Annotated in this window: 143 protein-coding genes, 5 tRNA genes and 1 pseudogene (1 of these 149 running past the window's edge); 90 read left to right on the forward strand and 59 right to left on the reverse strand. The window is 62.8% G+C overall.

All coding sequences use genetic code 11. The features are described 5' to 3' along the window. The 3 genes in view from A3AC_RS0119580 to A3AC_RS0119590 are tightly spaced (at most 1 nt apart) and all read right to left on the reverse strand, a layout consistent with a single transcriptional unit that may run on beyond the window. On the reverse strand, window positions 1–450 hold the 5' portion of the coding sequence (locus A3AC_RS0119580; protein ID WP_025600936.1) for a PqiC family protein. Its footprint begins 135 nt before the window's first position; the window shows 450 of its 585 coding nt (coding positions 1–450); the start codon lies at window positions 448–450; the stop codon falls past the left edge of the window. Further along, the gene (locus A3AC_RS0119585) at window positions 447–2,066 is read right to left on the reverse strand and encodes an MlaD family protein (protein WP_025600937.1); all 1,620 of its coding nucleotides are present in this window, start codon (window positions 2,064–2,066) and stop codon (window positions 447–449) included. The genes A3AC_RS0119580 and A3AC_RS0119585 overlap by 4 nt, the downstream gene beginning before the upstream one ends. Window position 2,067: 1 nt before the next feature. After that, on the reverse strand, window positions 2,068–3,336 hold the full coding sequence (locus A3AC_RS0119590) for a paraquat-inducible protein A (protein ID WP_025600938.1): 1,269 nt from the start codon (window positions 3,334–3,336) through the stop codon (window positions 2,068–2,070). A 365-nt stretch (window positions 3,337–3,701) separates the two neighbouring features. Here A3AC_RS0119590 and A3AC_RS0119595 point away from each other — a divergent pair, with 365 nt between their 5' ends. Continuing rightward, window positions 3,702–4,364, forward strand: a complete 663-nt coding sequence (locus A3AC_RS0119595) for a DUF3313 domain-containing protein (RefSeq protein WP_025600939.1) — start codon at window positions 3,702–3,704, stop codon at window positions 4,362–4,364. Between the two features lie 1,006 nt (window positions 4,365–5,370). After that, window positions 5,371–5,973, forward strand: a complete 603-nt coding sequence (locus A3AC_RS0119605) for a TetR/AcrR family transcriptional regulator (protein ID WP_025600941.1) — start codon at window positions 5,371–5,373, stop codon at window positions 5,971–5,973. A gap of 387 nt (window positions 5,974–6,360) precedes the next feature. On the opposite strand, the gene A3AC_RS0119610 is transcribed toward A3AC_RS0119605, so the two are convergent. The 8 genes from A3AC_RS0119610 to A3AC_RS0119645 all read right to left on the reverse strand — a co-directional run bounded on the left by A3AC_RS0119610 (window position 6,361) and on the right by A3AC_RS0119645 (window position 15,690). Continuing rightward, entirely contained in the window at window positions 6,361–6,648 is a 288-nt protein-coding gene (locus A3AC_RS0119610; protein ID WP_025600942.1) for a gamma-butyrobetaine hydroxylase-like domain-containing protein, read from the reverse strand. After that, window positions 6,645–7,649: a HEAT repeat domain-containing protein gene (locus A3AC_RS0119615; protein WP_025600943.1), complete on the reverse strand. Its 1,005-nt coding sequence runs from the start codon at window positions 7,647–7,649 to the stop codon at window positions 6,645–6,647. Before A3AC_RS0119615 ends, A3AC_RS0119610 begins: the two co-directional genes overlap by 4 nt. Window positions 7,650–7,688: 39 nt before the next feature. Further along, the gene (locus A3AC_RS29360; RefSeq protein ID WP_025600944.1) at window positions 7,689–7,982 is read right to left on the reverse strand and encodes a 4Fe-4S dicluster domain-containing protein; all 294 of its coding nucleotides are present in this window, start codon (window positions 7,980–7,982) and stop codon (window positions 7,689–7,691) included. A 12-nt stretch (window positions 7,983–7,994) separates the two neighbouring features. Continuing rightward, entirely contained in the window at window positions 7,995–9,734 is a 1,740-nt protein-coding gene (locus A3AC_RS0119625; protein WP_025600945.1) for a fumarate reductase/succinate dehydrogenase flavoprotein subunit, read from the reverse strand. Continuing rightward, entirely contained in the window at window positions 9,731–10,552 is an 822-nt protein-coding gene (locus A3AC_RS0119630) for a GntR family transcriptional regulator (RefSeq protein WP_025600946.1), read from the reverse strand. Before A3AC_RS0119630 ends, A3AC_RS0119625 begins: the two co-directional genes overlap by 4 nt. Before the next feature lie 162 nt (window positions 10,553–10,714). Further along, entirely contained in the window at window positions 10,715–11,902 is a 1,188-nt protein-coding gene (locus A3AC_RS0119635; protein WP_025600947.1) for a porin, read from the reverse strand. Window positions 11,903–11,961: 59 nt separating this feature from the next. Then, the gene (locus tag A3AC_RS0119640) at window positions 11,962–14,385 is read right to left on the reverse strand and encodes a glycoside hydrolase family 31 protein (protein WP_025600948.1); all 2,424 of its coding nucleotides are present in this window, start codon (window positions 14,383–14,385) and stop codon (window positions 11,962–11,964) included. A gap of 18 nt (window positions 14,386–14,403) precedes the next feature. Next, window positions 14,404–15,690 carry an MFS transporter gene (locus tag A3AC_RS0119645; protein WP_025600949.1) on the reverse strand — a complete coding sequence of 429 codons (1,287 nt, stop codon included), beginning with the start codon at window positions 15,688–15,690 and terminating at the stop codon, window positions 14,404–14,406. 609 nt (window positions 15,691–16,299) lie between these two features. On the opposite strand from A3AC_RS0119645, the gene A3AC_RS0119650 reads away from it, so the two are divergent. The 6 genes from A3AC_RS0119650 to A3AC_RS0119675 all read left to right on the forward strand — a co-directional run bounded on the left by A3AC_RS0119650 (window position 16,300) and on the right by A3AC_RS0119675 (window position 23,430). After that, window positions 16,300–16,647, forward strand: a complete 348-nt coding sequence (locus A3AC_RS0119650; RefSeq protein WP_025600950.1) for a hypothetical protein — start codon at window positions 16,300–16,302, stop codon at window positions 16,645–16,647. Between the two features lie 245 nt (window positions 16,648–16,892). After that, window positions 16,893–18,767, forward strand: coding sequence for an extracellular solute-binding protein (locus A3AC_RS0119655; protein ID WP_025600951.1), 1,875 nt, complete (start codon window positions 16,893–16,895; stop codon window positions 18,765–18,767). 64 nt (window positions 18,768–18,831) lie between these two features. Further along, on the forward strand, window positions 18,832–19,869 hold the full coding sequence (locus A3AC_RS0119660; protein WP_025600952.1) for a microcin C ABC transporter permease YejB: 1,038 nt from the start codon (window positions 18,832–18,834) through the stop codon (window positions 19,867–19,869). After that, a complete protein-coding gene (locus tag A3AC_RS0119665) occupies window positions 19,869–20,975 on the forward strand; it encodes an ABC transporter permease (RefSeq protein ID WP_025600953.1) in 1,107 nt (368 codons plus the stop codon). The genes A3AC_RS0119660 and A3AC_RS0119665 overlap by 1 nt, the downstream gene beginning before the upstream one ends. A 62-nt stretch (window positions 20,976–21,037) precedes the next feature. After that, window positions 21,038–22,624: an ABC transporter ATP-binding protein gene (locus A3AC_RS0119670; protein ID WP_035475500.1), complete on the forward strand. Its 1,587-nt coding sequence runs from the start codon at window positions 21,038–21,040 to the stop codon at window positions 22,622–22,624. Between the two features lie 137 nt (window positions 22,625–22,761). Next, window positions 22,762–23,430, forward strand: a complete 669-nt coding sequence (locus tag A3AC_RS0119675) for a C40 family peptidase (protein WP_025600955.1) — start codon at window positions 22,762–22,764, stop codon at window positions 23,428–23,430. A 179-nt stretch (window positions 23,431–23,609) separates the two neighbouring features. Here the strand turns inward: A3AC_RS0119675 and A3AC_RS0119680 are convergent, their stop codons facing one another. Next, window positions 23,610–24,569, reverse strand: a complete 960-nt coding sequence (locus A3AC_RS0119680; protein ID WP_025600956.1) for a patatin-like phospholipase family protein — start codon at window positions 24,567–24,569, stop codon at window positions 23,610–23,612. A gap of 382 nt (window positions 24,570–24,951) precedes the next feature. Here A3AC_RS0119680 and gltX point away from each other — a divergent pair, with 382 nt between their 5' ends. From gltX to A3AC_RS0119715, 7 genes are all read left to right on the forward strand, one after another. After that, window positions 24,952–26,361: a glutamate--tRNA ligase gene (gltX, locus tag A3AC_RS0119685; protein WP_025600957.1), complete on the forward strand. Its 1,410-nt coding sequence runs from the start codon at window positions 24,952–24,954 to the stop codon at window positions 26,359–26,361. A gap of 140 nt (window positions 26,362–26,501) precedes the next feature. After that, a tRNA-Ala gene (locus A3AC_RS0119690) sits at window positions 26,502–26,577 on the forward strand. Between the two features lie 178 nt (window positions 26,578–26,755). Next, window positions 26,756–26,831: transfer RNA gene (locus A3AC_RS0119695), tRNA-Glu, on the forward strand. Window positions 26,832–26,959: 128 nt separating this feature from the next. Continuing rightward, window positions 26,960–27,036 (forward strand) — tRNA-Asp (locus A3AC_RS0119700). A 61-nt stretch (window positions 27,037–27,097) separates the two neighbouring features. Continuing rightward, window positions 27,098–27,173 (forward strand) — tRNA-Glu (locus A3AC_RS0119705). A gap of 94 nt (window positions 27,174–27,267) precedes the next feature. Continuing rightward, window positions 27,268–27,344, forward strand: a tRNA-Asp gene (locus tag A3AC_RS0119710). Between the two features lie 141 nt (window positions 27,345–27,485). Beyond that, window positions 27,486–27,950 carry a GNAT family N-acetyltransferase gene (locus A3AC_RS0119715; RefSeq protein WP_013588836.1) on the forward strand — a complete coding sequence of 155 codons (465 nt, stop codon included), beginning with the start codon at window positions 27,486–27,488 and terminating at the stop codon, window positions 27,948–27,950. A 15-nt stretch (window positions 27,951–27,965) separates the two neighbouring features. Here A3AC_RS0119715 and A3AC_RS0119720 read toward each other — a convergent pair whose 3' ends face one another. After that, window positions 27,966–28,880, reverse strand: coding sequence for an AraC family transcriptional regulator (locus tag A3AC_RS0119720; protein ID WP_025600958.1), 915 nt, complete (start codon window positions 28,878–28,880; stop codon window positions 27,966–27,968). Between the two features lie 138 nt (window positions 28,881–29,018). On the opposite strand from A3AC_RS0119720, the gene A3AC_RS0119725 reads away from it, so the two are divergent. Beyond that, the gene (locus tag A3AC_RS0119725) at window positions 29,019–29,420 is read left to right on the forward strand and encodes a gamma-glutamylcyclotransferase family protein (protein ID WP_025600959.1); all 402 of its coding nucleotides are present in this window, start codon (window positions 29,019–29,021) and stop codon (window positions 29,418–29,420) included. 110 nt (window positions 29,421–29,530) lie between these two features. Here A3AC_RS0119725 and aceB read toward each other — a convergent pair whose 3' ends face one another. Together aceB and A3AC_RS0119735 are read right to left on the reverse strand one after the other, a co-directional pair. Beyond that, window positions 29,531–31,126 (reverse strand): malate synthase A, encoded by a 1,596-nt coding sequence (aceB, locus tag A3AC_RS0119730; protein ID WP_025600960.1) that lies wholly within the window; start codon window positions 31,124–31,126, stop codon window positions 29,531–29,533. A 91-nt stretch (window positions 31,127–31,217) separates the two neighbouring features. Then, window positions 31,218–32,096, reverse strand: a complete 879-nt coding sequence (locus tag A3AC_RS0119735; protein WP_025600961.1) for a (S)-2-haloacid dehalogenase — start codon at window positions 32,094–32,096, stop codon at window positions 31,218–31,220. Window positions 32,097–32,244: 148 nt separating this feature from the next. On the opposite strand from A3AC_RS0119735, the gene A3AC_RS0119740 reads away from it, so the two are divergent. Both A3AC_RS0119740 and A3AC_RS0119745 read left to right on the forward strand, forming a co-directional pair. After that, window positions 32,245–33,147 carry a LysR family transcriptional regulator gene (locus A3AC_RS0119740; protein WP_025600962.1) on the forward strand — a complete coding sequence of 301 codons (903 nt, stop codon included), beginning with the start codon at window positions 32,245–32,247 and terminating at the stop codon, window positions 33,145–33,147. A 233-nt stretch (window positions 33,148–33,380) separates the two neighbouring features. Continuing rightward, on the forward strand, window positions 33,381–33,815 hold the full coding sequence (locus tag A3AC_RS0119745; protein ID WP_025600963.1) for a universal stress protein: 435 nt from the start codon (window positions 33,381–33,383) through the stop codon (window positions 33,813–33,815). 323 nt (window positions 33,816–34,138) lie between these two features. On the opposite strand, the gene aceA is transcribed toward A3AC_RS0119745, so the two are convergent. From aceA to A3AC_RS0119760, 3 genes are all read right to left on the reverse strand, one after another. Continuing rightward, a complete protein-coding gene (gene aceA, locus A3AC_RS0119750) occupies window positions 34,139–35,446 on the reverse strand; it encodes an isocitrate lyase (RefSeq protein WP_006052990.1) in 1,308 nt (435 codons plus the stop codon). A 489-nt stretch (window positions 35,447–35,935) separates the two neighbouring features. Continuing rightward, complete coding sequence (locus A3AC_RS0119755; protein WP_025600964.1) at window positions 35,936–37,531, reverse strand: DEAD/DEAH box helicase; 1,596 nt, start codon at window positions 37,529–37,531, stop codon at window positions 35,936–35,938. A gap of 437 nt (window positions 37,532–37,968) precedes the next feature. Beyond that, window positions 37,969–38,238 carry an acyl-CoA-binding protein gene (locus tag A3AC_RS0119760; RefSeq protein ID WP_025600965.1) on the reverse strand — a complete coding sequence of 90 codons (270 nt, stop codon included), beginning with the start codon at window positions 38,236–38,238 and terminating at the stop codon, window positions 37,969–37,971. Between the two features lie 206 nt (window positions 38,239–38,444). On the opposite strand from A3AC_RS0119760, the gene tsaB reads away from it, so the two are divergent. The 4 genes from tsaB to A3AC_RS0119780 are packed head-to-tail and all read left to right on the forward strand — an operon-like array spanning window position 38,445 to window position 41,878. Beyond that, window positions 38,445–39,248, forward strand: a complete 804-nt coding sequence (tsaB, locus tag A3AC_RS0119765; protein WP_025600966.1) for a tRNA (adenosine(37)-N6)-threonylcarbamoyltransferase complex dimerization subunit type 1 TsaB — start codon at window positions 38,445–38,447, stop codon at window positions 39,246–39,248. Beyond that, window positions 39,245–39,739, forward strand: a complete 495-nt coding sequence (gene rimI / locus A3AC_RS0119770) for a ribosomal protein S18-alanine N-acetyltransferase (protein ID WP_025600967.1) — start codon at window positions 39,245–39,247, stop codon at window positions 39,737–39,739. Before tsaB ends, rimI begins: the two co-directional genes overlap by 4 nt. After that, window positions 39,726–40,823, forward strand: coding sequence for a uracil-DNA glycosylase (locus A3AC_RS0119775; protein ID WP_025600968.1), 1,098 nt, complete (start codon window positions 39,726–39,728; stop codon window positions 40,821–40,823). Before rimI ends, A3AC_RS0119775 begins: the two co-directional genes overlap by 14 nt. Then, window positions 40,820–41,878: a DUF1853 family protein gene (locus tag A3AC_RS0119780; protein ID WP_025600969.1), complete on the forward strand. Its 1,059-nt coding sequence runs from the start codon at window positions 40,820–40,822 to the stop codon at window positions 41,876–41,878. Before A3AC_RS0119775 ends, A3AC_RS0119780 begins: the two co-directional genes overlap by 4 nt. Window positions 41,879–41,885: 7 nt before the next feature. Here the strand turns inward: A3AC_RS0119780 and thiD are convergent, their stop codons facing one another. Then, on the reverse strand, window positions 41,886–42,695 hold the full coding sequence (thiD, locus tag A3AC_RS0119785) for a bifunctional hydroxymethylpyrimidine kinase/phosphomethylpyrimidine kinase (RefSeq protein ID WP_025600970.1): 810 nt from the start codon (window positions 42,693–42,695) through the stop codon (window positions 41,886–41,888). Window positions 42,696–42,792: 97 nt separating this feature from the next. Further along, on the reverse strand, window positions 42,793–44,100 hold the full coding sequence (lplT, locus tag A3AC_RS0119790; protein WP_025600971.1) for a lysophospholipid transporter LplT: 1,308 nt from the start codon (window positions 44,098–44,100) through the stop codon (window positions 42,793–42,795). A 218-nt stretch (window positions 44,101–44,318) separates the two neighbouring features. Here lplT and alr point away from each other — a divergent pair, with 218 nt between their 5' ends. The 3 genes from alr to A3AC_RS0119805 all read left to right on the forward strand — a co-directional run bounded on the left by alr (window position 44,319) and on the right by A3AC_RS0119805 (window position 47,289). After that, entirely contained in the window at window positions 44,319–45,389 is a 1,071-nt protein-coding gene (gene alr / locus A3AC_RS0119795) for an alanine racemase (protein ID WP_025600972.1), read from the forward strand. 90 nt (window positions 45,390–45,479) lie between these two features. Continuing rightward, window positions 45,480–46,856 carry a DNA repair protein RadA gene (gene radA, locus A3AC_RS0119800; RefSeq protein WP_025600973.1) on the forward strand — a complete coding sequence of 459 codons (1,377 nt, stop codon included), beginning with the start codon at window positions 45,480–45,482 and terminating at the stop codon, window positions 46,854–46,856. Between the two features lie 154 nt (window positions 46,857–47,010). After that, window positions 47,011–47,289, forward strand: a complete 279-nt coding sequence (locus A3AC_RS0119805; protein ID WP_025600974.1) for a DUF2866 domain-containing protein — start codon at window positions 47,011–47,013, stop codon at window positions 47,287–47,289. A 19-nt stretch (window positions 47,290–47,308) separates the two neighbouring features. Here the strand turns inward: A3AC_RS0119805 and A3AC_RS0119810 are convergent, their stop codons facing one another. Together A3AC_RS0119810 and A3AC_RS0119815 are read right to left on the reverse strand one after the other, a co-directional pair. Beyond that, window positions 47,309–48,454, reverse strand: coding sequence for a CaiB/BaiF CoA transferase family protein (locus A3AC_RS0119810; protein ID WP_232231972.1), 1,146 nt, complete (start codon window positions 48,452–48,454; stop codon window positions 47,309–47,311). A gap of 124 nt (window positions 48,455–48,578) precedes the next feature. Further along, window positions 48,579–50,528, reverse strand: coding sequence for an ATP-binding cassette domain-containing protein (locus tag A3AC_RS0119815; protein WP_025600976.1), 1,950 nt, complete (start codon window positions 50,526–50,528; stop codon window positions 48,579–48,581). A 136-nt stretch (window positions 50,529–50,664) separates the two neighbouring features. Here A3AC_RS0119815 and A3AC_RS0119820 point away from each other — a divergent pair, with 136 nt between their 5' ends. Then, window positions 50,665–51,144, forward strand: coding sequence for a glutathione peroxidase (locus tag A3AC_RS0119820; protein WP_025600977.1), 480 nt, complete (start codon window positions 50,665–50,667; stop codon window positions 51,142–51,144). 25 nt (window positions 51,145–51,169) lie between these two features. Here the strand turns inward: A3AC_RS0119820 and A3AC_RS0119825 are convergent, their stop codons facing one another. The 7 genes from A3AC_RS0119825 to A3AC_RS0119855 form a co-directional block, all read right to left on the reverse strand. After that, window positions 51,170–52,843: a cardiolipin synthase gene (locus A3AC_RS0119825; RefSeq protein ID WP_025600978.1), complete on the reverse strand. Its 1,674-nt coding sequence runs from the start codon at window positions 52,841–52,843 to the stop codon at window positions 51,170–51,172. 250 nt (window positions 52,844–53,093) lie between these two features. After that, on the reverse strand, window positions 53,094–53,978 hold the full coding sequence (gene prmB / locus A3AC_RS0119830; RefSeq protein WP_025600979.1) for a 50S ribosomal protein L3 N(5)-glutamine methyltransferase: 885 nt from the start codon (window positions 53,976–53,978) through the stop codon (window positions 53,094–53,096). Window positions 53,979–54,026: 48 nt separating this feature from the next. Beyond that, window positions 54,027–55,166, reverse strand: a complete 1,140-nt coding sequence (gene dapE, locus A3AC_RS0119835) for a succinyl-diaminopimelate desuccinylase (protein ID WP_025600980.1) — start codon at window positions 55,164–55,166, stop codon at window positions 54,027–54,029. A 301-nt stretch (window positions 55,167–55,467) separates the two neighbouring features. Continuing rightward, a complete protein-coding gene (locus tag A3AC_RS0119840) occupies window positions 55,468–55,833 on the reverse strand; it encodes an ArsC family reductase (protein WP_025600981.1) in 366 nt (121 codons plus the stop codon). Beyond that, window positions 55,833–56,660 (reverse strand): 2,3,4,5-tetrahydropyridine-2,6-dicarboxylate N-succinyltransferase, encoded by an 828-nt coding sequence (gene dapD, locus A3AC_RS0119845; RefSeq protein WP_025600982.1) that lies wholly within the window; start codon window positions 56,658–56,660, stop codon window positions 55,833–55,835. The genes A3AC_RS0119840 and dapD overlap by 1 nt, the downstream gene beginning before the upstream one ends. Window positions 56,661–56,742: 82 nt before the next feature. Beyond that, window positions 56,743–57,960 (reverse strand): succinyldiaminopimelate transaminase, encoded by a 1,218-nt coding sequence (dapC, locus tag A3AC_RS0119850; protein WP_025600983.1) that lies wholly within the window; start codon window positions 57,958–57,960, stop codon window positions 56,743–56,745. 98 nt (window positions 57,961–58,058) lie between these two features. Then, window positions 58,059–58,418 (reverse strand): hypothetical protein, encoded by a 360-nt coding sequence (locus tag A3AC_RS0119855; RefSeq protein ID WP_025600984.1) that lies wholly within the window; start codon window positions 58,416–58,418, stop codon window positions 58,059–58,061. A 24-nt stretch (window positions 58,419–58,442) separates the two neighbouring features. Here A3AC_RS0119855 and A3AC_RS0119860 point away from each other — a divergent pair, with 24 nt between their 5' ends. The 5 genes from A3AC_RS0119860 to def all read left to right on the forward strand — a co-directional run bounded on the left by A3AC_RS0119860 (window position 58,443) and on the right by def (window position 67,492). Beyond that, the gene (locus A3AC_RS0119860) at window positions 58,443–59,618 is read left to right on the forward strand and encodes a DMT family transporter (protein WP_025600985.1); all 1,176 of its coding nucleotides are present in this window, start codon (window positions 58,443–58,445) and stop codon (window positions 59,616–59,618) included. Between the two features lie 160 nt (window positions 59,619–59,778). Further along, window positions 59,779–63,297 (forward strand): chromosome segregation protein SMC, encoded by a 3,519-nt coding sequence (smc, locus tag A3AC_RS0119865; protein WP_025600986.1) that lies wholly within the window; start codon window positions 59,779–59,781, stop codon window positions 63,295–63,297. A gap of 116 nt (window positions 63,298–63,413) precedes the next feature. Further along, window positions 63,414–64,709 carry a cell division protein ZipA C-terminal FtsZ-binding domain-containing protein gene (locus A3AC_RS0119870; protein WP_025600987.1) on the forward strand — a complete coding sequence of 432 codons (1,296 nt, stop codon included), beginning with the start codon at window positions 63,414–63,416 and terminating at the stop codon, window positions 64,707–64,709. 186 nt (window positions 64,710–64,895) lie between these two features. Next, window positions 64,896–66,962 (forward strand): NAD-dependent DNA ligase LigA, encoded by a 2,067-nt coding sequence (gene ligA / locus A3AC_RS29365; RefSeq protein ID WP_035475460.1) that lies wholly within the window; start codon window positions 64,896–64,898, stop codon window positions 66,960–66,962. Further along, window positions 66,959–67,492: a peptide deformylase gene (def, locus tag A3AC_RS0119885; protein ID WP_025600988.1), complete on the forward strand. Its 534-nt coding sequence runs from the start codon at window positions 66,959–66,961 to the stop codon at window positions 67,490–67,492. Before ligA ends, def begins: the two co-directional genes overlap by 4 nt. A gap of 103 nt (window positions 67,493–67,595) precedes the next feature. On the opposite strand, the gene A3AC_RS30135 is transcribed toward def, so the two are convergent. Genes A3AC_RS30135 through map form a run of 3 tightly spaced genes read right to left on the reverse strand, consistent with a single transcriptional unit; the run spans window position 67,596 to window position 73,160 of the window. Continuing rightward, window positions 67,596–69,734: a pseudouridine synthase gene (locus A3AC_RS30135; protein WP_025600989.1), complete on the reverse strand. Its 2,139-nt coding sequence runs from the start codon at window positions 69,732–69,734 to the stop codon at window positions 67,596–67,598. A gap of 6 nt (window positions 69,735–69,740) precedes the next feature. Further along, complete coding sequence (locus A3AC_RS0119895) at window positions 69,741–72,320, reverse strand: [protein-PII] uridylyltransferase (RefSeq protein ID WP_025600990.1); 2,580 nt, start codon at window positions 72,318–72,320, stop codon at window positions 69,741–69,743. A 30-nt stretch (window positions 72,321–72,350) separates the two neighbouring features. Next, window positions 72,351–73,160 carry a type I methionyl aminopeptidase gene (map, locus tag A3AC_RS0119900; protein ID WP_025600991.1) on the reverse strand — a complete coding sequence of 270 codons (810 nt, stop codon included), beginning with the start codon at window positions 73,158–73,160 and terminating at the stop codon, window positions 72,351–72,353. Window positions 73,161–73,398: 238 nt separating this feature from the next. Here map and A3AC_RS30485 point away from each other — a divergent pair, with 238 nt between their 5' ends. The 17 genes from A3AC_RS30485 to A3AC_RS0119980 all read left to right on the forward strand — a co-directional run bounded on the left by A3AC_RS30485 (window position 73,399) and on the right by A3AC_RS0119980 (window position 90,227). Further along, window positions 73,399–73,560 carry a hypothetical protein gene (locus tag A3AC_RS30485; protein WP_156924646.1) on the forward strand — a complete coding sequence of 54 codons (162 nt, stop codon included), beginning with the start codon at window positions 73,399–73,401 and terminating at the stop codon, window positions 73,558–73,560. 150 nt (window positions 73,561–73,710) lie between these two features. Next, window positions 73,711–74,463, forward strand: coding sequence for a 30S ribosomal protein S2 (gene rpsB, locus A3AC_RS29375; protein ID WP_035475462.1), 753 nt, complete (start codon window positions 73,711–73,713; stop codon window positions 74,461–74,463). Window positions 74,464–74,689: 226 nt separating this feature from the next. Continuing rightward, the gene (gene tsf, locus A3AC_RS0119910) at window positions 74,690–75,571 is read left to right on the forward strand and encodes a translation elongation factor Ts (protein WP_025600993.1); all 882 of its coding nucleotides are present in this window, start codon (window positions 74,690–74,692) and stop codon (window positions 75,569–75,571) included. A 219-nt stretch (window positions 75,572–75,790) separates the two neighbouring features. Beyond that, the gene (gene pyrH, locus A3AC_RS0119915; protein ID WP_006048674.1) at window positions 75,791–76,504 is read left to right on the forward strand and encodes a UMP kinase; all 714 of its coding nucleotides are present in this window, start codon (window positions 75,791–75,793) and stop codon (window positions 76,502–76,504) included. A 98-nt stretch (window positions 76,505–76,602) separates the two neighbouring features. Then, complete coding sequence (frr, locus tag A3AC_RS0119920; protein WP_013338884.1) at window positions 76,603–77,163, forward strand: ribosome recycling factor; 561 nt, start codon at window positions 76,603–76,605, stop codon at window positions 77,161–77,163. 153 nt (window positions 77,164–77,316) lie between these two features. Then, window positions 77,317–78,099, forward strand: a complete 783-nt coding sequence (gene uppS / locus A3AC_RS0119925; RefSeq protein ID WP_025600994.1) for a polyprenyl diphosphate synthase — start codon at window positions 77,317–77,319, stop codon at window positions 78,097–78,099. Next, window positions 78,093–78,914, forward strand: a complete 822-nt coding sequence (locus tag A3AC_RS0119930; RefSeq protein WP_025600995.1) for a phosphatidate cytidylyltransferase — start codon at window positions 78,093–78,095, stop codon at window positions 78,912–78,914. Before uppS ends, A3AC_RS0119930 begins: the two co-directional genes overlap by 7 nt. A 10-nt stretch (window positions 78,915–78,924) precedes the next feature. Beyond that, entirely contained in the window at window positions 78,925–80,130 is a 1,206-nt protein-coding gene (locus A3AC_RS0119935) for a 1-deoxy-D-xylulose-5-phosphate reductoisomerase (RefSeq protein WP_025600996.1), read from the forward strand. Between the two features lie 7 nt (window positions 80,131–80,137). Further along, the gene (rseP, locus tag A3AC_RS0119940; RefSeq protein WP_025600997.1) at window positions 80,138–81,553 is read left to right on the forward strand and encodes an RIP metalloprotease RseP; all 1,416 of its coding nucleotides are present in this window, start codon (window positions 80,138–80,140) and stop codon (window positions 81,551–81,553) included. A gap of 67 nt (window positions 81,554–81,620) precedes the next feature. Beyond that, on the forward strand, window positions 81,621–83,933 hold the full coding sequence (gene bamA / locus A3AC_RS0119945) for an outer membrane protein assembly factor BamA (protein WP_025600998.1): 2,313 nt from the start codon (window positions 81,621–81,623) through the stop codon (window positions 83,931–83,933). A gap of 46 nt (window positions 83,934–83,979) precedes the next feature. Then, window positions 83,980–84,501, forward strand: coding sequence for an OmpH family outer membrane protein (locus A3AC_RS0119950; RefSeq protein ID WP_025600999.1), 522 nt, complete (start codon window positions 83,980–83,982; stop codon window positions 84,499–84,501). A 130-nt stretch (window positions 84,502–84,631) separates the two neighbouring features. Beyond that, on the forward strand, window positions 84,632–85,756 hold the full coding sequence (gene lpxD / locus A3AC_RS0119955; protein ID WP_025601000.1) for a UDP-3-O-(3-hydroxymyristoyl)glucosamine N-acyltransferase: 1,125 nt from the start codon (window positions 84,632–84,634) through the stop codon (window positions 85,754–85,756). Window positions 85,757–85,950: 194 nt separating this feature from the next. After that, the gene (gene fabZ / locus A3AC_RS0119960; RefSeq protein ID WP_006048683.1) at window positions 85,951–86,415 is read left to right on the forward strand and encodes a 3-hydroxyacyl-ACP dehydratase FabZ; all 465 of its coding nucleotides are present in this window, start codon (window positions 85,951–85,953) and stop codon (window positions 86,413–86,415) included. Between the two features lie 160 nt (window positions 86,416–86,575). Next, entirely contained in the window at window positions 86,576–87,364 is a 789-nt protein-coding gene (lpxA, locus tag A3AC_RS0119965) for an acyl-ACP--UDP-N-acetylglucosamine O-acyltransferase (RefSeq protein WP_025601001.1), read from the forward strand. A gap of 3 nt (window positions 87,365–87,367) precedes the next feature. Further along, window positions 87,368–88,537, forward strand: coding sequence for a lipid-A-disaccharide synthase (gene lpxB / locus A3AC_RS0119970; protein ID WP_025601002.1), 1,170 nt, complete (start codon window positions 87,368–87,370; stop codon window positions 88,535–88,537). After that, window positions 88,534–89,328, forward strand: a complete 795-nt coding sequence (rnhB, locus tag A3AC_RS0119975) for a ribonuclease HII (protein WP_025601003.1) — start codon at window positions 88,534–88,536, stop codon at window positions 89,326–89,328. Before lpxB ends, rnhB begins: the two co-directional genes overlap by 4 nt. A 113-nt stretch (window positions 89,329–89,441) precedes the next feature. After that, window positions 89,442–90,227 carry a TrmH family RNA methyltransferase gene (locus A3AC_RS0119980; RefSeq protein WP_025601004.1) on the forward strand — a complete coding sequence of 262 codons (786 nt, stop codon included), beginning with the start codon at window positions 89,442–89,444 and terminating at the stop codon, window positions 90,225–90,227. A 158-nt stretch (window positions 90,228–90,385) separates the two neighbouring features. Here the strand turns inward: A3AC_RS0119980 and ppsR are convergent, their stop codons facing one another. After that, complete coding sequence (gene ppsR, locus A3AC_RS0119985) at window positions 90,386–91,201, reverse strand: posphoenolpyruvate synthetase regulatory kinase/phosphorylase PpsR (RefSeq protein WP_013338896.1); 816 nt, start codon at window positions 91,199–91,201, stop codon at window positions 90,386–90,388. Between the two features lie 563 nt (window positions 91,202–91,764). Here ppsR and ppsA point away from each other — a divergent pair. From ppsA to A3AC_RS0120000, 3 genes are all read left to right on the forward strand, one after another. After that, entirely contained in the window at window positions 91,765–94,170 is a 2,406-nt protein-coding gene (gene ppsA, locus A3AC_RS0119990) for a phosphoenolpyruvate synthase (protein WP_025601005.1), read from the forward strand. 165 nt (window positions 94,171–94,335) lie between these two features. After that, entirely contained in the window at window positions 94,336–94,791 is a 456-nt protein-coding gene (locus tag A3AC_RS0119995; RefSeq protein ID WP_025601006.1) for an NfeD family protein, read from the forward strand. A 52-nt stretch (window positions 94,792–94,843) separates the two neighbouring features. Continuing rightward, window positions 94,844–95,776, forward strand: a complete 933-nt coding sequence (locus tag A3AC_RS0120000; RefSeq protein WP_025601007.1) for an SPFH domain-containing protein — start codon at window positions 94,844–94,846, stop codon at window positions 95,774–95,776. Window positions 95,777–96,005: 229 nt separating this feature from the next. On the opposite strand, the gene smpB is transcribed toward A3AC_RS0120000, so the two are convergent. Then, window positions 96,006–96,452, reverse strand: coding sequence for an SsrA-binding protein SmpB (gene smpB / locus A3AC_RS0120005; protein WP_025601008.1), 447 nt, complete (start codon window positions 96,450–96,452; stop codon window positions 96,006–96,008). A gap of 100 nt (window positions 96,453–96,552) precedes the next feature. Here smpB and A3AC_RS0120010 point away from each other — a divergent pair, with 100 nt between their 5' ends. Both A3AC_RS0120010 and A3AC_RS0120015 read left to right on the forward strand, forming a co-directional pair. Beyond that, window positions 96,553–96,990 (forward strand): type II toxin-antitoxin system RatA family toxin, encoded by a 438-nt coding sequence (locus A3AC_RS0120010; protein ID WP_013338901.1) that lies wholly within the window; start codon window positions 96,553–96,555, stop codon window positions 96,988–96,990. Continuing rightward, window positions 96,987–97,319 carry an RnfH family protein gene (locus tag A3AC_RS0120015; RefSeq protein ID WP_025601009.1) on the forward strand — a complete coding sequence of 111 codons (333 nt, stop codon included), beginning with the start codon at window positions 96,987–96,989 and terminating at the stop codon, window positions 97,317–97,319. The genes A3AC_RS0120010 and A3AC_RS0120015 overlap by 4 nt, the downstream gene beginning before the upstream one ends. Before the next feature lie 217 nt (window positions 97,320–97,536). Here the strand turns inward: A3AC_RS0120015 and A3AC_RS0120020 are convergent, their stop codons facing one another. Next, window positions 97,537–98,514 carry a DMT family transporter gene (locus A3AC_RS0120020; RefSeq protein ID WP_025601010.1) on the reverse strand — a complete coding sequence of 326 codons (978 nt, stop codon included), beginning with the start codon at window positions 98,512–98,514 and terminating at the stop codon, window positions 97,537–97,539. A gap of 248 nt (window positions 98,515–98,762) precedes the next feature. On the opposite strand from A3AC_RS0120020, the gene guaB reads away from it, so the two are divergent. The 3 genes from guaB (at window position 98,763) to guaA (ending at window position 102,944) form a co-directional block, all read left to right on the forward strand. Then, window positions 98,763–100,223 (forward strand): IMP dehydrogenase, encoded by a 1,461-nt coding sequence (gene guaB / locus A3AC_RS0120025; protein ID WP_025601011.1) that lies wholly within the window; start codon window positions 98,763–98,765, stop codon window positions 100,221–100,223. A 6-nt stretch (window positions 100,224–100,229) separates the two neighbouring features. Continuing rightward, complete coding sequence (locus A3AC_RS0120030) at window positions 100,230–101,111, forward strand: hypothetical protein (RefSeq protein ID WP_025601012.1); 882 nt, start codon at window positions 100,230–100,232, stop codon at window positions 101,109–101,111. Window positions 101,112–101,360: 249 nt separating this feature from the next. Further along, on the forward strand, window positions 101,361–102,944 hold the full coding sequence (guaA, locus tag A3AC_RS0120035; protein WP_025601013.1) for a glutamine-hydrolyzing GMP synthase: 1,584 nt from the start codon (window positions 101,361–101,363) through the stop codon (window positions 102,942–102,944). A gap of 86 nt (window positions 102,945–103,030) precedes the next feature. Here guaA and A3AC_RS30490 read toward each other — a convergent pair whose 3' ends face one another. The 11 genes from A3AC_RS30490 to A3AC_RS0120095 all read right to left on the reverse strand — a co-directional run bounded on the left by A3AC_RS30490 (window position 103,031) and on the right by A3AC_RS0120095 (window position 113,443). Next, a complete protein-coding gene (locus A3AC_RS30490) occupies window positions 103,031–103,459 on the reverse strand; it encodes a hypothetical protein (RefSeq protein WP_156924647.1) in 429 nt (142 codons plus the stop codon). A 376-nt stretch (window positions 103,460–103,835) separates the two neighbouring features. Then, entirely contained in the window at window positions 103,836–104,816 is a 981-nt protein-coding gene (locus A3AC_RS0120050) for an amidohydrolase family protein (RefSeq protein WP_084515523.1), read from the reverse strand. 84 nt (window positions 104,817–104,900) lie between these two features. Further along, window positions 104,901–105,782: an alpha/beta fold hydrolase gene (locus A3AC_RS0120055; RefSeq protein ID WP_025601016.1), complete on the reverse strand. Its 882-nt coding sequence runs from the start codon at window positions 105,780–105,782 to the stop codon at window positions 104,901–104,903. 55 nt (window positions 105,783–105,837) lie between these two features. Continuing rightward, entirely contained in the window at window positions 105,838–106,713 is an 876-nt protein-coding gene (locus tag A3AC_RS0120060; RefSeq protein ID WP_084515524.1) for an alpha/beta fold hydrolase, read from the reverse strand. 74 nt (window positions 106,714–106,787) lie between these two features. Further along, window positions 106,788–107,600, reverse strand: a complete 813-nt coding sequence (locus A3AC_RS0120065) for a molybdate ABC transporter substrate-binding protein (protein ID WP_025601018.1) — start codon at window positions 107,598–107,600, stop codon at window positions 106,788–106,790. A gap of 42 nt (window positions 107,601–107,642) precedes the next feature. Beyond that, complete coding sequence (locus A3AC_RS0120070) at window positions 107,643–108,578, reverse strand: SMP-30/gluconolactonase/LRE family protein (RefSeq protein ID WP_025601019.1); 936 nt, start codon at window positions 108,576–108,578, stop codon at window positions 107,643–107,645. Continuing rightward, the gene (locus tag A3AC_RS0120075) at window positions 108,575–109,876 is read right to left on the reverse strand and encodes an MFS transporter (RefSeq protein ID WP_025601020.1); all 1,302 of its coding nucleotides are present in this window, start codon (window positions 109,874–109,876) and stop codon (window positions 108,575–108,577) included. Before A3AC_RS0120075 ends, A3AC_RS0120070 begins: the two co-directional genes overlap by 4 nt. Window positions 109,877–109,884: 8 nt before the next feature. Then, window positions 109,885–110,712 (reverse strand): amidohydrolase family protein, encoded by an 828-nt coding sequence (locus A3AC_RS0120080; RefSeq protein WP_025601021.1) that lies wholly within the window; start codon window positions 110,710–110,712, stop codon window positions 109,885–109,887. Next, window positions 110,712–111,545 (reverse strand): SDR family NAD(P)-dependent oxidoreductase, encoded by an 834-nt coding sequence (locus A3AC_RS0120085; protein WP_035475472.1) that lies wholly within the window; start codon window positions 111,543–111,545, stop codon window positions 110,712–110,714. Before A3AC_RS0120085 ends, A3AC_RS0120080 begins: the two co-directional genes overlap by 1 nt. Window positions 111,546–111,560: 15 nt before the next feature. Continuing rightward, a complete protein-coding gene (locus A3AC_RS0120090) occupies window positions 111,561–112,115 on the reverse strand; it encodes a carboxymuconolactone decarboxylase family protein (RefSeq protein ID WP_025601023.1) in 555 nt (184 codons plus the stop codon). Between the two features lie 20 nt (window positions 112,116–112,135). Beyond that, window positions 112,136–113,443, reverse strand: coding sequence for a cation:dicarboxylate symporter family transporter (locus A3AC_RS0120095; protein WP_025601024.1), 1,308 nt, complete (start codon window positions 113,441–113,443; stop codon window positions 112,136–112,138). Between the two features lie 325 nt (window positions 113,444–113,768). Here A3AC_RS0120095 and A3AC_RS0120100 point away from each other — a divergent pair, with 325 nt between their 5' ends. Beyond that, complete coding sequence (locus A3AC_RS0120100) at window positions 113,769–114,719, forward strand: LysR family transcriptional regulator (protein WP_232231969.1); 951 nt, start codon at window positions 113,769–113,771, stop codon at window positions 114,717–114,719. 292 nt (window positions 114,720–115,011) lie between these two features. Here A3AC_RS0120100 and tnpC read toward each other — a convergent pair. The 3 genes and pseudogenes from tnpC to A3AC_RS0120115 all read right to left on the reverse strand — a co-directional run. After that, window positions 115,012–115,614, reverse strand: a pseudogene (gene tnpC / locus A3AC_RS0120105) (IS66 family transposase); the annotation flags it as partial. Window positions 115,615–115,850: 236 nt separating this feature from the next. Beyond that, window positions 115,851–116,261 (reverse strand): AMP-binding enzyme, encoded by a 411-nt coding sequence (locus A3AC_RS29390; RefSeq protein WP_025601027.1) that lies wholly within the window; start codon window positions 116,259–116,261, stop codon window positions 115,851–115,853. Window positions 116,262–116,505: 244 nt separating this feature from the next. Continuing rightward, window positions 116,506–117,741: a citrate/2-methylcitrate synthase gene (locus tag A3AC_RS0120115; RefSeq protein WP_025601028.1), complete on the reverse strand. Its 1,236-nt coding sequence runs from the start codon at window positions 117,739–117,741 to the stop codon at window positions 116,506–116,508. 266 nt (window positions 117,742–118,007) lie between these two features. Here A3AC_RS0120115 and A3AC_RS0120120 point away from each other — a divergent pair, with 266 nt between their 5' ends. From A3AC_RS0120120 to A3AC_RS31320, 9 genes are all read left to right on the forward strand, one after another. After that, window positions 118,008–119,135, forward strand: coding sequence for a cupin domain-containing protein (locus tag A3AC_RS0120120; RefSeq protein WP_025601029.1), 1,128 nt, complete (start codon window positions 118,008–118,010; stop codon window positions 119,133–119,135). A 27-nt stretch (window positions 119,136–119,162) separates the two neighbouring features. Further along, window positions 119,163–120,056, forward strand: coding sequence for a 4-hydroxy-tetrahydrodipicolinate synthase (gene dapA, locus A3AC_RS0120125; protein ID WP_025601030.1), 894 nt, complete (start codon window positions 119,163–119,165; stop codon window positions 120,054–120,056). Window positions 120,057–120,097: 41 nt separating this feature from the next. Beyond that, complete coding sequence (locus A3AC_RS0120130; protein WP_025601031.1) at window positions 120,098–120,652, forward strand: hypothetical protein; 555 nt, start codon at window positions 120,098–120,100, stop codon at window positions 120,650–120,652. Beyond that, entirely contained in the window at window positions 120,649–121,638 is a 990-nt protein-coding gene (locus A3AC_RS0120135; RefSeq protein ID WP_025601032.1) for an ornithine cyclodeaminase family protein, read from the forward strand. Before A3AC_RS0120130 ends, A3AC_RS0120135 begins: the two co-directional genes overlap by 4 nt. 133 nt (window positions 121,639–121,771) lie before the next feature. Beyond that, on the forward strand, window positions 121,772–122,833 hold the full coding sequence (locus A3AC_RS0120140) for a porin (RefSeq protein ID WP_025601033.1): 1,062 nt from the start codon (window positions 121,772–121,774) through the stop codon (window positions 122,831–122,833). A gap of 13 nt (window positions 122,834–122,846) precedes the next feature. Then, window positions 122,847–124,208 carry an MFS transporter gene (locus tag A3AC_RS0120145; RefSeq protein ID WP_035475483.1) on the forward strand — a complete coding sequence of 454 codons (1,362 nt, stop codon included), beginning with the start codon at window positions 122,847–122,849 and terminating at the stop codon, window positions 124,206–124,208. 27 nt (window positions 124,209–124,235) lie between these two features. Continuing rightward, window positions 124,236–125,225 (forward strand): 4,5-dihydroxyphthalate decarboxylase, encoded by a 990-nt coding sequence (locus tag A3AC_RS0120150; protein WP_025601035.1) that lies wholly within the window; start codon window positions 124,236–124,238, stop codon window positions 125,223–125,225. Window positions 125,226–125,272: 47 nt separating this feature from the next. Next, window positions 125,273–126,193 carry an alpha/beta fold hydrolase gene (locus A3AC_RS0120155; protein ID WP_025601036.1) on the forward strand — a complete coding sequence of 307 codons (921 nt, stop codon included), beginning with the start codon at window positions 125,273–125,275 and terminating at the stop codon, window positions 126,191–126,193. Between the two features lie 424 nt (window positions 126,194–126,617). Then, window positions 126,618–126,764 carry a HipA domain-containing protein gene (locus A3AC_RS31320; protein WP_442856516.1) on the forward strand — a complete coding sequence of 49 codons (147 nt, stop codon included), beginning with the start codon at window positions 126,618–126,620 and terminating at the stop codon, window positions 126,762–126,764. 590 nt (window positions 126,765–127,354) lie between these two features. Here the strand turns inward: A3AC_RS31320 and A3AC_RS0120160 are convergent. The 5 genes from A3AC_RS0120160 to A3AC_RS0120175 form a co-directional block, all read right to left on the reverse strand. Next, window positions 127,355–127,741: a DUF2784 domain-containing protein gene (locus tag A3AC_RS0120160; RefSeq protein WP_025601037.1), complete on the reverse strand. Its 387-nt coding sequence runs from the start codon at window positions 127,739–127,741 to the stop codon at window positions 127,355–127,357. A 75-nt stretch (window positions 127,742–127,816) separates the two neighbouring features. Further along, a complete protein-coding gene (locus A3AC_RS0120165) occupies window positions 127,817–128,008 on the reverse strand; it encodes a DUF2934 domain-containing protein (RefSeq protein WP_051361660.1) in 192 nt (63 codons plus the stop codon). 86 nt (window positions 128,009–128,094) lie between these two features. Further along, on the reverse strand, window positions 128,095–128,253 hold the full coding sequence (locus A3AC_RS30745; RefSeq protein ID WP_198018016.1) for a hypothetical protein: 159 nt from the start codon (window positions 128,251–128,253) through the stop codon (window positions 128,095–128,097). A gap of 39 nt (window positions 128,254–128,292) precedes the next feature. Next, window positions 128,293–128,499 carry a hypothetical protein gene (locus tag A3AC_RS29400; RefSeq protein ID WP_035475516.1) on the reverse strand — a complete coding sequence of 69 codons (207 nt, stop codon included), beginning with the start codon at window positions 128,497–128,499 and terminating at the stop codon, window positions 128,293–128,295. A gap of 275 nt (window positions 128,500–128,774) precedes the next feature. Continuing rightward, a complete protein-coding gene (locus tag A3AC_RS0120175; protein WP_025601040.1) occupies window positions 128,775–129,743 on the reverse strand; it encodes a LysR family transcriptional regulator in 969 nt (322 codons plus the stop codon). 116 nt (window positions 129,744–129,859) lie between these two features. On the opposite strand from A3AC_RS0120175, the gene A3AC_RS0120180 reads away from it, so the two are divergent. From A3AC_RS0120180 to A3AC_RS0120210, 6 genes are all read left to right on the forward strand, one after another. After that, window positions 129,860–131,026 carry a mandelate racemase/muconate lactonizing enzyme family protein gene (locus A3AC_RS0120180; RefSeq protein WP_025601041.1) on the forward strand — a complete coding sequence of 389 codons (1,167 nt, stop codon included), beginning with the start codon at window positions 129,860–129,862 and terminating at the stop codon, window positions 131,024–131,026. Between the two features lie 151 nt (window positions 131,027–131,177). Beyond that, window positions 131,178–132,536, forward strand: a complete 1,359-nt coding sequence (dctA, locus tag A3AC_RS0120185) for a C4-dicarboxylate transporter DctA (protein ID WP_025601042.1) — start codon at window positions 131,178–131,180, stop codon at window positions 132,534–132,536. A gap of 733 nt (window positions 132,537–133,269) precedes the next feature. Continuing rightward, window positions 133,270–136,053, forward strand: coding sequence for a bifunctional YncE family protein/alkaline phosphatase family protein (locus A3AC_RS0120195; protein ID WP_232231970.1), 2,784 nt, complete (start codon window positions 133,270–133,272; stop codon window positions 136,051–136,053). A 407-nt stretch (window positions 136,054–136,460) separates the two neighbouring features. Continuing rightward, on the forward strand, window positions 136,461–138,464 hold the full coding sequence (locus A3AC_RS0120200; RefSeq protein ID WP_232231971.1) for a TonB-dependent receptor: 2,004 nt from the start codon (window positions 136,461–136,463) through the stop codon (window positions 138,462–138,464). A gap of 266 nt (window positions 138,465–138,730) precedes the next feature. Then, a complete protein-coding gene (locus A3AC_RS0120205) occupies window positions 138,731–139,891 on the forward strand; it encodes a DUF3182 family protein (protein ID WP_035475487.1) in 1,161 nt (386 codons plus the stop codon). Beyond that, on the forward strand, window positions 139,888–140,664 hold the full coding sequence (locus tag A3AC_RS0120210) for an alpha/beta hydrolase family protein (protein ID WP_025601046.1): 777 nt from the start codon (window positions 139,888–139,890) through the stop codon (window positions 140,662–140,664). The genes A3AC_RS0120205 and A3AC_RS0120210 overlap by 4 nt, the downstream gene beginning before the upstream one ends. A 72-nt stretch (window positions 140,665–140,736) precedes the next feature. On the opposite strand, the gene A3AC_RS0120215 is transcribed toward A3AC_RS0120210, so the two are convergent. The 3 genes from A3AC_RS0120215 to A3AC_RS0120230 form a co-directional block, all read right to left on the reverse strand. Continuing rightward, window positions 140,737–141,375, reverse strand: coding sequence for a dihydrofolate reductase family protein (locus A3AC_RS0120215; RefSeq protein ID WP_025601047.1), 639 nt, complete (start codon window positions 141,373–141,375; stop codon window positions 140,737–140,739). A gap of 107 nt (window positions 141,376–141,482) precedes the next feature. Next, entirely contained in the window at window positions 141,483–141,863 is a 381-nt protein-coding gene (locus A3AC_RS29405) for a hypothetical protein (RefSeq protein ID WP_035475490.1), read from the reverse strand. 476 nt (window positions 141,864–142,339) lie between these two features. Then, complete coding sequence (locus tag A3AC_RS0120230; protein ID WP_025601049.1) at window positions 142,340–142,798, reverse strand: response regulator; 459 nt, start codon at window positions 142,796–142,798, stop codon at window positions 142,340–142,342. A gap of 660 nt (window positions 142,799–143,458) precedes the next feature. On the opposite strand from A3AC_RS0120230, the gene A3AC_RS0120235 reads away from it, so the two are divergent. The 12 genes from A3AC_RS0120235 to A3AC_RS0120290 all read left to right on the forward strand — a co-directional run bounded on the left by A3AC_RS0120235 (window position 143,459) and on the right by A3AC_RS0120290 (window position 155,785). Beyond that, window positions 143,459–144,220, forward strand: coding sequence for an enoyl-CoA hydratase/isomerase family protein (locus A3AC_RS0120235; RefSeq protein ID WP_025601050.1), 762 nt, complete (start codon window positions 143,459–143,461; stop codon window positions 144,218–144,220). Window positions 144,221–144,376: 156 nt separating this feature from the next. After that, window positions 144,377–145,438: an ABC transporter substrate-binding protein gene (locus A3AC_RS0120240; protein ID WP_025601051.1), complete on the forward strand. Its 1,062-nt coding sequence runs from the start codon at window positions 144,377–144,379 to the stop codon at window positions 145,436–145,438. 10 nt (window positions 145,439–145,448) lie between these two features. Next, complete coding sequence (locus A3AC_RS0120245) at window positions 145,449–146,543, forward strand: ABC transporter ATP-binding protein (protein WP_025601052.1); 1,095 nt, start codon at window positions 145,449–145,451, stop codon at window positions 146,541–146,543. A gap of 11 nt (window positions 146,544–146,554) precedes the next feature. Then, window positions 146,555–148,336, forward strand: a complete 1,782-nt coding sequence (locus A3AC_RS0120250; RefSeq protein WP_025601053.1) for an ABC transporter permease subunit — start codon at window positions 146,555–146,557, stop codon at window positions 148,334–148,336. A 26-nt stretch (window positions 148,337–148,362) separates the two neighbouring features. Further along, window positions 148,363–149,922, forward strand: coding sequence for an AMP-binding protein (locus tag A3AC_RS0120255; RefSeq protein WP_025601054.1), 1,560 nt, complete (start codon window positions 148,363–148,365; stop codon window positions 149,920–149,922). A 70-nt stretch (window positions 149,923–149,992) separates the two neighbouring features. Beyond that, the gene (locus tag A3AC_RS0120260) at window positions 149,993–150,835 is read left to right on the forward strand and encodes an IclR family transcriptional regulator (RefSeq protein ID WP_025601055.1); all 843 of its coding nucleotides are present in this window, start codon (window positions 149,993–149,995) and stop codon (window positions 150,833–150,835) included. 160 nt (window positions 150,836–150,995) lie between these two features. Next, complete coding sequence (locus A3AC_RS0120265) at window positions 150,996–151,262, forward strand: hypothetical protein (protein WP_025601056.1); 267 nt, start codon at window positions 150,996–150,998, stop codon at window positions 151,260–151,262. A gap of 233 nt (window positions 151,263–151,495) precedes the next feature. Then, window positions 151,496–152,062: a TetR/AcrR family transcriptional regulator gene (locus tag A3AC_RS0120270; RefSeq protein WP_025601057.1), complete on the forward strand. Its 567-nt coding sequence runs from the start codon at window positions 151,496–151,498 to the stop codon at window positions 152,060–152,062. 186 nt (window positions 152,063–152,248) lie between these two features. Continuing rightward, on the forward strand, window positions 152,249–152,674 hold the full coding sequence (locus A3AC_RS0120275; protein ID WP_025601058.1) for an organic hydroperoxide resistance protein: 426 nt from the start codon (window positions 152,249–152,251) through the stop codon (window positions 152,672–152,674). A gap of 376 nt (window positions 152,675–153,050) precedes the next feature. Next, a complete protein-coding gene (locus tag A3AC_RS0120280) occupies window positions 153,051–153,356 on the forward strand; it encodes a DUF485 domain-containing protein (RefSeq protein WP_025601059.1) in 306 nt (101 codons plus the stop codon). Continuing rightward, entirely contained in the window at window positions 153,353–155,014 is a 1,662-nt protein-coding gene (locus A3AC_RS0120285) for a cation acetate symporter (protein ID WP_025601060.1), read from the forward strand. The genes A3AC_RS0120280 and A3AC_RS0120285 overlap by 4 nt, the downstream gene beginning before the upstream one ends. Before the next feature lie 297 nt (window positions 155,015–155,311). Beyond that, window positions 155,312–155,785 carry a VOC family protein gene (locus A3AC_RS0120290; RefSeq protein WP_025601061.1) on the forward strand — a complete coding sequence of 158 codons (474 nt, stop codon included), beginning with the start codon at window positions 155,312–155,314 and terminating at the stop codon, window positions 155,783–155,785. 96 nt (window positions 155,786–155,881) lie between these two features. Here A3AC_RS0120290 and A3AC_RS0120295 read toward each other — a convergent pair whose 3' ends face one another. After that, complete coding sequence (locus A3AC_RS0120295; RefSeq protein WP_025601062.1) at window positions 155,882–156,889, reverse strand: sulfonate ABC transporter substrate-binding protein; 1,008 nt, start codon at window positions 156,887–156,889, stop codon at window positions 155,882–155,884. Window positions 156,890–157,058: 169 nt separating this feature from the next. After that, window positions 157,059–157,970, reverse strand: a complete 912-nt coding sequence (locus tag A3AC_RS0120300; RefSeq protein WP_156924648.1) for an AraC family transcriptional regulator — start codon at window positions 157,968–157,970, stop codon at window positions 157,059–157,061. Between the two features lie 166 nt (window positions 157,971–158,136). On the opposite strand from A3AC_RS0120300, the gene A3AC_RS0120305 reads away from it, so the two are divergent. From A3AC_RS0120305 to A3AC_RS29410, 6 genes are all read left to right on the forward strand, one after another. Beyond that, window positions 158,137–158,970, forward strand: coding sequence for an oxidoreductase (locus tag A3AC_RS0120305; protein ID WP_025601064.1), 834 nt, complete (start codon window positions 158,137–158,139; stop codon window positions 158,968–158,970). Between the two features lie 500 nt (window positions 158,971–159,470). Next, window positions 159,471–160,847 (forward strand): 2-hydroxycarboxylate transporter family protein, encoded by a 1,377-nt coding sequence (locus A3AC_RS0120310; RefSeq protein ID WP_051361662.1) that lies wholly within the window; start codon window positions 159,471–159,473, stop codon window positions 160,845–160,847. After that, window positions 160,837–162,777, forward strand: a complete 1,941-nt coding sequence (locus A3AC_RS0120315) for a sensor histidine kinase (protein ID WP_025601066.1) — start codon at window positions 160,837–160,839, stop codon at window positions 162,775–162,777. Before A3AC_RS0120310 ends, A3AC_RS0120315 begins: the two co-directional genes overlap by 11 nt. Next, window positions 162,767–164,152 carry a sigma-54-dependent transcriptional regulator gene (locus A3AC_RS0120320; protein WP_025601067.1) on the forward strand — a complete coding sequence of 462 codons (1,386 nt, stop codon included), beginning with the start codon at window positions 162,767–162,769 and terminating at the stop codon, window positions 164,150–164,152. The genes A3AC_RS0120315 and A3AC_RS0120320 overlap by 11 nt, the downstream gene beginning before the upstream one ends. A gap of 423 nt (window positions 164,153–164,575) precedes the next feature. Further along, window positions 164,576–165,910, forward strand: a complete 1,335-nt coding sequence (locus tag A3AC_RS0120330) for an MFS transporter (RefSeq protein ID WP_025601068.1) — start codon at window positions 164,576–164,578, stop codon at window positions 165,908–165,910. Window positions 165,911–166,290: 380 nt separating this feature from the next. After that, the coding region (locus tag A3AC_RS29410; protein ID WP_035475494.1) for an FAD-dependent oxidoreductase at window positions 166,291–167,016 on the forward strand (726 nt) is incomplete at its 3' end.

Genomic DNA, 167,016 nt, shown 5'->3' on the forward strand with positions numbered 1-167,016 from the left:
CGCATTTCCCTTCGGCGGGCGTACTGACCAGATCACTGCGAGCGTCACGGAACCGCTCGCCGACGAATCGAAGCTCTGTACGTCCACCGATACCATGTATGCGCCGTCGCTCACACGCTGTGGATAGACCGACACGATCGAACCGGGGATGAGCTGGGTGAGATCCGCCGCGAGCGCACGTGCGATCTGGCTCTTAAGGGGATCGGCCCAGCGTGCGAACTCATCGATAGTCACACGGTTCGCATCGATTGTGGAAACGATCTGTGGCCTGTCGACCAGGCCCGGAACCGTCACCGGACCGATCGCGATCATGAGCGGTTCGGTGCCCGGGCGCGGGGCCGCCATCTGAACAGGACTCAACGTGTAGAACCTGGACGTCGGCGACGTGGCGCACCCTGCAAACAGGGCCGACACGGTCATCGCCAGAGCCAGTGCTGAAGGCGGCCTCATGGTTTGTCCCCGGTCTTGCCGCGGATCAACGCTTCCGGATGACGTTCGAGATATTCAGCCAGCGTGCGGATCGAGACCGCCGCCTGCGACACCTCATGCATGGCGTCGGCAGTGCTCTGCTGCAATGGAGAGTCGCTTTGCAACGTGCGGTTCACCGACGTGAGTGCCTCCCGGGCTGCGGCCAACGTTGCCTTCGCATCAGGGGCAATGTCGGTATTGACGGTAGTAAGCAGCGTGTCCGCGTCGCTGAGTGTTTTGCGCAGGTCCTTGCTGATGCCATCAAACGGAATCGCATTGAGCTTCGCCACCAGGCTTGTAATAGATTCCTGCAAGCCCTGCAGATTGCCCGGCACCGTCGGTAGCCGGGGCGTCTTGCTGCTCCAGTCCACTGCCGCTTTCGGCGCGCTGGGGAAGAAGTCGATCGCGATATACAGTTGTCCGGTAAGAAGGCTCCCTGTTCTCAGTTGCGCCCGCATCCCTTTCGCGACCAGATAGTCCGCAAACTGCCTTCGCTCCTGTTCGGTATTGCCCCGATCGCCTTGCCAGTTGTCTCGCGAGATCAGGCGTTCAGGATATATGTTCACGTCGACAGGCATACTGAATTCCCGGGTAACCGGGTCGAAGTGTGCGTGGATCGCCGTTACCTCGCCAATGACGATGCCCCGGAAGTCCACAGGTGCGCCGACAGCCAGTCCGCGCACCGACTCCTTGAAGTCCAGCACGTATTTGTCGACGATCGCATCATGCGGCTTCATCGCCTCGGCGCGAGCAGCGAAAAGTTCATACCGGTGAAGCGCATTCGCTTCGGTTGTCGCGCTCGTCTGCGGCGGGTTCTCGAATGCGAGACCGCCGATCAGGATCGACACCATGGATTCCGTATCGATCTTCACACCGCTTGTGTCCAGCGTCACGTCCACGCCGCTTGCGTGCCAGAAACGGGTGTCGTTTGTCACGTACCTATCGTAGGGCGCATTGATAAAGACATGTATCGTCATACCTGCGCCGTCAGGATCAAGTGCATACGAGACGACCTGGCCGACCTGCAGCCGTCGGAAAAAGATCGGTGAGCCTATGTCGAGCGAGCCGATGTTGCTGCTCTTCAGCACGAACTCCCGCCCCGGTGCGCCCGAGGAGAGCACCGGTGGCGACTCGAGCCCGACGAAATCGCGCCGTGCCTGTCGCGATGTGCCGATGTCCATACCGATGTGAGAGCCGGACAGCAATGTGCCGATACCCGACACCGTTCCTCCGGAAATGCGCGGCCGAACGACCCAGAAGCGGGTATCGCCGACGAGCATGCTGGCGGCGCCGCGCGACATCTCAGCACTGGCAAGCACGGTCTTACGATCGTCGGACAATGCGAGACTTTTGATCACGCCAACGTCGACGTTCTTGAACTTGATCTTCGTCTTGCCAGCCTCGATGCCTTCTCCTGTGGCAAAGCTGATGGTGATGGTTGGGCCCTTCTGCATGATCGACTGCACGGCGAGCCCGCCTGCAATCAGGATTGCGACGAGCGGCACGAGCCACACGGCCTGCACGCGCCACCTCGACGGTTTCACAGTTACCGCTGCCGGAAAGCCGGCCGCCTCAGCGTTCTCTTTCTGCCCGGACAATTTATTCAACTTCCAACTCCACTGGGTCCCATATGAGCCGCGGATCGAACGACAATGCCGCGAACATGGTCAGTACGACTACTGATCCAAATGCAATAGCCCCCGGGCCTGCGTCGATCGTCGCAACCGATCCGAACTGGACCAGCGCAACCAGGATCGTAATGACGTAGATATCGAGCATCGACCAGCGGCCGACAAGGTCCAGAAAACGGTAGATACGCGTTCGTTTGCGAGGGATGACAGGCGAGCGTAACTGCGTGCTCCAGGCGAGATACGCAAGGGCCAGGATCTTGAGCATCGGCACGACGATGCTGGCAATGAAAACGATAACGGCAAGCGCCCACGACCCGGAGTTCCAGAGAAAGACCACGCCGCTCAGGATCGTGTCCGACTGGGTATCGAACACGGTATTCGTGACCATGACCGGCAGAAGAACGGCTGGAATGTAGAGGACCATCGCAGCCAGCAGGAACGCCCAGGTGCGTGGCAGACTGGATGGTTTGCGCAGATGTAATACCGCGCCGCAGCGCGGGCAGATGCCGCCATGCGCGTGTGCAAGCGGCTTTGACACCAGGCTGCAGTCATGACACACGAACAGACCGGCGCGGGCCGCAGTCGGGGCCGCCGCACTTTCCTCAGGCGCCCCCGGCGCAGCGTTGACGTCCGGCACGCTATCGAGAGGTGCCCAGATATCCGTCGCATTGAAGGAAGCATTCGCTGCGGTGACCAGCACCATCACCGCGCCGAATGCCCACAGAGCGACACCGGGCACAACGGTCGCGAGATGTTCCAGTTTGACGAGTGCGACCAGCATGGCGAGCATGAGCACTTCGATCATGCCCCAAGGTGCAACGTGCCTGAGCACACGCAAAATGAGCTCGGGGCGCTGCGGCAACCGGCCTGTATGTAGCGGCAAAAGCAGACAGATTATTGCCAGGATGTTCAGCGATGGCATCACGATAGTCGTCACGAAGACAAGGCCTGCCAAAGGCCACATGCCGTCGCCCCATAGCGCTGAGACCGCTCCGAACAGCGTCGTCTCGACCAATGTGCCCTGGACCTGAAGTCCGACGACAGAAAAGCAGTTGGCGACTACAAACAGAACAGCGGCAGCCAATATGAGTGCGAGTGCGCGGTCGTACGTTGCAGGCCAGCTCCGGTAGAGGACCGCACTGCAACGCCGGCAGCGCGCAACGCCGCCTCCCGATAGCGGGGCCTTCCGCTGGAGCAGGTCACAGTCATGACACGCGACAAGTTTGGCTTCGTTCATCTCTGATATCCGGGTTCTCGTGCGCAACACACCGCAACACACTATGGACGGCTGATACAAGGCGGCAGACTAACACTGCAATGCCAGGGTGTAAACCGGACAGACGGTTTGTTTGTGCGTTAAACGTACTGCGCGGATGCGGCTCTTTCTAGCGATATTCACCGCACAAGCGCCATACGGCGCGGCACGCGCGGTGCGGGCGTTGAGGCTCGCGGAGCAGGGCAGTGAAATTGCAGTGCGCCGTCCACGTACAAACCGGCTGGACGGTTTACAAAGAATAAAAACGGTGCTACTGTCCGGTCTCATCGGTTCCGCCCGGAACACCGGGCCTCTCCCACCTCCAATTGCTCATCAAGGAATGCCAAGTGTTCAACAAAAACGTCGTCCCGCTTCTTCTCACCGCTGCGGCGGTGCTAACCCTGGCTGCGTGCGCCGGTGTGCAGCCGGTCCCCTACACGGGCATTTCATCTTCCTCGCAGCTGCAACAGAACCGCGATGACGATTCACGCAAGGTGCCCTACAAGTACGCTTCGCCTGTGATCTGGTCGCGATACACGCAGGTTTTGCTCGACCCGGTCGTCGTGTATCAGGGGACTGACAACCAGTTCGGCGACATAAAGAGCGCCGACCGGGACGAGCTTGCCGGCTACATGGGGAAAACGTTCTCCAAAGAACTGGCAACACGCTTCCAGCTCGCGAGGCAGCCAGGGCCTGACACGCTGCGCGTCAAGCTGACATTGACCGGTGCTGAAAAGACAAAGCCACTGGTCGGGCAATTCATGCATTTCGATCTGGCGGGCAATCTCTACAACGGCGTGCAGGCAGTTCGCGGCGGCCAAGGGGCGTTCAGCGGCTCGGTTTCCTACGCGGTTGAGATCTATGACAGCAGTAACGGGCGCCTGCTGAAGGCCTATGTTTCCAAGCAGTATCCGAATGCGATGAATCTGCCGGCCGCGTTCGGGTCACTCGGTGCTGCAAAGACTGGCCTCGACAAGGGCGCTGCCGCACTGGTCGCCCAGTTTCACTAGAAAGACTCGCGGCGTTGCGTCGGCCGCAGCTCTCTGGCGCGGCGTGCGTACATCGTATAAGTCGCCGGAACTCGCCGCGCTGATCGCGGCTGCTCTGAACGTCTCCGAAGGTTGCGCATGCCCGCTCTGGTCGACCTGGTTGTCTCTTGTGTCCCTGCGCCTTTGATGGCGGCCGTGGTGTTTGCGATCGGCTATGTGCTGGTAGGGATCCCCGTCCATTTCCGACGCGGTGCAGTCGCGAGGGATGTGTTGGGCACGTTGGCCGGAGTCTTCTGTGCTCTTATCTACATCGCGTTCGTCGTCGGTGTCCATTCAGGTGTTCATACCGCTTCACGATAACGCGGCGGTTCGTTGATATCCAGCGAGCCGGTCCGCGTATCGGAAAGGGTATGAAGGCTTGCGGCCCATGATGATTGCGTCGATCGCTTGCCATGCTTTCCGAATGAAGCCGGTACTGGCGATCGGTGCATCGGCGCTAATGCCGACGAAGACGAGCAATGAAGATCAAATCGGTCCTCTCCCGGGGAGAGCCGGCCAGGACATCGATGACGTGTTCCGTCACAGTCGACCGGTCACTACATCGTGGAGAATGGCGAACAGGCGGCGGACCGCCTTCGCGATCCGGACCGCCAGCCGCGGCGTGGCACCCGCAATGGCAGGCGCACAAACTCCGGTTGCCGGCTTCCGGCGCCGTCCGATGTTACTCATCCGATGCATGACGTAATCTGGCAGTGGTCATGGGTGGGTTGGCGTCGCCCGTATCGGGTCAAGGTCGGAGAATATCATGGGAAAACACCTCGGTAAACCGTCTGGACGGTCGGATTCTGTGCGTGGAAGTATCGTAGAATGCCGTCTTCATGGCCGATGTCCCGTTCAACCCCGAGGTGTCCGTTCCACCTGAGTCGGGGACGAGACCGCACCACTCGCGCAACGCACAGGCGGGAGGCAGTTGGCGAAGCGCGTCATTCGCTCGGGCCATGCGTTACGGACATCATGTTAAATAGAAATGGACAATCACACTCGTTCGGAAATAACCCGGAAGAAAGCAATCGAAGCGGCACTGGCTATACTTGCTCGTGACGGCGTCGGCGGTTTGACATTCGATGCATTGGCGCGTGAAAGCGGGATCAGCAAGGGCGGCCTGTTGCATCAGTTTCACACCAAGAACGGAATTCTCGAGGCGCTAGCTGAACATCATCGCCTTCATTTCGAGCAGGTCGCAAAGAAATACCTCGCTAAAGAAGGCTCATCAAAGGCGGAACAGACACTGTCCGCCCAGATTGCGATTTACCGCGAGTCGGCCAATCAGCCTCATTCTGTTGCACGCGCTGTCCTTGCAACACTGATTGCAAGCCCGAATCCGGACCTTCTGGAACGTCTTCGGGCAATCGATCAAGAAACGTTGAAGAACATTGAAGCAGAGGCGTCGAATCGTGACTTTTCATTGATTCGTCTGTTGGCCGCGAGCGGCCTTGCGTATTCGACGTTACTTGGCATGTCTTCACTGAGCCGGAAAGACCGTGACCGGCTGTTTGACACGTTGCTCGATGACGACGCATGGAAAACTGTGACCGCAAAGCCCCGGGCGAAGAAGCGCTCCGGCGCGTGAGATGTTGATGCGAGCGCAATTCACAGTCGCCATGCCCGGCAAAAACGGCGCACAATAGACACCCCACGGGTGCCTGCCTTGCAGGTGTGAAGGTACGCGTCACTCGCCAGCGTACGGTCGGAGAAATCGCCCGACACAGTGGCGCGCGCATAGCAGCCGGAGTAACGCCCGGCCGCCCGTGGCCGTCTGTTTGCACTCACGCGACTCCAAGCCCCGCGAATCACTTGTAGGCGGGCAACCGACCTGCCCGGCCCTGCACAGAACCGAGGGGCCATCAATGCCCATAACGTTATTGACCGTGCCTTCGGTTCAGCGAGGCAACATGAGCGCCGGCGCCACACGGAATCGGTTGGCCTTCGAGAAGCGCCTTTCACTCATTGCCGATTTTCACTCGCCCTTCGCCAGCCGCTCCAGATAAACCCACGGAAAAATCCCGCGCTCGTGCCCGTCGTCGAACACGAGTTGCAGGCCATAGCCCCACGGCCGTACGTCGAGCAGCTTCACACCGGGTGATGAGAGCGGTAAAAGTTCGTCAAGCTTGCGCTTGCGACACTGCGCGCACATGCAGGCCGAGCGCAGCGCGGCAAACGGCAATTGCGCGGCAAAACCGTCTGGCCAGCGCATCGACAGGCTCGCGCTGGCTGAATCGATCGCAACGTGATCGGGGACGCTCATGGCCGACGCTCTGCAATTTGCCGCAACGCAATCCTTACTGCCTTGCGCACTTCAGGGTCGCCGTCAGCTTGCGCCGCATCGAGCGCGGCCAGTATCCGCACGTCGTCGATGCGGCCGACTTCCCCGAGCGCCAGCGCCGCCTCCTTGCGCACGTTGCTGATCGAATGCGAGAGCAGCGTTGCGATTTGCGGTGCGCTGGCAGCCTCGCCGATTTGTCCGAGCGCGCGCAGCGCACGCAATCGCACTTGCCAGTACGCGTCATCGAGCGCATTCTCCAGCGCATCGCGCGACTCGGCGACGCGCAGTTTGCCGAGCGTCGTGGCGGCTTCTTCGCGCACCTGCCACGCGTCGTCGTGCAAGGCGCCGAGCAACGCCGCCGTGGTCTCGCGATGCGTGGGCGGCGCAAAGCCGAGCGCCGCTGTCGCGGCACGCCGGATCGACGCATCGGGGTCGCACGTCGCGAGCGAAGCCAGCGAGTCGAGCGCAACCGGATTCTTCAGCCATCCCAACACGCCGACAGCTTCGCCCCGCACGTTGGCGTCCGCGTCGGCGAGCGCCTGCAATGCGGGCGTGAGCGCCTCGGGCACGCGCAGTTCGCGCAAGGCGCGTAACAACGCGGCGCGCACGAACGAGTCCGGGTGCTCGAGCCACTCGAGCAGAATGACTCCCGAAGACGCCTGCTTGAGTTGTGAAAGGCTCTGCGCAGCACTCGCGCGCACGGCATCGTGCTGATCGAGCAGCGCGCCGCACAGTGCGTCGACCACATCGCTGCGTTCCCATGAAGCAAGCAGTCGCGCGGCCTCGCTGCGCACTTCAGACGACGCATCGTTTCGCAGCGCCGTGACAATCGACTCGATAACGCACGCATCCTCGAGATCGGCCAGACCGATTAGCGCGATCCGGCGCACGACGGCGTCGTCGGAGGCGAGACGGGACAGAAGGGCGGCGGCTTCTGCTGGAGCGGCATCAAATGAAGTGCTCGGATCGATCGAATAGGACATGGGCAGACGTGGATGGAGAAGAGAAATTTCGTGCAGCGATTAACGCAGAAGATACGGAATGGACACTTTCACTGCGCCCGTCGGACAATCCTGTTCGCATGGCATGCAGTACCAGCACTCGTCGAACTGCATGTAGGCCTTGCCTTTCTTCATGTCGATCGCGAGCAGATCCAGCGGGCACACGTCGACGCATACCGTGCAGCCTTTTTCGGCAATGCACCTGCTTTCGTCGATCGTCACTGGCGCTGAGCTGCGCTGATAAATGTCGTGCGGCGTAAAAGGCGCGGAGGAAGTGGAAGAGACCGAGGACGTAAGGGACGTTGGCGAGGACATAAGCATGCTCCGTCAGGCTGTGGCGGCGTCGAGCGCGGGCTCGCCGATCCGCAGGTTGCGATAGGCATCTCGATCGTTCTCATCGAGCGCGACGATATACGGTTCGACCGCGCGCTTTTCGCTCGTCATTCGGCCATTGGCGTCCTTGCGCAAATGCGTATGACAGAACCATTGAGCGTCGTCGCGCTGCGGATAGTCCACGCGATGGTGATAGAGCCCCCAGCGGCTTTCGGTGCGAAACAGCGACGCACGTGCCGCCATTTCCGCGCAATCGCGTATCGCGCGGACTTCGGCGGCCCGCATCAACTCGTGCGGATTCGCGGCAGATATTGATTCGATATCCTCGGTTATTTCGGCAAAGCGTTGGAGGCCGATTTCCATCTTGCGTGTGACCTTAGGTGGTTGAAGGTAATCGTTCACCATGCGGCGCAGCTTGTATTCGACCTGCGCGGGCGCGAGGCCGTGCTCGCGCTCGAGCGGTGCATAAATGCGCGTTCGCTCGGCGTGAACCTGTTCCTGGTCGACGGCTGCATGGTCGCGGCCCGCCACGTACTCCGCCGCGTTATGCCCGGCGAACCATCCATAGGTGAAGGCGCCGAGCATGTAGTTGTGCGGCACCGCCGCCATGTCTCCGGCGGCGTAAAGGCCCGGCACCGTGGTCTCCGCGCGCGCGTTAACATACACCCCCGACGCGCTGTGCCCGCTGCAAAAGCCGATTTCCGAAATGTGCATCTCGATCATCTGGCTGCGGTAGTCGGTGCCACGTCCTTCATGAAAGCGCCCGCGGCTCGGGCGCTCGTTGGTATGCAGAATCTGTTCGATCGTCTGAATGGTCTCTTCCGCAAGGTGATCGAGCTTCAGAAACACAGGGCCGTTGCCGCTTTGCAGTTCCTGGTAGAACTCCCACATCATCTGACCGCTCCAGTAATCGCATTCTATGAAGCGCTCGCCCTTGCCATTCGCGGTGAAGCCGCCGAGCGGGCCGGTGACATACGCACAGGCCGGGCCGTTGTAGTCCTTGATGAGCGGATTGATCTGGAAGCATTCCAGATTCGCGAGTGCAGCGCCGGCGTGATACGCCATTGCGTAGCCGTCGCCGGCATTGGTCGGGTTCTCGTAGGTGCCCATCAGATAGCCCGACGCGGGCAGGCCGAGCCTTCCGGCTGCACCGCAACTGAGCACGACGGCCTTCGCGCGCACCACGTAAAAGTCGGCGGTGCGGCAATCGAAGCCGAGCACGCCGCATACGCGTCCCTGCGCATCGGTCAATAGGCGCGTCGCCACAATGCGGTTTGTGATCGCCACGCGTGCGCGTTTGAGCTGCCTGTACAGCACTTTCTTGATGTCGTGGCCTTCGGGCATCGGCAGCACATACGAACCCATGTGATGCACTTTCTTGACTGCGTAGTCTCCGTTGCCGTCTTTTTCGAACTTGACGCCCCAGCGGTCCAGTTCCTCGATGGTCGTGAAGCTATGGCGTGCGTATGCATACACGGCTTCCTGATCCACGATGCCGTCGTTCGCGATGGTGATTTCGCGTGTGTACTGCTCGGGCGTCGCGTGGCCGGGAATCACCGCGTTGTTCAGCCCGTCCATGCCCATGGAGATGGCGCCGCTGCGCTTCACGTTGGCCTTCTCGAGCAGCAATACCTTCAAAGACGGATCGCGCTCCTTCGCCTTGACGGCCGCCATCGGCCCTGCCGTGCCGCCGCCGACCACCACGACGTCGTAGTCGAGTACATGCGTATTCATGGAGCCTCCGTTGCTTTCCTGCGGGTTTTTTGGGGGTCTTGCCGCGGATCTTTCTCGCGGTCCACACGCAACCTGTATTGGAAGGCGTCGCCGCGAAAGTACAGGTATTCGAAATCGACCGGCTGCCCCGACGCGTCGTGCGTAAGACGCTCGATACGCAACACGGGGCTGCCTTCCTCGACACGTAAAGCGTCGACGATGTCGTCATCGGCGAGAACTGCGTCGATGGAAACGTCGGCGTGACCTAGCGGCAGCCCACAGTCGTTTTCGAGAATCAGGAAGATGTCGCGCGTCGCGAGGTCGGCGTTTGCAAGGCGCCGGCCGAGCGCTTCGGGCACCCACGTCAGTTCGAGCGATACGGGCTCGCGATTGAGCAGCCGTACCCGATGAATCTCCGTGACAGGCGTACCTTCGGCAAGGTTCAGGCGCGCGGCGACGTGGCGTCCGGCTTCCACGGTTCTGAAACTGCGCAGCTGGTTCACGATTTCATAGCCCATCGACGACATGGCTTCCGCGAAGCCCTGCAGCGAGGTGACATTCTGGAATGCCTTGGGCTTGGAAACGAATGTGCCCTTGCCATGCAGCCTGAACAGCAGGCCCTCCTTCTGCAGATCGCCCAGCGCCTGGCGTACGGTGATGCGGCTCACGCCGAACCTGCGGCATAGGTCGTGTTCGGACGGCATCTGCGTATGCGGCGCATACGTGCCGTCGAGAATGCGTTCGCGCAGCGCGTCCTTGATCTGTGCGTACAGCGGAAGAGGGGAGACCGATGCGCCGGAGATATCGGCGGCTACCGGTACGAGAGTCGTTTTCGACATCGCTCAAACTTGTTATGACAAGACGAAGTGCACTCTAGTAAGACGCCGTCTTTAATCAAACCAAGTTTTTCTGCTTTGTATTTCTCGTCGCGGAGTTAGATAGATGAAGCACAGAAGAGATGCGCCGCAACGGCTGTGCGGCGTATCTTGTCTGGTCCAAAATCAGAACGCGTGCCGCAAGCCCACCATGCCGACAAACTGCGAGGGGCCAGACGAAGGCGTCGCGTTCTGCGAATCGCCGACCACCGCGACCGCGTCGATGATGCTGGTCGCGTTACTGCCCGCAGCCGCAAGCGTCTTGCCTCGCGCGAGCTGATACGCTTCCAGCGCGTAAAGCGTAGTGCGAGTGGAAAGGCTATACGTCTGTTCGAGCGAAATCTCGTGATAGCGCGCAGGATCGCTGACACCGTTCGCCTTGCTCGCCCGCGTATAGCTATAGCCGGCGCCGACAATCACGGCGGGCGTGATGCGGTACGTCGAAATCACGCCATATGTATTGAAGACACCTTCGCTCGCAAACAGCGAGCCGTGACCCGGCGCATATTGCACATTGGAATAGTTGATGCCGATCATCAGGTCCTGCGCGGTGTAGCGCGCCGCAGCCGCGAACAGCTGTGCGCTGCGTGCGGTGGCGTAGCCGCTGTTCACCGGCGAGTTGATCGCGTAGCTGCCGAGTGCGGCGCTCGTCGCGATGTCTTTCAGCTTGACGTAGCCCGCTGCGACGGCGAACGGCTTGTAGTCGTAGCGGAACGCCGCGCTGAAATGACTGCCGTTCGCAACGCTGCCCGGTACGCCGCCAAGCCCATACTGCGCGCTGAATTGCAGACCCGCGAGCGTCGGCGATAGATAGGTAACCGAATTATTCAGCCGTAGTGTGGTGTCGAGTGCGTCGATGTCGCCAGGATGGGCGCCGGTGGCGCCGGTCAGCACGCCGGTGGGCCCGAGCGCGCCGACCATCTGGAAGTAGGGCGTGTATTGGCGGCCGAGCGTGACGGTGCCATAGCGGTCGTTGCTGAGCCCCACATATGCCTGCCGGTTGAAAATGAAGCCCGAACTGCTCTGCGCGCCGGTCAGCGAGTTGAAGCCGCTTTCGAGCCGGAAAATTGCTTTTGTGCCGCCGCCGAGATCTTCCGCGCCAAGCAGGCCGAATTTGCTGGCCTGCAGATTGCCCTGGCTCATATAGAAGTTCGCATGGCCGCGCTGATTGCTGACATAGGTGAACGCGTTGTCGACCACGCCGTATAGCGTGACGCTGCTTTGCGCCGACGCGCCCGTACTCAGCAATGCGCCCGCCAGAGGCAGGCAGGACATGACGACCGCGCGGGTCCGCGCGAGCTTCGATACGTTCATGATGGCAAGTCTCCGATCCAGTCTTTCGGTGTTTTCAGTACAACGGAATGACGCGCATTTCAGGGCGCGGTGGAAATCGTCAGGCATCGCCAGCCATCGGCAGATGCGTCGTTGAGCAGCGTGCCGCGCTCGCACGTGACGGGCCGCGTCTCGTGCATCGGCATCAACACGCGGACCGCGTCCTGCGCTTGCGGCATCGAGCCTTCGTGTTCTACCGCGATCCGCAGCGCGTTGGCATCGCCGGTGATCGTCACGTTCCAGCGGCCTTGCGCACCCAGGCGCCAGGCTTCGCTTTCGCCGTCGTCTTCGATCGAACCGCCACGCGTCGTGCCTGTGCCTGCATGCGGCACGACGATGAACGCCCGTTCGTCGGCCGGACGGCCGAAGTGTTGTTCGGCAATGTTCAACGCAATTACGCTGCCCTCGCGCAGCAACATGACGGGCTGCTCGAACGGCGCGGGCAGCGTCACCGTCTGGCCGCCCTCGAACGATTCGCCGCTCCAGTACGAAACCCAGCGCGTTCCCGCGGGCAAATAGACGTCCCGCGCCGTTTGACCCGCCTCGACCACCGGTGCTATCAGCATCGAGGAACCGAGCATCATGTCGTCGCCATCGACAAGGCAGCGCGGATCGTGCGGAAATTCGGCGAACATGGGTCGCAGAACCGGCTCATATGCGCTGTGCGATTGCCACAGCAACTCGTACAGATAAGGAATGAGCCGGTAGCGCAGCTTGATCAGAGCGGCGATCTGCTGCGTGACTTGCGGATACATCCACGGTTCGTTGACCGTGCCGTCGTCGTTCCACGAGTGGATGCTAAAGCGCGGCAGGAAGATGCCGAACGCGACCCAGCGCGCGAACAGTTCCGGACCGGGCGCAGGGCCCGAAAATCCGCCGATGTCGTGGCCGCTGTTCGACACGCCGGACATGGCAAGCCCGAGGCCCATCTTGAGATTGAAGCGCAGCGTTTCCCACGAGGTGTAGTTATCGCCCGACCACGTTTGCACGTAGCGATGCATGCCGACGCCGCCCGAACGCGAGACGAGGAACGGTCTGCGCTCAGGCGCGAATTCGCGCTGCGCGTCGCGCGAGGCCCGCATCATCAACTGCGTTTGCAGCACCTTGGCCTCGTGCGCCGGATACGCGTTGCCGAAGCCGCGCGCGATCGCGTCGCGCGTCCAGATCTCGAACTCGTTGTTGTCGTTCCAGGTCGCGGCTATGCCGTGTTTCAGCAGGCTCTCTTTCACGCGCGACTTCCACCAGTCGATCGTGCCGGGATTGGTGAAGTCCAGATATGCGCCGACTTCGTCCCAGAACTGCACCCACGCGGGCTCGCCGTCGCGCGATTCGATCAGCAGGCCTGCATTCGCAGCCTCTGCGAATGCAGGATGGTCCTGCAACAGACACGGCTTGATGTTCGCGCACAGACGCACGCCGTGTTCGAGGTAGCCGTTGACGAAACCGTCGATGTCCGGAAACTTCTCGCGGTTCCAGTTGAACACGTAGCGCTTCGCGCCAATCGACGTATAGCCCGACGACAGGTGGAACGAATCGCACAGCACGTCGTGCTCGCTGCATCGTTCGATGAATTCGCCCATGCGTTGCTGCGCATTGGGCGCGTCGGTGTAGCTCATTGTCGAGCCCGAATAGCCGAGTCCCCATTTGGGCATCCACGCGGGACGCCCGGTGAGCCACGTAAAGCGGCGCACCGCGTGCAAGGGCGTGTCCGCCGACGCAATGAAGTAGTAATCCAGATCGCCATGCTCGGCGACGAAATGCCGATAGTGCCCGTGATAGTTGTCGAGCTCACGGCCCATGTCGAAGCGGCAATCCGCGAGCGTGTCGTAGAAGAGCCCGAAGCCGGTAGATGTTTCGGGTTGCCAGGTAATATAAAACGGTATGTGCTTGTAGAGCGGATCGGTGGTGCGCGCGTTATAACCCATCGCGTCGATGTTGCGCATCTCGTACGACTGTTCCGAACGATCGAGCGAACCGGCACGCTCGCCGAGGCCGACATACATCTCGTCCTTGCGCCGTTCGATGTAGTGATAGACGCGCTCGTCCCACCAGCCGAAGTTATACGACTGCGTCTTGCGGTCGTTCATCACGCGGTGCCAGACGGCGTCGCGCAAAATGTCCCACGCGCAGAAGCCGCCCTCGAGGGTGATGCTCACGCGAACGCACGCCGTTTGCACGACGAGCTGAGCGCCGTCGTTCGCAACCTGAAACGAAGGCGGCGTGAAGCCGCTCATATCGCGGCGGTCGCGGCCTTCCAGCGGAACGTCCTCCGCGCCCGGCGCGATGGCCCAGGTGCGCGGGCCATGCAGTGCTCCGTCGGGCAACACCAGTACGCGGATGATGTCGTCCGCGAGAACGAAGAGTTCGATCCGGCAATTCTCGGGTGAGGCGAGAACGATGTGATTGCCTTCGTGAGACGCCAGCGCGAAGCGCGGCGGGTGCTTAAGATTCTTGATTGAACGCATGATGAGTGGTCGGTGAAATCATGCAGCCGCGTTCGAAGCCGTATCGGCTCCGCGCGGACGTGCGTCGCGCGAAACGCCGCGCATCAGGATGATCAGCAGCGTCGCGCCGATGATGTCGAAAGCGCCGAGCGCGCCGAAGAGCGGTGTGTAGCCGATCTTGTCCGCGAGCGCGCCGACCATCAGCGAAAAGCCGAGGCCGCCGATCCACGCGGACATGCCCGCAAAGCCCGCAACCGTACCCACTTCGCTCGGGTCGAAGACGTCGGCGGCGAGCGTATTGACGAGTGCCGAGATCATCTGATGCGCGAAGCCGCCCACGCAGAAGAGTGCGATAGCTTCGTACGGCGATGCGACGAGACCGATGCAGGCGGGCCCGAGCATCATCAACGCGCCGAGCGCCACGCCCGTGATGCGCGACCAGATCAGCGGCACGCGCAGATGCTTCATCAGGAAGGGCGACAGGTAGCCGCCGAACAGGCCGCCCAGATCGGCTGCGAGAAACGGCAGCCACGCGAACAGCGCGATCTGCTTCAGATCCATATGACGCTGCGTGGCCAGATAAAGCGGAATCCAGAAGCTGAAGGTCTGCCATGCTGGCTCGGCGAAAAAGCGGGCTTGCGCGATCGCCCAGAAACGGCGCGTGCTCAACACTTCGCGGATGCTGCTGCGCCGCGGTGCCGGCGGAGTCTGGCCGCTGATGATCGTTTCGCGCTCCGCTTCGCCGATTCGCGCATGCTCGGTCGGCGAACGGTACAGCGTGTACCACGCCGCGGCCCATACGAAGCCGAGCGCGCCGGTCACCGCGAACGCGCTTTGCCATCCGTAGCGAAGCGACAGGAATACGACGAGCGGGGGAGCGAGCAGCGAACCGAGCGAGGTACCTGCATTGAAGTAGCCCACGGCCACGGACTTCTCGCGATTCGGAAACCACTCGGCGACCACCTTCATGCCGGCCGGAATCGCGACCGCTTCAGTGAGACCCATCAGGCCGCGCAGCGCGGCGAGCGAGAACCAGCCGCTCGCGAAGCCATGCAGCACGCCTGTCAGCGACCACAGGCAGGCAAAGAGGGCAAAACCGAGGCGCAGACCGATCAGGTCGATGATGAGGCCGCAGACCGGCTGCATGATGGTGTATCCCACCTGGAAGGCGCCGACCACATACGAGTATTGCTGCGTGCTCATGTGCATGAGCTTCATCAGTTCTGGAGCCATCACGCCGAGGGCATTGCGCGACAGGTAATTGACGATGGTCCCAAGACAGACGAGGGCGATGATCCACCAGCGCAAACCGATGATTGTCTTCAAGGTATGTCTCCGTGCTCGCATGTCCGGCGGCTGCGGCTGGCGCGATCATGCGCGAATTCGAACATTTTTGGGTGTTTAGTGTCAGTCATCGTATCACTGTGAGACTTCTTTGTTACTAGGGAAAACCATATCAACCGGGCAATGGGCAAGACGTCATCGGCGTTTAGTCGGGGTGCTGCCCCGTGGTGCCCCTAGACGTCAGATGACTGCTTTAAGTGGCAGAACTTCAATCAAATGTTCTTTCGAACATACAATGTTCATTGGCGATCAAGTTCATGCTGCAGGCAAAGTACCCCGGGCGCAGCCGGGCCCCGAGCCGCCGCCAGGCGTCTCTCACTGCATCGGGCAACACTCTGTGGAGACCATAATGCTTCGGCTTCCGAAATAAATTGATGCAGACGGGCGATTGCTGGGCTTAAAGCGGACACCATTCCTCACCGCCATTCGCTGGCTGCGTCAGTTCCCGCTCGCGCGACGCCCGGAATGTAACGGGAAGTAACGTCTCGCCCCTGCTGCGATCTAATGCATCAGTTATTACAAAGTTGAAATACGCCGCTCGCGGCCTTGCGCTATATTTCCGCCAACAACACATTCTTCCAAGGGTGATCGATGAAGTCCGCTCGTTTTGTTCCGCTTCTGATCGGGGTCGTTGCGTTGGGCGCGTCGGGTGCAGCAATGGCCGGCGGGGTCAACATCGGGGTGAATATCGGCATTCCCGCGCCGGTCTATGTGGCGCCCGCTCCGGTTTATGCACCGCCGCCTCCGCCTCCGCCGCCTGTCGTGTATCAGCCCGCGCCTGTGTATTACGGCGCTCCGGCCATTGTGATCGGCTGGCACGGCGACCGCTACTGGGACGGCCGCCGCTACTGGGCGCGTGACGAGTGGTATCGTCATCATCCGCCGGGGCGTTATGACTATCGCCGCGATCACTACGATCACGGTCGCGGCTGGCACTGAGTCGCAGCAGCGACTCATTGGCAGCGACAGAAACCGCCCGAATGGGCGGTTTTTTTATGGCCTCGCGAGCCGGACCAGTGGCCAGACGGGCTTACGGTTGGGGTAGATTTATTGGGTAGAATTCCCTCACCACGAATTGTCCACTGACCACCAAGGCGCTTATGACAACTGGCTCGCGACGGGTTCCATCGCCTCGTGCACTTAAATGTGTCATTTCCAGGCTCTCGCGCGTCGGTTCGGCGGTCGTGTCAAGTTCATCGCGCAATGCAGGCGTCGTGGTGCTGCTGTGCGGTGTGCTCGCCGCAGCCGGTCTTTTCGCGGCGCCTCGCGCTCACGCGGTCTATGCGATCGCCCAGTACGGCGAGCCGAAATATCCAGCGGACTTCAAGCATTTCGACTACGTCAATCCGGATGCGCCGAAGGGCGGCACACTCGTGCTGGCCAATCCGAGCCGCCTCACCAGCTTCGATAAGTTCAATCCGTTCACCTTGCGCGGCAACACCGCGCCCGGCGTGGACCTGCTGTTCGAAAGCCTGACGACGGGCAGCAGCGACGAAGTGGCGTCCGCGTATGGACTGCTCGCCGACGACATCAAGGTCGCGCCGGACGGCCTGTCGACCACCTTCCATATCAACCCGCGCGCCCGTTTCTCGAACGGCGATCCCGTTACCGCGGACGACGTCAAGTATTCGCTCGACACGCTCAAGAGTCCGCAGGCCGCGCCGCAATTCATGTCGATCTTCGGGCAGATCGTACGCGCGGTCGTCGTCGATCCGCACACGGTACGGTTCGAGTTTCACCAACGCAATCGCGAGCTGCCGTTGCTCGCGGGCGGCATGCCGGTGTTTTCACGCAAGTGGGGGATGAAACCTGACGGCAGCCATATTCCGTTCGATCAACTCGCGTTTGAAAAGCCGATTGGCAGCGGCCCGTATCTGATCGAACGCTACGACAACGGACGCACGATCACCTACCGCCGCGATCCTGACTACTGGGGTGCGGCGTTGCCGGTCCGCGCGGGCATGTACAACTTTGATCGCATCGTCTACAAGCTGTATTCGGATAGCGTCGCGCGGCTCGAGGCCTTCAAGGCCGGCGAATACGATGCGCTCGTGGAATATGTGGCGCGCAACTGGGTGCGGCGCGACGTGGGCAAGAGGTTCGATAGCGGCGAGCTCATCAAGAAGGTGTTCCCCCAACATAACGGCACGGGCATGCAGGGCTTCATGCTCAACACGCGGCGGCCGCTGTTTCAGGACGTGCGCGTGCGCAAGGCGCTCGATCTCGCGCTCGACTTCCAGTGGCTCAACCGGCAGTTGTTCTTCAATCAGTACACGCGTATCGACAGTTTCTTTGCCAATACCGATCTGCAGGCGAAGGGCCTGCCGTCGGCGGGCGAACTGGCGCTGCTCGAACCATGGCGCGCGAGGCTCGATCCCGCGGTGTTCGGGCCGCCGCCGAAGCAGCCCGATACCGATCCGCCGGGCTCATTGCGCGCGAATCTGCTGCAGGCGCGCGCGTTGTTGCAGGAGGCAGGGTGGACCTATCGCGACGGCGCGCTGCGCAATGCAAAGGGCGAACCGTTCGAGTTCGAAATACTCGACGACTCGGGATCGGCCACGCAGATGGAGCCGATTGTCGCGACCTTTATCCGCAACCTGAAAAAGCTCGGGATAACCGCAACGTTTCGCGTCGCCGATTTTGCGGTGTACCAGAAGCGCCTCGACGCATTCGACTTCGACACCACGACGATCCGCATGCCGGACGTGCAGGTGCCCGGCTCCGAACAGATCGAGCGCTTCGGCAGCAGGGCGGCGGACACCAACGGCTCGGACAATGTGATCGGACTGAAGTCGCCGGCGGTGGATGCGATCCTGCGCGCGCTCGTGCAAGCGCAGACGCGCGAGCAGCTGCTCGACGCGACGCATGCGCTCGATCGCGTGCTGATGCATGGCTATTACGTCGTGCCGCATTGGTACAGCGCGACGCATCGCGTGGCATTCAAGCGCGGGCTTGCCTGGCCGGCGAAGCTGCCCCTGTACTATGGGGCCGAAGGCTGGATCACATCGACGTGGTGGTTCGCACAGCCGCAACCGGCAAGCCGGGCTGAGCCGCAGTGATCCGCCGCATTCAGGCCGCGCGCTATAGTCATTCAATCACCGCCCTCGCAACGGAACGCCCGCCATGTGGAGCTACATTCTCAAACGCCTGCTGCTGATGATCCCGACATTGCTCGGCGTGCTGACGCTGACCTTCGTCGTGATCCAGTTCGTGCCGGGCGGTCCTGTCGAACAGATGCAGCATGAACTGCGCAAGGGCGCCGAAGGCGCGGTGCCGTTCGGTCTGCGCTCGCACAACGGTGTGGACGCGCAGCAGATCGCACAGCTGAAGGCGCTGTACGGTTTCGACAAGCCGCCGCTCGAGCGCTACGTGCTGATGCTCAAGCGCTTCTCGACGTTCGACCTCGGGCAGAGCTATTTCCGCCATCAGAGCGTGTGGTCGCTGATCGTGTCGAAGTTGCCGGTGTCGATCAGCATCGGTCTATGGACGTTTTTTCTCACATATCTGATTTCGGTGCCGCTCGGCATTGCGAAAGCCGTGCGCAACGGCTCGCGCTTCGACGTCGCGACGAGTCTCGTCGTGCTGATCGGGTACGCGATTCCGGGTTTCGTGCTTGGCGTGCTGCTGCTCGTGTTGTTCGGCGGGGGCACCTTCCTGCAGCTTTTTCCGTTGCGCAACCTCACCTCGGATAACTGGGCGCAATTGAGCGTGGTCGGCAAGATTCTCGATTATCTGTGGCATATCGCGTTGCCGATCACGGCGTCGGTGGTCGGCAGTTTCGCGGTGGTGACGATGCTTACGAAAAACGCCTTCCTCGATGAGATTCGCAAACAATATGTGCTGACCGCGCGCGCCAAAGGTCTTTCGGAGAAACGCGTGCTGTGGAAGCACGTGTTTCGCAACGCGATGCTGCCGCTGATCGTGGGCTTTCCTGCTGCGTTTATCGGGGCTTTTTTCACGGGCAGTCTGCTGATCGAGACGCTTTTCTCGCTCGACGGTCTCGGCTTGCTGTCCTATGAATCGGTCGTGCGGCGCGATTATCCGGTCGTGCTCGGCACGCTGTATCTCTTCACGTTGATCGGTCTTGCGACCAAGCTCATTTCCGATCTTTGCTACGTGTGGGTCGACCCCCGCATCCAATTCGAACAACTGGAACGCTGATGAATCGAGCCCGCCTTTCAGCCGATGCAGCAGCCCGCGTGGAGCCCGCGCGCGCGTTCGTCTCGCCTTCGCCCGCGCGCCGCGTGTGGCAGCGGTTTCGCCAGCAGCGTCTTGGCTACTGGAGCCTGATCGTGTTCGTCGCGGCCTTCGTGGCGAGCCTCGCGGGTCCGCTGTGGTCGAACGACAAGCCGCTCATGGTGCGCTACGACGGGCATTTGTATTTCCCGCTTTTTCAGACCTACGCGGAAACCACCTTCGGCGGCGATTTTCCGACGCCAGCAGATTATCTCGATCCCTACATCAGGCAGCGTTTCGATGCGCCTGGCAACTTCGCCGTGTATCCGCCGAATCATTACTACTACGACACGCTCAACTATTTTTCGAAAGCGCCCAACCCCGCGCCGCCTTCGCGTGAAAACTGGCTCGGCACCGATGACCGCGGCCGCGATCTGTTCGCCCGGCTGTTGTACGGCTTTCGTGTTTCGGTGGAATTCGGCCTCGTGCTGACGTTCATCGGCACGATACTTGGCATCGCGGCGGGCGCGGTGCAAGGTTATTTCGGAGGACGTACCGATATCATCGGGCAGCGCCTGATAGAAATCTGGAGCGCAATGCCGGAGCTTTATCTGCTGATCATTTTCTCGTCCATCTTCGAGCCGGGTTTCATTCTGCTGATCGTGCTGCTCTCGCTGTTCGGCTGGATTGGGCTGTCCGACTATGTGCGCGCGGAATTTCTGCGTAACCGCCAGCAGGACTATGTGCGCGCGGCGAAGGCCATGGGTCTGTCGAACTGGCAAATCATGTGGCGGCATGTGCTGCCCAATAGCCTTACGCCGGTCATTACATTCCTTCCGTTTCGCATGAGCGGAGCGATTCTCGCGTTGACCAGCCTCGACTTTCTCGGCCTTGGCGTACCTTCGCCGACACCGAGTCTCGGCGAACTGCTCGCGCAGGGTAAGGCGAATCTGGACGCGTGGTGGATCTCGCTGTCCACCTTCGGTGTTCTGGTCGCGATGCTGTTGCTGCTGACTTTCATGGGCGACGCGCTACGTAACGCGCTCGACACCCGCATCTCCGATGCTATGCGCGCCGGAGGTAATCAGTGAGCACGCAATCGCAAGCGAACCGGCAGCAGCATGGCAGCAGGGAAGCCGGGACCGTCGGGCCGCTGCTCGAACTGGATCATCTTCGCGTGAGCTTCGGCGAAACGGTCGCCGTCAACGACGTCACGCTGGCTATCCAGCGCGGCGAGCGTGTCGCGTTGGTCGGCGAATCGGGTTCGGGCAAGAGCGTGACGGCGTTGTCGGTGTTGCGCCTGTTGAACGACGCGCAGGTGAGCGGCTCGATCCGTTTCGACGGCGAGGAACTGCTTGCCAAAACCGAGCGCGAAATGCGCGGCCTGCGCGGCTCGGACATCGCGATGATCTTTCAGGAGCCGATGACCGCGCTCAATCCGCTCTATACGGTGGGCGACCAGATTGCCGAGACGATCGTGGTGCACGACGGCGTGCCGGCAACTGAAGCGCGCAAGCGCGCGGTCGCGCTGCTCGGGCGCACAGGCATTCCCGAGCCCGGCAAGCGCGTGAACAGCTACCCGCATGAACTCTCCGGCGGACAGCGGCAACGCGCGATGATCGCGATGGCGCTTGCGTGCCGTCCTCGTCTGCTGCTCGCGGACGAACCGACCACCGCGCTCGACGTGACGATTCGCGCGCAGATCGTCGAATTGCTGCTCGAACTGCAGCGCGACGAAGCCGCAAAGCGCGGCATGGCCGTGCTGCTGATCACCCATGACCTGAACCTCGTGCGCAATTTCGCCGAGCGTATCGCGGTAATGGAGAACGGCATGCTCGTCGAAAGCGGGCCGGTGGAGCGGGTTTTCGAGTCGCCGCAGCATCCGTACACGCAGCGGCTGCTTGCGAGCCGGCCGCAGCGCACGGTCATCCCGGTGCTGCCCATTTCCCCCGTGCTGCTCGAAGCCCGCAAGGTGTCCGTCGATTACAGAACGAAGCTGCCGGGATTTGCCGGCTGGTTCCGTTCCGGACGGTTTCGCGCGGTCGCCGACGCAAACATTTCGGTGCGGCAAGGCGAGACGCTCGGGATTGTCGGCGAATCGGGCTCGGGCAAGTCGACGCTCGCCATGGCGCTGCTCGGGCTGCAGCGCACCGCGCACGGCCAGATCGAGTTTCAGGGCAGGGCGCTCGGCAGCTACCGCGGCGCACAGCAGACAGCGTTGCGCTCGAACATGCAAGTGGTATTTCAGGACCCGTTCAGCTCGCTTTCGCCGCGCCAGACGATCGAGCGGATTGTCGGCGAGGGATTGGCGCTGCACCGGCCGCAACTGTCGCCGCAAGCGCGCCGCGACAAGGTGCTTGCCGTGCTGCGCGAGGTCGGCATCGACCGCACCGCGCTGCTGCGCTATCCGCACGAGTTTTCCGGCGGGCAGCGTCAGCGCATAGCCATTGCCCGGGCGCTCGTGGTCGAGCCGCGCATTCTGGTCCTCGACGAGCCCACCAGTGCGCTGGACGTTTCCATCCAGCAGCAAGTGCTTAAGCTGCTGGCCGGGTTGCAACAGAAGTACAACCTCGGCTTCGTTTTCATCAGCCACGATCTGGCCGTGATAGGGGCGATGGCGCACCGCGTGGCGGTCATGCAAAACGGTTCTATCGTCGAAAGCGGAGACGTTGAGAAGATCTTTTCGGCGCCTTCCCACCCGTACACTCGAAAGCTCCTGAAAGCCGCGCTGGACCATTGATTTTTCACCCTTTCACCAATTGTGTGCGCGTCTCGATTGTATTTTTCTATTTGTTTTGACACATGAATACTTACTGGCTAGTATCGACCAAACTTTTTTCCGTAGACCCCTGATTCTTTAGCAAAAACTACCGACCAATGCAGCACAGAAATCTGACCCAGGCTTGCACGCGCGCCGTCGCCGGGATGTTCATTGGCGTCTTGATCGCAGCAGCTCCCGGCGCTTTCGCCGACGAAGTAAGCAGTTTCAATCAGAATGCCTCATATTCGCCGAGCAATACGGCGAATTCCCCGTCCTCCTCCTCCAGTTCCCAGGCACTCGGCGGCAACACCGAAAGCGGCGCCAAGTCGTTCCTGTCCGGCATGGCCGGCAAAGCGGGCGACGTGGTCGTCGGTGCGCTGAACATGATCGGCGTGCGCTACCGCTGGGGCGGCAATACGCCGGATTCGGGGCTCGATTGCAGCGGTTTCGTCCGCTACGTGTTCCAGGACACGTTGGGCATGGCATTGCCGCGCCGCGCGGAGGAAATGAGCCGCGTCGGCGAAAAGGTCCGCGTGAGCGACCTGAAGCCGGGCGATCTGGTGTTCTTCAACACGATGCGTCGCACTTTCTCGCACGTTGGCATCTATATCGGCGACAACAAGTTCGTGCATTCGCCCTCCACCGGCAGCACGATCCGCGTCGACGACATGGACGACGGCTACTGGGAAAAGCGTTTCACCGGCGCGCGCCGCATCGAGACCTCGTACCAGGGCGGCGAAGATCTGCGCAAGCGCGTGAACGCGACTATCGGCGGCAATAACTGATCTTTGCCGGCCGGCGGTTCTGGTGCCAGGCCAAAAAGAAAAGCCTGTTTCGTAAGAAGCAGGCTTTTTTGCGTTCCTCCTGGCTGGCGGGCGGTTCAGAGTGGGCGGCAGAGCCGCCCATCAGCGACCGTGAGTCGTCCTTAAGCGACCGTTAATTCACCTAAGCCACCTTTATTCGCCTAAGCCGCCGCGCGGCTCGCCGCCAGCTTGTGTTGCAGCTCCGGCATGATCCTGGCGACAGCTTCCTCGCCAGCGAGAATCGCGGCATTGCGCTGCGAGAAGTCGCTGCCGCTCATTGCCGCGAGGTTCGGCCGGATCACGACGTCGGCATATTTGTCGAGCTCGTACGCCTTGATCGTCTGGCCCATGATCGTGAAGGTCTGCATGAGCACGTCGAACGAACTGGCCGTGAGGCCGCTTTCCGGCCGCTGCGAGATGTCCACCGCGATCACGAAGTCCGCGCCCATCTTGCGCGCGAACGACGCCGGCACCGGACTCACCAGCCCGCCGTCCACATATTCATGGCCGCCGATTTTCACCGGCTCGAAGATCGAGGGCACGCTGCACGACGCGCGCACCGCGACGCCGGTGTTGCCGCGCTGAAAGAGAATCGGCTGACCGGTTTTCAGGTCGGTGGCGACCACGCCGAGCGGCTTGACCATCTTCTCGATCGGCCGATTGTTGAGCGTGGTGTTCAGATAATTCTGCAGGGCGATGCCTTGCAGGAAGCCGCGCGTGCGAAACGGCATGGCCCAGTCGCTGATCGACGCTTCGTCCATGGTGAGCGCGAGCTTGTTCAGGGCGAAGCCGTTCATGCCCGACGCGTAAAGCGCGCCGACCACGGAGCCCGCGCTCGTGCCGGCCACCAGGTCCACCTGAACGTTGCGCGCCTCCAGCGCCTTGATCACGCCGATGTGCGCGAAGCCGCGCGCCGCGCCGCCGCCCAACGCGAGGGCGACGCGCAGCGGCCGCTGCGGCTTGTCGAGCGGCGGCGTGCTGGTAGTGGGCGTGGCCGGGGCTTTATTCGACGACGACTGGCCGTCGATTTTGCTGCCGGCCGTGGTGCAGGCGGCGAGCACCGCGGATGCGGCTGCAAGCGAAAAATGGCGGCGGCCGTAACGAGGCGACGAAGGTTTCAACGAATTCTCCAGCAACGGCGTGGGCGGCGCGATGCGCGCCGCGTGGTGCCGCGATCAGGCAAGGCCGAGGCGACCGCAACGAGCGGTTCCATGCGCGCGGGCGGCGTGTGGGCCCCGGCGCGCGCACATCATAATGCAAAGCGGCGTGAGCGCGGCAGCCGGTAATGAAACGTTGCACCGGCGCGGCGTAGAGGCATGAAGGCACTGTGACCAGCCATCCGGACGAGGGGAGGCGCGCCGCTCACGAAAGGTATAATCCGGCTCTTGCTTTGATTCCTTCGTGTCCATGCGCGGCAGCGGTTCTGCCGTATGGGCACGGTTCGCTGCCGCGCTTCACAGGCGATGTCTGTTGGGCGCCGGCGCCCGTCTTCGAGTAACGCTAATGACCACCTCCGTTCGCACCCGCTTCGCACCGAGTCCCACCGGCTTCATTCACCTCGGCAACATCCGCTCCGCGCTTTATCCGTGGGCGTTCGCGCGCAAGATGAAAGGGACCTTCGTGCTGCGGATCGAGGACACCGACGTCGAGCGGTCCACGGCCGAATCCGTCGACGCGATTCTGGAAGGAATGGAATGGCTCGGCCTCGATTTCGACGAAGGCCCGTTCTACCAGATGCAGCGCATGGACCGTTACCGCGAAGTGCTTCAGCAGATGCGCGACGCGGGGCTCGTGTACCCGTGCTACATGTCGACCGAAGAACTCGACGCGTTGCGCGAGCGTCAGCGGGAAGCGGGCGAAAAACCGCGTTATGACGGCACGTGGCGTCCCGAGCCGGGCAAGGTGCTGCCCGAGCCGCCGGCGGGCGTGCAGCCGGTACTGCGCTTTCGTAATCCGCTGACCGGCATCGTGGCCTGGGACGACGCGGTGAAAGGGCGCATCGAAATCTCGAACGAGGAGCTGGACGACCTCGTGATCGCACGGCCCGACGGCACGCCGACGTACAACTTCTGCGTGGTGGTCGACGATCTGGACATGCGCATCACTCACGTCATTCGCGGCGACGATCACGTGAATAACACGCCGCGGCAGATCAACATTCTGCGCGCGCTTGGCGGCGAGCCGCCGGTGTACGCGCACCTGCCGACCGTGCTCAACGAGCAGGGCGAAAAGATGAGCAAGCGTCATGGCGCGATGAGCGTGATGGGCTATCGCGATGCCGGCTACCTGCCGGAAGCGGTGGTCAACTATCTCGCGCGCCTCGGCTGGTCGCATGGCGACGCGGAGATTTTTTCGCGTGAGCAGTTCGTCGAATGGTTCGATCTCGAGCATCTGGGCAAGTCCCCGGCGCAGTACGACCACGACAAGCTGAACTGGCTCAACGCGCATTACATCAAGGAAGCGGATAACGCGCGCCTCGCCGGTCTCACTCGGCCGTTCCTTGCGGAGTTGGGCATCGACGAGGCGAGCATCGCGCAGGGCGCGGACCTGACGGCGGTGGTCGGCTTGCTTAAGGATCGTGCGTCCACGGTCAAGGAGATTGCCGAGAATGCGGCGATGTTCTATCGCATGCCCGCTCCTGAGGCGGAAGCTCTCGCGCAACACGTCACGGACGCAGTGCGCCCGGCGCTCGGCGATCTCGTTACAGCGCTGAAGACCGTCGAGTGGAACAAGGAGGCGATCGCCGCCGCGCTCAAAGCCACCCTTTCTGCGCACAAGCTCAAGATGCCGCAGCTGGCCATGCCGGTTCGTCTGCTGGTGGCGGGCACGACGCATACGCCGTCCATCGACGCGGTGCTCATGCTGTTCGGTCGCGATGCCGTGGTGAGCCGTATCGAGAAGGCGCTCGCCTGATACGGGCGAGGGCGTCTGAGCGAATTTGCGCGTGCGTTGAGATGGTTTGCATGCGTCTTCAGAAAAAAGTCGCATGCAATTGCTCAAAGGGTATTTACAAAGCGCAAATTGGCCTCTAGAATCTCGTTTCTGTTCTGCAAGGGGGTATAGCTCAGCTGGGAGAGCGCTTGCATGGCATGCAAGAGGTCAGCGGTTCGATCCCGCTTACCTCCACCATCAGAGCAGTGTGAAGTCGTTCCAAATCTTGGAACTTGTAGCAAAAAAGACTTCACAAACAGCAGTGTCGTAGTTAAAATAGCGGTCTTCGCAGTTGACGAAGAGAATAACTGGCAAGTGGTTTTAATCCAGTTTATTTTAGTCAGCGGCGAGTTAAAGACAGATCTGAAAAGATTATGTCCCCTTCGTCTAGAGGCCTAGGACATCACCCTTTCACGGTGAGTACAGGGGTTCGAATCCCCTAGGGGACGCCAAACATCAGCGTCGCTTTAGTGTTCGGTAAAAGTTCAGGTCAACACCCACAGGTCGTTGACCGGCTCGCACCAAAGCAGCGCAGCTTGCAGAGAATTAACCGACGCTCGCAAGCCAGGGTGTAAAGACTGGAGTGGTAGTTCAGTCGGTTAGAATACCGGCCTGTCACGCCGGGGGTCGCGGGTTCGAGTCCCGTCCACTCCGCCAGACAAAGCCCGTTCATGCCAACCTGAACGGGCTTTTTCATTAAAGGTGTAAGCAGTACGTTGTCCCCTTCGTCTAGAGGCCTAGGACATCACCCTTTCACGGTGAGTACAGGGGTTCGAATCCCCTAGGGGACGCCAGAACATCGGCGTCGTTCGGTAAGAAGTTGATCGATGCAGCAGAAGCGAGCTTGCTTGATCCTTGCTTTTAGCCAGTTTGTCAGTGTGAAAATCTGGAGCGGTAGTTCAGTTGGTTAGAATACCGGCCTGTCACGCCGGGGGTCGCGGGTTCGAGTCCCGTCCGCTCCGCCAGATTTTGAAAAGCCCACTTCGCAAGAAGTGGGCTTTTTTTATTCCCCTGACGTTCCCGCAAGGCCATGCCCGGACAAACAGCCATTGCCAGCGCGCGCGGGCTGTTTTACCGTTTATCCGACTTCTCTTCGTCGCGCCGCCATGTTCGATCCAACCGAAGCTCCGTCACCGTTTCATCTCCGCAAAGCCAGCATGGACGATTTCGAGTTCGCCGAGGCGCTGACTCACGGCAACATGGGCGGCTACTATCAGCGGCATCACCTCGTTTGGCGCGGCGACCTCTTTCTCGGCAGCTGGCGCGAGTCGGAAAACTTCATCCTCGAAATGGACGGCAAGGCGATTGGCGTGCTGCGCATCACGCAGGAGGGCGATTCGCTGCATATTCGCGACGTGCAGATCGCCGAGGGATACAGGCGGCTTGGCGCCGGCACCTATCTGCTGGATATGTCGCACCAATGGGCGCGCGAGCGCGGGCTGCGCGAACTGCAACTGCGCGTGTTCGTCGACAATCCCGCGGCGCGGCTCTATCAGCGCAAGGGCTACAAGCTGGCCGGGCCGCGCCTTGCGCAGCTCGGCGCGATCCGTCATCTCGCGCGGCGGGTTTGAGGCCAAAAACCGCGCTTAGCGGCCCTGGGCGTTCGCCGGGTCCGCGCGGTTCAACACTGGCTCTTCGCCAGAAATGTCCTCGGCACTGGTGCCGTGCGCGCTCTCTCCATTTTCCATCCGATGTTCCGAGCCCCGTTCGATAAACGCGCGCGGGCTCTCGCCAAAAGCACGCCGGAACATCGCGGAAAAGGCGCTCTGGCTCTGATAGCCCAACTCGTGCGCGACGTGCGACAGCGGCTGCCCTTGGCTGAGCAACGGGATCGCACGAGCCAGAATCGCCTGTTGCCGCCACTGCGAGAAGCTCACGCCGAGTTCCTGCCGAAAGAGACGCGCGATGGTGCGCGTGCTCGCGCCCACGCTCGCCGCCCACTGTTCGAGCGATTCAGCCGGCGACGGGTCGGCGATCACGGCTTCGCACAGTGCGCGCAGGCGCTTTTCGTTGGGCATCGGCACAGAAAGAGGCAGCGGCTCGGAACGCGTCAGCTCGTCGAGCGCGAGCGCGCCGAGCAGCCGTTCGCGCGCGGGCGAGATGCCGGGCGTGTCCAGCGCGGCAATGACTTCGCGCAGCAGGTTCGAGACTTCGACCACACGCGGCGCGTCGAGTCCCGCGGGCACCGTGCTTTCCGTGATGTAGAGCGTGCGCAGAAATGCGTCTTCGACAGCCACGACCTCGTGCGTGACATGCGGCGGCACCCAGATGGCGCGCGAGGGCGGCACCATCCACGTCGTGCCGGTCGTGGCCACGCGCAGCACACCGCGCGACGCATACGCGACCTGCGCCCACGCATGCTCGTGACGCGCGAAGTGCGAGCCCATCGGCATGGGCCGCGAGCGCACGCGAATCGGGTGCGCTTCGTTCGGCTGAAATTCTGGCGGAGTGTCGGTCAAGCTGACGAAGCTCGAGCGATCAGAACCGGCGTACGGAGTCATGGCAAAGGTCGATCCATCAAGCGAAACGCCACGGCATGAAGCGCGATCAAGGGCGGGCTCTCATTGTAGAGCGTGCGCCTTGCGGCGTTGCATAATGTCCGGACTGACCGACCACATATCGAGGGAGCACGAACGACGATGCAAACCGTCTTTGTCTACGGCACGCTGCGAGCGGGCGAAGTGAACGACATCCGTGAAGCTGCGGCGCGCAACGAGATTGCCGAGCCGAACTTGCTGGGCACGGCCACGGTTCGCGGCCACCTGTTCGACTTCGGCTCGTATCCAGGGCTCGTTGTGGACGAGCAGGGCGTGGATGTGATCGGCGATGTCTACGAGATCGACGATGAGCTAGTCGCCGTGCTCGACGAGATCGAGGCGGTGTACCCCGGCGTCGAAGATCGCTTTCTGGCTCGCGAAGTGATGGTGAAAGTGGACGGCAACGTCGTGAACTGCCGCTTCTATCCGGTTGCGCCTCATGCCGCGCAAGGGCTGCCGGAAATCCGGTCCGGCGATTGGGTGAAGTATCGCGCGACGCGCTGACATGGGCTCGCGCGGGCCGCTAGTCGCATAAAAAAAGCCCGCCAGGCAGCGAGCCTTGCGGGCCGATTACCTTTCATGCCGGGTCACGCTCGCGAACCCGGCGTTCAGCTTCAGATTTCTTCGTAGAGCGGCAGCGTGAGGAAGTCCGTGAACTGTTCTGACGTCGACATCTGCTCGAAGATTTGCGCGGCGCGCTGATAGGGCTTCGTATCGCCGCCCACGGCCTGCTTCACCTTGTCGAGTTCCTGCACGGCGAGTTCGCGCACCAGCCCGGCGCTCACCTTGCGGCCGTCGTCGAGCGTGCCCTTGGGCGAGCGGATCCACTGCCAAACCTGCGAGCGGGAAATCTCAGCGGTCGCGGCATCTTCCATCAGATTGTGGATCGGCACGCAGCCATTGCCCGCGAGCCACGAGCCCAGGTAGTGAATGCCGACGTTGATGTTGTTGCGCAGACCGGCTTCCGTGATCGGCGCTTCCGGACGAAAGTCCATCAGATCGGTCGCGGTGACGAGCACGTCGTCGCGTTGCTTGCCGATCTGGTTCGGCTTGTCGCCGAGCACCTTGACGAACTCTTCCATTGCGATCGGCACGAGCCCAGGGTGCGCGACCCAGCCGCCGTCGTAACCGTCGCCCGCATCGCGCGCCTTGTCGGAGCGCACGCCGGCCATGGCCTTGTCGTTCGCGGCCGGGTCGTTCTTGATCGGAATCAGAGCGCTCATTCCGCCGATGGCCGGCGCGTTGCGGCGATGGCAAGTCTTCAGCAGCAACAGCGCGTAGGCGCGCATGAAGGGCGACGTCATCGTGATCTGCGAGCGGTCCGCGAGGCAGAAGTCGCGGTCGGACTTGAACTTCTTGATCGCGGAGAAGATGTAGTCCCAGCGGCCCGCATTCAGCCCCGAGCTATGCTCGCGCAGTTCGTACAGAATCTCGTCCATTTCAAAGGCGGCGAGAATGGTTTCGATCAGCACGGTCGCGCGAATCGTGCCGCGCGGCACGCCGACCGCTTCCTGCGCAGCGACGAAAATGTCGTTCCACAGACGCGCCTCGAGATGGCTTTCCATCTTCGGCAGATAGAAGTAGGGGCCCGAGCCGCGCGCGACGAGTTCCTTTGCGTTGTGCACCATGAAGAGCGCGAAATCGAAAATGCCGCCCGAGACGCGCTTGCCGTCCACCTTCACGTGCTTTTCGTCGAGATGCCAGCCGCGCGGGCGCACGATCAGCGTGGCGACCTTGTCGTTCAGCTTGTAGCTCTTGCCGTTCTGTTCCAGCGAGATCGTGCGGCGCACGGCGTCCTTCAGATTGATATGGCCGGTGATCTGGTTGTCCCAGCTCGGCGCATTCGAATCCTCGAAGTCGGTCATGTACGAATCCGCGCCCGAGTTCAGCGCGTTGATGATCATCTTGCGCTCCACCGGGCCGGTGATTTCCACGCGGCGGCATTGCAGGTCCTGCGGCAGCGGCGCGATGGTCCAGTCGCCTTCGCGCACGTTTTTTGTCTCGGCGAGGAAGTCGGGGCGCTCGCCCGCGTCCAGACGTTTCGTGCGTTCCGCCCGCGCGTGCAGCAACTGCTGGCGGCGCGGCTCGAACGTGCGGTGCAGCGCGGCGACGAGTTCGAGCGCCTCGCGCGTGAGAATCGCTTCATAACCCGGCTTGATCTCGCCGGTGATTTCCATGCCCTGCGGCAGCGATGACAGCGAATTCGCCATGTTTTCTCCTTGGTCGGTCAGATTGCGAAATGCAAAGTTAAGAGGCGGTTGTGGTTGTTGGTTTGGATGCATCTGTTGGAGACGGCGAGGCTCATGCATTTCCACCGCGGCGCGGGCGGTTCGCGCCGGCGGCGCGTGCCGCGCGTGCCGGGCGTCCCGCAGACGCAAGCGTGTTCAGAAAAGCGAGCAGATCGCTCATGCCCGCACCGGTGCCGTGCGGCGTCACGCCCAGTTCCTCGAGCGGCGCGTTCTGACGGTTGAGCCAGAAGGTCGTGAAGCCGAACCACGTCGCGCCGGCCACGTCCCAACCATTCGACGAAACAAAGACGATCTCGCCCGGCTCGGCGCCGAAGGCCTGCGTGCCGAGCGCATAGGCGGCGCGTGCCGGTTTGTATGCACGCACGGCGTCGACGGAAAGCACGTGGTCGAAGAGTCCGCTCATGCCCGCGCTTTTCACGGCGACATCGAGCATTTGCGGGTTGCCGTTCGAGAGAATCGCGAGGCCGGGACGCGGGCCGCCGGGCGCCGCTGCGCTTGCGGCTGCGTTTGCGCTTGCGTTTGCGTTTGCGGACGTCGCGATTCGAGCGCCCGGCTTCGAAAGCGCAACGCCATCGCGCAACAGACGCAGCGCAGGCACCGCATCGGGAAACGCGGACAGGCACGCGTACTCGTCCATCAGACGCTTTTCAGCGCTACGGCCGAGCGTGAGCTGAAGTTTCTTCGCCGAAAAGCGCAGGGCGTCGCGCGTGATGTCCCAGAACGGACGATAGTGCGCGGCCTCTTCCCCGGAATCGGCAAGCGTGCGCAACTGCGTGTATTCGATCTGCTTCTGGCGCCACAACTGGGAGAGCGCGTCGCCGCGCCCGGGGAAGATCTGCTCCGCGGCAGCGATCACCGAGTGCACGTCGAAAAGCGTGCCGTAGGCGTCGAAAATCACTGCTTTTGGGGAGAGTGTCGTTGTGGCCGACATTGCCGTGCGCTCCTGTCAGAGGTCGGGACAGATTGTATTAGCAGCGTTGTGCGCTAAAAAAGACGCTAAAGATCACTTGATCTTTTACTTTCATCCACCTAATCTGGCGCGCACCGGCCAACTTTTCCGCGAGAGCGGCGCTTCTTCCATGGACCGTTTCAAGCAGATTGAGACTTTCGTCACCGTTGCCGCAAAAGGCAGTCTGTCGGCCGCGGCGCTGGCCGAGGGTGTGGCGCCGGCGATCATCGGCCGCCGTATCGACGCGCTCGAGGAGCGCCTCGGCGTCAAACTGCTGGTGCGCACCACCCGCAAGATCACGCTGACCTTCGAAGGCTCGGCGTTTCTGGAAGACTGCCAGCGCATCATTCACGACATGCAGAACGCGGAGGCGAGCGTGTCGGCGGGCGGCGTGAAGGCGAGCGGCCATTTGCGGCTGTCCGCGCCGGCCGGTTTCGGGCGCCGGCACGTCGCACCGCTGGTGCCGGCTTTCACCGTCGCGCATCCGGACGTTTCCATTACGCTCGATCTGTCGGACCGGCTCGTCGATCTCGTCAACGAAGGCTTCGATTGCGCGGTGCGGCTTGGCGAATTGCCGGACTCGTCGCTGGTGTCGCTCAAGCTCGGCGAAAACCGCCGCGTGTGCGTGGCGTCGCCGTCGTATCTCAGCCGGCGCGGCGCGCCGCATAGCCTCGCCGACCTCGCGCAGCACAACTGTCTCGCGCTCGGCGCGAGCGCCAACCAGCAGCGCGGCTGGATGTTCCAGCAGGACGGCAAGGTGGTGTCGATCAAGGTATCGGGCACGATGGAGTGCTCGGACGGCGCGGTGCTGCACGAGTGGTGTCTCGAAGGCCATGGGCTCGCCTGGCGCTCGTGGTGGGAAGTCGGCGCGGACATCGCGGCCGGGCGGCTCGTCAGCGTGCTCGACGAGTTCGCGGCGCCGCCCATCGGCATTCATGCGGTGTTTCCGCAGCGCCGCCATTTGCCACTGCGAGTGCGGCTTTTCCTGGATTTCCTCAAGCATACCTATGGTCTTCCGGACTACTGGGGCTGACGCCGCGCAACGGGTTTTCCATATTCGGACAGACCCTCAATCACGGTAGGGGGCCGGTTTCCGCGACCTACAATCGTTTCAAGGGCTGCATGAACCGGGGCGCTGGCTGCGGTGGAGGGGCTGCCCGCGGGCCAGCGCCTGCATAAGAGTGCGGGCGCGCCGTGCGGGAAGAGGCACAGCCCCAAAGACGGCACAAAAAAGCAACCGACACGGCGCCCGGACACGGAGGGCACATGTTCAAGCACATTCTCGTTCCGACCGATGGCTCCGACCTCTCGCGCAAGGCGATCGCCGGCGCAATCGATCTCGCGCAGGCGGTCGGCGCGCGCATCACCGCGTACGCCTGTCTGCCGCAATATCCTTACGCGCCGTTCTCCGATATCGCGGTCGAGCCGCCGTCGGAGTTTCTCGACCGCAGCGAGCGCGAAGCGCAGGAACATCTGCGCGAAGTGGAACTCGCCGCGAGCCGTCTCGGCGTGGTCGTCGATCGGCGCACGAGCGTGCATCCCGCGCCGTATCTCGGCATCATCGAAGCGGCGGAGCAGGGCGGTTGCGACGTGATCTTCATGTCCTCGCACGGGCGGCGCGGTCTCGGCAGCCTCCTGATCGGCAGCGAAACGCAGCGGGTGCTCACGCATACGAAAATTCCGGTGCTGGTCTACCGCTGACATCCCTGACGTCGGCCGCATCGCTGCGAAAACGCCTAACGGCGGAAAACGCGCCGACGCTCAGGTCGGCGCGTCGTCCATTCGCCGCGCGATCCGGTTGAATCAGGTTGTGCTGGCTTTATGCAGCCCCCGTCTTATCTGGAACGCTCGCCACCGGCGCTGGCCGCTGAAACTTTAGCGGCCGATGCGCCGATGCCGAAGCTCCTCCCTGTCGACGGTGGCTTGCCGGCACAACCGCTGCGCCGGCAGCCAGCCGTCTGTCTGCCTTGCCTTTTCGCGATCAGGCCGCGAGAGGCCTTACGCGACCTCTTACGCGACTTCGGTTACGCAACTTTCTTGTCGAAGAACTGTTCGTCTTCCGTCGAGCCGTGCAGCGCGGTCGTCGACGCTTCGCGCTCGACCGTCTGGGTGACCGCGTCGAAATAGCCGGTGCCCACTTCGCGCTGATGCTTGACGGCGGTGAAACCCTTTTCCGCTGCCGCGAACTCGGCCTGCTGCATTTCGACGAACGCCGTCATCTGGTTGCGGGCGTAGCCGTGCGCGAGGTTGAACATCGAGTAGTTCAGCGCGTGGAAGCCGGCCAGCGTGATGAACTGGAACTTGTAGCCCATTGCACCGAGTTCGCGCTGGAACTTGGCGATGGTTGCGTCGTCCAGATTCTTCTTCCAGTTGAACGACGGCGAGCAGTTATACGACAGCAATTGATCCGGGTACTCCTTGTGGATCGCATCGGCGAACTTCTTCGCGAACTCGAGATCCGGCTTGCCCGTCTCGCACCAGATCATGTCGGCGTACGGCGCGTAGGCGAGGCCACGCGAGATTGCCTGCTCGAGGCCGGGCTTCGTGCGGTAGAAACCTTCAACGGTGCGCTCGCCGGTCAGGAACGGCTTGTCGTTTTCATCGACGTCCGAGGTGATCAGGTCGGCGGCTTCAGCGTCGGTGCGGGCGAGCAGCACGGTCGGCACGCCCGACACGTCGGCGGCGAGACGCGCGGCGGTCAGCTTGGCAATGTTTTCGCGCGTCGGCACGAGCACCTTGCCGCCCATGTGGCCGCACTTCTTCACCGAGGCGAGCTGGTCTTCGAAGTGCACGCCCGCGGCGCCCGCTTCGATCATCGCCTTCATCAGTTCGAATGCGTTCAGCACGCCGCCGAAACCGGCTTCGGCGTCAGCGACGATCGGCGCGAAGTAGTCGATGTAACCTTCGTCGCCGGGATTCTTGCCTTCCGACCACTGGATCTGGTCGGCGCGCGTCAGCGTGTTGTTGATGCGCTTGACGACGAGCGGCACGGAGTTGGCCGGGTAGAGCGACTGATCCGGATACATTTCGCCGGCCACGTTCGCATCGCCCGCGACCTGCCAGCCCGACAGGTAGATGGCCTTCAGACCGGCCTTGACCTGTTGCATCGCCTGATTGCCGGTCAGCGCGCCGAGCGAATTGACGAACGGCTCGGTGTTCACGCTATGCCAGAGCTTTTCGGCGCCGCGTTTCGCGAGCGTGTGCTCGACCTGCACCGAGCCGCGCAGACGGATCACGTCCTCGGCGGTGTAGCTGCGCTTCACGCCTTTCCAGCGCGGATCGGTTTCCCATTGCTGTTGAAGTTGGCGGGCCTGTTCTTCGCGCGTCGTCATGGTTTTCTCCTTGGTTGCCTAAGAAACGGATGGTGGACTCTGTCTTCGCCGCGACGATCCGCCTTGCAGTCAGCACGCGAGGCGTTCGTTTCGTGAAGTCTTATATAAGAGTCTAGGCAAATCGACAGACGTGCAATAGCCGCCAAACAGCGATTTTCTAATAAATATTTCTATTTGAAATCAGTGCTTTAGTTGGAATCTTTCACATAGAGAAACGGGTTTTCCCATCTTGCAACAGCGGCTGTTGTGCCTTGCAGCACGATTTTTTACGACGCAAAAAATTTTTCCATATCGTGAAATATGGGTGGCGATTTGCCACGGGCGAAAAAAAACCGGTGCGTGGGCACCGGTTTTTCGGATCGGCCAAGCCGACTGCGGAGCGCTGCCGGGGTCCTTCAACTGCTTGCATCAGCGGGATAAAGGCTGCCGCCGTAGGGCCGGCCAAGCCGTTACCGGCCCGCGCTGCAAGCTCTCCCGCGTTGCGTCAGCTTAGCTGCCGCGACGCGCGGTACGCGGGCCGTCGCTGCGGCGCGCGCCGTAGCCACCGTCACGCGAGCCGCCGTAGCCTTCGCGCGAACCGCCGCCCGACTTGCCCGCCCAACCGCCGCCATTGCCGCTGCCGCTGCGCGAAGCGCCATTGCCACCCGGCTTACCCGAGCCGCTACCGAAGCGGCGTCCGCCGCCATTGCCGCCGCCCGGACGGCCGCGGCCGCCAAAGCCAGGACGGCCGTTACCCGACGGAGCCGACTTGCGCGGCTCAAAACCTTCAACGACATTCACCGGCAGCGGCGTGCGCACGAAACGCTCGATGCGCTTCAACGCGCCCTGTTCGGCGTGATGCACGAGGCTCACCGCGATGCCCGAGCGCCCGGCGCGACCGGTACGGCCGATACGGTGCACGTAGTCTTCGGCAAACTTCGGCAGGTCGTAGTTGAACACGTGCGTGATGCCCGGAATGTCGATACCGCGAGCGGCGACGTCCGTTGCCACCAGCACGCGAACGCGACGCTCGCGCAGTGCCTTGATGGTGCGGTTACGCGCGCCTTGCGGCAGATCGCCATGCAGTGCCGCCGATTCGAAGCCCGCGTCCGCAAGACGGCCAGCCAGCTGGTCGGCGTCCATTTTCGTTGCCGTGAAGACGATAGCCTGGTCGAGGCCCGTGTCGCGCAGCAGATGATCGAGCAGACGGTCCTTGTGATCGCGGTCGTCGACGTAATGAACGGTTTGCGCGATGTTGGTGCGCTGCTCCATGCGCTGAACGATCTCGATACGCTCCGGATCCTTCAGCAGACGGCCCGTCAGCGAACCGATCTTGCCGTCGAGCGTGGCCGAGAAAAGCATAGTCTGACGCGTGGCCGGCGTGGCCGCGACGATCGTCTCGATGTCTTCGATGAAGCCCATGTCGAGCATGCGGTCGGCTTCGTCGAGCACGAGAATCTGCAGTTGCGACAGGTCGATGCGGCCGCGCTCCAGGTGATCGATCAGACGGCCCGGCGTGGCAACCAGGATTTCCGGGTTCTTCGCGAGCAGCATCAACTGCTGGCCGTAAGCGACGCCGCCCAGAATGCTGACGGTGCGCAGGCGCTTCAGGTGCTTGCCGTACGTGGCGGCGGCGGTCGTGACCTGCATCGCGAGTTCGCGGGTCGGCGTCAGCACCAGCATGGTCGGACGAGCGACCGGTTGCGGGCGGCGCCCACGGCCGCCGTCGGCGGGACGCGGCTCACGCGGCTGGCTCGCTTGCGCCTTTTGCAATTGCGAGAAACGTTCGATGGCGGGCAGCATGAACGCGGCGGTCTTGCCCGAACCGGTCGGGCTGGAGACCAGCAGGTCGCGGCCGGCGATGCCGGCAGGAACCGCGCGCTGCTGAACCGGCGTCGGGTTCTGGTAACCAGCGGCGGTCAGCGCGGAGACGACATCCGCGGACAGGCCGAGCGACGCGAACGTCGGGCCGGCGGGCGCAGCGGCTTCAGCGGCGACGGCCGGTGCGGCAGCAGCGGCTGCGGCTTGTGCGGGTGCGTCGGCGAAACCGAGGGCCTGGTCGGCGATGGCGTTCAACGGGCTGCTGGAAGTATTGCTCGAAGTCATGAGAATCCTTAAAACACAGGGAATTAAAACGTCGGCGCCAATCGGCATACCCAAGTCGTCGGATTCAGCGAGCAAAGAAGCAGCGAGCAAATCGAAAAACGGGGGCAACTCGCGACAATGAAGGCGAGTTTTTCGTTAGAAGCTGTATCGGATGCGACACGCCAACATGGCTTGCCGCCAGCCTGGGACATGATCGCCCGTAGGGGGCTAGGCAGGAGGGGACAGGTTCTAAACTGGATTGGAGCTAAACGCTACGAGGCGCTGCGCCGCAACGGCCGCTTATGAAAGCCGGGCAAAGCAGTGAAGCGCAGGCAGCATTGTATAGGTATCTGCTGCACTGCGCCACTGTTAGGAGATTTCCTAGCGCAAAAGTTGCCGCGCGGCGGCCGGAAGCCGGCAAGCGGCGCGCGCCGAGCGGCTTGGGCCCGCGCGAGCCATCAGGCAGAGGCGCCGCTCTTCAGCGATTCGACGAGTTCCACGTATTGCTGCTTCGCCGCGTCCTGCGCTGTGCCTTGCAATGCGGCCCACGCTTCGTACTTGTATTTGCCGACGATGTCGGCAAAACCGGGCTTGTCGCCGTGCACGTCGCCTTCGCTCGCCTGCTTGAAGAGGGCATAAAGGCGCAGCAGCGTGAGGTTGCCCGGGCGCTCGGGCAATTGCTTGACGTCTTCCTGAGCTTGCGTGAACTGGGTGTCGAGGTCCGTCATCTTGATGCTCTCCGGCGGGATGGTCAGGTGGCCGACGATCATAACAATTGCATGCCGCGGCGTGGCCGAGGGCTCATTCCAAACGTCGGCGGCCGCGAGCAGAAGACACACGGCGGCGAGCGCGAAAAAGGCGCAAAACCGCAGATGGCTGACGACTGCGCGGCCAAAGCTCATCCGCGCGCGCGGCGCCGATTACAATACGGTCCATGACTCAAACCGTGCTTCTTGCCCTCGATACTTCCACCGAATTCTGCTCGGTAGCGCTTCTGGCCACTGCTGTCGACGCCGCCGGCCATGCATGCGCCGAGCCGCGCGCGTGGGTCCGCCACGAAGAGACCGGGGCCGTGTCCAGCACGCGGCTTTTGCCCGCGATCCGCGAACTTTTCGACGAAGCGGGCCTGACGCTCGCCGTGTGCAACGCGATCGCGTTCGGTTCCGGCCCAGGCTCGTTCACAGGACTGCGCACCGCGACGGGCGTCGCGCAAGGGTTGGCCTTCGGTCTCGATCTGCCGGTCGTGCCGGTCAGCACCCTGCTCGTGTGCGCCGAAAGCGCGCGGCGCCGCGATCCGGCGGCGACGCGCGTGCTGGCCGCGCTCGATGCCCGCATGGACGAGATCTACTGGGCCGACTACGCGTGGGACGGCGCGCAAGGCGAATGGGGCGTCGTGCAGGGCGCGTCGCTCGATACGCCCGAGCGTCTGGTCTTGCCCGACGCGCCTTTCACGCTCGCCGGCAACGCCGCCGCGGCTTTCGGCGCCCGGCTGCCGGCGGCGGCCGCCGCCCGGAGCGTCGATCGCGATGCCTTGCCGCATGCATTGCCGCTCGCGTACGCGGCGCTGCGCGCCTTCCACGCGGGCCGCACGGTATCCGCTGATCAGGCCGCGCCGCAGTACGTGCGCAACAAGGTCGCGCAGACCACCGCGGAGCGCATGGCGGACAAAGCCGCGAAAGCCGCCGGGCAGGCCGCGGCGCTCGCCGACGACCCCGGCTTGCGCGAGGGACGGCCATGAGCGGCGTGCTGCTGGCGGACCGCTACATGTCGCCAATGACGGAAGGCGACCTGGACGAAGTGGCCGCCATCGAAAAGCTCGCCTATGAATTCCCCTGGAGCCGCGGCAATTTCGGCGACTCGCTGCGCAACGGCTATTTCGGCGTGTGTCTGCGGCACGTTACGGGGACGCTGATCGGATATTGCGTGCTGATGCCTGTCGTCGACGAAATGCATCTGCTCAATCTATGCGTGGCGCCCGCCGCGCAAGGCGCGGGCGCCGGACTCGCGCTGCTGCGCGAAGCCGTGCGCATTACACGCGCTGAAAAGCTCGACGGACTGTTGCTCGAGGTGCGGCCGTCGAATCATCGCGCGATCCGGCTCTACGAGCGTTTCGGCTTCACGTCGATCGGCCGGCGCAAAAACTATTATCCGGCGCGGCATCGCGGCCGGGAGGACGCCATCGTGATGCGTTTATCGTTTGTGAGGGAGGGCGCAGATGGCGCTGCATGAATCGGTGCTGGAAGAGTTCGGGCTCGCGCCGCGCTGGGTGCGTCGCGGGATGGCTTTGGGGCATGAAGGGGCGGTGGCAGACGAATCTTCTGTGGCGCAGCAGCCGGCTGCGGTGCAGGAAGCGGGCATGGCGCAGGAAGGAGCCGCAGCACGAATACAAGCCGTTTCGCAAGAACTCGCTGCAGCCGCGAGCGTCGCGCAAGGCGTCGCCCCGCAAGGCCGCGCTGCCCGGCCCGTGTCGCAAGCGCAGCCGCAACATTCACAACTAGCAGACGATAGCCACACAGCGCCCGCCGGCCAACCGTCACGTACGCCGGAGCCGCAACGCGCGCCGTCCAGCGCCGCGAGCCGTGACCTGCGGCCTGCCGAGCCGCCAGGCACCCTCGAGCCAGCCTCTTTCGACGCTCCGCCCGACGACGGCTTCGCATGGTTCGACGATCTGCCGCTCCATCCGCCGGGCGAGGCCGACGCTGCCGTGCCGGCGCTGCCAGCAATCAACACCCTCGACTGGGACGCGCTGAGCGAGCGCGTCGCGACCTGCGAGCGCTGCCGGCTGTGCGAGAAACGCACGAAGACCGTATTCGGCGTCGGCGACCGGAATGCCGACTGGATGCTGATCGGCGAAGCGCCGGGCGAGAACGAGGACCGCGTGGGCGAGCCCTTCGTCGGCCAGGCGGGCAAGCTGCTCGACAACATGCTGCGTTCGCTGACGCTCGCGCGCGGCACCAATGTGTATATCGCGAACGTCATCAAGTGCCGCCCGCCAGGCAATCGCAATCCCGAGCCCGACGAAGTCGCGCGCTGCGAACCTTACCTGCAACGCCAGGTGGCGCTCGTCAAGCCAAAGCTGATCGTCGCGCTTGGCCGCTTTGCCGCGCAAAGCCTGCTCAAGACCGACGCGAGCATTTCGTCGCTGCGCGGCCGCGTCCACGAATACCAGGGCGTACCGGTGGTCGTCACGTATCACCCGGCTTATCTGTTGCGCAGCCTTCCCGACAAGGCCAAGGCGTGGGCTGATCTGTGCCTCGCGCGCGCTACGTGGCGCGAGGGCGGCGGCGCAGCGTCGGATGCGGCGAAGCGGTGACCGCGGATCGACCGCCGGCGCGCCGGCCTGACGGGCTGCGCGCCGATCCCTCGATCCTTCGCAGCTTGCTCGACACGCTGCATGACCCGGCAGTGCGCGACCTCGCGTGGCTGCTGTTGAGCGCCGATCTGTTGCGGCCGCAACCGCCGGCGGGTGAACTGGCCAGGCCGTTTGATACGCCCGAAGAATTCACCGCAACGCTCGAATTTTTACGCTCGCTCGACGCGGCCCCCGAGCCTTTACAGCGCAATCTTGCCGCGACGCGCATCACGCGGCTCGGCCGCTACGCCGAAAGCCTGCTGGGCTGGTTCCTGCAACATGGGCCGGCGGCGCGGCTCGTCGCGGCCGGCGTGCCGCTGCGGCGCGCGGGCGTCACGCTCGGCGAATGCGATTTCCTGCTGAGCACGCACGAGGGCGAGCGGCTTCACTGGGAGCTCGCGGTGAAGTGCTATCTGCACGCTGGTCATGCCGGCGCAGAGCAGGCTTTGCAGCCATCGGCGGGGTTGTCGGCGCGGCTGTCAGCGCGGTTGTCAGCGCGGCTGTCAGACTACGTCGGCCCGAACCTGAAAGACCGCTTCGACTTGAAGCTCGCTCATCTGCTTAACCATCAACTGCCGTTGAGCGCACGCGAGGAGCTTGCGTCGGCGGGCTATCCGGGCTCGTGGACGCCGCAAATGTTCGTCAAAGGCTGGCTGTTTTATCGGCGTGACGAGGTGCCGCCCGATCCTGTCGAACTGAATCCTGGGCATGGCCGGGGCTGGTGGGTGACGCACGGCGACTGGCTGGAGTTTGCACACACACGCGGCGCGCATTGGCGCGTGCTGCCGCGTCTCGAATGGCTCGCGCCGCGTCGCTACGATGCCGGCGAACGCGAGGCGGTCGCTCCGCTTCTGCTCAATGCCCAAACGCTTGCTGCACAAACCTTGCAGCAACCTGCTCCGACGATGGTCGCGGCGTTCACCGAAGACAGCGCGGGCAATCTGCTCGAACAGTCGCGCGGTTTCATCGTGCCCGACGATTGGCCGCAGAGAGCGCGAGAGTACGCTGCGCAGTAGCGCTGTGTTACCACCATCGATAGAAATGATGCACCGGCCCGACGCCGCTGCCCACCTGTAGCCGATCGCTCGCCAGCAACGCGCCGGTCAGATACTGCTTGGCATCCGCGACCGCGCTCGCGAGATCGTCGCGTTGCGGAATCAGCGCGGCAATCGCCGACGACAGCGTGCAGCCCGTTCCATGCGTGTTCTTCACCGGCACGCGCGGGCCGCCAAGACGCAGTGTGCCGCTTTCCTGCACCAGCCAGTCGGGACTGTCGGCGGCGCTCAGATGGCCGCCCTTCATCAGCACCGCGCGGGCGCCGAGCGCGCGCAGCGCTTCGCCTTGCTCGATCATCGCGGCTTCGTCGGTAGCGGGCTGCACGCCGCCAAGCAGGGCGGCGGCTTCGGGAAGATTCGGCGTCAGCAGGTCGGCAAGCGGCAGCAGTTCGTCGCGCAGGGCCGCGACCGCATCCGGCAGCAGCAGCGCATGATTGCTCTTTGAGATCATCACCGTGTCGAGCACGATGCGCGTCGGCTTGTGACGGCGCAGCGCCTTCGCAACGGCGCTCACGATCGAAGCGTTCGCCAGCATGCCGATCTTCACGGCGTCGATGCGGATGTCGTCGAATACGGCGTCGAGTTGCGCGGTAACGAAGGCCGCGTCCGGTGCGTGAATCGCAGTGAGGCCGCGCGTGTTCTGCGCGGTCAGCGCGGTGATCACGCTCGCGCCGTACGCGCCGAGTGCGGAGAAGGCCTTCAGATCGGCCTGAATGCCGGCGCCGCCGCCGGAGTCGGAACCGGCGATCGTCAGCACGTTGGGAATCGATTGGGTCATGGCAAAGCGGACAGGCAGAGCAGGATAAAGGCGGGCAGTCGGCCGGCAGGCGTTGGCCGCAGCAGGCGGCCGTGCCGCGTGCGGCTCGGCGCCTGACTCAATGCTTGACTTCGCCGATCAGTGCGACGGAGTCGAACGCGCGCTGGTTCGCCTGGTGACGCCGCATCACGAGCCACATCATCAGGCAGACGAAGGTGCCGAACAGCACGATGACCGCCGCGACCGGCACGTCGAGCCACACGAGCACGGCATAGAGGCACAGCATGATCAGCACGGAGAGATTTTCGTTGAAATTCTGCACGGCGATGGAGTGACCGGCCGACAGCAGCACGTGGCCGCGATGCTGGAGCAGCGCATTCATCGGCACCACGAAGAAGCCCGACAGGCCGCCGACCACCATCAGGAAAATGTAGGCGAAGATCAGGTAACCAGGCACGTGCATGCGGCCGAAGTACAGCCCCCAGTGAGCGGGGAACAGGTGGCGCGTGTAGAACGCCATCAGCATGACGGCAACGCCCATCATGATGCCGACCGGCAGTACCGACAGCGACTTTTTCAGCGGCACGCGCGAAGCCGCGAAGATCGCCCCGCCGGCCACGCCGACGGCTACCACCGCCTGAAGGATCGCAGCTTCGGACAGCGACATGCCGAGCGACACTTCCGCCCACTTGAGCACGATGAATTGCAGCGTGGCGCCCGCGCCCCAGAAGAGCGTGGTCACTGCCAGCGAAATCTGCCCGAGCTTGTCGCGCCACAGCACGACGAAACAGTCGGCGAAATCGGTCACGAGTTTGATCGGGCCGTGCTCCTGTTTCGGATAACGTGCGCCGGTATCGGGAATGCGCAGATTGAAGAGCGCGGCGATCACGTAGATCACCATGATCACGAGCATCGCCGCTTCTGCGGGCGTGTTCACGGTGGGGATATGGTGCCGCAGAATCGGCGCGGCAATATGCGGGCTGATGAGCGCGCCGCCCAGCACCGTGCCGAGAATGATCGAGCCGACCGTGGTGCCTTCGATCCAGCCGTTAGCGGCGACGAGGCGGTCAGGCGGCAGCAGTTCCGTGAGAATGCCGTATTTGGCGGGCGAATACGCAGCCGCGCCGAAACCCACGATACCGTACGCAAACAGCGGATGCGCGCCGACCAGCATCGTGATGCAGCCGAGCACCTTGATGGTGTTGGTGATGAACATCACGCGTCCTTTCGGACGGGAATCGGCAAAGGCGCCCACGAAGGCGGCGAGAACGACGTACGACAGCACAAAGAACAGCTTGAGCAGCGGCGTCATCCAGTTCGGGGCGTGTAGATCTTTTAGCAGTGCGATAGCGGCGATCAGAAGCGCATTGTCGGCCAGCGACGAAAAAAACTGCGCGGCCATGATGGTGTAAAAACCTTTTTTCATCTGATGCGATGCTGTCCTCGCTGCGGTCTGTCCGCCCCGGCCGTTTGTTATGCGTCCGGGCTTATGCCGTTCGAAATGGGTTGTGCGCACGGCTTTATATCATGAAAATAGCTGCATTCAGACTAGCAGAATCCTTGATCGCACCGCCCAGCGGGCTGCCGCGCGTTGAAAACGCCCTGTAAGCCGCTGATTCGCAAGCGTCTTTACGAAAATATTCCATGCCGCGCCCCCTCTCAGCCACGATTCACACCTCCGCCCTCGCCAATAACCTTGCCGTCGCGCGCCGCTATGCGCCTAAATCGAAGATCTGGGCGGTCGTCAAGGCCAATGCCTACGGGCACGGCCTCGCGCGGGCCTTTCCAGGTTTGCGCGCAACCGACGGCTTTGGGTTGCTGGACCTCGAAGAAGCCGTGAAGTTGCGTGAATTGGGCTGGGCCGGCCCGATTCTTTTGCTCGAGGGCTTTTTTCGTCCTACGGATATCGACGTCATCGACCGCTATAGCCTCACTACGGCGCTGCATTCGGACGAGCAGTTGCGCATGCTCGAAATGGCGCGGCTGTCCAAGCCCGTCAACATCCAGTTGAAAATGAACAGCGGCATGAACCGGCTCGGCTACACGCCGGAGAAATTCCGCGCCGCGTGGGAACGGGCGCGCGCCTGCCAGGGCGTCGGCCAGATCACGCTGATGACCCACTTCTCCGACGCCGACGGCGAGCGCGGCGTCGCGCACCAGATGGAAGCGTTCGAGCGCGGCGCGCAAGGCATTGCCGGCGCGCGTAGCCTCGCCAACTCGGCGGCCACGCTGTGGCATCCCGAATCGCATTTCGACTGGGTGCGCCCGGGCATCATCATGTATGGCGCGTCGCCTTCGGGCGTCTCGGCCGCGATCGAGGGCACCGGCTTGCAGCCGGCCATGACGCTCGCCTCCGAACTGATCGCGGTGCAGTCCATCGCGGAAGGCCAGACGGTCGGTTACGGTTCGCTCTTCAAGGCGCGCGCGCCGATGCGCATCGGCGTCGTGGCGTGCGGTTACGCGGACGGTTATCCGCGCGTGGCGCCCGAAGGTACGCCGGTCATCGTGGACGGCGTTCGTACGCGGATCGTGGGGCGCGTTTCGATGGATATGCTGACCGTCGACCTCACGCCGATTCCCACGGCGAACGTCGGCTCGCGCGTCGAACTGTGGGGCACGTCGCTGCCCATCGACGACGTGGCGCGCGCCTGCGGCACCATCGGCTACGAGTTGATGTGCGCGGTCGCGCCGCGCGTGCCGGTGCGCGCCGAGTGACGCGGGACTGATGCCTGACTAAAGAACAACCAAGCAACAGCGAAGCACAGCAAGACAACAATAGAACAACCGCAATTCGGGCAGGAACGCGTGGCAAAAGCAAAAACGGTGTACGTATGCAGTGAATGCGGCGGCCAGTCGCCGAAATGGGCAGGGCAATGTCCGTCCTGCCAGGCCTGGAACACGCTGGTGGAGTCGGTTGCCGAAGCGCCGTCCACGCATCGTTTCCAGTCGCTCGCGAAGAGCGCGCCGGTGCGGCGCCTCGCCGATATCGAAGCGTCCGACGTGCCACGCTTTTCGACCGGCGTCGGCGAATTCGACCGCGTGTTAGGCGGCGGTCTCGTGCCGGGCGGCGTGGTGTTGATCGGCGGCGATCCGGGCATCGGCAAATCCACGCTGTTGCTGCAGTCGCTCGCGGAAATCGCCGCCGACAAACGCGCGCTTTATATCAGCGGCGAAGAGTCGGCCGCACAGATCGCGTTGCGCGCGCAACGATTGTCGCTGCTCGAACCGGGCTCGAAAGCGAGCGAACTGCAATTGCTCGCCGAAATTCAGCTCGAAAAAATCCAGGCGACGATTGCCGATCAGCAGCCCGATGTCGCCGTGATCGACTCTATCCAGACCGTCTATTCCGACGCGCTCACATCAGCGCCAGGCTCCGTCGCGCAGGTGCGCGAGTGCGCGGCGCAACTCACGCGTATCGCGAAGCAGTCGGGCACCACGATCATCATGGTCGGCCACGTGACGAAAGAGGGCGCGCTCGCCGGCCCGCGCGTGCTGGAGCATATCGTCGACACGGTGTTGTACTTCGAGGGCGACACACATTCGTCGTTCCGCCTCGTGCGCGCAATCAAGAACCGCTTCGGCGCGGTCAACGAACTCGGCGTGTTCGCGATGACCGAGCGCGGCTTGCGCGGCGTCGCCAATCCGTCGGCGCTGTTTCTGTCGCAGCACGAGCAGTCGGTGCCGGGCTCGTGCGTGCTGGTGACGCAGGAGGGCACGCGGCCGCTGCTCGTGGAAGTGCAGGCGCTTGTCGATTCCGCGAACGCGCCAAATCCGCGGCGTCTCGCCGTCGGCCTCGAACAGAACCGTCTCGCGATGCTGCTCGCGGTGCTGCACCGGCATGCCGGCATCGCCTGTTTCGATCAGGACGTGTTCCTCAACGCAGTGGGCGGCGTCAAGATCACCGAGCCGGCCGCGGACCTCGCGGTGCTGCTCGCCATTCATTCGTCGATGCGCAATAAGCCGCTGCCCAAAGGGCTCGTGGTGTTCGGCGAAGTGGGGCTCGCCGGCGAGATCCGGCCGTCGCCGCGCGGTCAGGAGCGTTTGAAGGAAGCCGCCAAGCTCGGCTTTTCGGTGGCCGTCATTCCGAAGGCAAACGCGCCCAAGCAGCCGATAGAAGGCTTACAGGTCGTTGCGGTCGAGCGTATCGAACAGGCAATCGACCGGGTCCGCACGCTCGAATAGACGGGCGTCGCGCCCATGCCGGGCATGCGCCCTGCACGGCGCGTGCCGTAATGCGCGGTAAATATCTCCAGGTTGCCTGTAACCAACAAGCCCTTCCTTTTTCCTTAAGCTGCAAAGCTATTGCATCCCTTGATGCCGGAAAAAGGATCGCACCTTGAAACAGTCACACGAAACTCTGGCCGAGCGGCCGATACAGGTGCGCGGTTGCCGGGTCTCCGCGCCCATTCATCAACCTTGGGGCGGCGCTTACCGGATTGTCGAGTGGATCGACCGGACCGGGCAGATTTCGCGCCGCGCGGTGGCGGGCGACGCGACCGCCGCCGACGTGCGCGCCACGATCAATCGCCACGTGGAAGGCCGCAAGCACGTGCTTCACGACGACGAAAAGACGCCGCGTCAAACCTTGCCGCGGCAGACGGCGGCGCGGCGATAGGCGCCGGCCGGCGTTGTGCTCATGCACGCGGGCGAAAACTGCGTGAGCCTTCGTCTTCCTCCGTTTGCGGGTTGGGCTCATGGTTTTCTTCATGAGCCTGGTCCTCATGATCCTCCAGGTCCGCCTCGTGCGTCCCGGGATTGAAGAGCGGATGCCGCGCCGCTTCGGCCGCCGTCAGCACCGGCGACACGCAGCAGTCCAGCGGCTCGAGCAGCGCAACCCATTCGTCGAGTGCGCGCGTGCCGATCACGCCGGCCAGCTCTTGCATGAGCGACGCGGCGTCCGGGCCGCCGATCGCCTGACCAAGACTCCAGTGACGCGTGGCCCACTCGGGGCGGTCGAGCGCCATGCACAAGTTCTCCCAGAACTTGAGCTCCAGCGCGCCGACCGCGAGCCAGCGGTCGTCCTGCGTGCGGTACAGGTTGTAGCAGGGCACGCCTCCGTTCAGCAGTCCCGAGCCCGCGCCTGTTTTTTCCGTTGCGGGGCGCGCTGCGTTTGCTGCGGCGTTGTCATTGGCCAGCGCGACTTGCGCCACCACGTTGTGCGCATGGGTGGCGTGCGTCATGGAAACGTCGACGAAACGGCCCTCGCCGCCGCGCGACACATGCCATAACGCGGCGAGAATCTGCGTGACTGCGCTGAGCGCGCCGCCGAGCAGATCGGCGATCTGGAAGTTCGGCACGATAGGCGTGCCGTCGCGGCTCGTGAGCTGATCGAGAACGCCCGCGTAGCCGATGTAGTTCAGGTCGTGGCCCGCATGACCGGCGAATGGACCGCTCGCGCCATAGCCGCTGATCGCGCAGTACACGAGCCGCGGATTGACGGCCCGCAGCGTCGCGTGGCCGACGCCGAGCCGGTCCATCACGCCTGGCCGGAAGCTTTCGATCAGCACATCCGCTTCTGCCGCAAGCGCGCGCAGCACATTGCGGCCCGCTTCGGATTTGAGGTCGAGGCGCGTTTCGCGCTTGCCGCGATTGACGAGCCGATAGAAGGCGCCCGGCCGCCCGGCCACGCGGTCGCTTGACGACTGCATCATCGTGCGGGTTGGGTCGCCGGCACCGGGCGCCTCGATCTTCAGCACTTCCGCGCCGAGTTCCGCGAGCCGCAACGCGGCAACCGGACCGGGCAGCAGGCGCGTGAGGTCGAGCACGCGCAGGCCCTTCAAAGGAGGCGGCGCGGCGTCGGCCCGCGAGGACTCGCCGAAAGAAGCAGCGGATGCAGCCGAAGACGTTGCAGATGACAAAGCCAACCTCTCGTCGATGCCGGCGCGGATCGCAGTGAGCGCGCCGCTAGCCGATTTGTTCGAGTTCCTCGTGCGTCTCGAGCCATTCGGCTTCGAGCGCCTCGAGGCGCGCGTTCACGTCTGCCTGACGGCGAATGGCGTCCGTCAGTTTGCTTTTCTGGGCTGGCTCGTAACTGGCCGGATCGGCGACGAACGCGTCGAGCGCCACCTTTTCCGCGTTGAGCGCATCCATTTCCTTCTCGATTTTGCTGATGCGGCTCTGCAAAGGCTTCTTCAGATGCGCGAGCTTCTGCCGCGATTCCGCTTCGAGCCGCCGCTGTTCCTTGCGATTCACGCCGCCGTCCGCACCGCCCGCGCTGGCATCGCTGCCGGTCGACGCATTGCCCGCCTTCAACGCCGCGCGCTGCTCCGCTGCATGCTGCAGCAGCCAGTCGCGGTAATCGTCGAGATCGCCGTCGAATTCCTGCAGACGGTGCTTCGCGACCAGCATGAACTGATCTGTCGTGGCGCGCAGCAAATGCCGGTCGTGCGAGACGAGAATGAGCGTGCCTTCGAACTGCGCGAGCGCCATGGTCAAGGCGTGCCGCGTTTCGAGGTCCAGGTGGTTGGTCGGCTCGTCGAGCAGCAGCAGGTTCGGCTTCTGCCAGATGATCAGCGCGAGCGCGAGCCGCGCCTTTTCGCCGCCGGAGAAGGGCGCGATCTTCGACGTCGCCATCTCGCCGGAAAAATTGAAGCTGCCAAGGAAGTCGCGCAACTCCTGCTCGCGTGTGTCCGGCGTGAGGCGCGCGAGGTGCTGCAAGGGCGTGTCGTCGGCGCGCAGCGTTTCCAGCTGATGCTGGGCGAAATAGCCGATGCGCAGCCCCTTGCCCTCGCGCACATGCCCGCCGAGCGGCGCGAGCGTGCCGGCCAGCGTCTTGATCAGCGTCGACTTGCCCTGGCCGTTCGCGCCGAGCAGGCCAATGCGCTGGCCGTTCTGAATGGACAGCATCACGCGCTCGACAATCGGAATCTCGGCGCCGTCTTCACTACGGTAGCCGCAGCGCACGTCTTCCATCACCATCATCGGATTCGGCGCCGAATCCGGCGTACGGAATTCGAAGGTGAACGGCGACGCGGCGTGCGCCGGCGCGATCAGTTCCATCTTTTCGAGCGCCTTCACGCGGCTTTGCGCCTGACGGGCCTTGGTGGCCTGCGCCTTGAAACGATTGATGTAGCTCTGCAAATGCGCGACCGTGCGCTGCTGCTTTTCGTACGCGCTCTGTTGCAGCGCGATCTGCTGCGCGCGCAGCACTTCGAATTGCGAGTAGTTGCCGCCGTAACGCTTGATCTGCTGTTGTTCCAGATGCAGCGTGACGTTGCAGACCGAATCGAGAAATTCGCGGTCGTGCGAGATCACGATCAGCGTGCCCGGATAGCGGTGCAGCCATTCTTCGAGCCAGACAATGGCGTCGAGGTCCAGGTGGTTGGTCGGTTCGTCGAGCAGGAGCAGATCTGAGCGGCACATCAGCGCCTGCGCGAGGTTCAGGCGCATGCGCCAGCCGCCCGAGAAGCTGCTGACCGGCTCGCGTGTCTGGTCGAGCGTGAAGCCGAGGCCGAGCAGCAATGCCTCGGCGCGAGCCGGCGCCGTGTAGCCGTCGGCGTCCGCGAAGGCTGCGTGGGCCTCCGCTTCGGCCGCGCCGTCGTGAGCGGCGGAGGCCGCGGCAATGCGCGCTTCGATGGCGCGCAACGCGGCGTCGCCGTCGAGCGTGTAGGCGAGCGCGGTCTTGTCCGCGGCGGGCGTTTCCTGGGCGACATGCGCGATCTGCCACGTCGGCGGGATCGAAAAGTCGCCGCCGTCCGCATGCAGTTCGCCGAGCAGCACGGCAAAGAGCGTCGACTTGCCCGCGCCGTTCGCGCCCACGAGGCCGGCCTTTTCGCCCGGATTGAGCGTGAAGGTGGTGTTGTCGAAGAGCGGCTTGGTGCCGCGCGCGAGGCTGAACTGATTAAAGCGGATCACAAAGAGGCCGGCTGGAGGAAAACGCCTATTTTAGACTGCCGGGGATCACACCGGGCCCTTAGCCGGCATCGGCCATTTGGCCGACTGTGCCCGCCGCGCTTTTGACATAGACTGACGGCTTTCGTGGGGAGAGCACATGACATCGATTTATTCTTTTTCGGCCCGCACGCTTGGCGGCGAGGAAGTGAGTCTCGCGCAGTACGAAGGCAAGGTGCTGCTGATCGTGAATACGGCGAGCGAATGCGGGTTCACGCCGCAGTATGCGGGCTTGCAGAAGCTCTACGACAGCTACGCGGCGCGCGGGCTCGCGGTGCTCGGCTTTCCGTGCAACCAGTTCGGCAAACAGGAGCCGGGCGACGCCGCGCAGATCGGCAGCTTTTGCGAGAAGAATTACGGCGTGACCTTTCCGATGTTCGACAAGGTCGACGTGAACGGCGCGAGCGCGCATCCGCTGTTCCGTTATCTGACGGGCGAGGCGCCGGGCCTGCTCGGCCTCGAAGCGATCAAGTGGAATTTCACGAAGTTTCTGATCGGCCGCGACGGCAATGTGGTCAAGCGCTACGCACCGCTGACCAAGCCCGAGGCGATTACCGAGGACATCGAAAAGCTGCTGTAAAAGCGGCGGCGCGCGTGGCGGCGCGTCAGAGAATGGGCGAGAAGAGCCGCGCCACGTGCATCAGCACGCGCCGCACGGCGCTCGCCTGGCGGTACTCGTTGCGGTCGATCTCGCGCGACTGCGTGAAGTCGGCAAGCAGCATGGCTTCGACTTCCTGAGCGAACGTTTGATCGACGGTCAGGACCATGATCTCGAAGTTGAGGCGGAACGAACGATTGTCGAGATTGGCGCTGCCCACCGCCGCGGCCACGCTGTCGATGAGCACGACCTTCTGATGCAGGAAGCCTGGCTGATAGCGAAAGATGCGAATGCCCGCGCGCAGCGAATCGTACGCGTAGAGTTTCGAGGCCTCGAATACCACGACGTGATCGCGCCGGGCGGGAATCAGAATACGTACGTCGACGCCGCGCAGCGCCGCGAGCCGCAATGCCGAAAATACGGCTTCGTCGGGCACCAGGTAGGGCGTGGTGATCCAGATGCGCTCGCGCGCGGCGTTGATCGCTTCGACGAAAAAGAGGGAGCAGGTTTCCTGCTTGTCGGCCGGGCCGCTCGGCACGACGAGGCAGTGCATGTCGTGGCTTCTTGGCGCGTTTGCGGAATCAGCGTAATGCGCGGAGTCCGGCGAGGCGGATGTGGCGGATGTGTCGCGCGCCGCCAATGTAGCCGGCGAGGCGGATGTGGCCGACGAGGCGGATGTGTCGCCCGACGCTAATGTGGCCAGCGAGGCGCGTGTGTCCGGTGTGGCGGATGTGTCGCGCGAGGTGAAGGTGGCGGGCGCAGGCGCAGGCGCCGCGTCTGACGCGTCTTGCGCATCGCGCGAATCTTGCGGCGGCACATCGAGTTGCGGCAACTGCTGGGTCGCCCAGTACCAGTCTTCGGTGAACACGAACTGGATGCTCGCGACCGCCGGCCCGCGCACCTCAATATGCGTGTCGCGCCACGGCGAGAGCGGCGGCTTGCCGCCCAGATACTCCACGCCGATATTGTGCCCGCCGACAAACGCGCGTTCGCCGTCGACGGAGACGATCTTGCGGTGATTGCGGAAGTTCAGTTGCAACCGGTTGACGAACAGGCGATTGGTGGCGAACGGATGCGTCTCCACGCCGCCCGCGCGCAACGACGCGACATAGCGATGCGGCAGATCGAAGCTGCCGATGCTGTCGTAGAGAAAATAGACGCGCACGCCTTGCCGCGCTTTCGCGATCAACGCCTCCTTGAACATTTCGCCCAGCGCATCGTCGCGAACGATGAAAAACTGCACGATGATGTAGTGGCGCGCCTGCTGGATGGCCTCGAAGATCGCCTCGAACGTGGCCGTGCCGTTCACCAGCGTGCGCACCGAATTGCCCGGCAGAAAGGGCATGCCGCCGAGCCGCGTGAGCGAGTGCACGAGCCTGCCGCCCAGCGCATGCGCGGGCAGTTGCGCCGACGAAGCCAGCTTGTCCCACTGCGGAGGATGCGCGTGAGTGCGCAGCAATTCGTTTTCGACGCGGCGGGCGTCTGCGTAGCCGGCGAACTTGCTGCGTCCAAGGAAAAGGTAGGGGACGAGCGTCAGGTAGGGCATCGCGACCAGCGACACGGCCCACGCAATCGCGCCTTGCGAAGTGCGGGTATTGAGAATCGCGTGGCAAGCCGCGACCACGCCCAGTACATGGGCGAGGGCCACCAGCGTACCGACGTGAAGCAGGTCGAATTGCATAGGCGAGCGAAAGGTTGGGCGAGTCGCTGCGCCGGGTCGCGGGGCGAACGCGGGCAGCTCGCGAGCTAACGGCGCTCATCTTACCGAACGCGGGGGCGTCGGGGGTGATGGTGAGGCTTGGGGGCGGGTTCAATGCGGGCACAGCGACCGAAGGCTTTCGGCATGCCCATCAAGGAGGCCCCTGCAAAGGCGGCGCGCGCCGCAACGTCGTTGCTGCGCGCGCTCGAAAGGCTAGAACATCCTCACATGTTCAGACGGGCAGATCTGCGGCCTGGATCAGGAACACGTTGTCGTCGCCGGCGCTTGTCGAGAGCCACACGAGATTCAGGCCGCCGAACGCCGCCTCGACATGCCGGCGCTCATTGCCGATCTCGATTACGAGCACGCCGTCTTCGGTCAGCCAGTTACGTGCGTCCGCAATGATTCGCCGCACGATGTCCATGCCGTCCGCGCCGCCCGCCAGCGCCATTTCCGGCTCGTGCCTGTACTCGGCGGGCAGTTCCTGCATCGACGCGGCGTTCACATACGGCGGATTGCTGATGATCACGTCGTAGCGGCGTTGCGCGAGCGGCGCATACAGATCACCTTCGAATAGCGCGATGCGGTCATCGAGCTTGTAGTCGGCCACGTTGCGAGCGGCAACTTCGAGAGCCGGCGCGGAGAGATCCACCGCGTCGATGTCCGCATTCGGAAACGCGTGCGCCGCGAGAATCGCGAGGCAGCCGGAGCCCGTGCACAGTTCCAGCACGCCGCTCACCTGCTCCGGATCTTCGACATACGGTTGCAGCCCGTCCTGCAGCAGCTCGCCGATAAACGAACGCGGCACGATCGTGCGTTCGTCCACGTAAAAGCGGAAGCCGTGCATCCACGCTTCCTGCGTGATGTAGGCAGCCGGCACGCGCTCGGTGGCGCGGCGCTCGATCACGTTCAGCACGGCGTCAATTTCCGCGGCCGAGAGGCGCGCGTCCATGAACGGCTCCAGCAGGTCGAGCGGCAGATGCAGCGTGTGCAGAACGAGATAAGCAGCTTCGTCGTAGGCGTTGGCCGAGCCGTGGCCGAACGAGAGCCCGGCCTGGTTAAAGCGCGACACCGCGAAGCGCAGCAGATCGCGGACAGTGGAAAAGGGCAGCGTCATCGCAATGGTCCTTGGGTATGCCTGGAATTTGCCTGGACTATGCCCGGCTCAGGCGATCAGTTGTTCGAGCACGCGGCGGTACACGTTTTTCAGCGGCTCGATGTGTGCGACTTCGATATGTTCGTCGATCTTGTGAATGCTGGCGTTCAACGGGCCGAACTCGACCACCTGTTGGCAGATGCGCGCGATGAAGCGGCCGTCCGAGGTGCCGCCGGTGGTCGACAGTTCGGTCGTGACGCCGGTTTCGTCCTTGATCGCTTTGGCGAGCGCGTTCGACAGTTCGCCATGCGGCGTGAGGAACGGCAGGCCGCTCACGGTCCATTGCAGATCGTATTCGAGGCCATGCCTGTCGAGAATCGCGTGGACGCGCTGCTGCAATCCGTCCACGGTGCTGGCCGTCGAGAAGCGGAAGTTGAACATCATCTCGGCATGGCCGGGAATCACGTTACTCGCGCCCGTGCCGCTATGGATATTCGACACCTGCCACGTGGTGGGCGGGAAGTACTCGTTGCCGTCGTCCCAGCGCTCGGCCACCAGTTCGGCCAGCGCGGGCGCGAGCAGATGCACCGGATTTTTTGCGAGATGCGGATACGCGATATGGCCTTGCACGCCCTTCACAACGAGCTTGCCCGACATCGAGCCGCGCCGGCCGTTCTTCACCGTATCGCCGAACTGCGCACTCGAAGTCGGCTCGCCGACGATGCAGTAGTCCATGCGCTCGCCGCGCGCCTGCAGAGCTTCGACGACCTTGACGGTGCCGTCGGTGGCGGGGCCTTCCTCGTCGCTCGTGATCAGGAATGCGATCGAGCCGCGATGCCGCGGGTGCGCCGCGACGAACTCCTCGCTCGCGACCACGAAGCCGGCAATCGAGCTTTTCATGTCGGCTGCACCGCGGCCGTACAGCTTGCCGTCGCGATGGGTCGGCTCGAACGGCGCCGAATGCCATTGATCGAGCGGGCCGGTGGGCACCACGTCCGTGTGGCCGGCGAAGGCGAGCAGCTTGCCCGCATGGCCGTCTGCGCCGCGTTTCACGGCCCACAGGTTCGTGACGCCGTTCGATTCGATGGTTTCGTGCTCGAAGCCGAGCGCGGACAGGCGTTCGATCAGGAGACGCTGGCAATGCTGATCGTCAGGCGTCACGGAGGCGCGCGCGATCAGTTCTTCGGTAAGGGCAAGGGTGCCGGACATGGATTCAGTACAAGCCACTTGAAAATGAAAAAATGCCGGCTGGCGGTGGAACACCGCAGCCGGCAACAGCTTTTGACACCACGCGGCCGGGCGACGCCCGGACACGACGGCGCGGCGTGTGAGCGAGGGGCGCTGTGTCACAGCGCAACTGCGGCGGGGTTATGCGAATACCGGTGCGCTTATGCGAACAGTGGCGCACTCACGCCACCATCGCCGCGCCTACTCAAACATCACCGCGCTCACGCCGACAATGCCGCGCTTCACGCGAGCATCGCCTCACTCACACAAACATCGCCGCGCTTCACGCAAACAACGCCGCATATTCATCCGGCGAAAAACCGAGCGACTTCACGCGTCCATTAACCACCAGCACAGGCCGCTTGATCACCGATGGCTTGTGAATCATCAACGCGATGGCGCCAGGCTGGGTGTCGGCGGCGGCCTTCATGTCGTCCGACAGGCCGCGCCACGTGGTGCCGCGACGGTTCAGCAGCGCGTCGAGCCTCACGTCCTTCAGCCAGTCCTGCACGAGCGGCTCGGTCACGCCGGCCTTCTTGAAGTCGTGAAACTCGAACTCCACGCCGTGCTCTTCGAGCCACACGCGCGCTTTCTTCACGGTGTCGCAGTTGGGAATGCCGTAGACGACAGTCTTCGTGCCGCGCGCCATCAGTCGCCTCGCAGCAGCTCGTTCAGACCAACCTTCGCGCGCGTCTTCGCGTCGACCTTCTTGACGATCACGGCGCAGTAGAGGCTGTGCGAACCGTCTTTCGACGGCAGATTGCCGGCCACCACGACAGAGCCCGCCGGAATGCGGCCATACGTGACTTCGCCCGTTTCGCGGTCGTAAATCCTGGTGCTCTGGCCGAGGTACACGCCCATCGAAATGACCGAGTTTTCCTCGACGATCACGCCTTCCACCACTTCCGAACGCGCGCCGATAAAGCAGTTGTCTTCGATGATCACGGGGTTCGCCTGCAGCGGCTCCAGCACGCCGCCAATGCCCACGCCGCCCGACAGGTGCACGTTCTTGCCGATCTGCGCGCACGAACCGACGGTAGCCCAGGTATCGACCATCGTGCCTTCGTCGACATAAGCGCCGATGTTGGTGTACGACGGCATCAGCACGACGTTCTTCGCGATGAACGAGCCGCGGCGCGCGATGGCGGGCGGCACCACGCGAAAACCGCCGGCCGCGAAGTCTTCGGCGGTGTAGTTAGCGAACTTCGACGGCACCTTGTCGTAGAACTGGCTGTAGCCGCCGGCCGGCATCGGCGCATTGTCTTCCAGGCGGAACGACAGCAGCACGGCTTTCTTCAGCCATTGATTGACGACCCAGTCGCCGTCCTTCTTCTCGGCAACGCGCAGCGCGCCCTTGTCCAGTTGTTCGATGGCGTGGGCGACGGCTTCGCGCACGTCTGCCGGAGCGGCCCTGGGCGACAGCTCGGCGCGGTTTTCCCAGGCGGTGTCGATGATCTGCTGAAGTTGTTGCGACATATGCGTGCTTTTCTGAAGAGTTGAAATCGGAAGAAGGGCAGCGGACGCGCGGGCCTCGGCCGGAAACCCGGCAGTGCGATACTCAGCCCGCGAGCCCGCGGCAAAAATCGACGATTCGTTGCGCGCCCTCTGTGCATTCGTCGACGTCGGCAACGAGCGCCATGCGCACGAAATTGCGGCCGGGGTTCACGCCGTGCGCGGTGCGCGCGAGGAACGAACCCGGCAGAACCGTCACATTATAGTCGGCGTAAAGACGCTGGGCGAATTCGGTATCCGTGAGACCGGTGCGCGAAACGTCCGCCCACAGATAGAACGCGGCGTCCGGCAGGCGCACGTCGAGCACCTCGGCGAGCATCGGCGTGACGGTCGAAAATTTCTGCACGTATTTCGCGCGGTTCTCGCGCACGTGCGCTTCGTCGTTCCAGGCCGCGATGCTCGCGCTCTGATACACCGTCGACAACGCCGCGCCGTGGTACGTGCGGTACAGCAGGAAGTCCTTGAGGATGGCGGCGTCGCCGGCCACGAAGCCCGAGCGCATGCCCGGCACATTCGAGCGCTTTGAGAGGCTCGACAGCATGACGAGCCTCTCGAAGCCGCGGCCAAGCTGGTGTGCAGCCTGGAGGCCGCCGAGCGGCGGGTTCGCTTCGTCGAAATAGATCTCCGAGTAGCACTCGTCGGAGGCAATCACGAAGCCGTGACGGTCGGACAGCGCGAAGAGTTCGCGCCAGTCTTCGAGCGTCAGCACGGCGCCCGTCGGATTGCCCGGGGAGCAGAGGTACAGCAACTGGGTGCGCGCCCAGACCTCGTCGGGCACCGCCGAATAATCGCAGGCGAAGTTGCGCGCCGGGTCGCTGTTCACGAAGTACGGCTCGGCGCCCGCGAGGATCGCCGCACCCTCGTAGATTTGGTAGAACGGGTTCGGACAGAGTACGATCGCAGGCTCGCCCTGCGCGTTGCGCTTCGGGTCGATGACCGTTTGCGCGAGCGCGAACAGCGCCTCGCGCGAGCCCGACACCGGCAGCACCTGAGTGGCCGGATCCACGGGCGGCAGACCGTAGCGCTGCGTGACCCAGTTCGCAATCGACTCGCGCAACGCCAATGAGCCGAGCGTGGCCGGATACGCGGACAAACCGCCGAGCGAGGCGATCACGGCGTCGCGTATCAACCCGGGCGTCGGATGTTTCGGCTCGCCAATGCCGAAGCTGATATGCGCGAGGCCGGGAGTCGGCGCGACGTCTTTGAAAAGCAAACGCAGCTTTTCGAACGGATAGGGCTGGAGGGAGTCGAGTAGCGGATTCACTGGGCGGATCGTGCCTGATCGAAGAGGGCGCGCAACGATGTGTGACGGCGCATGCGGCTTCGCCTGCGTTTGCGCAATGGCCGGCGCTGGTGCTCCGGTCAAGCCGCTGAAAGTGGCGGCGGGACGGCAGCGGCGGCGAGCAGGGGATTATAGCGTGGCGCGCCGCGGCTCGGGACGGCGTGTCTCAGACGGTGCAGACGGTGCAGGCGGTGCGCGGCAATCGAACGATGCGGGCCGTGGCCGGTTCGCGTGGCAATAAAAGCAGGAGCAGCGATGTACGCAGTAGTCGAGGAGATATCTGGAGAAGGCAGAGGAAAAAACGCCGCTGCGTTGGTAGCCAACAGCAATACGGACATGAGCGGCAGCGCGAACGTGGGCAGCACCGCGAACGTGACCCGCACAGCGAACGCAAACAGCACCGCGAACCTGACCGGCACCGCGAACACAAACAGCACCACCCCCCCCTCACGGAGCCCGTCGCCATGAACAGTTGGCTTCGCACAGGCTGGCCGACGCTGGCGATCATGCTGGGCGCCTCGGTGTGGGGAATGATCTGGTATCCGTTGCGGATGCTGGCCTCGCTTGGCGTCACGGGCACGGCCGCGAGCGCGCTGACGAGCGGCGCCGGTTGCCTCTTCGTGCTCATCGTGCGTCGCCGCGCGATCAGGACCGTGCGCTGGCATTGGCTGCTGCCGGCTCTCGCGCTCGCCGCGGGCATCACGAACCTCGGTTTCGTGTGGGGTTCGATCCACGGGCAGGTTATGCGCGTGCTGCTGCTGTTCTATCTGACGCCCGCGTGGACCGCGCTCTTCGCGCACTTCATTCTTCATGAGCGGCTGACGCGGTCGGGCGCGGCTCTTGCCGCGCTGTCGCTTGCCGGCGCGATGACGATGCTGTGGTCGCCGCAGTCAGGCATTCCGTTGCCGGCCAATCTCGCCGAATGGGCGGGCCTCGCAGGCGGTATGGGCTTCGCGATGAGCAACGTGCTGATCCTGAAGACGAGCCGCGTGCTGCCGCAGATGAAACCGGAGATGCGCACCGCGACCATCTTCGGCGGCGCGGCGCTGTTCGGCGCGTGCGCGTCGCTGTTCGAAGCGATGCCCGCGCCGCCCGCCGGCGCGCATCTGGCCACCGCCGCATGGCTCGTGCTGGGCCTCGGCTTCCTGCTCGCGTCGAACAACATGCTGGTGCAGTATGGGCTTGCGCGCGTGCCGGCCAACCGGGCGTCGATCATCATGCTGTTCGAGCTCGTGGTCACGGCGCTTTCCGCATGGCTTTTTGCCGGCGAGATACCCGGCCCGCGCGAATGGGCGGGCGGCGCCTGCATCGTGCTCGCCTCGGCGCTGTCGAGCTGGGTGCATCGCACGAAGGCGCTGCCGCCCGATCCCGCCAATCAGGACGCAGGCGATACGGACGCCGACAGTCGCGTCGACCATGACGACCTCCGCGGTCTTAGGGACCGCGCGGACCTTGGCGACCTGAGCGACCGCGCGGACCTTGGCGACCACGACGACCGCCGCAACCACCAGGAGCACCAGGACCACCAGGACCGCGAGGACCGCGAGGACCGTGACGACCGCGACGACCACCGCGGCCCTCTCGACCGCGACGACGGCAAGCACCAGCAGGGCAAGAACCGCCCACGCGCGATGGTATGATTGCCCCTCATTGGCCGGCGCATGCGCGACGCGCGTGCAGCCGGCGCCCCAATTCCCGAGGGCTGGCAAGGACCGCGGAGCGTATCGCCGCAGCAGCGAACGGCTCATGCGGCCTTCGCGAGCCACCTATTACTTCTCCTTCTCAAACAGCGAAATCGCCGTGCGTCTGACCTCGATCAAACTCGCTGGATTCAAGTCATTCGTCGATCCCACGCATTTCCAGGTTCCGGGCCAGCTAGTCGGCGTGGTCGGACCGAATGGATGCGGCAAGTCCAACATCATCGACGCCGTGCGCTGGGTGCTCGGCGAGTCGCGCGCCTCGGAGCTGCGCGGCGAGTCGATGCAGGACGTGATCTTCAACGGTTCCACAGCGCGCAAGCCCGGCAGCCGCGCGAGCGTCGAACTCGTGTTCGACAACGCGGACGGCCGCGCCGCCGGACAGTGGGGCCAATACGCCGAAATCGCCGTCAAACGCGTGCTCACGCGCGACGGCACCTCGAGCTACTACATCAACAACCTGCCGGCGCGTCGCCGCGACATTCAGGACATTTTCCTCGGCACCGGCCTCGGGCCGCGCGCCTACGCGATCATCGGGCAGGGCATGATCGCGCGCCTGATCGAAGCGAAACCGGAAGAACTGCGCGTGTTTCTCGAGGAAGCCGCGGGCGTCTCCAAATACAAGGAACGCCGCCGCGAGACCGAGAATCGTCTGCATGACACGCGGGAAAATCTGACGCGGGTGGAGGACATCATCCGCGAGCTGAGTACGAATCTGGAAAAGCTGGAAGGACAGGCGGTGGTCGCCACGCGCTACAAGGAACTGCAAAGCGACGGCGAGGAAAAGCAGCGTCTTCTGTGGCTGCTGCGCAAGAACGAAGCCGGCAGCGAACAGGAGCGGCAGAAGCGCGCCATCGAACAGGCGCAGATCGACCTCGAGGCCGAGACTGCGAAGCTGCGTGAAGTGGAGGCGCAGCTCGAAACGCTGCGCGTCGCGCATTATTCCGCGAGCGACGCGATGCAGGGCGCGCAAGGCGCGCTCTACGAGGCGAATGCCGAAGTGAGCCGGCTCGAGGCGGAGATCAAGTTCATCGTCGAATCGCGCAATCGCGTGCAGGCGCAAATCGCCGCGCTGACCGCGCAGCGTGAACAGTGGCAAGCGCAAGCCGAAAAGGCGCAAGGCGATCTCGAAGACGCCGAGGAGCAGCTCGCCGTCGCTGAGGGAAAAGCGGTGGTCGCCGAAGAAGAAGCCGCCGCGAAACATGACGCGATGCCCGCGCTCGAAGCGCGCTGGCGCGACGCGCAGGCAGAGCTGAACGCGGAGCGCGGCGGCATCGCGCAGACCGAGCAGGCGCTCAAACTCGAAGCCGCGCATCAGCGCAATGCGGATCAGCAATTGCAGCAGTTGCAGCAGCGTCAGGAGCGTCTGAAGGTTGAAGCCGGCGGCCTCGACGCGCCGGACGAAGCGCAGCTCGAAGAGTTGCGCATGCAACTCGCGGAGCACGAAGAGATTCTGCACGATGCACAAGTGCGTCTCGCGGATGCGCAGGAAACGCTGCCGCGTCTCGACGCGGAGCGCCGCGCCGCGCAGGAACGCGTGCAGGCCGAAAGCGCGCAGATTCATCAGATCGATGCACGCCTTGCCGCGCTCAAGCAGTTGCAGGAGAACGTGCAGACCGAGGGCAAGATCCAGCCGTGGCTCGAAAAGCACGAGCTCGGCGGCTTGCCGCGTCTGTGGAAGAAGCTGCATGTCGAAGCGGGTTGGGAAACCGCGCTGGAAGCCGTGCTGCGCGAGCGCCTCGCCGCGCTCGAAGTATCGAATCTCGATTGGGTCAAGGCTTTCGCAACCGACGCGCCGCCCGCCAAGCTCGCGTTCTACGCGCCGCCTGCCGCCGGTCAACCGGTCGCGGCGCCGCCCGCGCTGCGGCCGCTGCTGTCGCTCGTGCGTATCGACGACGCCGGCATCCGCGCGGTGCTCAACGACTGGCTCGGCCTTGCATTCGTCGCCGACGATCTGCAGCAGGCTCTCGGCATGCGCTCGCAATTGCCGGAAGGCGGCTCGTTCGTCGTCAAGGCGGGGCACGTGGTGACGCGCGTCGGCGTGCAACTCTATGCCGCCGATTCGGAACAGGCCGGCATGCTGGCCCGTCAGCAGGAAATCGAAAATCTCGCGCGTCAGGTGCGCGCCCAGGCGCTGCTCGCCGACGAAGCGAAGGCCGCCGCGATCCGCGCCGAAGCCGCGCACACGCAAGCCGCGCAGGCACTGACCGAGGTGCGTCAGCAGGCCGAGCGCGCCACGCAACGCGTGCATGCGCTGCAACTCGACGTGCTGAAGCTCACCCAGGCGCACGAGCGTTACACGCAGCGCAGCACGCAGATTCGCGAGGAACTCGAAGAAATCAACGCGCAGATCGAGGAACAGCGCGCGCTGCGTGCCGAATCCGAAGCCAACTTCGAGCGTTACGACGGCGAGCTAGCGGAATTGCAGGCCCGCTTCGAAGATCATCAAATGGCTTTCGAGGCGCTCGACGAAGAACTGACCGCGGCGCGCGGACAGGCGCGAGATCTGGATCGCGCCGCCACGGACGCGCGCTTCGCCGCGCGCAACATGGCCAATCGCATCGACGAATTGAAGCGCAGCATTCAGGTCGCGCATGAGCAGAGCGAGCGCGTTGCGGCGTCGCTCGAAGACGCACGCGCCGAGCTCGAAACCATCAACGAGCAGACGGCGCACACCGGCTTGCAGGACGCGCTCGACATTCGCGCGGTCAAGGAAGAGGCGTTGCACGCCGCCCGCCTCGAACTGGACGACCTGACCGCGAAGCTGCGCGCCGCCGACGAAACGCGCCTGTCCACCGAACGCGCGCTGCAACCGCTGCGCGACCGCATCAACGAACTGCAGTTGAAGGAACAGGCCGCGCGGCTGAACGGCGAGCAGTTCGTCGAGCAGCTTGCCGCGGCCGGCGTCGACGAAGCGCAGTTGCAGGCCAAGCTCACGCCGGACATGAAACCTTCGTATCTGCAAGGCGAAGTCACGCGCATCAACAACGCGATCATCGCGCTCGGTCCGGTCAACATGGCCGCGCTCGACGAACTGAAGGCGGCCACTGAGCGCAAGACGTTCCTCGACTCGCAATCGGCTGACCTGACGAGCGCGATCGAAACGCTCGAAGACGCGATCCGCAAGATCGACGCGGAAACGCGCACGCTGCTGCAAGGCACGTTCGACGAAGTGAACCGTCATTTCGGCGAACTGTTCCCGCGTCTCTTTGGCGGCGGCCAGGCGAAGCTAATCATGACCGGCGACGAAATTCTCGACGCCGGCGTGCAGGTCATGGCGCAGCCTCCGGGCAAGAAGAATTCGACAATTCACCTGCTGTCCGGCGGCGAAAAAGCGCTGACCGCGACCGCACTGGTGTTCGCGATGTTCCAGCTGAATCCCGCGCCGTTCTGTCTGCTCGACGAAGTGGATGCACCGCTCGACGACGCCAACACCGAACGTTTCGCGAACCTCGTGCGCGCGATGTCGGACAAAACCCAGTTCCTTTTCATCTCGCACAACAAGATCGCGATGGAAATGGCGCAGCAACTGATCGGCGTGACGATGCAGGAGCAGGGCGTGTCGCGCATCGTTGCCGTCGACATGGAAACGGCTGCGGGTTTCGCCCAGAATATCGTTTAAGTTTCGTTTGAATCATGGAAGCGCGGGCGCCCGCGTAGAGCGCTGCGGCCGCCGGCCGCGCGACACGTGGAGCGGGCGTGAAGCCGCGCACATAAAGAATTGCTGATGGAGCATGCATGGACGAGTTGACACTCGGTTTGATCGGCGCGGGTGCCGTGGTGGTCGGGGGCGTGGTCGTGTACAACGCGTGGCAAAGCGCCAAGGTGCGCCGCAAGATGCCGCGGCCGATGCCGGCGGACGCGGCAGAGAACTTCGCGCGCGACGACCACGAGGAGCAGAGCCCGTTCATCGAACCGGCCCGGCCGACTACACGCCGCGAGCCGGTGGTAGGCGCGGATGCGGCGGCCGATACCGCGTCGGCGCGCGTCGAACCGACTTTTGGCGCGCCGGTGGGCGCTGCGCCGCTCGATACGCCGGCGGATATTCAGGCTGAGACCACCACGCCGAACGGCTTCGTTTCCGCGGGCAATGAAGACGGCGACGAACGCGGTGCGGGCGCCGGAGTGGGCAAGGACGCGGCGGCACAAACGCCGCGTGAGCCGGACGAACAGCTCGAACCGATCCTGCCCGCTGCCACCACGATCTCGTCGGCGCCGCCGGCCATCGTCGATCGCCGTATCGACTGCATCGTGCCGATTCGTCTGAACGGACCAGTGGCGGGCGACAAGGTGATCCCGCTCGCGCAGCGCCTGCGCCGCGCCGGCAGCAAGCCTGTGCATATAGAAGGCAGGCTGGAAGGCGGCGCGTGGGAACTGCTGCAAAACGGCGCGCGTTACGAAGAGCTGCGCGCAGCTGCGCAGCTCGCCAACCGAAGCGGCGCGCTCAACGAACTGGAGTTCTCCGAGTTCGTGACCGGCGTGCAGCAGTTCGCCGACGCGCTGGACGCAGCACCGGAATTTCCGGACATGCTTGAAACCGTTGCGATGGCGCGAGAACTGGACGGTTTCGCCGCGCAATGCGACGCGCAGTTGTCGATCAACGTGCTTTCCGACGGCGCGCCGTGGTCGGCCAACTACGTGCAGGCCGTCGCGTCCCAGGACGGCTTGCTGCTCTCGCGCGACGGCACGCGCTTCGTCAAGCTCGACGCGCGCCAGAGCCCGGTGTTCATGCTGCAATTCGGCGACACGAACTTCCTGCGCGACGACCTGACCTACAAGGGCGGCCAGATGATCACGCTGGTGCTCGACGTGCCGGTGGCCGATGAAGACATCCTGCCGTTCCGCCTGATGTGCGACTACGCGAAATCGCTCGCGGAGCGCATTGGCGGCCGGGTGGTGGACGACGGCCGCCGGCCGCTGCCGGAAACCGCGCTCCTCGCGATCGAAAAGCAGTTGATGACGCTTTACGCCAAGCTCGAGCAAGCCGGCATTCCGGCAGGCTCCCCCGCCACGCGGCGCCTGTTCAGCCAATAAGTCACCGCTCGCGTTTCGTGCTTCCGACGGCCGCGCAATGCGCGGCCGTTGTCGTTTTCCGAAAGTCATCGCAGGCACTTTAGCGCAGTCGCACGCCGGCCGAAACCTGGCCATTCGGCCGATGTAAAGGGGCACGCTTCCTGCGATAATCCAATGTCCAATTTCACTGAAGAAGCGTCCCACAGCATGGCTCGAACTCCCGCCACGAATCCAGCAACCAGCGCTCCGGCCGAACGTGCCGCGTGGCTGCGCGCGGAACTCGAACGCGCCAATTACGCGTACTACGTGCTGGACCAGCCTGATCTGCCCGACGCGGAATACGACAAGCTGTTCAAGGAGCTCGAGAGCATCGAGGCAGAGCATCCGGATCTGATCGTGCCCGATTCGCCCACCCAGCGCGTGGGCGGTGAAGCGGCGAGCGGGTTCGAGCCCGTGATCCATGACCAGCCCATGCTGTCGCTCAACAACGGTTTCGCCGACGAAGACATCATCGCGTTCGACAAGCGCGTGGGCGACGCGCTCGGCAACAATGCGAAAGAGCCGCCGGTGCCGGTCGACTACGCAACGGAGCTGAAATTCGACGGCCTCGCCGTTTCGCTGCGCTATGTCGACGGCGTGTTCGTGCAGGCCGCGACTCGCGGCGACGGCACGACCGGCGAAAACGTGACCGGGAACATCCGCACCGTTCGCTCCATTCCGCTCAGGCTCAAGGGCAAGCGCGTGCCGCACATCCTCGACGTGCGCGGCGAAGTGCTGATGTTCAAGCGCGACTTCGAGCGGCTGAACGAGCGTCAGCGTGCGGCGGGTCACAAGGAGTTCGCGAATCCGCGCAACGCCGCTGCGGGCAGCTTGCGTCAGCTCGACTCGAAAATCACCGCGCAGCGGCCGCTGTCGTTCTTCGCGTATGGTATCGGCGTGCTCGACGGTATGGAGATGCCGGCGACGCACAGCGAACTGCTGGACTGGTACAAGGAACTCGGCTTGCCGGTCAATGCCGAGCGCGCGGTCGTGAAGGGCGCCGAGGGTTTGCTGGCGTTTTTCCACACGGTGGGCGAGAAGCGCGACAAGCTGCCGTATGACATAGACGGCGTGGTGTACAAGGTCAACCGGCGCGACGAACAGGAAGCGCTCGGCTTTGTGTCGCGAGCGCCGCGTTTTGCGCTCGCGCACAAATTCCCGGCGCAGGAAGCGCTGACGAAGCTCGTCGCGATCGACGTGCAAGTCGGACGCACCGGCGCGATCACGCCGGTCGCGCGGCTCGAACCGGTGTTCGTCGGCGGCGCGACGGTCACCAATGCGACGCTGCACAACGAAGACGAAGTGCGCCGCAAGGACATTCGCATCGGCGACACGGTCATCGTGCGGCGGGCCGGCGACGTGATCCCGGAGGTGGTGAGCGCGCTCATCGACCGGCGCCCCGCGGACGCTCGCGAATTCGTAATGCCCACGCATTGCCCGGTGTGCGGCTCGAACATCGAGCGGCTGCCCGACGAGGCGATTGCGCGCTGCACGGGCGGCCTCATCTGTCCGGCGCAGCGCAAGCAGGCGCTGTGGCACTTCGCGCAGCGGCGCGCGCTTGATATCGACGGCTTGGGCGAAAAAATCATCGATCAACTGGTTGAGCAGAACCTGGTGCGCACGCCCGCCGACCTGTTCAACCTCGGCTTTTCGACGCTCGCGGAACTCGACCGCTTCGCCGACAAATCGGCGCAGAACCTGCTCGACTCGCTCGAAAAGGCCAAGCACACTACGCTGGCGCGTTTCATCTACGCACTCGGTATCCGGCATGTGGGCGAATCCACGGCCAAAGATCTGGCCAAGCACTTCGGCTCGCTAAGCCCGATCATGGATGCGTCGGTGGAGGCGTTGCTCGAGGTCAACGACATCGGGCCGGTGGTCGCCGAGTCCATTCACCAGTTTTTCGCCGAAGAGCACAACCGCACGGTGATCGAACAACTGCGCGCGCCGGGCAAGGTCACCTGGCCCGAGGGCCCGCCCGCGCCCAGGGCGCCGCAAGGCGTGCTGGCCGGCAAGACGGTTGTGCTGACCGGCACGTTGCCGAACCTGTCTCGCGACGACGCCAGGGAAATGCTCGAGGCGGCCGGCGCGAAAGTGGCCGGATCCGTGTCGAAGAAGACAGACTACGTGGTGGCGGGGGCCGAAGCTGGCAGCAAGTTGGCGAAGGCCGAGGAACTCGGCATTCCCGTACTCGACGAAGATGGTATGCGTAAGCTCCTGGAGGGGCAGTCATGATCCGCGAAATTCTCAAGATGGGTGATCCGCGCCTGTTGCGTATTGCAGATCCGGTCGATCACTTCGACACGCCGCAATTGCATGAGCTCATTAAAGACATGTTCGAGACCATGCATGATGCGAACGGAGCCGGGCTGGCGGCGCCGCAAATCGGCGTCAATCTGCAGGTGGTGATTTTCGGCTTCGGCAGCAACGAGCGCTATCCGGACGCGCCGCCAGTGCCGGAAACGGTCCTGATCAATCCGACCATCACGCCGGTTTCGCTGGATATGGAAGAGGGCTGGGAAGGCTGCCTCTCGGTGCCGGGCCTGCGCGGCGCGGTCAGCCGTTTTTCGATGATCAAGTATCACGGCTTCGACCAGTACGGCAAGCCGATTGACCGCGTCGCCGAGGGTTTTCATGCGCGCGTCGTTCAGCACGAATGCGATCACCTCATCGGCAAACTGTATCCGATGCGAATCACCGATTTCGCCAAGTTCGGCTTCACCGAAGTGTTGTTTCCGGACATGGATCCGAATAGCGACGATTGACGCAGGCGATACCCAGGCCAAATAGAACAGCCCGATTGGCTTACGCTGATCGGGCTGTTTGCTTTTCGAAGATTGTCAGAGCGGCTGCGTCACAACGGCTCCGTCAGAACGACTCGTCCGGACCCAGATAGCGCCACTGTCCCGGCGGCAGCGCGCCCAGCATGACGCGGCCCATCCGCACACGTTTGAGGCCGATCACCTCCAGGCCGACCAGCTCGCACATGCGGCGAATCTGGCGCTTCTTGCCCTCGCGCAGCACGAAACGCAACTGCTCGCCGTTTTGCCAGCTGACTTGCGCCGGTTTCAGCGGAACGTCGTCGAGCGAGAGACCGTGGCGCAGCAGCGCGAGGCTTTCCGGCGGGAAGTGACTTTCGACGTCGACGGTGTGCTCGCCATAGGCGACGCGCACCAGATACTCCTTGTCGATCTCCGAATGGCCGCCGATCAGTTGTTTGGCGATGCGGCCGTCCTGCGTCAACACCAGCAAGCCCGTCGAATCGATGTCGAGACGCCCGGCCGGCGCCAGCTGGCGCAAATGCGCGACGGAAAAACGGATCTCCGAGCGGTCGCCTTCCCAGCGGTTTTCCGGCGTGACGAGCGTGATGGCCGGCTGATAGCCGTCTTCCGCCTGGCCCGACACGTAGCCAACTGTCTTATGGATCAGCACGGTGACCTGGCTCGCTTGCGCGGCTTCGGCGGCGGGGTCGATCTCGATTCGCTGATCGGGGCGGACCTTGGTGCCCAACGTGTCGATCCGTTCGCCGTCGACGAGCACCCAGCCTTTTTCGATCCATTCGTCGGCTTCACGACGCGAGCAGAGGCCGAGCTCGGACATGAGTTTCGAGAGGCGCAGCGTCCCCGGCGCGTCTTCGATGTCGCGGCGCGGCGTGCGGGGGGCTGCGTCGGCGTGCTGCGGACGGTGTTCGGCCGCTGCGGCGTTGCGCGGCTTGCCGGCTCGCGTGGGGCGGTCATCGGCCGGGCGGCGCGCGGCAGCGGGTGCTTTGTCGAAGCTGCGTGCGCCGCGATCACCGCGCTCCGTGCGCGCGGCTGGGCGGTCGCCGAATTCCCGGCGGGCCGGTGCGCGTTCGCTGCGTTCGTCGCGCGGAGCGCGTGCCGGACGTTCCGAGCGGTCGCCGTAGCCGCCCTTGACCGGCTTTGCAAAGCTTCGCTCGCCGCGTTCGCCTTGCAACCGGCGCGGCGTGCTGTCGACTCGCGAGTCGCGTTCGCCGCCGCGACGCACTTGTGACGCGGCACGGTCGTCGCTGAAGCGCGGGCGATCCGACGCATCGCGCTCGCGGCGCGCCGGACGCTCGCCGCGCGGTCCGCCTTCGGCTGGACGGCCTGCTCCGGTACGCGGTGCACCCAACGGACGGCGTTCGTCGTCGTTAGCGCGCGAGGTGCCCCGGTCGGCATTGCTTTCGAACCGGCGCGGCGCGCGCTCTGCGCCGCCATCGCGATTCTCAAAACGGCGCGGTGAGCGTTCGCCGCGCTCGCGATCTTCAAAACGGCGCGGTGCACGCTCGCCGCGCTCGCCGGCCGCGCCACGAGGGGTGCGCTCACCGCCGCCAGTGCGATCCTCAAAGCGTCGCGGTGCGCGTTCGCTGCCGGCACGATCTTCAAAACGGCGCGGTGCACGCTCGCCGCGCTCGCCGGCCGGGCCGCGAGGGGCGCGCTCACCGCCGCCAGTGCGATCTTCAAAGCGTCGCGGCGCACGTTCGCTGCCGGCACGATCTTCAAAACGACGCGGTGCACGCTCGCCGCGCTCGCCGGCCGTGCCACGAGGGGCACGCTCACCGCCGCCAGCCCGATCCTCAAAGCGTCGCGGTGCGCGTTCGCCGCCTGCCGGCCCACGCACAGCACGCTCGCCACCATCCCGACGCGGACCGCGCTCACTGCTGACCTCGGAGCGGCGTTGAGGCGCGCCACTGGCGCCACTCACGCCTTCGCGCCGCGCCGGCCGGTCCACAGCCGCCCGCCGCGCACCGCCAGCACCTGCACCGCCCTCACGCCCAAACCCGCCTTCCTCTCCGCGCCCGCCCGCTCCGCGCGCGCCCGCGCCGGCCGCGCGCTTTCCGCCCCGCGTCGCACCCGCGTCTTCGCCGCGAGTTGCGCCCGGGCCGGACGTCGACGGTTTCGGTTCCGCCGGCCGTGTCGGCTTGCGCGCCGACAGGCTGCCGCTACGGACAGGGGCGCGTTCGGACGAAGCCGGCCGCGGATGCTTGGCTGTTAATTTGATTCGCATGAAATCTCACACTGCGATCGCGCGCAGCAGTTCCGTCTCGACCTGAATTTGCAGGCGGTTGTCAGACAGCCCGTGCCCGTCCAGCAGGAACACGTCCTCGACGCGTTCGCCTAACGTGTTGATCCGCGCCGACGCGACGCCGACCCGGTGTGCGGCGAGCACGCGCGCGATCGAATAAAGAAGGCCCGGCCGGTCGTTCGCCGACACGGACAGGATGTAGTACTGGCCGCGCTCGTCGGCCCGAAGATCGACGCGCGGCGTAACCGGGAAGGTGCGCGAGAGCCGCGACAAGCGGCCCTTCGACGGCCCCGGCAACCAGGTGCCGTCGCCGGTGAGACGCGCGGTCAGTTCCTGTTCGACGAGGTTGGCAATGTCGCGGTAATGCACGTCCTCTTCGGTATGGGCGACGAGGAAGTTATCCAGCGCATACCCGTGACGCGTGGTGCTGACCCGCGCATCGAGCACCGACAAGCCGTTGCGGTCGAAGTACGCGCAAATGCCGGCAAACAGGTCCGGCTGATCCTTCACGTACACGAGCACCTGCAGCGCCTCGCCGATAGGCGAGGGGCGGGCCCGAACGATCGGCGCCGGCGTTTCCACGTAACGGTAGAGCACGCGCGTTTGCCATGCGATGTCCGCGGCGTCGTGGCGCAGAAAGTAGCCGACGTCGAGCTTGTCCCACAGCGCCTTCTGCGCGCCTTCGGGCACCGTCTCGAGGCGCAGCAGTGCAAGCGCCTCTTCCTGGCGCGACTCCAGTTCCGAGTGCGCGTCCGGCCGCGCGCCGCCGAGCACCGCAAGCGTCGCGCGATACAGGTCTTCCAGCAGCTTGCCCTTCCATGTGTTCCAGACTTTCGGGCTGGTCCCGCGGATGTCGGCCACCGTCAGCAGGTACAGCGCGGTCAGACGGCGCTCGGTGCCGACGAGTTCCGCGAAACGCTTGATGACCTCGGGGTCGCTCGTATCCTGCTTCTGCGCGACCTGGCTCATGGTCAGATGCTGCTGCACGAGCCAGACCACCAGTTCGCCGTCTTCGCCCTCAATGCCGTGGTTGCGGCAGAAGCGCCGCGCGTCGGCCATGCCGAGCGTGGAGTGGTCGCCGCCGCGGCCCTTGGCGATATCGTGAAACAGCGCTGCGACGTACAGCACCCACGGCCGGTCGAAACTCACGATCAACTGGCTGCAGAAAGGATACTCATGCGCGTGTTCGGCGACCGCGAAGCGTCGCAGATTGCGCAGCACCATCAGAATGTGCTGGTCGACCGTGTAGACGTGATACAGGTCGTGCTGCATCTGGCCGACGATGCGCCGGAAGTTCAGCAGATAGCGTCCGAGCACGCTCGTCTGGTTCATCAGGCGGAATGCGTGCGTGATGCCGGCGGGTTCCTTCAGGATCTCCATGAAAAGGCGCCGGTTTTCCGGATCGCGCCGCCAGTGCTGGTCCATCACCTCACGAGCGTTGTAGATCGCGCGCAGGGTGCGCGCCGACAGGCCTTTCACGCCCGGCGTCCGCTCGTACAGGAGGAAGGCTTCGAGAATGGCGTTCGGCTCGCGCTGGAACAGGTCGTCGCTGGCAATTTCGAGCATGCCCTGCTTTTCGACGAAGCGGTCCGACAGCACTCGCGTGATGCCGCTCGTGCTCGGGAAGAGCTGCGCCTCGATGTTCTGGATCAGGATCGTGGCGAGCTGCGTGACCGCCTTCGCCGCCCAGTAATAGCGGCGCATCAGTTGCTCGCTCGCGCGCTTCGTGGCGGTCGGTTTGTAGCCGAAGCTCTCAGCCACCGGCGTTTGCAGATCGAATACCAGAATGTCCTGGCGACGCCCCGCGGTCACATGCACGCGTGCGCGCAGCGACTTGAGAAAGCCCTCGTTGCGCCGCAGTTCCTGAGCTTCGCGCTGCGTGATAAGGCCGCGCGCCTCGAGTTCGCGCCAGCTGCTGCCGAAACCGGCCGCCTGCGTTACCCACAGAATCAGTTGCAGATCGCGCAGTCCACCGGGGCTTTCCTTGATGTTCGGCTCAAGCGCGTAAGGCGTGTCCTGGAACTTGGCGTGCCGCTGGCGCATTTCCAGCACTTTTGCCTGGAAGAACGCTTTCGGGTCGAGCGCCTCGCGGTAGCGCTTCGCGAAGTCGTTGAACAGGGCGGCGCTGCCGGTGATGCGGCGCGCTTCGAGCAGCGAGGTGCGCACGGTTACGTCGTTGGCGGCTTCCTCGAGACACTGGGAAACGCTGCGCACGCTGCTGCCGAGTTCGAGCCCGAGATCCCACGCGAGACTGATGAACCGCTCGATGCGCGCTTCCAGATGCTCGAGCGGCGCGTCTGGCAGCAGCACCAGAATGTCAATATCCGAGTGCGGCGCCAGCTCGCCGCGCCCATAACCGCCCACCGCGACCAGAGCGAGGTCGGGCGGCAGTTCGCAGGTGTTCCAGGCGGCGCGCAGCGAGTCGTCGGTGGTGCGGGACAGCGCCGCCATCAACGCCTCTACGTTGGTGGCGGTCTTGAAGCGTTCCAGCAACTGGGCTTTGGCCACTTTGTAGTCCGCCTTCAGCGACGTGGCATGCGATGGGGCGACGGCTGGAACACTACTCATGAGCGGCTGGCGGTAAAGAGGCGAAATTGGTCAGGCCGTGGCGGCGACGACCGGCGGACGCGCGGGCGTGCCGGCGGAGACGGTCAGCACGTCGTAGCCGGTCTCCGTCACGAGCACCGTGTGTTCCCATTGCGCCGAGAGGCTGCGGTCCTTCGTCTTCACGGTCCACTGGTCCGGCATGGTGCGGATGTCGCGGCGGCCGGCGTTGATCATCGGTTCGACGGTGAAAATCATGCCCGGCTGCAGTTCGAGGCCTGTGCCGGGGCGGCCGTAGTGCAGAATCTGCGGATCTTCGTGAAACACCGTGCCGATGCCGTGGCCGCAATATTCGCGCACCACGCTGTAGCCTTGCGCCTCTGCGTGTTTCTGGATTGCATGGCCGATGTCGCCGAGGTGCGCCCCGGGGCGTACCTGGTCGATGCCGAGCCACATGCATTCGAAAGTGGTCTGCACGAGGCGTTTGGCGAGAATCGAGCCCTCGCCGACGATGAACATGCGGCTCGTGTCACCGAAATAGCCGTCCTTGATGACGGTGATGTCGATGTTGAGCGCGTCGCCGTTCTTCAGCGTCTTGTCGCCGGGAATGCCGTGGCAAATCACGTCGTTCACGGAAATGCAGGTGGCCTTCGGGTAGGGTGGATAGCCGGGCGGCTGATAGTTCAGCGGCGCGGGCACGGTGCCCTGTTCCTTCAGCATGTATTCGTGGCACAGGCGGTCCAACTCGCCGGTCGTGACGCCGGCGGTGACAAACGGGGCGATGTAGTCGAGCACTTCGCTCGCAAGTCTGCAGGCGACGCGCATTTGCGCGATATCGTGTTCGTTTTTGAGCGTGATAGCCATGAGTCGGGCCTGAAATGCGATTTATTCCGGGATTATCGCACCATATTCCCTTAGGCCGCAGTCTTTTGGCGGCGTTTCGGCGCCTTGGACGAAGCCTTTTCCGATAGGCCGCGTCTTCTCGCCGAGATCGGACAGCCGGCAGTCGGCTTGCGACGCCGCCGGGCAACCCGAGGGTGCAACCCGCCGAAACTGGAGCAGCCGGCAGGTTGAGTCAGCCGATAGTCGCATGCTATAATGTTTGGCTAAGTCGATCCTGTTTGCTTTTGGCTGGGCCGCTGTGCTTGTGGTTTGTCATCATCCAGACCGGGTTTCGGCTGAGAATGTGGCAGCACTGAATGGCAGCACCGCTCAGCAGGTGAGGCAGATCAAGGTGAAGCTTCCCGTGGCGCTTGCCGCCTGAGCCACGGGGTGAGAGCAGTATCAAGGCGGCAAACTCGCAAGCCGGCGCACCCAGGGTGTTCGCGGCGCTCAGCCATGCAGGATAAAGCATGACATGGCAGCGCGGCGGATACGGCGGCCGGCTTAAGACCCAACCCTCGCGGAGATTTTCATGGCAGTTACCATGCGTCAAATGCTGGAAGCCGGTGTCCACTTCGGTCACCAAACGCGCTTCTGGAACCCGAAGATGGCACCCTTCATTTTCGGCCATCGCAACAAGATTCACATCATCAACCTCGAAAAGACGCTGCCGATGTACAACGACGCGCTGAAGTACGCGCGTCAGCTGGCAGCCAATCGCGGCACCATCCTGTTCGTCGGCACGAAGCGCCAGTCGCGCGACACGATCGCCCAGGAAGCGCAGCGCGCTGGCATGCCGTACGTCAACGCACGCTGGCTCGGCGGCATGCTGACCAACTTCAAGACGCTGAAGGTTTCGATCAAGCGCCTGAAGGACATGGAAGCGGCGCTGGAAGCAGGTGAAACCGAGCGCATGAGCAAGAAGGAAGCGCTGCTGTTCGAACGCGAAATGCTCAAGCTGCAAAAGTCGATCGGCGGCGTGAAGGATATGGGCGGTATTCCGGACGCGATTTTCGTGGTCGACGTCGGCTACCACAAGATTGCCGTCACCGAAGCGAACAAGCTCGGCGTGCCGGTCATCGCAGTGGTCGATACGAACCACTCGCCGGAAGGCATCGACTACGTGATCCCGGGTAACGACGACGCCAGCAAGGCCGTCGCTCTGTACGCGGCTGGCGTGGCCGACGCGATCCTCGAAGGCCGTGCGAACGCGGTCAACGAAGTGGTGCAGGCTGCCCGCGGCGACGACGGCGACGAGTTCGTCGAGGTCAACGGGGAAGCATAAAGCTGCCCCGTGTCCGGCAAAAAAGGGGGCTTTCCACAGGCCCCCTTTTTTTAAGCCGCGACGCTGTAGTGGGGCGCCGGCTGGAGAGTTGGAGCGGTACCCGACGCGTTAACCGAAAAAATGCGCGCAAAAATGCGCATAACGTTGAAACGAATTCTTGCCGCCCGCATCGAAATGCGGGCGGCGTGTGACAGACGGAACACAGACGGAACTCAAGGAGCAAATGATGGCGGCAATTACCGCAAGCATGGTTGCAGAACTGCGCGCAAAGACCGACGCGCCGATGATGGAATGCAAGAAGGCGCTGACGGAAGCCGACGGCGACATGGCGCGCGCGGAAGAGCTGCTGCGCGTGAAGCTGGGCAACAAGGCAAGCAAGGCGGCATCGCGCGTCACGGCTGAAGGCGTGGTCGCTTCGTTCATCGGCGGCAATGCGGGTTCGCTCGTCGAACTGAACTGCGAAACTGACTTCGTCTCGAAGAACGACGACTTCCTCGCTTTCTCGAAGAAGGTCGCCGAGCTGGTTGCCACGCAAAACCCGGCTGACGTCGCGGCGCTGTCGGCTCTGCCGCTCGAAGGCCAAACCGTCGACGCAGTGCGCCTCGCGCTCGTCGGCAAGATCGGCGAAAACCTGTCGATCCGCCGTTTCGTGCGCTTCGAAACGTCGAACAAGCTGGCTGCGTACCTGCACGGCACGCGTATCGGCGTGCTGGTCGAGTACACCGGTGCTGACGAGCAGGTCGGTAAGGACGTGGCCATGCACATCGCTGCAATGAAGCCGGTCTCGCTGTCGTCGGAAGACGTGCCGGCGGATCTGATCGCCAAGGAACGCAGCATCGCCGAGCAGAAGGCGGCCGAATCGGGCAAGCCGGCTGAAATCGTCGCGAAGATGGTGGAAGGCAGCGTGCAGAAGTACCTGAAAGAAGTGTCGCTGCTGAACCAGACGTTCGTTAAGAACGACAAGCAGACGATCGAACAGATGCTGAAGGCCGGCAATGCGAGCGTCCAGAAGTTCGCGCTGTTCGTGGTCGGCGAAGGCATTGAGAAGAAGCAGGACGACTTTGCCGCTGAAGTTGCCGCGCAAGTGGCTGCTGCAAAGCAACAATAAGCGTCACCTGTCCCAGCTAGTACCGTTGTACCCGCGGCACAGCATGACTGTGCTGCGGTCGGCTGCGCCGCAAGGCTGCGCGCGGGTCGATCCCCGCGGCGCAGCCGCCGTTGGCGGACCTCCTGGGTCCGTCAATTTGGCGGCGCTTGCCCGAATCAGCGTTTCACCCCTACATTAGTCCCTTGTTGTTGCCCTGTTCTGCGCGATCTGGATACCCCTATGCCCACTGCCTACAAACGCGTCCTGCTCAAACTCTCCGGTGAAGCCCTGATGGGCGACGATGCCTTCGGCATCAATCGCGCGACCATCGAACGAATGGTGGCGGACGTGGCCGAAGTGGTCCGTCTCGGAACGCAGCTGGCCGTGGTGATTGGCGGCGGCAATATTTTTCGCGGCGTGGCAGGCGGCGCGGCCGGCATGGACCGCGCCACGGCCGACTACATGGGCATGCTGGCCACCATGATGAACGCGCTGGCGCTGCAGGACGCCATGCGCCATGCCGGCATCGAAGCGCGCGTGCAATCCGCGCTGCGCATGGACCAGGTAGTCGAGCCATACATCCGTCCGCGCGCGATTCGCCAGCTCGAGGAAGGCAAAGTCGTGATTTTCGCGGCCGGTACCGGCAACCCGTTCTTCACGACCGACACGGCCGCTGCGTTGCGCGGCTCGGAAATCGGCGCGGAAGTCGTGCTGAAAGCCACCAAGGTGGACGGCGTCTACTCGGCAGACCCGAAGAAAGATCCTAGCGCGACGCGCTACACCACGATCAGCTTCGACGAGGCGATCGGCCGCAACCTGCAGGTGATGGACGCCACGGCCTTTGCGCTGTGCCGCGACCAGAAGCTGCCGATCCGCGTGTTTTCGATCGTCAAGCCGGGTGCGCTCAAGCGCATCGTGCTCGGCGAGGACGAGGGCACCCTCGTCCACGTGTAAACTCTCGTTCATATAACGTGGGCTTTGACGCGAGCCCGGGCCGCCGCATACCCGCGTGCTGGCCGGCTCGCCCGTTTTGAAGGTTCGGAGGTTTAAAAATGTCTGTGGCTGATATCAGGAAGGGCGCTGAGCAAAAAATGCAGCGTTCCATCGACGCGTTCAAGAACGATCTGTCGAAAATCCGTACGGGCCGTGCGCACACGGGCCTGCTCGATCACATCCAGTGCGATTACTACGGCTCGCCGGTGCCTATTTCCCAGGTCGCCAACCTGACGCTGATCGACGCACGCACGATTGGCGTGCAGCCGTGGGAAAAGAAGATGGTCCCGGTCGTCGAAAAGGCGATCCGCGAGTCGGACCTCGGGCTGAACCCGGCCACGCAAGGCGACGTGATCCGCGTGCCGATGCCCGCGCTGACCGAAGAGCGCCGCCGCGAATTGACGAAAGTGGTCAAGAGCGAAGCGGAAACGGCCAAGGTCGCTGTCCGCAACCTGCGCCGTGACGCTAACGAGCAACTGAAGAAGCTCGTCAAAGACAAGGAAATTTCAGAAGACGACGAGCGCCGCGCCGGCGACGATGTTCAGAAGCTGACGGACAGATTCGTCGCAGAAATCGACAAACTCGTCGCCACGAAAGAAGCAGAGATCATGACGGTATAAGCCTGCGAGGCTCCGAACAGAACGCCGGCTGGCTTCGGCGTTACTGTTTATCCGGGGCTCGCGTGAAGTCCAAGTCGTGAAGCGCCAGGTCTGGGAGCACTCACCACTTTCAGGATTTTTACTTCTTTATTTGCAGTTATTGTCCCGACGGCCATGACCTACACCAGCTCAACCGTGCGCGTGCCTGATGTCGCCGCGGTGCCGCGACATATCGCGATCATCATGGACGGCAACGGCCGTTGGGCCACCCAGCGCCGCTTGCCGCGCGTGGCCGGTCATACGCGTGGCGTCGACGCGGTACGCGCGGCCGTCGAGGCGTGCGCCCGCCAGGGCGTCGAATATCTGACGCTGTTCGCTTTCAGCTCGGAAAACTGGCGCCGCCCGAACGACGAAGTGTCGTTCCTGATGCGCCTGTTCGTCACCGCGCTGGAGCGCGAAATCGGCAAGCTGCACGCAAACGGCATCCGTTTGCGGGTGGTCGGCGACCTGGAACGTTTCGATACGCGCATTCGCGATCTGATCCGGCGCGCAGAGACGAAGACCGCGCGCAATACCCGCCTCACGCTTACCATCGCCGCCAATTACGGCGGCCGCTGGGACATCATGCAGGCTACCCGCAAGCTCGTGGAGCAGGCGGCAGAGGCGGGCAAGCCGGTCGAGGTGAGCGAGGAATCGTTCGCCGAGCATCTGTCCATGGCCTATGCGCCCGAGCCGGACCTCTTCATCCGCACGGGCGGCGAGCGACGCGTCAGCAACTTCCTGCTGTGGCAGCTGGCCTACACCGAGTTCTACTTCACCGACACCTTCTGGCCGGATTTCGACGCCGACGCGCTCGGCCGCGCCATTGCTTCCTACGGCGAGCGTGAGCGCCGTTTCGGCCGCACCAGTGCTCAACTCGAGCCGCAATCGCAAAACGTCGATTCGCTTCCATGCTAAAAACCCGTGTCATCACGGCGGTTGTCCTTTTGGCGGTGTTTCTGCCCGTCACGTTGTTCGCGCCGATCGGCGCGTTCGGCGCGCTGATCGCTTTTGTCGTCGTGTTCGCCGCGTGGGAGTGGGCGCGGCTGCTCAAGCTGGGCGGCGCCGGCCCGGTGGTCTACGCGCTGGTGGCGGCGGTCGCGTTGGTCGCGAGCACGCGGCTTGGCATCGGCGTAGACGGCGCCCAGCCGTTTTACAAGGCGGCGGCCATTTTCTGGGTGGTCGCCGGCCCGTTCGTGCTGCTGCGCAAGCCCACGCTCGCACAGGGCGCCTGGCGCAGCTTTCTGTTTCTTGCCGGGATTGTGATATTCGTCGCGTGCTGGCATGCTCTCGTCGCCGCGCGGATGCAGGGCGTGTCTTTCGTGCTCTCGCTGCTGCTATTGGTATGGCTCGCCGATATCGGCGCATACTTCTCGGGTAAGGCGTTCGGCAAGCACAAGCTAGCGCCCGCCATCAGCCCGGGCAAGACGTGGGAGGGCGCGATCGGCGGCTGGCTCGCGGTGATGATCGTCGGGCTGGCCGCGGTCCTTTTGCATGCGTTCGAGCCGACCTTGTATTCTGAGCTGTGGGCGCATTGGGGCGCCCCGCGCGCGCTGCTTGCGCTGACCGTGCTGGTGGCGTTCAGCGTAGTGGGCGACCTTTTTGAATCGATGCTGAAACGCCAGGCCGGCGTGAAAGATTCGAGCGGCCTGTTGCCTGGGCACGGTGGCGTGCTCGACCGCATCGACGCATTGTTGCCGGTGCTGCCGCTCGCCATGCTGCTGCTCGGCTAGAGAAAGAGATATGCAAAAACGTCTGACATTGCTCGGTTCCACGGGCTCGATTGGAGACAGCACGCTCGACGTCGTCGCGCGTCATCCGGAGCGCTTTTCGGTTTATGCGCTCAGCGCGCACCGCAACGGCGACAAGCTCGTCGAGCAATGCCTGCGGTTCCGGCCGGAGGTCGCCGTGGTCGGCGACGCCGACACGGCTGCGCGCGTCGCGGCGAAGCTGCGCGACGCCGGCTGCAAGACCGAAGTGACTTACGGCCCCGACGCACTCGTCCAGGTCTCGAAGAGCGACGGCTGCGACACGGTGGTCGCGGCGATCGTCGGCGCGGCCGGCCTTGCGCCGAGCCTGGCGGCTGCGCGCGCCGGCAAGCGCATTCTCCTCGCGAACAAGGAAGCGCTCGTCATGTCGGGCGCCATCTTCATGGACGCGGTCCATGACAACGGCGCGGTCCTGTTGCCGGTCGACAGCGAACACAACGCGATTTTCCAGTGTTTGCCGCGCGAAGCTGCGCTGCATGGCGGCGTCTCCAAGATTATTCTGACGGCGTCGGGCGGTCCGTTCCGCACGCGCGAGCCGGCCACGCTCGTCGACGTGACGCCGGAAGAGGCGTGCAAGCACCCGAACTGGGTCATGGGCCGCAAGATCTCGGTCGACTCCGCCACGATGATGAACAAAGGCCTCGAAGTGATCGAGGCACATTGGCTGTTCGGCCTGCCGGGCGAGCGCATCGACGTGCTGATTCACCCGCAAAGCGTGATCCATTCGCTGGTGTCGTACGCCGACGGCTCGGTGCTGGCGCAACTCGGCAATCCCGACATGCGCACGCCGATCGCCCATGCGCTCGCGTTCCCGGATCGCGTGGACTCGGGGGTCGCGCAGCTCGACCTCGCGCAAGTCGCGTCGCTGTCGTTTGAGAAGCCGGACTACGCGCGTTTTCCTTGCCTGGCATTGGCCATGAAGGCGCTCGCCGAGGGCGGCGTCGCCAGCGCGGCACTCAACGCCGCTAACGAAATTGCTGTTGAAGCGTTCCTGTCGCGCCAGATCGGCTTCATGGCGATCGCGCAGGTGGTCGACTCGGTGCTCAACGCGTTGCCCAACCGCAGCGCGCATGCGCTCGAAGACGTGATCGAAGCGGACGCCGCCGCGCGTCGCGCCGCAGCCGAATTCATCGCGCGTCTGCCCGACGCCGCCCGCCGCACGGAACGCGCCGTCCAGTGAGGCGCATATGAATCTGCTGATCGAAGTGCTCGCCTTCGCGGTCGCGATTGGCGTGCTCGTGGTCGTCCACGAATACGGGCATTACAGCGTGGCGCGGCTGTGTGGCGTCAAGGTGCTGCGCTTTTCGATTGGCTTCGGCAAGCCGCTATTCCAATGGGTCAGTGCGAAGAGCGGCACCGAATGGACGGTTGCCGCGCTGCCGCTCGGCGGCTATGTGAAGATGCTCGACGAGCGCGAAACCGGCGGCGCGCCGATTCCTGCTGAAGCATTGCCGCATGCGTTCAACCGGCAGTCGGTGTGGCGTCGCATTGCGATCGTCGCGGCCGGGCCCGTCGCCAATTTCCTGCTGGCGATCGTTCTGTTCGGTCTCGTGTTCGCCACCGGCGTGACCGAACCCGCGGCGATTCTCGCCACGCCCGCGCCCAACACGGCGGCTGCGCTCGCCGGTTTCGAGGGCGGCGAGACGGTGGTCGGCGTGCGCGCGGAGAAAGCGGCCGAATCGGAGCCGGTGCGTTCCTGGTCGGACTTGCGCTGGAAGCTGCTCGGTGCGGCGTTCGACCATAAGCGCGTCGTGCTGAGCGCAAAAGGCGCGGACGGCACGTCCGACTTCCAGCTCGACTTGCGCGGTCTAACCGAAAAAGACGTCGACGACGACTTCATGTCGCGGCTCGGCTTCGAACCCGGCGGCGGCAAGCTGACGGTCGCGGGTGTGCAGCCCGGCAGTGCGGCGCAGAAGGCGGGACTTCTTCCTGGCGACCGTTTGCGCGCGATCAACGGTATCGCGACTGACAACGCTACGGCCTTCATCGCCTATGTAAAATCGCACGCGGGCCAGCCTTTGACGCTGCAAGTGGAGCGGGCAGCCGCGGGGCAAACACAGGGCCAGGCGCAGAGCCAGGGGGCGGGCAAGCTCGAAGACATCCGCATCGTTCCGCAAGCACAGCGCGACCCGGCCACCGGAGAACAGGTCGGCCGTATCGGCGCCGAGCTCGCGACCCAGGTGCCGTCCATCAACGTGCGTTATGGACCTGTCGAAAGCCTTCGCCTTGGTGCGCACCGTACATGGGACCTCGCGGTCTATTCGGTGCGAATGTTCGGGCGCATGATCGTCGGCGAGGCGTCGCTAAAGAATCTCTCGGGCCCGGTCACGATCGCCGACTACGCAGGAAAGAGCGCACGTCTCGGTCCTTCTGCATTTCTGTCGTTCCTCGCCCTCGTCAGTATTAGCCTCGGTGTACTGAACCTGCTACCAATTCCGGTATTGGACGGGGGGCATCTGTTATATTATTTGGTTGAAGCTGTGACCGGTAAAGTTGTCTCCGATCGCTGGCAACTCGTTTTTCAGAGGGCGGGTCTCGCCTGCATCGTCGCTTTGTCGGCGATTGCACTGTTCAACGATCTCGCTCGTTTAATCCACTTTTAAAGTGTCCGGCGGCGCTCACAATAGCGGCCGTCCGACCTGATGCAGCTATACACACTGGGGAAGCACGTTGTTTAAACCTCATCGCTTGGTTCCGAAGACGGTAATAACCGCGGCACTTGCCGCGCATGGGCTGGTTGCTCACGCAACGACGCCGTTCGTGGTGCAGGACATCCGGATCGAGGGATTGCAACGCGTCGAACCTGGTACCGTGTTCGCGTATCTGCCCATCAAGCAGGGCGATACGTTCAACGACGACAAGGCTTCCGAAGCGATTCGCGCGCTGTACGCAACGGGCTTCTTCAACGACGTCAAGATCGCGACCGAAGGCAATGTGGTGATCGTGCAGGTGCTGGAACGTCCGGCCATCGGCACGATCGACTTCGCGGGCATTCACGAGTTCGACAAGGAAAATCTGACCAAGGCGTTGCGCGCGGTCGGCTTGTCGCAGGGCCGTTACTACGACAAGGCGCTCGTCGACAAGGCCGAACAGGAATTGAAGCGCCAGTACCTGACGCGCGGCTACTACGCGGCTGAAGTCACGACCACGATCACGCCGATCGACCGCAATCGCGTTTCGGTGCTGTTCTCGGTGGCCGAAGGGCCGAGCGCGAAGATCCGCCAGATCAATTTTATCGGCAACAAGGCCTTCAGCACGGGTACGCTGCGCGACGAAATGCAGCTGTCCACGCCGAACTGGTTCTCGTGGTACACGAAGAACGACCTGTACGCGAAAGACAAGCTCACCGGCGACCTCGAAAATGTCCGCTCCTACTATCTGAACCGCGGCTATCTCGAGTTCAACATCGAGTCGACCCAGGTGTCGATCACGCCGGACAAGAAGGACATGTATCTGACGGTCACCCTGCACGAAGGCGAGCCGTACACGATTTCGAGCATCAAGCTGGCCGGCAATCTGCTCGACCGCGAGCCTGAGCTCGCCAAGCTCATCAAGATCAAGCCGGGCGACCGTTTCTCGGCCGAAAAGCTGCAAGCTACCACCAAGGCAATCGTCGATAAACTCGGCGAATATGGTTACGCGTTCGCGACCGTCAACGCGCAGCCGCAGATCGACCAGACCAACCACAAGGTCGACCTGACACTGCAGGTGGACCCGAGCCGCCGCGTGTACGTGCGCCGTATCAACGTGGTGGGCAACACGCGTACGCGCGACGAAGTGGTGCGCCGCGAAATGCGCCAGCTCGAAAGCTCGTGGTTCGACTCGAACCGCCTCGCGTTGTCGAAAGACCGTATCAATCGTCTCGGCTACTTTACTGACGTGGACGTGACCACGATCCCTGTTGAAGGTACGCCTGACCAGGTGGACGTGGACGTGAAGGTCGCCGAGAAACCGACCGGCGCGATCACGCTGGGCGCGGGCTTTTCGTCGACGGACAAGGTGGTGCTCTCCGCGGGCGTGTCGCAGGACAACGTATTCGGTTCGGGCACGAGCCTCGCGGTGAACGTCAACACCGCAAAAACGTACCGTACGTTGACGGTCACGCAGGTCGACCCGTACTTCACGGTGGACGGCATCAAGCGTATTACCGACGTTTATTACCGCACTTACCAGCCGCTGTATTACTCGACCGATTCGAGCTTCAAGATCGTCACCATGGGTGGCGATCTGAAATTCGGCATTCCGTTCTCCGAGGTCGATACGGTCTATTTCGGCGCGGGCCTCGAGCAGAACAAGCTCGACGTCGACGCGAACACGCCGGCGTCGTACAAGCAATACGTGCAGGACTTCGGCCGCGTGTCGAACAACGTGCCGGTTACGGTGGGCTGGTCGCGCGACGCGCGCGACAGTGCGCTCGTGCCGAGCCGCGGTTACTTCGCGCAGGCCAACGCTGAATACGGCACGCCGATCGGCAGCACGCAGTATTACAAGGCCGACATCAACGCGCAGTACTATTACTCGTTTGCGCGCGGCTTCGTGCTGGGCTTCAACTTCCAGGGCGGCTACGGCAAGGGCATGGGCGGCAAGCCATACCCGATTTTCAAGAACTACTACGCGGGCGGTATCGGTTCGGTCCGCGGCTACGAGCCGAGCTCGCTCGGTCCGCGCGACAAGACGACCGGCGATCCGATCGGCGGCTCGAAGCTGCTGGTCGGCAATATCGAATTGACCTTCCCGCTGCCTGGCACCGGCTATGATCGGACGTTGCGCGTGTTCACGTTCCTCGACGCCGGTAACGTCTGGGCGGACGCGAGCAGCGCGGCTAACTCGAACGGCGCCAACGGCCTGCGTTACGGCTACGGTGTCGGTCTTGCATGGATTTCGCCGATCGGGCCGCTCAAGCTCAGCCTGGGCTTCCCGCTCACCAAGCATACGGGCGACCAGTATCAGAAGTTCCAGTTCCAGATCGGGACGGCGTTCTGACCGCGCTGCGGAAGGCTCGCCAAACAACAGTATCGAGAGGATCACTTTGCTAACCGGTATGTTTTCGAAACGTGTGGCTTGCGCGCTGGCGCTGGCAATGACGCTGGGCGTCGGCGTGGCGCACGCGCAGGAAGCCAGGATTGCCGCGGTGAATTCCGACCGGATTCTGCGGGAATCGGCCGCGGCGAAGGCGGCCCAGGTCAAGCTCGAGGCAGAGTTCGCCAAGCGCGACAAGGACCTCGCGGACATGGCGCAGAAGCTGAAGTCGATGTCCGATTCACTCGACAAGAACGGTGCGTCGATGTCTACGGCGGACCGTGCGCAAAAGCAGCGCGATCTGTCGCAGCTCGACACCGACTTTCAGCGCAAGCAACGCGAATTTCGCGAGGACCTGAACCAGCGCCGAAATGAAGAACTCGCGGCGGTGCTGGACCGTGCGAACAAGGTGATCAAGCAGATCGCCGAGGCGCAGCACTACGACCTGATCGTGCAGGAAGCGGTGTATGTCAGCCCGCGCATCGACATCACCGACCAGGTGCTCAAGGCTCTCGCGGCTTCGGGCAACTGAAAGCGGCGTCGCGGTACTGACAACGCGCATTGACAAAGGGCAGTCACGAGCTTACTCACAAGGTTGCCGACAACGCGCAATGACACGTCGCACCGACAAGTTGTACTGAACAGCAGGAGACAGGATAGGCATGGCTTTTACGCTCGAGGACATCGTCCAGCGGTTCGGCGGTGAAGTAGTGGGAGACGGTTCGCAGCGCGTCGGCAGTCTGGCGCCGCTCGACCAGGCAGGCCCGGACCAGCTGGCGTTCCTCGCCAACCCGAAGTACCTGTCGCAAGTCGAAACGACTCGCGCGGGCGCGGTCCTGATCAATGCGGACGACCTCGCGAAGCTCGCGTCCCGCAGCGGCCGTAACTTCATCGTCACGCCGAATCCGTACGCTTACTTCGCGCGCGTCGCGCAAACCTTCATCGACCTCGCGGCTCCGAAGGTCGCGCCCGGCATTCATCCGAGCGCGACGATCGACCCGTCCGCGCAGATAGCCGCCAGCGCGGTGATCGGACCGCACGTCACGGTGGAAGCGGGCGCCGTGATCGGCGACAATGTGCGGCTCGACGCAAATGTGGTGATTGGCCGCGGCACGCGCATCGGCGCGGGTTCGCATCTGTATCCGAACGTCGCCGTGTACCACGGCTGCAAGCTCGCCGAGCGTGTGATCGTGCACGCGGGCGCGGTGATCGGCTCGGACGGCTTTGGCTTTGCGCCGGATTTCGTCGGCGAAGGCGAAGCGCGTACCGGCAGCTGGGTGAAGATTCCGCAGGTCGGCGGCGTGTCGATTGCGGCTGACGTCGAGATCGGTGCGAACACCACGATCGACCGCGGCGCGATGGCTGACACGGTCATCGAGGAGTGCGTGAAAATCGACAACCTTGTGCAGATCGGCCATAACTGCCGGATCGGTGCGTATACGGTCATTGCCGGTTGCGCGGGCATTGCGGGCAGCACGACCATTGGCCGCCACTGCATGATCGGCGGCGCGGTCGGCATTGCCGGGCATGTGACGCTTGCCGATCATGTCATCGTCACCGCCAAGTCGGGCGTGTCGAAGTCGCTGCTGAAGCCCGGCATGTACACCAGCGCGTTCCCCGCGGTGAATCACGCCGACTGGAACAAAAGCGCGGCCTTGCTGCGCAATATCGACAAGCTTCGCGACCGTATCAAGGCACTGGAAAACGGCGCAGCGGCTCAGCCGGACGGCAAGGCGGCGCCTGCGGCATCCGGCGCGGCAGGCGCGGCACGGAGCGATCAAAGCTAGTTTTCCGGGCGGCCCGCCGCTACCGCGTAAAATGGCGGGCGAATATCAGGAAGCGAAGACGGTTGCCGCGACCCGGTGGCACGGCAACCAGTTCACGGCGAGCGCCGGCAGCACGCGCTCACAACCCGCTGACAACCCACCTGCACCAGCATCCGCAGTCATCATCGCGCAGTCAATGCGTGAGCAGAAACACCATGAGCACCGAAAAAATCAATCTCGACATTCATAAGATTCTCACGCTGCTGCCCCATCGTTACCCGATCCTGCTGGTTGACCGGGTGCTCGAACTCGAGCCGCACAAGAGCATCAAAGCGTTGAAGAACGTGTCGATCAACGAGCCGTATTTCCAGGGGCACTTTCCGACTCGTCCGGTCATGCCCGGCGTGCTGATCCTCGAGGCGCTCGCGCAAACGGCGGCGCTTCTGACTTTCTCGGAAGAGCCGAGCGATCCGTCGAACACGCTGTATCTGTTCGTCGGCATCGACAACGCGCGCTTCAAGCGTGTCGTTGAGCCGGGCGATCAGCTCATCCTGAACTGCACGTTCGAGCGGCACATGCGCGGCATCTGGAAGTTCAAGGCACGGGCCGAGGTGGATGGCGTGGTGGCGGCGGAAGCAGACCTGATGTGCGCGGTGCGTCATACGGACAAAGACGCCTGACGTAGAGGTCAGGGGCGCTTGAGTGAATGTTTGAGTCAAGGTTTGAATCGACGTTTGACCCAGCGCTTGACTCACCGTCCGGTCAGCCGGCGCCTCCCGCAGCGCAGCCGGCTTGCCGCAGCCCATCCAGACAACGCAACAGAATCAGAAGCGAGGACGCATGAGCAGGATTCATCCCACTGCGATCGTCGAACCGGGCGCACAACTCGACGAATCCGTCGAAATCGGACCGTATGCCGTGATCGGCGCCCATGTGACGATCGGTGCGCGAACCACGGTCGGTTCGCATAGCGTGATCGAAGGCCACACTACGATCGGCGAAGACAACCGCATCGGCCACTATGCATCGGTCGGCGGCCGTCCGCAGGACATGAAGTACAAGGACGAGCCGACGCGGCTCGAAATCGGCAACCGCAACACGATCCGCGAGTTCACCACCATCCACACCGGCACGGTGCAGGACGCGGGCGTGACCACTCTTGGCGACGATAACTGGATCATGGCGTACGTGCATATCGGGCACGACTGCCGCGTCGGCAACAACGTCATTCTGTCGAGCAACGCGCAGATGGCCGGTCACGTGACGATTGGCGACCACGCGATCGTCGGCGGCATGTCGGGCGTGCATCAGTTCGTACGGATCGGTGCGCATTCCATGCTGGGCGGCGCTTCGGCGCTCGTGCAGGACATTCCGCCGTTCGTCATTGCTGCGGGCAACAAGGCCGAGCCGCACGGCATCAACGTGGAAGGCCTGCGCCGCCGCGGTTTTTCGCCGGACGCTATCTCGGCGCTGCGCTCGGCGTACCGTCTGTTGTACAAGAACAGTCTGTCGCTGGAGGAAGCGAAGGTGCAACTGCGCGAGCTGGCGTCCGCCGGCGGCGACGGCGACGGCCCGGTGGCAACGCTGCTTGCATTCGTCGAAGCCTCGCAGCGCGGCATCATCCGCTAAGCGATGGCATTGCAACCCAGTCCGCTGCGCATCGCGATGGTGGCCGGCGAGCCGTCCGGCGACCTGTTGGCCTCGTCGCTGCTGGGCGGCCTCGCGAGCCGCTTGCCAACCACCACGCATTTCTATGGGATCGGGGGCCCGCGCATGATTGCCGCGGGTTTCGACGCTCATTGGCCGATGGAAAAGCTGTCCGTGCGCGGCTATGTCGAAGCGCTGCGGCACATTCCCGAAATTCTGCGCATCCGCAACGACCTGAAGCGGCAATTGCTGGCCGAGCCGCCCGCGGTGTTCGTCGGCGTCGACGCTCCTGATTTCAACTTCGGCCTCGAGCATCCGCTGCGCGAGGCGGGCATTCCGACGGTTCACTTCGTCTGTCCGTCCATCTGGGCCTGGCGCGGCGGCCGCATCAAGAAGATCGCCAAGGCGGTCGACCACATGCTGTGCGTGTTCCCGTTCGAAACGGCGCTGCTCGAAAAGGCGGGCGTCGCGGCTTCGTACGTGGGTCATCCGCTCGCCGACGAAATTCCGCTCGAACCCGACACGCTCGGCGCGCGCCGCACACTGGATCTCGCGGAAAGCGGTCCGGTCATCGCGGTGCTGCCGGGCAGCCGCCGCTCCGAGATCGACCTGATCGGCCCGACGTTCTTCGCCGCGATGGAAATGATGCAGCACCAGGAGCCCGGTCTGCGCTTCGTGATGCCGGCGGCCACGCCGGCTTTGCGCGAGATGCTGCGCCCGCTGGTCGATTCGCACCCGGGGCTCGCGCTCACCATTACGGACGGCCAGGCGCAACTCGCCATGACGGCGGCCGACGCGATTCTCGTGAAGAGCGGCACGGTCACGCTCGAGGCGGCGCTCCTCAAAAAGCCGATGGTCATCTCGTACAAGGTGCCTTGGCTCACCGGCCAGATCATGCGCCGGCAGGGTTATCTGCCGTATGTCGGTTTGCCTAACATTCTGGCGGGGCGCTTTGTGGTGCCGGAAATCCTGCAGCATTTCGCGACGCCTCAGGCGCTCGCCGAAGCCACGCTGAAACAGTTGCGCGATGAAGCCAACCGGCGCACGCTGACGGAAATCTTCACGGAGATGCATCACGTGCTGAAGCAGAACACCGCACAGCGTGCCGCGGAGGTCGTTGCGAGCGTCGTCGAAAAGCGCGGGGTGCGGCCGTGAGCGAGCAGCGCACCAAGGCCCGCACGGCTGGAGCCGCGCCACGCCGCAAGGCTGTCGCGGGCGTGGCCAGTCGGCAGGTCGGCCTGAACTTCGAGACGGCGGACGACATCGTCTGCGGCGTCGACGAAGCCGGGCGTGGACCGCTGGCCGGCCCGGTCGTCGCTGCGGCCGTGATTTTCGATCCGTCCAGGCCGATGATCCGCGGCTTGGACGATTCGAAAGCGCTTACTGCGAAAAAGCGCGACGAACTGTACGAAAAGATCGTCGATCGCGCGCTCGCTTACTGCATTGCCTCGGCAACGGTCGAGGAAATCGATTCGCTGAACATCCTGCACGCCACCATGCTGGCGATGAAGCGCGCCGTGGAAGGGCTGTCGGTCATGCCCACGCTCGTCAAGGTGGACGGCAACCGTTGCCCGACGCTCAGCGTACGCAGCGAAGCCGTGATCGGCGGCGACGCGCTGGTGAAATGCATCTCGGCGGCGTCGATACTCGCCAAGGTCACGCGCGACCGGATGCTGCTCGAATTGCACCAGACTTACCCGATGTACGGCTTCAATGCGCATGCCGGCTACGGCACGCCGCAGCATCTCGCGGCGCTGCGCGAGCATGGGCCGTGCGAGCATCACCGGCGCTCGTTTGCGCCCGTGCGCGAAGCGCATCTGCGGTTCGGCACCGGCGTGGCGCTGCCCGCAGGCGAGATTGTCGCCGTGCCGGAGATGCTGGCGGACGGCATGCTGGACGATGCGATGCTCGACGGCGACGCGTTCGGCGAACACAGCGGCGCGTGAACCTGAGGCGCCGCGGCTGACAGCGCGCAATCCTCGACATACCGCCGCCGCACGGCCTGCCGACCCGCAACGCCGCGAACCCTTTTCCTGATTTCTCACCGCCCTCGCTGCCTGTGAAAGCCATCACCTCGCGGGACAATCCGCTCTATAAACGCCTGAAGGCGCTGGCCGGGTCGACGCACCAGCAGCGCCGCAGCGGCCACGCGCTGCTCGAAGGCTTTCATCTTGCGAGCGCTTATCTGGACGTCGCCGGCCAGCCGGAGATGTGCGTCGTCACCGAAGGCGCGCTTCGCCATGATGAAGCGCAGGCCATCGTCTCGCGTATCGACGATCAACGCATCGTCACGCTGCCGGATGCGCTATTCGGGCAGTTGTCGAATGTCGTGCACGGCGTCGGCATGCTGCTGCTCGTGGAAAAGCTCGACACGCCATTGCCCGACTCCGTCGCGCAAACCTGCATCGTGCTTGACGGCGTGCAGGACGCGGGCAACGTCGGCTCCATTCTGCGCAGCGCAGCCGCAGCCGGCATTCAACAGGTATTCTGCGCGCCGGGGACAGCTTACGCGTGGTCGTCCAAGGTGCTGCGCTCGGGCATGGGCGCGCACTTCCTGCTGCAGATCCACGAAGATGTCGACGCGCAGACGCTGATCGAGCGCCTCGCGGTGCCAGTCGTGATCACGGATTCGCACGGCGCTGAAGCGATTTACGACTGTGATCTCAGTGGCGAGCTCGCCTGGGTGTTCGGCAACGAAGGCGCGGGTGTGTCGCAGACCTGGCGCGACGCGGTCTCGCTGCGCGTGACGATTCCTCAGCCGGGCGGCATGGAATCGCTCAATGTGGCCGCTGCCGCGGCCGTCTGCGTGTTCGAGCAGTGCCGGCAGCAGCGCGCAGGCAAGTGACGAACGGGCGTGGGCAAGGCACGAGCGGAGCCTCTCACGGACAGAGCGGCCGCTGGGAGCGCCAGGAGGAGGACAGCGGCGCTCCGGGAGCGCGAAGAGGAGCGCCTCCTGGTCTGAAAGGCGCCGGAGCGGCAGCACGCCCGCTCGCCCTGCGTTCCTCAATATGACGGCCGATCCAGCTTGATTTCCTGCAGGATGGTGGTCGCGATCTCTTCGATCGACTTGTGCGTCGACGACAGCCACTTGATCCCTTCGCGACGCATCATCGCTTCGGCTTCGTTGATTTCATAGCGGCAATTCTCCGGCGCCGCGTACTTGCTGCCAGGCCGGCGCTCGTTGCGGATTTCCGAAAGCCGCTGTGGATCAATCGACAAGCCGAACATTTTCTGCCGATGCGCCAATAGCGGCGTGGGCAGCTTGCCGCGCTCGAAGTCTTCCGGAATCAGCGGATAGTTGGCTGCTTTCACGCCGTACTGCATGGCGAGGTAGAGGCTCGTCGGCGTCTTGCCGCTGCGCGACACGCCGACCAGGATCACGTCGGCATCCGCGAGATTGCGGTTCGACTGGCCGTCGTCGTGCGCGAGCGAGAAGTTGATCGCCTCGATACGGTTCTTGTACTCCTCGGTGTCCGCGTTCTGGTGGCCGCGTCCCATGGCGTGGCTCGACTTCAGCTCCAGTTCCTGTTCGAGCGGCTCGACGAAGGTCTGAAACATATCGAGCACGAGCGCATTCGAGCCCTTGACGATCTGATTCGACGCACTGTCGACGAGCGTTGTGAAAACGATCGGACGGCGGCCGTCCTGCTGGATCGCTTCATTGATCTTTTCTAACGTGGCGTAGGCCTTCTCGGTCGAGTCGACGAACGGCACGCGAACCAGGCGGAATTTCTGGTCGAACTGGGAGAGGATCGAATGCGCGAAGGTTTCGGCAGTGATCCCGGTACCGTCGGAGACGATGAATACGGTGGGCGGCATCAGTGGGGCAGGGAACGTGAGCGGCAAAAAGCGCTCGAATGGAACATTGCTGCATCGGCTTCGCTGCGCGGTGGCTGACCGCTTATCAGCGGCGTCGAAGCAGCGCGCCGTGGGCACCGCTACTGCGCCAGGACGGGCCGAGGAACTCTTTACGGCATTAAAAGAGCGCCGCGGCACATTCGGGCGCGGTTCGAGGCGCAATTCTCGTCCGACCGTCACATTTCGAGAGTCGGCACGGTAGAATAGCGGCAACCTGTTGGATAAGCAATTGCAGGCGATTGGCGTCTAACTTACCGCGAACGGTCGTTCAACGCGATGCTATCCGGCGTCAAACTGAACAGAAAGCGGCGGAACCGCCGCTAAATCCGTTCATTCGTCTGCTTCGTCGGACTTTGTGTGCGGTGTTGCATGTTCGCCAATGACGCATGCGCCGCCCACGCGTCGCAAGCAAGCGATTGCTTCTCCAACAGGTTGTGCAAGACGCGAGATCACGCTTCCAATAAGCGTCCCGCGTTCGAGCCCACTTGCACAGCCGTGAATTTCTTTCACACTTAGGGGCTTGTATGACTAACGCAGTTACCGTCGCAAAGGACAAGGCGTATGTAGTTCCGTTCGAGCAGTTGCGGATGACCGATGTGGAGATTGTCGGCGGCAAGAACGCGTCGCTTGGCGAGATGATCAGTCAACTCGCCGAAGCCGGCGTGCGCGTACCGACCGGTTTCGCCACGACGGCACTGGCTTTCCGCGACTTTCTGCATCACAACAACCTGACCGAACGCATCGCCAAACGTCTGGAGACGCTCGACGTCGACGACGTGAAGGCGCTTGCCGAAGCGGGCAAGGAGATCCGTCAGTGGATCGTCGAGGCGCCGCTGCAGCCCAAGCTCGAGGCCGATATTCGCGCAGGCTTCGACACCTTGCAGAACAGCTCGCCCGAAGAGCTGTCGTTTGCCGTGCGTTCGTCGGCCACGGCGGAAGACCTGCCGGACGCATCGTTCGCTGGTCAGCAGGAAAGCTACCTCAACGTGGTCGGCATCGAAGACGTGCTCGATCGCATGAAGCACGTGTTCGCGTCGCTGTACAACGACCGCGCTATTTCCTATCGCGTGCACAAGGGCTTCACGCATGCTGAAGTCGCGTTGTCGGCGGGCGTGCAGCGCATGGTGCGCTCGGACGTCGGCGCGGCCGGCGTGATGTTCACGCTGGACACGGAATCGGGCTTCAAGGACGCGGTGTTCATCACGTCGAGCTACGGTCTGGGCGAAACGGTCGTGCAGGGCGCCGTGAATCCGGACGAGTTCTACGTCTACAAGACCACGCTTGCGCAGGGCAAGTACCCGATCATCCGCCGCTCGATCGGCTCGAAGCTCATCAAGATGGAGTTCACGAAGGCTGGTGAAGAAGGCCGCGTGAAGACCGTCGACGTGCCGCACGAACAGCGCAACCGCTTCTCGATTACCGACGAAGACGTGATCGAGCTCGCGAAGTACGCCGTGATTATCGAAAAGCACTACGAGCGTCCGATGGACATCGAGTGGGGCAAAGACGGCCGCGACGGCAAGATCTTCATTCTGCAGGCGCGCCCTGAAACGGTGAAGAGCCAGGCCACCGGCAAGGCCGAGCAGCGCTTCAAGCTGAAGGGTCAGTCCAACGTGCTGGCCACCGGCCGCGCGATCGGCCAGAAGATCGGCGCGGGCCCCGTGCGTGTGATTCACGATCCGTCGGAGATGGACCGTGTGCAGCCGGGCGACGTGCTGGTCGCCGACATGACCGACCCGAACTGGGAGCCGGTGATGAAGCGCGCGTCCGCGATCGTCACGAACCGTGGCGGCCGCACCTGCCACGCGGCGATCATCGCGCGTGAGCTCGGCGTGCCGGCGGTGGTCGGCTGCGGCGACGCGACCGACGTGCTGAAGGACGGCGCGCTCGTCACGGTTTCGTGTGCCGAAGGCGACGAAGGCAAGATCTACGACGGTCTGCTTGAAACCGAAATCACCGAAGTGCAGCGCGGCGAACTGCCGCCGATTCCGGTGAAGATCATGATGAACGTCGGCAACCCGCAACTGGCTTTCGACTTCTCGCAACTGCCGAACGCAGGCGTGGGTCTCGCGCGCCTCGAGTTCATCATCAACAACAACATCGGCGTTCACCCGAAGGCGATTCTCGAGTACCCGAACATCGACCAGGACCTGAAGAAGGCCGTGGAAAGCGTCGCTCGCGGTCATGCATCGCCGCGCGCGTTCTACGTCGACAAGCTGACCGAAGGTATCGCCACGATTGCGGCGGCGTTCTATCCGAAGCCGGTGATCGTGCGTTTGTCGGACTTCAAGTCGAACGAGTACAAGAAGCTGATCGGCGGTTCGCGTTACGAGCCGGACGAAGAGAACCCGATGCTGGGCTTCCGCGGCGCGTCCCGCTACATCGCCGAAGACTTCGCTGAAGCGTTCCAGATGGAATGCGTCGCGCTGAAGAAAGTGCGCGAAGAGATGGGCCTCGACAACGTCGAGATCATGGTGCCGTTCGTGCGTACGCTGAAGCAGGCAGAGCGCGTGGTCGGGCTGCTGGAGAAGTTCGGCCTGAAGCGCGGCGAGAACGGCCTGCGTCTCATCATGATGTGCGAAGTGCCGTCGAACGCGATTCTCGCCGAAGAGTTCCTGCAGTACTTCGACGGTTTCTCGATCGGTTCGAACGACCTGACGCAGCTCACGCTCGGCCTCGACCGTGACTCGGGCATGGAACTGCTGGCAGTCGATTTCGACGAACGCGATCCGGCGGTCAAGTTCATGCTGAAGCGCGCAATCGAAACGTGTCTGCGCCTCGACAAGTACGTCGGTATTTGCGGTCAGGGTCCGTCGGACCATCCGGATTTCGCGCAATGGCTGACGGATGAAGGCATCAAGTCGATTTCGCTGAACCCGGACACGATCATCGAGACGTGGCAGCAACTGGCGAAATCGTCGACGAAGTAAGCGCAGTGCGTGCCGCGTCGGAAGTGGCGCGCATAACGAAGATGCGGCAGATCAAAGGCGCATGAAGGCACGCTGAACGGTGCCTTCCAATGCCGGTTGTTCGCCTGCGCTTCGTGCTATAAACACCCCGGTAGATCCGGGGTGTTTTGCTTTGTGGAGGTCGACGTGGCGCCAGGTGGATTGTTCTGGTGGGTCGGGGCGGGCGTGCTGGTCGTGCTGGAATTGCTCAGCGGCACTTTCTATCTGCTAATGATCGCGCTCGGTTGTGTCGCGGCCGCCATCGCGCATATCGCGGGCGCTGCCGCCGACGTGCAGTTCGCCGTCGCCGCGGTCGTCGCGCTGGCGGCCGTGCTGGTGCTCAGGCGATCGCGCTTTGGCCGCAGGTTGCGCAAGGAGGCGTCGAAGAACCCCGACGTCAATCTCGACATTGGGCAGACGCTCACGGTGCCGGCGTGGGACCAGCGTCGCGCGCGCGTGAACTATCGCGGCGCGCAATGGGACGTGGAACTTGCGCCCGGCGAGCCCGAAGACGCGCCGGTCTACGAGATCACGGAGTTGCGCGGCAGTTGTCTCGTCGTCGCGGCAAAGCAGTCCGCGAGGCACGACGCCAAACCGCTCTGAGCGTCGCAGATTCGCCAATTTAATTAATCGAACTAAAGGTTGGAGGGCGTAAATGGATTCGACCATCGTCGGGGCGGTGCTGCTCGTCATCGTGATCGTGCTGGCTGCGCAGACCATCAAGATCGTGCCGCAGCAGCACGCGTGGGTGCTGGAGCGGCTCGGCCGCTATCACCGCACGCTCACGCCGGGCCTGAGCTTCGTGTTTCCGTTCGTGGACCGCATCGCGTACAAGCACATCCTCAAGGAAATTCCGCTCGAAGTGCCGAGCCAGGTCTGTATTACGCGTGACAACACGCAGTTGCAGGTGGACGGCGTGCTGTATTTTCAGGTCACCGATCCGATGAAGGCATCGTATGGATCGAGCAACTTCGTGTTCGCGATCACGCAGTTGTCGCAGACAACGTTGCGCTCTGTGATCGGCAAGCTCGAACTCGACAAGACTTTCGAGGAGCGCGACTTCATCAATCACAGTATCGTGTCGGCGCTTGACGAAGCGGCCGCCAACTGGGGCGTCAAGGTCCTACGCTACGAGATCAAGGATCTGACGCCGCCCAAGGAAATCCTTCACGCGATGCAGGCGCAGATCACCGCCGAGCGTGAGAAGCGCGCGTTGATTGCGGCATCGGAAGGGCGCAAGCAGGAGCAGATCAACATTGCGTCGGGCGGGCGCGAGGCGGCGATCCAGAAGTCCGAAGGCGAACGGCAGGCGGCGATCAACCAGGCGCAAGGGCAGGCTGCCGCGATTCTTGCGGTTGCCGAAGCAAATTCGCAAGCCATCCAGAAGATTGCTTCTGCGATCCAGTCGAATGGCGGCATGGAGGCAGTGAACCTGAAGGTGGCCGAGCAATATGTGAACGCATTCGGCAATCTGGCGAAACAGGGCACTACGCTGATCGTGCCGGGCAACCTGGCGGATATGAGTTCGATGATCGCGTCGGCGCTTGCAATTGTGAACAAGGGTAAGGGCGTGCCGGAGGCGCGCTGAGCGCTTGCGCGGCGTCCTCTGAGCGCTGCGCGGCGACCTGGTTCCGTGCGGCGCTGACAAAAAGAATGGCCCGCATGGTTGAAGTGCGGGCCATTTCCGTTGTGCGTTGTGAAGCAGGGACGAGGGGCAAGGAGCAAGGGCGCGAATCCAGACACTCGAACCAGATGCGGCATATGCGCTCAACGCTGCATCCGCCGCGTGCCTTGCAAGCCACGCAGCCGTCTGAATATCAGGTAGGCGAACGCATCAAGCGCGCCTTTTCGCGCTCCCAGTCGCGCTTTTTCTCGGTTTCGCGCTTGTCGTGCAGCTTCTTGCCCTTGGCGAGACCGATCTCGCACTTGACGCGGCCGCCCTTGTAGTGGAAGTTCAGCGGCACGAGCGTGTAGCCGCGCTGTTCGACCTTGCCGATCAGCTTGCTGATTTCTTCGCTGTGCAAAAGGAGCTTGCGCGTGCGGACGGGGTCCGGGTGGATGTGGGTCGAAGCTTCGGGGAGCGGGCTGATGTGCGTGCCGATCAGAAACAGCTCGCCGTTCTTGATCACGACGTACCCCTCCTTGATCTGGCCGCGCCCGGCACGCAGTGCCTTGACCTCCCATCCTTCGAGCACGAGTCCTGCCTCATAGCGTTCCTCGATCGAGTAATCGAAGAAGGCTTTTCTGTTGTCGATAATGCTCATGAATGGAAAGTGCCCAACTCGTTTAAAATCACGATTTTAGCAAAGCGGGGCAAGGAAAGCCCGCGGCGCCCGTCCACCCTTGCCACGTGCTGTTCAATTTATGGCAGATGTCCAGAAAACCGTGTTGATCCGCCATTCGGCGGAACAGATGTTCGACCTCGTCACCGATGTCGCCGATTACCCGAACTTCCTGCCGTGGTGCGGCGGAGTCGAGATTCGTCATCGGGACGAAACCAGCATGGAGGCGAAGATCGACATCAACTTCAAGGGCATCAAGCAGCACTTTGCGACGCGCAACAGCATGGAACGACCCACGCGCATCGACATGGAATTCGCAGACGGGCCGTTTCGCAAATTCACCGGTTTCTGGCGCTTCACCCCGCTGCGCGCCGACGCCTGCAAGATAGAGTTCGCGCTGCACTACGAGTTCACCAACATCCTGCTCGAGAAGATCATTGGGCCGGTGTTCAATCACATCGCCAATACTTTCGTCGAATCTTTCGTGAAGCGCGCGGATCAGCGCTATGGCAAGGCATGAGCGAGCGTCTGTCGGTTCAGGTCTGTTATGCGCTCACGAACGAGCAGGCGCTCGTCACCGTTGAAGTGCCGGCGGGCGCCACGCTCCAGCAGGCGATCGAGGCGAGCGGCATCCTCAAGCGTTATCCTCAGATCGATCTCGCCACGCAAAAGGTCGGCGTATTCGGCAAACTGAAGCCGCTGGACACGGTGCTCGCCGACCACGACCGCGTCGAGATATACCGGCCGCTGCTGGTGGACCCCAAGGTGTCGCGCCAACGGCGCGTCGAGAAAACCCGCAAGGCCGGCTCGGTCGAAGGGCGCCGCTGGCTGAACAAGGACTCGCGTTAGGCGCGTGATCGTCAGCGCGGCGTCGAAGCGATCGCCGCTCGGCGCTGACGGCCGCGCGCGCCGACTTTACGACGCCGGGAGACGCTCAAAGACGCCAACGCCGCCCAAGGACGCCCAAGGACGCGCAAGAACGCCCAAGGACGCGCAAGGACGCCCAAGGACGCGCAAGCCGAATGCGAAAGCGCCGCGCGAGCATCCGGGTGCCGAGCCCCGACCTTCAAGGTGCGGAGCCCCGAGCTTCTTTCCCAATTGCGGCCGCATTGTCCGAATCGTCGTCCGCATGCTGGCGCACCGACCAGCACACACCGCCTACCAGTAACAGGATCGCGGCAATCTCCAGCGCACGCGGCAGACGCTCGTCGTAGATAAATGCGTAAAGCAGCGCGAACAGCGTTTCGAACACGATCATCTGACCCGAAAGCGTGAGCGGCAGCCGCTTCGAGGCCGCGTTCCACAGCCCGTTGCCAAGCCACGACGCGCCGATCGCCAGACCAAGATTGAGCAGCCAGAAGCTGTGCCAGCGGCTTGCGGCAAGTTCGCCCTGCGGGCCGCCGGGCGGCAGCGCGGCGATCACAAGCCAGAGCGCGGCGCCGAGCACGCCCGTTACGACGCCCCACAGCACAGACCACTCGTTGCCGCTGAAATGCGTGTGCCGTTGCAGATAGCGGGTGTTTTCGACCGCGAACCACGTCCAGCAGCCGAGCGCGCCCACAGCGCAGGCAAGGCCGACCAGCCGTGTGGCGACGCTGACCGACGCGCCGTCGGCGGCCGTGAACACGTCGATATTGATGCAGCCGATGCCCGCCATCACCATCGCGAGCGGCCAGACGAGACGGCCGAGCGGCACTGCGCCGCGATCGCCGCGGCCCATGAGCGTGACCGTGACGGGCAGCACGCCGACAATCAGCGACGCCGGCGCGATGCCGACCAGGTGGACCGCCGCCGTCAACAGCAGGTAATACAGAAGATTGCCGGCCAGCGCGAGCTTGACGAGCGCGACGAGATCCTCGCGCGTGAGCCGCTTGACGAGCGAGCGCGCCATGGGCAAGGCCGCCGCCAGCGAAACCACGCCGTACATGGTGTAGCGGCCGGCCGACAGCAACAGTGGCGAAAAGTCCGGCAACACGCGCGGGACCAGAAAAACCATGCCCCAAAGGGCTCCGGCGATAACGCCATATGCCACACCGCGCTGCATCGACCGCTCCTGCGAGAAAAACTGGAATGGTCCGCAGCGTAGCCGGTCGGCGGCGAGGACGTCTTGTTTGATTCTGCATTCGGGCCCGAGCAAACGAAACGCGATCGAACCCGAGGCGAACGGCGAAGCGAAATCGAGGGGCCGCAAGCCACGAAAAAAAGCGCCCGAAATTCGCTAAGCTGCTGTTCGCGCAGTGAAAAGCGGGGAGGTATCGCGTATAATTCGCTTTTGCGCCTATAGGATTTGCCATGCGTCTGATCCAAACAGCACTCACGTTCGATGACGTGCTCCTCGTCCCGGCCTTCTCCGATGTTTTGCCGCGCGACACCAGCCTCAAGACCCGGCTGACCCGCAACATCTCCCTGAATATGCCGCTCGTGTCCGCTGCCATGGACACCGTGACCGAAGCCCGCCTCGCCATTGCGATGGCGCAAATGGGCGGCGTCGGCATCATCCACAAGAACCTCACGGCTGCCGAGCAGGCGCGTGAAGTCGCCAAGGTCAAGCGTTTCGAGTCGGGCGTGGTGCGCGACCCGATCACGGTGCCGCCGCAAATGAAGGTGCGCGACGTCATCGCGCTGTCGCAACAGCATGGCATTTCCGGCTTTCCGGTGGTGGAAGGCTCGCAGCTCATCGGTATCGTGACCAACCGCGACCTGCGCTTCGAAGAGCGTCTGGACGAGCCGGTGCGCAACATCATGACGCCGCGCGAGCGGCTCGTGACCGTCAAGGAAGGCACCTCGCTCGCCGAGGCGAAGGCGCTCATGCACAGCCACCGCCTCGAACGCGTGCTGGTCATCAACGACGCATTCGAGCTGCGCGGCCTGATGACGGTGAAAGACATCACCAAGCAGACCGAGCACCCGGACGCCTGTAAAGACGAGCACGGCAAGCTGCGTGCGGGCGCGGCCGTCGGCGTCGGCGCAGACAATGAAGAGCGCGTGGAACTGCTCGTGCAGGCGGGTGTGGACGTGATCGTGGTCGACACGGCGCACGGCCACAGCAAGGGCGTGCTCGAGCGCGTGCGCTGGGTCAAGCAGAACTTCCCGCACGTCGAGGTGATCGGCGGCAACATCGCAACCGCCGCGGCGGCCAAGGCGCTCGTCGAATACGGCGCGGACGGTGTGAAGGTCGGCATCGGCCCGGGCTCGATCTGCACCACGCGGATCGTCGCCGGCGTCGGCGTGCCCCAGGTCACGGCCATCGCGAACGTGTCCGAAGCGCTCAAGGGCACGGGCGTGCCGGTCATCGCGGACGGCGGCGTGCGTTTTTCGGGCGACGTCAGCAAGGCGCTCGCCGCAGGCGCGAATGCGGTGATGATGGGCAGCATGTTCGCCGGCACGGAAGAAGCGCCGGGCGACGTGTTCCTGTATCAGGGCCGCCAGTACAAGTCCTACCGCGGCATGGGCTCGGTCGGCGCGATGAAGGACGGCGCGGCGGACCGCTACTTCCAGGACAATTCCGCGAACATCGACAAGCTGGTGCCGGAAGGTATCGAAGGCCGCGTCGCCTACAAGGGCTCGGTCAACGCGATCCTGTTCCAGCTGATCGGCGGTGTGCGTGCGAGCATGGGCTACTGCGGTTGCCGCACGATTGCCGAAATGAACGACAAGGCCGAATTCGTGCAGATCACGGGCGCGGGCTTGCGCGAGTCGCACGTGCACGACGTTCAGATCACCAAGGAAGCGCCTAACTACCACGTGGACTAAACGCCAATGAAGCCATTGCTGCGCGCTGTACTCGTCGTCGATGCGTTGTTGCTGCTCGCGTTCGGCGTGCTGTTCCTGCTGACCCCATGGACTTCGTTGTACGACGCGCTGCTGCTGGTGCAAACGCAGCCGGCTCTGGCCGGCCAGGCGTTTGGCGTTGCGCTCCTCGGGCTTGCGTGGCTTGCCCTGCATGCGTCGATCGACGGCGCGCTGACTTCGCCGGTTGCGCGGGCGGTCGGCCACGTGAACTGGCTGACCGGCGTTTTGATGCTGGTGTGGCTGCTCGGGCTGCATACGCCGGCGCTGACCGGGTTCGGGCAGATCGTTGCAGTGCTCGCCGGTGTGGTGCTGCTAGTGCTGGGTCTTGGCGGCGTGCGTTTGTCTGGCGCGGTGCGGCGGCGCGAAAAGCTTCGCCTGGCTGAAGCCGCGGCTGCCGAGCGCGCCGACAGGCAGGCGGCAAAAGACGCCGCGAAAAACGCGCAAAATCGCGAGGCAAATCGTGAGGCAAATCGCGAGGCAAAGCGCCGCGAACCGGTCGTGCCGGCCACGCCAGGGTTTCCGGTGTACCGGGCAGAGCCGGTGGCGGAGCCTGTTATTGAGCCCCGCGTCGAGCCCGCTGTTGTTCCCCCGGCTGCTCGTGTCGTCGAGCCCGTCGACAAGCCGGTCGTGCCGCCCGCAACGGCTGCCACGGTAACGCCTGCAGTGCCTACCGCGTCGCAAGCGCGGCCGGTCAACCCCGCAACTTCAGCGCCATTGCATGCGACGACGGGCGAAGCGCTGAGCCCGTCGGAGCGAGCGGCACGAGCAGAAGCCGCCGCCGCGCGCGACGCCGCCCGCAACGACGCCGCCGACGCGCCACATGCGCCCCGGCCTCCGTTTCATGGCTGAGCCGCTGCACGCCACTCGTTTGCCGAAGCAACCGCAGTCCGTATGCGCCCGGCGCAGACAGGGTGCTGCGGTGGTGGTGGCACGAAGCCTGACGACTGAAGCGCCGGCACACTCCTGCGCCGTGACTAGCCGTCGCGCATCGCCGCTGCAAACGGCGGCCATTCGTTGCCGCGTGGACCGCTTTGAATTCAACGCTGCGCCGTACGCGCGGCATTCCGTATCCGCTCACTTTTTACACCGTCCGCTGCCATGCACGACAAGATCCTGATTCTCGACTTCGGTTCGCAAGTCACCCAACTGATTGCACGTCGCGTTCGCGAAGCCAACGTGTATTCGGAAATCCATCCGTATGACGTCGATGTCTCGTTCATCCGCGACTTCGCGCCGAAGGGCGTGATCCTGTCCGGCGGCCCGAGCTCGGTTACCGAAACCGACACGCCGCGCGTCCCGCAGGCGGTCTTCGAACTCGGCGTGCCGGTGCTCGGCATCTGCTACGGCATGCAGGCGATGGCCCAGCAGCTGGGCGGCAAGGTCGACATCGGCCATTTGCGCGAGTTCGGTTACGCCGAAGTGCGCGCGCGCAATCACACTAGCCTGCTCGAAGGCATCAGCGACTTCACGACGCCGGAAGGCCACGGCATGCTGAAAGTGTGGATGAGCCACGGCGACAAGGTGCTGGAAATGCCGCCGGGCTTTGCGCTGATGGCATCGACGGAATCGTGCCCGATCGCTGCAATGGCCGACGAAAAGCGCCGTTTCTACGGCCTGCAATGGCACCCGGAAGTCACGCACACGGTGCAGGGCCGCGCGATGCTGGAGCGTTTCGTCCTGCAGATTTGCGGCGCGAAGGCCGACTGGGAGATGGGTCATTACATCGACGAGGCGGTCGCGAAAATTCGCGAGCAGGTCGGCAACGAGCATGTGATTCTCGGCTTGTCGGGCGGCGTGGATTCGTCGGTCGCGGCGGCGCTTCTGCATCGCGCGATTGGCGATCAGCTCACTTGCGTATTCGTCGATCATGGCCTGTTGCGCCTGAACGAAGCCGAGCAGGTCATGGCCACGTTCGCGGATCATCTGGGCGTGAAGGTGATTCACGTCGACGCGAGCGACGTGTTCCTGCGCAAGCTGGAAGGCGTGACCGATCCGGAAGCTAAGCGCAAGATCATCGGCGCGGAATTCGTCGAAGTGTTCCAGACCGAAGCCGGCAAGCTGACCGACGCCAAGTGGCTCGCGCAAGGCACGATCTATCCGGACGTGATCGAGTCGGCGGGCAAGGGCAAGAAGGCGACGCAGACCATCAAGAGCCACCACAACGTGGGCGGCCTGCCGGAGACGCTGAACCTGAAGCTGCTTGAGCCGCTGCGCGAACTGTTCAAGGACGAAGTGCGCGAACTGGGCGTGAAGCTCGGCTTGCCGCCGGCCATGGTCTACCGCCATCCGTTCCCGGGTCCGGGTCTGGGCGTGCGGATTCTCGGCGAAGTGAAGCGCGATTTCGCGGACCTGCTGCGTCGCGCGGACGCGATTTTCATCGAGACGCTGCGCACGTTCATCGACAAGGAAAGCGGCAAGTCCTGGTACGACCTGACGAGCCAGGCGTTCGCGGTGTTTCTGCCGGTGAAGAGCGTCGGCGTGATGGGCGACGGGCGCACTTACGAGTACGTGGTGGCGTTGCGCGCCGTGCAGACGCTCGACTTCATGACCGCACATTGGGCGCATCTGCCCCATGAGCTGCTGGGGCATGTGTCGAACCGGATCATCAACGAAGTGCGCGGGATCAACCGGGTGGTGTACGACATTTCGGGCAAACCGCCGGCGACGATTGAGTGGGAGTAGGGAGTAAAAAATCTCAATAAAATCAATGGTTTGCGATGATTGATGTAAAAAGTTCCTTGTTGGTCGTTTCGTTGTAAGTCATTGATCTAGAAGCAAAGTTTTTTGAGGATTCCGGAGGCAGCCGAGCCATTGTGTGCCGCAAAATGACGGTATGGCGGACGGTATGCGCCGAATGCACGGTTACGACTCGATAATTTACCGGCAGCACGATTCGGCCTCGACGGTAAAATTCTTTCCAAAAAGCTAGGCGTGGTGCGGGTTTGCGGGCACATCGAGGGCTCGTGGTTGGTGACGGTAACCATCCACGGGCCGACGTAGCCGCCGAGGCTGCCCATCGAGTTAATGAACGCCATACCGCCCGCGGCCGCGATTCCGGTCAGATACCGGGACGGCAGGCTGTGGGACGCCGGTCGGGCCGCGCTCAAGCCGATCACCGAGAACACCGTGCCGACGAGTGGGGCAGAAGCGAGGAAAAAAGCACGGTGAAAATCAGTGCCGCTGGCGAGACGACGCAAGCCTGTGCGAAATGGAGCAGGTGTCTCCCCAGGCGCTCCATAAGCCTGGCCCACGCGATCATAACGACTGCTGCGACGGGATAGGGAAGACCCGACAACAATTCACCGAGAAAGTCGACAACCCGTGCCCCTTGAGCATCAGCGGTAGCCAGATAGCAATGCCGTTGATACCGATCCAGTAAGAGAACAGGATGCCGACCATGATCCAAACCCGCACATCGCGAAGCACGGCAGCTTTCGTTTTTGGATCTGCGCGTGGCGCACGTTGGGATGGGCGGCAAGCGCAGCTTCAATCCCTTCAACGCCCGCTGTATGCGCGCAGCAACAAGATCATTCGCCGCATCGCCGCGTTCGTACTCGACGTGGGATTCACCGTTTAGAAGCCGTAAAGGACGGCAGGATTGTCGACGAGGATGCGATGTTGAGTCGCGACGTCGGGAGCCCATGAAGCGAGCAAATCGAGGAGTTTCGCATCGTCCGGCTTGCGAACCTTTTCTGTCGGATGCGGCCAGTCACTTCCCCAGACAACGCGCTCGGGCGCCGCGTCGATGTACGACCGAGCCATTTTCGTCGCATCTTCATAGTTCGGCGGTCCAACCTTCGTGTTCAGGTAAGCGGCGGATATCTTCACCCAGGTGTGCCCCTTGCCGAGCATCTCACGAACGACTGCGTATGCATCGCGCCCCGACTCGGTTTGTGGCAGCCGCGCCATGTGGTCAAAGACAACCGGACAGGGCAAGCGCTTCAACATTTCGGCATTTTGGACAATGAGGTCCGAGCGCATCTGGAGCTGCACATGCCAACCCAGCTCACGGATTCGCCGTGCGACTGGTTCAATCATGTCGGGTCGAGTGACCGCATTCTCGGGCTCAAAGAGAGAAAATCGAACACCGCGAATTCCGCCCCGATGTAACGCAAGAAGTTCTTCTTCTGAGACGTCGGGAGAGATGACAGCAATGCCGCGTGTCTTGTCCGCCCCGAGCTTTGAGATTGCGTCCAGCGTAACGCGATTGTCCGTTCCGTAGTTCGCAGGCTGAACGATTACGGTGCGCGTCGTGCCGAGTCGGCTCTGAATCTTCCGGTAATCCTCGACGGTCGCATCGCGTGGAAGCGTAGCATTCGCGTTAGCGATGGGGAACCTGTCGTCGTAGATGTGAATATCCGAGTCGCATGCCATGGCTGGCGCTTTCAATGACGCATTTTCGCTGCCGCTTGAATTCGAGAATGAGGCGTTCTCTGCCGCCCGGGCAGGAGATGTCCCCCACACGCTAACCAGGCCACCGGCAGCCAAACCTAGTGTGAGCGCGCGACGCCGCACATCAATCGCACCACCAGCTATTGAAAACTTCGAATCCATGTCTGTGTCGTTAATAGTGTTGGCTGCTCGTGCCGGCGGAGCGGACGCAAGGCGCGCTCCGCCGCTCGAACATCAAAGGGTCAATCAGTGGTTGACTCGCTTCGCGAAAGCCGAAATGGCGTCGGCCATTGCTTTCGGCTGCTCCGGCGCCATGGCATGACCTGCGTTGGGTAACACAACAACAGTCACCCGGTCCCCGAGCATGTTCTTGAGCACTTGCGAGAACCGGCGGGGCGCCACCGCATCGTTCTCTCCTTGCAGGTCTAGAATCGGTGCAGTGCCGGCGGCGAAGTAGTCGTCGACGGGAGTAGTGTTACGCGCATGTCCCTCTGCTTCGTGGGTCTCGGGATGCCAACCGCCGAGCCAGACGCTGGGGTCGTTTCCAGGCGCGAAGAACGCTTCTTTCAGATACTGCAGCCGTTGTGCTTCGGGAAGCTTGAGGTCTCCTGCACCGTCAATCGCCTTGCGCATTTCAGCGCTGATAGGTTTTTCTGTCGAGCCCGGCGGAACTTTGCCGGCCGAGGCGGCGGCAACCACGACTCCCTTCACGAGGTCCGGGCGGTCTGCAGCCAGTTGACGTGCGGCGAAATTACCCCACGCGTGCCCCACCACGACGACCGGGCCAGCCTTCTTTTCGTCAATGACCATCGCAACATCGGACGCAAAATCGTGAACGCTGAGGTTTTCCATCGGCCCTATGCTCTTGCCAACGCCACGAGGTTCCGGGCGCAGCACACGGAACCCGTCCTCGACGAGATATTGCGCCACCTGGTCGTAGTCGCGCACCGAGCGTCCCAGAGACGGAAGGATAACGATAGTCGGTCCCTTGCCTTGGCTCAAAACCTCAATCTGGACATTTCCATGTTTCACAACGTCGTCAGTGATTGCTGCACCGCCAGTTGCCGCAAAGGCGCTTACGGACAAGGAGAGAATGATTGCTGCGAGACCGCAGTTCGGGAATTTCATGAGGGCGATTCCTTGACTTATCTCAGAGAGTTGATTCCTTGGCATCAGTTGCCGCTTACTGCCTGTACATCTGGCGTGCGAAGCGCGCAATGGCGTCGCTCATAGCCTTCGGCTGCTCGGGGACCATCGCGTGGCCTGCATTCGAAACCACCTCCACCGTCACGCGGTCGCCCAACATCGGCTTGAAGACATTGGGGACGACGACAGCGTCGTATTGACCCTGGAGGTCAAGAATGGGAACGGTGCCACCTGCGAAGTACGCATCGACCGGGGTGACGTTTCGGGCGTGCGCTTCGGCTTCATGAGTTGCGGGGTACCAACCGCTCAACCAGGTCCGGGCATCATGTCCCGGTGCGAAGAACGCCTGCTGAAGATATTTCAACCGCTGCGCCTCCGGCAGCGCGAGGTTGCCTGAGCCGTCAATCGCGTCCCGAAGCCTGCCGTACGGTTTCTCGTTTGAGCCGGGAGGTAGCTTTCCGGCTGACGCGGCCGCCATGACCAATCCCCGAACGAGGTCCGGGCGGTCTACGGCTAGCATGCGTGCTGGTTGACTTCCCCATGCATGCCCGACCACGACGACTGAGCCCGTCTTTTGCTCATCGAGGACCGAGGCAATGTCAGCAGCAAAGTCGTGCATATTGAGGTCAGTCAGAGGGCCTACGCTCGCGCCGATACCTCTCGGCTGAGGCCTCAATACCGTAAAGCCGTCACCCTCGAGGTATGCCGCGACTTCATCGAAGTCTGCCGCCCCCCTTCCGAGGGATGGAAGAAGGACGATTACCAGTCCCTTACCTTGACGGATAGTCTCAATCGTTACGGTTCCGCGTGTCGTTACCAGGTGCTCGGGTGCAGCGCTCGGCGGCAAGTGAGAAGCGCAGCCGAACGCGAGAAACATAGTTGCAAGAGAAATGAAACGCCCACTTGCCTTCATGCAGATGCCTCCTGTTTCTAGTAGTTGTACTTACTGTTTTGCGTGTTTTTCATGCGGCTGTGTACTCTGCCTGGCTAGTTCGCTGCTGCCTGTGCTTGCGACTGTGGTTGCCCGAGCCCGGTACTTTGGAAGACCGCCACCGCATTTTTCGACTTCAGATACCCAATGAAGGATTTTGCCGCCTCTGCCTGTTGGGCGTTCTTCCCGATTGCAGCAGAGATGACACTGACTTTCTGAACCTCGCGTGGAAGAGGACCGACGAACTGGATGTCCTTGAACGCTTTCAGTTCGCTAATCTGCTGAAGGCCAAGGTCGGCGTCGCCACGCTGAAGCGCTGCCCCAACCAGTTCGCGTCCTTTGATGAGTACGCTTTTCTGCTTCATCTGCTCCGCGATGCCGAGCCTGGGAAAGAGCGTTCCAGTAATGTACGTTCCACTAGCGCCTTCAGAGAAAGCGACCGACCGGGCCGACAGCAAAGCCTCCTTCAGCTTTTCCGGCGTCGAAACATCGGGCTTCGGAATGCCCGCACGAACTGCAACCCCGACTGCCGACTCGGCGATATCCGCTTTTGTGTCAGGGACGAACACTCCCTGTTTGATTTGCTCGTCGAGAGCGGCGCCAATCATAAGGCAGACATCCATTGGCTCCCCGCTTTTAATTCGCATGGGCAATGCGTCAGGCGAGGTTCCATAGGAGGGGCCCCACGAAATCAGAAGGTGATTGCCAGTATCGCGCTCGAACGCGGGGACGAGTTCCTTGAACGCGACCGAGAGTGCTCCCGTTGCAAGCACGTGAACGTCTGCAGCGAACGCTGTCCCGCTGAAGGCCGCCGCGCAAGCCAGCGTCAGCATCGATGCACGGATAGATTTCCTTGTTCTGAATATCATCACCTGTCTCCTTACTGTATGGATTTTTGATTCGATACTTGCCTAGACGGCGCCGCGTGTATTCACGAATAGTGCGTACAACGAGGTCGTCGATGCCATGAAGAGCCGGTTGTTGTCTTTCCCGCCAAAACATAGATTTGCGCAGCGCTCAGGCAGCGCAATGTGTCCGATGGCCGTTCCGTCGGGCGCAAAGACTCGCACGCCGTCAAGCTCGTCGCTGCCGGTACCCCAACCGCACCAGAGGTTGCCGTCCACGTCGACTCTGAACCCATCGGGCGTTCCCTCCTCCGCGTCGATGAGTACCCTGCCGCCGTTCAGCTTGCGATTGTCGACGACGTCGAACGCCATGATTGTCCGCGGTCGCGCCCGGGATGCGACGACATACAGCGTTCGTTCGTCTGGCGAGAACGCAAGCCCATTCGGACCTTCGATGTCGTCGGCGACGCACTCAATCTGGCCACTCTGCGCGTCAATGCGATAGACGCAGGCCGGCAACTCCGGCGTTCCGACTTGACCCATGTAATCGCTCACGAGGCCAAAAGGCGGGTCCGTGAACCAGACGGACCCGTCACGGGTCACCACGACGTCATTTGGTGAGTTGAGTGGTTTGCCTTCGAACCGGTCGGCGAGCACTATGACGCGACCGTCGTATTCAGTGCGAGTGACGCGCCTCGTGCCGTGCTCGCACACGATGAGTCGGCCCTGACGGTCGCGAGTCATGCCGTTCGCTTTGCTCGATGGCGCCCGCCAGGTAGAAACCGCTTCTGTTGCATGGTCCCACCTGAGGATTCGGTCATTCGGCAGGTCGGTCCAGTAAAGCACGCCGGCATCGCCGAACCACACGGGTCCCTCTGCCCAACGGCAGCCCGTCCACAAGCGCTCCACCTTTGCATGGGCCAGGCGGTAATGTTCGAATCGCTTGTCCAGGATGCGAACTGCGGGGTCTGGGGTCCTCAAACTTGGCTGCCACGTGTTCATCTTGCGTCCATCCTCTTCATAATCACCAGCAGAACAATCGTCAGGATTGTCGCCAGCACGAGCATTGCTCCCATCCCGATAAGACCAGCCTTGAAAGAGCCTGTGGCGTCCTTCAGCCAGCCAACCATATAAGGTCCGACCAGGCCGCCAAGGCTACCGACCGAATTGATGAATGCCAGCCCCCCGGCTGCGGCTTCTTTCCCTAAAAACGTCGCAGGAATGCTGTAGAAGCAGGCACGCACAGATGAAAGGCCAATCAGTGCGATGGTCAACCCGACCATCGCAGGAACAAGTTCATCTGAAATGACGGAACAGAAGAAGCCGATTGCAGCAAGTCCGCAGGTGAGGGCAAGATGCTTGACATAGCGCTGTGAGCGCGCCAATACCTTTCCCCAGAAAAGCATCCCCACGCTTCCGATGACATAAGGCAGCGCGGTCAACAGCCCGATTTGGGTGTCACCAAGATGGTGTGTTTTCAGAATCGTTGGCAACCAGACGCCGATGCCGAGAATCCCGATGATGTAGCTGAAAAGGATGGCAGTGAGCAGCCAGACGCGCCAATCCCGTAGCGAGCGCGTGAAATGCCTTTCTGCGTTTGCCGGGCGCTCCCGGTCGACAGCAGCCTGCAAAGCCAATCGCTCTTCAGCCGTCAACCATTTGGCCTTCTCCGGAGAGTCACTCAATACCTTGAGGCAAAGGATGCCCAGCACGCACGCCGGCAGACCTTGAAGGATGAACAGCCACTGCCACCCATGGAGTCCGAGCCACCCCTCGAGCTTCAACATCGAGACCGACAGCGGGCCGCTGAAGACGGAGGAGAGCGGCACTGCTGCCAGGAACCACGCCATCATCTGCGTGCGATAGCTCGCTGGAAACCATAGAGTCAGGAAAAAGATGACACCAGGGAAGAATCCCGCCTCGCCGATGCCTGCGAGCAGGCGAAGAAGCGAGTAACTCATCGCACCGGTCGCGAAGCTGGTTGCAGCTGCGAAGAGGCCCCAGGTAATCATGATGCGGGCCAACCATCTGCGAGCGCCAAAACGGTAGAGCGCGAGATTGCTCGGAACCTCGAAGAAGCAGTAGCCGACGTAGAAGATGCCGGCGGCAAATCCGAACTGGGATGCCGTCAGTCCGAGGTCGCGGTTCATCGCAAGCGCCGCGAAACCGACGTTTGTTCTGTCGAGATAGTTGATGAAGTAGGCAAACGCGAGCAACGGAACGATACGCAGAGCTGCCTTCCTGCAAGCAACCTGCTCGACGCTTTGCGCTGTCTCCTGGGTGATTATCGTTGTGCGCATCCTGTCTCCTACTTATAAAGCCGACGGGGATTGTGAACAAGCACCGCATCCGCCGTTTCTGTGTCGCCGCAGACCTCTTCAATAAACGCGAGAAGCCTGGCGTCATCCGGCGCGTCGCCTTGAATGTTCGGGTGAGGCCAGTCACTGCCCCAGATAGCCCGCTCCGGCGCTGCCATGAGCAGCCCCCGGACGTGAGGTAACGCCCACGACCATGGCTCATCCGAGGCGCTCATCATGCGGTCGATACCCGAGAGCTTTATCCAGCGCTGCTCGTTGTCCAGATACTTGCGCAGAGCCACAAGCCCGTCTCTATCCGCCTCGAGAGCCGGGTCTGGACGAGACATGTGGTCAATCACTAATGTCGTATTGAGCTTCCGCCAGCTTTCGAGAACAGGCAGAATCTGGGCGACCTTTCCGTGGAGCAGCACGTGCCAACCCAGGGAGCCAACGCGCTCAGCCAGCGCCTTGAGTTCGCTGATGTTCTGTCCTTCGGCGAGGTGTCCCATAAAATTGAAGCGGACACCGCGAATCCCGCCCGCGTGGAGCGCCTCCAACTGGCCGTCGCTTTCAGAGCCGTTGAGCAGGGCTACACCCTTATATCGACGCTCCGTACGGGAAATCGCGTTGAGTAGCGCGGAATGGTCATTCCCATAGCACGCCGCTTGCACGAAAACACCATGCGAGATGCCCAACTTGTGGTGCATCTCCAGAAGTGCCGTCAGCGGTGCTGCTTCGGGTCGATAGACCGCGCTTTCTGGAAGAGGAAAGTCTTCCCACGGTCCGTAGATATGTGTGTGGCAATCCCACCGACCGCCGTTCACATGAAGACTGTCCATCAGTCGCACCGTGCCGTCATGCCGCCGTCCACGATAATCTCCGTGCCGGTCACGAAACGAGCCTCATCGGAGGCAAGGAACAACGCAGCGTTGGCCGTATCGCGGCCGTCGCCCATGAAGCCCAACGGAATACGCGCGACCCGGGTCTGCAACAACTTGTCGACGTCGCCGCCCGTGCGCTGACCTGCAAGACGCGCTTCCACCATCGGCGTGTGCAGTTGGCCTGGAACCACGGTATTCACTCGAACGCCCTTCTTCGCATACTCGACTGCGACCACCTTGCCCAGTTGAATCACGCCCGCTTTGCAGGCTGCGTACGCGACTTGCGCCGAGCCTGTCCAGCGGATGCCGGAGGTTGATGCGGTATTGACGATTGAACCACTGCCTTGAGCTTCCATGATGGGAAGCACGTGCTTGCAAGTGAGATAGACACTCTTGAGATTGAAAGCCACCTGAGCATCCCACGCCTCTTCGGAAAGTGCGACGGGGCCTCCGGCCGCCGAGCCACCGACGTTGTTGACCAGAACGTCGACGCGGCCATACTTCTCGCGACACGCCTCAACCATCGTCCGGACTGCGTCCGAGTCCGTGACATCGCACGCGTACGCCGTGATGTCACCGCCGATATCTCGCACGCGGCGCACCGTCTCTTCCATCGCATCGGGATTCTTGTCGACCGCGAAGATTCGTGCTCCTGCCTGCGCGAAGAGAACGGCAACCGCGCGGCCATTTCCCCAGCCAGAGCCCACGCAGCCAGCGCCAGTGACAATGGCGACCTTTCCATTAAGGCGTCCTGAATTCTGGTGATTTTCGAGGTTCTGTAAAGTTTCCACGTAATGTTCCTCAGTTCAGTCTTGGGGGAGTTCCGGTGTGGCGCCTTCCGGAGGCGGCACTTCGAACACTTTGATGGTCATCGAAATCAACGTGTAGTAGCCGGCAATGCCGACGAGGTCGACTACGCCATCCTTCCCGATTTCATTAACGAGCTCCTGGTAGAGCGAGTCGGGCACTTTGCGCTGTTCATGCAGCTCGGTGAGAAAGGCGAACACCAGTTCCTCATCCCGTTTCGCAAACGGAGGCGTCTTTCCGTCGCGGATTGCATCGATGACTTCTTCCGAAACACCGGCCTCGAGAGCGAAAGGCTTGTGTGCGGCCCATTCGTATTCCGCGAGCCAGTACCTGCCCATGAACATGATGGCAAGCTCCGACAAACGGGGGGGCACGCTGCTGTCATACCGGCAATAGCGACCCAAGGCTTGCGAGCGGTCAGCTAGTTGCGCTCGGTGCAGCCAGATTGCGAGCGGGCCCCTTACGCCTTTGCGCGGGCCACTTGCGATTGCGTCGTAGACCGCCCTCTGCTCAGTGTCAAGTTGCGCCGGGTCAATGGGTGAAAGTCGTGTCATTTGCGTTGACTCCTGGTGGTTCAGTGAGACTGGGCAGTCGCAGTCGTTGCAGCGCCCTTGTCCTGGCGCAGGCAGAACCGGCGGGGTGTTGCGCCAGTCTCCTGCGTGAAGGCTTTTGCGTCGAAAGCGCCTTCCCAGCGGGCAATGGTGAACACCGCTAGCGTGTTGCCGACTACATTCACGAGCGCAGTTGCCGTGGCCATCACGCGGTCGATGCCGAACAACAGACCCAGACCGCTCAGCGGGAGCGTTCGGACCGATTGGAGCGTTGCCGCAAGCTTCACGAAGGCACCGCCTGCGACTGTGGTACCTCCCTTTGAGGTGAGGCTCAGAATCGCCAGCAGTCCAAGCTGCTGCCACAGGGAAAACGGGGTGTCGGTTGCCTGAGCGATGAATCCAATGGCAATTGCCATGTAAATCGACGTGCCATCAAGGTTGAAGCTATAGCCGGCAGGAAGAACGAAGCCGACAACCGCTTCGTCGCAACCCGAGCGCTGCAGTTTCTCGATTAGGCGAGGCAGTGCCACTTCGCTCGACGCGGTCCCAAAAATCAGCAGCAGTTCGTCGCGAATGAGCCGCAGGATGGTAAAGAACGGGAGACCAATCATCCAGCTGATGCTGCCAAGGACGCCGAATACGAACAGGAGGGAGGTCGCGTAGTACAGCACGATGACCTTCAGAAGGTACATGAGCGTCACACTGCCGTAGCTACCAATCGCTGCTGCCATTGCACCAAAGGCTCCCAGCGGTGCAAGCCTCATGATGAAAGCGAGCATGCGAAAGAGGACCGATTGCGCTTCGTCGATACCTCGAAGAAGGACCGACTCCGGACCCACCGACATGTTGAGTGCGAGACCTGCCAGGAGCGAAATGATGAGGACCTGGACGATATCGCCCCGTGCGAACGCATCGACCAGAGTATGGGGAATCAGGCTTAACAGATAGTCGACGGCAGAAATTCCGCCGGCGCTCGCGGTTGCCTTGACGGCTGCCTGGCTCTCGGTGATGTTCGTTGCATGGAGACCTGCCCCCGGCTGAAATATGTTCACCATCACAAATCCGAGAATCATTGCGACAGTGCTGACCACCTCGAAATAGACGAGCGACTTAACGCCCATTCGTCCCAGCATGCGAAGGTCTTTGACGTGTGCGATGCCCTGAACCAGGGTGCAGAAGATGATGGGCGCCAGCATCATCTTGAGTAAGGCGATGAACCCCACTCCGAGAGGCTTCATTGCCACCGCCCAGTCAGGCTTTGCCATCCCTAGCACGATTGCGCATGCCAAGCCGAGCAGGACTTGCACATGTAATTGCTTTAACCGCCTCATCTCGTCTCCTGAATTCGAATCTAATGTACTTTGCAGATGACGCGTCACTGCATCATCTGCCCTCGGACCTATGCCGAAGCTTGGTGTTGCAAATGGGAGAAGCGGAGAAGTCCTGGTCCGTGACGAGCCAGCGATACGGCAAATCGCGAACTACGCCGGTGGGCTGAGTTGCCCGAGGAGCAATCTCGCCGCGCCGGTGAGGGGAATCACACTTGCGTCTCCGTGCATTTTTCTAGTCTAATCCGTGATTCAGAGCATAGGTGAACCAAGATATCTTGACAAAGACCGAGTTTCGATACGAAGCTATGCCGTGACGGCATAGGACATGAGTATGGACATCCGGGAGCTACGCAGTTTTATCCATGTTGCTCGCGCGGGCAGTTTCAGCCGGGCGGCGTCCGAGCTGTACATCGCTCAACCCGCGTTGAGCAGGCAAATAGCGAAGCTCGAACAGGAAATCGGGGTCCAGCTGCTAGGGCGTCACGGCCGAGGCGTCATGCTCACGGCGGCCGGCGCCCGCCTGCTCGAGCGAGCCGAGATGATTTGCAATATGGTCAGTGAAACCGGCGAGCACGTCCGCGCGACTGCTGACGAGGAGCGTGGCTACTTGGCCGTCGGACTGCCGCCCACGATGGGAGCCCTCATTGGCGCCGAGCTCGTGCGGGATTTCCGCGAGATTCATCCGCGTGTTGCGCTCCACATCCGCGAGGGCCAAAGCAATTCGTTGCAGGAATGGGTCGCGGACCGCCGTGTCGACCTCGCCGTCGTCTACAATCAGCCGCCGTTGGACGCCTTTCAGGTTCGGCCGCTGTACAGTGAGCCGATGGTTCTGATTGCTCCTCCCGGTACGCCGATACCGAAGGGCGGGTTCCAGATTAGAGACCTCGCCACCCTGCCTCTCATTCTGCCTGGGCTGCCACATAGTAACCGGCGAGTCATCGAGCACGCCGCGGTGCAAAATGGCATTCGTCTTCGCGTCGACCTTGAGGTTGACAGCGTTGCGCTGACCAAGAAGCTCGTCAAGGCAGGCCTTGGATATTCGATTCTCACGTCAATCGCGATTCGCAACGAGGTCGCAAGTGGCGAACTGGTCGCGGAAGCTATTACGCGCCCGTCAATACGGTCGACCGTCGCAATAACTACCCTGCGTGAAAACTCACTTTCGAGGTTTGCGACCGACTGGATGGCGATGCTTCGAGAGAAACTAACCCGCTTCATGGGAAGCGAGAAGTGGAAAGAAGACATTGTCTGGCTCGACAGCGACGTAGCCGACTAGCCGAATTAGTAATTCCGGCATCATTCAGCGAAGCCGACAGGTGCGCCTGCAACAAGAAGCGACTAAGCAATGCGGCTTTTTCGATTAGCCTGATCCGAGCGGCCGCAATCGGTGAAGGTTCCGGGACATAACTCTGTTGCACCAGGCCGTTCGATGTCCGCTTGTGGCTCAAACGAGCGTCCACGGACCCGCCCCGTGCCCTCGGGGAATTCGAAGCGCGAGAGATTCCGCCTCAAAGACATCTGATGGGTAAGCGTGGCAGCAGTGACGTCTTGACTGAAGAGCGCGATATTCAGACTGCGCTGCGGATCTGATCGGCGACGACCCACGGGGCGAGTTCTTCGATGCGGTTAATCGCATGGTCGGCGATGCGTGCTAGCACGTAGCGCAGATACGCTTCAGGATCAATGCCATTGAGTTTTGCGGTGCCAACGAGGCTGTAGATGGCAGCGGCACGTTCGCCTCCAGAGTCTGCCCCGGCAAACAGATAGTTACGCCGACCGATGGCCACCCCGCGTAGCGCGCGCTCGACTGGCAGATTGTCGATTTCGAGCTGGCCGTCATCGCAATAGCGCGTGAGCGCTTCCCACCGGTTTAGCGCATAGAGGATCGCCTGACTCGTATCCGATTTGCGCGAGAGCGTTTCCAGCGTCGTCGTAAGCCACGCATTGAATCGGTCACGTAGCGGTCGCGCGTGCGCCTGGCGATACGCACGGCGCTCGTCGGGCGGTTTGCCCCTGATCGTCTCCTCAACCCTGTATAGCGCGCCGATACGCTCGAGCGCTTCGGTGTTCAACGCATTGGGGCGCGCCGCGTACAATTCATAGAACTGGCGTCGGGCGTGCGCCCAGCAAGCTGCGTCCGTGACGCGCCCGGTTTCGTAGATGGCCCGGTAGCGTTCTCAAGGACACGACACGTTCGTACGCGCCGGGAATGTTGGCGATGTCGGGGGCGCTCATGCTCGCCGCGCTTCTGACGTGGGGTTTTGCGGTCTACACGTGACATGAATCGTCCGGACAGCCGAACGGAAATTGATGCGTATCCCGACAAGGCCTGCGCACGCAGGCCTCGATTCAAAGCGAACGACTGAAAAGACGCGAAGATCCGGAAATCGCGTCTTCGCGCGAAACCTCACCGCTCCACCAGCACTCCGGCCTTTTCGCGATCCCACAAGGTTTCGGGGAACTCGGCCGCCTGCTGACGCAGCTTGAACTTCTCGATCTTCTGGCTTGCATTGAGCGGCAGCTCGGACGCGTATTTCACGTAACGCGGCACCAGGTAGTACGCCATCTTTGTTGCACAGAAGGCAATCAGCTCCGCTTCGGGCAACGCATGGCCGTCTTTCAGCACGACGCTCACGGCCACTTCTTCCTCAGAAAGCTCAGATTTCACCGCATAGGCGGCCACGTCAACAACAGCGGGATGCTGCCGGATCGAATTCAGGCTTGCGTCATTGATATCATCATCCGGGATGGTCCGCTGTTCTTCAGCCCGGCCAGCGCCTTCGTGCCGCGAACTGCTTCGCCCAGACGTGTGCATCATGGCGAGCCCGCAGCGTCGGGCATCACCTTTCGCCCGAATCTGACGGCAACAGCGGAGGCGTCAGCTGTCAGCTAGCCGTTTACTCTCGAACGTGGTGAATGCAGTGTTGACGGTCGAATCCGTCGGTGTCCGTCACGTGTCACTTGAGCGCAGGTAAGTGCTCAACTGAACGGGCTGGCCCATTAATGTCACGGCAGCCGCCAACGCGGATTGTAGAAAATGCTGACGCACCGCGTGCGCCGTATTACACGCGCAACCCCGCGATGTACTTTGCGCGCGGCCGCAGCAGAAAAGCTTGTGAACGTTGTTCGAGCACATGCGCGACCCATCCAGCCGTACGACTGATGATCCAGATCGCAGTCGCGGTGCCGTCCGGCAGCCCGAGCGAGCGCGCCAGCACGACGAGTGCGACCGCCACGCCCGGATGCATCGACAGCCGCTCTTCGGCGAGTGCCAGGAATTCGAGCGTCGGCTCGGTGTCCGGCGTCCAGTTCTCCAGCGCGCGCACCTGTTCGAGAACCAGATTGGCGCGAGCGTCGCCGTCCGGATACAGCGGATGGTTGAAGCCGAACAGGCTCGCGCCGACTTCGCGCACGAGCTGCAGACGCGCGGCCGGGTCGGAGCGGGGCAGGTCATGCAACAGCAGCGTTTCCACTTTCTCGGTTGCGGTGCCGGTCGAGAAGCCGACGTGCGAGCTGATCGCCGCCGCGATGCAGTTGTAGAGATCCGCATTGGTCGACGCCGCGACGCGCGCGGCGAAGGTTGCGGGCGCGAGTTCATTATCGGCGAGTACGATGAGCGCGCCGTTGATCGCGAAGACCGCATCTGGCGTACAGGTGCCACCCGCCGCTCGCAGCAGGTAAGCTGCGAGCCCCTCGCCGCGCTCGCGCATTACGAATGCGCGGCGGTTGCTCAGAAAGCCCAGGCAGCCTGCCATTGTCTGCATGATGAGGCGCGCGACCTGCACGGCGCTGCCGTCGGAGATTTCCGCTGCACCACGCCCCTGCATGCCGAGTGCTAGCGGCACCATGCCCAGCAGATTGGCGATGTCGCCGCCTTCCAGCTTGCCTGCGTAAGCGTCGAACAAAGGCAGCACCACATGCGGTGTGTCGAGCGTGCCCCACGCGGTGACGCCGTCCTGCCAGACGCCGGTCATCAGCAACTGCGAGACGGATTCAAACGACGATCCCGCCTTGGCCATTTCGATAGCCGATCGGTTGCGGTACTGCGGGCCTTGCGGCGTGATATGCGTGATCGCCGACACAAGTACCGGCTCGCCCCAGCGCATTGTCGATCCCGCCGACGCGGCCTTCGGCATGCGGCCGCGCTTGCGACTACCCACGCGCTCGACGTCGGCGCGCATGTACAGGCTGCGCCGGCCGTCGTCGTGCGGCGCGGTACCAATCAGGCCACGGCTCACATACGAGTAGAGCGTTGCTGGTTTGATGTTGAGCCTGGCCAGCACTTCTTCACGCGTCATCAAATCCTTGGTTGCCATAAAATCAATGTAATCAATATAAATCACAGTCAGAGGATACGGGACTGCTGACTTTCCGTCCATAGTGGGCCGCGCAAACGAGCCTAACCACCGGATTGCGCTGGCCGCGCACATACCGAAAGAATTTTATGTCGATTTGAAATATCAATCTTGATTGTCAAATTGGCGGCGAGTAATTTTCGGTCCTCGATTCCATTCCCGCAACTGTCCCGCTCAGCTTCGGACGGTTGCCCTGAGGAGACTTTCCGATGCATGACCTGAGACGCGAATTCGATCCCGCGCAAGCAACCTTCGTCGATCAAACCGGCGAGCGTCCCCGCGACAACCACTATTGGGCTCCGGTAATCGTGACCCGTGAAGCCATCGACGATGAAGTGACGCGTCTCGCCGCGTTGCCCAGGCCGCAGGATGGCCGCCGCCATTCGTTGATCGTTCATCCGTCCGCACGCGCGGGCTCGCTCGGGCTCGCGCCGGGCATTCAGGTGTCGCTGCAGGTGTTGTTGCCCGGCGAATCGACCGAGCCGATGCGCCATAACGCGACCGAGGTGAACTTCTGCATCCGCGGCGGCGGCTCGACGCGCGTCGCGGGACGCACGATCGCGTTCCGTCAGTACGACGTCTGGAATCATCCCGCCTTCGTCGCGTACTCGCATACGAACGACACGCGGGAAATCCAGGTCCGCCTCGTCTACTCGAACATTCCGCTGCTGCAGCACATGGAAGTGTATGTGCCCGAATTCGGCGTCGAACTCGAAGCGCTCACGCAGACCGTCACCTCTCATGCGAACGGCGACCCCAGACGCCGCAATCCGTTCGGCATGTTCCCGATCGGCGAGGACGGCGGTCTGCTGATGCCGTACGAAACGCTGATCAATCCGCAGGTGGTCGAATCGAATCCGCTGCATTTTCCATGGCAGCAGGTCAAGGCCGAACTCGACAAGCTTGAGGCGCTCGGTAGCGAATACGTCGGGCGGCGTCTGTACATGATGTACAACCCGACCACGGGCCGCACCAACGGCATCACCCCCAACTTCTTTGCGACGATGACGATCCGTCCGCCGAAAATCGTCGACCGTCCGCATCGTCACGTGTCGGCCGCGATCAACTACTACTTCTCGGGCTCGGGCTACAGCATGGTGGCCGGCAACCGCTACGAGTGGAAGGCCGGCGACCTGATGTTGTCGGCGCCGGGCTGGGCCGTGCACAACCACGCGTCCTACGACGATTACGTGTACGAGCTGACCATCCAGGACCAGCCGCTCAACATCTACATGCAGTCGCTGCTGTGGCAGGAGTCGATGAAGGAGCCGCCCGCGCTGCTGGGCACGCAAAGCGGCTTTTCGACCAATCGTGCCAACGCCTCGAAGGCCGCGTAAGCGGCATTGCCAACAAGGAAACGAATCATGCGCGATATCTCATGGCTGAAGGGCTCGATCACGCCCATCGTGACGCCGTTCCGCAATCAGGCCGTCGACTATGACACCTATGCGCGGCTCGTCGACTGGCAGATCGTCAACGGCGGTCACGGCGTGCTCGTGAACGGCACGACGGCCGAGCCGAGCCTGCTCACGGTCGCGGAGCGCAACCGTCTCGTCGACGTGGCCATCGAAGCCGCGGCGGGACGCGTGCCCGTGCTCGCGGCGACGGGCTCGCAATCGCATGCCGAAACCGTCGAGCTCACGCAGCACGCAGACCAGGCCGGCGCCGATGCGCTGCTGGTCGTCACCCCTTACTACATCCGTCCGCCGCAACGCGGCCTGATCGAGTACTACGCGGACCTCGGCGCGCGCACAGAGCGCCCGCTGCTGATCTATCACATCCCGGGGCGCGCGGCCGTGAGCATGGATCTCGCCACCGTGCAGGCAATCCGCGAACGCGTGCCGAACCTCGTCGGCATGAAGCATGCCGTCAACGACATGGGCTTCGTCACGCACATGCTTGATGCGTTCGGGCCGCAGTGGCGCGTGTTCGTCGGTCTCGAAGAGCTGAGCTACCCGATGCTGGCGGTCGGCGCGTGCGGGCTGATGAACGCGGTCGGCAATCTGGCGCCGCGCAAGGTCGCCGATCTCGTCGAGGCGGTCGAACGCAACGACTACAAGACCGCGCGCCAGTTGCACTTCGCACTCTTCGAGCTGAATCAGTCGGTGTTCTACGACACTAATCCGATTCCCATCAAGTACATGATGAAGCGCATGGGTCTGATCCCCGCCAACGAGCACCGTCTGCCGATGATGCCCGCCACGCGCGAACTGGAAGAGCGCCTCGATCGCGTGCTCGAACGGGCCGCCCTGATCTGAGCGCGTTCGATGACATCAACGACAATGAACCGGAAACTTCGATGAGCGAGACGATCCCACGGCTGGAGATGGCGCAGATGCAGCCGGATCTGGCGGCCTATCTGAGGCCGCGCGTCGAGCGGCTGCACTATCTTGGCGAACTGTTCAAATGTGCAGCCAACGCGCCCAACGTGATTCTGCACTTCATGCATTTCACCGACGCGCTGAAGCAGGCCTTGCCCGACCGGCTCACGGAACTCGGCGCGCTGAGCGTCGCGAGCTTCATGGAAAACCGCTATGAGCGTCATCAGCACGAACGCCTGTGCGTCAAGCTCGGCTTTTCGCGCGCATGGATCGAGCAGGTCAACCGGCTCGACCCGGCCGCCGCGACCGAATTGAACGACGAGGAGAAAGCCGCGCAGACGTATGCGCTCAAGGCACTGCGCACCCGCGGACTGGATGCGCGAACGGAGTTCGAAGCGCTCGCCAAGCTGGTGACGCCCGCCGAGGCGATGGCGTTCGTGATGCTGATCGGCCGCTACGTGACGCACGCGATTGCCGTCAATACGCTGGGGCTCGAGCCGCCGGTGCCGTCGATTTTCGAGGAGGAACAATGAGCGCGGCGAACACACCGTTGTGGATTTCGGAGCAGCAGATCGTTTCGCTGATGAATCTGCCGGGCGCGATCGAAGCGCTCGAACACGGCCTTGCGCAGCAGGCGAGCGGCGCGGCGCGCAACATGGGCAAGACGCACGTCGCGTGGGGGCACAGCAATCTGCACGCGATCGGCGCTGCGTTCGAGGGCGCCGGGATCGTCGGCACCAAGACCTGGGCGCATACGGACGGCGGCGCGTGTCCACTCCTCATCCTCTTCGACAGCGCGAACGGCCAGCTCAAGGCGATTCTCGAAGCCTTCGCGCTCGGCCAGATGCGCACCGGTGGTATCTCGGGCGTCGCGACGAAATGGCTGTCGCTGCCCGATGCCGACGTGCTCGCGCTGATCGGCACGGGCAAGCAGGCGCTCGCGCAGCTCGCGGCCGTGGCGGCCGTGCGGCCGCTGAAGCTCGTGCGCGTCTACAGCCCGACGCCGGAGAAGCGCCGCGCGTTCGTCGAACGGGCGCGCGCGCAGTTCGACATTGAGATCGTCGGAGCGGCATCGGTCGAGGCCGCTGTCGCCGATGCGCCGATCGTCACGACGGTGACCCGCTCAACCGAAGCGTTTCTGCCGGCATCGGCGCTCGCGCACGGCACGCACGTGAACGCAGTCGGCGCGATCACCCAGGAGCGGATAGAACTCGCCGACGACGTATTTGCCCGCTGCACGCGTGCGGTGGTCGACGATCTCGACTCGGCAACGCGCCTGTCGACGGAGTTCGGGCGTGCCTACGGCGCCCGGGGCGCGTGGCACGAAGTAGTGCCGTTGTGCGATGTGATCGCGCGAGGCCTGGCCAGAGATGCTCTGGACGACATCACGGTGTTCAAGGCAATGGGCATGGGCGTATCGGATCTTGCATTGGGTCTGCGCCTGTATTCACTCGCCAGTGAAGCCGGCCTCGGGACGCTTTTGCCGCAGCCGCGCCGTGAAGCGCCGCGACTGACCTGACGATGCTTCAATCCGGCCGGATCGCGCGTGTCGTGTGAAGCGGTCTTGCCGGCGGTCGGCTTCCCAGATTTCAGTAGGTCAGTTCGGAATCCAAACGAATAACTATCAATCCAATAACGTAGGAGACACAAACGTGAAGAAACGTCACGCCCTCGCGGCGCTCGCCGTGTCATACGCCGCCGTCCCGGCCGCGCATGCCCAAAGTTCAGTGACGCTCTACGGCATCACCGATGTCGGTATCGAAGTCGTCAATCATGTACCCGGGCCCAACGGTACTTCCGGCACCGCCGTGCGTATGGAGTCCGGCAGCCTCGCCGGTTCGCGTTGGGGCTTGCGCGGTCAGGAAGATCTGGGCGGCGGGCTGAAAGCCGTGTTCGACCTGGAGAATGGGTTCTCGATCAACAATGGTACGCTCGGTCAGGGTGGCCGGATGTTCGGGCGCAAGGCGTACGTCGGCTTGAGCACGCCGTACGGCGATGTGACGCTAGGCCGTCAGTACAATCTTCTCTACGAGCTGATGTACGTTTACGACCCGCTCAACTTCAATCCCAGCTATTCGGCGCAGGGTTACGATGCCACGCTGGTAGGCCGCGCAGACAATTCGGTGCGCTATCTGGCGAGATTTTCGGGTGTGACCTTCGCCGCGTTGTACAGCACGGGCTTCGATTCGACGATTGCGAACGGCGCTCAGGTTCCCGGCCACTCGAAGGTCGGCCGAGAATATAGTTTTGCGCTGCAATTCGCGCACGGTCCCGCCAATGTCGGCGTTGCGTACGACCAGATGCAGGGCACCTCGATCGCTACGCAAGACGTCACGCAGATGCGCGTGGTGGGCGGCGGATCGTACGCGTTCGGGCCGGTAACGGCCTACATCGGCACGCGCTGGCTTAACGTCCGCAACGGCACGACGCCGCAAAGCTCGCTGCTCTACTGGCTGGGCGCCACGTGGCAGGCGAGCGCACCGCTAACCCTATCGCTCGGCGGCTATCAGGAACGCATCCGCGGCAACGGGCAGAAGGCCACTAGCGGCGTGCTGCTTGCCGACTATTTTTTGTCCAAAAGCACCGACCTCTATGCGGAGGTCTCGTATGTCAGCAATTCCAACGCATTGAACCTTGGCGTGCGCGCACTCGGCGATGTGACGACGGGTAGCAACCAGACCGGGGCAATGGTCGGCATCAAACATAGTTTCTGAGAGCGAGAAAATCATGGCTCAACACAAAGTGTCGATTCCAGATAACCGCATCGATGTCCGACAGGAAGTGGACGAGGCTCGCCTCGGCGGCTTCCACATCCGTCTCGGTATTCTGATCTCGCTGATCCTGCTGTTCGACGGCTACGATCTGTACAACTCCGCCTATATCGTCCACTACGTAGCGGGGCCGTGGGACCTGTCGCAGGTGCGCATTGGCGTCCTGCTGTCCAGCGGACTTGCCGGCTTCGCCGCGGGTTCTGCCGTCAGTGGGTTGCTCGGCGATCGCTTCGGGCGTCGCAATGTCCTGCTGCTCGGTTGCTGGGGTTCCGGCGTGATGAGTCTCGCGATCGCGCTGTTCGCGCACAATCTCGTGTCGTATATCGCGCTGCGCGTGACGATGGGGCTCGCGCTGGGATTGCTGATGCCGCTCGCCGTCACCTACATCAACGAGATTGCACCGACGCGTTCGTCGAACGTTTTCACGACGGTGTTCTTCTCGCTCGGCTGGGTGAGCGGCTCGTCGGCGGCGGGGCTCATTGCAGCGTGGCTTACGCCGCGCTACGGCTGGGAAAGCCTCTATTACGTCGGCGGCGTTGCGCTCGTGTTCGCGCTGGTGATCCAGATCTGGCTGCCCGAATCCCCGCGTTTTCTCGCCAACCGCGGCCGCTGGGACGAAGTGAAGTCGCTGCTTTACAAACTGCGCCCGGAACGCGCTGCGGCCTACGACGCAGGTCAGTTCGCCACCGGCGGCGCACTTTCGCACAGGAGTCCGCTCGGCCTGCTGCTGTCGCAAGATTACCGGCTGCGCACGATCAGCTTCTGGGCTGCCGGTGCGTTGAGCCTCTTTTCGGCCTACGGGTTGTCGGGCTGGCTGCCAACGATCATGCTCAAACGCGGCGAGAATCTGTCGTCGAGCTTCGCATATGGCTCGTTGTTCGCCGGCATGGCGGTGGCGGGTGGATTGATCACCGGCTTCATCGCCGACCGGGTTGGCGACCGGCGCCGGGTCATTGCGATGTCGTATGTGTTCGGCGCGGGGATGGTCGCCCTGCTGGCATGGGCGACCGACCGCACTACGACGCTCATTGCCGTCGCCGGTGCGGGCGCGTTCGTCGTCGGCACGCAGATCGTGCTCAATAACCTCGTTGCGGCCACATATCCTACCGAGATGCGCGGCACCGGCGTCGGCCTGTTCCTCGGCCTCTCGCGCATCGGCGCCATGCTGGGTCCGGCTGTGGCGGGCCTCCTGCAGCAGTGGTCGGGCGGTCCGGGCATTATGTTCGCGGCGATCGGCATGGCCGTGCTGACCGCCGCGGCATTGGTGCTGACCGTCGGCCCTTCGCAACCTCATGTGATCGTGACCAACGCTCACTGAATTTCGCTTTTTTCCACGAGAACCGTTATGTCCAGACTGTCCTTGAGCCTTGCTATCAGCGACTATGACCACGTGCGCGATCTGGTGACCGGGCGCGTGCAGCCGGAAGGCATCGACCTCGTGCCTTCGGTATTGAACGTCGAAGAAATCTTTTATCGCACGACGCATTTCCAGGAATGGGACATTTCGGAAATGTCGTTCGGCAAGTATTCGTCGCTGCGTTCGCAAGGCGATGACCGGCTTGTCGGATTGCCGATATTTCCGTCGCGCTCGTTCCGGCAGTCGTCGCTTTATGTGCGCCGTGACGGTCCCATTCAGCATCCCGGCGACCTGCGGGGCAAGCGCATCGGCATTCCCGAATGGGCGCAAACGGCCGCGATCTACTCGCGCGGCTGGATTGCCCATTCGCTCGGCATTCCGCTGTCGGAAATCGAATGGGTGCAAGGCGGCGTGAACCAGGCCGGGCGCAAGGAGAAGGTGAACGTGCACGTTCCCGAGGGCGTGTCGTATCGTCCGGAACCCGGGCATTCGCTGACGTCGCTGCTGCTCGACGGCAGGATCGATGCCATTCTGAGTGCGCGCGCGCCGGAACCAGGCCAGGAACGCGCCGGTGAAATCGTGCGACTGTTTCCGCACTTTGCCGACGTCGAGCGTGATTATTTCGAAGCCACGCGGATCTTTCCGATCATGCATCTGATCGTTCTGCGTCGTGAGACGTTCGAGCGCAATCGTTGGATTGCCGGCAATCTGCTCAAGGCGTTCGAAGAAGCCAAGCGCAACAGCCTTGAACGACTGAGCGACATCACCTGTTCGCACTTTCCGCTGCCGTGGATGCCGTCCCGTGTCGCCGATGCGCAGGCGCTCTTCGGCGCCGACATCTGGCCATACGGACTCGAGCCTAACCGCACGACACTCGAAGCGTTCCTCAGATTCGGTTACGAGCAGGGTGTGTGCCATCGGCTGCTGACGCCGGAGGAATTGTTCCCGGCCGAAACCCTCAGCACGGTGCGGGTGTGAGCGCAACGGCAATCACGATGATCGCTTTATACGCAAGGATTTGACGGATGATTACGCTGAGCAGGACAGGGAGTTTTTTCGTCGGTGGGCGGCCCGTGACGGTAACGGGGCGCGCGCCATATCGCGTCACGTTGTCATCGACATCGAACCGGGACTTCAATCCGAACGGAACCTTCTGGATCGAGGCAGCGTACGTGCAGTATTTCTTGCAGGCTACACCACGGTATTCCGTGCCGCTCGTGCTGGTGCACGGCGGCGGTCTGACGGGGTCGATGTGGGAAGACACGCCTGACGGCAGGCCCGGCTGGCTTCAGCGCTTGCTCGAACAGGGCGTGTCTGTGTATGTCGTCGACAACGTGGAACGCGGCCGCGCAGGCTTCTGCGCGCTGGAGGACGTATGGCCCGACCGGCCGCTGTCGCGAAGCGACGAAGAGTCCGCGGCGATCTATCGCTTCGGTTACGCCGGCCACCGTTTTCCGCTCGACGCGATGCAAAGTCTGTCGGCCCGAACCGTGCCGCGCTGGCCGACCACCATCGCGTTGCAACGGCAGGCGTTGATCGATGTCGTGAGGCGAATTGGCCCGTGCGTGTTGCTGGGTTTCAGCCAGGGCGGCGGCCTCGTATTTGACGCTGCCGATGCGACGCGCGATCTTACGCGTGCCTGCATTGCTCTGGAGCCGCACGGCATGCCCGCGTCGTTCGATGGCAGTTTGCCGGACACGCCGGCACTCGTCGTGTTCGGTGACTTCATCGAGGAAGACGAAGCATGGAGAATGCACGCTGCGCGTGCCAACACGTCGATCGTCGCGTGGAATGCTGCAGGCGGGCGATGTGAACGCCTTGATCTGCCGAGCCTCGGCATTCGCGGCAATACACACATGATGATGATGGACACCAATAGCGACGACGTGTTGCATGTCGTAATGGACTGGCTCGATGACTGTGCCGGGATGCGTTTGCGCCGTTGATCTTCGTCACCCGCTACCGGAGGGGACAACGTTCGGCATCCAGGAAGTAAACGCTCGCGAAATCTATGACGAACGAAATCGATAAAATCGCTGACTGCTGGCGCGGGGCTGTTCCCAATGACCGCCTTGCGCATGTGTTACGAGACGCGTCGCGCGCTTTCACGCGAGCGCTACAGACACGTCTGAATCGGTACGACGTCCAGGTCGGGCATTGGCCTTTCCTGCGCGTGCTCTGGGAAACGGATGGCCTTACACAACGGGAACTTAGCGCGCGGGTTCCCTTTCTCTCGGCAATGTCGATGACAGTATCGCGGGACGGCCACGCGGCAGCTACCCCGAACTGGTTGATGCATTGACGTAACACGGTGCGAAGGCGCGAGCCGATGCTGCACAGTTATATCGCCGCGAGATCTTCAACGTACTGATCTCAGATGTCGATGACCACTCGCGCAACCATGGTTTCCTCTGGGCCGGACGCGATGGATGGGTATTGTCACCTGCCTATGATTTCAATTCCACACCAACCGACCTCAAGGCGCGCGTCCTCACGACTAACATCGATTTTCCTTGAGAATGCGACGGAGTTTTTCGGCCTGTCGCTGAAACAGGCTCGAGCCACGATCCGGGGTAGCGGATGTGACTCGGACGCGGCAGGCGGTTGTTCAGGAAGTCTGTCGCAGGCGCGCAGAGATCGCCCGCATGGCAAGTGCCTTCGAACACCACGATCTTGGTGCAGCATTGCGGTTGTGATGGTATCAAGGAGCGCGTTCGAACGAGCCTAACGGTATCAATGACGGTATCGCGCTCTCAATTCGTCCTGAGACAGCCGTGTTCGCGGTTCTTCAAACGAGGCGGGCGCTGATCCTCCGGTGTGTTCCGACAACAGCCGTCAACTGCCGGTCATGATTTTCGGCATCGCTGACGGTATCGACGCCTCATGACCAGGCGGAAACACCATCCTCATAAGGCTCCAACTGTCTAGTTGACAATCGAGTGGGAGTGAAATCAGGCTGCTCTGCAGGTCTCTGCAGAGCAGCCTGATTTTTGGATATTTCCCCATGAAATCAAGGTCTAATGTCCGCCAAACTGCCACCGTAAAAACCTTTGCAGAAGACGCACTATGAAGGCTCTTACGTTGTTAATTGCGACGACTTCGTAGGATCAGCGAAGCCGCTTGTTCGCTACATCGGGTGGAACGCATCGCCAGGTCGCAACGACCATGAGCGCAAACGCCACGTACATGAGAGTGAACGCCCAACCGGGCAGATCATAGTAGAGCAGGCGGCTCACCCAGCGCTGAGTGAAACCCTGTGTCTCTGGCTGGCCGGTGCGCAGCAAGTCCTCGATAACGGTCAACGGGCAGGCGATGCCCAGTACTGACAGCGTCGACACCAGCACAATCGCAATGAGATGTGCGATCCTGAACCGGCGCGCGCGTATCCATCTCCAACGGAGAACGGCGCCCGCCCAGATCGCGACGAGTCCACCCACAATGCCGAGCGCCACCAGCGCGTGCACTACCAGCACGAGATCGGCTAGCCAGATCATGACATGATCAGATTGTTTCTCGCCGTCCGCGCAGTCCGGCTGACAGGGTAGGACGCGTTCGGCACCGTCCAGCAATCAACCTTGCTGGGCGGCCCTTGAAGTCAACGGACCCGAAGAACGCGGCGCGACAGCTGGCACGATCTCTTCCTCCACGAGCGCGCGCGCCATTCGCATGTACTCGTCCGCGCAGCCTTCCAGGCTTCCGTCCATTTGCCACAACTGGTGTGCGCGCTCGCGGATTCTTTCTGCCAACGTCAGCTCGTGCATGCGATCGTCTCCATCTGCAATGGATTGTTTGTGAGAGCGGCGTCAACGACCGCTTCTCGCGATTACCAGCGGGCTGGAAAGCGCGCTTAGTGCCTGCGCCGCATGACTTCCCAGCACTGGCGATGATCCATCTGCCTGAGATGCCGGCGGCGCATCAACTCACGCCGGTAATGACCGGCAATCAGCATGACGGCGGCGGTCAGTCCAAACAGACCTACTACGATCCCGGTCCACGGTTCGGTCATGGGAGTCTCCTTGACTGCGAATCGATCACGCAATACGCGTCATTCTCTGTCCGGCAGACGAGCGGCAGCACTGAGCAACAGGTGGCCGTCCTCGGTAATGAGCGGGCGTTGCTGGCCGGTTGCGAGTTGTTCCAGGGAGACGAGCTGTTGCTCCATGAGCGCTTCCAGATCCGCACGGTCAAGACTCAGCGGGTCGGGCGCATCCTTGAGCAGCATAAGGGTCGCGAATTCATGTGGACTTAGCATCTCCGTCTCCTGGCTACGTTTTCTGTTTTCGCTGGGAACCTGATCCGTTGGCCTCGCTTTCGCGAGCAGGATCATTCGACGACGGCGGCTGCGCAATGCCACCCTTCGTGCGGGGTGGTTTCTCATGCATGCCACGGCACCATGTTAATACCTGGACGTGGTGCAGATCAATATGTGGGAAAAGGCTTTTTTGCCCCCGGCGGAGCAGACGGTAGTCCGCTTCGGCCATCCCGCGTCAGACAGTGGCCGGGATCGGCGTCAGTTCCTTTTAGCTTTCACTGTGACATACGGGAGCTTCGGTTCTTCCGTTCGCGCGGTGCGACGTCCGTTTCGACGGGCGTGAACGGTGCCTGAAATCGGGCGACCAGAAAGTCGATGAACGCGCGCGTGCGCGCTGTCTGATTTTTCTGTCGCGGGTAATAGACGAACAGGTCCGCAGACGGAAGAACGGTGTTTGGCAAGACGAGATCGAGTCGCCCGCTCTGCACGTATTTCGCCAGATCCCATTCGGACCGGATAAGGATTCCATGTCCCTCCAGTGCCCAGTGAAGCACGATGTCGCCGTCGTTGCTGGACAGCGCGCCTTTTACTTTGATGGCCTCGGTATGGTCGTTGACGATGTACCGCCAAACACCATATGCGTCGTCGTTTTGCCGGTGAATGATGCACCGATGTTCGGCCAGATCCTCCACTCGCTCCGGTGTTCCGTGCTTTTCCAGGTATTTGGGCGATGCGCAAAGGAACCGGCGATTGCTCATGATGCGCCGCGCGCTCAGACGGCTGTCGGGTAACTCACCGAATCTTATCGCCATATCGAACGCGCCCGCGACCAGGTCGACGGGCCGGTCTGTTACTTCGAACTGAACTTCCACGCCTGGAAATCGCTTCGCGAACTCCGACACCAGAGGAGCAATGGTCGTCCGGCCGAATCCAAGCGTCGCGTTGATGCGCAGAAGGCCTTGCGGGTCACGCCTCGCTCCAGAAATTTCCTCCTCCATCTCGCGGACGTGTCCAACGATTTGCGAGGCATACCGGAGATACGTTTCACCTTCCGGGGTAAGACTCACGCTTCGAGTCGTGCGATTGACGAGGCGCACGCCCAGGCGCTGCTCGATGACGCCGAGTCGCTTCGTAGCAGCCGGCGGAGACAGATCAAGGGCTCGCGCTGCGCCGGACAGACTGCGGAGCTTCGCAAGCAGAATGAAAAACTCGAAATCGGTCGCCGTTTGAGTTTCAGTATTCACCGAATTTGAAAAATGAATTGAATCGAAGTGCAGTGTAGCAGCGATTTTCGCAGTTAAGCTTCGCCCATATTGCAGCCTACCTGACGCAATACTTGTCCAAACTCTTGAGGCAGTCCGTGAGAATCGTTGAAATCCGCGAAAAGACCGTTCCTATCAGTTCTCCTATCCGCAACGCCTATATTGACTTCAGCAAGATGACGCTGAGTCTGGTCGCAGTCGTCACGGATGTGATCCGCGACGGCAAGCCGGTCGTAGGGTACGGCTTCAACTCGAATGGCCGCTACGGCCAGGGCAAGCTGATGCGTGAGCGCTTCATTCCGCGCATTCTCGAAGCCGATCCCGCAACACTCGTCAACGATGCCGGCGACAACCTCGATCCCCACAAGATCTGGGCGACGATGTTCACGAATGAAAAGCCCGGCGGTCACGGCGAGCGCTCTGTCGCGATCGGCACGATCGACATGGCGATCTGGGACGCAGTTGCGAAGATTGAAGGCAAGCCGCTGTTCCAGTTGCTTGCGGACCGTTACGGCAATGGTCATCCAGACCGCAAGATCTTCGTGTATGCGGCGGGCGGCTATTACTATCCGGGTCAGGATCACGAGAAGCTCAAGGACGAAATGCGCAGCTATATCGACCGTGGCTATACGGTCGTGAAAAAGAAAATTGGTGGTGCATCGCTCGACGAAGACTTGCGCCGCATCGACTCGATCCTGAGCGTGCTGCAAGACGGGCAGAAGCTCGCAGTCGATGCCAATGGCCGCTTCGATCTGGACACCGCAATCCAGTACGCGAAAGCACTGTCGCAATACGACCTGTTCTGGTACGAGGAACCGGGCGATCCGCTCGATTTCGAACTGCAAGCTACGCTGCGCAACTATTACGACAAGCCGATGGCAACCGGTGAGGACCTGTTCTCGATGCAGGATGCCCGCAACCTGATCCGCTACGGCGGCATGCGCCCCGACCGCGACTGGCTGCAATTCGACTGCGCGTTGAGCTATGGCCTCGTTGAATACCTGCGCACGCTGGATATGCTGCGTCAGCATGGCTGGTCGCCGAGCCGCTGCATTCCTCACGGCGGGCACCAGATGTCGCTCAATATCGCGGCTGGCCTCGGCCTTGGCGGAAACGAATCCTATCCTGACCTGTTCCAGCCGTACGGCGGCTTCCCCGACGGCGTGAAGGTCGAGAACGGCTACATCACCATGCCGGAGCTGCCCGGTATCGGCTTTGAGGGCAAATCGGATCTGATCGCCGAGATGCGCATACTGTCCGCATAAAGCTGCGCCGCATGAACGCACCGGCGGTTCTCGTCGGTGCGCAGATAAGAACTATAAGAAGGGCGAGATCGAGCCGTGCTCATGACAGCGGGCTGCTCGGCTGGGGCCGCACGTCCTTTTTCGAAAAAGACGTGAGTCATAGGAGACAGAGATGCTGGTATCAAAAGGCAGGAAAATGCTGTCGAAGCTGTACGTGCAGGTTTTGATCGGCATCGCTGCTGGTATCCTGGTGGGCCACTTCTATCCGGACATCGGCTCTGAACTCAAGCCGTTGGGGGATCTCTTCATCAAGCTGATCCGGATGCTGCTTGCACCGATCATTTTTGCATCTGTTGTCGTCGGCATCGCGCGCATGAATGACCTTCATGAAGCGGGTCGAGTCGGCGTCAAGGCAGTTCTGTACTTCGAAGTGGCATCGACGATTGCGCTCCTGATTGGAATGGTCGTGGTGAATGTCATCAAGCCCGGCAGCGGGATGAACATTGATCCTTCCCATATCGATGGCTCGGCAATCGCGACGTATACGCATGCGGCGAAGCAGCACGGCATGCTTGAATTCTTCATGAGCATCGTTCCCAACAGCATTGTCGGGGCATTCGCAAACGGTGAAATGCTTCCGGTCATCTTCTTCTCTGTCCTGCTTGCGATTTCTCTGGCAAAGCTTGGTCCACGCACCGCGCCATTCGTCGATATGCTCGACATGTTTTTGCAAGGCATGTTCGGCGTTGTGCGGATCGTCATGTACGTTGCACCGATCGGCGCATTCGGGGGCATGGCCTTCACAATCGCCAGGTACGGCATAGGCACACTGGCGTCGTTCGGCGAACTGATGATTTGCCTGTATCTGACATCGATTTTCTTCGTCGTTGTTGTACTTGGCCTTGTGATGAAGGTGTGCGGGCTTTCGCTCTGGAAGTATCTGCGCTACATCAGGGACGAAATTCTCATTACGCTTGGCACGGCGTCGACGGAAGCCGTATTGCCGCAGATGCTGATCAAGATGGAGAAGATGGGCTGCTCACGTCCCGTAGTCGGCATGGTGTTGCCTACCGGCTACACATTCAATGCCGACGGAACAGCCATTTACCTGACGATGGCGGCGCTCTTTATCGCCCAGGCAATGAACATTCATTTGTCTATCTGGGACCAGTTGCTCGTACTTGGCGTGCTTCTGCTTACATCCAAGGGCTCTGCAGGCGTCGCCGGAGCAGGATTCGTCGCGTTGGCCGCGACACTTGCATCCATGCATAAGATTCCAGTTGAAGGCCTCGTGCTGTTGCTCGGTGTTGACCGCTTTCTCAACGAGGCTCGCGCGGTCACGAACCTTATCGGCAATGGCGTCGCTACTGTCGTGGTGGCGCGCTGGGAAGGTCAGCTCGACCTGAACACAGCCCGTGCGGTGCTAGATGGGAAGAACACCGACGTGCTCGAAGATTCGCAGCCAATCGTCCCTGCGTCCATCGAACCGGCCTCTGACTGCCAGGCGTCGGTCCGGTCGAACGCTCATTGAATCTCTTCTTCAAGCGGAACGGTCAAGCTTCCGCAGTTCGATGCCGGGAACAATAACTGGCGGACAAGGCTTTCGTATCGTCGATGTGATGCGCTTCGATGGCAAGACCTACGACAGTGCGATCCCGAGCAAGACGCCGATCGCAGTCCGCACGCTGGCGGCATGCGATATTGTCAACGGCCAGTCGAGGTTCACTATCGTTAGGATACCGATAGATTGCAATCCGGTCGCATCGACGTAGAAGTCGGGGCGCTCTCTCCGGTGCTCTCCCAGACAGGCGAAGCTTACGTAAGCCTTAACGAAACCTCAACGCAAGTTGTGACTTTCATTTCGGTGTCCCGCGGGCGTGGTTGAAGAAATGCTATGCAGCCTGCGTTAAAGGCCAACGTTTTTACACTCCCGCGCCCATCACATAACAAATAGCTTGCAAAACAAGGCTTATTTCGCATTTTTTGCCGGCTCTTATTCACGTCTCTGACACGCGCAAACGTTAAATTCCTCTGACTGAGGGAGAGGATCGCTCAGGGTAGGCAACTCCAATTCGAGGTTGTGGGTAATAGAACAGTTCTGAGAAGTTCAGCTCAGGAGCAGAGATTCCAATTCAATTCTGTTTGTCTTCCGGAGATACGAAATGAAAAAGCACAGGCTGATCCTGTCTGGCATTACATTAGGATTACTTACTGGCTCCATACTCGTCCCAACGTTTCAAGCAGATGCAGCGCCTCAAAGCAACATGGAGTTGCTGCCGACTGGCCAGTTCATCTCCCCGCGCGCCATTCCGGGCGCCGTCCAGCAGTTGTTGAATCCGCAACTTTCAGCCAAGCCGGCTCAGGTGGTCAGCGGCGCCATCAAGTCGCAGCTCAGCCCGGACGGCAACACGCTGGCCGTCATTACCGCCGGCTACAACACCGTCTACACGGGCGCCAACAACAGCACGCTGGACAAGGCTGATTCGACCCAGTACATCTTCATTTACGATGTGTCGGGCGGAAATAGGGCCAATCCCAAGCTGGTCCAGGCCATTCACCAGAACAACGCGTTCGACGGTCTCGCCTGGAACGGCGATAGGACCCTGTACGGCACCGGCGGCGCGGACGACAAGGTCTACGTGTACAACCGCGCCTCGGCTAGCCCGTCGGCTCAATGGGCGCAGAGCGCCGCCATCGCGCTGAACCACGCGAAGGGTATCGGCTCGGGCGTGAAGCCGAACGCCGGCGGACTCGCTGTCTCTGCTGACGGCCGGATCCTTGTCGTTGCCAACAACTACAACGATTCGATTTCGATCATTGACACGACCTCGAATACGCTCGTGTCGGAATACGACCTGCGTCCGTACAACACATCCGGCCAGCAAGGCGTCGCCGGCGGCGAGTACCCGTGGGCAGTATCTTTGAAGGCCGACGGCACCGCGTTCATCTCGTCGGTGCGTGACCGCGAAGTCGTGGTGCTGAATCTGGCGAACCCGGCCGCGCCCCAATTCATCAAGCGGATCCCGGTGAAGGGCAATGCGTATGGCATGGCGCTCTCGCCCGATCAGTCGAAGCTCTACGTCGCCGTGTCGAACGCCGATCAGATCGCCGTCATTGATACCGCCAGGCACGACGTCGAGAAGACGATCGACATCGGCAGACAGAACGGTGACGGCAACGACCAGGGCGGCGGCAACAACAAGAAGTACAGCGGCCGCGATACGGTCAACGTGACGGTCTCGAAGGACGGCAAGACGCTGTATGCCGTGAACAATGGCGACAATTCGATCGCCGTGATCTCGCTAGATGGCAACAACGGCTACCATGTCGACGGCCTGATCCCGACCGCCTACGCGCCGAAGGACATCACGCTGAGCGCGGACGGCTCGCAGATGTACATCATCAACGGCAAGTCGAACACCGGCCCCAATCCGCTCTACACGTCGGGTACGTCGGCCCAGTACCAGTTTGGCCTCGAGCAGAGCAGTCTCGTCAGTGCTCCCGTCCCGTCGGGCGACTCGCTCGACCGCCTGACCAGCCAGGTGAACGAAAACAATCACTATTCGGTGAATGTGTCGGATAGCGATCGTCGGACGATGAACTTCCTGCGCGCTCGCATCCGTCACGTGATCTATGTGGTGAAGGAAAACCGCACGTTCGACCAGGTCCTCGGCGATCTCGGCAACGGCTCGAACGGCGATCCGACGCTGACGATGTACGGCAAGGCCATCACGCCGAATTTCCACAGTATCAGCGACAACTTCGTCACGCTCGACAACTTCACCGATCCGGGCGACGGTTCGATGGATGGCTGGTCGTGGGTGCAGCACGCACATGTCACGCCGACCGAAGAAGTCTCGCAGCAGGAGAACTACGCTGGCGTCAGCCGCGGCATGTCGTATGAATCGGAGGGCAGCAACCGGGGCCTGCCCGTTGGCCTCTCGTCGACCGCCATGCGCGACTCCGCGACGAATGGCAACTTCACAAGCGCAACCTCGTCGCTGCCTGGAGGCACGGCCAACGCGCTGCCTGGCATCGCCGACGTGACGGTGCCCGACGCGCCGTTCGGCTATCAGAAGGCGAGTATCTATGACGCCGTGCTGCAAGCCGGCGGGTCCGTGCGCAACTACGGCGGCATGGTCAACAACGTGGGCACGATCGGCACGATCGCCAACCCGCTGCTCAACCCGGCCGCTGCCAACAACGTCCAGGCTCACGCGCTCAAGCCGTCGCTGGTCAACCTGACGGACCCGTACTATCGCGGTTTCGACCAGGCCTATCCCGACACCTTCCGCGAACTGGAATGGAACCGCGAGTTCCAGCAGTACGTCGCGAACGGCCAGCTTCCGTCGTTTGAATTCGTCCGCATGGGCTCCGACCACACGGGCAGCTTTGCCCAGAACGTCGGCCAGATGGGTTCGGCCGAGCAGGAAGAAGCCGATAACGACTTCGCCGTTGGCAAGCTGGTCGAAACCGTCGCGAAGAGCCCGTACGCAAACGACACGCTGATCGTGGTCGTCGAGGATGACTCGCAGGCCGGTTCCGATCACGTCGATTCGCACCGCTCGACGGCTTACGTCGTCGGCGCATACGTGAAGAAGCACGCCGTCGTCAATACTGCCTACAGTCAGGTCAACGCGCTGCGCACCATGGAAGACATTCTCGGCACGCAGCACATGGACCTGAACACGGCGTATGCCCGTCCGATGGCCGACATGTTCGACACCAGTTCGAACGGTTCATGGACCTACACGGCCGTTGCGTCGACGATCCTGAAGAACACCAACGTGGGCAACGTAGCGAGCGGCACTGACGGCAACCAGTTTGCGCAAGGTGACGATATCCATCCGTTGCACGACGCGACGTACTGGGCGAGCGCGACGAAGGACTTCGACTTCTCCAAGGAAGATCGTATTCCGCCGGATCTGTTCAACCACGTGCTGTGGAAGGGTGTGATGGGAGACAAGCCGTATCCGGCGCCGCACTCCATTTACTCGAAGGTCGCGGCCGAAGGTACGAAGACGGTCGCGTCCGACGACGACGATTAAGCAGGTCGTCTCGTCGTGCGGTTCCAGCGAATCGGGCTTGCTTGCATGGCCCGATGCGCGCGATCCGAGGTAGCCCAGCCACGGGGGGCGGTCGTCGCCACGGACGGCCGCCCCCCGGCCTTCTCACAGCCGTCTACATTAATCCGCACCGCGTGAACCCAACGAACCTGCGCAGATCCCGAACCGCACTTGCCGTATCCGCGCTTTTTGCCGCCTTGTCATTGGCCCATGCGGCGAAGGCTCAACAAGCACAACCAGCACAACCAGCACAACCAGCACGAGAGGAGCAGCCTCAGTCGGCACAAGCTTCAGAACCTGCGGTCACGCTCAGCGAGATTTCCGTCAGCGCGACGACGGCCGCGTCCGCCGCCGATCACAACGTCAACGACCCGTACCAGGTAATCGGCGTGAGCAAGACAGGCACCGCGCTCGGCGATCTGCCGATGAGCGTGCAGGTCGTTCCGCGCGGAATTCTCGACGAACAGGGCGTCACGTCGTTGCAGGAAGCGATCCGCAACGGCAACGTATCCGGCGTGAACTATGGCGGTACTGATTCGAAAGGCTTCACCGACCACTTCATGATCCGCGGCCTGCAGGGGCAAACCTATGAAGACGGCTTCTCCGATGGTGACCAGGTCAACGGCCCCAGGCATTCGTTGCTGGGCGTCGAGCGCATCGAAGTGCTCGAAGGACCGGGATCGGCGCTGCTCGGCAGCGGTCCTCCGGGCGGATCGATAAATCTCGTCCACTACACGCCGTCAGCGCAGTTTCACTGGGGCGGCGCTATCCAGGCCGGCTCCTTCGGCACCGTCAACGCGAATGGCTATGTCACGGGTCCAACCGGCATCGACGGACTGAACTATCGCGTGGACGCGGGCGCCGGCCGCTCGGACGGCTATCGCGACCTGGCATCGTGGAACAAGGAAATCCGGCCCGATCTGCAATGGAAAATCGGCGACCACAAGATCGAATTCTCGATCGACGCGCAGGACTATATGGCAACGCCCGACTCATACGGGATGATCTACTACAAGGGAGCGCCGATCCGCAATGTTCCGTTCGACGCCAGATATTCGACGCCGTTCGCGAACGCGCATGGCAACTACGTGCGCGCCACGCTCGCGGACGAGTGGCGCATCAGCGATTACCTGACGATCAACAATCGTCTGTCGTACATGCATCACACGCTTGACTTCTATAGCAACGGCGACAGCACGCACGCGAAGATCAAGGGCAACACATTCACTGGCCGCCAGTTACGCGATGAGAGCGACTCGCTCAACACGCTCGACTACCAGTTGGAGCCGGTCTGGAAGTTCTCGACGGGCAGCGTCCACCATACGCTGCTGACGGGCTTCGAATATCTGAACCAGAATCTCAACACCGTCAAGGCGACGGCCGATCTTCCGGACATCGAGGACATCTTCGCGCCCACGCCACGGGAAACTTCCATCGCAAGCCTGCACTTCCAGTGCGCGCCATCTCACTCGTGTCAGAACGACCATGTGCACGCAAACTTCTATAGCCTTTACGCGACCGATCAAGTGGACGTAACCGACAGGTTGAAGATGCGCGCGGGCGTGCGCAAGGACTGGTTCGATACATCGCTGACCCTGAACCCGCTCTCTGGCGAGCCGAACCGTACCGCCAACGACGGCATCACGCTGGTTCAGGGCAATACGTATAAGCGCAGCGATGCCCCGACTAGCTGGAACGCCGCGGTGCTGTACAAGCTCACGTCCTGGATGACGCCGTATTTCGGCGTATCGCGCAGCTACCTTGCGAATTTCAACTCCGAGAACGATGCGTTTTCCATCGGGCCGCCGGAATCGGCGCTGCAATACGAGCTAGGCGTGAAGTGGTCGCTCGACGATGGTCGCTACGTGGTCAACACCGCGCTGTTCGACGTGAAGCGGGACCACGTGGCGACCCCGCTTGGCGAGGACCAGATCGCGTTCGATTCGCAACGCACGCGCGGCGCCGAGGCCTCGCTGGATGCCGATCTCACACCGAACTGGCACCTGTACGCGAACTTCACCGCGCAGCACGCGCGCATCACGAATAGTCCGGACGTCCCCGGCGCGGTCGGCACGGTCCCGCAGGGCGTGCCCGCCTATATGGCGAACCTGTGGACGACGTACCGCTTCAACCTCTTCGGCAAGGCGGGCTTTCATGCGGGCGCCGGCATCAATTACATGAGCCGGACGTCGAGCGGCTTCGCCAACGGCTACAACTGGGCGCCTGCCGCGTTGATCGAGAACCTGCAGTTCGGTTACGCGGAGCGTCACTGGGGGGTCGATCTGAACATCGACAACGTCACCAACCAGCGCTACTACATCGCGAGCAACGTCGTCGGCGCTTATCCCGGCGCGCCGCTGGCCGCGTACGTCACCCTGCATGCGGATTTCTGAGGATCGGTCACGCCAGCTCCCGAAACTCCGCAGGCCGCCGTTTTTCCAGTTGAAAAAACAGGGCGCCATATCCCCCGCATTGCCTGCGCATCAGCCTAACCGCCGCCTCCCGACCGGCGGCGAAGCCCGCCGCCACGCACCGCGCGCCCCCATTCGACCGGCAACGCCACCCCCAATGGCACAACACTTGCGACCTCTCGCTGCACGGAGGCATCGACACGACGCTTCCGTGAGCAACAGCGCGACTCCGCGCCAGGGAGGCGGACATGGTGGACCCATCGCTCGCGTCGGACGTATCTGCAACACCAGGTTTACCTGTCGTCATCGTGTATCGGCACCAGCGTCACGCGCGTCGAGGCGGTCACGAAGGCGACACGCTGCGCGAACTTGCGCGCCAGATCGCCGAACTCAAAGGCACGCATGCTGCGTGTGAATTCCATGACGCTCGGGCCTATCCCGCGCATCGGTATCTGATTCCCGACGATACGTTGACCCTTGCGCAAGCGCACAAACTCGGAGTTCATTCAGTGCATGACCTGTACGGCGGCGTGGTGCCGTTCCCGTTCGTCGCGACCAAACTGATCGCGCACAGCCTGCCGGGCGGCGCGAGCTCCGCGCCGCCGGGATGGTCGCGTGCGCTCGGTGCACGCATTGCGTCGCTGGTGTTGCCGGGCTACGCAGCGTTCTCGCGCGACGACGCCCGCAGCGCCGCACGTGCGCTGTGGGAGGGCGGCCGTGTGCGCGTCAAGCGTCCGTATGGAATTGGCGGCGCGGGACAGGCGCTGATCGCAAACGAGGACGAACTCGAAGCGCAACTCGACGCGCTGGGCGACGAGGCACTGCGGACCGACGGCATTTCGATTGAGCGGCATCTTGAGGCTCTCGACACGTTCAGCGTAGGGCAGGTCATGCTCGACGATCTGCTCGTGAGCTACTACGGCGTGCAGCATCTGACGCGCAACAATCATGGCCATGATGTCTATGGCGGCTCGGACCTCGTCGTGGTGCGCGGCGGCTTCGATGTCCTCGAACGGCTCGATCTTACGGCAGACCTGCGCGAATGCATCGCGAAAGCACGCGCGTTCGATGCTGCGGTGCAGATCGACTACGCGGGATTTTTCGCGTCGAGGCGCAACTATGACGTCGCTTGCGGCATCGATGCAGCGGGCGTGCGTTATTGCGGCGTGCTCGAGCAATCGTGGCGCGTGGGCGGCGCGACGGGCGCCGAAATCGGCGCGTTGCGCACCTTCAGGGCCGAACCTGAAGCGTGTGTGGTGCGCGCATCGACACGTGAAATCTACGGAGAAAACGTGCAAGTGCCCGACGGCGCATGCGTGGTCTATCGCGGCGTCGATACGCAGGCTGGACCCATCACGAAGTTCTACACGCTCGATCGCGACACGGTGCAAAGGAGCAGCGACTCATGACGGCAGACCGTTACCAGTTACACATCAAGCTCGAACGCGGCCATCTCGACGGCACCATGCTCGTTCCCAAGACAGCAGTGCCAGGCGTACTTTTTGTCCACGGTTGGGGCGGCAATCAGGAGCAGTATCTGGAGCGCGCGCGGCAGGCGGCGGCGCTTGGCTGCGTGTGCCTGACGTTCGACCTCACAGGCCATGCACGCACGCAAAGCGAACAGCAGACAGTCACGCGCGAAACGAATCTCAACGACCTGCTTGCCGCGTACGACACGCTCGCCGCGCATCCGTCCATCGACCGGGATTCCGTCGCCGTCATCGGCAGCAGCTATGGCGGCTATCTGGCGGCGATTCTGACGGAACTGCGCCCGGTGCGATGGCTGGGCCTGCGCGTGCCCGCGCTCTATCTCGACGACGGCTGGAATACGCCGAAGCGCGCACTGCATGTCGAGCATGATCTGGTCGCGTACCGCAAGCGCATTGTGCCGGCCACGGAAAACCGCGCTCTGCGTGCCGCTGCGAATTTCCACGGCGATGTGCTGCTGGTCGAATCCGAGCATGACCAGATCGTTCCGCACACGGTGATCGCCAGCTATTTGCAGGCGTTTCTGCAGGCGCACTCGCTCACCTATCGCATGATCGAGGGCGCGGACCACGGCCTTTCCGACGTCGGCAGCCAGCGCGCTTACACGGACCTCATTGTGAACTGGCTCTCGGAGATGGTTCAGGGCTCACGTGCCGGCAGCCGCGGCGCGGCGCGCAATCACGCGAAAGTGTAGGCAGATATCGCCGGCTCTTCGCGTGATTGCGCCGCGCGCATTTCCGCGCGATACATGGTGCCGCCGGATGTATCAGACGGACTCCTGATCATCCGCGTCGAACGATCCGGTTCGCACCTCGCCGCCGCGCGCGTAGCGAGTGATGATCACGCCATACGGCGTACTGACCGACTGCGCGAGTGTGAACGCAGCCGCAGGCGCGTTCTCGCTGAACAGGCGCTTGCCCCGCCCAAGTATCACGGGATAAATCACAAGCCGTAGCTCGTCGATCAGATCGGCGGCAAGCAATTGGGCGACCATGTTGCCGCTGCCGAATGTCAGCAGATCTGCGCCGTGCTGTTGTTTGAGCGCGCGTACCGCGTCGGTGAGGCCGCCTGCGAGCGCGCGGCTCTCCTGCCACTCCAGCGTGTCCGGCCGATGCGTCGCGACGTGCTTGGGCACGCCGTTCAGCAGATCGGCAATGGCGCGGCTCGCGGAACCGGCCGGCACGTGCGGCCAATACCCCGCAAATATGTCATACGTGCAGCGTCCGAGCAGTAGTTCGAACCGCTCCGCGAATAGCTCCTGCAAGTAGCCGGAGATCGCGTCGTCGGCATACGGCACGATCCAGCCGCCAAGTCGGAAGTCGCCGCTCGGGTCTTCGCGCGGGCCACCCGGCGCCTGAATGACGCCGTCCAGACTGATGAATGCGGAAACGGTGAGCTTGCGCATAAGCTTTCTCCAGGTTGACGGACGCGATGTGTCCGTCATCACGACGAGCGGGCGAGAACGGAATCGACAGCGCCGGGGCTTTATCGATCCAGGTCTGCGGATTGAGATCAATCGCGATCTTTGTCGTCTCGCCGGTTCACGCTCGGTCCTGGCGGCGCCGCGGCAGCGCAGGCTTCAAGCGCGACGACTGCGCGTTTCGCGATGTCGACGGTTTCGGTGCAGGCATGGACGTCTCGCAGCATGGTGCAACGGGTGCCCCAGCCGAGCTTCGACAAGGCGGCGCGCAACTTCGCCAGCGCCGCGTGCGGCGAACCGTTGTCAGCAACCAGCGAAGCGAGGTCGAATGCGCTGCCGGCCGGAGTCGTGATTACCGTCGGACAACTCGATACGGCATCGGCGCTCCACACGAAGAGGGCCAGCGCGAGGCCGATGGTGCCCGGCCGCAAACCGGCGCGGACAGTGGAATGCGTATTCATCGATACGGTCATGGGAAACTCCCGGACGGCGTCGCTGCGATACCGGTCGCATGTCACGGACCAGTATCGGCGGGGCACTTTTCATTCCGCTTGCAACAGGCGGCGAACGCGCGCCTCAACGCTTGCAATGGAGCCGCTCGAGCGCCTTGCGTTACTTGTGCCACCTATATGCACAAGCGTAAAACGCCAATATCGGGCGGACACGGCCGTCGCGAATATTCCCCTTGCGAATGTATCACTTCATGAATGTGGTCAATGGGCTGAACCAGCCCTTCAACCACTGCACGGCGGGCGCCTCGTGTCTATCCAGCAGATCGATGGCCGCGAGATCCGTATGGAAATCAAACTTTGCCTTATCTCCGCCGTGGTCTTGTCCCTCAATAGTCCGTCTGGCCGGTTCGCGTCGTGCCGTCCGGCCATGCACGTTGATGCACGTTGGTGGGGGCAATCTTCCGGCCCGGCTCGAGTGAAGCGCGTCGCGCGCAACGCTATGCGCGATCCGTCGAGGAACGGAAATGGCCTTCGAGCATATCCGCGAGCCGCCATACCGGGCACGGCCTGCGGCATAGACCGTCAAAGCCGGCCTGGCGGATGTCGCTCGGGCTTTCGAATGGAAACACGCTTGTCATCGCGACTATCAGAACCCCATCAAACTCGGGATTGCGGGCAGCCTTGCGCACAAACTGGAAGCCGTCCCCGCGGCATAGCCGCGTGTCGAGCAGCAACGCGCGCGGTTTCCAGTGCTCGAGCATCAGCTCGAGATTGTCGAGCGTGGATGTGGCGACGGCCACGAAATCCTTGAGCCTCAGCAGCAGGGCGATGGACTCTCCCGCCGGCACGTCGGCGTGGGCGATCACCACGCTGCGCGAGTCGACCGCGCTCGGAGAACGCTTGACGCGCCACAGCGCGAACTGTCCCTCGTCTTCATGTGGCGGGCGGTGACTCATTGCGCGGGATTCAGTCCACCTGATTGACTGCACGAATTGGCGCGGGCTGGTCCTCGGCACGGTTTCCATGTGCGCCAGTCGGGGGATGATTTCACATCGCCGAAGGGCCGTCTATGGCGATCAATGCCACCTCCTGTCACTTTTCGGCCAGCTGATTGCAGGCTGCGTTGTTTTTTTGCGACTTTGTAAGGTACTCATTGCGCGAACACCTTCGTATTAGCGGCTTTTGCGGGGAAAACGCGGTCTTTCATACAAAACACCCGATTTTCAGGCCCCACAAATATGGCTACGATTTGTAAGGCGTCAGCGTTCCCAAACGTTCGGCGTGTGTGTTTGTTTTTGCCGCAGCTCTGTCTGCGGCTTTTTTCTATGTGTGCCTTCGCTTCGCGCTTTGCGCTTTGCGCGTGCGGCTCTCATATCGCCATGCGCGACGCGTGCTTCATTTCGTGCAACGCCGCCAGGTGAACCGGCGCATCCCCTCACGAAAACCGCTTCCCGCGCATGGCTCACAGACGCCACAGATAGCGTTTCCGCGCTGGTCTGCGTGCTGCGCTCCCTCGCCTTCCGTTCCACTTGCGGCTCTCTGGTAAACCCGCTTGCGTGGCAATTTTGATGCGCCTATATTGCTATACACCATCAACTATTACGATGCGATAAATCATGAGCAATGACGTGCTGTTCTCGAATCACGGCCGCGTCGCGGTCATCACTTTGAACCGCCCGGAGCGGCTGAACGCATGGACGACGCCGATGCGCGAGAAGATCATCGAGGCGCTCGAGCGTTTTAATCGTGACCCGGAAGTGGCCGCGATCATCATGACGGGTGCCGGCAATCGCGCGTTCTCGGCGGGCCAGGACCTGTCGGAGGCTCACGATTTCGACGGCGAACGCGCGGTGGCGTGGGTCAAGGAATGGCAGCGCTACTACACGGCGCTGCGTAGCCTCTCGAAGCCGCTCGTCATGGCGCTCAACGGCACGGCCGCGGGCTCGGCGTTTCAGGTGGCGCTGCTCGGCGATATCCGCGTCGGTCATTCCGGCGTGCGCATGGGGCAGCCCGAGATCAACGCGGGCATTGCGAGCACGACCGGGCCGTGGATCATGAACGCGATGCTCGGCATGTCGCGCACCATCGAGCTGACACTGACAGGCCGCTTGATGGACGCGGAAGAGTGCTATCGCATCGGCCTGATTCATCACCTCGTCGACGAAGAGAAGGTGTTCGACAAGGCGCTGGAAATCGCCACCGAACTCGCGGCCAAGCCGCCCGTTGCGATGCGGCTGGACAAACAGCGTTTTCGCGAAATGACGGAGCCGGGTTTCATCGACTGCATCGAAGCGGGCGAGCGCATTCAGCGTGAAGCGTACGACTCCGGCGAACCCGCACGCATGATGGAATACTTCTTCCGTAAGCGCGCGAAGTAGCCGGTCGCGGGCAAGGCGCGCGGTGCTGCCCGTGGTCAGTGTGGTCTGTCGCGTGCTCGGGCCGATATGCAGTCCGGCGCTCGCGCCCCTCGCCAATCCAGCCGCAACGCCAAGTCGAGCCGTTCCAATCTCAACCTTAGTGCGGAGACCTGAACAATGACGCAAGACTTCAACCCGGCGCGCCGCCGGATTCTTCATGGCGCGGGCGCGCTTGCCGTGGCGAGCGCGCTGCCGCTCGCCGCGCGTGCGCAGGCAAAGCAGATCGTGGTGTCGGACCCGGGCGGTCCTTATACGACCGCCTATCGCGAAGCGTTCTACGATCCGTTCGAGAAAGCGACCGGCATCAAGGTGGTGAGTGTCGCGCGCGAATCGCAGCCCGTTGCGCAATTCGCGGCGATGGTGCAAACCAGGAATTACGTGTGGGACGTCACCACGCTGACGCTCTCCGCCGACATTCCGTACCTCGAAGCGAAGGGCCTGCTCGAACCCATCGGCCTGAAGGCGGGCGACTATCCGGACATCATGCCCGAAGCGATCACGCCGAACTGGCTGGGCGTGGACGTGTATTCGACCGTGCTCGCGTATCGTGCGGACAGGTTCAAGGACAATGGACCGAAAACCTGGGCGGACTTCTGGGACGTGAAGAAATACCCGGGCCGCCGCTGTCTGCGGCGCAGTCCGCTCGACACGCTCGAACAGGCGCTGCTTGCCGACGGCGTGCCGCTCGACAAGCTGTATCCGCTCGACGTCGACCGCGCATTCAGGAGCCTCGACAGGATCAAGCCGCACGTCAACATCTGGTGGACCTCCGGCGCGCAGGCGATGCAGGCGATCCAGAGCGGCGACGTCGATATGATCTCGACGTGGAACGGCCGCGCGCAAGCCGCGAAAGACGCGGGCGCGCCGGTTTCAATCGTGTGGAATCAAGGGCTTTACTCGATCGAGGGTTGGGGCATTCCGAAGGGCACGCCGCGCGCGGATGCGGCGAAGCAGTTCGTGCGCTTTTGCGCCGACGCGAAGCGCCAGGCGCTGCTCACGCGCACGCTTGCCTACGGGCCGACCAACAGGAAAGCGTTCGAGACGATTGCGAAAGACCGTGCAACGCTGTTGCCCACGGCGCCGGAGAACATTCGCGACATGCGGCTGCCGAGTCCGCAATGGTGGGAAGCGAACCGTCAGAAAGTCACCGAACGGTTCAATTCGTGGATCATTTCGTAAGGACTGCACGATGAGCTCGAAACTCGAGGCGATAGGCATTGCCAAGCGCTACGGCGACGCGGTGGCGCTGGAACCGACGGACCTCGCCGTGCAGGCGGGCGAATTCCTGACGCTGCTCGGTCCGTCGGGTTCGGGCAAGACCACGCTGCTGCAGATGATCTCGGGCCTCGTCGCGCCGAGCGCGGGGCGCATCGAGATCGACGGACGCGACGTCACCTACGTAGAGCCAGGCAAGCGCGGCATCGGCATGGTGTTCCAGAGCTATGCGCTCTTTCCGCACATGAGCGTGTGGGACAACGTCGCCTATGGTTTGCGCATGCGCCGCAAATCGCGCGACGAAGTACGCGCGGCCGTCGACAGTGCGCTGGCGATGGTGCGCATGACCGACTACGCGAAGCGCTTTCCGAAGGAGCTATCGGGCGGGCAGCAGCAGCGCATCGCGCTCGCGCGTTGCTTTGCCTACCGGCCGTCGGTGATTCTGCTCGACGAGCCGCTCGGCGCACTCGACAAGAAACTGCGCGAGCACATGCAGTCCGAAATTCGCCGCCTGCACAAGGAGCTCGGTGCGACCTTCGTCTACGTCACGCACGATCAGGACGAGGCGCTCACGTTATCCGACCGCATTTGCCTCATGAATCAGGCGCGCATCGAGCAGGTGGGCACGCCCGCCGATCTGTACGACCGTCCTGCGACGCGCTTCGCGGCCGGCTTCATCGGTCATTCGAATCTGCTGGAAGGCGCGCTCGACGCGACCCGCGGCGCAAGCGGCGAACCGATTCTGCTCGCGGCGGGTGGCCGCATTCCGTTGCCGATGAGCGCTCTGGAAACCATCAGGACGACGAACGGAAAGGGCGCTTTCGCTTCCGGTGAGCGCCACACGCTGCTCGTGCGTCCAGAAGCACCGCGCATTGTCGAACCGGCAAGCGGGTTTGTCGACGGCACGATCGCGGACATTGTGTTCTTTGGCAGCGATACGCGCGTGCAACTCGCGATGAACGACGGCAGCGAGCTCACCGTGCGCTGCGAGCGGAGCCTGTCGCCGCGCATCGGTGACAGGGTGGGTCTCTTATGGGATCCGTATCGCACGACGCTCTTGCATAGCTGAAAGGGATTGGAATGACCATCGCTATTCATGCGCACCGCGAAAGCGAAGCCTTGCGGCACGGCCGCTCGATATGGCTCGCGCGCTGCCTGCGCTTTTTGCCGATCGTGCCGACGCTTCTGTTCCTGCTCGTGTTCTTCGTGCTGCCTGTCGGCGAAATTCTGCAAGGCGGACTGGTCGGTGCGGACGGCCAGATCGGCCTTGCGCAGTTCGAGCGCATCGCGCGCACACCGGTTTATGCAAAGGTCTTGTGGATCACCTTCGCGATTTCGTTCATGACGGCGGCGCTTTCCATTCTGCTCGGCTATCCGGTCGCGTACATGTTGAGCCGCCTCTCGGAGCGCGCCCGCGAACGCTGGCTGCTATGGGTCATGCTGCCGTTCTGGACCAGCTATCTGGTCAAGACATACGCGTGGATGCTGCTGCTCTCGAAGACCGGTGTGCTGTCGACCATTGCACTGTCGCTTGGGCTCGTACGCGAGACGAGCGGCACGATTCCGTCGCTGACCGGCGTGCTGATCGGCATGGTGCATTCGATGCTGCCGCTCGCCGTGATGACGATGCTGCCCGTCATGCGCGGCATCGACGACCGTCTGACGCAAGCCGCCGAAACACTCGGAGCCGAGCGCAGCACGAGCTTCTTCACGGTGTTTCTCCCGCTGTCGTCGCCGGGCGTGGCGGCGGCCGGCCTGCTCGTATTCATTTCGAGCCTCGGCTTCTTTATCGTGCCCGCGCTTCTCGGCTCGCCGAAGGAAACAATGATCGCGCAGCTCGTGATCTCCTCGGTGCTGGAACTCTTCGACATGCGCTTTGCCGGAGCGCTTTCGACAGTGCTGCTCGTCTGCTCGATCGTGATTTTCTTCATATACGACCGTATGGTGGGCCTCACATCGCTCACCGGCGAAGTAGCGGAGCGTCAGCGCGGCTCGCGCGCTCAAGGGTTCAAGCTTGCGCTTCTGGTGACTGCGGGGCGCGTCTTTGCGCCCTTGATGATGCGCCGCAAGGCCCATGCGGTAGCGGGCGCGCGCGCGGCGAGCCCGCTTGGCTTCTACACATGCGTCGTGATGCTGGTGCTGGTCGTGCCGGTGCTGTCGGTGATTCCGTATGCGTTCACGAAGAGCGACTATATTGCGTTTCCGCCGAAACTCTTCAGCGTCCGCTGGTTCGGCACATTCATGGATTCGCCGGTGTGGCAGAGCGCCGTTATCCGCTCGTTCGAAGTCGGTCTTGGTACCGCACTGCTTTCGCTGCTGCTCGGCTTCGGCGCCACGCTTGCCATGACGCGCATGCCGCGCCGCGCGAGCAAACCCGTGTTCGCTCTGCTGGTCGCGCCGCTCATCGTGCCGCGCATCGTGGTGGCAGTCGGCCTGCTGTATCTGTTCGGACGCTTCGGGCTGACGGGCACGAACCTTGGACTCGTGATCGGCCATACGGTGCTCGCCATTCCGTACGTCGTCGTCACGCTCGCAGCAGGCTTTCAGCGTTTCGACTGGCGCCTCGACGACGCCGCGCGCGTAATGGGCGCGTCGCCATTGCGGCGCATCACGTCGATTGTTTTGCCGCTTCTCATGGCAAGCGTGACCGCCGCATTCCTGTTCGCGTTCCTTGTTTCGTTCGATGACCTGACTATCGCGATCTTCGTTTCCGGCGGCATCAACTCGACGCTGCCCAAGCAGATGTGGGACGACATCCAGCTCGCCGTCACGCCGACTCTCGCGGCCGTGTCGACCACGCTCGTGATTCTGATCGCACTCGTCGTCGCGGTTTCTTCGTGGCTCAAGCGCAAGACGCGATAATTCCCGGTCATTCAACTGGTTCACACATGCATCGTTATCCAGAATATTTTGCCCATCGGCACGCAAACGACGAACTCGACTGTGTGCCGCTGCTCGCGGCAGGCTTGCGCCGCGATCCCGCACGCGCGATCGTGCATTTCGAGGATGGCGCGATTACCTGCGAAGAGGCCGCCCGGCAAGTTGCGCGGTTGCAGCGCTGGTTTGCCGGACACGGTCTCGTGCAAGGCGATCGCGTCGCCGTGATGCTCGGCAACAGTCCCGAGCATATCCATCTGATCTACGCGCTGCATTTAAGCGGGCTTGTGTGGGTGCCCGTCAATACGAAGCTGCGCGCAGCGGGCCTGGAATATCTGCTGCAACATGCCGAGCCGAAGCTCTTCGTGATCGACGATGAGTTCGATACGGTGACCTCCGAACTCGATTGCGGCGTCGCCCTGCGCACGCATCTGCCCGCATTGGAGGCTGACGATGCCAGCGATGCGAACGGAAGAAGCACCGACTTCGCGACTCCCGCAATCGGCGTGCACGATCCGCTGTGCATCATCTACACGTCAGGCACGACGGGCGCGCCCAAGGGCGTCGTCTTCACGCACCGGATGATGCGCATCGCGAGCGAGGCGGCGCTTCGCGTCGCCGACGTGCGCGCCGGCGACCGGCTGTTTCTGTGGGAGCCGCTGTGCCACATCGGCGGCGCGCAGATGTTGTTGCTGCCGTTCCTCGAGAACGTGACGCTGCATGCGGTGCCGCGCTTTTCCGCATCGCAGTTCTGGCAGCAGATCGCGCATGCGGGCGCGACCCAACTGCATTATCTCGGCGGCGTGCTCGATATTCTGATGCAGTTGCCCGCGAGCGAGCAGCCGGCGTCGCACACTCTGCGCGTCGCGTGGGGCGCGGGCGTGAGCGCTTCGTCGTGGAAGCCGATTCAGGCGCGGCTCAACGTGTCGTTGCGCGAGTGCTACGGCATGACCGAATGCTCGAGCTTCGCGACAGCGAACCTGACAGGCAAGCCGGGCTCGATCGGCCGCGCGTTGCCGTGGATCGACATCGACCTGCTCGACGAAAACGGCGACCCCGTACCGAACGGCGAAGCAGGGGAGATGGTGCTGTCGAGCAAGGTGGAAGGCACGTTTTTGCCGACGTATCTGAAGAATTCGCAGGCGACTCGTGCCGCATTGCGCGAAGGCCGGCTGCACACCGGCGACCGCGCGCGCCGCGATGCGGACGGCGATCTGTTCTTTATCGGCCGACAGACGGACAGCATGCGCGTGCGTGGCGAGAACGTGTCGGCGTGGGAAATCGAGCGTATTTTCGCAACCCATCCGGCCATTCGCGTCTGCGCCGCAATAGGTGTCGCGTCGGCGATCGGCGAGCAGGACATTCTGCTCAACGTCCAGTTCAGGGACGGACCGGTCGAGTGGCCCGCGCTGCACGCATGGGCGCGCGAGCGGCTCGCGAGTTTCCAGTTGCCGCGCTATTACCGCGCGGTGAGCGGCTTCGAGCTGACGGCGAGCGAGCGCGTCAAGAAGCATCTGATCTCGCGAAACACGGAGGACGCATGGGACCGGCTGGCGGCCGTCCCGCAGTAGCTATCGTGTATAGGTAGCTTACCAGGGCTATGCGATAATTTCCCGTTCGAACCAGACAGACACTGACGTGATGAGCGACGAGCCCAAAGCCGCGCGCAAGCGCAACACTTCGGCCGCAAGGCCGCGGGCAGAGGTTGCCGACCCGAGCGCGTCTTCGCTCTATGTGCAGTCGGTGGAAAAGGCGATGAAGGTGCTCACCGCGTTCGACGGCAGCAAGCGTCAGCTATCGCTCTCGGAAATCTCTTCGTCCACCGGCTTCGACATGAGCGCGACGCAGCGTTTCACTTACACGCTGGCCGCGCTCGGCTATCTCTTCAAAGACCCCGACAGCCGCAAATATGAACTGTCGCCGCGGCTTCTCGACTTCACTTACCACTACCTGACCTCGAACGATCTGGTCAGCCGCGCGACGCCTTATCTGCAGCAGTTGGGCTCCGAGACGGAAGAGGCGACCAACCTCACCGTGCTGGACGATACGGACATTGTGTTCGTGCTACGTATCGTCAGCCGCAATGTATTCAACGCCCACGTCATTACCGGCTCGCGCCTGCCCGCATATTGCACGGCGCCCGGGCTCGCGATTCTTGCAACGCTCCCCGACGGCGAAATCGACGACATTCTTTCGCGCACGAATCTCGTACCTTATACGGCTTCCACCGTGTACCAGCCGCGCAAGATCAAGGAGCGGATCGTGCAGATCCGCAAGCAGGGCTATGCGCATACGGAAGACGAGTACTTCGTGAGCGATATTTCCACGGCGGCGGCCATTACGAACGCGCACGGGCGCGGCATCGGCGCGGTGAATATCGCGGTGGCGCGCTCGCGCTGGCAGGCGGATCGCGACGAAAAGCGCTTCGCCGATCTCGTCATTTCCACCGCCTCTGCAATTTCCACCCGCCGGCGCATCGAATAATTGCGCGGGCTGTCCGCCGTTGCGCGCGATAGGCGCCGCAGACGGGTTTCGGTTGCGGTTCGGTTGAGGTTCGGTTGCGGTCCAGTTCTGGTTCTGTTCGCGGCACGCTCCATGCTGTCTTTGTCGAAAACGGCAAACGCCGTGAAACTGGGAGACAGAGATGAGAGCCTTGAAAGTTGCCGGCACGGCATTGGTCCTGTGCATGACCAGCGTGGCTTACTCGCAACAGAGCGGTAACGCGCCAGCGAACAGCGGCACACAGAACGGGCCACAGGTCCAGCCGGGGTCAGCCGGGCAGACAGTGGATAAACCCGCGGGTCTCGGTACGCCGGGCAACAAGCCCGGAAGTCTGATGGACAAGCGCGCGAACGCGCTGTCGCCGGAAGGCGCGTCGGGGGCGTCGAGAACCGGCGAAGTGAAGCAGTAGCGGCAGGGCGGAGGGCCGTGGCGAGGCTGCCGGCAGACAGGGTGGCAGACGGTGAAGCGGGCGTTGGTGGCTTGGCCTCATGTTCGTTTCCGCGCGTGACGCTGCCCGATACGCCCACGGACGCGACGGGCGCCCTGGCTGCATGGCCCACTGACGCGCTGCGAAAGGACCAGGACGTTCCGCCGACGGCATGGTGCTTGACAATCTATCTGCAAGTAGATAGAGTGCGTTCCATGGACACGATAACTTCAGTGCGCGAGCAGATTCTCGATCACGCCATCACGCTGATTATGATGCGCGGCTATAACGGCTTTAGCTATCGGGACCTGTCGAGCCTTGTCGGAGTCAAGACGTCGAGCATTCACTACTACTTTCCGTCGAAGGACGATCTGGTTCTCGAAGCGGTGAGCGCGTATAGCAGCGAGGTGCTCAACACGCTGAAGGGCATCGACGAATCATTGCCTGCTGAGGTGAAGCTCGGCAAGTACGCGAGGCTATTCGGCCGCACGCTGGGCGACGGGCGCCAGATCTGTCTGTGCGGCATGCTGGCGGCCGACATCGAGACATTGCCGGAGGACATTCGGCAAGCGGTGCAGGCGTTTTTCAAGGCGAACGAGAAGTGGCTCGCCAAGGTGCTCGCGGAAGGTTCGCAAGCGGGTACGCTGGCATTCAACGGCAAGCCGGAGAATGCTGCTCGCGCGTTGTTCGCGGCGTTCCAGGGCAGTGTGCTGGCAAGCCGGTTGTTCAATACCAAGGCGCGGCTGGAAGATGTCGAGGCGTCGGTAAGGGTTGTGCGATAAGAGAGTTCATAGACATATCGGAAGCGGCATTTCCGCTTTCCGGTTTGTCATAGTGTCTATCTTGTAGTAGATAGAATGTATTCAGGCGGTAGATTTAAAGCTGCACATTTTCACTCTCATGTTTTGCATCCGCATCTATCGGTGTATAGATAGGCGACTTCAAACCTGTTCATAAGGAGCTTCACCATGTCGATCGAAAAAGTCCTGTATCGCGCTCATGCTCACGCTACCGGAGGCCGCGACGGCCGCGCCGTCGTGCCGGAAGGCAAGCTCGACTTCAAACTCACCACGCCGCGCGAGCTCGGCGGTGCGGGCGGCGACGGTGCGAACCCTGAGCAATTGTTCGCGGCCGGCTACAGCGCGTGCTTCCTCGGTGCGATGAAGTTCGTGGCCGCTCGCGACAAGATTGCCATTCCCGCGGACGTCTCGATTGACGGCAGCGTCGGCATCGGCGCAATTCCCAGCGGCTTTGGCATTGAAGTGGAACTGAAGATCTCCTTGCCGGGCATGGCACGCGACGCCGCGCAGGCACTCGTCGACAAGGCGCATATTGTCTGCCCGTATTCGAATGCAACGCGTGGCAACATCGACGTGACGCTGACCATCGTTTAACGGAACACTTCAGGCTCTCTCGCCAATCGTCAAACGTGTTGAACCCGGGTTCCGGCTCAAAGTGCGACTGGTTCGCGCCGCCGGAACCCGTTTCATTTCTGCTGCGCCAGTCGGCCGCGGCCTGTAACGCGCGCTCGCGCCACTCTCCGTGTAAACCCCGCCACAGGAAAAGGCTCGCCGTAAGAACCGGGTAAGGGGCCGCTCTTAACGTAGCGTCGAGCGCATCGAAACAACCAGAACACATCGCATGCGCGAGCGCATTGGCTTGCATTCCCAGCGAACTAGTCGACGCACAGAAATGCCCGCATCGTTGCGGACCCATCCGCAGTAGGGCGCTTTTGCACGCGGCGAAAAATACTCATGCAGGAGATGGAGATTGGACCTGGAACTCGCGAACAAGATCAGATCTACCGCGGCCTACCGCGAACTGGTGCGAAAGCGCTCGCGGCTCGGTTGGACGCTGACGGCCCTCGTGCTGATCGTCTACTACGGCTACGTGCTGCTCATTGCGTTCGACAAGGGCGTGCTCGCGGCGAAACTCGGCGCGGGCGTCACCACGTGGGGCATGCCGATCGGGCTCTTCGTGATCGTGTTCACGGTCGCGATCACCGGCTTTTATGTGCGGCGCGCGAACAGTGCATACGACGAACTCACCGACCAGATCAAGCGGGAGGCTGCATGAACATGCGCCGATTCATCACTGCGAGTGCGCTATTCGCCGCTTCTTCGGCTTGCTTTGCTGCGGGTGCCGATCTCGGCCAGGCGGTCAAGCAGGCGACCAACTGGACCGCGATCTGCATGTTCGTCGCGTTCGTGATCGCGACGCTTTTCATCACCAGGTGGGCTGCGCGAAAGACGCGTTCGGCGGCCGAGTTCTACACGGCGGGCGGCGGCATCACGGGCTTCCAGAACGGCCTCGCGATTGCGGGTGACTTCATGTCCGCCGCCTCGTTCCTCGGCATTTCGGCTGCGGTCTACACAAACGGCTACGACGGTCTCATCTACTCGATCGGCTTTCTCGTGGGCTGGCCGATCATCACCTTCCTGATGGCGGAACGGCTGCGCAATCTCGGCCGCTTCACTTTCGCCGACGTGGCCGCGTACCGCTTCAAGCAAGGTCCGATCCGCGCATTCGCCGCATCCGGCACGCTCGTCGTGGTCGCGTTCTACCTGATCGCGCAGATGGTGGGCGCGGGCCAGCTCATCAAGCTGCTGTTCGGGCTCGAGTACTGGATAGCGGTGGTGATCGTCGGCGCGCTGATGATGGTGTATGTGCTGTTCGGCGGGATGACCGCCACGACGTGGGTGCAGATCATCAAGGCGTGCCTGCTGCTCGCGGGCGCGTCGTTCATGGCCTTCATGGTGCTGTGGCAGTTTCATTTCAGCCCCGAGGCGCTCTTCGCGAAGGCTGTTGAAGTGCATGAGAAGAAGGCTTCGATCATGGCGCCGGGCAACTTCATCAAGGACCCGATCTCGGCAATCTCCTTCGGCATCGCGCTGATGTTCGGCACGGCCGGCCTGCCGCATATTCTGATGCGCTTCTTTACCGTGCCCAATGCGAAAGAAGCGCGCAAGTCGGTGTTCTGGGCCACTACGTGGATCGGCTATTTCTACATTCTCACGTTTATCATCGGCTTTGGTGCGATCGTGCTCGTGAGCACCAATCCCATGTTCAAGGACACGGCCGGCAAGCTGCTCGGCGGCAGCAACATGGCGGCAGTGCATCTGGCCAGCGCCGTGGGTGGCAACGTGTTCCTCGGCTTTATTTCGGCGGTTGCGTTTGCGACGATTCTCGCCGTGGTCGCGGGACTCACGCTCGCTGGCGCGTCGGCCGTGTCGCACGATCTGTATGCGACCGTGTTCAAGCATGGCAAGGCGTCGAGCGCGAATGAGCTGTTCGTGTCGCGTATCACGACTGTTGTGCTCGGCATCGTCGCAGTGGTGCTCGGCATCGTGTTCGAGAAGCAGAACATCGCGTTCATGGTTTCGCTGGCGTTTGCGGTGGCGGCCTCGGCGAATTTCCCGGTGCTGTTCCTGTCGGTGCTCTGGCGCGGCTGCACGACGCGTGGCGCGGCGATAGGCGGCTTTCTCGGCCTTCTGTCAGCCGTGCTGCTGACTGTGCTTTCGAAGGCGGTATGGGTCGACGTGTTCCACTTCGCGAGCGCGCCGTTTCCGTATGCGTCGCCTGCGCTGTTCTCCATGGCGATCGGCTTCGCCGGTATCTGGGTGTTTTCGGTCACCGACAAATCGGCGCGCGCACGCATCGACCAGGCCGGCTTCGAGGCCCAGGCGGTGCGTTCGGAAACCGGAATCGGCGCGGTGGAGGGTGCGAGCCACTAGATCTTGCGCCGCATGCATCGAGAGCGGTCGCGGCGTTACGCGCGGCGGCCGCTATTCGGGCAGGTGACTCGTGTCGCGCCGGCGTGGGCGGCTGGGTGAGGAATCGCGAAACGCGCCATTGCCTATAATCGGCTCCGATGGAGCGACGGGTGCGGCCGCGCCGTCACGGCAGAGAAGAACTGACAGAGAAGCAAAAAAATTTCTTCATGGCGTGTCGATTCCGCTGGTCCTGCTTCGTCGTTCCTATAGCGGCATACAGTTGGCCGCCATCTGACCGATACTGACAGGAGACTCGCGATGACGATTCAGAAGATCACCCCTTTTCTCTGGTATTCGAACCAGGCCGAAGAGGCCGCGGCTTTCTACACAGGCATCTTTCCGGACTCGCGCGTCGTCCGGGTCACGGCGGTGCCGAGCGCCGGCGCGACGAAGGTCGTGGAGTTCGTCCTGTTCGGCCAGACCTTCTACGCGATGAGCTCGAGCGGCAACGACACGTTCAATCACTCGGTATCGCTTCTCGTCAGTTGCGCAGATCAGGCGGAAATCGACCGGTACTGGGACGCGCTGCTCGAAGGCGGCGGCGCGCCCGAAGCGTGCGGCTGGCTGAAAGACCGCTTCGGCGTGTCGTGGCAGATTGCGCCGGCCGACGTAATCGCGATGATGGGCGACCCCGACGCGGAAAAGGCGCGGCGCGCGGCCGAGGCCATGATGAAGATGGTCAAATTCGATGTCGCCACACTGAGGGCGGCGTATGCCGGGACGGCGGGCTAGGCCGCGCTGGACCAGGCCGCGCCAAGCCACCGACCGACCGGCCCATCCGGCGTCCCTGCAACGCGAGCACGCCGGACTCATCGCATCATCAACGCATCAGGTCGTTTTCCAGCGCGCGTCCGCGACGCTCAGCTTGCCAGGAATCAGCTTGAGCGCGCTGAATGTGTCGGCGATCTGCTGCTGATAGGCGAGGGTCGCGTCGGTGATCGGCTGCACGCCGTAGCCGGTGCGCCTGAGCGCGACTTCGAGCGTGGCCGCATCGAGGCCGACGAGCGGCGACAGCAGCGCCGCCACCTGCGGCACGTTCTCGCGCCCCCAGGTGTCGACTGAGTTCACCTCTTCCAGCAGCGCATTCAACACGTTGTGCTGGGCTGCCGCAAACTTGCGTGCCGCCACGTAGTACTGCGTATTGCGCACGAGCCCGTCGCCATTCGCGAGAGTGCGCGCATTCGCTTGCCGTTCGATCGCGGCGAGATACGGATCCCAGATCACCCACGCGTCCACGCTGCCTTGCACGAAGGCCGCGCGCGCGTCGGCGGGCGTCAGGTAGACGGGCTCGATGTCGGAGTAGGACAGCCCCGCCTGCTGCAGTGCCTTCACGAGCAGAAAATGGACATTCGAGCCCTTGTTGAATGCCACCTTTTTGCCGCGCAATTGCGCGACCGTGCGAATCGGCGAATCGTGCGGGACGACGATCGCTTCGCCGCGCGGCGCGGGCGGCTCGTTGCCGATATAGACGAAGTCGACGCGTCCTGCCTGCGCGAAGATAGGCGGCGTCTCCCCGACGGTGCCGACATCGACGGCGCCCGCATTCAGCCCTTCGAGCAATTGCGGCCCGGCGGGAAACTCGAGCCACTGCACTGCGATACCCTCGCTCGCCAGCCGCTTTTCGAGCGTGCCGCGCGCCTTGAGCACCACGAAGTTGCCGTATTTCTGAAAGCCGATGCGAATGCGCTTGCTGTCTGCCTGCGCATGCGCGCTGCCGCCTGTGAACGGCGCGATCGGCGCGAGTACGCCGCCGAGCGCCGCGCCCGTCAAACCCGCTGCGGCGCCATGCAGAAGGCGGCGCCTGCGTGTGTCTATCGAATCTTTGCGTGTGCTCATCGCTTTTGCTCTTTGCATAGATGGTAACCGCGAGATAACCGCGCGCTCATGGTGCGCATTGAATTCGCGACGTTAAATCGAGGCACACGCAAATCCAACCAATGTTTGCGCATATGAAAAGCAGCGAATCGAAGATGGCGTTGCTGCCGCGTGACGGCCGTCTACCGGTTCAATGCGAAGACACGTATTCGGACCCGGCGTGCGCGGGCGGAATCGCGAAGCTCGCGCGCATGCGCCGCGCCTCCGCAGCCGGCGTGAGTCCGAAAAGCCGCTTGAATTCGCGATTGAATTGCGACGTGCTCGCATAGCCGACGGCCACGCTCGCGGCTTCCGCGGTCATGTCCTGCCGCAGCATCAGCAAGCGGGCCTGATGCAGGCGCGTGGATTTGACGTACTGCATCGGCGATGTATGCGTGACGGCCTTGAAATGCGCATGGAACGTGGGCACGCTCATGCCGGCCTCGCGCGCGAGCAGTGCGAGGTCGAGCGCACGAGCGTAATCGGCATGGATGCGGCGCAGTGCCTTGCCGATCTTGCCGAACTGACCGTGCATGCCGAGCGCCGCGCGCATGGCATCGCCCTGTGGGCCGGTCAGCACGCGGAAGTAGAGCTCGCGCAGCAGCGACGGGCCCAGAACCGCTGCGTCGAGCGGCCGGTTCAGCGCTTCGAGCAGGCGCAGCACGGTGATGCGCAACGGCTTGTCGATGGGGCTCGACATCATGCTTTGCGGTGCCTGTGCGTTGTGCGGCATCGAGTGGCCTTCTATCTGCGCCATCAGTTCCGCAGCCAGCTTGAAGTCGAGATGCAGATAGACCGCGAGCAGCGGATGCTGCGGATCGGCGTCGGTCTCCATCGTAAAGGGCACCGGCACCGACACCGCCAGATAGTGCTGCTCGTCGTACACATAGAGCTGATCGCCGAAATAGCCGCGCTTGCGTCCCTGGCAGACGATCACGATCCCCGGGTCATACAGCACCGGCGTGGACGACAGGCTCCGGTCCGAGCGCAGGATGCGCACGCCCGGCAGCGCGGTGAGGTTATAGCCTTGCTCGGGGGCGAGCGCACGCACGAGCGCGGTCATTGTCTGGCGGTCTTCGCGGGAAGGCGTGCGCGGCGCGGCACCGTTGTTCTTTTGCGCTCTTCGAACGGTCATAGAATCAGGCAAGAAAAAGCCGCGATTGGGCCTAAAACTGGTGTGATCGAGAGAATAGTATGCACTTTCCGTTTAACTTCAGGAAAGGCACGTCATGGCATCGAACAGGATTTTGCTCATTACGGGCGCAAGCAGCGGCTTTGGCCGCGCGTTGGTGCGGGAGGCGCTAGAGGCAGGTCATCGTGTGGTTGGCACCGTGCGAAGCGAGGCGGCCAGCGCCGAGCTGGAGGCGCTCGCGCCGGGCAGGGCGTTCGCCCGCCTGCTCGACGTGACCGACTTCGACAACATTGAGCGCGTCGTAGGCGATATCGAGGCAAGAGTCGGGCCGGTGGACGTACTCGTGAACAATGCCGGCTATGGCCACGAAGGTGTCATGGAAGAGGCGCCGCTTGCCGATCTGCGCCGGCAGTTCGAGGTGAACGTGTTCGGCGCGGTGGCGATGATGAAAGCCGTGCTGCCCCGCATGCGCCAACGCCGGCGCGGCCACATTCTCAACATCACGTCGATGGGCGGCTTCATCACCATGCCCGGCATTTCGTACTACTGCGGCAGCAAGTTCGCGCTCGAGGGAATCTCCGAAGCTCTCGGGCAAGAAGTGCGGCCATTGGGTATTCACGTGACCGCCGTCGCGCCCGGCTCGTTTCGCACCGATTGGGCGGGGCGCTCTATGTCACGCACGCCGCGCTCCATTTCCGACTACGACGCGCTGTTCGATCCGTTGCGCAAGGCTCGCGAAGAGAAGAGCGGCAAGCAGTTGGGCGACCCGGTGAAAGCCGCCCGTGCGATGCTGGCTGCCATTGCGGCCGAGCGGCCGCCGGCGCATCTGCTGCTCGGAAGCGATGCGCTGGATCTCGTACGCGCGAAATTGTCGGCACTGTCCGACGAAATCGCGGCGTGGGAAGCGGTCACGCTTTCCACGGACGGCTGAGCCCGACCTTCACCTTCACTGCGAGCTTGACTCTACCGCGCCCGAGCATCCCGCCCGAGGCGCATTTTTCTCCTGTTGCACGAGTCGCCCGAACACACGGGCGCGGCTGAACTCTCAGCCTGCCCGCAAGTGCGAATTCTGAACTCTCGGAATCCGCTCATTGCGGCGCCGGTGCGCGCGCAAAGTTTCGTCGTAAAATCAATGGCTTGCGATCCGGATGGAAAGGGCGGCGATTGGCATGGGCCTTGCCTTATAGGCACCCACGAGCGCCCTGAGCGCAATTCACAAGATCCCACGGAGACATCCATGACCCTGCATATGCTTAGCCGGCTAGCACGACGCTAACGCCGCGCGCTTCATTTTCACCTTCAGCTTGCCCGGGTTTTCCCCCAGCTGTTTGCCCACTACTGGCTCGACAAGCCGCAGCCGGATGCGCCGACATCCGCATCGAAACGCGACGCGCCACGCCACCGAGGCGCGCCAAGACAAGGAGACATGTTTTGTCCACACCCGCCCATACCCACGACGATCCGCGTCCGACCCTCGCGCCCGAAGCCGCGCAGCAGTCCTCACCCACCACCCGCTTCTGGCCCGAAGGCTGGTGGAAGCTGATGGAATACCGGATCGGCATTATTCCGTTGCCGGTCTATTTCATTCTGCTGGCGCTGATTATCGGCTTTGCCGTGACGGGCAAGATGCCTGGCGAAATCTCGATGGCCATTGCGGTGCTCGCGTTCTTCGGTTTCACCTGCGCCGAGCTTGGCAAGCGCCTGCCGCTTCTGCGCAACATCGGCGCGGCTGCGATCTGCGCGACCTTCGTGCCTTCGGCGCTCACGTACTACCACGTGCTGCCCAAGCCGATCCTTCATCTCACCACCGAGTTCACCAAGTCGACAAACTTCCTGTATCTGTTCATCGCGTCGATTATCGTCGGCAGTATTCTGAGCATGGACCGGCGCGTGCTGATCAGGGGCTTCGTGAAGATCTTCGTGCCGCTTGCTCTGGGTTCGGTGGCTGCGGCCATTGTCGGCGTTGCGGTCGGCGCGGCATTCGGACTCGGCGCGCGCCATACGTTGCTCTATATCGTCGTGCCGATCATGGCAGGCGGCGTGGGTGAAGGGGCGATTCCGCTGTCGGTGGGCTATGCGGAGATCATGCACCTGCCGCAAGGCGAGTTGTTCGCGCAGGTCCTGCCGCCCGTCATGCTCGGCAGCCTCACCGCGATCGTCCTGTCGGGCGCGCTCGACATGCTCGGCAAGCGCTTGCCGCATCTCACCGGCAAGGGGCGTCTGCAAGTCGGCGAGAGCGACGAACTGGCCCCCGGTGAAGAAGAGATCCGCGGCCATATCGACGTCACGCATATCGCGGCAGCCGGCATTACCGCGATCACGCTGTATCTGCTCGGCCTGATGTGCCGCAACCTGTTCGGCCTGCCCGCACCGGTCGCGATGCTGTTCCTCGCGGTGCTCGTGAAACTGGCGCGCGCAGTCTCGCCGCAGTTGCAGGAGGGCGCGTTCGTCGTCTACAAGTTCTTCTCGAGCGCGGTGACGTATCCGCTGCTGTTCGCAATCGGCGTCGCGATGACGCCGTGGGACAAGCTGATCGCCGCCTTCACCATCGCCAACATCGTGACGATCGTCGCAACGGTCGCGACGCTAATGGGCACCGGTTTTCTGGTTGCCCGCAAGCTTAAGATGTACCCTATCGACACCGCTATCGTGAACGCATGTCACAGCGGCCAGGGCGGTACCGGCGACGTCGCGATCCTCACGGCAGCCAACCGCATGCAACTGATGCCGTTCGCGCAGATCGCCACGCGCATCGGCGGCGCTATCGTCGTCACGGTTACGCTGATCGCGCTCGCGCATGGGGTTTGACGCGTCGCGCTCCGGTGCGGCGCGCAGGTGGCGTCGTCGGGCATCGGGTCTTCGCGAGGTCGAACATCAAGTGAGAATAAAGGGGATACCGCTGTGGGCGTGGGCGGTTGCGGCTGTGCTGTATGCCGGCATGGCCGCGGCAGCGGTCGAGCTCGCATGGAATCGCGCGATCGACGGGCTCGCCGAGGCGGGCGCGCATCAGCTCGACCTGTACGGCGCGAGCCTGAAAAGCGAACTCGGGCGATTCGAGACGATGCCCGCCATCGTCGCGCGACAGGACAGCGTGCGCGCGTTGCTCGCTGCGGGGCCGCGCGCCTCCGCTGCGCTTCTGCACAGCGTCAATATCTATCTGGAAGCGGTGAATCAGGAGGCGGGCAGCGTCGCCGTCGACGTGATCGACCTGCAAGGCTCGGTGATCGCCGCGAGCAACTGGAATCAGCCGGTGAGCTTCGTCGGCACCAACGTTTCGTATCGGCCTTACTTCAAGGACGCGCTGGCGCGCGGCGCGGGGCGCTTCTTTGGCATCGGCACGAATACCGGCATTCCGGGGCTTTACTTCGCCAGCGCCGTACGCGACGGCGGCACGCCGATAGGCGCGGCCGCGGTCAAGGTCAGCGTCGACGAACTCGAGTCGGCATGGCGCAGGCCGAGCGAGGCCGCGATGGTGATAGACCGCAACGGCGTGATCGTCATTTCGACCGTGGCCGCGTGGAAGTTCACCGCGTTGCGGCCCATCACGTCGGAACAGCAGCGCGATATTCAGGCCTCGCGGCAATACGCGGGCCGCAACGTCGAACCGCTGCATTATCAGCGCATCGGCGAGTGGGGCACGGGCGCGTGGCTCGGCCGCTTTCCCGATCCGCGCCGTCCTGGACACACTACGCGCTATCTGGTGATGTCGCGGCCCGCTCCGCAGGCGGGCGACTCTATCATGGTGCTTCTCGACGTCGCGAGCGCCCGGCGGCAGCAGGAACTGGCGCTCGGCTTCGTAACAGGAGGCTTCCTGATCGCCGGGCTCTATGCGCTGTATGCGGTGCAGCGGCGTCGCACGATTGCCGAGAAGCTGAAAGCGCAGGACGCATTGCGCCGCGCCAACGACGAGCTCGAGGCAACCGTCGCGCAGCGTACCGCGGCACTCACGCAAGCCAACGAACGGATGCAGCAGGAAATTGCCGAGCGCAAACGCACCGAAGAGCGCTTGCGCGAATCGCAGCAGGAAGTCGTGCATGCGGGCAAGCTCGCGGTGCTCGGGCAGATGGCCGCGGGTCTCACGCACGAGTTGAGTCAGCCGCTCGTCGCGATCCGAACGCTGTGCGATAACGCGCGCACGTTTTTCGAACGGAACCAGCCCGCGCATGCGATCACCAACCTCGAGCGCGTGTCGGGGCTGGTCGACAACATGGCGGCGCTCACTGGCGAACTGAAAGCGTTTGCGCGCAAGCCGGTTGTCGAGCGCGTCGCGGTGTCGCTCAACGAGGCGGTCACGCACGCGCGGCTCATCTACGATGCACGGATTCGCGACGAGTCCGTGCAGCTCGACGTGCGGATTGCGCCGGGCACCCTGGTGTGCGCGGAGGCGAGCCAGTTGCAGCAGGTTATCGTCAATCTGCTCGGCAATGCGCTCGACGCGGTCCGCAACGAAGAGAAGCGTGTGATCGTGCTCGAAGCAGTCGAGTCCGACGACAAGGCCCGCGTGCTTTTCTCGATTGGCGACAGCGGCCCCGGCATCGCGCAGCAAGTGCTCGATCACCTGTTCGAACCGTTTGTCACGACCAAGCCGCGGGGTCATGGTCTGGGGCTCGGGCTTGCGATCACCTCGCGCATCGTCGAAGCGTTCGGCGCGAAGATTTCCGCCGTCAATCGCGACGAGGGCGGCGCGCGCTTCAATATCGAGTTTGCGTCAGCAAAGGGAGTAGTGGATGGGAGATGAAATCCGGGTTCTCGTCGTGGAGGACGACGAGAACGTGCGCTTCGGTGTCCAGCAGGCCGTCGAGCTCGCGGGCTTGCGCGTGTCCGCTTACGCGGGCGCCGCGGAGGCGCTCGCCGAAGTCGCGCCCGGCGCGCCTGTCGTGATCGTGTCGGATGTGAGGATGCCGGGCATCGACGGCTTGCAGTTGCTCGACAAGGTGATGGCAATCGACTCGCAGATTCCGGTGGTACTGATCAGCGGTCATGCGGACATTTCCACCGCGGTCGGCGCCATGCAGGTGGGCGCGTATGACTTCATCGAAAAGCCGTTTTCGTCGGACCATATTGCGCGCAGAGTGGCGCGGGCGGTCGAAAAACGCCGTCTCACGCTCGAAGTGCAAGGCTTGCGCGCCGCGCTTCACAACTGGCAAGGCATCGAGGCGCTCGTGCTCGGCAAGTCGCCGGCAATGGCCGAGGTGCGCAAGAAGATCCTGCGTCTCGCAGATACCTCGGTGTCGGTTCTCATCACCGGCGAGACCGGCACGGGCAAGGAGCTGATCGCGCGCAGCCTGCACGATTTCGGCGCAAGACGCGACAAGCATTTCGTTGCGCTCAACTGCGGCGGCCTGCCGGAACAGATTTTCGAAAGCGAGCTGTTCGGTCATGAAGCGGGCGCCTTCACCGGCGCCATCAGGAAGCGCGTCGGCAAGATCGAATGGGCGCATGGCGGCACGCTTTTTCTCGACGAGATCGAAACGATGCCGGTGTCGTTGCAGATCAAGATGCTGCGCGTACTTCAGGAACGCACCGTGGAGCGCCTCGGCGCGAACGAGCCGATACCGGTCGATTGCAGGATTGTGGCCGCGTCCAAGGCGGATCTCATGCAGCTTTCGAGCGAAGGCCAGTTTCGCGCGGACCTGCTGTATCGCCTGAACGTCGCGCAGATCGAATTGCCGCCTTTGCGCGAACGGCGCGAGGACGTGCCCTTGCTCTTCGAACATTTCGTGCTCGCGGCCGCGCGCCGTTTCGGGCAGCCCGCGCCCATCGTCTCGGCCTCGCAGCTTTCGGAACTGATGACGCATCCGTGGCGCGGCAACGTGCGCGAGCTGCAGAACGTTGCAGACCGCTTCGTGCTGGGATTGTCCGGCGACAGTCTGCTGAGCGCGGGCAGCAACGCAAGCAAGGGCGGCACGCTTGCCGAGCAGCTCGCGTACTTCGAACGCATGCTGATAGAAGACATGTTGCGGCGTCATAACGGCAACGTGGCGGAAGCCAGCGTCGAACTGGGCACGCCGAAAAAAACGCTGTATCACAAGCTGCGCCAACTCAAGATCGCCTCTCGCGACGTGCCGGGCGAGGAGAGCGACGTCGACAGGTCACCCCCGGGAGGCGAATAGCGACAAGCACGCAGCTGCGCTCGGTCTCGCCGACGCCTTCGACTTCGTCATGCGTTTCGCAAAAGACAACGATTTGCCTGTTCAAACGCGTCGCGCGCAGAAGCTCACTGCGTCAGAAGTGTCCGGGCGCGACGCCCCGTTGCTGTGAACCCGCACCATCGCTGTGCCTGCACGCGTCAAAACACGTCGCGTTGAATGAACGGCGATGCGCGTTTTTTCGCGCGAAGCCTTACTAAGCCGACAGTCGCGTCTGATGGCATAGCCTTTGCATAGTGCTCACGCAAAGGATCAAAGGCGATTCTTCCCGAATGCATTCGTAGCACCTTACTGACAAGCAGCGACAACCAACTTCGGACAACGGCGTCCCCTGGAACCAGTCATCAGACCGGTTCCTCGGGACGCTTTTTTGTTTCTGGAACGACGATGGCAGATAGAGCAACCCGCATAGACCTCCTCAGCCTGCGCACGCCCGCCATGCGCGCTTTCCATCTGACGTGGATGGCCTTCTTCGTGTGCTTTTTCGCGTGGTTCGCCTGCGCGCCGCTGATGCCGCTCATCAAGCGCGAGTTCGGTCTTTCCACCGATCAGGTCGCCAACATCAACATCGCCGCGGTGGCCGTCACGATTCTTGTGCGGCTCGTGGTCGGGCCGATGTGCGATCGCTACGGGCCGCGCAAGGTGTACTCCGGTCTGTTGCTGACAGGTGCGTTGCCGGTGCTCGGCGCTGCCGTTTCGACGGGCTACGAGAGCTTCCTGCTGTGCCGTCTGCTGATCGGCGCGGTCGGCGCGAGCTTTGTGATCACGCAGTACCACACGTCGATGATGTTCGCGCCGAACGTGGTCGGCACCGCGAACGCGACGACCGCCGGCTGGGGCAACACCGGCGCCGGCGCCGCGCAGGCGCTGATCCCGTTGCTGCTCGCCGCGATCATCGTGCTGGGCGTGGGCGAGTCGTCCGCGTGGCGCGTGGCGCTCATCGTTCCCGGTCTCGCGATGCCGGTCATGGCCGCGTTCTACTGGCGCTTCACGCAGGACTGCCCGCAAGGCAACTTCAGCGAACTGCGCGCGCAAGGCATTGCCATCGAAGGCGGCAAGAAGGGCGGCTGGGCGAGCTTTCGCGCGGCCTGCGCGAACTACCGTGTATGGATGCTCTTCATCACTTACGCGGCGTGCTTCGGCGTCGAGGTGTTCATTCACAACATCGCGGCCATCTATTACGTCGACCATTTCCATCTGTCGCTGAAAGAAGCCGGCATGGCCGCAGGCAGCTTCGGCCTGCTCGCGCTGTTCGCGCGCGCGCTGGGCGGCTGGGTATCGGACAAGGCCGCCGCGCGGCGCGGCCTCGAAGTGCGCTCCACGCTGCTATGCGTATTGATGGTCGGCGAAGGGCTTGGCCTGATGTGTTTCGCGCACGCGAACAGCATCGCGCCGGCGCTCGTCGCGATGCTGGTTTTCGGGCTCTTCACTCACATGGCGTGCGGCGCGACATATGCGCTCGTGCCGTTCATCGACCGCAAGGCGCTCGGCGGCGTGGCGGGCATCATCGGTGCGGGCGGCAATGTCGGAGCAGTGGCGGCCGGCTTTCTGATGAAGGGAATCGGCGGCATCCAGCAGACGCTCGCGACGCTCGGCGTGCTCGTCACGCTGTCGGCGCTGTGTGCGTTGGCGGTGCGCTTCAGCGGCGAACACAAGGCACGCGAAGCTGCGTTGAGGGAACGTGCGCTCGCCGCCGCGAGTACGCAGAGCGTGGCGAACTAGCGGACTTGATGGCGCGTATCGCGCATCTCCGCGGCCGCGCGTTGCACGCCGAAGGTGCTGCGTCGCACCATCATCGCGCCTTCATGCATCGCAATGCGTCGGCCGGCCGCGCAGCAACGAGTGCGGCGATACCCGCTGCAAGCCCGCTGGGCGGGGCATTCAAGGGGTTCCCGGTTAATGGCATGGGCTTTGCATTAACGAGGCTGCGGATCAACGGCGATCCGGCCACCACGCAACAAGCACCCTGTCTTTAGAGCACTGGTTTTGGACAACGGCGTCCCCCGAATACAGTCGCATGAGCGATTGCATCCGCGGGACGCTTTTTTATTGCCGGACACATCATGTCGCGAACCGCATCGCAAACGAATGAAGCCTCTGTTATGAACGTGGTCGTTATCGGTCACGGAATGGTCGGGCACAAGCTCCTCGAATGTCTCGTGGACAACCCGCGCTCCGCGCTGCACATCACCGTGCTGTGCGAGGAGCCGCGTCCCGCCTACGACCGGGTGCATCTGTCCGAATTCTTTTCGGGCAAGTCCGCGGACGACCTCTCGCTCGTCGAGCCGGGCTTTTTCGAGCGCGAGAATGTGCTGCTCAAGCTGAACGCGAAGGCTGTTTCCATCGACCGGAACGCACGCACGGTCACGCTTGCGACGGGTGAAACGCTCTCCTACGACAAGCTCGTGATCGCGACCGGCTCATCGCCGTTCGTGCCGCCGGTGCAGGGCCGCGACCGGCGCGATTGCTTCGTCTACCGAACTATTGAAGACCTCGAGGCGATGCAGGAATGCGGCGCGCGCTCGAAGACCGGCACGGTGGTCGGCGGCGGCCTGCTCGGTCTCGAATGCGCGAAGGCGCTGCGCGACATGGGCCTGCAAACGCACGTGGTCGAATTCGCGCCGCGCCTGATGGCGGTGCAGGTCGACGAAGGCGGCGGCCGGGTGCTGCGCACGAAGATCGAGGAACTCGGCGTGAGCGTGCATACGCACAAGAACACCACGGCGATCGTCGACGGCGAAGCAGGCACGCACCGCATGCAGTTCGCGGACGGCACGCATCTGGACACCGACATGATCGTGTTCTCGGCGGGCATCCGCCCGCGCGAC

Source organism: Burkholderia sp. WSM2230 (genome assembly GCF_000472445.1).
Taxonomy (GTDB): Bacteria; Pseudomonadota; Gammaproteobacteria; order Burkholderiales; family Burkholderiaceae; genus Paraburkholderia.

Bases quoted from the DNA above. Each gene is read 5' to 3' on its own strand.
- A3AC_RS0119590 (WP_025600938.1), bottom strand. From the start codon at position 3,336: ATGAACGAAGCCAAACTTGTCGCGTGTCATGACTGTGACCTGCTCCAG.
- A3AC_RS0119605 (WP_025600941.1), top strand. From the start codon at position 5,371: ATGGACAATCACACTCGTTCGGAAATAACCCGGAAGAAAGCAATCGAA.
- A3AC_RS0119610 (WP_025600942.1), bottom strand. From the start codon at position 6,648: ATGAGCGTCCCCGATCACGTTGCGATCGATTCAGCCAGCGCGAGCCTG.
- A3AC_RS0119615 (WP_025600943.1), bottom strand. From the start codon at position 7,649: ATGTCCTATTCGATCGATCCGAGCACTTCATTTGATGCCGCTCCAGCA.
- A3AC_RS29360 (WP_025600944.1), bottom strand. From the start codon at position 7,982: ATGTCCTCGCCAACGTCCCTTACGTCCTCGGTCTCTTCCACTTCCTCC.
- A3AC_RS0119625 (WP_025600945.1), bottom strand. From the start codon at position 9,734: ATGAATACGCATGTACTCGACTACGACGTCGTGGTGGTCGGCGGCGGC.
- A3AC_RS0119630 (WP_025600946.1), bottom strand. From the start codon at position 10,552: ATGTCGAAAACGACTCTCGTACCGGTAGCCGCCGATATCTCCGGCGCA.
- A3AC_RS0119635 (WP_025600947.1), bottom strand. From the start codon at position 11,902: ATGAACGTATCGAAGCTCGCGCGGACCCGCGCGGTCGTCATGTCCTGC.
- A3AC_RS0119640 (WP_025600948.1), bottom strand. From the start codon at position 14,385: ATGCGTTCAATCAAGAATCTTAAGCACCCGCCGCGCTTCGCGCTGGCG.
- A3AC_RS0119650 (WP_025600950.1), top strand. From the start codon at position 16,300: ATGAAGTCCGCTCGTTTTGTTCCGCTTCTGATCGGGGTCGTTGCGTTG.
- A3AC_RS0119660 (WP_025600952.1), top strand. From the start codon at position 18,832: ATGTGGAGCTACATTCTCAAACGCCTGCTGCTGATGATCCCGACATTG.
- A3AC_RS0119665 (WP_025600953.1), top strand. From the start codon at position 19,869: ATGAATCGAGCCCGCCTTTCAGCCGATGCAGCAGCCCGCGTGGAGCCC.
- A3AC_RS0119675 (WP_025600955.1), top strand. From the start codon at position 22,762: ATGCAGCACAGAAATCTGACCCAGGCTTGCACGCGCGCCGTCGCCGGG.
- gltX (WP_025600957.1), top strand. From the start codon at position 24,952: ATGACCACCTCCGTTCGCACCCGCTTCGCACCGAGTCCCACCGGCTTC.
- A3AC_RS0119715 (WP_013588836.1), top strand. From the start codon at position 27,486: ATGTTCGATCCAACCGAAGCTCCGTCACCGTTTCATCTCCGCAAAGCC.
- A3AC_RS0119720 (WP_025600958.1), bottom strand. From the start codon at position 28,880: ATGACTCCGTACGCCGGTTCTGATCGCTCGAGCTTCGTCAGCTTGACC.
- A3AC_RS0119725 (WP_025600959.1), top strand. From the start codon at position 29,019: ATGCAAACCGTCTTTGTCTACGGCACGCTGCGAGCGGGCGAAGTGAAC.
- aceB (WP_025600960.1), bottom strand. From the start codon at position 31,126: ATGGCGAATTCGCTGTCATCGCTGCCGCAGGGCATGGAAATCACCGGC.
- A3AC_RS0119735 (WP_025600961.1), bottom strand. From the start codon at position 32,096: ATGTCGGCCACAACGACACTCTCCCCAAAAGCAGTGATTTTCGACGCC.
- A3AC_RS0119740 (WP_025600962.1), top strand. From the start codon at position 32,245: ATGGACCGTTTCAAGCAGATTGAGACTTTCGTCACCGTTGCCGCAAAA.
- A3AC_RS0119745 (WP_025600963.1), top strand. From the start codon at position 33,381: ATGTTCAAGCACATTCTCGTTCCGACCGATGGCTCCGACCTCTCGCGC.
- aceA (WP_006052990.1), bottom strand. From the start codon at position 35,446: ATGACGACGCGCGAAGAACAGGCCCGCCAACTTCAACAGCAATGGGAA.
- A3AC_RS0119755 (WP_025600964.1), bottom strand. From the start codon at position 37,531: ATGACTTCGAGCAATACTTCCAGCAGCCCGTTGAACGCCATCGCCGAC.
- A3AC_RS0119760 (WP_025600965.1), bottom strand. From the start codon at position 38,238: ATGACGGACCTCGACACCCAGTTCACGCAAGCTCAGGAAGACGTCAAG.
- tsaB (WP_025600966.1), top strand. From the start codon at position 38,445: ATGACTCAAACCGTGCTTCTTGCCCTCGATACTTCCACCGAATTCTGC.
- rimI (WP_025600967.1), top strand. From the start codon at position 39,245: ATGAGCGGCGTGCTGCTGGCGGACCGCTACATGTCGCCAATGACGGAA.
- A3AC_RS0119775 (WP_025600968.1), top strand. From the start codon at position 39,726: ATGGCGCTGCATGAATCGGTGCTGGAAGAGTTCGGGCTCGCGCCGCGC.
- thiD (WP_025600970.1), bottom strand. From the start codon at position 42,695: ATGACCCAATCGATTCCCAACGTGCTGACGATCGCCGGTTCCGACTCC.
- lplT (WP_025600971.1), bottom strand. From the start codon at position 44,100: ATGAAAAAAGGTTTTTACACCATCATGGCCGCGCAGTTTTTTTCGTCG.
- alr (WP_025600972.1), top strand. From the start codon at position 44,319: ATGCCGCGCCCCCTCTCAGCCACGATTCACACCTCCGCCCTCGCCAAT.
- A3AC_RS0119820 (WP_025600977.1), top strand. From the start codon at position 50,665: ATGACATCGATTTATTCTTTTTCGGCCCGCACGCTTGGCGGCGAGGAA.
- A3AC_RS0119825 (WP_025600978.1), bottom strand. From the start codon at position 52,843: ATGCAATTCGACCTGCTTCACGTCGGTACGCTGGTGGCCCTCGCCCAT.
- prmB (WP_025600979.1), bottom strand. From the start codon at position 53,978: ATGACGCTGCCCTTTTCCACTGTCCGCGATCTGCTGCGCTTCGCGGTG.
- dapE (WP_025600980.1), bottom strand. From the start codon at position 55,166: ATGTCCGGCACCCTTGCCCTTACCGAAGAACTGATCGCGCGCGCCTCC.
- A3AC_RS0119840 (WP_025600981.1), bottom strand. From the start codon at position 55,833: ATGGCGCGCGGCACGAAGACTGTCGTCTACGGCATTCCCAACTGCGAC.
- dapD (WP_025600982.1), bottom strand. From the start codon at position 56,660: ATGTCGCAACAACTTCAGCAGATCATCGACACCGCCTGGGAAAACCGC.
- A3AC_RS0119860 (WP_025600985.1), top strand. From the start codon at position 58,443: ATGAACAGTTGGCTTCGCACAGGCTGGCCGACGCTGGCGATCATGCTG.
- A3AC_RS0119870 (WP_025600987.1), top strand. From the start codon at position 63,414: ATGGACGAGTTGACACTCGGTTTGATCGGCGCGGGTGCCGTGGTGGTC.
- ligA (WP_035475460.1), top strand. From the start codon at position 64,896: ATGGCTCGAACTCCCGCCACGAATCCAGCAACCAGCGCTCCGGCCGAA.
- def (WP_025600988.1), top strand. From the start codon at position 66,959: ATGATCCGCGAAATTCTCAAGATGGGTGATCCGCGCCTGTTGCGTATT.
- A3AC_RS30135 (WP_025600989.1), bottom strand. From the start codon at position 69,734: ATGCGAATCAAATTAACAGCCAAGCATCCGCGGCCGGCTTCGTCCGAA.
- A3AC_RS0119895 (WP_025600990.1), bottom strand. From the start codon at position 72,320: ATGAGTAGTGTTCCAGCCGTCGCCCCATCGCATGCCACGTCGCTGAAG.
- map (WP_025600991.1), bottom strand. From the start codon at position 73,160: ATGGCTATCACGCTCAAAAACGAACACGATATCGCGCAAATGCGCGTC.
- rpsB (WP_035475462.1), top strand. From the start codon at position 73,711: ATGGCAGTTACCATGCGTCAAATGCTGGAAGCCGGTGTCCACTTCGGT.
- tsf (WP_025600993.1), top strand. From the start codon at position 74,690: ATGGCGGCAATTACCGCAAGCATGGTTGCAGAACTGCGCGCAAAGACC.
- pyrH (WP_006048674.1), top strand. From the start codon at position 75,791: ATGCCCACTGCCTACAAACGCGTCCTGCTCAAACTCTCCGGTGAAGCC.
- frr (WP_013338884.1), top strand. From the start codon at position 76,603: ATGTCTGTGGCTGATATCAGGAAGGGCGCTGAGCAAAAAATGCAGCGT.
- uppS (WP_025600994.1), top strand. From the start codon at position 77,317: ATGACCTACACCAGCTCAACCGTGCGCGTGCCTGATGTCGCCGCGGTG.
- A3AC_RS0119930 (WP_025600995.1), top strand. From the start codon at position 78,093: ATGCTAAAAACCCGTGTCATCACGGCGGTTGTCCTTTTGGCGGTGTTT.
- A3AC_RS0119935 (WP_025600996.1), top strand. From the start codon at position 78,925: ATGCAAAAACGTCTGACATTGCTCGGTTCCACGGGCTCGATTGGAGAC.
- rseP (WP_025600997.1), top strand. From the start codon at position 80,138: ATGAATCTGCTGATCGAAGTGCTCGCCTTCGCGGTCGCGATTGGCGTG.
- lpxD (WP_025601000.1), top strand. From the start codon at position 84,632: ATGGCTTTTACGCTCGAGGACATCGTCCAGCGGTTCGGCGGTGAAGTA.
- fabZ (WP_006048683.1), top strand. From the start codon at position 85,951: ATGAGCACCGAAAAAATCAATCTCGACATTCATAAGATTCTCACGCTG.
- lpxA (WP_025601001.1), top strand. From the start codon at position 86,576: ATGAGCAGGATTCATCCCACTGCGATCGTCGAACCGGGCGCACAACTC.
- lpxB (WP_025601002.1), top strand. From the start codon at position 87,368: ATGGCATTGCAACCCAGTCCGCTGCGCATCGCGATGGTGGCCGGCGAG.
- ppsR (WP_013338896.1), bottom strand. From the start codon at position 91,201: ATGCCGCCCACCGTATTCATCGTCTCCGACGGTACCGGGATCACTGCC.
- ppsA (WP_025601005.1), top strand. From the start codon at position 91,765: ATGACTAACGCAGTTACCGTCGCAAAGGACAAGGCGTATGTAGTTCCG.
- A3AC_RS0120000 (WP_025601007.1), top strand. From the start codon at position 94,844: ATGGATTCGACCATCGTCGGGGCGGTGCTGCTCGTCATCGTGATCGTG.
- smpB (WP_025601008.1), bottom strand. From the start codon at position 96,452: ATGAGCATTATCGACAACAGAAAAGCCTTCTTCGATTACTCGATCGAG.
- A3AC_RS0120010 (WP_013338901.1), top strand. From the start codon at position 96,553: ATGGCAGATGTCCAGAAAACCGTGTTGATCCGCCATTCGGCGGAACAG.
- A3AC_RS0120015 (WP_025601009.1), top strand. From the start codon at position 96,987: ATGAGCGAGCGTCTGTCGGTTCAGGTCTGTTATGCGCTCACGAACGAG.
- A3AC_RS0120020 (WP_025601010.1), bottom strand. From the start codon at position 98,514: ATGCAGCGCGGTGTGGCATATGGCGTTATCGCCGGAGCCCTTTGGGGC.
- guaB (WP_025601011.1), top strand. From the start codon at position 98,763: ATGCGTCTGATCCAAACAGCACTCACGTTCGATGACGTGCTCCTCGTC.
- A3AC_RS0120030 (WP_025601012.1), top strand. From the start codon at position 100,230: ATGAAGCCATTGCTGCGCGCTGTACTCGTCGTCGATGCGTTGTTGCTG.
- guaA (WP_025601013.1), top strand. From the start codon at position 101,361: ATGCACGACAAGATCCTGATTCTCGACTTCGGTTCGCAAGTCACCCAA.
- A3AC_RS0120050 (WP_084515523.1), bottom strand. From the start codon at position 104,816: ATGGATTCGAAGTTTTCAATAGCTGGTGGTGCGATTGATGTGCGGCGT.
- A3AC_RS0120055 (WP_025601016.1), bottom strand. From the start codon at position 105,782: ATGAAATTCCCGAACTGCGGTCTCGCAGCAATCATTCTCTCCTTGTCC.
- A3AC_RS0120060 (WP_084515524.1), bottom strand. From the start codon at position 106,713: ATGAAGGCAAGTGGGCGTTTCATTTCTCTTGCAACTATGTTTCTCGCG.
- A3AC_RS0120065 (WP_025601018.1), bottom strand. From the start codon at position 107,600: ATGATATTCAGAACAAGGAAATCTATCCGTGCATCGATGCTGACGCTG.
- A3AC_RS0120070 (WP_025601019.1), bottom strand. From the start codon at position 108,578: ATGAACACGTGGCAGCCAAGTTTGAGGACCCCAGACCCCGCAGTTCGC.
- A3AC_RS0120075 (WP_025601020.1), bottom strand. From the start codon at position 109,876: ATGCGCACAACGATAATCACCCAGGAGACAGCGCAAAGCGTCGAGCAG.
- A3AC_RS0120080 (WP_025601021.1), bottom strand. From the start codon at position 110,712: ATGGACAGTCTTCATGTGAACGGCGGTCGGTGGGATTGCCACACACAT.
- A3AC_RS0120090 (WP_025601023.1), bottom strand. From the start codon at position 112,115: ATGACACGACTTTCACCCATTGACCCGGCGCAACTTGACACTGAGCAG.
- A3AC_RS0120095 (WP_025601024.1), bottom strand. From the start codon at position 113,443: ATGAGGCGGTTAAAGCAATTACATGTGCAAGTCCTGCTCGGCTTGGCA.
- A3AC_RS0120100 (WP_232231969.1), top strand. From the start codon at position 113,769: ATGAGTATGGACATCCGGGAGCTACGCAGTTTTATCCATGTTGCTCGC.
- A3AC_RS29390 (WP_025601027.1), bottom strand. From the start codon at position 116,261: ATGATGCACACGTCTGGGCGAAGCAGTTCGCGGCACGAAGGCGCTGGC.
- A3AC_RS0120115 (WP_025601028.1), bottom strand. From the start codon at position 117,741: ATGACGCGTGAAGAAGTGCTGGCCAGGCTCAACATCAAACCAGCAACG.
- A3AC_RS0120120 (WP_025601029.1), top strand. From the start codon at position 118,008: ATGCATGACCTGAGACGCGAATTCGATCCCGCGCAAGCAACCTTCGTC.
- dapA (WP_025601030.1), top strand. From the start codon at position 119,163: ATGCGCGATATCTCATGGCTGAAGGGCTCGATCACGCCCATCGTGACG.
- A3AC_RS0120130 (WP_025601031.1), top strand. From the start codon at position 120,098: ATGAGCGAGACGATCCCACGGCTGGAGATGGCGCAGATGCAGCCGGAT.
- A3AC_RS0120135 (WP_025601032.1), top strand. From the start codon at position 120,649: ATGAGCGCGGCGAACACACCGTTGTGGATTTCGGAGCAGCAGATCGTT.
- A3AC_RS0120145 (WP_035475483.1), top strand. From the start codon at position 122,847: ATGGCTCAACACAAAGTGTCGATTCCAGATAACCGCATCGATGTCCGA.
- A3AC_RS0120150 (WP_025601035.1), top strand. From the start codon at position 124,236: ATGTCCAGACTGTCCTTGAGCCTTGCTATCAGCGACTATGACCACGTG.
- A3AC_RS0120155 (WP_025601036.1), top strand. From the start codon at position 125,273: ATGATTACGCTGAGCAGGACAGGGAGTTTTTTCGTCGGTGGGCGGCCC.
- A3AC_RS0120160 (WP_025601037.1), bottom strand. From the start codon at position 127,741: ATGATCTGGCTAGCCGATCTCGTGCTGGTAGTGCACGCGCTGGTGGCG.
- A3AC_RS0120165 (WP_051361660.1), bottom strand. From the start codon at position 128,008: ATGCACGAGCTGACGTTGGCAGAAAGAATCCGCGAGCGCGCACACCAG.
- A3AC_RS30745 (WP_198018016.1), bottom strand. From the start codon at position 128,253: ATGACCGAACCGTGGACCGGGATCGTAGTAGGTCTGTTTGGACTGACC.
- A3AC_RS29400 (WP_035475516.1), bottom strand. From the start codon at position 128,499: ATGCTAAGTCCACATGAATTCGCGACCCTTATGCTGCTCAAGGATGCG.
- dctA (WP_025601042.1), top strand. From the start codon at position 131,178: ATGCTGGTATCAAAAGGCAGGAAAATGCTGTCGAAGCTGTACGTGCAG.
- A3AC_RS0120195 (WP_232231970.1), top strand. From the start codon at position 133,270: ATGGAGTTGCTGCCGACTGGCCAGTTCATCTCCCCGCGCGCCATTCCG.
- A3AC_RS0120205 (WP_035475487.1), top strand. From the start codon at position 138,731: ATGGTGGACCCATCGCTCGCGTCGGACGTATCTGCAACACCAGGTTTA.
- A3AC_RS0120210 (WP_025601046.1), top strand. From the start codon at position 139,888: ATGACGGCAGACCGTTACCAGTTACACATCAAGCTCGAACGCGGCCAT.
- A3AC_RS0120215 (WP_025601047.1), bottom strand. From the start codon at position 141,375: ATGCGCAAGCTCACCGTTTCCGCATTCATCAGTCTGGACGGCGTCATT.
- A3AC_RS29405 (WP_035475490.1), bottom strand. From the start codon at position 141,863: ATGACCGTATCGATGAATACGCATTCCACTGTCCGCGCCGGTTTGCGG.
- A3AC_RS0120230 (WP_025601049.1), bottom strand. From the start codon at position 142,798: ATGAGTCACCGCCCGCCACATGAAGACGAGGGACAGTTCGCGCTGTGG.
- A3AC_RS0120235 (WP_025601050.1), top strand. From the start codon at position 143,459: ATGAGCAATGACGTGCTGTTCTCGAATCACGGCCGCGTCGCGGTCATC.
- A3AC_RS0120240 (WP_025601051.1), top strand. From the start codon at position 144,377: ATGACGCAAGACTTCAACCCGGCGCGCCGCCGGATTCTTCATGGCGCG.
- A3AC_RS0120245 (WP_025601052.1), top strand. From the start codon at position 145,449: ATGAGCTCGAAACTCGAGGCGATAGGCATTGCCAAGCGCTACGGCGAC.
- A3AC_RS0120250 (WP_025601053.1), top strand. From the start codon at position 146,555: ATGACCATCGCTATTCATGCGCACCGCGAAAGCGAAGCCTTGCGGCAC.
- A3AC_RS0120255 (WP_025601054.1), top strand. From the start codon at position 148,363: ATGCATCGTTATCCAGAATATTTTGCCCATCGGCACGCAAACGACGAA.
- A3AC_RS0120260 (WP_025601055.1), top strand. From the start codon at position 149,993: ATGAGCGACGAGCCCAAAGCCGCGCGCAAGCGCAACACTTCGGCCGCA.
- A3AC_RS0120265 (WP_025601056.1), top strand. From the start codon at position 150,996: ATGAGAGCCTTGAAAGTTGCCGGCACGGCATTGGTCCTGTGCATGACC.
- A3AC_RS0120270 (WP_025601057.1), top strand. From the start codon at position 151,496: ATGGACACGATAACTTCAGTGCGCGAGCAGATTCTCGATCACGCCATC.
- A3AC_RS0120275 (WP_025601058.1), top strand. From the start codon at position 152,249: ATGTCGATCGAAAAAGTCCTGTATCGCGCTCATGCTCACGCTACCGGA.
- A3AC_RS0120285 (WP_025601060.1), top strand. From the start codon at position 153,353: ATGAACATGCGCCGATTCATCACTGCGAGTGCGCTATTCGCCGCTTCT.
- A3AC_RS0120290 (WP_025601061.1), top strand. From the start codon at position 155,312: ATGACGATTCAGAAGATCACCCCTTTTCTCTGGTATTCGAACCAGGCC.
- A3AC_RS0120295 (WP_025601062.1), bottom strand. From the start codon at position 156,889: ATGAGCACACGCAAAGATTCGATAGACACACGCAGGCGCCGCCTTCTG.
- A3AC_RS0120300 (WP_156924648.1), bottom strand. From the start codon at position 157,970: ATGACCGCGCTCGTGCGTGCGCTCGCCCCCGAGCAAGGCTATAACCTC.
- A3AC_RS0120305 (WP_025601064.1), top strand. From the start codon at position 158,137: ATGGCATCGAACAGGATTTTGCTCATTACGGGCGCAAGCAGCGGCTTT.
- A3AC_RS0120315 (WP_025601066.1), top strand. From the start codon at position 160,837: ATGGGGTTTGACGCGTCGCGCTCCGGTGCGGCGCGCAGGTGGCGTCGT.
- A3AC_RS0120320 (WP_025601067.1), top strand. From the start codon at position 162,767: ATGGGAGATGAAATCCGGGTTCTCGTCGTGGAGGACGACGAGAACGTG.
- A3AC_RS0120330 (WP_025601068.1), top strand. From the start codon at position 164,576: ATGGCAGATAGAGCAACCCGCATAGACCTCCTCAGCCTGCGCACGCCC.